Consider the following 162,292-nt stretch of genomic DNA (forward strand, 5'->3'; position numbering starts at 1 on the left):
GAATGGTGACCTGCTGACGCCACTCGATGGCCTCGACATCCGCCGCTTCTTCCTTACTGGCGTATTTCCCAACTTCCTGGCTTGGGTTCGACGTGAGTGGGGCGAACTTTCGGGACAGTCGCGAAATGGGTCTCCTGCTTGTAGGGCATGGAGATCATGTCGATGCCTTTGCGACGCTCGTGGATCGTTCGCACGATAAACTCGGGGGTCATGGCTCATCCTTCCCGCGTGCAGGGCACGCGCGCTAGTGCTCGTCATGTGGAAGTGGGCAGGCCCGATGCCTGATGACTACGCGGCCATGCGTATTATGTGGCGCGCCATTGACGAGTTATGGAGGGCGAGGCTCTCACCCGCGGGAAGGGTGATCAACGATCGTGGCCACGCGTGCGGCTCAGCAAGGCCGAATCGACAGCCTTGGCGCTGTTTCGGAACAATGGAGGAAGTTTTCGTCATTCTACCAAACCCCAGGTGTTGGTGGTCCACTGGGCTGCCGCAAGCTAGTAGTCGCGGCGGGTAGGCGCGCGTCTACAGAGGCTAAATCGGCAGCTGTTTACTTGTCTTCTGTATGTTGCCGGTGTGCATTTGTTGGTCCATTCCTGATAGAGCCGAGCAAGGTAATTGTTTATCTCCGGCGGAGAGTTGTAGAATAATTCCAATTTATACGTATAGGTCCCCGCCGGAATTGTCCTTCCGCAGGCTGAGTTATTCAGCTGGCTCGCGAGTGTATTTTAGGAAAGAAACATATAATATCGTAGCCTTCGGTTTTCAAGTAAAAAATGAAGTGATTGCACCAAATAATAACTGATATCAGAAATTAGGTGCTATCATGAAATATTGACACAGGGCACGTAATCCATTACTTTTTGAGACATGTTGTACATTTCGCGCCTGATAACCCGAATACGTTGATATGTTTTCCCGTTTTTACGGGAGAAAGTCGATGCGTATTTGAATTCGAGGTTGTCATGAGCTCCGAAATCGTTCGTGGAGCGCTTGCTGCTGCCAAGGCGAAAGCAACGTTCCGAATCTATTCTCCCACATGCACGGTAAAATGTGACGGGTTGCCGATGTTCCGTTCTCAGACAGCACGCGACTTGGCGTGCCTGCTGGACATCAACCCCTCGGTTGTCACATGGATTTGCATGCCGCAGGCAATCGTCGTCGGCGACCAACCGTTCGTGGCTGATTTCCTCGCTCAAAATGAAGACGGCGAACGCTGGCTCTTCGATGCTCCCGACAGGCGGTCTGACGAACGCTACGGAGGCATTGCCGAGGCCGCGCGTGAGAACTCGCTGCGCTACCGAAAAGTGCTGCCGGACGAACTTTACGATGGGCATCGCTTGCGCAATGCCAAGGACTTGCTGCGATACGGAAACCACCAGCCGGCTCTTGGAGACAGGATTCGGCTTTTGGCCGCGCTCGACGAACAGGGCTCGCTTACAGTCTCCGACGCTCTCAACACGATCCGGGAAAGTAACCCGGTGGCATCCCTTGCATCGATGATCCTGCACGGGTTCCTCGAGGTGGATCTCGATTCCGCGCCGATCGGTCCCGAAACGGTGGTGAGACGAATACGTCGCTAACGGCGTCTGAACCGTCTTTTCCCACTAGATTCCGAGGATTTTACGATGTTGAAGAACAGGAAGCCAAACACCTCCCGCTGGCTAACCGCAGGCCAGTCAATCACCAATCTGCCGATCGTAGTCGCCGGGTGCGCGATGCAGAGCATGACTAACCAGCTTCTCAAGGGATCGGCCGAGCCTTGCGTTGTCGTGGCGATTGTTCCCGAGTATTCCCATGCGATGCTCTACAAAGAGGCCGCCTCCGGGCTCCTGGAGTGTGCTGGGTTGCTGAAACCCAACGGGCGGTTTGATGTCGAAATTCTTCCGGATACGTCAAGGGGGATTGGGCAGCTCATCAGCACCATCGAGGATTGCCACAGCGTGTTTTTTATCGCTACGGACGAGGCAGCGATCACGCCGGAAGTCAACCTCTTGGTCGACGTCGTTGAAACCCTTGCCACACCCCAACCTCAAGATTACCTCGCTGCAGGCAAAGTCCTTGCCCTGCCAGAAATGACCGAAGAGGCTGCAACCTTCCTGGCTAGCCAAAACCTCGGTCGCGTCAGGCTTGCCAGCCGTAGTGGACGCCCTCTGGCACAAATCTTGGAAAGGCTGAAGGAATCCCCTGACCCGAGCGCATCGAAAACTCAAATCCAAACAAAGGGTCCGATGTTGCAAGACATGGCTGGGTACGGAGATGCCCAAACCTGGGGTCTGCGGCTCGCCGCTGATCTGGCGGCCTGGAAGAGAAATGAGATTGGGTGGTGTGATGTCGATCGTGGCATTCTACTTGAGGGACCACCCGGTTGCGGCAAGACGAGCTTTGCGCGCGCGTTGGCCAACACTTGCGGCGTTGAGCTTGTTCCCGCCTCGTTCGCTCAATGGCAAGCGTGTGGGCACCTTGGGGACTTCCTCGAAGCCATGCGGAAGAGCTTCGAATTGGCCAGGAAGAAGAAACCTTGCATCCTGTTTCTGGACGAATTGGACTCGTTCAGTACGAGACGTCCAAAATCGGCGTCGGACAACGCGGACTACCAACGGCAGGCTATCAACGGATTGCTGGAGCGGCTCGACCCCGTGGGTGGGCGCGAGGGTGTGGTTGTCGTAGGGGCTACCAACGACGCTTCGATCATCGATCCCGCGATCGTGAGACCAGGACGCCTTGAGCGGATCATTCGCATCGAGTTGCCCGATGCCGATAGCCGGCGTGCAATTCTGTTGGGCTATCTGGAGAACTGCGAGCCAGGGTCGTTGGAGGAGTTCGTAGCGTCGACCTCCGGGTGGACAGGAGCGCAGATCGAGAAGTTTGCGAGAGACATCCGTCGCATGGCCCGACATGAAGGGAGGCCTGTCGGCAAATCGGATATCGAAGCGCTCCTGCCGAAGCGGCTCATGCTGACTTCCGACAAGAAGCACCGTCTCGCCGTTCATGAGGCTGGACATGCGATTGTCGCCGTTGCTCTCGGCAAGAGCGTCCAAAAGGTCCGCATCACCGATCATGTTCTCGAAGGCTACGAAGGTCCGATCGGCGAGACGGTTTTCGCGAGCGACAGCAACCAGTTCCAGCGCGCGGAAGACTTCCAGAATTCAATCACCGTGATGCTAGGTGGAATTGCTGCCGAGAGATTGCTTCTCGGCGATCACGCATCGGGAGCAGGCGGGCAACATAGTTCCGACTTGGTCCGCGCTACGGACCTCGCTACCCTCATGGAGAGGTATTTTGCCTACGGGGACTCCCTCGAAACCGATTTGGGGACAGGGGATCGCCCTTTAGAGTGGCTTCGTCTTTCTGATCCGGATTTGCGGATCAAGGTGGAGTTGCGACTTCGAGCCGGAATGGAGCGCGCCACGGCCGTGTTATCAGACGCACGTGGGCCGCTGGAGGCCTTGGTGGTCGACCTCGTGTCAAACCACGTTGCCAGTGGTGAAACCGTGGTGCAGCTACTGGCGAAAGGTAACCAGAGAAGGACAAGCGCTCGCAGGCAACGATCTGTCAACAGGCGGCCGCGCGCCGGAAGATCCGATCAGGCAACTGACCGCGGGTGTTCGCCGTGAAGCTCTTTCAACGACACGTTTCGGCGACCGGGCAATTCATTTGCTGCGAGGTCAGAGACGACCCCAATGAGGCCGCTGAGGCCTCATTGGGGTCCGCGTTGGACGAGATCGGCTTCAAACCACTCGGTCGGAGAATCTTCATCCGGCCAAGCGTCACGAGCAATACGTTAAAGATCCGACCACGCGCACGCGAGGATCGAAACAAGTAGGATGAGGAGCGAGCCTGCGCGCTGACGACTATCTCGGTTCGGTGACGTTGGCCATTGCCAGGCTGTCATAGGCCGCCGACGTCACGAGCCGCCTGGTTCTCACACTGCTAAGGCCCCTACATAGTGGCCCCTAAGGCGTAGCCCGTGTCGTGGCTTTTAAAACGTTCACTCAGAACTTCACTGAGCAGGTAGCCAAGGGCGGGGTGCCCGACAAGGAACGGTGCTGCGGACGAGTGCACCCATTGCAGTCGTCGAACGCCTCGTTCCGGGTAGAGAACCGTAGTCGAGACCACGGCAACCAAGTGCAGTTGGACCCGGTACAGCGAAGCACTCCCATCCTTCGTGTACGCAAACGCACCGATCGGATCCAGCATCGGCACACCTACTACGCCGGCTTCGTCAAATGCCTCTCTTGCCGCTGCCACCGCTGAGGTTTCGCCGGCCTCTAAATGACCTTTGGGAACACCTCACAGCCCGCTGCTGCGGCCCGAAATTAGCAGGACTTTGTAGTCGCCAGGATTGCGTACTTTGCGATAGCAGATCGCCCCGGCCTGTTCGACCTGCGGTGAGGACTTCAAAAGCCAAGCGTAAGGGCTTCGGTGACTACAAATTTCTGTGAGCGGAGCCCCTGTCGGAGTCATAAGTCTCGAGGTCATTCTAGTCGGGTTGCCGACAGTGCTAGTGTCGGGCGGCCTTCCGAATCGTAGGAGAAGTTATCGAAAAGGTTGCGCTTTTGGGGTCTGGAATAATCCATTTCACATCCCACGACCCAGCCAGCTTCATTTCCCTAATGGAAGACCTCGCTTTCGATGCGAGTTCCTGAATTTTCCCGCTGCAAATTTCTCTGAGGTTCGGGCCCGTTGAAAACGAGAGACCTCTTTCAGACGGCCCCCGCCCCGGGGTGAGGCAGGTAATCGACGTTGTGCGTCAAAACGGGTCTGCTTATAGACCATGTATTCGCTAATTTAGGGGATGTGCAAAGTTGAGCCTCTTCCCGCGAAAAGTGCTCCAGCCACACCTCCTAATTGTGCCGGCAGCCGGAAGCAACGCCGACGCGGAGTCTTTCATTTGTGTTGAGGAGAATGGACCCAGCCGTAACCGTTTGGGAACCCGAGGTGGGACGTCGCGTCGTAGAAAATTGCAGACCTCGACCATTGATGTCGCGTCGATTGGGCGAGGGGAATTGGTGCCAGCAGGTCAATCAGAGGTGGCAGTGTGGAGTGCTGACCGTGGCCGACAGTTGCCAGAGTCACACTAGCCCGGAGAACAACCTCTCGTAGACCACAAAGAGTAGTTCGCGGAACGTGACATTGAAATTGGTCGATGGGGAGAATCTAATATTGTAACGATGTTAGCCCTCGGGCCATCACTCAATACAAGTAAGTACATCAGAAACAAAACGAGCCGCTCGTGCAACGCGGCTCATTGTGACAGGCGGTTGATGGATTCTAAAAAGTCAACCGCATAAGGCGAAAGGCGGTTTCACCATGTGTTACCCATAGCGCATCTGGCCCCAAAAATCAATGAGAACTCGGTGTCTATGGCCCCGTTCGCGCTAAAAGTGCGTTCGAACGCTCACCTTTCTTGTTGTCAGCCCGGCCGGAGGGGCATTCGCTCGGATCTGGTACGATCCGGGTCCATGCTCTTCGCACGGGCACTTTCATCTTCGTTGTCGACCTATGGTGGTTCTTAAACCGCCTAAGCCGATGAAATTACACACTTTCATGCCGTATCGCGTGTGCGATACGGCCGGAGGAGAAGCGCGATGGATGCCTTCCTGACCACGTGCGGCTTCAGCGAACCCATCAAACTGAGGCCCAATCCAACAGTACTTAGGTTTCTGAGACAAAACACTGTGTGGATCACGTTCCCGGTTTGTATGGACATTAACCGCGGGATCAGCCAACTCAAGGATAGAAAGCCGCAGAAAGCTCAGCGGCTTGCCGATTGGTGGGCTGCTACGCTTCAGACCTATCCCTATTGCGATGGCATGAGCCCGGCGGCCGCGGAGATTTATGCGGCCATGCAGGTTTGCCGAGGGTTGCGGGACCTTTGGGCCGCGCCCATCCAAGCGCGAAACCCGCGTTGGGGCGGAAATTTGATGATCGCGGCTATATCCTTGGCGGAAAACAAGCCTGTCGCCACCGTATGTGCGAAGAGATTCCTGCAAATCCGCGAGCATTTTCCGCAGTTGCGGGTCTACGGGATCGCCGACGGCTGTTGGCTGGAGCCGAAGCCTCCAACGACAAGAAGTGCGCGAAGCGCCTGGCCAAGTTTCCCGACGCGTTCACCCGCTTTTCCAGCCCTAAGGCTCGACGGTCAAAAGCGTACAGGAGGCGAGGCTCGTCCCTAGAAGGCTCTATCGCCTTTTTTTGGGGGGGGCGGTTTGTGTCGCCCCCCGGCCGATAGCTTAGAGAGGCTCACTTGGGATCATTGCAGACTAACGTCGAGCACAACTGAGGCGATGTGCCGGCTGTCGGAGGACAGCTTTTCTGCCTGTGCCGATAGCATGTGCGCTCGCCAGGCGGCTAACGATCACTCGCTGACAACTCCAGTAGCCGTGACCGAGCCGACTAAGCCGTCCCCAGTGCGTCGTCGCCGGACCCACGGGCACACCTATGCCCTTATCGACCAACCGGTTGATGAGTATTTCTCTCGACAGATCACTTCCCTTGATCGCCAGCAAAATGTAACCCTCCAATTCTTATATGAGAAATGATGATGTACATCGTAGTTTTCGGACGCGCCGGATAACCCAAAGCGCATAAAAGATTTGATCTATTAGATTCTGCTCATTTTTATATTTCCGCGGAAATGGATTTACAACACAGGCCAAAAAAACGTCTTTCTGTGAAACGCCATTCCAAATTCTACAGATGTGTCTTGGGCCATCTGCGTGTCTGTGGGACAAATCCTTTGTCTTCCTACAACAACAACATAACACTTCCCATCGCCCCTGCTTTGTCCTAGAAGGCACCCTGTAATCCGGTCGCAGCCTACCCGGTCAAAACAAGGACACCTATTATGAAGACCATTGTCATCTGCTCCGGCGGATTGGACTCGGTATCGCTTGCCCACAAGGTCGCAGCCGAGCAAGAGCTTGTCGGCCTGCTCTCCTTCGACTACGGCCAACGACACCGCAAGGAACTGGACTTTGCCGCGGCTTGCGCCAATCGTCTCGACGTTCCGCATCAGATCATCGACATCCGCGCGATCGGCGCCCATCTCACCGGATCGGCGCTGACGGATGACGTCGACGTGCCCGACGGCCACTATGCCGAGGAAACGATGAAGGCGACGGTTGTTCCGAACCGCAACGCCATCATGCTCGCCATTGCCTTCGGACTGGCGGCGGCACAGAAGGCGGATGCGGTGGCCGTCGCCGTGCATGGCGGCGATCATTTCATCTATCCCGACTGCCGACCCGGCTTCATCGACGCGTTCCAGGCGATGCAGAACCATGCACTCGATGGCTACGCCAAGGTCGCACTCTATGCGCCCTACGTGACGATCTCAAAGGCGGATATCGTCACCGATGGCGCACGCCATGCGACCCCCTTCGAGGAGACCTGGTCGTGCTACAAGGGCGGCGCCCGCCACTGTGGCCGCTGCGGCACCTGCGTCGAGCGACGCGAGGCCTTCCACCTCGCCGGCATTGCGGATCCGACCGACTATGAGGATCCGGATTTCTGGGTGGCTGCGACCTCGGCATATGCGGCAGAGGAGGTGAAGTGATGTTTCGGATCACCAAGGAGTTCCATTTCTCCGCTTCGCACCAACTGACGAGCCTGCCGGCCGACCATCAATGCGCCCGGCTGCACGGCCACAACTACGTCGTCGAAGTCGAACTCGCTGCCGAGGAATTGAATGTCCACGGTTTTGTCCGCGACTATCACGAGCTGGCGCCGCTGAAGCGCTATATCGACGAGAGCTTCGACCATCGTCACCTCAACGATGTCCTCGGCCACGACCAGGTGACGGCCGAATGTCTGGCGAAGCATTTCTACGACTGGTGCAAGGCGAGGCTGCCCGAAACCTCGGCGGTGCGCGTCAGCGAGACGCCGAAGACCTGGGCGGAATATCGGCCATGACCGGGCCCGGCGAAACGCGCATCCGCGTCAGTGAGATCTTCGGCCCGACGATCCAGGGCGAGGGCATCCTGATCGGCTTGCCGACCGTGTTCGTGCGCACGGGGGGCTGCGATTATCGTTGCAGCTGGTGCGATACGCTGCATGCCGTCGACAGCGAATACCGCGACCAATGGCTGCCGATGACGGTGGAGGAGATCTGGAGCGAAGTGATCCGGCTGTCCGGCAGCAAGCCGCTCACGGTCTCGCTGTCCGGCGGTAATCCGGCGATCCAGCCGCTCGGACCCCTGATCGCGCGCGGGCGAAAGGATGGCTACCGGTTTGCCCTGGAGACGCAGGGCAGTATCGCGAAGGACTGGTTCGCCGATCTCGACGTCCTGGTGTTGAGCCCGAAGCCGCCGTCGAGCGGCATGGAAACGAATTGGCACGACCTCGACGACTGTCTTTTGATGGCGGCGGAAAGGCCTGAGGTGGCGCTGAAAATCGTCGTGTTCGACGAGCGCGACTATGCTTATGCGCGTGACGTCGCGGCTCGTTATCCGCATCTGCCCCTCTACCTGCAGCCCGGCAACCACACGCCGCCACCGCCTGATGACGACAACGCCACCGTCGATATCGACGGTATCATCGACCGCATGCTCTGGCTCGTGGGCAAGGTAACGGAGGATCGCTGGTTCGAGGCTCGCGTTCTGCCGCAGTTGCATGTCCTGCTTTGGGGCAACAGGCGCGGGGTGTGACGCCCCAGCTCCCGGCCGTTGCCAAATACCGGAGCGCGATTGGACAAAGGCCCTGGGCTATGCTCCAACGGTGGAGAATGCGTGGGGGGCGGTCATGCAACTGAACACCAAACGTGTCTACGAGCCGAAAGCAGACAGCGACGGAATGCGCATTCTCGTCGATCGCCTGTGGCCGCGGGGTTTGACCAAGACGGAAGCCGCGGTCGATCTCTGGCTGAAGGAGATCGCGCCAACGACGGAACTGCGCCGCTGGTTTCATGGAGACCAGGGCACCTGGGCCGAGTTCAGCAAACGTTACCTTGCCGAGCTCGACAGTAACCAGGCCGCGGTCGAGCAGTTGCGGAAGCTCATCACCGAAGGCCCAGTGACGTTGCTCTACAGTGTGAAGGACGAGACGCACAATCACGCCGAGCTCCTCAAGGCCCATATGCTGAGGCGAGCATAGAGGTAGCGGACGCCTCGATTCCCCTGCGAGTCACGTTCTACTTGCTGCAATAAAAGCGCGAAATTTTATCGATTGTCGACGTCGGGATGGGAAAGCGCCGCACGTCTTAATCTCGACGGCGGTTTTGGACCGCGCAGACAATAAGGAGATTGAGAATGTTTCGTACCGCTTTGATTGCAGGCGCCCTGCTGATTTTCGGCAGCGCGTTTGCCGAGGCCCAGCCGGTTGGCAATCGCGTCGATGTCAATGGCATGAAGATGTATTACGAGGTCTCGGGCGAAGGCGAGCCGCTGGTCGTGCTGCACGGCGCCTATATGAATATTCCGTCGATGGGCGCGATCATCCCGAAGCTTGCCGAGACTCACAAGGTCTATGCGGTCGAGTTGCAGGGCCACGGCCGCACGACCGATATCGACCGGCCGATCACCTATCCGAACCTGGCTGACGATGTCGCCGCCTTCATGGATGCCGTCGATCTCGAGAAGGCCGATGTCTTCGGCTATTCGATGGGCGCGGCTGCCGGCCTGCAGCTCGCGATCCGGCATCCGGAGAAAGTCAACAATCTGGTGGCCGCATCCGTCGCCTATGATGCCGAGGGCTGGCAGCCGGAGTTCAAGGCGATCATCCCGCAAATGACCGTTGAGATGATCGTCGGCCTGCCCTTTGCCGAAGACTATCGCAAGCTCGCCGCCAACCCGGATGGCTTCCCGGAACTGGCCCGAAAGCTCATCCAGCTCGAAAAGGAGCCGATGGCCTGGGAGGCTGACGTCAAGGCTCTGAAGGCGCCGGTGCTGATCATTGCCGGCGATGCCGACGTGGCGACGCTCGAACACAACGTTGCGCTGTTTCGCCTGCTCGGCGGCGGAGCGATGGGCGACATGGGCAAGCCGCTTGCCGCCTCGCGCCTTGCGATCCTGCCGGCGACGTCGCACACCGCGGTCATCAACCAGACGGATCTCCTGTACGGATTCATCGAGCCTTTCCTGAGGGGCGAGACGCCAAAGGGCATGTTTCCGTAAGTGCGAGACTGCCGCGAGAGCGATGCATGGGTGAGTGACTTCCCCCCATTGTGGAGCGATCGGCCTACGGTTTGTCGCTCCGCAACCGCCATGCGCCGTTGCGGAGAGTAGCGGCCGATTGCCGATAGTGAAGGGCGGAACCGTCGCGGTGTTCCATGAAGGCGCGCGCTTTCGCTGGGGGCGGGACGGCTTCATCGAAGTTCTGCGGCGCCTCATCTGCCGACAGATAGGCGGGCCCCGTCGGCCCATCGTCGATGCGGCCGACAAGATGAACGAAATGAAGCGTGTCCTCGGCAAATCCCTGAAGCTGAGGATCGCAAAGGCTCTCTTCGATCCACGCCAGCATGCCGGTTTCCCCATCGAGCACGGCGATGCGGTGGGGGACCTCCGGCGAGGCCGCATAGGCCACCAGAGCGATGAAATCCCCTGTGGCTGAAATCCTATGGTCGAGCAACCATTCGCCCTCAAGAGCCTGGACACCGAAGGTACAGGTGAAGACATCACAGGACAGATCGGTATCCCGGCGCAGAAAATGCCACCGAATACGCTTCCCGGTATTCAGCGGCGCGCTCTCGATTGATTCCGTGGCGCCCCCTTCGACAAGCGGCAGGCACTGGCGAACAACCGGCTGCGGATAGGTCCGGCCATCGATCTCCAGCGGCGCATGCGCATAGCTGCTGAGCCGCCCGAACCGGCTATAACCAAGTTCCGGCTGAGCCAGCGTCCATCCGACCGCCAAATGGTCCGGATCGAGGGCGGCAAGGCCGTCACGGCTGGCATAGGGGCGGTTCGCGCCGATGTCGTGCCCTTTGGCGATCTCCCGCCATCCGTTCGCTGTTTTCCAGGACCAGTAGCCGCTCTCGTCGCGGTGGTCCTTTCGGTTTGCGAAGCAGGCAAACGCATTTGCATCCTCCCGCCACACGACATCCGGATAGCGCGTCGAGATGAGCAGCCCGCTCGTGACGCCATCGACGACGAGTTCGGCCATCGGGTGATAGAGCGGGTCCAGCGGCGCTTCGAGCGCCATCAGGCTGTCGGGCAGATAGGGAATGCTGGTGATGTCAGGGACTCCCGCCGGGCCGGCAGGCAGCGAGGCTTCGTCGCGGTCGCATATATCGGCCCAGTCCTTTGCGGGGATCTTAAGATCAACGACCGTCACCATCTGTTCCTTTTCGGCGCCGGCGATCAGTTCGGCGATCTGGGCACTGTAGGTCCGGTTCGAGGTGACCGGGCTGTGGCGACCGGTTATCGTCGTTTCGGTGACGAGGTCGATCTCCCAGAATGCTGTCGCATCGTCGCAGCGGTAGAGGATATGGCTGCGGCGATCGTAGATCAGCAGACCCCATTGCCCACGGGAGGGGCTCGGCGAAACGAAGTATTGCCTGTCCGCCGAGAAGCCGGTCGAAGAGCCTGCCCCGAGAATCACGCTGCCATCAGGGAGAAGGTAGTCGCAGATCACGGGGCCGCCCATGGCGATCTCATGACAGGCAAGCACGCGCAGGCTCTCTCCTTCGGGCGTGACCGGAACCGGACTGCCCCATGCGCTGTTGTCGCTGCGCGCGTCAGACTCTGCAGCGGCGATGGGAGGCTCCGGTGTCCGCTCGATCCGCATGTCTGTGCGTTTTTCCCAGAGACTTTGCAGCCAAAGCAGGAGCAGGAAGCAGGCAACGCCGGCGAGTACGGATGCCACCGTTCCGGACATCAGCATTGCAACGGCATAGCTCAGGCCGAAGCAACCGCCGAGCATCCATACGAAGGTATGGTCGACCTTTCCAAAGAGGCGATCTTCGATCCATTCGGCGGCCATGGCGCCGGCCCAATAGGCGATCGCAAACGGCAACGGCAGATAGAGCGGGATCACGAAAGGCACGACGAGGAACGCAAGGTTGAGCACCAGCCGCAGTAGCAGCACGTGTATCGGCTGATCGCTCGGGTCGGTCATGCAGACCGCCGGCAGAGTGCGCGGCTGAAAGCGTCGACAGCTATCGGCTGGCAGTCGACGTCGATGTAGCTGCGATCGGGGCGCACAATCATTATCCGCCGTTCGGTCTGCCCTGCATGCAAGCGACTCGCGCAGGGCGAGCGTTTGATACCAGTCGATACCACAGATTTGCACCAGAAAGCGCACGCCATGTTTTGTCGTCGTATGGCTGGTGACGGACGGGTTCCAACGGGTGCCAACGGGCGCAGTGAATGCGCCCCTTCCTGTCTTCGCCTGGAGCATCCTTTGTGCGTTCATCCGAACGCACGGATACGCTAGCGCAGGCGTCGGCCGTCAGCGTCGAACACCAACGCGACGGCCGGGTCGAAGCGAGCGGCGATGCTGTCGCCGGACTTGAGGCCGCGGCCGTTCTTCGTTTCGATGATGATCAGCTCGCCGTCGCCGTGGCGAGCATAGGCAAAGGTCTCGCCGCCGAGATGCTCGAGTATGTCGATCGTCAGGTCGAGGCTCGCCGGGCCACTTTCGCCGAAATGCTCGGGCCGGATACCGATCGTCACGGTGCTGCCCGGTGCCGCGCCCTTTGCGGTCAGCGGAAGCGTAGCATTGTCGAAGTCCGGAAGACGGACGTGTTTTTCTCCGCCAGCGCCCGCTTCGACGATCCCCTTCAGGAAATTCATCTTCGGCGAGCCGATGAAGCCGGCGACGAAGAGATTGGCGGGATCGTCATAGAGATCGAGGGGCGAACCGACCTGCTCGACCACGCCGCCGCGCATGACGACAATCTTGTCGGCAAGCGTCATCGCCTCGACCTGGTCGTGGGTGACGTAGATGATCGTGGTCGCCAACTTCTTGTGCAGCCTGGCGATCTCGATCCGCATGTGCACGCGCAGTTCCGCATCGAGATTGGACAGCGGCTCGTCAAAAAGGAAGATCTTCGGATGCCGTACGATCGCCCGGCCGATCGCCACGCGCTGGCGCTGGCCGCCGGAAAGCTGCTTCGGCTTGCGGTCGAGCAACGGTCCGAGTTCGAGAATATTCGCCGCTTCGCCGACGCGGCTGCCGATCTCGGCCTTCGGCACACCGGCAAAACGCAGTGCGAAGCCCATGTTTTCTCTGACCGTCATATGCGGATAGAGCGCATAGGACTGGAAGACCATGGCGATGCCGCGCTTCGAGGGATCGACATCGTTCATGCGCTCACCGCCGATCGTGAGATCGCCCGACGTGATCTCTTCGAGGCCGGCGATCATCCGGAGCAGGGTCGACTTGCCGCAGCCTGAGGGTCCGACGAAGACGACGAACTCGCCTGTCTTGATGTCGAGGTCTACGCCCTTGATGACCTCGAAGTTGCCATAGGATTTTCTGACGTTGCTGAGTTGGAGTTCGCTCATGCAGCCGCTGCCTCGTTGGCGATTGCCGAAAGTTCCAGTCTTACGGACCCAAGTCGTGTCGAGGCCACCGCGACCGCGATACCGCCGGCAGCCCCCGTCGTCTCCAGCCAGAAACCGGTCGAGCCACCCTGGAAGACGAGGCGTTCGGGTCCGAGCAGCCGGGCCGGGCCAGTGACGGTGACGTCGACCGCATCGTTGAGGAACGGCAGCACGTTGCCGGCCTGATCGAGCGCGCGCACGATCACGCGGACGCTGTCACGCCCTTCGGCTCTCAGCGTCGCGCTGTCGGCGACGACCTCCAGCGTCGTCGGCACGGGATCGGCGACCATGCGGAGGTTGGCAACGGCCTTGCCGTCGATAAAACCGGTGAAGGCGGCATCTTCCCACTTCATGCCCCAGACGCCGAGTTCGTCCTTGGTGAAGTGGCGATGGTCGATGACGACGGGCGGATGCGGCAGATGCGGGAAGTTCTCCCGGTCCGGACCGACGCGCTTCACCAGCGAGCCGTATTTCAGTTCGATCTCGTCGCAATTGGTGAGCACGATCAAGGGCAGCACGCCGCCGATGTTGCGCTCGCCGCGCGCCCAGAAGGTCACCGGCTTCATCACCACTTCCTCCGACGGTTCGCACTGGCTGGCATAGACATAGGCCGCGAATTTCGGCTGGCGGAACATGTCCATGACGCCGTGATAGCAGATCCGGTCGCCGGAGCCGAAGTCCTTGTGGGTGTTGTAGTCGAACATGCACCAGCCGATGGCGCCGGAAATGCTTGGGTCGCCATGGGCGGCGTTCAGCACCTCCAGGTGCCGGCGCACGTGCTCGGCCTGCCGCTGCTCCTGGTCGTAGATCTTCGTCGGAAACATGTGGCCGCCGAATTCGGTGATGAGATAGGGCACCTTGCGATTGAGCCCGGTGCATTCCTGCTGCGGGCGCAGCGCCGTGCGCGGGCGGTTTGCGCCGGGCAGTTCCTCGTTGCCGAGAATGAAGTCGTTCATCGTGTAGACGTCTTCCAGGTATTCGCTGTCGGTGATGTAGCGCACGCCGCCGGTCTGCCGCGTCGGGTCGAGTTCACGGGCGAGCCGGTTGGTTTCGACGTAGAAGTCATGCGAGTCCTGCGATTCATTGATGCGCACGCCCCAAATGATGATCGAAGGATGGTTCCAGTCGCGCTCGATCATGCGGCGGACGTTCTGGGTCGCCTCCTGTTTCCACGCCTCGCCGCCGATATGCTGCCAGCCGGGGATTTCCTCGAACACCAGCAGGCCGATGCGGTCGCAATGGTCGAGGAACCATTTGGACTGCGGGTAATGCGAGGTCCGCACCAAATTACAATGCAGCGTGTTCTTCAGCATCTCCGCATCGCGTTCCTGTGCCGTGCGGCCCATGGCATAGCCGACATAGGGGAAGGCCTGGTGGCGGTTGAGGCCGCGGATCTTTAGCGGCCGGCCGTTGAGCTTGAACCCATCCGTGGTGAACTCCGCCGTGCGGAAGCCGAAGCGCGAGGAGAGGCGGTCGCTGCCGCGATCGCTGCGCAGTTGCACTTCGATTTCATAGAGGACCGGATCGTCGATATCCCAGAGCGAAAGTCCGGTGAGGCCGGTCATCTCCAGCGCGATGCTGTCACCCCGGGTTTCGGTGACGGCTTCCGCCAAAACCTTGCCGTTCGCGTCCTTGAGGAGCGCCGTGACTGCGCCGGCGAAGGCCAGTCCTTGCGGATTGGCGAGATCGCAGCGGATCGAGACGGACTTGGTATCGCTGAGTGCGTCGCGGGTCTCGATCTTGATATTGGCGACCGAAACCGCGTCGGTGACCTTCAGCCACACGTCGCGATAGATGCCGGCATAGGTGAGATAGTCGATGCGGCCGCCGAAGGGCGGGATCTCCGAGTTCTCGCTACCGTCGATTTTGACCGTGATCAGGTTGTCTCCCTCTCGCAACCTATCCGTCAGCCGCGCCTCGAAGGGCGTATAGCCGTCCTTGTGGGCGACGATTTCTTCGCCGTTGAGGTAGACGACGGCGTCGGCCATGGCCGCGTCGAAGATGAGCGAGACTTCGCGGCCATGGAACTCTCGACGCCAGGTAAGCACTTTCTGATAGGTGAAGGTGCGTTGATAGGAGGTCTCGTCGAAATAGTTGAAGGGCAGTTCCACCGCATTGTGCGGCAGGCTGACGGGCTTGCCCGCCCGCAGACGGCCTGCTTCCGTGGCGGCGAAGCCTTCGGAGAAGACCCAGGTGTCGTTGAAAGAGCTAACAGAACGCATGATCATTCCTATTTGACTGAGCCCAGCATTCCCTGGACGAATTGGCGTTGCATGAAGAAGAAGACCGCGAGCGTGGGAAGCGTCGCGAGGATGGTGCCGACCATGACGACGCCGTAGTCGGGATAGTAGGCGGAGGCGAGCGAGGAGATGACGAGCGTGATCGTCTTCGTCTCGTTCGACTGCAGCACGATCAGCGGCCAGAGATAGTTGTTCCACGCCGTCATGAAGACGATGATGAAGGCCGCCGCATAGGTCGAGCGCATCACCGGCACGTAGATGTAGAGGAAGATCTGCCATTCCTTCAGCCCGTCGACCTTGGCCGCGTCGCGAAGCTCCGACGGGAACGCCTTGGTGCATTGGCGAAAATAGAAGACGACGAAGGCCGAGCCGATCGACGGCAGCACCACGGCGAGATGCGTGTTGATGAGGCCCGCCTTGCCCATCATGATAAAGAGCGGGATCATCAACGCGGCAAACGGGATCATCATCGTCAGCAGAAGAGCGCTGTAGATCCGGTCGCGACGGCGTGAGCGGAACATCTCGAAGCCGTAGCCGGCAAGCGACGATACGGCGAGCGTCAGCGCTGTCGCAAGAATGGCGATCTTGGCCGAATTCCAGAAGACCAGCGGCGCGTTCACCTGGGTGAAGAAGGTGCTGATATTGGTGGCAAGCGCGCTTCCAGGCAGCATTTTGCCTTTGATGATGTCGATCGACGAATTGGTGGCACCGAGCAGCATCCAGACGAATGGGAAGATCGAGAGAAACGCCATCAGCCCGACGAAGCCGTAGGTGACGATGGTGCTGACGATGCGTGCGGATCCGTTGTTCATCGGTCGCGCTCCCGTGCCGCGAAGAACTGAAGGCAGGCGAGAAGGGCGACGAGCACGACGATTACATAGGAGACCGTCGCCGCATAGCCGAAGTTCGGCATGAAGCGGAAGGTCAAGTTGTAGATGTAGAGCGACAGCGTCAGCGTCGCATTCGACGGCCCGCCCTTGCCTTCTGTCAGGTTGTAGACCTCATCGAAGAGCTGGATCGTGCCAATGGTCGAGATGATCGTGGTGAACAGGATGACGGGCTTCAACAGCGGGATGGTGATGTGGGTGAAGCGCGCCCAGGCAGGCACCCCATCGATGCGCGCGACCTCATAGATCGACTTGTCGATGTTCTGCATCGCCGCGAGGTAGAAGATCATGTTGTAGCCGGTCCAGCGCCAGGTGATGGCGATGATGACGAGCACCTTCGCCCAGAAGGGATGCGTCAGCCACGGGATCGGCGAAGCGATGATGCTGACCGCCGCGAGGGTCGAGTTGACGATTCCGTCGAGCGCGAACATTCCTTTGAAGAGAACGGAGTAGGCGACGAGCGAGGTGACGCAGGGCAGGAAGATGGCGGTACGGAAGAAGCCGCGGCCGACGAGCCTCGGATTGTTGAGCAATGACGCGAGGATCAGCGCCAGGAGGATCATGATCGGCACCTGCACGACGAAATAAGTCATCGTGTTGGTGAGCGCCTTGATGAAGACCGGATCGTTCCACAGACGGACGATGTTGGCGAAACCGGCGAACTTCAGCATCATGCCGCGGCCGGACTGGAACGACATCCAGAGCGACCAGAGGATCGGGTAGATCATGAAAAGGGCGATCAGCCCGAGCGCCGGCGCGACGAAGAGCCAGCCATCGATGTTGTAGTATCGGCCGATGCCGCCGCGACGTGCGAGAGCCATCATCATCCTCATGGATAGCAGGAGCCGTTGGCCGTGGCATACGCCGCCACGGCCGGGAATAATGCAGACAATCGCCGTGGCGATTACTGCACCTGTGCGCTGACCTCGGCGTCGATCGCCTTCAGGATGTCGTCGACGGGCGTTCCCTGCTGCAGCGCCGGAAGCTGTGCGGTGACGGCGGTGTCCGCCTCGTTGGTGAAGACGCCGTAGTTGACCGAGGGAACCTTCGCGAGCCAGTCGGAGAAGTTCTGCCAGACCTTTTCGCCGCCAAAGAAGGCATCGGCCTCGCCATAGGCCGCACCGCCGCGCGCGGCAAGCAGCGAGCCGACGGCGCCACGGTCCTGCAGGATCGTCTGGTAGAAATCGACGTCCTTGGCATAGACCGCGTTGAGGAAATCGATCGCCTCGGCCTTCTCGGCCGAGCTTTCAAGCACGTACCAGCTCGATCCGCCAAGGTTGGAGGCATGCGTCGCGCCATCGATCGAAAGGGCCGGGATCGGTGCCACGCCCCACTTGCCCGATTGATCCGGCTGCGCCTTGACGGTGCCGGTGATCCATACGCCGGTAATGACGGTGGCGACATCACCCGAGGTGAAGGTGCCGACCCAGTCGGACCAGCCGGCGGCCGGCTTGTAGATATTGGCCGACATGATCTTGCCGACCGTCTCCAGCGCCGCCTTCAGTGCGGCGTTGCCGGTGATGTTTGCCTTGCCTTCCTTGTCGAAATACCATTGGCCGGCCGATTGCATGATGATGCGGACTAGGCCGGCGTCGGTCGGATCGAGACCCATCATCTTCTTGCCGGTCTTAGCTTCGACCTGTTGGCCGATCTCGATGAAGCGATCCCAGGTGAGATCCTGCATGTCCTCGGGCTTGAAGCCAGCCTGCTCCAGATAGTCCTTGCGATAATAGAGGCCGGTCACGCCGGAATCGAAGGGCATGCCGTAGACCTGGCCATCCAACGTCATCAGCTCGACCTTGTAGGGAGCGAAGCCGGAATAATCGACCGTGCCGGAGAGTGGCGCGAAGGCGCCGGGAAAGGATTGAAGATATTTCTGCGCGCCGTAGTCTTCGATCAGCACGATATCGGGAAGCGCATCCGCCGTACCGGACGAAAGACCGGTCTGCAGCTTCTGTTCGACGTCGGCCTTGGCGAAATCGACGATGTTGAAGGTGACGTCAGGGTGCAACTTGGTATAGCGCGCGCCGGCCTCCTTCATGATCGCGACGTTGAAGTTCGGATCCCAGCACCAGACCGTGATTTCCTTGGCCTGCGCTGAAGTCACCGCCAACAGGCTGGCCCCCGCGAGCGCCACGGCGGCAAAGCGCGGCAGATAGATACGCATGTCCATAGTTTCCTCCCTCGATTTTCGTTCCCCGAGACATTCCTCCGTGTCTCGGCGCGGAGTATTTCGCAAAACTCTGAAGAAGGCAATATTTCAGTAAATTTTTACCAGGCCATTTTTACACGCCCGCAATCGTGCTCCCGGCGGCCGTGCTGCCGCGCCAGACGATCTCCGTTCCGAGCAGCACCTTCTTGGCGACGTCACGTCCTGAAAGCCGCTCGATCAGCAGGTCGACGGCCGTCTCGCCGATGATTTCCGCCGGTATCTTGACCGTCGAAAGCGGCGGGCCGAGAAACTGCGCGACCGGAATGTCGTTGAAGCTTGCCACGGCGACACCCTCCGGAATCTTCAAGCCCATCTCGTGAATAGCGCGATAGGCGCCAATCGCCATGTTGTCGTTGCAGGTGATCAGGATCTCAGGCCGGTTGGGTTTCGACAGCATGGCCTTTGCCAACGTGTAACCGCTGTCCGGCGTCAGCTTCTCGACCATGCAGAGGTCCGGGTCGTAAAGTCCTGCTTTCGTCATCCAGTTGATGAAGGCGCGGCAGCGGCGTTCGGAATGGATGTCGTCCTTGTCGCGAAAGGCGTCGATCCAGCCGAGGAAGCCGATGCGGCGGTAACCCATGCCGTGAACGCCTTGCAGCAAGCGATTCATTGCCACGGAGACATCGCTCATCACGCTATCGTCGATGTCGTCGTCAGGCGCGAAGTCGGCAAAGACCAAGTGGCGGCTGTGGCGCCGCAACCAGTGAACCTCTTCGCCATAGTGGTGACCGACGGCAACGACGCCGTTGGCGCCCTGGAGGATCGCCGCCTCCGGCAGGTTGCCGTTGTGGAAGACTTTGACCACCTCGATTTTCAGCGCCTGGCAGCGGTTTTCGATCCCGAGCCGGACGCCGACATAATAGGGGTCGATCAGTTCCTGGGCGGGCTGAAGGAAATGTACCAGCGCGAACTTCAGGCCCTGCATCGGGCCCGCGCCGCGACCGCGATTGCGTGGCGTCGCGTAGTTCAGCGCCTCGGCCGTTTCGATGATCGCCTGACGCTTTTTCGTGGAGATCGAAAGAGTCGGATCGTAATTCAACACCCGCGAAACCGTTGCCGACGAGACCCCGACAGCCGAAGCGATTTCCTTTATTGTGACCATGTCCTGCTTCCTGCCTGCCGCCGCCGGCCCGGTTTCGGGCACGGTGCAATCTTTATTTAGTAAAATTTTGCCTCGAGATTTTCAATCTCTGGGTTGCGCCGGGGCCGTATTTCGTTCTGGGATCGGAATGCAATTGAGATGCTATGACTGAGCCGTTGCCAGGGCTTCTGCCTGAAGCTCATCGGAGAGGAATTCCCAGAGCGCTGCAACGGGCTGCGACGAGAGCCCCTGGTCGTCGGCAGCGAAGAGGCCGAGTTCGATCATCGGAGCCGGCGGCAAGCCTTCATTGGCGCCAAGGATCTTCATTGTGTTTGGGCGGATGTTGAGATCCAGCAGAACCGCAATACCAAGGCCGGCTTCGATCATCGACTGGATCGAGGCGAGGCTGGCGCTCGTCAGCACCGTGCGCCACGGCCTTTTGCCGCAGTTCAGCGCTTCGATCATCTTCTGCCGCCAGGTACAGACCCCGTCGAAGGTGACCAGCGGCAGGGGACCTTCTTCCGACATCGCGAAACCGCGTGCGGCGACCCAGCGGAGCGGCAGCCGCCAGGCGAGGATCGGCCGGCCATGAATGAGAGCGGGGTCGCCGATCGCGACATCGAGCTCGCCCTGCGACAACTTCTCCGAAAGCACGGTGCTTTCGGAGACCGTCAGCTCGAGCGCCACGTTTGGATGACATTCGGCGAAGCGCTGCAGTGCCCTTGGCAGCGAGCCGACGGCGATGTCCTCGATCATGCCGAAGCGGATCGGACCGTGGACCGATCGGCCGGCAAGCGCCCTCCTTGCGCCCGTACTCAGGCCCAGCATTTTCTGGGCGTAGGGAAGCAGCACATGCCCGGCTTCGGTGAGGTCCATGCCCCTTGTGCTGCGGTTCAACAACCTGGCGCCAAGATCGTCCTCCAGTCGGCGCAATTGCATGCTGACGGCGGCCTGGGTCCGCGCCAGCCGCTGGGCGGCACCGCTGACACTGCCGCATTCGGCGGTGACGACGAAGGCCCGCAACAGGCCGATGTCCAGATCATGCATATAACGTTCCTTTATAGAGCCATCACAACTATTAGAGTTCATTATTGTGCCGAAGTTGCTATGTCCGTTCAAGCCCAACAGGAGAACGGACATGGCGGATACCGAAACGGCAACGGCAACGGCAGATAGCGGCTGGAGCGGGCCGGCAACGGTGCCGGATTCGGCCGGGCGAGTGTCCATAGCGATCGCCTTTTGCCTCCTGTCCATGTCGAGCGTGCAGTTCGGTGCCGCACTCTCGAAGTCGGCCATGCAAAGCCTTGGCACCTTTGGCGCAACTTGGCTGCGGGTCTCCTGGGCGGCCGCATTCCTGCTGCTCCTCGTCCGGCCGCGCTTCTTCAGTTACACGCGGTCGCAGTGGCTTACGGCGCTTTCGCTCGGCGCCATGATGGCGATGATGACGCTCTGCTTCTTCGCGGCGATCGAACGGATTCCGCTCGGGCTTGCCGTAGCAATCGAGTTTCTCGGCCCCCTGACCGTCGCGGCGATATTTGGCGGTCGCGGTTGGCGCCTGCTTTGTCCAGCGATCGCGGCGGCCGGCGTGCTGTGCCTCTCCTGGGACGGTTCGGCGTGGGTGGCGGATGCGCGCGGGCTGCTTTTCGCCTTCGGCGCTGCGATCGGCTGGGGCGGTTATATCGTGCTGATGAAGCATGCCGGCCAAAGCTTCAGGGGATTGGAGGGGCTTGCCGTTTCGCTCTTGTTTGCAGCACTCGTCGCAACCCCGTTCGGTGTCGGCCAAGTGCAATCCGGCTTCTCCTTCGACCTGCTGCTGGTGACGGCCGGGCTCGCCGTTCTGGTGCCGTTGCTCCCTTACGCGCTCGAATTCATGGCGCTCCGCCGCATGCAGCCGTCGGCCTTCGGCATCCTGATGAGCCTCGAGCCGGCTATCGGCGCCGGCGCTGGTTTCATCGTCCTTGGCCAGGCGCTGTCGCTCAACCAGATCTTCGGCGTCGCACTCGTGATGCTCGCCAGTGCCGCCGGGACCGTGCTGGCAAAAGCCTAGCGCCCTAGCGGCAGGCGTTTTTCTCGTTGGTCAATCCTGCGAAACTTCCGCTGCCGCTTGCGGGCGGGACGGCTGACCCGCGTTCAGCCGTCCCGCGAACTCAATGAAAATTCTTTCACGTCCAGCGCGCCAGATGAAAAGTGCCCGTTTACAAAAGTAATATTATATGATTTTTTCTCGATGGCTGCTTGGAGGCAGCTTTCTTTGGGAGGAAATCATGAAAATCGCCAAGGCACTTGCGGGTGCAACGATCCTTGCTGCCTGCACGTTCGGCAGCGCTTCCGCGGCCGATCTGGTCGTCGGCTTTTCGCAGATCGGCTCGGAGTCCGGCTGGCGCGCCGCCGAGACGACGCTGACCAAGCAGCAGGCCGAGCAGCGCGGCATCGACCTCAAATTTGCTGATGCGCAGCAGAAGCAGGAAAACCAGATCAAGGCGGTCCGCTCCTTCATCGCGCAGGGCGTGAATGCCATCCTTCTTGCGCCGGTCGTCGCCACCGGCTGGGACGAGGTGCTGCAGGAAGCCAAAGACGCGGAAATCCCGGTCATCCTGCTCGATCGCACCGTCGACGCCTCGAAGGAACTCTATCTGACGGCGGTAACCTCCGACCTCGTGCACGAGGGCAATGTCGCCGGCAAATGGCTCGTCGACACCACGGCCGGCAAGCCCTGCAATGTCGTCGAGCTCCAGGGTACGACCGGATCCTCGCCGGCGATCGACCGCAAGAAGGGCTTTGAACAGGCGCTGTCCGGACATGACAACCTGAAGATCATCCGCAGCCAGACCGGCGACTTCACCCGCACCAAGGGTAAGGAAGTGATGGAAAGCTTCCTGAAGGCCGAGGACGGTGGCAAGAACATCTGCGCACTCTACGCCCACAACGACGACATGGCCGTCGGCGCCATCCAGGCGATCAAGGAGGCCGGCCTGAAACCCGGCAAGGATATCCTTGTCGTCTCGATCGACGCCGTGCCTGACATCTTCCAGGCGATGGCCGCGGGCGAAGCCAATGCCACGGTCGAGCTGACGCCGAACATGGCCGGCCCCGCCTTCGACGCGCTTGCCGCGTACCAGAAGGATGGCACGGCACCACCGAAGTGGATCCAGACGGAATCGAAGCTCTACACGCAGGCCGACGAGCCGCTGAAGGTCTACGAGGAAAAGAAGGGCCTCGGCTATTGATGTCGGCCGTGGCCCGCGCCCTTCTCGTGCGGGCCACGCTCCTTTCCTGAGATACTTTCCGGATGAAGAGTGCCGCTTGCCGCGGCTAAGCTCAGCTTCTCGTCCGGCAGATACCCGCATCGCGGAGACGGTATCGATGCAGACCAGTGATCACATTCTCTCGGCGATCCGGATCGAGAAGGCCTTCCCGGGCACAAGGGCCCTCGACAAGGTCGATTTTCACCTCCGGCGCGGAGAGGTCCATGCGCTGCTTGGCGAAAACGGCGCCGGCAAGTCTACTCTCATCAAATGCCTGACAGGCGCCTATCGCCGCGACGGCGGCGCCATTCTGCTTGACGGCACGGAGGTCGACCCCCGCGACACGTTCGAGGCCCAGACGCTCGGTATCGGCACGGTCTACCAGGAGGTCAACCTGCTGGCGAACCTGACGGTTGCCGAAAACCTCTTCCTCGGGCGCCAACCGCGCCGCTTCGGCATGGTTGACGTTGGCGCCATGAACCGGCGTGCGCGGGAGCTGCTCGCCGACTATGAGCTCGACATCGACGTCACCCGCGATCTCGCAAGCTATTCGGTGGCGATCCAGCAGGTCGTCGCCATCGCCCGTGCCGTCGATCTCTCGGGCAAGGTGCTGATCCTCGACGAGCCGACGGCAAGCCTCGACGCGCATGAGGTGGCGATGCTCTTTCGCATTGTCCGGCGCCTCAAGGCCCGCGGGCTCGGCATCGTCTTCGTCACCCACTTCCTTGAACAGGTCTACGAGATTTCCGACCGGATCACGGTGCTCAGGAACGGGCAGCTCGTCGGAACCCGTGAAACTGCCAACCTCGACCGTCGCGAGCTGATCGCGATGATGATCGGCCGCGAACTGGCAGCAGAGATTCACGCGCCACGCGCGCAAACCTCGGAAGGGCCCCTGCGCTACCGGTTCCGAAACTATGGTCGCAAGGGTCGCGTCCGTCCCTTCGACCTCGATGTCCGTGCCGGTGAAGTTGTCGGCATGGCTGGCCTGCTCGGTTCCGGACGGACGGAAACAGCGGAGCTTCTCTTCGGCGCCCATCCTGCCGATAGCGGTCAGGCGGAGATCGACGGCCATGCGGCCGATCTCTCATCGCCGCGTGCCGCCATCCGGCACGGGTTCGGCTTCTGCCCGGAGGATCGCAAGACATCAGGCATCATCGGCGATCTCTCGGTGCGCGAGAACATCGTGCTCGCGCTGCAGGCGCGCCGCGGCTGGACACGGCCGATCTCGCGGGCGGAACAGAATAGGCTGGCGGACCACTACATCCGCGCGCTCGATATCCGCACCGCCGATCGGGAGAAACCGATCAAGCTTCTATCCGGCGGCAATCAGCAGAAGGCGATCCTGGCGCGCTGGCTTGCGACCGAGCCCGAATTCCTGATCCTCGACGAGCCGACGCGCGGCATCGACGTCGGCGCTCATGCGGAGATCGTCAAGCTCATCGAGGCGCTGCGGGAGAAGGGGCTGTCGCTGATCGTCGTCTCGTCGGAGATCGAGGAACTGGTCGCCTACAGCACGCGGGTCATCGTGCTTCGGGATCGCGCCCATGTCGCCGAACTCGACGGCAACCGCATCACCACCCACGAGATCGTCGAAGCGATCGCCGCAACCAATGAAAGGAGGGCGTCGTGACGTCGTTCTTCCGGCTCTATCTGAACCGGTTGCTGCCGCAACTGATCGCGCTTGCCGTCATCGTCGTGGCGGTTTCGCTCGTGTTTCCCGGCTTCCTCAGTCTGGAAATCCAGAACGGCCGCCTTTATGGCAGCCTCGTCGACATCCTCAATCGTGGCGCGCCCGTCGTGCTTTTGGCGATCGGCATGACTGTTGTCATCGCCACCAAGGGCATTGATCTTTCGGTCGGTGCGGTGATGGCGATCTGCGGCGCCACCGCTGCCGCCGCGATCACCTCCGGCCACTCGCTCGCCGGAACGCTGCTGATCACGCTTGCCGTCGGTATGCTTTGCGGTCTTTGGAACGGGGTGCTGGTCGCGGTGCTCGACATCCAGCCGATCATTGCCACATTGGTCCTCATGGTCGCCGGGCGGGGGATTGCCCAGCTTATCACCGAGGGCGCGATCCTGACCTTCAATGATCCCGGCCTCATCTTCATCGGCAGCGGTTCCTTCGCGGGCCTGCCGATGCCGGTCGTGATCTGGCTGGTCTTCGGGGTGCTGATCGCCATGCTCGTCAGGCGGACGGCGCTCGGCATGCTGATCGAGGCGATCGGTGTCAATCGTCAGGCGAGCACGCTGTCCGGCGTGCTAACGCCCGTCCTGCTGATCGCCGCCTATGTTCTTTCCGGTCTCTGCGCCGCCATTGCCGGGATCATTGCCGCCGCCGACATTCGTGGCGCCGATGCCAACAATGCCGGGCTCTGGCTCGAGCTCGATGCCATTCTCGCGGTCGTCGTCGGCGGCACGTCGCTGCTCGGCGGACGCTTCAGCATCGCCGCATCGGTGCTCGGCGCGATCATCATCCAGGCGATCAACACCGGCATTCTTCTCTCCGGCTTCCCGCCAGAGTTCAACCTGATCATCAAGGCCGCGATCATCGTCGCCATCCTGGTGCTTCAGTCGCCGCGGTTCCGCACCGCCTTTGCCTTCCTCGTCCCGGCGCGCGGTGCGAGCAAACCGAGCGAGCGAGCTGCAAAATGAAGCCGAAACATCTTCCGCTGATCGCGACGCTCGTAATCTTTCTGCTCGGCTATGCGCTTTGCGTCGCGCAATATCCGAACATCCTGTCCACGCGGGTGATTGGAAACCTTTTGACCGACAATGCCTTCCTCGGCATCGCGGCCGTCGGGATGACCTTCGTCATCCTCTCGGGCGGCATCGATCTGTCCATCGGTTCGGTCATCGCGTTCACCGGCGTTTTCCTGGCTGTCGTGCTGGAACACAGCAGCATCCACCCGCTCGTCGCCTTTGCGATGGTCCTCGCGATCGCGACACTTTTCGGTGCCGCGATGGGTGCGATCATCCACTATCTTGAGATGCCGGCCTTCATCGTCACGCTCGCGGGCATGTTTCTCGCGCGTGGCATGGCCTTCGTGCTGTCGATCGATTCCATACCGATCAAGCATCCATTCTACGCGACATTGAAAGGGCTCTACGTCAAACTGCCCGGCGGTGGACGCATCACGCTGATCGGCGGGCTGATGCTGCTTGTCTTTGCGATCGGCATTCTCCTGGCGCATCGAACCCGCTTCGGCACCAATGTCTATGCGCTCGGCGGAGGTACGGCCACGGCGCGGCTCATGGGCGTTCCGGTTGCGGCAACGACCGTCAGGGTCTACGCGCTCTCGGGGCTGCTTGCCGGGCTGTCCGGCATCGTCTTTTCGCTCTACACGTCCGCCGGCTACTCCCTTGCGGCCGTCGGTGTCGAACTGGACGCGATTACTGCGGTCGTCATCGGCGGGACACTTCTGACCGGAGGCTCCGGTTTCGTTGCCGGCACATTTGTCGGCATCCTCATCCAAGGCCTGATCCAGACCTACATCACTTTCGACGGATCGCTGTCGAGCTGGTGGACCAAGATCCTGATCGGCCTTCTGCTCTTTGCTTTCATCCTCTTGCAGAAGGGCATCATCTACGTCTCGCGTCATCGCCGACAGCCGGCGTGACCAGGCAAGGATCGTGCGATGTGGCCATTCTTCCAGCCGCCGCGCAAGAGGACGAGCCACCGGCTCGTCGTTGAAGAGCTCGGCCAGGCGGTCGTCGCAGGGGAATTCGCCGTCGGCGCCATTCTGCCCGGAGACGTGGAGCTTGCGGCGCGCTTCAACGTCTCCCGCACGGTTTTGCGGGAAGCAATGAAGACGCTCGCCGCGAAGGGGCTGGTCGTCGCGCGCGCTCGCATCGGCACACGCGTGATGCCGCGGGCGAATTGGAACCTTTTCGACGGCGACGTGCTTTCCTGGCATTTCCGGGCCGGTGTCGATGAGGAGTTCCTGCGCCACGTCACTGAGGTCCGTCTCGCTTTGGAGCCCTATGCGGCCGGGCTGGCTGCGCGGCGCGCCTCCGACGCCGATATCTCCCATATGATGCGGCTGGCGGTCGCCATGGGCGATGCCGGGCACAGCGCGCAGACGCTGGCCATTGCCGATCTCGAATTCCATCTCCGCCTGCTCGAAGCGTCGCTCAATCCGTTCATGCAGACGGTGGGCAGCTTGATCGAGGCGGCGCTGATGGGCGTTTTCCGCTTGACCAACGCGGCCACCGATGGTGCCGAGATCGATCGTGTCGCCGTCGCACATATCCGCATCGTCGAGGAAATCCGCCTCCGCAACGAGGAAGGTGCACGAAGCGCGATGGAGCATGTGATCCGCGTGGGGCAGCAACAGTTGATCGCAAATTTGCGGGTGCGCGACTGACCCGGAGGGGAGCGCCGGACGCCTCGCAGACGCGTGGCCACAAGGCATTTTTTGCGCGGCTTGGCTTTGTCCTTCACCTGTGCGTAGGCTGCCGCTGCGGGTGAAGGCGAGCGGAGAACCGGGTGACGGAACAGGATGTGCTGATCGTCGGCGCTGGGCCGACGGGGCTGGTGCTTGCCCTCTGGCTGACCGCCCAGGGGGTGAAGGTCCGTATCATCGACAAGAACACTGGTCCCGGCCCCACGTCGCGGGCGATGGTGGTGCATGCCCGCACACTCGAGCTCTATCGCCAGCTCGACCTGGCAACGCCGATGATCGAAGCGGGGCACTGCAACCCATCGGTCAACCTTTGGGCCAAGGGCAGGGCAAAGGCACGAATCTCCTTCAGTCCGACCGGTGCGAGGCTGACGCCCTATCCATTTGTCCTGGTCTATCCGCAGGATCATCATGAGCGGCTGCTCGCCGCACGGCTGGAAGCTCTGGGCGTCAAGGTCGAGCGGCAGACCGAGCTTGTTGGCTTCCAGGACGCCGACGGCCGGGTGAGCGCGCATCTTCGGCTGCCCGACGGCAGCGAGGTGGTCTCAATTGCGCGATATCTCGCGGGTTGCGATGGCGCGCGCTCGCTGGTCCGGCACACGCTCGCGACCGGTTTTGCAGGCGGCACTTACAACCAGACCTTCTACGTTGCCGATGTCGAGGCCAGTGGTCCTACTGCCAATGGCGAGTTGCATATTTCGCTCGACAGCAGCGACTTTGTTGCGCTGCTCGCCTACGCAAAGGGTCGCGGCCGTTTGATCGGTCTCGTCCGCGACGAACGGGAGGACGCGGACAGACTCACCTTCGAGGATGTCAGCCACCGGGCGATCAGCGGCCTGCGGCTTACAATCGACAGGGTCAATTGGTTCTCGACCTATCGCGTCCATCATCGCGTCGCTGATCGTTTTCGACAGGGACGCGTTTTCCTGCTGGGTGACGCTGCACATGTGCACAGCCCCGTCGGCGGCCAGGGCATGAACACCGGCATCGGCGATGCGATCAATCTTGCCTGGAAGCTTGCGGCCGTGTTGGCGGGACAGGCGCCCGACAGCCTGCTCGACAGCTATGAACGCGAGCGCATCGGCTTCGCGCGCCAGCTCGTCGCGACCACTGACCGGCTGTTTACCTTCGTGACTGCCGAAAGCCGTTTCGCGGACGTCTTGCGTGTCGAGATCGCTCCGATTCTGGCGGGTATCGCCTTTCGCATCGGCCGTGTTCGCGAGTTTCTGTTCCGGATACTCTCGCAGACCCAGTTGAACTATCGCGGTGGCCCCTTGAGCCGCGGCACGGCCGGCGGGGTGACGGGTGGAGACCGGCTTCCCTGGGTCGATGAGGCTGGCCTCGACAACTATCAGCCGCTCATCGCCATCACCTGGCAGGTGCATGTTTATGGCACGCCGCGCGACGAGATGAGAGATTGGTGCGAAGCGCGCGGCGTGCCGCTCCTTGTGTTCCCATGGACCAGGGCGCACGGGACGGCAGGTTTGGCCGCGGATGCCGCCTATCTCCTGCGGCCGGATAATTACGTGGCGCTCGCCGCTGAAAAGCAGGCATCCGAGCTATTCGATGCCTATCTCGCGGAACAAGGGATCAGCCTGTCCTGACGGACAGACGCACAACAGAGCCGGAACGTTCCGAAGGCGGTTTTCCGTCAGGTTTGAATTCGATCGCCGGGCTGCGACTGGAAATGGCGAACGCAGAAACGGGGCCAGATTGGCCCCGTCTCGATATTGTCGTCTGGCCCCAAACCTAGCCATGGCTGGCCGGTGTCTCAGACTTCCCTTCCGTCACGCCGCTCTCAGTCGAGGCAACCTGCGCTTCGGCTGGATGCTTGGAAATGCCGGCGAGCTTGTGGCCGCGTTCGCGCAGCCACTGGAAGGCGACGTAGAGCGCGGGGATGACGAAGATGCCGACGAGCGCGGCAGCGAGCATGCCGCCGGCAACGCCGGTGCCGACCGCCCGGCGGCTGAGTTCGCCGGCGCCCGTGGCGATCACCAGCGGCACCAGGCCGACGATGAAGGCGAAGCTCGTCATCATCACGGCACGGAAGCGGGCGCGAGCCCCTTCGATCGCCGCATCGACGATGGTCGCACCGGCCTCGCGGTGCGCCTTGGCGAACTCGACGATCAGGATCGCATTCTTCGAGGCGAGAGCGATCAGAACGACGAGGCCGATCTGGGCGTAGATGTCGAAGGAGAGACCGGCGACGAGCACCGACAGCAGCGCACCCGAGACGCCGAAGGCGACCGACAGCAGCACCGGTACCGGGATCGTCCAGCTTTCATAGAGCGCCACAAGGAAGAGATAGGCGAAGAGGACGGCCATAGCCAGAATGGCTGTGGTCTTGCCGGCCGCTTCCAATTCCTGCAGCGCCGTCCCGGTCCATTCGAAGCTGTAGCCGGGCGGCAGCGTCGAGGCGGATAGCGCTTCCATGGCGGCCAGCGCCTCGCCCGAGGAATGGCCGGCGGACGGCTGGCCGTTCAGCGTGATCGAGCGATAGTTGTTGTAGCGTACGATCGACTGCGGGCCGACGATATAGTCGACCTTGGCGACCGAGGCGACGGGGACCATGTCGCCATTCACGTTGCGCACGTGCAGGCGCTGAATATCATCGACCGCATTTCGGTCGGCCTGGGCCGCCTGCATCGTCACCTTCCAGGTGCGGCCGAAGAGGTTGAAGTCGTTGACGTAGTAGCTGCCGAGCGTGCCCTGCAGCGTCGTGAAGAGGTCGCTGACCGAAACGCCGAGCGATTGCAGGCGATCACGGTCGATGTTGAGATAGAGCTGCGGCGAACTGGCCGAATAGGTGGTGAAGGTGGGGCCGAGTGCCGGGTTCTGGTTGGCGGCGATGATCAGCCCGCCGGCAGTCGCGGCGAGATCGGTGACCGAGCGGCCCTGGAGGTCGAGCAACTGGTATTCGAAACCCGACCCGGTGCCGAGACCCATGATTGGCGGCAGGTTGAAGGCGAAGATCTGCGCGCCGCGGATCGCCTGGCCTTTGGCCATGGTGGTAGCGACCGCCGCCTCGACGCCGGCCGATGCGCTCAGGCGCTCCGCGAAAGGCTTCATCGTCACGATGGCGAAAGCGGAGTTGGACTTTGAGAGGCCGTCGAGGAAGGAGTAGCCGGTGACGGTGATCACATTGGCGACACCCTCGATGCCGCCAAGCATCGTCTCCACTTGCTTCACGACCGCATCGGTGCGGTTGTAGGAGGCACCCTCCGGCAGGCGGATTTCGGTGAAATAGGCGCCCTGGTCTTCCGCCGGCAGGAAGCCCGTTGGGACGATGCGGAAGAGGGAGCCCGCCGCGACGAAGGCGAGCGCCAGCAGCGCAAGGCCAATGATCGCGCGCCGGGCGATATGACCGGCCACATAGGTATAGCCGTCTCGCCCCTTGTCGATGGTGCGCGAGATATAGCCGAGAATGCCCCGTTTTGGGCCGTGATGCGGCTTCAGGAGCACGGCGCAGAGCGCCGGGCTGAGTGTCAGCGCATTGATCGCCGAGATCACCATCGATACCGAGACGGCGACGGCGAACTGCTGGAACAGTTGGCCACTCAAGCCGGGAATAAAGGCCACCGGCACGAAAACCGAGAGCAGCACGAGCGTGATCGCGACGATGGCGCCGGTGATTTCGCTCATCGCGCGCCGCGCCGCTTCCGCCGCCGAAAGACCCGGGTTCTCCTCCATCACCCGCTCGACGTTCTCAACCACCACGATGGCGTCGTCGACGACGATACCGATCGCCAGAACCAGAGCGAGCAGCGACACGGTGTTGAGCGAGAAGCCCATGGCAAGCAGCACCGCGAAGGTGCCGATCAGCGCGACCGGAACCGCAACGAGCGGGATCAGCGTTGCCCGCCAGTTTCCAAGGAAGAGGAAGACAATGATAATGACGAGGACGAAGGCCTCGAACAGCGTTTCCTCGACGTTGTCGACGCTCGCCTCGACGAATTGCGCCGTGTCGTAGGAGACCGAATAGGTGAGGCCCGGTGGGAACGATTTCGACAATCGTTCCATCGCATCCTGCACGCCTTTGGCGGCGGCAAGCGCGTTGGCGCCCGGCGCCTGATAGGTGCCGATCATGGCGACTGGCTTGCCGTTGATCCGGGCGTTGGAATCGGAACTGGCAGCGCCGAGCTCGACACGCGCGACGTCGCGGATGCGCACATAGGAACCATCGGGCCTTGCGCGCAGCACTACATCCTCGAACTGCTTGGGGTCGGTCAAGCGCCCTTGTGTCTGCAGGTTCAATTGGAACAGCGGATCGTCAGTCATCGGCTGTGCGCCGATGCGGCCGATCGCGGCCTGGACGTTCTGCGCCTTCAGCGCGTTGATCACGTCCGTCGGCGTCAGGTCGAGGCTGGTCATGCGGTCGATGTCGAGCACGACGCGCATGGAGTAGTCCTGGGCGCCGAAGAGCTGGGCGTCGCCAACGCCGGGCACGCGCTTGACCGTATCGAGCACGTTGATCGTGGCGTAGTTGGACAGGAACAGGGAATCGAAGTTCTGCTTCTCGTCCGCACCATAAATGGTGATCACCTGCATCAGCGCGGAGGACTTCTTGCGCACGCTGACGCCGCTCTGCTTGACCTCGGCCGGCAGACCTGCTTCGGCGAGCGAGACGCGGTTCTGGACGTTGACGGTGGCGATGTCGGGATCGGTACCGACGGCGAAGGTGACGGTCAAGGTATAGGAGCCGTCAGCGCCGCTCGTCGACTTCATGTAGAGCATGTCGTCGACGCCGACGACCTTGCTCTCGATCGGCTGGGCGACAGTGGTTTCGACCACGTCGGCGCCGGCGCCGGGATAGCTTGCGGTGACGCTCACCTGCGGTGGCACGATGTCGGGGAATTGCGCGATCGGCAGGCGGGTGAGCGCAAGAAGGCCCGCCAGCGTCAGCACGATGGAAATGACCGTGGCGAAGCGCGGGCGATCGATAAAGATCTCTGAAATCATGGGTCAGCCACCTGCTGCCGTGGCTGCATCGACGGCGATGCCTGGTCGGACCTTCCCCGCCCCCTCGGTGATGACGTTCTCGCCTTCCTTGAGGCCCTTGCCGATGACGGCCTGGCCGCGCGTGTTGCGCGTGACATCGACGCGGCGAAGCTCCACTTTGGAACTGGCGTCGACCACCAGCACGAAGGCGCCCTGCTGATCGCGCTGGATCGCCTGCTGCGGCACGGCGAGAACCTCCTGCTTGTCGGATTGTTCAAGCATGACCCGCACCAGGGCCCCGTCGAGCAATATGCTGTCCGGATTGGGGAATTCGGCGCGCACGGTCACCGTATCCGTCCCTTGCGACACGTTGCTGGCGATGAAGTTGATCGTCCCCTTCTGCTTGTATTCCGTGCCGTTCGGCAGCCCGAGCCCGACATTGGCGCCGCCGCTGATCTCGCCCTTCAGCACACGCTCGCGATAGGTGAGGTAGAGGGCGGTCGCCACGGGGAACTGGACATAGATGGGATCAAGCCGGGTCAGCGTCACCAGCGGCCCGCTGTCCGGGCCGACGAGCGCGCCGACGTCGGCCGATGTCAGGCCGATGATGCCGTCGAAGGGAGCGACGATCTTCGTATAGGAGAGGTTGAGCTCGGCATTGTCCTTGCTGCCCTTGAGCCGCACCAGATCGCCTTCGGCTTTCCTCACCTCGGCATGAGCCTCGTCGACCTTGGCCTGGGAAATCGTCTTGGTCGTCAACAGTTGCTCGGCGCGGTCACGCTCGAGGATCGCAAGTTCCTTGGCGGCCTCGGCCGCTTCGATCTGCCCCTCGATCTCCTGGACAGCGGCGCGATAAGCGCCATCTTCGACCTGGTAGAGCACCGTGCCGGCGATGACTTTCTGCCCCTCGGTGAAGTTGACCGCCTCGAGGAAGCCCGAAACGCGGGCGCGTATATCGACTCTCTGAATGGCGGTGACCTTGCCGGTCAGGTCGACGCTCTCGCGTAGGTCCATGATCGCCGCCGGCGCCACGACCACGGCCGGAGCCTGCTGGGCAAGAGCCGCCTGCGCCGTGAGGCCTGCGACCAGAAGCATTGATGTAATCGAAGCTGCACGAATTCTCGTTTGACGCATGCAACGTTCCCCCTGAACGAAACAGCTTGAGATGACTTCGGCGCGCCTGGGCAGGCGCCCTCGTTGCATTGAAATCAGAACACGTTCTCTGCTTCAAGTCACGCAATCATTGGTTGATAAGGCGCCGACCATATAAATGGGACGGGTTTGCCGGAAAAGGATTGGCCCGGAGGAGAACTTGTCACAAAAGCAATGGTTTGCACCGGGTGTCCCGTTCGAGGCGAAAATGTGCCCTGGCGCACGGTTCATGGCGGGACGGTTGAGCCTGCCGCTCGACGCCCATCGTTTAACGTGTGCTGCAACGTCGTAGCCGCAGGGCAAGATTTGCAACCTTAGGTGACGAACTTCGCGCGGATGCTCCAAGCGGATGCTTCAAAGAAACAGGTCCCGGCGTGACGCCGGGACCTGCAATCGATAGTGTAGCCGGACGGAATGTCAGGCGAGATCGAAGCGATCGGCGTTCATCACCTTGTTCCAGGCGGCCACGAAGTCGCGCACGAACTTCTTCTTGGCATCCGCCTGTCCGTAGACTTCCGCAATCGCCCTCAACTGCGAGTTCGAACCGAAAACGAGATCGACGCGGGTCGCCGTCCACTTGACGTCGCCGGTCTTGCGGTCGCGCCCCTCGAACACGTCCTTCGCATCCGACGTCGCCTTCCAGACCGTGCTCATGTCGAGCAGGTTGACGAAGAAGTCGTTGCTGAGCGTTTCGGCACGATCGGTGAAGACGCCGTGCTTGGTCTGATCGTGGTTCGCGCCAAGAACACGCAAGCCCCCGACGAGAACGGTCATCTCCGGCGCGGTCAGCGTCAAGAGTTGGGCCTTGTCGATCAGCAGTTCTTCCGGCGAAACCGCATATCGGGTCCGCTGGTAGTTGCGGAAACCGTCGGCGATCGGCTCCAGAACGGCGAAGGAATCGACGTCGGTCTGGTCCTGCGAAGCGTCCATCCGACCCGGCTCGAAGGCGACCTCGATGTCATGGCCGGCTGCTTTCGCTGCCTTTTCGACGGCAGCGGCGCCGCCAAGCACGATCAGGTCGGCGAGCGACACTTTCTTGCCGCCGGACTGCGCGTTGTTGAAGGCGCGCTGGATGCCTTCCAGGGTTTCGAGAACCTTTGCCAGTTGTGCCGGCTGGTTGACTTGCCAGTCCTTCTGCGGCGCAAGGCGAATGCGGGCGCCGTTGGCCCCGCCGCGCTTGTCCGAACCGCGGAAGGTCGCGGCAGACGCCCAGGCGGTCGAAACCAGCTCGGAGACCGAAAGGCCTGAAGCGAGGATCTTGGCCTTGAGGTCGGCGATATCCCTCGCGTCAACAAGCGGATGATCGACGGCGGGGATGGGATCCTGCCAGATCAGTTCTTCGGCCGGAACTTCCGGGCCGAGATAGCGGGCGCGCGGCCCCATGTCGCGGTGGGTCAGCTTGTACCAGGCGCGGGCAAAGGCGTCGGCGAAAGCGTCCGGGTTCTCGTAGAAATGTCTGGCGATCTTCTCATAGGCCGGATCGACGCGCAGCGCGAGGTCGGTCGTCAGCATCGACGGGGCGTGACGCTTGGACTTGTCATGCGCATCCGGGACGGTGCCGGCGCCCATGCCATGCTTCGGCGTCCACTGGTGGGCGCCGGCCGGGCTCTTCGTCAGTTCCCATTCGTAGCCGAAGAGGTTCCAGAAGTAGTTGTTGCTCCACTTGGTCGGCGTCGTCGTCCAGGTGACTTCGAGACCGCTGGTGATGGTGTCGCCGCCACGGCCGCTGCCGTAGGTGCTTGCCCAGCCAAGGCCCTGTTCCTCGATGCCCGCACCTTCCGGCTCGCGGCCGACATTGGCCGCATCACCGGCGCCGTGGGTCTTGCCGAAGGTGTGGCCGCCGGCGATCAGCGCAACGGTTTCCTCGTCGTTCATCGCCATGCGGGCGAAGGTCTCGCGAATGTCCCTGGCGGCAGCGAGCGGGTCCGGGTTGCCGTTCGGGCCTTCCGGATTGACGTAGATCAGGCCCATCTGCACCGCTGCGAGCGGGTTTTCGAGGTCCCGGTCGCCGGAATAGCGCTTGTCGTCGAGCCAGGTCTTTTCCGTGCCCCAATAGATGTCCTCTTCCGGTTCCCACACATCGGGACGGCCGCCGGCGAAACCGAAGGTCTTGAAGCCCATCGATTCGAGCGCGCAGTTGCCGGCGAGGATCATCAGGTCGGCCCAGGAGATGCTGTTGCCGTATTTCTGCTTAATCGGCCAGAGGAGGCGGCGCGCCTTGTCGAGGTTGGCGTTGTCCGGCCAGCTGTTGAGCGGTGCAAAGCGTTGCTGCCCGGCACCGGCCCCGCCGCGGCCGTCGCCGGTGCGGTAGGTGCCGGCGCTATGCCAGGCCATGCGGATAAACAGCGGTCCGTAGTGGCCGAAGTCGGCCGGCCACCAATCCTGCGAATCGGTCATCAGCGCGAAGAGATCCTTCTTCACCGCCGGCAGGTCGAGCTTCCTGAATTCCTCGGCATAGTCGAAGGCTTCGCCCATCGGATCGGAAAGGGAGGAATTCTGGTGCAGGATCTTCAGGTTGAGTTGGTTCGGCCACCAGTCACGGTTCGAGGTGCCGGCGGATTGAGCGCTCGTCTGAGCTCCGTGCATGACGGGACATTTGCCCGTTTTGTCGGCTTTCGCGTCCATTTCTATCTCCCTTTACGATGACGTGAATTGTGCGGGTCAGAGGAAAAGCAGGCTGTGCGGGCCAACGGTTTGCCGGGCCCGGCTTGCGGCATTCTTTGTGCCGTCGGCGGTTGTCGTTGCGCGATGTGGTCTGGCCACTGGCTGCATCTCCCTCATTGCGCTGACGAGTCTATCAAAGTGGTTCCATTAATTTAAGTTGGATTTCCTGATGATGACGATAAGGCAATCCTATTGCTGATGGGCGACAGGCAACAAAGTATGCTTGCAGCCCAGTATGCATCTCTGATGACGCCCGAGCGCGTTCGCCGATTGCAGCCCACACAAGAATATTGGTGCACCGCACTCCCGCCAAACTTGCGGAAAAAAGCGCCAATGGTTAGTCACAGCCGCAGAGACTCTAAAGAGCGATCCATTCTTCGTGTCGTGAAAGGACAGACATCGTGGCTGAGACAGAAACTGGGGCCGGCAAGGGCCGTCGCAAAGCGCTTTGGGCGGCCGTCGCAGTGATTGCGATCGCGGCCGCCGGCGTGACCGGCGGCAAGTTCATGCTCGAAAGATCGGTCGATAAGTTCATCGCCGCGCGGGGTGGCAAGGCCGGCTCCGTCGAGGCGGACTTTCTCGGCCGCATTCACCTGCGCGACGTGACGCTGCCCTTTGCCAATGGCGCCAGCGTACAAGTCGCCGCGATCGATGGCCGTCCCAAGATCTTCTTCCTGAGCGGCAAGCTTGAGGTGAAGGGGCTTGAACTCGACATCGCCGCAGGAAAGTTCTCTGTGCCGCATGCGGTCCTCGAGGAGCCGGACTTCTTCGCTGCCGCGCTCTCCAAAACAGGCGATCAGGGTGAGTTGACGACCCTGAAACGCATTGAGCGCTTTGCCGCAAAACGGATCTCGGCGCCGGAGGCGACAATCAGCCAGGATGTGGCCGGTACCGAGCAGAAGACGGTCTACAAGGATCTCGCCCTCGAGGACATCGCCGGCGGCCGCGTCGCCCGTTATTCGGCCAGCGGCGCAAGCTTCGCCTTTGCCATGGATGTTCCTGACGGAGAAGGCGCAACGAAGCGCGAGCAGATGAACGGCTCGATCGGGGCAGTCACGGGCGAGAACTTCGATGCGCTCTATCTGGCGCGGATCTACACGGAAAAGGCCGGCCCCGACGACAAGGAGCCGAAGCCGCTCTACGGCCCGATCACGGTGAAGAACCTTGCCTTCTCCGACGGCAAGGCGAAGTTCGGCTATGACGAAGTGCGCAGCAAAGGCTTCACTGCGCGCATGCCAGCGGAACCCCTGCTCGAAACGTTCGAGAAACTGAAAGGAGTGACGGACCCCGAGGCGTTGCCGCCGGCCGAGCGGCAGGCGTTCTTCAAACGCGTCCTTTCGGTCGTCGACATGATCGGCAACGGCGACATCGAGTTGTCGGGCCTCAAGATGGAAGCGCCGGACAAGAGCAGCGAAGAGGAAGGCAAGACCATCAAGCTCGCTGTCGACAAGATGGCGATGCAGCTCGATGGCCGCAGCTTCGACGGTTCCATCCAAGGTCTTTCCGCCGGTGAAGGTGCCGACTACGTCAAGCTCGCCGAAGCAAGCATCAAGGGCTTCTCCTGGGCTCCGACCATGGAGGCGCTCACGAAGCTGGCGGGACTGCAAGAGGAAGAGTTTGAAACCTTCCCCTTCACGACTTTGATGCCGGAGTTCGGAACGATCCGCATCGCCGGATTGGACGTGGACATGCCTGGCGCCGAGCCGTCAAGCTTGACGGACAGCGAAATCAGCGAAGACGACCAGAGCGCCATCGAAAACGAGACCGACCCCTCGGTCAACGCCGAGCCGGCGCCGGATGAGGCAACCGATGGTGATGCCGCGTCCGATACTGCTGCCTCAACCGATGGTGATGCCTCGACGGATGGCGATGCCGCATCCGAAGCAGAGGTGCCGGCCGATGGCCAGGACGATCCGATGGCCGAAGCGCCGGCCGAGCAGGCTGCCGCGCCTTCGGTTCCGGAACGCGTGCGCTTCACGCTCGACAGTTACGAACTGGCTTTGACCAAGCCGCGTAACGGCATTCCGACGGATGTTCGGGTCAGCTACCGCGATCTCAGCGTGCAGGTGCCGGCTGATACGCAGGACGAGGGTTTCGCGACGCTGCGCAAGCTGGGTTTCGACAAGCTGGTGTTCTCCTCCAACGTCGAACTCGCCTGGGATGAGCCGAACGAGAACCTCGTCATCAAGGACATCTCCGTGAACGGCAAGGACATGGGCAGCTTCTCCTTCTCGGGCTTGATGGGCGGCGCCAGCAAGGATTTCTTCTCCGGCGACATGACCGCTGCGCAGGTGGCGCTCTTCGGCCTCACGGCCCGGGAAGCCACGCTCAAGCTTGAAGACAAGGGCATCTTGGCCAAGGGCATCAAGCTCTATGCCGAGGACAACCACATGACCGAGGACAGCGTTCGTGGGCTCCTCGTGCTGATGACGAGCGCAGGCGTGCAGCATTTTGCTGCCACCCAGCCGAAGCTGCAGGAGGCGGCAAGTGCGTTTACCCAGTTCATCAGCAAGCCTGGCGCCTTCACCCTGAAGGTCAAGGCCAAGGATGAAGCCGGGATCGGTGCTCTCGAACTGATGGGCGCTGCCGAAAACCCCGCGCTTCTGCTCGAGAAGGTCGACCTCGAAGCCACGGCACAGTAATAACGCGATCGCGGGCTGCGTCAGTCGACGCGGCCCGCGTCTCTTCTACCTGTGGGTTCCTCGAGGAATTCTCGCAGTGCCATCATTTCTTCCCGTCCGATCTCATGCGTGCCACGATTGTAGAGGGCTCGGACATCAGCCTTTTGTCCCGCAAGATAATCGACCAGCCGGTCGGTAAGCGCCAATGGGCGAGCCGGATCGTCCTGGCCGCCCGTGACCAGGACCGGCTTGCCCGCAAGCCCGACATTGCCGGGCGGCGTCCACGCAACGAGGGGATGCAACAAGGCGGCACGATCGAACAGATCGGGGCGTTTGAACAGGAGCGCCGTGAGCACCGTCGCTCCGCTCGTGCAGCCGATCCCGTAGGCGGCCCTGCCAGGATATTGGCGCCGCTTATCGGTAACGACGTTTGCCAAGTCTTCCACATGGGCAGCGAATGCCTGCATATCGGCCATCGCGTCGCTGACCCGGGAAGGGCGCGCGGGATTAGTATCGCTCGTGGCTTTATGGAAAGAAAATACCTGGGCATCCGGTAGGATACTGGCGATCAGCCGGGCGACCGGATCGTCCGGACCGGGATCGTAAAAAGCGAAGACGATCGGTGCGTCGTGCCTGAACCGTTCCACCTGCTCGTCGAAACGTGAGATTGTCATGCTGCCACTCCCGATGTGGGAGATCGAAAGGCCGTCGTCGAGGCAGCGGTCACTTCTGCCTGATCCCGGTCAGCACGCCACGCGGTCGCGCTTCTCCCGCGACAACGATCGGTGCATTCATCACCAAAGAGAATAGCAATAATATTGACATTATTGTTGCATTTATTGCAATCATCTCGCATGAGCGATTTAAGTGATATCCGCGTCTTCCTGGCGGTTGCGAAGCAGCGAAGCTTTACCGCTGCAGCGCGCCAGCTTTCGATGACGGCGCCAAGCGTCACCCGCGCGGTCAGTGCTTTGGAAGACGATCTCGGGGTTCAGTTGCTGCTGCGCACGACACGGCAGGTATCATTGACCTCGGCCGGCGCGGTCTATGCGGCGCGCATCGAGCCATTGATCCGCCAATTCGATGAAGCGCGCGAGGACCTGCGCGAGCAGCACGGCGACGTCGCCGGACTGATCCGCATCAACGCGCCGCTGTCGCTCGGCCAGCACATCCTGCCGGATATCGTTGCCGGCTTTCGCGCCGAGCATCCAGGTACACAAATTTCGCTGTCGCTAACCGACCGGCTCATCGACATTGTGGCCGAGGATTTCGATCTTGCTGTCCGCGTGTCGGAACCGCCGCGCGACAAATCGACGATCTGGCGCCGGATCTGCCCTGTACGACGCGTGCTGGTCGCGTCGCCCGGCTACCTCGCCAGATATGGATCCCCGCAGACGCCGGATGATCTCGACCGTCACGGCTGCCTTGCCTATGACGGACAGGCGATCTCGGAGACCTGGGAACTGACATTTCAGGGCAGGACACGGAGGGTCAGGGCCGGCCAGACCTTGGCTGCCAACAATGGTGAGTTCGTCGCGAGGCTTGCGGAAAATGGAGAGGGCATCGCGCTCCTGCCGCTTTTCATTGTCGAGGATGCGCTGGCAACGGGGGTGCTCAAGCAGGTTCTCGAGGGGTGGGAGGCCCCGCAACTGTGGCTCACGCTCTATTATCCGCCCTATGAACGGCTGCCCCTGAGGGTTGCCAAATTCTCGGATTTCTTCGAGAGCTATGTCACCGAAACGCGACCACTCTAGGCTGGTCGGTTCATGTCGAACGGATTTTCCGTCAAAACGGAGTCGTTTGCGGCTAAATGTGAGCAAAGGATACAAGAAATTGGCGGCAGCGCGCCGCATGTTTTCCCTGACATGGAGGGCAATCGCGAGATGATCCCCTGTGCGTTCGCCATCGGGTCGATCAAGCATTGGGGCCGGTTCCACGCGAGGAATGAACTCCATCGCCAGGAGGCGAGGGTGGACGGCAGGTTATGACAGATCCGAATGGCATTGGAGCGCATTTCGGCGAGCCGAAGGCGCGGTCGCTCATGGTTCGGCCCGTCCGCGACGCCCGGTTTTCGGTGACACGTCTGCAGTGCCGGCTCGATGGAGCATTGAGCCGTGTCGTCTCCCTTCCCGCGGACGACGCCTATTTCCTGATGTTCTATTTCAAGGATGTCATGCATTGCGATGTGGTTGCGGGCGAAAGCGACAGTGAAATTCGCCGCTACCGGCAAGGATCGATCTGCCTCGTCGATCTCGTTCAGGGCGCCAGCATCCGACTTGTCAGCGATCTCGATTCACTCGCCTTTCATCTGCCGCGGGCCTTGTTCCGCGAAGTCTCCGAGTTCTCGCACGCTCCCGCCGCCACCGGTCTGCGGTGCCGCCGCGGCGAGATCGACGACGTCATGCACAATCTTGCCTTGGCCCTACTGCCGCTGCTTGCGGAGAGCGAGAACGAACCTGGTCCGGTTCTACGGCATATCGCCGTCGCCATTTGCGCACATCTCCTGCACTCTTATCCGGATCGCGCCACTCTATCCGGCGGCCCGGATCTCACCGTATGGCAGGAGAAGGCGGCCAAGGACTTCATGATCGACCATTGGGCCAAGGACTTTTCGATGGCGGCGGCGGCGGCGGCCGCGAACCTGTCGCAGGGCGACTTTGCCGCAGCTTTTGCGGCCCTGACGGGACAGACGCCAGAAGAATGGTTGATGCGCTACAGGATCGGTCGAGCGAAACGCTACCTGATCGAGAAGGGCTGGTCGTGCGCCAAAGTCGCTGCCAGTTGCGGCTATGCCGACGAGACGCGTTTCATCGAAGCCTTTCGCGAGGTGACGGGGGTGACGCCCACCGCCTGGCGTGCACGCTGGCTGCAGTGACGGGATACGACGTTGACCCATGAAGCTCTGAGAAGCGCTGCGGGAATTGCCGCTGTCATGTGGTGGCCAACCGGTGTAGCATCTGCCCGGCCGCTGAAGCGGGCCGCCGAGCTGCAAATCGGGAGAGCGTGACCGATGGCCTTGCATGAGGGATTGAGCGCCGGCGATCGCACGTCGCGCCCCACTGTCAAAAAAATCAGCGCGGGCGAGATCACCGTGACGAGAACCTTCTCGGATCGCTTCGATCTGGAGCGCGGGCCGATGATCCCCGTCGCCGACGCCTTCAACGTCATCGTCCAGATGCGCGATTTCGAGGCGCATCGGCTGTGGCGCCGCGGCGAGCTTGTCTACGAAGGCGGGCACTCAAAGGCCTCGCTCGCGATCACCGACCTTCGGGATCAATGGCAGTGCCACCACCTGTCTCCCTTCGACAATGTCCGCTTCCACATCCCCTTTTCCTGCATGCGAACCTTCACTGAAAGGGCAGGGCGCGGCGAGTATGTGTCGCTCTCGCCGGTGCAGGGACAGGTCGATCCGGTGATGTTCGGCCTTGCCCAGGCATTGCTGCCTTCGCTCGACGAGCCGGACCGGGCCAATCTGCTTTTCGTCGAGCAGATCAACCTCGCGGCATTGGCTCATCTCAGCCAGACTTATGGCGGCTTGCATTTCCCTGTCGACAAGAAAGGCACGCTGGCGCCCTGGCAGGAGAAGCAGGCAACCGAATTTCTGGTCGCACACTTCAACAAGGCGTTTTCGATCGGCGATCTCGCGGCCCAGTGCGCGCTCTCGCGCAGCTATTTCAACAAGGCTTTCAAGGAGAGCTTCGGGCGCACGCCGTCCAGGTGGCTGACCGAATACCGGATAGCGCGGGTCAAGGAGTGTCTGCTTCAGGACACCCCTCTTGCCGAAGTCGCGATCCACTGCGGTTTTGCCGACCAGAGCCACATGACCCGGGTTTTCACCAGCCAGACGGGGGAAACGCCGGCGCGTTTCAGGAAAAAGAACCGCTCCGTCAGCGTGGCTGCCGATCGATCTCATCAATAGCGCGGAAAGAGGGCGCGCCCTCATGCGGATCATTCAAAATACATGAAAAGCGTGCAAGAATGCCGACGCGGTCAAGGCAATCATAGGCCGCTCCTGCAGACGATTTGATGACTATCAGAATGAACTGCGTGCACCCGTTTCAAGCGCGCCGCAATCGACGCGTCGGTCTCGTTCCGCGCTTTTCGTTTTCATCGGGTTGCAGGCGGTTTTGGCGAGTGGTCGTGACAAACAGGAGCGAAGACGATGACGAATGCCTCCGCTGCCTCTGCCGGAACGCGACCGCGCGACAGCCTCGGATGCTCGCTCGACCAACTCGATGACGACAGGACGATCGAAGGCCGCGACATGGTCTTTTATCGCAAGCGATCGCTTGCCGGGCCGCCGGGCCGGGTCACGACGCCCGGCAATGGGCGGGGATATCTGATTGGCCTGTCGCTTGCAGGCGGCCATAGCCGCCGGGTCTTCGGGGAGCACCATTCGGCGATCCAGGAATTCAGCCAGAACTCGATTTACGTCAGGAACTTCGCCGACGATTACAAGGCGGATCTGAAAGGGTCATTCGACTTCACCTTGCTTGAAATCGGCTACGGTGCGCTGCAGCGCATTGCGGATGCGGCAGATCTTACCGGTGTCCGCGAGCTCAGATCCATTTCCGGCTCGCCCGACCCTGTTCTCGGCGGCATGCTCGGCGCCTTGTTTGCGTCGGTGGACGGCCACACGGATCGAAGCGCCCTGTTCGTCGACCAGCTCTCGGTCGCAATCGGCGTGCATATGGTGCGACAGTACGGCAACGGTCGCGGCGATAGTTTGGCGGGAGGACGCAGGCTCTCGCAGCGCTGCCAGGCAAAGATCCGCGAACTCGTGCAAGCCCGTCTTGACGGCGAGCTCACCGTCGAGGAACTGGCTTCGACCTGCAACCTGTCGCAGGCCGCTTTTCTTCGCGCCTTTCGGGAGACCATGGGAAGCACGCCGTATCGCTGGCTGCTGCAGCAAAGGATCGAAAAGGCCAAGGACCTGCTGCAGTTCTCCTCCACATCGCTGAGCGAGATCGCGACCACCTGCGGCTTTTCGGATCAGAGCCATTTTACCCGTGCCTTCGTGCAGGCGGTCGGGACGACACCGCGTCTGTGGCGCCGCAGCCGCCAGTCGTAACCCACTGAATACACACGCGCCCGCCACGGCAAGGCGAGCGAAATTTTCAAAAATCCATCTTTGGCGACAAGAACGGGACCGCGGTCGGCGGCATAATTGGGCCTCTCCGATCGGAGTCAGTTTCAACAGAAAGGGCCACGACCATGTCCGCGACAGCGACCCCCGGCAAACTCCTCGTCTCGCCCAGGGACCACACCCTGATCATGATCGACTTCCAGTCGCAGATGTCCTTTGCGACCAAATCGATCGACGCGGTTCTCTTGCGCAACAATGCGGCGCTGGTCGCCCATGCGGCGGCGGGATTCGGCGTTTCGACCATTCTCACCACCGTGGCCGAAAAGACCTTCTCCGGCCCGATGTTCTCCGAGATCACCGATGCCTTCCCGGGCCAGAAGCTTCTGGACCGCACCTCGATGAACACCTGGGAAGACGCGGCGGTGATCGAAGAGGTCAACCGCATCGGCAAGAAGCGCCTCGTCATGTGCGGGCTCTGGACGTCCGTCTGCATCGTCGGTCCGACGCTGTCGGCGCTCGACCAGGGTTTTGAAGTCTATGTCATTGCCGACGCCTGCGGCGACGTCTCCGACGAGGCGCATGAGCGCGCGATGGACCGCATGGTGCAGGCCGGCGTACGGCCGATGACCTCCCTGCAATACATGCTCGAGCTTCAGCGCGACTGGGCGCGCACTGAGACCTACGACATGACCACCGGCATCGCCAAGAAGTTCGGCGGCGCCTATGGCCTCGGCATCATCTACGCCAAGTCGATGTTCGGCGCTTCCGAAGGGCACTGACGGGACGCTCTGATCAAAGTGGGCGCCGCGTGCTTCTCTGAACGCGCGGCGCCCGAGATGAACGCTCCGGCCGTGCGTGCGCTCGCCGGGGCGGCAATGTCATTCGTGAAGGAGTTGGCGATGAAGATGTATCTTCTCTCGCTCGGAGCCGGGGTGCTGGTCGGCGTCATCTATTCCCTCTTGAACGTCCGCTCGCCGGCGCCGCCGGTCATCGCGCTGGTCGGACTGCTCGGCATCCTCGTCGGGGAGCAGTCCGTCCCGCTGGTCAAGCGCGCCCTGTCGGGTGAACCGGTCAATCTCAGCTGGTTCAATCTGCAGTGCATGCCGCACATGTTCGGCCACCTCCCTGGCGGCGCACAGCCCACCGCCGGCAAGGCGAAGGATGCGGCGATCAACGATGAAAGGATCGGATGATGCCGACGCGACGCTCCTTCCTCGGCGCGGCATCGTCGCTTGCCCTGCCTGCCCTTTTTTCGTCGGTCCGTAGCGCCGGCGCCCAACAGACCGGAGACACCTCGATGACGCCCGACCTGATCCTCCACAACGGCCTTGTCACGACGCTCGATCGCGCCAATCCGGCTGCGAGCGCGATTGCGATCAAGGACGGCCTCATTCTCGCCGTCGGCGATGACCGGACGATCATGGCGCTGGCCGGGTCAGCCACGAAAAACATCGATCTCAAGGGCAAGCGCGTCCTGCCGGGCCTCAACGACAACCATACCCACGTCGTGCGCGGCGGTCTGAACTTCAACATGGAACTGCGCTGGGACGGGGTGCGCTCGCTCGCCGATGCCATGGCGATGCTCAAGCGGCAGGTGGCGATCACGCCGGCGCCGCAATGGGTGCGCGTCGTCGGTGGCTTCACGGAGCACCAGTTCGCGGAGAAGCGGCTGCCGACCATCGACGAGATCAACGCGGTGGCGCCGGATACGCCGGTGTTCCTGCTGCATCTCTATGACCGGGCGCTGCTCAATGCCGCAGCGCTCCGGGCGGTCGGCTACACCAAGGACACGCCGAACCCGCCGGGCGGCGAGATCAGCCGTGACGCCAACGGCAACCCGACCGGTCTGCTGCTGGCAAAGCCGAATGCCGGCATCCTCTATTCGACGCTCGCCAAGGGGCCGAAACTGCCCTTCGACTATCAAGTCAACTCGACCCGCCATTTCATGCGCGAGCTCAACCGGCTGGGGGTGACCAGCGTCATCGACGCCGGCGGCGGCTTCCAGAACTACCCGGATGACTATGCCGTGATCCAGAAGCTGGCCGACGAGGGCCAGATGACCGTGCGCCTCGCCTACAACCTCTTTACCCAGAAGCCGAAGCAGGAGAAGGAAGACTTCCTGAAGTGGACCTCCTCGGTCAAATACAAGCAGGGCAACGACTACTTCCGCCACAATGGCGCCGGCGAGATGCTGGTCTTCTCGGCCGCCGATTTCGAGGACTTCCGCGAGCCGCGTCCGGACATGCCGCCGGAAATGGAGGGCGAGCTCGAAGCGGTCGTCCGGATCCTGGCCGAGAACCGCTGGCCCTGGCGGCTGCATGCGACCTATGACGAGACGATCACCCGCGCGCTCGACGTTTTCGAGAAGGTCAACCAGGAGATCCCGCTCTCCGGCATCAATTGGTTCTTCGACCATGCCGAGACGATTTCCGACCGGTCGATCGACCGGATCGCCGCACTCGGCGGCGGCATCGCCGTTCAGCATCGCATGGCCTATCAGGGCGAGTATTTCGTCGAGCGTTATGGCCATGGTGCGGCGGAAGCGACACCGCCGGTGGCGAAGATGCTCGAAAAGGGCGTCAAGGTTTCCGCCGGCACCGACGCGACCCGTGTCGCCTCCTATAACCCCTGGGTCTCGCTCGCCTGGATGGTCACTGGCAAGACCGTCGGCGGCACGCAGCTCTATCCCCGCGCCAATTGTCTCGACCGCGAAACGGCGCTTCGGATGTGGACCGAAAAGGTGCAGTGGTTCTCCAACGAGGAGGACAAGAAGGGCCGCATCGAGAAGGGGCAGTTTGCCGACCTGATCGTGCCGGACAAGGACTATTTCAACTGCGCCGAGGACGAGATCTCGTTCCTGACCTCGGAGCTGACCATGGTCGGCGGCAAGATCGTCTATGCGGCGGGAGATTTTGCGTCCCACGACGAAAACCCGGTGCCGCCGGCGATGCCCGACTGGTCGCCGGTCAGAACCTTCGGCGGCTATGCCGCCTGGGGCGAGCCCGATGGTGCCGGCAAGAATTCCCTCAGGCGGACCGCGATCACCTCCTGCGGCTGCGCCAGCAATTGCGGCGTCCATGGCCACGACCATGCCGGCGCCTGGACGTCAAAGCTGCCGATTGGCGATCTCAAGGGCTTCTTCGGGGCGCTCGGCTGCTCGTGCTGGGCCGTGTGAGGAAAAGCGGAGGGCATACCAAATGAGAACGATAGTCGGGACTGCGGCGATGGCAGCGGTCTCAATCCTGATCACCGCGTCGCTTGCTCCTCTTCAGGCCTCAGCCTCGCCAACGGCCGGCGTCCGGCACCCCTGGGCGAAGGTCGTGGTGAACCATCCAGTGGCGAAGCACGGGGCCTACTACCAGGGCGTATCCCAGACCCCGATCGCCAATTCGAATGATAGCAAACGCGATGAGGGCGGTCCGGCTCCCCGTTAAGCCGAAGACCGCCTGACAAGGAACCAAAATGCTCAGTCTTTCCTCCCTTGAAAGCCATCTCGTCGCTCGCCTTCGGCCGGGCCTTGCCGGCAGCCGCGTCATATTCATCGGGCTCTTGGCGCTCTGCTCGGCTTACATCCAGGGGCCGCTCACAAAGATCTTCGACTTTCCGGGCGCGCTTGCCGAGATGGACCATTTCGGTCTGCATCCGGCACCGCTCTTTGCCGTCGGCGTGATCGTCTTCGAGCTTCTGATGTCGGCCCTTGTTCTCACAGGGTTCTATCGCTGGGCGGCAGCCAGTGCGCTTGCTGCGTTCACGCTGGCCGCCACCTTCCTTGCGTTTCGCTTCTGGGAGCTGCCGCCGGGCATGGAACGGGCAATGGCGACGAACGGTTTCTTCGAGCATATCGGTCTCGCCGGGGCCTTCCTGCTCGTCGCCTGCCACGATCTCAGCCAACGGGCGTCCGCAAGGAGGGCAGGGCGATGACGGCGGCAGCGAAACAGGGCGCAGGCACGTTTGCACCGCTCCGGCAGAAGGTCTTCGCGGTTCTCTGGGTCGCGACGATCATCGGCAATACCGGCAGCTTCATCCGTGATGTCGCCAGCTCCTGGCTGGTCACGGACCTTTCTGCGACGCCGGCCGCCGTTTCCATGGTCCAGGCGGCGGCGACGCTGCCGATCTTCCTGCTTGCCATTCCCGCGGGGGTCCTCTCGGATATCCTCGATCGACGCAAGTTCCTGATCGTGGTGCAGTTCCTGCTCGCATCGGCGAGCCTTTGTCTGCTGTTTCTCTCCGCGACCGGGTTGCAGTCCGTGAGTTCGCTGATCGCGCTGACCTTTGTCGGCGGCATCGGCGCGGCACTGGTCGCCCCGACCTGGCAGGCGATCGTGCCCGAGCTCGTCTCGAGGCAGGACGTCAAGGGCGCCGTGGCGCTGAACTCGCTCGGCATCAACATCGCCCGCGCGATCGGTCCGGCACTCGGCGGTCTGCTGCTCGCCTGGTTCGGCGCCGCCGTCACCTATGGCGTCGATGTCATCAGCTATGCCTTCGTGATCGCGGCGCTGCTGTGGTGGCGGCGCGGGGTGGCGGAGGACGACGCTCTTGCAGAACGCTTCTTCGGCGCCTTCCGGGCGGGGTTGCGGTACGCCCGCGCCAGCCGCGAGTTGCACGTGGTCCTGCTGCGTGCCGCCGTGTTCTTCGCCTTTTCGAGCGCGATTTGGGCGCTCCTGCCGCTGGTCGCCCGTCAGCTTCTCGGCGGTGGCGCCAGCTTCTACGGCATCCTGCTCGGTGCTGTCGGTGCCGGTGCAATCGGCGGCGCGCTGGTGATGCCGCGCCTGCGCGCCCGGATGGATGCGGACGGGCTGCTGCTGCTTTCGGCCGTATTGACGGCCGCGGTGATGGGCGTGCTCTCCTTCGCGCCGGCGCAATGGGTGGCGGTTGTCGCGCTGCTCGTTTGCGGCGCCGCCTGGATCACGGCGCTGACGACTTTGAACAGCACCGCGCAAGCCATCCTTCCGAACTGGGTGCGAGGGCGCACCCTCGCCGTCTATCTTACCGTTTTCAACGGCGCCATGACCGGTGGCAGCCTTGCCTGGGGTGCGATCGCCGAGGCGATCGGGGTGCCCTTCACCCTGGGGGCGGCGGCTGTCGGCCTTCTCTGCGTCGGGGCCGTCTTTCACGCCATGAAACTGCCGAAGGGAGAGGCGGATCTCGTTCCCTCCAACCATTGGCCGGAGCCCCTGACCAGCGAGCCGGTCGAGCACGACCGCGGCCCCGTCCTCGTGCTGATCGAGTACACGGTCGACAAGGCGAATCGTTCCGAATTCCTGAAGGCGCTTGCCCGTCTGTCGCATGAGCGCCGCCGCGACGGCGCCTATGGCTGGGGCGTGACCGAGGACGCCGCCGACACCGGCCGCATGGTGGAGTGGTTCATGGTCGAATCCTGGGCTGAGCATCTGCGCCAGCACAAGCGCGTGTCCAAGGCCGATGCCGATGTTCAGGAAGACGTTCGTCGCTTTCACAAGGGACCGGCGGCGCCGGTCGTTCACCACCTTCTCGCGATCAACCGGCCGCATCTCGGTTGAAGCGGTGGCGTTCCATGGCGCGATGCCAGCGCCACGGAACGTGCCTGAAAATGATGCAGTCGAACCCAAGCAAAGGAACCATTCCCATGACCGAGAGCTTCGTCAGGACTGAAGACGGTGTCGATATCTTCTACAAGGATTGGGGCTCGGGCCAGCCAATCGTCTTTCACCACGGCTGGCCGTTATCGGCAGACGATTGGGACGCGCAGATGCTCTATTTCGTCAACAAGGGCTATCGCGTCATCGCCCACGACCGCCGCGGCCATGGTCGCTCGACACAGGTGAGCGAAGGTCACGATATTGCCCACTACGCCAGGGACGTTGCGGCGCTGACGACCAAGCTTGGTCTGAGCGATGCCATTCATATCGGCCACTCCACAGGCGGTGGTGAAGCAGTTGCCTATGTGGCGCGCCATGGTGGCGGCCGGGTCGCCAAGCTGATCATCGTCGGTGCGGTCCCACCGATCATGGTCAAGACGGAAAATAATCCCGGCGGCCTGCCGATCGAGGTGTTCGACGGCTTCCGGGCGGCACTGGCCGCCAACCGCGCTCAATTCTTCCTCGATGTTCCGAGCGGCCCTTTCTACGGCTTCAACCGGCCTGGCGCCGAGCCGTCCGAGGGTGTGATCCGGAACTGGTGGCGCCAGGGCATGATGGGCAGCGCCAAGGCACATTACGAGGGCATCAAGGCCTTCTCCGAAACCGACTTCACCGAAGACCTCAAGACGATCGACGTGCCGACGCTGGTCATGCACGGCGACGACGACCAGATCGTTCCGATCGACGACAGTGCGCGGCTTGCGGTCAAACTCCTGAAAAACGGCACACTCAAGGTCTACGAGGGCTATGCACACGGCATGCTGACGACCCACGCCGATGTCATCAATCCGGACCTGCTCGCCTTCATCGAGGCGTAAAAGGCTGGCATGTTCCGCAGCGTCTCGGCACAGCGGACCGTGCAGCAAATCAAAGTGCTACAGCGACCCTTGCGCGTCTTCTAAGCCGCGCGGCGCTGTAGTGCCCGCACCGCCTTGATCGTGGTGCGGGCCCTTGTTGCTCAAGCGCGTGGCTTCGCAGATTCACCAAGCGCGCGCATCAACCGGTCGATGAAGACCCGTACCTTGGGCGCGACGAGCTTTGTCGTCGGGTAGACGGCCCAGATCGCCAATGTCTCGGGCTCCGCGTCTTCGAGGCGAATGCGCATCAGCCGGCCCGCGTCGAGATCGTCGGCAATGTTCCAGTCCGATAGCAGTGTGATGCCGGCACCGGCCAGGCAGGCGGCATGACACCCCTCGATGCTCGTCGACGAGAAGCGGCTCTGCAAGCGGACATGGGTCTCGGCCCCGGCGCTTAGAAAGGTCCAATGGCTGACGCCGTGCAAGGGCAGGCATTGATGGTGAATGAGATCGCTGCCGGTTCGCGGGCGTCCGTGCTTTTCGAGATAGGATGGAGCCGCGACGAGAGAACGCGGGTTTTCGCCGAGTTTGCGGGCTATCAGGTTGCTGTCCTTCAGTCGTGCGATGCGGATCGCCAGATCGATGCCCGATGCCACGAGATCGGGCATGGTGTCGCTCATGTCGAGTGAGATCTTGAGTTCCGGATGGTCATCAAGCAGCGAAGGTATCAGCGGAGCAATCAGCTTGATCGAGAAGGCAACGGGTGCCGAGACACGCAGGAGACCGCTCGCCCCAACCCCGTCGCCACGAAGCAGCGTTCGCGCCTGCTGTTCGGTTTCGAGCAGGCCTTGGGCATAGGGCAGAAAGGTCTCACCCTCCGGCGTCAGCGACAGTGACCGGGTCGTGCGATGCATCAGCCGAACACCGAGCACTTGCTCCAATGAGGCAAGCCGCCTGGTCGCGATCATCGGCGTGATGCCAAGCCGCCGCGCGGCTTCGGCGAGGCTGCCGCCGCGCGCCGCCGCGGTGAAGACGCGGACCTCATCGAGATTCATTATATCGAACTTCGATATACTGGTGCAAACGAACGCACTACTACAGCGAATTTCGATAAAGAGATAGATCAAGCCCATCACTCCAGCGAGAAGGGCAAGTGAAATGGTTACCCACGAAACGGAGCATTCCGGTCTCGGCCGAATCCGCCTCTACGCCATGGCCGTCGCCAGCGGCGTCGCCGTCGCAAACATCTATTACAATCAGCCGCTGCTGGGCCTCATCGAGGCTGAGTTTCCCGGTGAGGCGGCCGTCGGCCTCCTTCCGACAGCGACGCAACTCGGTTACGCGCTCGGCCTCCTGCTTCTGTTGCCGCTTGGCGACATCGTGCGGCGGCGGCGACTGATCGTCGGCCAGTTCCTGGCGGTTGCGATAGCAGCGTCAGCCGCTGCTTTGGCTCCGTCGCCGTCATGGTTGATCGCCGCGTCCGTGCTACTCGGAGCAAGCGCCACCGTCGCGCAGCAGATCGTCCCGCTCGCTGCGATGCTTGCCACGCCTGACAAACGCGGGGCGGCGATCGGGACAGTCATGGCCGGGGTGCTGACCGGTATCCTGCTTAGCCGCACGGTTTCCGGCTTTGTCGGCGCCCATGCTGGCTGGCGCGAGATGTTCTGGGCGAGTGTCCCACTTGCTCTCGCAGGTTCGTTGCTGATGATCCGGGCCTTGCCGGATCTGCGCCCGGTATCGCGCTTGCCCTATCGCGAGGCGCTCGGTTCGCTTGCCACGCTTTGGCGGCGCGAACCCGAGCTGCGCCTCGCCTCGATGGTGCAGGCGGCGCTCTTCGCATCCTTCACGGCGTTCTGGACCGTGCTTGCCCTCTATCTTGCGACGCCGCGTTTCAATCTCGGCGCGGATTCTGCCGGTCTGTTCGGCATTGTCGGCGCGGTCGGCGTCTTTGCGGCACCACTCGCCGGCGGGATGGCAGATCGAAGAGGCGCGCGGTCCGTCGTCTGGTTCGGCGCCGTCTTGACGCTCGCCGCCTGGGTTCTGCTCGGAACGTGGACCTCGGTCGCCGGACTGGTGGTCGGCGTCATCGTGCTCGATGTCGGCATCCAGGTCGCCTTGATCGCCAACCAGCACATCATCTATGCGCTGGAGCCCGCGGCGCGCAGCCGTATCAACACGGTCTTCATGACCAGCATGTTTCTCGGAGGAGCGGCCGGTTCCGCCCTGTCCTTCGCCGCCTGGAGCTATGGCGCCTGGCCGGGCGTCGGCCTGCTCGGCGCCGTGCTTGCGATGCTGGCGCTGACAGCGAAGCTCCGCGCAAGGCGCAGCCCTGCCCAGGCTCTGTCGGACCGTTGAGACTGCTGGAGGATCAGCGGGATCGCTTCGGCCGGCGAACGGCCCGGATCGTTCCGCTTCCACCGCCGCCGCAGAAGAAGCGATCGCCGCCGTCGGACTCCAGCCCCGAGACACCGGTGCCCGATGGCATCACGATCCGCTCGAGCACCGACCCCGTTTCAGGGTCGATGCGCCTCAAGTCGCTGTCGTCGCCTTCCCAGGTGCCGTGCCAGAGGTCCCCATCGATCCAGGTGACGCCGGTCACGACGCGCTTGGACTCGATGGTGCGCAGGATTGCGCCGGTCTCGGGATCGATCTGATGGATCTTTCGGCCCCGATGCTGCCCCACCCAAAGCGTCCCTTCGGCCCAGGCAAGGCCGGAATCGCCGCCGCCGCCTGGTGCCGGGATCGTCGCCAGCACGCGACCGCTATCAGGATCGATCTTCTGGATGCGGTCCTCGGCGATCTGGAACAGGTGCTTGCCGTCGAAGGCCGTACCGGCATGCGCCGCGACGTCGATCGAGCGAACGGTGCTGCCGCTTTCCGGATCGAGCGCATTGATCTTGTCGCCGGAGGCAAACCAGATGTTCCGGCCGTCGAAAGTGACGCCATGGACGTGGTCAGCGCCGGGGAAGGGGCCATATTCGCGGAGGATTTCGGCTTCGGATCGTTTCATGGTTTCAATCCTAATCGCTTGGCAGTGGGCCGGGGAGTAACAAGACTGTCGGGAATGTCGGCACCGGCGGGATCACCCAGCGGCGCGCCCGCCCGCGACCGACCGGCAGCACCTTTCCCTCCGAGGAAAGCTCGTCGAGGGCCCGTTGCACGGTGCGCGGGCTGGCGTCGAGCGCGATGGCGAGAGCGGAACTTGCCCACGCCTCGCCGTCGCCGAGCAGCGCCAGCACCGCCGCATGGCGTTCATCGATTGGTGGCGCGAGCACGACGACCGTGCGCTCGCCGTGCGGAACCAGCCGGAAGCCGTCCTGGGTCGCGATGACGTCCGCGAAGGCGCGGAGTTCTTCGCGCAGCCGGCCGATCTCGACCCTCAACCTTGCCCGGTGAGATTCGTCGACATGTTTCGCGCCGAACGCACGGGCGAGCAAGGCGCGCCGCGAGACATCGGCCGGCCACGCCTCTCCAAGTGCGCGCGCCAGCGCGAACAGCACCGGCCGCGTCGCAAGTGAAACGGCGGAGGCTTCGCGCCGGATGATGTTTCGGCACGCGTCGACCACCAGCACGCCGGAATTGAGCAGGACTTCGACATCGGCGAGCTGCAACCGGCGCTCGTCTCCCCTGGACAGAAGCCGGGCCGCAGGTGTCTTCAGGACAAGGGCCGCGGCTTCGACTTCCGCGCCCAGAGCCGGCATGCCGCTTGCTCGCGCAGCTTCGGTTGCCCGGGCGAAGGCACTGGCCGCAGCGGCCGTCTGCAATCGGCGAACGGCGATGCCGGCAACCACGAGTTCGTGTGTGGCCTTTGCTGGCGGTGTCAGCCGGCCCGGATCGACGCCGGCAAGCATGTGTTCGGCCTCGTCGAGACGGCCGAGAAGCAACAGGCGCCGGGCGCCGAGATTGCGAGCGTGTGCGGCATTGAGGTGGTCGCCATGGCCTTCGAGCGTCGCACGGGCGGCGTCGAGCGCCTTCATCGGCCAGGAGAGATCGCGCGAGACGATGGCGATTTCCGCCTCGGCGACGACGCATCGCGCACGGGCCACGGCCTCCTTCGGGCCGAAGCCGCGCGCAGCGGCTTTCAAAAGGGCCTTGGCGCGGCCGAGCTCTCCGAGCTGAGCCATCGCGATACCGCGAAGCGCCATGGCTGGAGGGTCGTCGCGCAAGGCGACCCGCTTCAACGCACCGAGCAGGTCTCCGGCCGCCAGCGCCCGGCCTGCCGCGGTGATCAGCGAATCCATGGAAATCCCGTCACACTTGTCACTCCCCCAACTTGTGCTCCGGCCTCTATCTATTGCTCGAACGGCACGGGACAACAGAGAGGACCTTTACGGCACAATCAAGTGGCCTGAATCCGGACCGGTTGCTGGCGTGGCTAGAAAGACGTCCAGCGAACCTGCAATACTTATAAAATTCTGCAAAATACGGTGTCGGATTTCGGTTGGCGGCCGCGTCTTAAAGCAACGAGCAAGAGGAGGTGCTCTGCACTTCCAACCTGCTGCGCGATCAGTTTGCACGTTATCGGCGCTGCCGACACTGGGGCGCCGTCAGGGAGATTTGCAATGACCAATTCGCATTATCGTTGGGTTATCGTGGCCGCTGGCGGCCTGCTTGGCTGCTTGGCGATCGGCGCCATGTTTTCGCTTCCGGTTTTCCTGCTGCCGATCTCGCGTGATACCGGCTGGTCTGTCACCGGGGTCTCCAGTGCCATGACCATCGGCTTCCTGGCGATGGCCTTCGCCAGCATTGCCTGGGGCAGCCTCTCCGATCGCTGGGGCGCGCGGCCGATCGTGTTCATCGGCTCGGTGCTGCTGGCCGTCAGTCTGATGGCAGCAAGCTGGGCGACGTCCCTTATTGTCTTCCAGATCGTCTTCGGGGTCGTCGTCGGAACGGCAGCGGCGGCGATTTTCGCGCCGATGATGGCCTGCGTCACCGGCTGGTTCGACACGCACCGGAGCCTCGCGGTCTCCCTTGTTTCGGCCGGCATGGGTATGGCGCCGATGACGATGTCGCCCTTCGCGGCCTGGCTGGTTTCAGGCTACGACTGGAGAACCGCACTGCAGATCATCGCGGTCGTCGTGGCCGTCGTGATGATCCCGGTGTCGCTTCTCGTTCGCCAGGCGCCGGCACTCGCAGCGGGCGCTGCCGCGGTATCTCCGCAGGACGAGGCACATTCGTCGATGACGACGAGCCAGGTGCTGAAATCGCCGCTCTTCATCATCCTGCTGCTGACGAACTTCTTCTGCTGCGCCACCCATTCGGGACCGATCTTCCATACGGTGAGCTATGCCATCACCTGCGGCATTCCCGTGATGGCGGCCGTGTCAATCTACAGTGTCGAGGGGCTGGCCGGCATGGGCGGGCGCGTGGTGTTCGGCTTGCTCGGCGACCGCTTCGGGGCAAAGCGCGTCCTGGTTCTCGGATTGCTCGCCCAGGCCTTCGGGGCGCTGGCCTATGTCTTTGCGGCGGGGCTTGGCTCGTTCTATGCCGTCGCGGCCCTGTTCGGCTTCATCTATGCCGGCGTCATGCCGCTTTACGCCGTTCTTGCCCGCGAGAATTTCCCCTTGCGGATGATGGGGACCGTCATTGGTGGGACGGCCATGGCCGGCAGCTTGGGCATGGCGACGGGACCGATTGCCGGCGGCATGATCTACGATGCGCTGGCAAGCTACACCTGGCTCTATGTCGGTTCCTGGGGTATCGGCCTCGGGGCGTTCCTGATCGCGCTGACGTTCAGGCCTGCACCGCGCTATCAGCAGGCGGTTGCCGTGGCGGCGTGATGGGAGATCGAAAGGGCTCCACCTGAGAAATGGAGCCCGTTCCGATTGATGTCTCTGCGAGGGGTCTGGCCTGCTTTAACGATCGTCGATCCGGACCGTCCGGGCGCCGACATGGAGCGCCCGGCCTGCGCCAAGCCCCATGATCGCCACGCCGGCGCCGAGGGCGATGAAGAGAACGGAACTGGCTGCGAAGCTGCCGGTCCAGCCGCGGATGAAACCGACGAGCAACGGGCCGATGGCGGCAAGCACGTAGCCGACGCCTTGGGCCATGCCGGAGAGATGGGCGGCGACATGGGAATCGGGCGAGCGGAGCACGATGAGGGTCATTGCCGCGGCGATCAGGCCGCCCTGTCCGATACCCTGCAGCACGGCCCAGACGAGCACCGTCGATAGCGGCGCAAAGAGGATGCCGATGAGTGCAATAACGGCCGCGCCCACGAGCGCCACGCAGACGGCACGCTGGTCCCGACGCCTGACGGCGAAGGAGGGGACGAGCAGGCAGGTGACGACCTGCATCATGATCGAGGCCGAGACGACCGCGCCGGCGGTAGCGGCATCGAGACCGCGCTCGCGAAGGATCGGCGCCATCCAGCCGAAGACGCAATAGGCGAGGGCCGATTGCAGTCCCATGAAAAGGGTGACCTGCCAGGCGAGCCGGTCGCGCCAGAGGCCGACGACGCGGAAGCCGCTGTGGCGGGCCTGCGCCTTGCCGCGCAGCGCCTGCGGCGCCCAGATCATCAGCACGATCAGGGCTGGCACTGCCCAGGCGGCGAGCGCGCCGGACCAGGAGCCGGCGATATGATGCTCGATCGACAAAGTGAGACCGGCGGCGCTGGCCGCCCCCGCGCACAGCGCCATCGTGTAGAGACCCGTCATCATCGCGGCCCGGTCGGCAAAGTCACGCTTGACGAGACCGGGAAGGAGGACGTTGCCGATCGCGATCGCCGCACCGGCGGCAAAGGTTGCCAGGAACAGCAGCGGCACGGACTGGATGCCGCGCAGGCCCGTGCCGAGCGTCAGCAGCAGCAGCACGCCAAGCAGCGTGCGCTCGGCGCCGAAGCGTTGCGCGAGTTTGGGCGCAAGCGGCGCGAAGATGCCGAGGCAGAGCACCGGCAGGGTGGTGAGCATGCTGGCGCCGGCGGTGGAGAGGCCGGTCGCCTGCATGACCTCCGGCAGAAGCACGGAGAGGCTGGAAAACAGCGGCCGCAGGTTGAAGGCTATCAGGACGAGGCTCATGCCAAGAAGGATCCGGGCGCCACGGTTCAAGACCGGCGGTTGCGGCGCCGGCAGGCTGTCGGCCTCGGCATCGATGAGCTGGTCTTCGAGGTCCAAGCGCTCGGCGGCGCCAGCCTCGCGGGGGGTAAGGAAAGTCTGGTTCATTGGGTAAGAAGCCGATCAAGTTCAGCGAGGACGGGAGCCATGAACGCCCGGATGGAGGCTGCGGCCTCGTCCGGATTGCCGGTCGCGATGGCCTCGACGATCGCGGCATGCGCCCGGTCATCCGGTTCCGGCAGGTAGCCATTGAGCGTCGAGTGGATCGTCTCGAGGATGGCGGAGGTGAAGAAATCGTAGAGTTCGATGATGGCGCGATTGCCCGATGCCTCGACGATCGATCGGTGGAAGGCGATGTCGCGTTGGCTGAAAGCTTCGCGTCCACCGTCGGCCACCGTGCCGCGCGCCCGAAGCAGCTTGAACAGGCGCTCGAGATCTTCAGGCGTATGGCGCAGTGCCGCCAGGCGGGCGGCCTCGACGTCGAGTGCCGCGCGCGCTTCCCATTGATCGCGCAGTCCCGTGCGCTTGACCCGGTCGAGAGCGCCGGAGGCGTCGACCGTCGAACGAACATAGGTGCCGGAGCCCTGGCGGGCGTCGAGCAGGCCCTTCGAGATCAGGACCCGAACGGCTTCACGCACGGTGCCGCGGCTGACGGCGAGCAGCTCGGTGAGCACCGTTTCGTTGGGAATACGCTCCCCGACCGCCCAGCGGCCGCTGAGGATTTCCGCTCGCAGGCTTTCGGCCGCGCTCTCGGCAAGATTGGTACGACTGATCGGTTGCATCATCTGCTCATCAAGTCATCAGATGATTTGATCGATAAGTCGGATTGGTGCGCGAGTCAATCAGCGTGGAACCGCAGCCGAGGCCGTCCCTCATCTGGGTCAGAATTCGTCTGCGTTGAAGATCATTCAGCGATCAATTGGCGTGACGGCACGTGATCTGTCGGCAGCGGATCACCGGAAACGCCACATTCACAGGCTGGTTTCCCTGAACTCGTCGTCGCTTTTCAGCCATGTCGCCAGAAGTGTCAGTGCCTCGGTCAGATCTTCGAACGATGCGCCGCCGAGGCAAAGCCGAACCCCGCTCGCCCGATCTTCCCGGTCCACCATCATGGCTTCCGGTGGGGTCAATTTGATACCGGCCACGGAAGCGGCGGATGCGAAACGGTTGGCCGCGTCGCGCGGCATCGGCAACCAGGCGTTATAAGCGCCGGGATCCGAGACAAGTTCGGCCCTGCCCAGTAGAGCGACAGCCAGGCTGGATCGACGCCGCGCCTCATGGCGCAGATCCTGCTGGATCGAAGGGATGACGCCCGTGATCAGCCATTCCTCGACCACTGCACAGGCGAGAGGCGACGGGGCTAAAGGCATGTCTTGCAAGGCGCCTTCCGCTGCTTGGTTGAATCCAGCCGGTAGCGCGAGCACGCCTATCTGCAACCCGGGGCCGAGTGATTTGGACAGCCCGTTCACATGAAAGGCGATCTCGGGTGCCAATGCCGTCAGTGGAAGCAAAGTTGGCTCAGCCGGCGTGTAGACGCCGTCCTCGATGATCCATGCGCCCGCCCGACGGCAAATTTCCGCGATGGACTGTCTTCGCTCCCCACCCATCGTGGCGGTGGTCGGATTATGAAGCGTCGGCGTGACGTAAACCGCCTTGCTGCCGGCGGGTGCGCCGTCGAGCGCGTCTGCCAGTGCCTCTGGCACCATCCCTTCAGCGTCGATTCTGACGCCTTGCATCCGATACCCCTTGCGCCGGGCCAGTGCGATCGCGCCGGGATAGGTGATCCGCTCGGTCAGAAGCAGTCCCTGCGAACCGCAGGCGAGGTCGAAGGCCAATGCCAGCGCCTGGCGGGCGCAGCTCGTCAACACCAGATGCGATGGCTCGACCATGAGGCCTAGTGTCTCGAGCCAACGGGCCAGAACACGCCGGTGCTCCAGATGTCCGGCGGGCGGGGCGTAGAGATTGAGATGATCCGCATCGATCTTGCGGGCAACCGCCGTCAATGTCCGCGCCAGAAGGCGAGCGTTGAGCGATGCGGGCGGGGCATTGGAGGAGAGGTCGATCTGCCGATCCTTGCGTGCGTGGCGGATCGCCACGAAGGTTCCACGGCCCTTGACGCTGCGCGTCAGGCCTCGCCGTTCAAGGGCGGCATAGGCTTTCGTCACCGTGCCAAGGCCAATCCCCAGTTTCCACGCAAGATCACGATGTGCGGGCAGGCGGTCCCCTCCCGTCAGCCGCCCTTCAATGATGTCGTCGGCAAGAGCGAGGACCAGCCGCTCGGCGGCGTTCGCCTCTATGTCGGCGAGGCGTGGCACCCACGGCGATTGAAGGAGCATGTTCACCACCCCGATAAAAGTGTCACATGACACTATTCATATAAACAGCAAGTGTAACATACGCTATGACGACGCTGAACAAAATCACACTTTTGCAGGAGGCGCCTGACTGCGATCACGGGCGCATGGAGAGCCGGATGTTTAGCCATGTTACCGTCGGGGCGCGCGATCTTGAGCGGGCCGCTCGTTTCTACGACGCCGTGCTCGCTCCGCTCGGCCTGAAACGCCGCGTCGTTACCTCCGATGGGGGGCCTCCGGCGCTTTGCTGGGTGACTGTTCAAGCGCCACTGCCGCGTTTTTATGTCTATATCCCCTACGATGGCCAGCCAGCCACGGTCGGAAACGGCAGCATGGTCGCCTTTCTGGCCCCGTCGGAGGACGCTGTGAATACGGCTTATGCTGCTGGTCTCGCGAATGGCGGGATGGACGAAGGCGCGCCTGCGTTACGTCCCCGCTACGGCGACGGCTACTTCGGTGCCTATCTGCGCGATCCCGAGGGGAACAAGGTCCACATCGTTCACCGCGGAGACCTCCAGCAATAGCGCTGGAGGAGCCTGTTTCTTGGAGAATTCCGAATGATCGGCAGTCAGATAGCACTCGTCTACGGCACCTATCTCGTCGCCACCGCCAGTCCAGGGCCGAGCAACATGGCGATCATGGGGACGGCGATGCGCGACGGCCGTCTTCCCGCCCTGGTCCTGGCGGCGGGCGTCATCACGGGCTCACTCTTCTGGGCGGTGCTGGCGGCGACGGGCATTTCCGCGGTGCTGGCCGCCTACGCCGAGGCGCTTTTCGTCATCAAGATCATTGGCGGTGTCTATCTGCTCTATCTGGCGTTTCGTGCGGGCAAGTCGTCTCTGAAGCCGACTTCCGATTTTATGAAGATGGATGCAGGGCGAACGACGCCTCGCCATCGGTCGCTCTACCGGCAGGGCATTCTTATGCATATCGGAAACCCCAAGGCCATCATGGCCTGGATGGCGATCATGTCGCTGGGCTTCCGTGAGGATGCGCCGGCAGGCACCCTGCCAGTGATCGTCGGTGGTTGCGCCATCCTGGGTGTCCTGGTGTTTGGCGGCTACGCCATCGTCTTTTCGACCGCCTCGATGATTGCCCTGTACGCCAGATTGCGGCGCTGGATTGAAGGTGTGCTTTCAGCGGTGTTTGCAGTTGCGGGACTTAAACTGCTCGCGTCGCAGACCTGATGGTCGAGCCTCTCGATGCCCCGATGAATTGATCCAAATTGAAAGAGCATGATCATGACCCTTGCCGTCCATATGGTGGATGTGTTTGGCGCTGGGCCGATTTCTGGTAACCCGCTGGCGGTGGTCATCGGCGCCGACGCTTGGACGACCGATGAGATGCAGCAGTTGACGCGGTGGTTCAATCTCTCAGAGACCGCCTTTGTCTTGTCCCCCACGCATCCAGATGCAGACTACCGGGTCAGGATATTCACGCTGGACAGGGAGATGCCTTTTGCCGGGCACCCGACGCTTGGAAGCTGCCATGTCTGGCTCTCTACCAACGGCATACCGAAGAACGACATGGACATCGTCCAGGAATGCGGCGCCGGGCTGGTCACGATCCGACGCGATCACCGGCGGCTTTCCTTCGCTGCTCCGCTCCGGCGCGCCGAAACAGGGTGAATTGGATGAGGCCCGGAGACTGCTGGGAATCGAAGCTCGCGATATCCTTGATGCAGCCTGGATCGATAATGGCCCTGGATGGCTGGGGATCAGATTGCCGTCGGCGGAGAAAGTTCTTTCGCTCAATCCGCTCCGGAACTGGCCCGGTCGGATCGACGTTGGCGTGGTCGGCCCTCATTCAGAAGGTGGCGATGCCGCTTTCGAGGTTCGCGCCTTCTTCAGCGACCATCTAGGTACCATCATCGAAGATCCCGTCACCGGAAGCCTTAATGCCTCGATTGCACAGTGGCTATTCGCAGCAGGTGTGGTTGAGGAGGACTATGTCGCCGCCCAGGGGACCCGTCTTGGGCGCCATGGCCGCATTCATGTGAACCGCGATGATGTCGGCCGGATTTGGGTAGGCGGCAAAACGCGGACGCATCTCGAAGGCGCGCTACACGGCCTTTGAAAAGGGAGAGAAGAGGTGTTTTATTGAGTACTATCGTTGGGGCCGAAAATAGCTTCCTGTCCAAAGACAGCTCGAGGCTTACAACGCCCGAGACATCGACGCATTCGTGCCTTGGTGGGCTGATGATTGCCACGACTGCGCATTTCACTCCACGCTTCTAACAGGCAGTGCTGCGGAAATTCGAGAGCGACATATCGAGCGCTTCAAAGAGCCCGATCTATACGGAGCTCTGCTGACACGCATTGTGGTCGGCAATGTCGTCATCGACCACGAAACGGTTACGCGAACTTTCCCGGAAGGGAAGGGCGAGGTGGATGTCGTTTGTATCCATGAAGTTGAAAACGGCAAGATTATTGCCAAAGCCTAGTTCAAGCTCAGCGAGCAGAGGCTTCTTACCTATCTTAGGCAGACTGCACGAGACCGATTGCACGGTCTTTGAGGCGGCAAACAAGAGAGTGATGATTTGATGAACGAGAGTGTTTTCCGGCCGATCGCGGAGCGTGTGTTGGCGGATGATTGGGGACGGCTGACCAAGTACGAGTTTGAACTTCGGCTTAGAGATGGAGGTTGGCAGCGGCAGACACGAGAAGCTTACGATCGTGGCAACGGGGCGACATGCCTGTTGTACAATCCCCGAAGTGGCTGTGTTCTGCTGACCCGTCAGTTTCGTTTGCCGGTTTTTTTGAACGGCGGTCTGGAGTCCCTGATCGAAACCCCGGCAGGACTGCTGGAAGGGGCCGAGCCGGCAACGCGAATGCGTGCGGAACTGATTGAAGAAACCGGGTATGACGTCTCCAAGTTGACGCATCTTTTCGACATCTACATGAGCCCCGGATCGGTCACGGAATATCTGGCATTTTTCTGCGGCGAATATGCCGAGAAACACAGAGTGGGAACTGGCGGCGGTGCTGCTGACGAGGGAGAGGACATAGACGTGCTGGAAATCGCGTTGCCCGACGCGATGCAAATGATCAACCGTGGTGAGATACGCGACGCTAAAACGGTCATCCTGCTTCAGCACCTGACGATCCGGCTCCTTCAGGAAAGGACGTGAACGGCTGGTCTATCGATCTGGGACAGAAGAGGATCCTGCTCGGATGCTGCGAGGGGATGTGCTGATCGGGGCGTGAAGGATGGATCGTCGGGTTGTCCTGCGAGCACAGATTCTGCCTTCCATTCCCGACGTCGGATACAGGCTCTTACGTAGAACTGCAGGAACCAGGCTGATGACGCCAAAAGAGAAGCCCAAGCGGCGAAACCGCAAGGCGAGAGTACCGATGCAGGAGACTGGGGCGGACCGATCCGTATGAGCGTTGAGGATTCCGTAATCGGGCCGGAGCAAAAGGATCGGATCAGGTGGTCGTATTGTTTGGAACAACTACGGACTCTAGCGCCGCTGAAATCCGCTTTGTATGGACTGGCATCAGCCAGCGCGCCGGCAAGGGAGCGCTGGCCTGACACAATCGCTTTGCGCGGGCCGCAGTTCGGCCGAACAGCCGGCCTCAGTTGAGCCTGAGGTCGAGGCCGGGATGCAGTTTCTTGAGGTTCGGCAGGGATTTCGATTGCCACGGAATCTCTGCGGTTCCGCGCACCGTCAATTGCACGTTTGGCCGGTTGCGCGCCTCGATCGTCAGCTTGGCGAGCAGGTTGATCCCAGACGAATTCAGAAACTGCAATTCGGTGAGATCGATCGTGATGTGCTCAGGCTCGGCTTCGAGCACGCCCATGACGGTCGAGAAGATCGGGGCATAGGCTTCCGTCCCCGGCAGCCGCATGGTGCCTTCGAAATGGATATCGTTGCCTTCGGACCAAACGCGATACTCTTCTTCGTCCTTGTTTTCCATGTTCACCGGCTCATCAGTTCGAGAGGTCTGGGACCGCGATGGACGCATAGGTCTCCAGCGAGGTTTCGCCATCGTCTCCCTGGGCGCCAAAAACCCAAGCGAAACGAACACCATAATCGCTCATCAGCGTCAAAAGACCAAGCCCCGAACCGCTCTTGCCGAGCCCCGTTGCATTAGCCTCGATACGCTCGATGAGCAGGTCTCCAGGGTCGCCTTCGGCGATCTCCGAAAGCAGATGCTGGAAGCGGACAGCCGCCTCGTTGTCGATGACGTTGGACACTTTCGTGCGGAAGCTGTTCGCTTCGAGAGCGGCTTCCACGACAACGGCGCCCGAAGCACGGAACTTCACCGCATTCTCGACCAGTTCGTTGGTCAGATAGCCGATATTGTGCCGGACCTCGCGGTAGACATTGCGCGAGGCTCGGTAGCGCAGCGCCGCGAGCTCGGCCACGAAATCCGAAGCCATGGCGCAATGCTTCCAGCTCAGGTCGAGCGGCCCATCATAAAGGCGCAGCCGCGTCATTCTCTGGTGGGCGCCGATCGTCAGGTCCGCCAGTCCGTAGAGCGTGGTCATCTGATCACCTGTGTCTCATGACGACGACCGTGATGTCGTCATATATCTTCTGCTTGCCGATATGGGCCATCAGGTCCTCGATGATACCCGATTTGACCTCTTCGGCGCTCTGCCCGTAAAATCTGCCTGCACTCGCGCACAGCCGCTCGATGCCGAACATTTCGCCCTTGGCGTTCACCGCCTCGGTCACCCCATCCGTGTGCAACACGATCATGTCGCCGTGCCCGAAGGAAATCTCGCGAGTGGCGAGGAAGGGCGAGATGTCGGATTCGAGGCCGATGGGCAGGCCGAGGTCGAGCGTGTCGATCCGCTCGACTTCGGCTCCCTTGCGCACCACGATCAGTTCCTCGTGCTGCCCCGACAGCGTCAGATGGGTTCCGTCATAATCAAGGAAAGCCAGCGAAAGATGCTTGTCGGTATTGGTCCGCACGATGTTCTTGTAGATCGCGCGGTTGAGGCGATTGAGGAACTGTCGGGGATCCATGTCGCCGGCCTCCTGCAAGGCGCGCGCCACCGATTGCACCATCAGCATCAGCACGCCGCTTTCGAGGCCGTGGCCGGTTACGTCGCCGATACCGATCTTCAGCCGCCCGCCGTCGCGTAGCACGTCATAGTAGTCGCCGCCCACCTCGTCGGCAGGCCGCATATAGGCTGCGATCTCGAGATTGGAAATTTCAGCGAGTTCGCCGGCCTTCGGCAGCACCATCATCTGGATCTGCCGGGCGACCGCGAGTTCGGCGCCGAGGCGCAGGTTCTCGCTGCGCAATTGCGTATTCAGCGTCGAAATCTGATGGTTGGCCTCTTCGAGCTGCTTGGTGCGCTCGGTCACCAGGTTTTCGAGGTTCTCCGTGTGGTAGCTGATTTCCTCTGCCATGCGGTTGAAGGCGATACCGGCTTCGCCGACCTCGTCGCGCGTGGAAATGGGAACCCGGACCGAATAGTCCTTGGCCTCGATCCTCGTGGCCGCGCCGGCAAGCGCGCTGATGCCGCGGGTAACGCGCTTGGAGATGCCGAACACCGCGGTGGTGACGAACAGCAGCGAGGCGAGCAAGGCGAGGATCTGATAGATCAGGATCCGGTTTGTCGCCTCGGAGATCCCGGCCTGCGCCGCAAACAACGAGGCGTAGATCTCGCGCTCGGGCACGACGATGCCGAGCGACATGGTCTCGCGGCGAACGGGGCCGGATACCCAGAAATTCGCCGGCTCGAGCTGCTTCAAGAGGATGAGATAGGGCACCTTCTCGCCGGCCTCGTCGAGCAGCACGCGCTGTATCGCGCCGTCGGCGCTGAGCGGCAGTTGCGCAATCGCCGGCTGCACACTCTGGTGCAGCGAACGATTAAGGCCCGTGACACCCTGGCTGCCGGTCTCGCTCGACCGTTGCAGGCCGATGATCTTTTCTCCTACACCGTTGATGGCAAGCACGTTGCCGTCGGACATGGCGAGGAAACCGAACCCGCTATCACCGACTTTGACACTTTCGACAACCTCGGCCAGCTGGTCGAGCGTGATATCGGTTCCGGCTGCTCCGGCGACACCCTTGCGGTCGCGCGTCCAGAGCGGCTGGAAGAAACTGACGATCAGTTTCCCCGAGGCGGCATCCGTATAGGGTGCCGTTTGCGTGGTATCTACTGCAACGGGCCTGAGGCCTGGATCCTTCGCCCACTCCTCCCAGGACTCGTAGAGGCCGGGGAAGAAGAAGTTCCAGAAGTTGGCCTCGTTGTGACCGGGGTAGAGACGGTCGAACGTCTGCGCCTGATCGGCATAGGGCGCCATCCGCAAGATCGGCCGTTCCTTTGGTCCGACGTAGTACATCTGCAGTTTGGATCGGCCGTGCGCAAGCAGGGCGGGAGCAACCAGGTCGAGAACGGCGCTGTTCTCGATATCGGTCTGCACCTCGGGTAGCGGCCGGTGGTCGGGGCCAAGGAGATAGCTCCAAACGCTGACGCTCGAGAGCGGACCCGGAAGGTTCTGCGCCCACCCACCTTTGGTGTCGTAAGCCACTGTAACGGATTCCGGTGCGTTCCGCGCCAATGCCTCTCCGACATCGGACCTGCGCACGGGGCGGTCGATCTGCGCCTGGAGCACGCCCGCGAGCGTGGCGACGTCGGCGTGAACCTGGCCGAGCAGAAGATCGACCCGCGCGGCCGTCGATTCCGCGTAGGTGAGCATGTAATCCTGGTTGGCCTTTTCCAGGCCTTGCCCGACTTCGGCCGCGGCATCCCGCGAAAGCCTCTGAACGTTCCAAAGAGCCAGGCCGCCTGTCACCAGAAGGTCGAAGAGCACGGCGCTGCCGACGACGAGCACGAACTTGGCACGAAAGGATCTCAAACCGAACCGGGGGCGTTGGACATCGCTTTCGGTCATAGTGGTTTGCGTCCGGATGCTGCCCAGATCGGCCAGCCTGCATAGCCCTTCGGATGCAGTGCCGCGAAAATGTGATCGCGGAAGCCCTGGCGAAAACGGTCGATGAATTCGGGTGTTTCGCCGTGTTTCGTCGCCATCGCCGCAAACATCTTCTCCCAGCCGGCGATGATGTCGGCGAAATCCTGCGGGTCGCCGTCGAGATTGGTGACCATGAACGATTCGACGAGGATGTCGTCGAAGCCCGCGTCGGCGAGATAGCGCCGGCTCTTCGGCCCGAGCTCCACATCCATCTCGAAATGGCTCAAAAGCCTCGCGAGCTCATTGTAGGTCCATTGGATGCTTTGCGCCCGTGGCTCGCCGAGGCAATGCGAATTCTTCTCGTTGGTGATGTAGACGCGGCCGCCCGGCTTCACGATCCGATAGAGCTCCTTGAGAAGCAGCTCGGGCTGATTGAAGATCTGCAGCGAGTGCCGGCAGGTCACGAAGTCGAACTGGTTGTCCTCGAGCAGCATCTCCGAAGCGTCGCCGAAGGTGTATTCGATGCCGGTGACGCCGAAATCGGCGGCCACGTTGCGCGCATAGGCAAGGCTCGCACGCGAATGATCGAGGGCCACGATCCGGGCCGGCTGAAACTCCTTCTGTGCGAGTACGGCGAAATCGCCGATACCGCAGCAGATGTCGGCCATGGCGATGCCGGGCCGCATGCCGTGGCGCGGCAGGATAGTGCGCTCGTGGCGCCAGGTCATTTTCGTCTGCGCGCGGAGGATGGGAATAAAGCTCGTATCTTCGACGAAGCTCTGGCCGGGGTAGAACATCGAATCGTAGACCTCGACGGAGATCTGCGGCTCGATCGTACTCAGATGTGCGAACATCCTGGTCGTCCAGCCGACGACGCTCGAGGTGATGATGATCAGACGCAGGTCCGACCGCTCGCGGCAGGCATCGAGCGCGACCCGGATGAAGGCCTGGAAGGCCGTGTTGTTCATCTGGATGAGGCGCTTCACGTCGATATAGAGAACGCCGCGCACCGCATCGATCGCTTCCCGCAGCGCATGAATGCTCTCGGCGATCTCATCGATCGATCGCGGCCGAATCGTCCCGGCGAGCGAGAAGATCTGGCTGTTCGGATCGAAGGCGACCTTGAAGCGCTGAGTGAGGCCCGCGGTGATCAACTCACCATTCCTTCAAGAGGCAGGTCGACGATCAAGGTGATGGCCGGGGCAGCACTTTCGTCAAGCCGGAGGTGAGCGTCATAGTTGACGGCGAGATCCAGAAGCACCGATTCCCGGCTAGGAGCGAGATCGTTGGAAATGGCGTCGAGATAGCGGGCCTGGGCATCGCCCTCACGGGTTTTGGATACGGCCTCGCGGTAGAAACGCGCCTGACCCGGCGGGCATGGGAAGCTCAGTTGAACCCGCTCCGTGTCGCCCTGGCGGTAGATCGACAGGCCGATCTTTCCGTCCGTGGTGCCGCCGCGAAACGAGACCTCCAGAAGCTCGTTCAGAGCGGAAGAGAAGAAGTTCGAATGCCGCACGGGATCGGTTCTGTTGTGGCTGATCATGCGGGCGAGGTAGCTGGAAACATGGTCGCAGTGCTGCCAATCCGAGAGGAATATCTCCATCTCCATGTCGAACTGAAGCAAGGGCTCGAAAGCCGTCTCCGTGGTCTTATTGACACTTGCACCCATGCAGCAATGTCCTCCCCACCCGAAACTCTCACGGCCATAAGGCACTTTCCATAATGATTTGTAACCACGCAACCCCCGGATTTTGCACGTAAACAACCCAGGCTATGCGCCGCGCTTCTCGTCGCGCAACGCATGGATGCGACTAGAGCGTGGCCATCGCCGACGAGCGGCGAAGGTAGGCGCCGATCGCGTCTGCCGGCATGGGCATGCCCAGGAAATAGCCCTGCAGCCGGTCGCATCCCTCTTTTCGCAACCAGACCGCCTGACCGACCGTTTCCACGCCTTCGGCGGTCACCCGCATGCCGAGGCCGTGCGCAAGCCCGATGATCGATCGAACGATCGTCTGGCTTTTCTCGTCGCTCTCGAGGTCCTTGATGAAGTAGCGGTCGATCTTGATCGTATCGAAGGGGAAGTTCTTGAGGTAGCTGAGCGACGAGTAGAAGGTGCCGAAATCGTCGAGCGAAATCTGGATGCCCAGCACGTTCAGGGTATTCAACGTGTCCAGATTGTTGGTCGTGCGCTCGAGCAGGACCGTTTCCGTGACCTCCAACTCGAGCCGGTCAGCCCTGAGGCCGGCCATGTCGAGCGCCTGGGCGATCCGGTCGGTCAGGCCCTCTCGCAGGAATTCAGCCGGGGAGAGGTTGACGGCGACGGTGAAGTGCGACGGCCAGGTGGCTGCCTGCCGGCAGGCCTCCTCCAGCACCCATTGACCAATCTCGTTCATCAGCCCGTCGGCTTCCGCCATCGGTATGAAGACGTTGGGGGGAATGACGCCCACCAGCGGATGGTGCCAGCGCACCAGGGCTTCAAAGCCGACGATCGAAAACGGTGGTTCGACGAGCGGTTGATACTCGATGGAAAACTGATTGTCCTGCAGCGCCGTGCGCAGGCTTCGGCGTAGCATCTCTCGCTGTTCCAGCACGATCAGCATCGAGCGGCTGAAGGTCTTGGCCCGGCCCCTGCCGTCCTTCTTCGCCGCGTAGAGCGCGATGTCCGCCGCCTTCATCAATTGCTCGATCTCATTGCCATCGTTCGGTGCGATGGCGATGCCGATGCTGGCGCCGACGAAGACTGTGATGCCGTCGATCGTAAACGGCTCATTAAACGCCTGGATCAAGGCTTCGGCGAGATATTCGGCGTCGGTCGGCTGGTCGCTGTGGCGCTGGATGACGGCAAACTCGTCGCCGGCCAGACGGTAGGCAACCTCGCCATCGCGAAGCGCACCGCGAATCCGCTCCGCCGCCATTTTGAGCACGGCGTCGCCGGCGCCGTGGCCGAGCGTATCGTTGACGGGCTTGAAGTCGTCGAGGTCGATTTGCATCAGCGCCAGCTTTTCGCCCGGCGTCGGCAGGATGCTTTGCAGATCGTCGCTGAATTGCCGGCGATTGGGCAGGCCCGTCAGCACGTCGTGCGTCGCCTGATGCAACAGCAGCGCCCGTTCGCTTTCGCCTTGGCTGCCGACCTCTCGGCGCGTCGCACGGCCGCTCGTTTCGAGCACGCCGATGCCGCGCACGGCGCGGAAGACCAGAAGCGTGCGCCGTGACTTGGTAGTGGCGTCGATGACTTCGACGCTTCTGGGCACGCCGTTTGCGATCACCGACTCGACCGTCGCCTTCGAGGCGGGCGCAAGCAGCGCCGGATAGAGGTGCCACAGGGTCGCATCGACCAGCGCACCGACTTCGTAGGTCTCTTGGAGCGCTGGCGAAGCGCTCGTCAGATGGAAAGCCTCGTCATAGAACGAAAGGATTTCATCGGCGTTGGCCGCTACGGGATCTTGCACTGAAGCTGAAGCAGACAAGGTTGCATCAGTGTCCGGCATACTTGCCTTTCCCTTTCTGTTCCGAACTCGTCCGGGGATAGCAAGCGGTCGCGCCTCCCGCGGACACCGCCACGCACGGCACGCGGCGTGGGTCGTCCTTCTCCAAAGCTATCGCGCGACGTATCCGGGTCAATGCCCTTGCCGCACGCTGAATCTTGCCTGTGGAAACCTCGCTTCGGAACATGGCGGGCCTGGCGCGGCACCATCGCCCTGCCCGGTTGTATATAAGCCCCTTCTTTTATCATTTACCATCATTGCATGCAATTTGGTGCCACTTCGAGAGAGCGCCGAAGGCTGGTTCATGCAGCAATCCCATTGCAGGACAGCCGTGTGAACCGAGCTTTGCGGCGCAAGGGCTTCCTGCCTGGGATCGACGAACCGCTGATTTTGACGGGCAAGCGGATGGAAGGGTCTCCTGCAGACACGGGTTAACCATAAACGAAGAAACTGGTGGATTGGATAACTGTTCGCCGCCCGCGACGGGATCGAAAGCACAGTTTGGCGGCCAAAGGTCGGCTGCCGGTATCGGCGGCCGATTCCAAAGAGGGATCAACGCGTGCTCAAGATCACGTCGGTCTTCTGGAAGGTCCTGACGTCGATCAGGCCCATGTCGGATATCCTGAGTTCCGGAATGACGACCAGCGCCAGCAGCGAGTGCTGCATGTAGGCGTTGTTCAAGCGGCAGCCGCAGGCGCGCATCGCCTCGACGATGGCGGCCGCCTTCTCGGCGACGATCTCTGCCCGCTGATCGGACATCAGGCCCGCGACAGGCAGCTCGACGAGCGCCAGCTCGCGGCCTTCCTTGATCACGACGATGCCGCCGCCGACCTCGTGCAGCCGGTTGGCCGCCTTGGCCATATCCGACTTGTTCGTACCGACGACGATCATGTGATGGCTGTCATGGGCGACCGTGCTGGCGATCGCGCAGTCGCTGTCATAGCCGAAGCCGGAAACGAAGGCGTTGACGACGTCGCCGGTGCCGCGGTGGCGTTCAACCAGCGCGATCTGGCAAATGTCGTTGACGCGGTCCATCTGCACCAGGCCGTTATCGATCGCGACCTCGGCCTCGAGCGCACGCGTCGGCGCCTGGTTTTCGACGACGCCGATGACCTGAACGCGGGCGCGTGATGCGCGTGCGTTGGACGCAATATCAAAATCCGCGGCGGCGAGCATCCGGCCGAGGTGGACGGTGTTGCGCGCACTTTCCGGATAGACGTAAGCCGGAATATCGCGCACGAGCGTGCCGCTTTCGGCCATGAGTTCGCCGCGGGCAAACACCATCTCGATCGGTAGCGCCGCGAGATCCGAGGTGACGATCAGGTCGGCTCGCCGGCCCGGCGCAATCGATCCGAGCTCGCGCTCCAGGCCAAAATGCTGGGCGGTGTTGAGCGTCGCCATCTGGATGGCGGTCACCGGCTTCAGCCCTTGAGCGATCGCGTGGCGCACGACCCGGTTCATGTGTCCGTCATGGACGAGCGTGCCGGAATGGCTGTCGTCGGTGCACAGCAGGAAATTGCGCGGATCGAGACCGGATTCGGTAACGGCCTTGATCTGGGCCGCAACGTCATACCAGGCCGAACCCAGCCGCAGCATGGCGCGCATGCCCTGGCGAACGCGGGCGATGGCGTCCTCCACGGTCGTGCCTTCGTGGTCGTCGGCCGGTCCGCCGGCGGCATAGGCATGGAACTCGCGGCCGAGATGCGGCGAGGCATAATGCCCGCCGACGGTGAGGCGTGCATCCTGGGTGGCGGCGATCTCGGCCATCATCTTCGGATCGTTACCGGCAACGCCCGGGAAATTCATCATTTCGCCAAGCCCGATGATGTTCGGCCAGGCGAGTGCCTCGGCGACATCCTGGGCGGAAAGCTCGGCGCCGGCGGTCTCCAGCCCCGGCGCGCTCGGCACGCAGCTCGGCATCTGGACAAGCACGTTGATCGGCAGGCTCTGGGCTTCGTCGTTCATCAACCGGACGCCGTCGAGCCCGAGCACGTTGGCGATCTCGTGCGGATCGATGAACATGGTGGTCGTGCCGTGCGGGATGACCGCACGGGCAAATTCGGTGACGGTGACGAGGCCGCTTTCGACATGCATGTGGGCGTCGCAAAGGCCAGGCACGAGGTAGCGGCCGGCGGCGTCGACGACCTTGGTTTCAGCGCCGATCGTGTGGCCGGCGTCCGGGCCGACATAGGCAAAGCGGCCGGCTTTGACGGCGATATCGGTGCCGGGAATGATCTCGCCGGAATAGACGTTGACCCACTTGCCGTTGCGGATCACGAGATCGGCCGGCATGCGGCCCATGGCGACGTCGACCAGTTCGGGTGCGGTCTTCGACCAGGATTGAAGCATGAGAGTTTCCTTCGAATGGGCGATGTCGGCGCCCTTCCATCGGGAAGGAGGGCGCCGAAGGATTTGCTGGCGGTCTACTGGGTCTGGGCGACGAGCGCTGCGGCAAGCAGGGCGACGAACCACATCACCGGTTTTACATCGCCGGCCCGGCCGCAGACCAGCTTGATCAGCACATAGGCGATGATCGCAAGCGACAGGCCAAGCGTGATCGAAAAGGTGAGCGGGATCAATACGATCGCAAGGAAGGCGGGGATCGCTTCATCGAGCGCGCTCCAGCGGATGTTGCTGATCGGTTCGGACATGAAGAGGCCGGTGAGGATCAGCACCGGCGCGGTCGCGACCGCCGGCACCAGCGACAGCAGCGGCGACAGGAACAGGAAGGGCAGGAAGAGAAGACCCGCGATCAGTGCGACGAGGCCGGTTCGTCCCCCTTGCGCAATACCCGCACCGGATTCGAGATAGACTGTCGCCGGGCTCGTTCCGAGCGGTGCGGAGATCAGCGCCGCGATCGCATCGACATGCATGGATTCGCGGATGTTGCGCGGCATGCCGGTCTCATCCTTGAGGTCGGCGGCTTCCGCAAGTCCGAGGAAGGTTGAAAGCGCCTCGATGAAGTTGGTGAACAGAAAGACGAAAATGAAGGGCAGGTAGACCAGGTTCAAGGCGCCCAAGAGATCGATCTGGCCGACGAAGCTGAAATCCGGCGCGGCCGAGAAACCGCTCCAGTTGACCAGCGTATGGACATCAGGGGTCTCGGGCCAAAACGCGCTGCCGTCGCCCCACCAGCGGCCAATCGGGATCGAGAGGATCGTCGTGAGGATCATGCCGGCCATCATGGCGCCGGGAACACGCCGCACCACCAGAGCAACCGTCAGCACGAAGCCGACGATGAAGGTCAGCGTCACTGGGTTGAACTGCGTGAGACCAACGATCGTATCGGGATTGGCGACGATGAACTTGGCGTTTTCCAGGCCGATGAGGGCGATGAAGAGGCCAATGCCGCAGGCGATGCCATAGCGCAGATCAACGGGGATCGCCTCGATGATCGTCTGGCGAAGGTTGAAGAACGCCATGATGGTGAAGAGCACGCCGGCCCAGAAGACGCAGCCAAGTGCGATTTCGAGCGGAACCTTGGCGCCGACGACCATGGTGTAGGCAAAGAGCGCATTGATGCCCATGCCGGGCGCCACCAGAATGGGGCTACGGGCATAGAGCCCCATGGCACAGCTGCCGATGAAGCTGACAAGCACCGTCGCCGTCACGCCGGCCGAAAACGGAATGCCCGCATGCGCCAAGATCGAGGGATTGACGACGATGACGTAGGAGGCGGCGAGGAAGGTGGTGAGTCCTGCGAGGATTTCGGTACGCACGGTCGAGCCGAGCCGCGAAATCTGGAAGTAGCGGTCGAGAAGAGCGCCGAGCCAGGATGTCTCCGGGCTTGGTGCCGCCTCCACGGTCTTGTTCTGATAGTTCATCTTGTTCCCCTTTTTTTTAACGACGAAGGGGCCGGCATGGCCGGCCCCCCTCCTAGGCATCATTCCGCGGCGACGGCGCGCTCATCCCCGCTTGCAAACGGCGAGATGACCTTGAGCCCGACGCAGTCGACGACACCGAGATCGGTGATCGCATATTCCGGGATCGCCGTGATCTGCAGCACGAACATGTACATGAAGGGCCAGGGCAACGGGCAGCCGAGTGCGCGGGCCGCATCGTCGAGCTGATCTTCCAGCGCCGCCATTTCGGCCGGCTCGATGTCGGAGACGATGCCGCCGATCGGCAGGTGCAGGAAGGCTTCGACCTTGCCGTTCTTGACCACGACCTGGCCGCCATTGTTGGCGATCAGGTGGTTGATGGCGATGCGCATGTCCTCGAGATCGGCGCCGATGCAGATGATGTTGTTGTCGTCGGGCGCGGTGGAACTGGCGATCGCGCTTTCCTTGAGGCCGAAGCCGGAGGCAAAGGCGACCGGCCGGTTCCGGGTCTTGCCGTAGCGCTCGACGACGGTGACGTATTGCACGTCCCTCATGGGATCTGCGAGCACCTGGCCGTTCTTGACTGCAAGTGTCACGTCGCGGCGGGTGCGCACGAAGATCTTTTCCGGTGTGACGGCGATCGCCATGGCGTCTGCCGTGTCTCCGCCGCCGTCATAGGCGACCTTGAGGTCGCCGGGCTGGAGCGGCGCGACCTTCACCGAATTGAGAAGTGCTGCGCTGCGTTCAGGCGGCGTCAACTCGATCGCCATCTTGCCGTTGCGTGCGACCACCTCACCCTTGGCGACGACCGTTTCGATGTTGAAGTTTCGAAGGTCGTTGACGAGCAGGATATCGGCGGCGCGGCCGGGCGAGATCGAGCCGACCTTGTCGTCGATCCGGAGCGCATCGGCGCCGTTGATCGTCGCCATCTGGATCGCCGCCATTGGCGAGATGCCCATGGCGATCGCCATGCGCACCATGTTGTCGAGATGGCCGCGCTTCAGGATGTCGCTCGCCACCACGTCGTCAGTGCAGAAGCTGATGCGGCGGAGCGCCTTGGCGCCCATCTCGGTGACGATCCGCAGGTTGTCGGAGAGGAAGTGCGAGATCGAGGATTCGCGCACCACGACATGCATGCCAGCGCGCAGCTTTTCGAGCATCTCCTCCGGCGAGTAGCTCTCGTGATCGGCACGCACGCCGGACTGCTGGTAGCCGTTAAGCCGCGCGCCGCGCGTCATCGGGCAGCAGCCGAGCACCGGCAGACGGCTCTTCTCGGCAAGTTCGAGCGCCGCGAGCACGTCGGCGTCTTCCTCCTGGATGAATTCGCGCACGGTTTCCCAGATGCCGACGCATTCCGGCCAGTGGTGCGTCGCCTGGTGGTCGGCGGGGCTGAAATAGTGGCCGACGGTCGAGCGCGGCATGGTGTAGGGCGTCTTGCAGGGCGCACCCCAGAAGACTTTCAGCGGCGTCTGCTTTGCCTCGTCGAGGAACTCGCGCGCCGCAGCCGGCCCGCCGACGACGATGATCTGGTCGAGACCGGTGACGATCGAGGTCGTGCCGAGCGGAACGACGGCCTTGGCGAAGCTCGTCAGCGACATCTTCGAGCACTCGACATGCAGATGCCCGTCGATCATGCCAGGCGTCAGATACTTGCCCGTTGCATCGACGATCTTGGTTTCGGGACCGATATAGTCGGAGACATCGCCAACGGCGATGATGCGCTCACCATAGATGGCAACATCGGCCTGATAGATCTCTTCCGAGACGACATTGACCAGGCGACCGCCCCGGATCGCCAGGGTCGCCTTGCCGCCGGTGCCCGATGCGGCGCGAATGAATTCTCTGATATCGCTCACTGGAACCTCTTCTCCCTTAGCTCCAGTGAATATTCCCAATTCCACGCTGTTTGCACAATGGGCCGAAACAGGCTATTTTCTGAACATATCATCCAAGATTTTGGACGAAATATGGATCTCTCCCTCATCGACTGCTTTGTAAAGGTCGCCGATTCCCGTTCGATTTCAGCGGCTTCGCGTCGCTATCGGTTGCCGAAGTCGACGCTCAGTCACAAGATCCGGCAATTGGAGGACGAGTTCGGCATCGAGCTGTTCGTTCGTGAAGGGCATCAGTTGCACGTGACCGATGCGGGGGCGGAGTTCCTGCGCTACGCGCGGCTCATCCAGTCGAACTGTGACGATGCGGCAACCGCCATGGCGGAGATGCGCCAGGAAGTGGCGGGCACGCTGCGCGTAGGCTCGACCGGCGAATTCGGCACCACGATCACGTCGGAACTGCTCTACGCCTTTCGCCAGCAATATCCGCAGGTCAATCTCGATGTCGTCTTTCTCTCCTCGCGCCAGCCGTTTTCCGATGTCACCGAGCAGGCGCTCGACGGTATCTTCCATTGGGGCGAGCCTTCTGATGTCGACTATATCAGCCGCAGGCTCTCCGTCTCGTCCTACGGCCTCTTCGCCAGCCCGCAATACATCGCGCGCCACGGCCAGCCGAAAGATCCGGATGAGCTTGCCGGCCATCGCGGCCTCGTCTTCCGCCAGCCGACGCGGCTACAGTCCTGGTATCTGACGCAACCCGGCGAGGACGAGGTGGACCTGCTGCCGACGGCGACCTGCACCACCAACGATTACTGGACGATCAAGTATTTCGCGGTCGCTGGCGAGGGCATCGCCTATCTGCCTGACTTCTTCGTCGAGACCGAACGGCAGGCCGGACTGCTGGAGCCGGTGCTTCCCGACTGGCGTTCGCCACAGACGGCGATCAACCTCATCTATTCGCGCCGCCGGCACGTATCGAAACGCTTCAAGGCCTTCGTCGACTTCTGCATCGACTTCTATCGCGACCGGGATCGGGTGAAGATCCCGCGCTACTACGTGGAACGGGTCAGTCTTTAGAGCAATCCCAGGAAAAGCGTGAAACGACTTTCTGTCCTGAATTGTCATAGGTTCGTTCCTTAGCCGAGCAGCGACGGCAGCGCGCTGGCGCCGTCGACATTGCCGCCGCAGAGCAGGACGACATTGGTCTGGCCGGCACATTTTTCGGCTACCTGCCGGAATCCGGCAAATGCGAGGGCCGCCGCACCTTCCACCAGCATGTGCTCGCCGAGAAGCAGGTCGCGCATCGCCGCTGCGATTTCCGCTTCCGTGCAGGTCACGACCTCGTCGATCACGGTCATCGAAAGCCCGAGCGTCAGGCTGTCTTCATCGAGACCGCCGGCGACCGCTTCGGCGAGCGTGTCGAGATGATCCGTCTCGACGACGCGGCCGGCTCTCATGGACGCAGCGAGTGCTGCCGAGTTGGCGGCTGAAACGCCGACGACGCGGGTGTGTGGTCTGAAGCTCTTCAGTACCGAGCCTATGCCGCTGATCAGCCCGCCGCCGCCCATGGCGACGAAGACATTGTCGATGCGCTCGGCCTGTTCCAGCAATTCAAGCGCGATCGTCCCCTGTCCGGCAATGATGTCAGGGTCGTTGTAGGGCGAGACGTAAGCGAGCTGTTCCGATGCGGCCAGCCGCTGCGCATGCTGCTCGGCAAGCCCGGTCTCGGCGCCGTGGAGAATGACGTCGACGCCATAGGAACGGATGCGTTCGAGTTTTGCCGACTTGACGATCTCGGGCAGCACGACGGTCAGTTTCTGGCCGATCGCGCTGGCGGCATGGGCAGCACCGATGCCGTGATTGCCGGAGGAGGCAGTGATGACCCGCTGGTCTCTCGGCAGCGAGGTCATCTTGCTGGCAGCGCCGCGGATCTTGAACGAGCCTGTCAGTTGCAGGTTCTCGGCCTTGAAGAGCACCGTCGAGGATGTTTGCCGCCCGGCCGTGCGCGACGGAATGAGTGGTGTCTCATAGATGAAGGGGCGGATGCGCTGGCGTGCCCTGACAGAGCGCGCGGCCGTTTCAAGGACGTCTTTGGTCATGGGGTTGTTCCTTGCGAGCGGCCGAACCGGCCGAGTGCATCAAGCGCGGTGCGGGCGATGGCGATGTCCTGCGTGGCGATCCCCGTCAGGTCGGCGATGGTGATATCCCCGTCCGAGCGCCGACCTTTGACCGTGCCGGAAAGGACAGAGCCAAGGGCAATGTAGCCTTCTTCGCCGATCAGCCCGGCCCGGGCTGCGACGGAGAACTCGCCATGGTCGAGACATTGATCGGCGAGATCGACGACGAGCCGATCCGCATGCGCAACAAGCGCGATATCGAGTTCCTGCTTGCCTGGTGCGTCGGCGCCCAGGGCGGTGATATGCGTGCCCGGTGCGATCCATTGCGATCGGATCAGCGGTTCTTTCGACGGTGTTGTCGTTACGATCGCGTCGGACTGGTGGCACAATGTTTCGAGGTCGGTTGCCGCCGCGATGGAAAGATCAAGGTCTGCCAAGTCGGTGAGCACGGCCTGAGCACGTTCCGGCGACCGCCCCCAGACAGTGAAGTGCAGCGGACGGTCGGAGAGCGTAGCGAGCGCCCGGATTTGAACGCGCGCCTGCGTCCCGGTGCCGACAACGCCGATCCTCCGGGCGTCGCCGCGCCAGAGCGCCATGGTCGCAATCGCGCCACCGATGCCGGTGCGAAGATCGGTCAGCAACCCCTTGTCGTCGAGCACGGCAACCACATCTCCGGTCTCGGTGGAGACCGCAACCATCATGCCGGTGCTCGATGGCAGCCCCTTGGCCGGGTTGTCATAGAAGCCGGCGGCGATCTTCACGACGAAGATCGGATCGCCTTCGATGTAGCCGTATTTGATGTGGCAATCGGCGTTGCGGCCGGAAAGCGGCAGGTAGCCGACCGGCGGCAGGTTGGCGCGTCCGTCGATCGCGGCGATGTAGGCGTCACGGATCGCCGGGGCTGCGAGCGTCAGCAAGGGCAGTTTGGCAAGATTTTCGCGGTCGATGACGATCATTGCGCGCTACCCTTGCTCAGATATTTGTAAACGGTCGCCCGGCCCATGCCGAGGATGCGGGAGATGTAGGAGGCGGCATTCTTGCCGCCGAAGGCGCCATCGGAGGAAAGCGCGATCACCAGCGCCTGCTTGTCGGTTCGGCTCATGGTCGAGATCGTCAGTCCGCGGGTGGTCGTCCATTGCTGGACATATTCGTTGACGCGCTCGTGCCAGTCCTCCTTGAACAGGCTCTCCGGCTTGTCGCGGGCCGGCACGCGGACAAGCGCGTTGAGCGTGCGCAGTGCGGCGTGAAAATCCGAGACGTCGGCGTTGATGCAGAGCACGCCGATTGCTTTGCCCGTCCTGTCGCGCAGCACGGCGCTGATCGCCTTGATCGGGCGGCCGTCCCAGTTGACCTTCTCGTAGGGACCGATGATCCCGTCCGCTTGCTTGAAGCCGATCTCGCTGAGCAGTGAGGGCTCTCCGATTTCCCGCTTCGAGAAATTGCCCGAGATATGGACGACGGTTTCGGTTGCGAGGTCGTGCAGCACGACTTCGGCATAGGGCTGGAACAGCAATGCAATCGCGTCGCAGACCAGGATATGCGGGCGGAGTTCCGGGTTCACGGCCTTCCCTTTCTCGATTGATGGCCGTTAAATCATACGTGGACTAAATTGTCCATAATGGATTTTCCTGTATCTATTCCGGAAAGCGTAACAGCGGCGTGCGAGGGTACGCACGCCGCTGATTGCATCTTATGCCGCTGCCCCGACGCCCGGCGCTGACCCAGGTCCTGACCTCCCAGGCGCCAGGGTTAGTCTCAGGCTTTGCGAGCGCCGCCACGCCACACGCGGAGCATATGGTCGAGCGAAAACTTGCCGGGACCGGAAGCCATGAGGCCAAGCGCCATTGCCGCCCAGGTGATGTGGATCGGCCAGCCATCCGGCACGGTCAGCTCAACGACTGCCGTCATGATCAGGAGACCGAGCGCGGCAAAGCGGGTTGCCAGGCCGAGCACCAGCAGGATGGGCAGCATGATCTCGGCAGAGCCGGCAGCAAACGCCATGGCGGCTGGGGCAGGGTAGGGGTAGGGACCGCCGGGAAGATGCAGCTGGAACTCCGAGCTGAACAGCAGCACGGCGACGTCGTTCAACTGCAGGAAGCCGTCCCACTTGCTCATGCCCGAGCGGAAGAACGGAACTGCGAGACCGAAGCGCAGGACGAGCTGGGCAAGCCAAAGTGGGGCAAGCATGCTCACGGCCCGGTTTGCGCGACGGGCCCAGTGCGACAGGTCCGCGCGGTTGATGCCGTTCGGTGAACTGGATGCGGACATCATGTTTTCATCCTCCGTGATGAATGGCCGTGAAGGCGCCGGCGTCGAGCGCCGTTGCGATGACGGTGGCGAGGTCGAGTGTGGGGCAATGGCTTGCTGCCTGCGTTGCCGCCGCGGCCAGCGGAACGCCTGAGAGCAGCCGGTCGAGCAAAATGTCGGCTCCCGGTGTCAGGTGGCGGACAGCCACCTCCAAGTCGGGGCGGGTGATCAGCGCGCTTTCCGGTGCCGAGGTCTGGATCCGGCCGACCGGACCACTCGCGCGATTGGCAACAAAAATCGTCACGGCCGGATAATCGGAAGGAACAAGCCTGGTCGCGGGATGGGCCTCGAAAACGACAGCGCCGAGCCGGTCAGCCGGGACGGAGGCGAGTGCCTCGGGCGTCAAAGCTGGGGCGTCGGCAGCGTGATAGGCATCGAGCCAGGCGCGTTCGATCCGTGCCACATCGGCCAGCCAGGGCATCGACCGTGCGTGGTCGTAGTGTGCGATGAAATCTGGAAAATCCCGGCCGTACTCGAAGAGCAGCGGCGAAGTCGGGGGTGTCTCCCGCACATGAAAACGGGCCATGGCGCGAAAGAAGGCTTCGCCGGTAATGCGCGCCGTGGCCGGGAAAGTCGCCGCCAGCGCCTCGATCAGGCTGACGGTGACATTGTTGCGGTAGACGTTGAAGCGCTTCACGGCCGCCTTGCCGTTTGGGCCGGAAAGGAGCATCGGCGTTTCACATCCCGGATCGAGAAGCGGCGGCACGAATCCGGCGGCGTAGTTCTCGCTCCTGTCGAGCGGCACAGCGGGCATTTTGCTAGGCGCTTGCACGGAACTTCCCCTGTGAAGCTGCCTTGGAATGGCGGTCGAGGACCAGTTGCGCCGCTGCCGCCTCGCGCTTCAGCACCGGCCAGTCGGGAATGGCGCTGTCCCATTCGATCAGCGTCGGGATCGGGCGGCAACGGCCGATGACGATGTCGAAGAGCTTCCATACGGCATCGCTGACCGGTCCGTCGTGGCTATCGATCAGCAACAACTCGCCCTCGTCATCCTGCTGCTTAGCATGCCCGGCGAGATGGATTTCGCCGACATGGTCCAGCGGAAAGTCGCTCAGATAGTCGAGCGCGGAATAATTCTGGTTGGTGGCGGAAACGAAGACGTTGTTGATGTCGAGCAGCAATCCGCAGCCGGTGCGTTTCACCAGTTCGCGGATGAACGCCGTTTCGCTCATCGTCGATTCCCGGAAAGTGACGTAGGTCGAGGGGTTCTCGAGCAACAACGGCCGGCCGATCGCCTGCTGGACGTCGTCGATATGCGCGGCAACGCGCGTGACCGTGGCTTCGGTGTAGGGCAGCGGCAAGAGGTCGTTGTAGTAGGTGGTTTCATGGGTCGACCAGGCGAGATGCTCTGAGACGAGCGCCGGCTCGTAGCGTCGGACCAGGTCCTTGAACCGCCCCAGATGCGCCTTGTCGAGCGGCTGCGGCCCGCCGATCGACATGCAGACACCATGCAGCGAAACGGGAAACTCTTCGCGGATACGGACCAGAGCCGCATGCGGCGGACCGCCGGCGCCCATGTAGTTTTCCGCGTGGACTTCGAAGAAGCCGCCGGGGGCGTCATCCGCAAGGATCGCCTGCAGATGCTGGTGCTTGAAGCTGGTGCCTGCCAGGCCATCGATCTCATGCCTGGGAAACCGCTGGCTTGCCGAAGCGAGCCGGTCGGGCCTTGCCGCTGGAGTGCTCATTGCCAATCCTGTTTCTGGTTTTCCGCGGTCGCGCCGGATTGCGCGACCGCTGTTGCCGTGTCCGGGTGGAAGCGTTCGCTCCTCTCGCCCGCGTCGGATCGGCTCAGGACGGGAGGTCGCGTTTCAGCGGCTCCGGCGAGCCCTTGCGTCCGTCCGGAAGCTGCATGGTGGTGCACGTACCGCCATCGACGAACTTCCATGAGTTGCCCTGATAGTCGACCGTCGAAGTGGCTTGGCAGGTCGTGCCTGGTCCGGCGGCGCAATCGTTCTGGCCCTTCAGGGCGACGCCGAAACATTTTTCCTTGCCGGCATCCATCGCGGCCTTGACCTGTGCCTTGGTGAGTGGTGCCGCGGCGGCGAGCGATGACAGGGCCGCGGCCACCGCGCCTGCCAGCATTGCACTGCTGATCGTGGACTTCATGGACATCATTCTTTCTCCGTGTTGAACTGTTCCCGTGCGTCCTGGCTCGGGCGCACATCGGGTCTTTCGTCGCGGAGACGGGTGGCGTTACATAACCTTGGCAACACGCTTTCGTGATGTCTTCGCGAGCGGTCTCGTTGATGACAGCCGGCTGACAGCCGCTGCGATTTTTGGGATGAAGGTGTAACGAACGCCCGGGTTCGGCGAATGAGAAGGAAAGGCGCGGTTGAGCGGCGCGGACGACGAACATCTGGCAGGACTTCTTCGGGGGGCCGTGGCCGGAGACGAGAAGGCCTATGCTGACTTTCTGCGTGACGCCGCGGTCCTGATCCGCAGTTGGGCGCGGCGGTGGGCCGTTGGCGGCGGTATTGATGCCGAAGACATCGTGCAGGAGGCTTTGCTGGCGGTGCACGTCAAGCGCCACACCTGGCGAAACGATGCACCCGTTCTCCCTTGGCTTCACGCGATCGCCAGGCACAAATTCGTCGATGCCGTCCGGCGACAGGCCCGCCGCCCGACGGTTGGCATTGAGGAGTTTGAAGAGACGCTTGCGAGCGCCGAAACTGAAAAGGCCTCCGATTGGGAGATCGGCCGGGCGCTGGAGGGCCTCGCACCGGGGCAGCGTTCGGTCGTCAACGCGATCTCGATCGAAGGCTGCTCGGTCGCCGAGACAGCGAAGAGACTGGATATGAATGAGACGGCGGTGCGCGTGGCGCTTCATCGCGGCCTTGCCGCAATCGCCCGCCGATTTGGACGAGACTGAACATGGACACGAACGACCTGATCAAGGCTCTTGCCGCGGATACAAGGCGGCCCGGATTGTCGATGAATGCCGTCTGGTTCGCCACCTGTGCCGGCGCGCTGGTTCTCGCCGGGCTGGTGTTTTCGGTCCTTCTTGGACCGCGGCCGGATATCGCCATCGTCGCGGAGACGGTGCGATTCCTGTTCAAGTTCGTCGTGACCATCGCGCTGGCGGCGGCCGCCTTCGGCGCCATGCGTGTCGCGGCCTGGCCCGAAGCGGATTTGCGCAAGCTGCTGCCCTATCTCGCAATTGCGCCGGCGCTGGTGGTCGGTGGCGTCGTGCTCGAGCTTTTCGCGGTGCCGCGAGACGCCTGGGCGACGAGACTTATCGGCACCAACAGCCTGCTTTGCCTGACCTTCATTCCGCTGATCGGGTTGGCGCCGCTGGGGCTCTTTCTACTGGCGCTGCGCTACGGCGCTCCATCGCGTCCGGCACTGTCCGGCGCATTGGCGGGGCTTGCGGCCGGCGGCATCGCCGCCACGTTTTATGCGGCGCACTGCCCCGATGATTCACCGCTCTTCATCGCGACCTGGTACACGATTGCGGTCCTTGGCCTGGCACTGCTCGGGACCCTCGGCGCCCGCTGGCTCGTCCGCTGGTAGAAAGGTTGCGGGCGGAAGGCACACCGTCGGCTGTTTCTGCGACTGTTGCATCCGGGCCGCAGCCGTGACGATTGGCGCCATGGCAAGATTTCTGCACTTGGCGGTTGCACGCGATTCGCTTATAGCTCCTCTTCCGGCAACCAATCAGGGAGGTTTCAAAAGATGCCAGCTTTTTCTTTCTCCCTACGGGGCGGCGTACAGTTCTGAGCTGGACGCAGAAGGGCACCTTCGCCTTTCCGTCTTTTCCGGGTCAGAGTTCGTTTCGCTGACCTTGGCCGTTCTCTTCCAGAGAATATCGCCAAGCCAATGATGCCGCATCGGAAGCTGGATTCCTTTTCACGGCATAGTCCATTCTGAATCTTTTTGAGGCCGATGCGTCGCGCATCGGGCAAATATTATGGCTTTTACTCGTTTCGCCTTGCGTGGCGGTGCGTTCCGCAGCGTTCTTGGTTTCACTTGGTCTCATTGGAAGGCGCAGCCGTTCAGGATCAGCATCATCCTCGGCATGGTCCTCCTGTCGACGCTCGCCGATGTCCTGACGCCGCTCTATTCGGGCCGGCTCATCGATGCCGTCGTTTCCGGCGCGGCAACCGATCAGCTTGCCTGGAATGCAGCGATCGCGGCATTCTGGATGCTGATGGCGCTCTCGCTCGGCGCGATCCTGTTGCGTCACCTCACCTTCCTGGGCGTCACGGATCTGACGCTCAAGATGATGGCAGACATCGCCTCGGCGGCATTCTACCGCATCCAGCGCTTCTCGACCGACTGGCACGCCAACAGCTTCGCCGGCTCCACGGTGCGCAAGGTGACGCGCGGCATGTGGGCGCTCGACCTTCTGAACGACACATTGCTGGTCGCTCTGTTCCCGTCCGTCGTGATGCTGGTCGGCTCGACGGTGCTGATGTCGTTCTACTGGCCGATGATGGGTGTCATCATCGGCATCGGCTCGATCGTCTTCATCCTGATGACGATCGTACTTTCGCTCGGCTATGTCGCGCCGATGGCGAGCCTCGCAAACCGATGGGACACGAAGCTCGGCGGAGCGCTCGCCGACGCGGTGAGCTGCAACATCGTGGTCAAGGGCTTCGGCGCCGAAAGCCGGGAGGATGCACGGCTCGCCAAGGTGCTTTCCAAGTGGCGGGACCGCACGCGCCGTACGTGGATTAGAGGCACGACCAACGGCACGACACAGGGGGCCATGCTGCTCGTCCTGCGCGCGGCCGTGATCGGCTTCGCCTTGCTTTTGTGGGCGCGCGGGCAGGCAACGGCCGGTGACATCACCTTCGTGCTCACCTCGTTCTTCATCCTGCAGGGTTACCTGCGTGAAGTCGGGCAGCATATCCGCAACCTGCAGCGCTCGATCAACGACATGGAAGAGCTCGTCGACATCCATGGCCAGCCGCTCGGTATCGAGGACAGGGCCGATGCCAAGCCGATCCGGATCACCGACGGTCGCATCGAGTTCAAGGACGTCACGTTCCATTACGGTGCGCACCGCAAGCCGCTCTACGACCGGTTCTCGGTGACGATTCGCGAGGGCGAGCGTGTCGGTCTCGTCGGGCATTCCGGCTCGGGCAAGACGACCTTCGTCAAGCTGATCCAGCGTCTGCACGATCTGAAGTCCGGGCAGATCCGGATCGACGGCCAGGACATCGCCTCCGTGGCGCAGACGTCGCTGCGCCAGCAGATCGCGATCGTCCAGCAGGAGCCGATCCTGTTCCATCGCTCGCTTGCGGAAAATATCGCCTATGCGCGGCCGAGCGCCACGCAGAGCGAGATCGAGAAGGCGGCGAAGCTTGCGAGTGCGCACGACTTCATCACGGCCCTGCCGAAAGGCTACGGCACGCTGGTGGGCGAGCGCGGCGTGAAGCTCTCGGGCGGCGAGCGCCAGCGTATCGCCATTGCGCGCGCGTTCCTGGCGGATGCACCGATCCTGATTCTCGATGAGGCAACCTCAAGCCTCGATTCGGAATCGGAAGTGCTCATCCAGCAGGCGATGGAACGGCTGATGCTCGGGCGCACGACGCTGGTGATCGCGCATCGCCTGTCGACCGTGCGGGCGCTCGACCGGCTGCTGGTCTTCGATCACGGCCGGATCGCGGAGGAGGGCACGCACGACGCGCTGATCCGTCTCGATGGCGGCATCTACCGCGGTCTCTTCGAGCGCCAGGCGCTGGAACTGACCAAAGGACTGGTGCTGAACGACCAGTAAGGATGTCGTCTGCCAAACTACTCGCCGCGCCTGATGTGGGCGCGGCGAATTTCATATCTACTGAGCAAGCCAACGATCGATGCCGCGTGCAGCCGCACGCCCGGTAGCAAAACAGGCTGTCAGCAGATAGCCGCCGGTCGGTGCTTCCCAGTCGATCATCTCGCCAGCGACGAAGATGCCGGGCAAGGCCTTCAGCATGTAGCCGTCGTCGATCGAACCCCACTTGACTCCACCTGCCGAAGAGATGGCTTCGGCGATCGGCCGCGGTGATCGCAGCGGGATCGGCAGCGCCTTGATCAAGGCAACGAGATCCGGTGGGCTCATGCGCGCGGCTTCGGGCGCAAGTTCGCGCAGCAGCGCGGCTTTCGCACCTTCGAGCCCGGCCCCCTTGCGCAGGCGGTTGGCGAAGCTGGTCTTGCTGTCAAAGCGGCCGAGATCCTTCGCCAGTCGCTCGGCGGTTCGTCCAGGGGCGAGATCGACCACCAGATCGGCTCGTTCCCCGCCCGCAAGGCGGTCTCTGAGCGGGGCTGCATGGGCGTAGACCAAGCTGCCTTCGATGCCGCTCTTGCTGACGACGAATTCGCCCGGCACTGTACCCGCTTCAGATGTCGCGGTGACACCCTTGAGTGCTGCGCCAGCGAAGCGATCGCAGAAGGTTTCGCTCCAGTCGACATCGAAGCCGCAATTGGCGGGCTGGAAGGGAGCGATGGCAACACCCCTTTCTTCCAGCCAGGCAAGCCAGACGGCATCAGATCCGAGGCGTGGATAGCTGGCGCCGCCGAGCGCGAGCAAGGTCGCATCGGCGCTGACAAGCTTCTTGCCATCGGGTGTATCGAAGGCGAGTTCGTTGCCCTCAAAGCCTGTCCAGCGGTGCCGGGTCAGGATCCGGACTCCACGGCCTTCCAGCGATTTGAGCCAGGCGCGCAGCAGCGGCGACGCCTTCATGACGTCGGGGAAGACACGGCCCGACGAGCCGACGAAGGTTTTCGTTCCGAGAGCGGCGGCCCATTGCCTGACATCTTCGGGTGTGAACGCATCGAGGGCCGCGCGCAGCCGCGGCGACGCGTTGCCGAAGCGCCCGGCAAAGACGGCATAGGGTTCGGAATGGGTGATGTTGAGGCCCGACTTGCCGGCAAGCAGGAACTTCCGCGCGACCGTCGGCATGGCGTCGTAGATCGTGACGCTGTGGCCGCGTTCAGCCAGCACCTCGGCGGCTATCAGCCCGCTTGGCCCACCGCCGATAACGGCGATCTGCGTCTTCTCCATGCACCTGCCCGGTCATCGATTCCACTCCCGTGCACTCTTGGCCCGGCGACGGCGGTCGCGCAACCCCGCCTGACACGCACTCAGCGGCGGTTGGCGCCATTGAGCTTCCTCTCGAGCCACAGGCTGTAGCGCGAACCGGCGAAGCAGATGACGAAATAGACCGCCGCGGCGAAGATGTAGGCCTCGCTGTAGAAGCCGAGCCAGCCAGGATCGGTCGCCGCGGTCTTGGCGGCGTTTAGCAGATCGTAGATGCCGATGACCGCAAGCAGCGAGGTGTTGAGCACGATGCCGATCGACAGGTTGACGATAGCCGGAATGACGGCGCGAAGCGCCTGCGGCAGCACGATCAGCCGCAGCATCTGGATCCTGCCGAGGCCAAGCGTCAGGGCCGCCTCCCGCTGACCAACGGGAACGACCTGGAGACCCGCGCGAATGACTTCGGCGAGATAGGCGGAAAAGAACAGGGTAACGCCGATCTGTGCGCGCAGCAGCTTGTCGATGGCGGCGCCGCTCGGCAATGCCATCGGCACGATCAGCATGGCGACGTAGAGAACGGCGATCATCGGCACGCCGCGCAGCACTTCGATGAAGGCAATCGCCAGGCACCGCAGGATGCCCATGTCGGACTGGCGGGCAAGCGCCAGCAGGAGCGCGATCGGGAAGGCAAAGGCGAGGCCGGCGATCGAGACGGTGAGCGTGATCGGCAGCCCGCCCCAGTGATTGGTCGAGACCGGTTCCATGCCGGCGGTGCCCGCCATCAACGCCCAACTACCGCCGAGCACGGCCAACCACAGGGGCACGAGCCGGACGCTCCAGAAGCGGGGAAGGGCGGAGACTGCGAGAAGCGTCAGGATCAGCACCACGACCAGCGCCGGGCGCCATTGCAGCGGCGGCGGGAAGAAGGCGAACAGCATGAATCGCAGCTTTGCGCCGACAAAGGTCCAGCAGGCGCCGGCCGTTTCCCCAGCACAATTGGCGGACGTACCGATCCAGACCGCATCGATGACCGCCCACCGCAGGAAGGGAAGCAACAGCCAGAGGATCGCCGCAAGTGTTGCAAGCGTGACGAGGCCGTTCCCCCAGCCGTTGAAAAGCCCCTGGCGCCAGCGGCGCCAATCGGGCGCGACGGGGGCTGCAAGCTCGATCTGGCTCATCGCTTTCCTTCTCCGCGCAGAACCACGCGCCGGTTGAAAAGGTTCATGACCGCCGATACCGACAGGCTGATGGTCAGGTAGACGGCGCCGATGATGATGATCGCTTCCAGTGCCTGGCCGGTCGTGTTGGCCGTCGTATTGGCGACGCTGACGAGGTCGGGGTAACCGATCGCGACCGCGAGGCTCGAATTCTTCGTGAGATCCAGGAAGCTGGAGATCATCAGCGGCGTGATGACCCGAAGCGCCTGCGGCAGCACGACAAGACGCAGGATCTGCGCCGGTTTCAACCCGAGCGCCCGGGCTGCCTCCCATTGACCCGATTTCACCGACTGGATGCCGCTGCGCACGATCTCCGAGATCGACGCCGAGGCATTGACGACGAGGCCGACGAGCAGCGCAGCGAATTCCGGCGTCAGCGACAGGCCGCCGCGAATGTTGAAACCGCCCTTGGCGGGGATTTCGACGGCGGGCGCGAAGCCAAGGGAGGTGAGCGCGAGGTAGCAGAGGGCAACGGCGGCGAGTGCGGCACCGGCAGATTTCGGAAGATAGAAGGCTGAGCCTGCAAACAGGCGACGGCAGAGAAGGATCGCCGCGGTGACAGCAAGTACGACCGTCGAAAGCCAGACTATGGTCGGTACCCCCTCGATCGAGAGGGAGGGTAGGTAAATGCCGCGATTGCTGAGATAGACGCTGCCCAGGAAGGTGTAGGCGCCGCGCGGCGGCGGCAGCGCGTGAATGATCGCGCTCCACAGGAAGAGTTGCAGCAAAAGCGGGGTATTGCGCAAAAGCTCGACGTAGCCATGGACGAAGCTGGCAAGCAGCAAATTGCCCGAGAGCCGCGCGATGCCGAGCGCGACGCCGAGCACGGTTGCAAGCAGGCAGCCGACGATTGCGACCTTGACCGTGTTGGCGACGCCGGCCGCAAGCGCCCGGGCATAACTGTCGCCGGCGGAATAGGAAAGCACGCTTTCACCGATCTCGAAGTTCGCCTGATGGGACAGGAAAGCGAAGCCCGGCGTCAGTCCCATGCGGTGCATGCTGTCGGCTGTGTTTTGCCCCAAAACCGCGAAGAGCAGGAGCACGCCGACGAAGAGCACGCCTTGCTGCAGCGGCAGGGGCCCGACCCAGGAGCGCAGGCGGGAGGCGAGTCCGGGCCCCGAAGGGCCCAGTTGGAGGAAGCGTGTCATGGGAAGACCCGGCTCAACGGAACGGCGGCGAATAGAGCAGGCCGCCCGCGGTCCAGGGTTGGTTGTAGCCTCGCTCGAAGTTGAGGGCCGTGCCCTTGCCGACATTGCGCTCGAAGATCTCGCCGTAATTGCCGACCGTCTTGACGATGTTATAGGCGAATTTCGGGTCCAGGCCGATGGCTTCGCCGAGAGACGGGTCGACGCCGAGGAAGCGCTTGATTGCCGGATCTTCGCTCTTCAGGAACGTGTCGACGTTTTCCTTGGTGATGCCGAATTCTTCCGCCTGGATCGTGGCATAGACGGTCCAGTTGACGATTTCGAGCCACTGGTCATCACCGGCGCGGATCGCCGGTGCCAGCGGCTCCTTCGACAGGCGCTCCGGCAGAAGCACGTAGTCGTCGGGCTTGGAAAGCTGGGTGCGCTTGGCGGCGAGGTCTGTGGCGTCCTGGGTCAGCGCATCGACGCGGCCGGAATCGAGCGCCTTCAGGAACTCGCCCGTCTCTTCGATCGTGACCGGCGTGAAAGCCTTGCCGGTCTTGCGGAAGAAGTCGGCGATGTTGAGCTCGCCGGTCGTACCGCTCTGGACACCGATCGTCGCGCCGTCCAGTTCCTCACCCTTGGTGACGCCGAGATCCTTGCGCACCAGCAGGCCCTGGCCGTCATAGAAGACGACGGGGCCGAAGTGGAAGCCGAGCTTGAAGGCGCGGCTCACCGTCTGGGTGACGCCGGAAAGCAGGATATCGAACTCGCCGGACTGCAATGCCGGCAGGCGCTGCTGCGGCGAGGAGTTGGTGAATTCGACCTTCTCGGCGTCGTTGAAGACGGTGATGGCGATGGCGCGGCCGAAATCGACGAAGAAGCCCTGCCAGCGACCACTGCTATCGGGCGAGAAGAAACCCGGCGTGGTGCCGACGCCAACCTTGATCACGCCGCGTGCCTTGATCTTGTCGAGCGTTTCGCCGGCAAGCGCTGATGTGGCAATCAGGCCAGCCGCCAGCGCCGCCGTTGCGGCAAAGGCTTTGGTGAAAAGTTTTCGGTGAGTGAAATGTCGCTGCATAGAGGCCCCCAAAGCCAAAAAGGAATGACGATGCGCATACAGGGCAGAAGCGCCCGCTGCGTCCTGAGATAATTAAATCTATAGAAATTATGTAATAGGTATTTTTGTGCGAAATTGGCGCGCGGGTCGAAACAGATTTCGCCGTCCCGTTTTTGCCGGGAACGTTTTTGACAAGCGGGAGGTCGGGCCGAAGCAAGGCGGCTATATTTCGTCGTCCCGCTTGCGACAGGCGAGGCCACGCTCCCGCGTGGCGGCGACTGCGTGCCCCGATCGGCCAAGAGCTGCGCATCCGGGTTGCCGGGCCCAGGATTTGCGCCTCTTGTTGAGATCGGCGGAAGTTCCTAGGTTCCGGCGGTCGAATGGTTTACTTCGTTGGCGATGCGGCTCTTTGCGAAAAAATCGTGGGAACGAGTAGGATGGGGCGCGCCGACATCGGTCGCCCTGCATCTCATCGTCGCCTTTTTGCTCTTGTTCGACCTGCCACTCGAACTGCCGAAGCCTCCGAAGGAGCAGACCGTCAACGTCGAACTCGTTCCTCCTCCCCAGGCAAAGGAAGAGAAGAAGGCCGAGCAGAAGAAGGCTGAGCAAAAGAAGGGCGAGGAGAAGAAGGCCGAGCAGCCGAAACCCCAGCTCAAGCCGAAGCCCCAACCAAAACCGCAACCCCAAACAAAGCCGCAGCCGAAGCCGCCGCAGCAACTGCCGCAGTCCTTCGCATCGGCTATGGCCAAGACCAAGCAGGACAACAAGGAGGCCGAGCTTCCGCCGGCCGCGCAAACGGCTGAGAAGAAGCCCGACGCATCGGAGCAGGCAAAGGCTGCCACAGAACCGGCGAAGGCCGCTGGCGAACCAGCAAAGATGCCGCCCAAGAAGGAAGAGGCACCGGTAAAGAAGCAAAAGCCGCTGCCGACGCTGGCCGTGCCGGCAAAATCATCGGAGACTGCCAGGGAAAAATCGGAGGAAAAGCCGCCGGTGACGGTGGCCGAGCTGAAGGATACGAAGGCAGCCGAGGCCAGGCAGCAAGCGGAAAAGCAGCCGGAAGAAAAGCCGAAGACGAAGCCGGCAGATACGGCTGCAAAGGTCGACCTCAAGCCGATCCCAAGCACGTTGACCGAAGCAAAAGAACTCTATTCGGCGAAGTCGATCGCCGATCCGCGGGTGAAGCAGGCACTGATCAATCTTCCGGTGAAGACGCGCATCCGCCAGATCTGCAACACAGAGGCGCTGGAGCAGATCCGTAATCAGAGACCGAATACCCCGCCGGAAGGCCTCGTCCCCTTCGGTCCGAGGGGGGGCTTCATTTCGAAGAACCGTTTTGATGCCAGTGGCGGCGCCTACCGCAGCAAGTCGAACTGGTATGACGTCGACTTCAAATGCGTTGTCAACGACGACGCGACGGAGGTGACTTCCTTCAGCATCGCCATCGGCGGCATCGTGCCGAGGACGAGCTGGCAAGAACGGCGCCTGCCGGTGAACTGAGCCTTCAAGCCGCAAGCGCGGCACACCTGCTTTGCGCGCCATCTGGCGACCCATAACTGAAAGCCGGCCGGTTCATTCGGAATGGACAGCGGCTACGCTGTAAGGCGCTTCGCCTGCCGGGCCTTGAGCCCGGCAGGCGCAGGTGCGAGTTGCCACTCCCGCACCAAACCGTGGCGTTACTCCGCGGCTTGCAGCGCCCGCTCGCGGTAGACGGAGACCAGTGATGTGCCGAGCATCGCAGCGACCGCGGCGAAGAGGAAGACGCCGGCCGGCCCCTGCAATTCAACGAGAAGACCGCCGAGGATTGCGCCGGTGGAAATGGCAATCTGGAAGGTCGTGAGCGTTGCAGCACCTGCACCTTCGGCTTCGTCACCGGCGGCGCGGCTCAAGAACGACTGGACGCTGACGGGTAGGGCGCCGAAGGCAAAGCCCCAGGCGGCGGTGGCTAGGACGGCAACGGCCGGCAGCGCGCCGGCAATCGCCAGCGTCAGGGTCGTGACGGCGACACCGGCGGCAGCCGACATCATCGACAGACGCGTGCTGCGCTCGGCAAGGAAGCCGCCGGCAATGTTGCCGAAGAAGCCGCCAATGCCAAAGGCGAGCAGGATTGCGGCGATTGCCTCGACGCCGAACTGCGGAACCTGCTCAAGGAACGGGCGAACATAGGTGAAGCCGGCAAAATGACCAGTGACGACGAGCAGGATCGTTGCGAGGCCGAGCCGGATCGCCGGGCGCTTCAGGACGTTGAGAATCGTGTTCAGGCCGGTTGATCCGACCGGCGGAAGCCGCGGAACCGTCAGCGCCTGAACAGCGAAAGTGATGATGCCGACGACGGCGGCAAGCAGGAAGGCGTAGCGCCAGCCGAGCGTCGCACCGATCCAGGCGCCGATGGGGGCGGCGCAGACCGTCGCGATCGACACGCCCGACATGATGATCGCCATCGCCCGCGGCATCAGCCTGCCCGGAACGAGCCGCATGGCGAGTGCCAGCGACAGGGCCCAGAAGCCGCCAAGCGCGATGCCGAGCAGGAACCGTGCAGCAAGCAGCATCGGCAGGCTCGAGGCAAAGCCGGCGATCAGGCTCGATATGACCAGTAACGCGGTCAGTGTGAGAAGGACATTCCGCCGGTCTAAGCGCCCGGTGTAGACGACGATCGCCGGACCGGCGATGGCCGCAACGACGGCGGTCGTGGTTACCGATTGGCCGGCCGCACCGACGGTTACGCCGAGATCGGCGGACATGGGCGTGAGAAGGCTTGCCGGCAGAAATTCCGCCGTTACCAGGCCAAAAACCCCAAGCGAAAGCGAAACGACGGCCGCCCATAGCGGCTTCTTGCGTTCATCCGCCTCGCCCGCAGGGCTTGCGACGATGCCATCCATGATTTTCATCTCCATTGCAGTTGGGATGAAAATATGCATGGCGGTTTGGAGTTTCTATGCTAGAAAATCCAAAACACTATGCCGTTTGTCCAAAGTTGGAGTGTCCAATGACCGATGCGCTCACTGACATCCTGCGCGGCCTGAGGCTCGACGGCGTGGAATATGGGCGTTGTCAGCCCTGTGCGCCATGGGCAACCTCCTATCCCGCGCAGGAACCGGCGCGATTTCATTTTCTCGCGTCCGGTTCCGCTCATCTTCAGACGCCGGACGGCGACTGGATGGAGCTTGCGCCGGGGGATGCCGTGCTCTTGCCGCGCGGCGATGCGCATGTGCTTGCCAGCGAACCCGGCCTGCCGACGATTTCGATCCGCGATCTGCCGAAGCGGCAGCTCTGCGACGGCATCGTCGACGTGCAATGCCCCAATTCGGACAGCCAGAACCTTTTGTTCTTCGCGGTGATGCAGTTCAACGTCGATCGCCTGCACCCCTTGCTGCAACTGATGCCCTCGGTCATGCGCACCAGCGATCTCGCATCCAGCGAGCCGTCGATCCCGTCGCTGCTTGATACCATGACGCGCGAGGCCGCGATGCAGCGCGTCGGCTCGGGCGGCATCCTGGCGCGGCTTGCCGATGTACTGACTGCGACGATCATCCGCGCCTGGGTGGAGCATGGATGCGGTACGGCGACGGGCTGGCTTGCGGCCGTCCGCCATCCGGAGGTCGGCCGCGTTCTCGCCGCCATTCATCTCGATCCCACGAAGGACTGGACGGTGCCCGAGCTCGCCAAACTCATGGGCGCGTCGCGCTCAGGCTTTGCCCAGCGCTTCTCCGATACAGTCGGCGAGACGCCGGCCCGCTATGTGGCACGCATGCGCATGCATCAGGCGCATCAATGGCTGCGCGAAGGAAAACGCGTCGCCCATGTGGCGAACCGCCTCGGCTATGATTCCGAGGCCTCGTTCAGCCGTGCCTTCCGCAAGATCATGGGTGCGCCGCCAAGCCATTCGCGAAGCCTCGCCTCGGCGATGGAGTAGGCTAGCTTCGTGAGCTGCGCCGCGAGCCGAGGTCTCAGAACCTGACGGCGCGATCGGCCTTTGCGCCATGATCCCGGACTATCGATGCATTCGCCGGCGTTGCAGGCTTCTCATGAAACTATTCCATTTTTGAGATGCCGTTTCGCCAGCGATAAAGGTAGGGTGCCCGCGATGAAAAGTCTGTTTCGCGATCGGGTCGATTGGCAAGGAAATGATGGGAAAAGTGTTGGATATCAATTGCGTACGACTTCGAGATCTTGGCTTCCGCCCGGGCGTCTATGAAACCGGCCCGTTGAATGCCATCACCGATGTCGAGGGCGTCGCGGTCGGCCATGCTACCGTCATCGAAGCGGACCGCATCCGCACCGGCGCGACCGCCATCCTGCCGCATGGCGGCAACCTCTTTCAGGACAAGGTTCCAGCGGCGCTCGCCGTGCTCAACGGTTTCGGCAAGTTCACCGGTTCCACGCAGGTAGAGGAGCTTGGCGAACTGGAGACGCCGATCGTTCTCACCAACACCCTGGCGACCGGCCGCGCCATCGAGGCGATCAACCGCTGGACGCTGGCGCAACCCGGCAACGACAGGGTCGTATCGCTGAATGCGGTCGTTGGCGAGACCAACGATTCGCGCCTCAACGACATCCGCGTCGGCCGCCCGACGATCGATGAGATCGGTGCAGCTCTTGCGGCCGCCAGGACGGGTGCTGTGGAGGAGGGGGCAGTCGGCGCCGGAACCGGCACCGTGGCTTTCGGCCTCAAGGGCGGTATCGGCACCAGTTCGCGACGCGTCAAGACCGCCGGCGAGGTCTTCACTCTCGGCGTGCTGGTGCAGACGAATTATGGCGGCCGGCTCACCGTTTGCGGCCGTGCCTATGATGCGCCGGCGGCGCACGACCGGGATGGCTCGATCGTCATCGTGATCGCGACCGACGCGCCGCTCTGCGCACGCAATCTCAAGCGCCTCGCCGCGCGCGCCTTCGGCGGCCTTGCCCGCACCGGGGCGGCGCTCAGCAACGGTTCCGGAGACTATGCGCTTGCCTTCTCCACGGCCCCTGCCGTGCGCCGCACAAGGGCGCGGCGGGCAGCGATCGCGGATTATCCGGACCTTCCGAATGACCTGATGTCGCCGCTCTTCGAGGCAGCGATCGAGGCCAGCGAGGAGGCGATCCTCAATTCGCTTACCATGGCGCGCACGATGCATGGCTTCAACGCCGCGAGCGGCAAGCCAAGCACGGTCGAAGCGATCTCGCTCGAGAGTCTTCGCGCCCTCAGTGCGCAGTGATAATTGCGCCATGGATCGCGAGCAGTGCGGCGATCCATGGCTGCACGCCAAACCTAATGTTCACGGAGCCCACATGTCCCAGCCGCCCATTCGCACAGTCTATCTCAACGGCGCGTTTCTGCCGGAGAACGAGGCGCGCCTCTCGATCTTCGACCGCGGCTTTCTCTTCGGCGATGGCATCTATGAAGTGACCGCCGTGCTCGACGGCAAGCTGGTCGACAGTGCGCCGCATATGGCCCGACTGGAACGCTCAGCGCGCGAAATCGGCGTGCCGCTGCCGGTGCCGACCGAGGAAATCGTGGCGATTGAAAAGCGCCTGGTGCGAGACAATGATCTGGTCGAAGGCATCGTCTATCTCCAGCTCACCCGCGGTGCCGAAGACCGGAATTTCCTGTTCTCGGAGGATATCAAGCCGACCCTTGTGCTTTTCACCCAGGAAAAGACGCTGGTGAGCGGCGCCGCGGCGGAGACGGGGCTTTCGGTCAAGACCGTACCGGACCAGCGCTGGGCACGCCGCGACATCAAGAGCGTCTGCCTGCTGCCGCAGGTGATCGCCAAGCGCATCGCCAAGGCCGAAGGCTGCGACGAAGCCTGGATGATCGAAGACGGATTCGTGACCGAGGGCGCATCCTCCACTGCCTATATCGTCACCGAGGACAACCGCCTGATCACACGCGGCAACAGCCATGCGACCTTGCCCGGCTGCACCCGGCTTGCCGCCCTGGCGCTGGCCGCCGAACAGGGACTGAGGCTCGAAGAGCGCCCCTTCACGCTCGACGAGGCGTTGAACGCCCGCGAAGCCTGCCTGACGAGCGCCTCGAATTTCGTCGCGCCGATTATCCGCATCGACGGAAAGCCTGTCGGCTCAGGTGCTCCGGGGCCGATCGTCAAGCGTCTGCGCGAACTCTATCTGGAGCACGCGCGGCGGACGGCGATCTAGGTCGTCCTTCCGCGTTTGGACTGCCGCTCAGGCGGCGGCCTCCAGGCTCTGCCAGACGCGGCCGACGATCGGGCGACGGTTCTCCTTGGCGCGATAGAGGCGGATCTCGACGCTGACGTCCCAGCGCGGATCGGCGGCGCGCACCAGCGAGCCCTTCGCCAGTTCGGCCGTCATCAGGCTCTCGGGCACCCAGGCGATGCCCCAGCCGGCCTCGGCCATGGCCTTCAGCCCGACCGACATACTGCCTTCGTGAACCCGCTCGGAGGTAGGTAGCTGCGGGCCGATCAGGTCGTCGAGAAGCTGGCCGAAGAAGGACGATTTCTCGTAGCTCAGATGCGGAAAGGGTTTCGTGCCGCCGTCGAGCGGGTGCATGGGCGCGCCCGTTTCGCTCGCCGCCGAAACGGGAAGGATGCGCTCGTGGCCCAGCACGCGATGTTCGAAGGCCCGCGGGTCCAGCAGGTGTGGAACCTGGGTATGGGCATAGGTGAGCAGGAAGTCGCACTCGCCGTCGACGAGCGAGTTGAGGTTTTCCTCCATGCTGCCGGAGTCCGGGCGAAGTCGCGAGAAGAGCGGCCCGATCATGGCGTTGACGCGGCTCATCCACTCGGGAAAGAAGGTGAAGGAAAGCGTGTGCAGTGCCGTCAGTTTGATCGTGCGGGCGTCAGAGCCTTCCTCTTGCTGAAGGTTGCGCTTCGCCTGATAGAGCTGCTTCAACGTTTCCTGCGCCACCGGCACGAATTTCACGCCGGCTTCGGTGAGGCGCGACGGATAGGTCGCCCGGTCGATGAGCGTCGCGCCCAGCCAGGCCTCCAGTTGTCGGATGCGGCGGCTGAAAGCCGACTGGGTCACGTGACGCTCGTCTGCCGCCTTGGAGAAGTTCAGCGTGCCGGCGAGCGCCAGAAAGTCTTCAAGCCATTTGATTTCCACGACATGCACTCCGGAAGTCCAGTCCGCTCAGCCGGTCGCCGAGGGACAGGCTTCTTTGCGGCAGCGCCCGCGCGTCATCAAGAAAAATCAGGCGCGACGGCGATATTCGATCATGCGGGCGCGGCTCGACACCAACTCGAGATGATCGGGCGCAAGCAGATGCAGGCAGATGCGCTTGACCCAGGGACCATCGATCAGGGTGAGCAGGAAGCGGCCATTGCCGAGTGCAGTCAGCGCCATGGCTTGGCGGGTAGGCCCGACGCCCATCGAGAGGGCATTGTTCTTGATCGTGAATTCCGCGCCTTCGTCCGAGCGCCAGACGCCGGAGAGCGAGGCCGGCACCGGCTCATGCGTCGCCGCGGGAAGGAAGCGCCTGGCGGCATGGCCGACCTCGCCGACGAGTGCAGGACCATCGCGACGAAGCCGTATCGGCGCCGAGGCGGAGCGGGACGAGACCCAACCCTCGCCGTCGTCGTAAAGCGTCTCGTCGGCATCGAGATAGGTGCAGGTGCTGCCATTGATCTCAATCCACCAGGGGCCGGTCTCAGTCACGTAGAAACCGTCGCCGAGATCGGCCGCCGGAGCCGGTAGGGGGAGGTCAGTAAGCGCCGCCATGCCTTCGAGCGCGATCTTGTAGCCGTTGGTGTCTTCGCGGTTGGAAACGACGACGAAGCCGGCGCGGGTCTTGGGATCGAGTAGGAAATAGGTCTTGTAGCCGGGATGCGAGCCGCCGTGGCCGACGAATTCGTGCACGCCGAGCCAGGACTTGCGCAAGCCCAGACCGTAGCCAGTCGGCCGTCCGTCGGCGAGAAAGCGCGTTGCCTGCAGCTTGTCGAGAAGGCCGGCGAAGCGACCTTCATCGTCGAGCAGGGCCTGGAGCCAGGTGGTGAGCGCTCGCGCGCTGCCCGTCAGGCTGCCTGACGCGGAGATGTGCAGACCGGCGGCGGAAAGCTGCCAGCGTTCCCCCGAATGCCAATAGCCCGGAACGAGGCCCTTCACCGGGTCGTTCCAGACGTCTGGCGCCTTCAGCGCGACGCGAAGCGGTGTCGCGATCTCGCGCTCAACGAAGTCGTCGAAGCGGAAACCCTTGCGCTCGAGTGCGGCTTCGACGAGGCGGTAGCCGGTGTTCGAATAGGAGACCTCGCGGCCAGCATCGAAATTCAGCCGTTCGAGGCGCGAAATGTAATCGAGCAGCGGTCCGGCCTTCGTCTCCGTATAGACCGAGAGGCCGAGCAACGACAGGCATTCGCGGGTGTCCGGCAGCCCACCGCTCATGTCGAGCGCCTGCCCGACGGTGACTTCGGCAAGCGGTGAACGCAATTCCGGAAGGTGTTGGCCGAGCGGATCGTCGAGACCGATGTCGTCGGCATGGGCGAGTACCATCGCGGCAAAGACATGCTTGGTGAGGGACGCATAACGCACCACGCTGTCAACCGTGAACGGCGTAAACGTTGCAAGGCTCTCGACGCCGCCCGAATGCGAAAAGCAGATTCCGGATTCGTCGAAACCGATGACGGCGCCGCCCGGCTGACCTTCTGCCCATTGTGCGGTCAGGCGCTTGGCGGTTGCTTCGGCGGCTTGCCAATCCAGCGATGCCGGCTTCGTCATGTCCATTCTCCATTCCTTGCCGGGTGCTCCCGCGCGTAGTTTCCGACTAAGCACGACGGCCGCGCTTGCTGCCAATTCCAATTCCGGCAGGGCCTATGCATGGTTTGCATTTGCCCGGCGTGCCTGCCGTGCTCTCTAGAGCGGCGTGGTTCGGATGAACACACTAAGGACGCTCTGAGGAAAAGGGGTGCGGTGCCCGCATCCAAAGTCTATGGTCCGTCCGCGACTATCCATGAGTCGCACGCAGGACAACAGGTTGAGAAGGCGATCCAGAATTGGCGATCCAAGCGAAAATTCCGGTCTTTGACGGACATAACGACGTGCTGTCGCGGCTCTGGCGTTCGCCCGGCGGCGCGCCGGAACGCCGCTTTCTCGATGGCGTCGATACCGGGCATATCGACCTTGACAAGGCAGAGGAGGGCGGTCTGGCCGGCGGCCTGTGCGCCGTCTATGTGTCCTCTCCGGGGCTCGCAAAAGACGGTAGCGGCGAGTTTGCGACGCCGGATCAGGCGAGCGCGCTCGAAGCGACGCTCGGCATGGCAAGCCTGTTGATCCGGATCGAGCGCCAGTCTGAGGGACGATTGAAGATCTGCCGGAGTGCGGCGGATATCCGCGGCGCCATGGCGAAGGGCGCGTTTGCGTCGGTGCTGCATATCGAAGGCATCGAGGCTGTCGGCGCCGACCTCGAAGCGCTCTACGTGCTCCATGCCGCCGGCCTGCGCACGCTTGGGCCTGTGTGGAGCCGGCCGAACATCTTCGCCTATGGCGTTCCATTCCGCTTTCCCTCCTCGCCCGATGTCGGCCCGGGCCTGACCGAAGCCGGCAGAGATCTGGTGCGCGCCTGCAACGAGCTGAAGATCATGCTCGACCTCTCGCACATGAACGAGCAGGGTTTCTGGGATATCGCCGCATTGTCGCAGGCGCCGCTGGTGGCGTCCCACTCCAACGTGCATGCGCTCTGCCCGCACAGCCGCAATCTGACCGATCGGCAGCTTGACGCAATCAAGGATACCGGCGGTCTCGCCGGCATCAATTTCGGCGTCCTGTTCCTGCGCTCCGATGGCGTCAAGAACCCGGATACGCCGCTGACGCTGCTTGCCGATCACATCGATTACATCGTCAATCGCATCGGCATCGAGCATGTCGCGCTCGGCTCGGACTTCGACGGAACGACGATCCCGGCCGCGATGCGCAGTGCGGCCGACCTGCCCCTGCTTGTCGACCTCCTGCGCGAGCGTGGCTACGACGATGCGGCGCTTGCCAGGATCTGCCATGGCAATTGGATCCGTGTTCTGGAGACGACCTGGGGAGCTTAAAACGCGTCGCGAACTTTCGGTTCGCGCCCCTGCGCTTTTTGATACTTCGCCTGTTGCACAAAACTGCTGCGCGACAGAGTTTAAGTATCCGGCGCCAGCGGCAGCCCCTCCAGCAGAACGGCGATCGCCGCGTCGACGACGGCTGCGCGGCGGTCCCTTGCAAAGAGCCCGTATTGGACCGGAAGCGGCTTCGGCACGCCGGCGGAAGCGGTGAGCACGCGCATCGTACTTGCCCGCACCGCCTCCGGCGGCAGCAATCCGATACCGAGGCCGTTTTCTATGGCGGCCTGCAGGGCCGTGATGCTCTGGCTCGTAAAGGTGATCCGATGTTCCCGCCCCTTGTCCGCCAGCGTTTCGATCATGCGCCGGCGCCACAGGCAGGGCGCGGCGAAGGCGACAAGATCGATCGGCCGCGTCTCGTCGAGCGCATAGTCCGTGGCGCAGACCCACTGCAGCTCGACGTTCCAGGTGGTCAGTGCATCGGCGGTCACGACGGAGGTCGGCACGACCATGATATCGAGATCGCCTTCGGGCCAGGACTTCCCGAGTGGGACGCATTGCTCGACAACCACGTCGAGCCGGATTTCCGAATAGCCGCGCCGCAGCCGTCCGAGCGCTTCCGGCAGCGCAGTCGTCGCCACTTCCTCGGCAAGGCCGACGCGCACGCCGCCGCTTAGTTCCGACTGCCGGAGGCGGGCCGCCGCTTCGTCGCCGAGTGCGAGCATCCGGGTCGCATATCCCAGGAACAGCTCGCCCTCGGGCGTCGGCACTACACCGCGGCCTGTGCGTTGGAACAGTTGTCGGCCGAGCAGGCTTTCGAGCCGGCGCATCTGCATGCTGAGCGCTGATTGGGTGCGGCCCGTCTGGGTGGCGACGCGGTTCAAGCTGCCCTGCCGACACACCGCGACATAGGTGCGCAGCAGGTCGATGCCGATCTGATCAGATATCATGAACTCTGAACTCTGTTGTCATCGATATCAGTCTACAATGGGAACTTCGGGATGGCTATCTATTCGCTGTGATCAGAGAGGAGCGCTTCAAGCGACGTTGCCCGTGACAGCCAAGCCGGCATCTATCGCCGTCTAGGCGCCGTTATGGTCCCGCCGCCAGCATCCCCATCCAAAGGAAGAAACGCATGAAAGCAATTCGCGTGCACCAGCACGGCGGGCCGGATGTGCTCGCCTATGAAAATGTCGAGATCGGCGAGCCAGGGCCAGGCGAGGTTCGCGTTCGCAACCGCGCGATCGGCGTCAACTTCGTCGACGTCTACCTGCGTCGTGGCTCCTATCCGCCTCCGCGGCTCCCATTCACGCCCGGAAAAGAAGGGGCAGGCGAGGTGATCTCTGTCGGACCTGACGTCGAGGCCTTCAAGCCGGGCGATCGGGTCGCCTATGCCGAGGCGCTCGGCGCCTATGCGGAAGAGCACAATGTGCCTGCCCATGTCCTCGTGCACCTGCCGGACGATATCGGTTTCGAGACGGGTGCTGCGATGATGCTGAAGGGCCTGACGGCACAATATCTCCTGCGTCGCACCTTCCGGGTCGAGGCCGGTCACACCATCCTCGTCCATGCGGCGGCGGGCGGTGTCGGCCTGATCCTGACACAATGGGCGAAGCATCTTGGCGCAACGGTTATCGGTACGGTCGGCTCAGCGGAAAAGGCTGAGCTCGCGCGGGCAAATGGCGCCGACCACGTAATCGACTATGGCAAGGAGAACTTCGTTGCGCGCGTTCGCGAGATTACGGAAGGCAGGGGCGTCGATGTCGTCTATGACGGCATCGGCAAGGCGACCTTCGGAGGCTCGCTCGACAGCCTGCGGCCGTTCGGTCATTTCGTGAGCTTCGGCGCGGCGTCCGGTCCCATCGCGCCGTTCGACATCACGATACTGGCGATGAAGGGCTCGCTCTACGCCACCTGGCCGCTGTTGCCGACGCATCTGGCGCGGCGCGACGATGTGCTCGCCATGAGCACGGACCTCTTCGACATCGTCGCGAGCGGCGCGGTCAAGATCCCCGTCCACGCACGCCTGCCCTTGGCGGAGGCGGCCGACGCGCACCGCCGGCTCGAAGGACGCCAGACGACGGGTGCGATGGTGCTGCTGCCTGAGCGTGTCAGGGAAGGCTGAGAGCTTGTGTCAGTGACGGGCGCCGATGGCGGCGCCCGCACCGTCGAACAGCGAGGACCGGGCCTCATCGATCCTGATGCCGACGGCTTCCCCGACCTGGAAAGGCGTGTCGGCCGGCGCGCTGACATTTATCAGGCCCAGCCTGCCGGCACGCACGAAGACGCTCATGTTGCCGCCGAGATACTCACTCGCCTCGACGACGCCGCGGCAATGGCCGCTGTCGGGCGCGACCAGCGAGAGGTGTTCGGGGCGAGCTCCCAGTTGCTCGGGCGCGGCCATTCCCGGCATTGCGAGCGCCAGGTGCCCTTCGCCGCTCAGGTCGATCCGGTCGCCGCCGTCGCGTCGGCAGGGCAAGAGGTTCATCTTCGGGCTGCCGATGAACTGCGCAACGAAAAGATTGGCGGGTTTCTCGTAGAGCTCTCGCGGGCTGCCCTGCTGCATGATCCGCCCATCCTTCATGACGACGATCCGGTCGGCCAGCGTCATCGCTTCCACCTGGTCATGGGTCACGTAGATCATGGTGGCGCCGAGCGTGCGATGCAGCTTGGCGATTTCGAGCCGCATATCGACGCGCAACGCCGCATCGAGGTTCGACAACGGTTCGTCGAAGAGAAAACCGACCGGCTCGCGCACGATCGCCCGCCCGATGGCGACGCGCTGGCGCTGACCGCCGGAGAGTTCCTTCGGGTAACGGTCGAGCAGCGACGTGAGCTTCAGCGTTTCGGCTGCAGTCTCGATCTTGGCCTTTGCGACCGCAGCCGGCACCTTGGCGAGCTTCAAGCCGAAGCCCATGTTCTGGCGCACGGTCATGTGCGGATAGAGCGCGTAGGATTGGAAGACCATGGCGAGCTGGCGATCGACCGGCGAGGCGGCGGTCATGTCCCTGCCGTCGATCAGGATCTCGCCGGCTGTGGTTTCTTCGAGGCCGGCAATCATTCGCAACAGCGTCGACTTTCCGCATCCGGAAGGCCCGACGATGACGACGAATTCGCCGTCGGCAATCTCCAGGTCGAGCTCCCTGATGATCTCCACCGCGCCATAGCGCTTGCCGGCTTTCCTGAGCGAAATCGTACCCATGCGTCTCTCCTGAAAACGTTCAACCCTTGACCGCGCCGGCGGTCATCGAACCGCTGATCTGGCGATACATGACGAGGCCAAGCAACATCGGCGGCAAGGCGCCGACGATCATCACGGCCGAGGCCACGCCCCATTGCACGCCGCCGCCGCTGGCAGCAAAGAAGAAGGAGGCGCCAACGGTAACCGGCACCGCCTTCGATGTCGTCAGCATCAGACCGAACAGGAATTCGTTCCAGGCGGTGATGAAGCCGAAGATCAGGCTGGTGACGATTGCCGGACGACAAAGCGGTGTCACGACGCGCAAGAGGATCTGCGTGCGGCTTGCACCATCCATTAGCGCCGCCTCGTCGAGTTCGGCTGGCAGATCGCGAATGGCGTTGACGAGAATGACCAGCGCGAGCGGCAGGTTGACGATCGTGAGGATCAACCCCAGTCCGAGGCGGGTGTCGAGCAACGCCAGCCACTGGAACATCATGTAGAGCGGGATCGCGAAGATGATCAGCGGCACGGCGCGCAGATTGACTATGAAAGGTAGCAGCGTGCGCTCGCCGAACTTGCCGCGGGCGATCGCATAGGCCGCCGGCAATGCCAGCGCGACGGCCAGAACGGTTCCCATCAGCGCCACGGCAAGGCTGTTGAACAGATAGAGGAAGATGTTCAGCCGATCCGATACGTGGAAGACGGTCAGGTAGTTTTCAAGCGTTGGCGCCTGAACCCAGAGGCCGGGATTGCCGGAGAGTTCACGTGCACTCTTGAACGAGGTCGAAAGCGTCACCAGGACCGGGAAATTCAGGGCGACAGCGGCGACGGCGAAGACAACCCAGCGCAGTGCGGCGATCATCGTTTGGCTCCTTTCCTTCTGCTCGCAAGGGCATTGACGCCATAGAGCGCCGCAAAGGAGGCGGCAAACAGGATGACCGAGGCGGCGACGGCCTTGCCGATCGCACCCTGCTTGAAGAAGGCCTCGTAGATGTAGATCGACAGCGACGCCGTCGATCCGCCGGGGCCGCTGCCGGTCAGCACGTAGACATTGTCGAAGACCCGGAAGCCGTCGATGAAACGGATGAGCAGGGCGGCGGCGATGGTCGGGCCCATCATCGGCAGTTCGATGTACCACAGGCGCTGCAGGCTCTTGGCCCCGTCCATGGCGGAGGCTTCGGCAATTTCCGACGGGATCGCCTGGTAGGCCATGTAGAAGAGCAACAGCGCAAATGGCGTCCATTGCAGCGTCTCGACGACGACCAGCGTCCAGAAGGCGGAGCCGGGACCGAGAAAAGAGACGCTGGCGCCAAAATAGGTCCAGAGATAATAGGGCACCGGTCCGACGAATTCGTGCAGGACGAGACGATACATCAGCCCGACCAGCGCTGGCGCGACCATCAGCGGCAGCATCAGGATCGCCATCAGCCAACTCCGCCGTTCGATAAGTGGCGACAGGAATATCGCCAGAAACAGGCCGAGCAGACATTCGAGGGCGGCGGTCAGCAGTCCGAAACGGAGCGAGAACCAGCTCGCCTGCCAAAAGGCGCCATCGCTCCAGACCGCCAGGAAGTTCTTAAGCCCGGTGAACGCCGGCTGGCGAAGGGTCTCGAAGGAAACCTCGGAGACCGAATAGATCAGATTGACGACCGCCGGGAACCCCAGGAAGACGAGCAGGAAGAGGATCAGCGGCGTGGCGAGCAGCCGGAACTCTGGGGCGTAGGATTGTGGTCTGGCTATCGTCATGACGCTGATCTGTGTCTGTTGTCGGGGCGTGGATGAGGGCGGACGGCGCGCGCCCTCATCGGTGGCAACCATGCGATACGGCCCGAACCGGACCACCGCGACGTCGCCGGTTTCCGGTTGTGGCACCCGAAGCGATGCCACAACCGGCCCGGCTTACTTCAGCAGTTCCGCCATGCCCTTCTCGGCATTGGCGAGCGCATCGTCGAGCGATTGCTGGCCGGACCAGTAACCGGTGAACTCCTTGGCCTGCAGTTCGTAGACTGACAGTGCCTTGGCCGAGGTGCCACCGTTCATGACGTAGCCGTACTTGCCGGCGAATTCGCCGAGCTTGACCAGATCCGGCCTGGTGTCTGCGACCTCGGCCACCACTTCCGGAGTGAGTGCCGGTGCGCCATTGTTCTTGGCGTAGATCAGCGCGGCTTCCTTCGAGGACAGCCACTTCAGGAACTTCGCCGCGCCCTCCTTGTTTTCGGCATTCTTGTTGAGACCGAAGCCGAGGCCGTGGATATGGGTGAAGCGACCCTCGGGTCCGGCGGGCGGCGCCACCGTATCGGTGACGTCGGCAACAGCAGGAGATTTCTCCTTGCTCGTCAGATCGCCGGCCGCCGCGTTCCATTGCAACATGGCCGCCACCTGGCCGGATGCGAAGGCGGCGTTGGCTTCGGCAAACTCGTAGGACAGCGAGTCCTTCGGCGTTGCGCCATTGTCATAGAGGAGCTTGTAGATTTCGAGGCCCTTGCGATAGGCGTCGGAATTGACGGTCACCTTACCGCTGTCGTCCAGCCAGTTCGCGCCATAGGCACGCGGTATCGACTGCCAGACCATGATGTTGAACAGCAGGTTCTTGAGCTGCAGTACCGTGCCGTAGCGAGTCGGGCTGTCCGGATTGATCGCCTGCGAGAAATAGAGCGCGGTGGCGGCGTAGTCGTCCCATGTCCATTCATCGGGCGTCTTCGGCTCGAGCTTCTTGCCGAGATATTTCTCCGAGATCTCGGCATATTTCGCCTTGCCGGCGTCATCTTTCAGCAGGGCATCGATCAGATCCTTGCGGAAATACATGAAGTGCAGCGAGAGATCGGTCGGCACGCCATATTGCTTGCCCTGATACTGCATAGTCGACAGCACGGAGTTGCCATAGACCGCCTTGGCTTCGCTCGAAAGTTCCACCGGCTCCATGAACGGCGCGTAGCGGCCGATCGAATAGGTGGCGAGCAGGTTGAGATCGAAGGCCTTCGAGCCGGCCGCGAGATCGGCCTGCAGCTTGTCCCAGAAACCGTCGCGGTTGAAGAATAGAAGTTCGACCTTATCGCCCTCGGCAACGTCGGATTTGGCATTATAGGCGTCGGCGGCGGCGCGTAGCGCCACTTCCTCCGGGCCGCCCGGCCAGCCGAGCACCGTCACTTCCGCAAGCGCCGGGTTGGTCGCCAGCAGGCCGGCAATGCACGCTGCCGTCAACAGCGCCTTTTTCCTCATTGTCGCAAATGTCATCTTTGGTTCTCCCTCAAGTTTTGTTGATGCTCTGCAAGATCAGCAATGCCGATCACCCCTGCATTCTCCCCAAGGGCGGCGGCATGTAGCGATGGTCGAAGTCGAGGCGGCACTGGTTCCAGCGCGCGCTCCACGGCGGCGAGATAGCCCTCGGCCAAGCCGATGCTGCCGCCGATGACGATGCGCCTCGGGTCCAGCGCGAGCTGGATGTTGCGGCACAGCAGAGCCGTGCGCTCTGCCGATGTCTCGATGATGCGCTTTGCCCAGGCGTGTTGATCGCGGGCGGCAAAGACATCCCGCGCCGTGGCACCAGATTGGTGGGGGGCTGCCTCCTTGGCGATCCAGTGGCCGGAGACGCGATCTTCGAGAGTCTCATCAGGCCATTCGGCGCTGCGCGACTGTCCGAAATGCCCGGCAAGCCCCTTGAGCAGGCGGCCGTTCAGCACGATGCCACCACCGATACCTGTGGAGATCGTCAGGAATACCATGTCTTCCCGGTTTCCCGCGCCAAAGACGTATTCACCCCAGGCCGCCGCCTGGGCGTCGTTTGCGGCGAACACGTGCACGCCCGCAAGCTGCTCGATCGTCTTCTTCAATGGAAAGCGATCGGGTATATCGAGCGTCTTACGATTGAGCGCCGACCAGTGACCGTCATCGACAATGCCTGAGACCGCGGCGCCGACATGGCCGTAGGTACCGCGCCAAGAGGCGATCGCGCCAAAAAGTGCGGCGAGCCATTGCGCCGGATCGCCTTGGCGTGGGGTCGGCATCCGTCGTGTATCGACGATCTCTGTTCCCCGAACGAGGGCTGCCAGCATCTTCGTGCCGCCAAGGTCGATCGCAAGGACGGTTTGGGCGCGTGCCATTTTCAGGCCTCGCTTCCGGCAAGCGTTTGATCGAGCGCCTGCCTGAACCACGACGTCACGTGTTCGGGCCGCGTGATGGCGGAGCCGACAACGACGGTGAAGGCGCCGGCTTGAAGCGCCTGGGCCGCCTGCTCGGGCGTACGCACGCATCCTTCGGCGACCACGTGCGGGGTCAGCTTGCGCATGGCGGCGATGAGCGGCAAGTCCGGTTCGGTAGGCTCGACCGGACCCGTATAACCGGCAAGGGTCGAGCCGACGATGTCGGCGCCTTCGGCCAAGGCGTGCTCGGCGTCGGCAATGACAGAGCAATCGGCCATGGCGATCTTGCCGGCGGCGTGGATGCGCTCGACCAATGCCTTGGTCGCAACCGGTCGCTCACGCGCGGTCGCGTCATAGGCGATGATATCGGCGCCAGCGGCGGCCAGGGCATCCACGTCCTCCAAGAGCGGTGTGATGCGTACGGGTGAGCGTTCCAGGTCGCGCTTGACGAGGCCGATGATCGGGCGAGCGGTCGCCTGGCGCACGGCACGGACATAGTCGGCGGATTCGATGCGGAGACCGAGCGCGCCGCCGTCAAGCGCCGCCAGGGCGAAGCCGACGACCATGGCTGCATTGTCCATGACGCCGCCCTTCACCGGTTGGCAGGAAACGATCAAACCGTGCTTGAGGCTATGAATGTCGAAGGTCACGCAGGCTCTCCCCAATGGAGGCCTCACGGTAGCAGTGTAAGACCAGATTGCAACAGGAATTATACTGGTATTATCGCATCAGCTCGATGACGAAATCGTAGACGTCACCCCGATATTTGGTCTGAGTGAATTCGACGATCTGACCGTCGGCCAGGAAGCAGCGTCGCTCCATGACGAGCAGGCTCGTGCCCTCGGGCGTCGCGAGCAGCCGCCGTTCCTCCTCGCTTGCGGGTTTCGCCTGCATGCGCTGAAGCGCCCGCACGGGCAGGGCGCTATGGGCGGCGAGATATTCGTAGAGGGAGGCGCCGATCGCGTCGGGGTCCGGCACGAAACGGGCCGGAAGCGACGCCGTCTCGATCGCGATCGGGGTGTCGTTGGCGGTTCTGAGACGCCGGAGCCGAACGATCTTCTCTCCGGCTGGAATGCCGAGCGCCATCATTTCGGCGGGCGATGGCCGGCTGATTTCGCGCGAAATCCAGATGCAGCCGGGTTCCAGGCCGCGGGAGCGCATGTCTTCGGAGAAGCTCGTCATTGTCGCGAGCGACTTCTCGACACGTGAGGAAACCACCGTTTTGGCTCCCTGCCGACGGTCGAGCAGGCCATCGGCGACAAGGCCCTCGATCGCCTTGCGCACCGTCACGCGCGAGATCGACAGTCCCTCGCTCAAGTCCCGTTCGCTGGGAATGACTGCGCCACGCCGAAGCGTCGAGGCATCGATCGCCTGCTTGATCGCCACTTCCAGGCGACGGTAGAGAGGCTCGCCGCTGTCGCCGGACATCGCGCGCGCAAGAAAGTCCAGGGTTGCCTGATCGCTCATGAGGATCACCTTTTCGAGATGAGTCCTTATGCAAAATTTTTCTTCGGTTTTAAACTGGTATTATCATCGGGTGTCATCCGGGCGCCCCAATCCGCTGTCTGCGCGCCGGATTGAACGGCGAGCGCCGCGGCGCAGTCGCGTTTTCGGCGGAGAGCTGCCTTCGATCTCACTCAGTTTTCTTGGCTGCTCTCGGTCTTCCCGGAGGCATTCCATCGGCTCTCTGCGCGGGTCACCGCAAGGCTGTCGGTCGGATTGCCTGACGGATCGCCGTCGCCGAAGACATCCATGGTGCAGGTGTGCAGGATTGTGGTCGGCTCGCCGGTGTGGTTCCACATCGTGTGGGTGCGGACCGATGGAAAATGCGCGGAATCGCCAGCCTCCAACACCATGCGCTCGCCGTCTACCTCCAGCGTCAAGGCGCCCTGGAGGATGAAGAAGATCTCTTCGCCCTCGTGCGACATCGGTTCGCTGCGGTGTCCCGGTGGCTCGTGAATGATGGTGCTTCTGAGTACATTGCCGGGGAAGGATGCGGAGAGCCGCTCATAGGAGACGGCCTTGCCGCTTTCTCCGCCGAGACCATAGACCGGTCGGTGTTCGCGACGGGTGAAGGGCGTCGCGACCTTCGGCGGGTTGAGGAAGCTGCCGGCCTCGACCTTCAGCGTCCGGCACACGGCGATCAGCGAAGTCAGGGAGGGAACGGTGATGCCGCGCTCGATCTGCGAGATGAAGCCGACAGAGAAACCCGCCTCGTCGGCGACCTCCTGAAGCGTCATCTTCAGCGCCTTGCGCCGTTGGCGCAGGCGATCGCCGAGCGACGGCGCCTCTGCCCCGCCGGTAGGTGCGCCGCTGGCATGGTCCGTCGTCACTGTCTGTCCCCTTCTCGTCTCCCCTCAAGCTAGGGCGCAGCCCGAATTCCTGTCAATCGATTTTAGATATCCTAAAAATCTTCGACCGCGGCAGGAGGCCAGAAACGGCAAAGGGGCAGGCTCCTGGCGGGTGGTTGCCGAGAGTGAGAGCAGAGGCCTCCCAAGTCTGCTCGTGGTTCTTCCGGTCGTAGGCCGGATCGCGCGATCTACGCGGGCGGTGGAGCAAGACCTCGGTCTTGGCTCCTTGCCGCTCTGGCCGATCAAGCACCTGATCGACGCGGGCAAGGTCGATCTCGTGCTCGAAGACTTCGAACCCGCTCCCGTGTTTCGCCCGCCGCCTGACCTTGATCTCTGAAGGCGTCTACTTCGCGAACTTTTTGGCGCCGGCGACGCAGAACACGATCGCGCCCGTGGTCGCGAGCATGCCCCAGCTTACGGCCTCACCCAGGAGCGTCGCCGCAAGCGCCAGGCCGAAGAACGGCTGCAGCAATTGTAACTGGCCGACGCCGGCGACGCCGCCAAGCGCGAGGCCGCGATACCAGAAGACGAAGCCGACGAGCATGCTGAAGACCGATACATAGGCAAGCCCCGTCCAGGCGGCGTGATTGACCGTCGAGAAGGAGGCCGGCATGGTGAAAAGCGTGAGCGCGAGCATGATGGGCAGTGACAGTACCAGCGCCCAGCAGATCACCTGCCAGCCGCCGAGCTTGCGCGAAAGGCTGGCGCCTTCGGCATAGCCGAGGCCGCAGACGATGATGGCGCCGAGCATCAAGAGGTCACCTACGGGAGATGCGGCGAAGCCCTGCATCAGGGCAAAACCAACGACCGCCGCACTTCCAAGGGAGGAAAACAGCCAGAAGGCCGGGCGCGGCCGCTCGCCGGCGCGCAGCACGCCGAAGATGGCGGTTGCCAGCGGCAGCAGTCCGACGAAGACGATCAGATGCGCCGAGGTGACATGCTGCAGCGCCAGGGCGGTCAACAGCGGGAAGCCAAGAACGACGCCGAAGGCGACGATTGCGAGCGAAACGAGATCGGTCCGCGCCGGGCGCGACTGGCGGAAGACAATAAGCAGCGCGAGTCCGAGCAGGCCGGCGATCGCCGCGCGCGCCACTGTCAGAAACACCGGATCGAAATCCATCACCGCGACGCGTGTCGCCGGAAGGGATCCACTGAAGATCAATACTCCGAGAAAGCCGCTCACCCAACCGTCTGCCGTCTTGTCCATAATAGGCTCCTTTTTCGCCTGTATCGGTCGGACGGGCTGGTCTCGCCAGAGACAATACGGTACAGTTTTTCCAAACTGTAATGGACGCTTAGGCAGTACGGATGACGGTGCAAGAACTCGGTCTCGGCAGCGAGACATTGCTCGAAGGCGTGATGGCGACGATCCGGCAGCGGATCTCGGCCCGCGTTCTGACGCCGGGGGCGAAGCTGCCGTCGATCCGCGCCTTCGCCAAGACCATGCGCGTTTCCAAGTCCACCGTCGTCGAAGCCTATGAGCGGCTTGTGGCCGAAGGGATCATTCGCTCGAAGCCCGGCGCCGGCTTCTTTGTCTCGGCGCCCCTGGCGCCTCTGTCTTTGGCCGAGATCGGCCCGCGGCTCGACCGCGCCGTCGATCCGCTCTGGGTCTCGCGCCAGGCGCTGGAAACCGGCGACAAAGTGCTGAAGCCGGGCTGCGGCTGGCTGCCGCCGAGCTGGATGCCGGAGGCGGCCCTGCGCCGCGCGCTCAAGTCCGCGGCCCGGCTGGAGGCGAGCGGTCTGACCGACTATGGAACGCCGCTTGGCCATCGGCCACTGCGCCAGCTTCTGGCGCGGCGTCTCGGTGAGCATGGCGTCGAGGCGTCACCCGATCAGATCATCCTGACGGAATCGGGGACGCAGGCGATCGACCTTCTCTGTCGCTTCCTGCTTGAGCCGGGCGATACGGTCGTGGTCGACGACCCCTGCTATTTCAATTTTCATGCCTTGCTGCGCGCTCATCGGGCTGAGGTGGTCAGCGTTCCCTATACGCCCATGGGGCCCGACCTCGAACAATTTGCCGAAGTGCTGGCGGCGCATCGGCCGCGGCTCTACATCACCAATTCTGCACTTCATAACCCAACCAGCGCAACGCTCTCGCCCGTTGTCGCGCATCGCCTGCTCAAGCTTGCCGAGCAGGCGGGGCTGACGATCGTCGAGGATGATATCTTTGCCGATTTCGAACATGTGCCGGCCCCGCGGCTCGCCGCCTTCGACGGCCTTGATCGCGTGGTGCAGATCGGCAGCTTTTCCAAGACCCTCTCTGCCTCGATGCGCTGCGGCTTCATCGCCGCGCCGCGCGACTGGATCGAAGGGCTCACCGACCTGAAGATCGCCACGACCTTTGGCGGGCCGAGCCTTGCGGCGGAGCTCGTTTTTTCGGTGCTCAAGGACGGCAGCTATCGCAAGCACATGGAGGCGGTGCGCCAGCGCTTAGCGCGGGCAATGAGCGACACGGCGGCACGGCTCGGTGATATCGGCATCACGCCATGGATCGAGCCGCAGGCTGGAATGTTTCTCTGGTGCCGCTTGCCGGACGGTATCGATGCGGCCGACGTGGCACAAAAGGCGTTGCTTCAGGAGATCGTGCTCGCGCCCGGCAATGTCTTCAGCCATGCCGGCATGGCCAACGGCTTCCTGCGCTTCAATGTCTCTCAATGCGATGACGAGCGGCTTTTCAAGGTGCTGCCTTCGATCATGTTCCAATGCAGAGGCGCGCGAGTGGGCTGAGCGCGGCGGCCGGCCAACGGCAGCTGCACTTTTTAAAGGCAATCGCCGGCGATCTGCGGGGAAGGGTGGTTGATCTCAGCGTTGCCGATTTGCTTTGCTGCGGAGTCGAGCAGCTATCGCCTATTTTTTGTGCATCTCGCTTCTTCCTTGCGCTATTGCACCGGCTCGCTGGCGTTGGCGCGTGCCGGTAGTGGCGATTTTCCCTGGATTCTCGGCGTTGAATCCGAGTTGGCACGATTAATGCTTCTTAACAGGCATCGGTCGTCGGGCAAGCCGTTCTGGGTTGCCCAGCCGCTTCGGAACCCAGCCATTCCTGGCGTCAAGTGAGAGAACGAAATGACAAAGTTTAAGCTCGAATACATCTGGCTCGACGGTTACAAGCCTACCCCGAACCTGCGCGGCAAGACCCTTATCAAGGAATTCGACGCTTTCCCGACGCTTGAACAGCTTCCCTTCTGGGGCTTCGACGGCTCGTCCACGATGCAGGCCGAAGGCAGCAGCTCTGACTGCGTGCTGAAGCCGGTTGCCGTCCATCCGGACCCGGAGCGCAAGAACGGCGTGCTCGTTCTCTGCGAAGTCATGATGCCCGATGGCAAGACACCGCATCCGTCCAACACCCGCGCGTCGATCCTCGACGACGAAGGCGCATGGTTCGGTTTCGAGCAGGAGTATTTCTTCTATCAGAACGGCCGCCCGCTCGGTTTCCCGGAAGCCGGCTTCCCCGCGCCTCAGGGCCCCTATTACTGCGGCGTCGGCTTCAGCAATGTCGGCGATGTCGCCCGCAAGATCGTCGAAGAGCACCTCGACATTTGCCTGGCTGCCGGCATCAACCATGAAGGCATCAATGCGGAAGTCGCCAAGGGCCAGTGGGAATTCCAGGTGTTCGGCAAGGGCTCGCGCAAGGCCGCCGACGAAATCTGGCTCGCCCGCTATCTGCTACAGCGCCTGACCGAGAAGTACGGCATCGACGTCGAATACCACTGCAAGCCGCTCGGCGACACCGACTGGAACGGTTCGGGCATGCACGCCAACTTCTCGACCGCCTACATGCGCGAAGTCGGCGGCAAGGATTACTTCGAAAACCTGATGGCTGCCTTCGCCGAAGCCCGCGCAGACCATATCGCGGTTTACGGCCCGGACAACCATATGCGCCTCACCGGCAAGCACGAAACCGCCTCGATCCACCAGTTCAGCTACGGCGTGGCTGACCGCGGCGCTTCGATCCGCGTTCCGCACAGCTTCGTAAACAACGACTACAAGGGCTACCTGGAAGATCGCCGCCCGAACTCCAAGGGTGACCCCTACCAGATCGCATCGCAGATCCTGAAGACGATCGCCACCGTTCCGACCGGCGTCGAGAATCGCGAAGCCGCCTGAATTTCGGGCCCGGCGCACACGAGGACGCCGGGCCAAAATCAACGGGTTGCGCTCTCGCGATCAACAAAAAACGCTCCGCAGTTCAAGTTGCGGGGCGTTTTTTGTTGGTCCTGTTGGCTATCGGCTCAGGCGGCGCGCACGAAATGATCGGGCCCAACCTCGCGGATCGTCTCCCGGTTCGCGGCCGAGCGGCGGCGGATTTCGTCCGCATCGGCGGAACTGACCTGGGCGTTCGGGTCGTCGAAGCGGATAGCCGGATCCGGTACGGCCGAAAGCAACAGCTTGGTGTAGGGGTGTGCCGGGTTGTCGATGACCTTTCCGGTATTGCCCCATTCGACGATCTGTCCCGCATACATTACCGCAATGTCCTCGGCGACGTAGCGCGCGGTCGCGATATCGTGAGTGATGTAGAGCAGGCCGAGGTTCATCTCCCGCTTCATTTCGCTCAACAGATTGAGGACGCCGAGGCGCACGGAAACGTCGAGCATGGAGGTCGGCTCGTCGGCGACGATCACTTCGGGCTTTGCCGCCAGTGCGCGGGCGATGTTCACGCGCTGCCGCTGGCCGCCCGAGAGTTCGTGCGGGTACTTCGGCGCGACGATGTCGGGGTCGAGTTTCACCTGTCGGAGCAGCGCCTTGATCGTCTCGGCGATCGCTGCGCCCTTGATCTTCGGGCGATGCAGCATCAGCGGCCGCTTCAGATGATAGGCGATCGTATGGGCCGGGTTGAGCGAGGCGAAAGGATCCTGGAAGATCATCTGCACCGAGCGGCGGTAGTCGGCGATCTCCTTGGCTTCGGCCACGTCGACAGGCTTGCCCTTGAACAGCAGACGGCCCTCACTCGGCTCGTATTCGCGCATCGCGATACGGGCGCAGGTGGTCTTGCCGCTGCCGGATTCGCCGACGACGGCGAGCGCGCGACCGGCATGGAGCGAAAAGGATATGGAGCGCGCAGCGCGAACGGCGCTCGACCCGTTGCCGAAGGTCTTGCTGACTTTGTCCAGGGTCAGAATGGGTGCGGATGGGCCGGTCATCTAAGAACGCCTCCATGCAGTGAGGGGAAGGAGGCCCAGAGCTTTTTCGTATAATCGTGCCCCGGTGTCCGGTAGATGGCGTCGGCCGTACCTTGCTCGACAAGCTTGCCGGCGAGCATGATGCCGATGCGGTCGCAGAACTGCACCATCAGCCCGAGATCGTGGGTGATGAAGAGAACGGCAAAGCCGAGCTTGCGCCGGAGTTCGTTGATCCGCTGGAGGATTTCGCGCTGCACCACCACGTCGAGCGCCGTCGTCGGCTCGTCCATGACGATCAGCCGCGGATCTAGCGCCAGGCAGATGGCAATGACGATGCGCTGGCGCATGCCGCCGGAAAACTGATGCGGATAGTCACGCATGCGCTCCGGCGCGATGTCGACGAGCCTGAGCATCTCGGCCGTGCGGTCGCGCGCGGCCGCCCGGCTTATGCGCTTATGCGTCTTCAATACGTCGTAGAACTGCTGCTCGATGCGCAGGACCGGGTTCAGCGAGTTCATCGCGCTCTGAAACACCATCGCCACTTCGCGCCAGCGGAAGTCGGCAAGGCCCGTCTGGTCCAGATCGAGCACGTTGCGGCCGTCGAGCAGGATGGCGCTTTCCTTGCGGATCAGCGCCGGCGGCTTGTGCAGCCGGCTGATGGCAAAGGCGATCGTGCTCTTGCCGCAGCCGGATTCACCCGCAAGACCGAAGACTTCGCCCGGAGCGACGTCGAAGCTGACATCGTCGACCGCGCGGAAATCGCTGTTCTCGCCGATATAGTCGATGGTCAGGTTTTTGACGGAAAGCAAAGGCGCTGTCACAGGCGACCCTCCCCGGAACGGATAAGCGCGGACCAGCGGCCGAGCCGATTGCCGGTGCGCAGCCGCGGATTGGCGATCTCGTCCACGGCGAAGTTGAGCAACGACAGACCGATGCCGAGAAAGGCGAGCGCGAAACACGGCGTCAAAATATCCCACCAGGCGCCGACGGAAAGTGCCGAGGCTTTCTGCGCGGCATAGAGCATGGTGCCCCAGGAAACGACCTTGGGATCGCCAAGGCCCAGGAACTCCAGCGTCGCCTGGGTGATGATCGCGAAGATCACGCTGCCGATGAAATTGATGCCGACGATCGAGATGAGGTTGGGGAAGATCTCGAAGGTCATGATCCGCCAGCGCGACTCGCCCATCATCTCGGCGGATTTCACATAGTCCTTCTGCTTGACCGATAGCGTCTCGGCCCGGGTGACGCGTGCGCCCCAAGCCCAGGAGGTGCCGCCGAGGATCAGCGCGATGACCCAGGGGCTCGCCTGGCCGATGAAGGCGGCAAGCACGAGAAGCAGCGGCAGGTTCGGCACGACGAGTACCATGTTGGTGAAGAAGCTGATGATTTCATCGGTTTTGCCGCCGCGATAGCCGGCGATGATACCGAGCGCGGTGCCGAGCACGGTGATCAGAAGCCCGGCGCCGAAACCGACGGCAAGCGAGGTGCGCGCACCATAGACGAGGCGCGCAAAGACGTCCTGGCCGATGCGGGTGGTGCCGAGCCAGTGGTCGAGAGACGGCGCCTGGTGCGGCCGGCCGACGCGGGCGCCAGGGTCGTAGGAGGTCAGCACCGGCGCGGCGATCGCGACCAGCAGGATGAAGACGACGATCAGCGCGCCGACCATGGCCTTGCGGTTGTGAACGAGCGGGAAGGAGGAGATCTTCATCTCAGGCCCTCTTCAGACGCGGGTCGAGCAGCACGTAGCTGACATCGACGACGAAGTTGGCGACGAGCATGGTGGCGGTCATGATCAGCAGCTGTCCCTGGATGACGGGGTAATCGCGGGCGAGGATCGCCTGATAAAGGATGTTGCCAAGGCCGGGGTAATTGAACACCACCTCGGTCACCAGCGAGCCGCCAAGCACCGTGCCGATGGCGATTGCGAGGCTTGAGACGGTCGGCAGCAGCGCGTTGCGCGCGGCATACCAGAGCATGACGCGGGTGTCGGAAAGCCCCTTGGCGCGGGCCATGACGATATAGTCTTCGCCGAGCAGATTGATCATGTTGTTGCGCATGGTCACGGCGAAGCCGCCAGTCAGAACGGCGCAGAGCGTCAGCATCGGCAGGATGCCGTGATAAAGGACGCTGCCGAGATATTCGATCGAGATGGCCGGGTCGAGCGCCGGGTCGGCGGCATAGCCGGTCGGGAACCAGCCGAGCGTGAAGCCGAAGGTGAAGACGACGATCAGCGAGGTCACCACCGCCGGCACAGAAGTGGCGAAGATCGCGCCGACAGAAACGATGACGTCGAACAGGCTGCCGCGCCGCCAGGCGGCAAGGATGCCGAGGAAAGTGCCAAGCGCGAAGCTCACAAGCGTGGCCGTGCCCATCAGACCCACGGTCCACACCAGCGCGTTGCCGAGAACGGATGTCACCGGCAGCGGGAAATATTTGATCGAGCGGCCGAGATCGCCGCTGAAGATGCTGCCGAGATAGGTGAGATATTGCTGCCACAGCGGGCCGTCGACGAAGCCGAAGGTGAGTTTCAGGGCCTGCAGGCTTTCGGGCGGCAGTTCGGCGCCTGCGCTCGAAAACATGATCTGCACTGGATCGCCGGGCATCAGCCGCGGCAAAAAGAAGTTGATCGTCGCCGCCGCGACGAAGGCGGCCAGGTAGAAACAGAGGCGGCGAAGCAGAAAGGCCATCGGGAACTCCATCGACTGCGGCTGCCGCGTGCGGGCGCCAAGCGGCAGGGCTGTCTTCTTGTCGCTGTCGGAGACAGGCAAGCGCGAGGCGGGCTACGGTTGCCCGCCAGGGATGCCGGATGCGGCATCCTCTCGGATCGTCTCCGCGAGGATGCCGCGTTACGATCGAGTTACTTCACCGGTTCAAGCGCCAGCAGATGCAGGAGACGCGCCGGGTTGGTGCGGCTGATCGATGGGTTGACGAACGGGTTTTCCGCGTTCGCCCAGCCTTTGAAGCGCTTGGTGTTGTATTGGTACCAGTTGGGGTTGTTGAACACCGGCATGACCGGCAGGTTCTCGGCAACGATGCGCTGTGCCTTGTTCATCGCCTCCTTCTGCTTGGCAGGGTCGGCCGTGTGGGTGAACTCGGTCAGCAGTGCGTCGACTTCCGGGTTGAACCAGCGCTGTGCGGTGAAGCGCGTCTTGCCCTTGTCGCTCTCACTGAAGGCGCGCTTATAGGGATAGTAGGGAGAGGCGGATGCCGGCAGGCTGTTGATCGCCATGTCGAAGGTGCCGTTGATGAGGTTGCCGGTCCAGACGGCCTCCTCCGGCGTCTCGATCTTGGCGTCAAGGCCGACGGCCTGCAGACCCTCGACGGCGATTGTCACCGTGTCGATCCAGTCGGTCCAGGCGCTCGGCACGATGATCGAAAAGGCGATCTTGGTGCCATCCGGATTGTCACGGAAGCCGTCACCGTCCTTGTCGACATAGCCGGCCTCGTCAAGCAGCGCCTTGGCCGCATCGGCGTCGTATTTGCCGTATTTGCCGAAGTCGGTGGCGACCGAAGGATCGGCCCAGCTCTTGTAGAGTTCGCCCATGCCGGCCGGGTCTTCGTTGAGCGTCGGATAGCCGTAACCGGCGACGTCGACCATCGTGCCGCGGTCGAGCGCCATCGAGGCGGCACGGCGGAACTTCACGTCGTTGAAGGCCTTGCGGTTGTTCTCGTTCGCCGTTTCCTGGTTGAAGAGGAAGGCAACCATGCTGCTCGGCGAATACCAGAAGTGATAGTGCTCCGGATCCTTGGCGACATAGACGTTTTCGATATCCGGGATGAAGGAGACACCCCAGTCGAGCGTACCCGACGCGGTCGCCGTCAGGATCTGGTTGTTGTCGGCGAGCTGCGGGAAGCGCACGCAGTCGATTTTCAGCGTCGCCGCATCCCAGTAATGCGGGTTGCGGCACTGGTCGTAGGTCTGGCCGGTGAAGCGCGGGATTTCCGTTAGCGGGCCGCTGCCTACAGGCGTTTCGTTGGCGAAGGTCACCGGCTCGGCGATATCCTTCCAGACATGCTCGGGAACGATCGGCAGCTGCGCCAGTTGTTCGGCGGCAAGCGAGCTCGGATTGGCGAGCGAGAAGCGCACGGTCTCCCCATCGACCGCCTCGACGCCGGTGATAAAGCTCCAGATGCTGACGAAATCGAGCGCCGGGTACTTCTTCAGATAGTGGTAGGTGAACTTGACGTCGGTCGCCGTCAGCGGCTTGCCATCCGACCACTTCAGGTTCGGCAGGAGCTTGAACTCGATCGACTTCAGGTCGTCGGCGAGCTTGAAGCTCTCGGCAAGGCGAAAGACCGGCTTGTTGCCGTCGAAGCGGTTGAAGACGACGAGCGGCTCGTAGATGAAATCGAGCGTGCTCTGGCGCGCCGACGTCTGGTTGAACGGGTTGAAGTTGCGAACCCAGGTCGTCGCCGGTTCGATATTGGCCGTCAGCACGGTCTGTGCCGTTGCCGGGCCGGCGATGAGGGCGAGCGCGGTTGCCGCGCCGAGAAGCGATTTTTTCACGGTAGTTCCCCTGTTGTTTCCGAGATTTCTTCTCGTCAGGCGACGAGCACGCTTTTGAACATGTCCTCGACTTCCGCATGGGCGGCGCGCACGTCGACCTTCAGCGTGCCGAGGCGGGCCTTGCCGGCGTCGATGCGTTTCTGGGCGGCGGCGGTGAGCGGGCTTGCGGCCTTGGCTGCAGCTTCACTCTCGGCGAGCGTGCCATGGCTGTGGAGCGCGATGTCGAAGCCGGCATCGAGCACCTGCCGGACGCGCTCCGGCAGCGTGCCGCGCAGCGATTCCATGAAGATGCAGTCGGAGACGAGCACGCCGTCGTAGCCCATGTTGTTGCGGATGACGTCGTGCATGGTGGGCGAGATGGACGCAGGCAATTCCTGGTCAAAAGCGGAATAGACGACGTGAGCGACCATGGCCCAGGGGGTGTCGCGCAAAGCGACGAAGGGCTTGAAGTCGGTGGCGGTTAGCGTCTCGCGCGAGGCGTCGACGATCGGGCGCTCCTTGTGCGAGTCGAGCGTTGCCCGGCCGTGGCCGGGAATGTGCTTCATGACCGGCATGTTGCCGGTCTCGAGCAGGCCGTCGACCACTTCGCGGCCGAGCGCCGCGATGAAGTCCGGGTCGGAACCGAAGGAGCGGGCGCCGATGACGGAGCTCGTCGTCGCGAAGACGAGGTCGAGCACCGGCGAGCAACCGCTCGTCAGACCGAGGTCGCTCATCATCGTGCCCATGGCCTGGCTCGAAAGGCGGAGCGCCTTCTTGCCGAGCGCAAAGTCGCGGCGGGCGAGCTCGGCGAATTCGCCGAAGGAGCGAAACAGCGGCCACGGGCCGGCATCGAGATGCTGGACGCGGCCGCCTTCCTGATCGGTGAAGACGGGTGCGTCGTCGCGGCCGACGGCTTCGCGGAAGCGCTCGATCAGGGCTTTTGCCTGATTGGGTTCGCGCAGGTTGCGGCGGCCGACGAACAGGCCGAGCGGGTTGGTTTCGCGGAAGAGCGCAAACTCGTCATCCGAGAGCGTGGGATTGGGGATGCCGACGAAGAGGGCAAGCGGGGTCGAGGACATTGGGAGGCTCCGATCGTGGGAATTACCTGGAAGGGCGGCGCAGCATGCCCTGGTAGATCCCCTTGTCGGGCGCGGGGATCGGCACGGCGCCGACGGTCTTGGCATAGAAATCGACCGGGCCGGCATCGCCGATGAAGGCATAGGCGTGCCCGAGGGTCTTCATCGTGTCGAGGCAACTGGAAAGCAGGCCCAAGCCGATGCCCCTGCCGCGGCTTTCTGCGTCGACGCCCGTCGGTCCGAAGAAGCCCGGTGCCGTCGTGTCGTAGCAGGCAAAGCCGACCAGCTTGCCAGCGTCGACGGCGACGAGACAGGCGACCGGCCGGCGCGAGAAGGCGACAGCCACTTCGCTTGCCCAGTTCTCGCTGAAGTTCTCCCGCACCCAATCGATGACCAGGCGCATCTCCGGCGGCAAGGCCGGTCGAATGGTCACCCTGTCGGATTCGATTCTTCGCTTGAGTTCGACGAGGATCGGCGAATGCAAGCTCACCAGCATGTCAGGCATGTGTTCCTCCACATATTCCTTTATTAAGGAATTGCTGCCTTTGTAATGCAACAGATGGAGCCAAGCTGAGCGGCTTGTCAATCGCCAATCGTCAGATTTGGCGCGCTATCCTCTTTTCGCGGGACCAGACATCGATCGATAAAGCGTGCGGTTCCCGATCTGTCTCGGGTGCGTGGCTGCGATGACGATTGGGGAAAAGGGCAGGCGGGACGTGCGACCTAAGCGCGCCGCTTCACAAATTGCACGTTTGTACAACTTTGTTCTCGAGTTGTTCGAAATATATCTTGATTTACAAAAACACTAAGTATCGATATGCGTGCGCTCATAAAGTGCAATCTTAAGAATAATGCGACCTTTTCGGGTGCGCCCAAGTATTTCTTGAGAGGAAAAGTATCGTTTTCCTGCAGGGCGGCGCAGGTATTTCTCCGAATGGCTATTCCACCGGACGCGTCAGGATGAACAGCGCCGGAAGCGCCATTGCCGCTGCGACGATTGCTGTCAGCGCCAGGCTCGGATGAGCGAAGAAAAAGAAGAACCCGAAGCTTGCGGCCATCAGGCTCACCGCGCCGGTTTTGGCGCGCCTGGAGATCGCACCCTTTTCACGCCATAGCCGCAGCGATGCCCCGAAGATGCGATGGTTTAGCAGCCATTGCTCCAGTTGCGGGGAAGCGCGCGCGAAAAGCCCCGCAGCCAAAAGCAGGAATGGGGTCGTTGGCAGCACGGGAAGGAAGGCGCCTATGACGCCCAGCCCGACCATCAGCCATGCCAGGCAGAGACAGAGGATGCGAAGCGCCGGGTTCACGTGATGGCTCCCGGCGACGTCATGCTTCGGATGTCTCGGCGATTGGCGTCGTGGCCGCGTCGCTCGGTGGCCAGCGGCGAAGCGCCTCGGCCCCCAGTTCCGTCAGGGCATAGATGCCACGGTCGATCCGTTCGAACCAGCCATAGACGTTGCTGAGCAAGATCTTGGCCGCATCCGGTGCGACTGCGCGAAGGTCGCGCGGGCGCAGCTGACCGTTCTGCAGGGCGGCGGCACAGGCAAGCGCCTGCTGCCGATAGGCGGTCATGATCGGCGAGCGCGTGGCGCCACCGGCGGTCGGATCGCCCTTGCGGCGGCGATGCTCGCTGATCAGTCGCGCCCGTTTCCTGTTGTTCTTGCGGGGCATCACCGCGGAGGCTGCGAGAATGACGTCGACCATACCGTTGTCGGCAACCGCCAGCATGCCGAAACCGAGCCTGCGGCAGAGATCGCGGAACCGGCGATCGCTCTCCCGTCCCTTGCCCTTCGCCGAGACACGCGCGGCGATCCACACCTCGTCGCCGGCGGTGGCGCGGTCGACGGCCTGCAGGATCAATTCGAGATTGAAGCTCAGCTTGAGCTCGCAGATGACGACCAGCGGCGGCTCGTCATCGCTGAGCGCCACGATATCGCAGCCGCCGATCTCGCCCTTGACGCTGTAGCCACGGGCCTCGAGAAAGGTCTTGATCGGCTGATAGAGGGTCGTCTCCAAACCCGGGAATCCTGTTCTGGTCGATATCGGGGAGGCCGCCGTGGCAATTGCCTCGAACCGGCCGCGGCGCATCTTCGCGGAAGGAGACTAGCAGATAACCTCGATCGCCGGACTTGTCATCACGCCGCAGCACGAAGGCTGGCCTCGTTGTTCGCAGCAGCCGGTCAACCAGTAGCAAGCTTGCTTCGCCCTAACCTTGTGTTGTGCTATCATTCTTGAATGGACGCCTTTTCGGGGGCGTTGCGCATGCGAGGTTTTGACGACGGATGTTGCGAATCCTCACGTTGTTGCTCGTTTTAGTCTCATCATTCGCGTTTCCAGCTTCGTTGCGAGCCGAAAACGATCGGGTCGCCTTGGTGTTGCATGTCAACGGTGCCATCGGCCCGGCCACGGCCGAATATGTCAGGCGCGGCCTGACAAAAGCGGAGGAACGTCGCCTTCCGCTGGTCGTCTTGCAGATGGATACGCCCGGCGGTCTCGACACGTCGATGCGCGAGATCATCCGCGCGATCCTCGCTTCCCCCGTGCCTGTTGCGAGTTACGTCGCGCCGAGCGGTGCGCGCGCAGCGAGCGCCGGCACCTACATTCTCTATGCCAGCCACATCGCTGCGATGGCGCCGGGAACGAATCTCGGTGCGGCGACCCCGATTGCGATCGGCGGCGACATGTTCGGCCAGGGCAAGGATGCCGACACCGGCAAGGACGACCGCAAACAGCCCGCGGCGCAGAACGCCGCCGAGGCGAAGCTCGTCAATGACGCAGTGGCCTATATCCGCGGACTGTCCGAGTTGCGCGGGCGCAATACCGACTGGGCCGAAAAGGCGGTGCGCGAGGCCGCAAGCCTTTCGGCCGAAGCGGCCGTCAGGGAGAAGGTCGTGGATTTCACGGCCACCAGCATCGCTGATCTGTTGAAGCAGGCAAACGGGCGGACCGTGCGCGTTGGGCAACAGGAGATCCTGCTCGATACGTCAGGGCTTGGCGCCGAGGACTTCGTGCCGGATTGGCGCACCCGACTGCTTTCGGTCGTCACCGATCCCAATATTGCGGTCATCCTGATGATGATCGGCATCTACGGCTTGATCTTCGAGTTCCTCTCGCCGGGATCGGTGGCGCCTGGCACCATCGGCGGCATCAGTCTGCTGCTCGGGCTCTATGCGCTTTCTGTACTACCGGTCAGCTACGCCGGCATCGGGCTGATCCTGCTCGGGATCGGCTTGATGGTTGCCGAGGCGCATTCGCCGTCTTTCGGCGTGCTCGGCGCCGGCGGCAGCGCTTCACTGATCCTGGGCGCGGCAATCCTCTTCGACACGGATACGCCGGGGCTGCAGGTCTCCTGGTCCGTACTGGCGGCGCTTGCCGTCGCAAGCTTCGGCTTTAGCCTTCTGGTCGCCCGGCTGGCCTTCAGCTCATACCGCCACGCGGTGGCAACCGGCGGCGAACAGATGATCGGCATTGCCGGTAAGGTCGATAGTTGGACTGGCGCGGCCGGCTACGTCATTGCCCATGGTGAACGCTGGCAGGCGGTGAGCACGCAGACACTGTCGAGAGGCGAAGCTGTGAAGGTTGTCGGGCGGAATGGACTGACGCTCGAAGTGGTGCGCGACGGTCAAAAGGCATAGCGCGCCGCGGGTCCTGTGGGCGCAGGCAAAGCCGGAATGGAGGAATGGTCATGGACATGTTGGGGAGCCTTGCTCCTTTTGCCGCGTTGCTGGTGCTCATAATTCTCGTCATCGCCTATGCGATCCGGATCCTGCGCGAATACGAACGCGGGGTGGTCTTCACGCTCGGGCGGTTCACCGGCGTCAAGGGGCCAGGCTTGATCCTGCTTGTGCCCTATGTGCAGCAGATGGTGCGAGTCGACCTCCGAACCCGGGTGCTGGACGTGCCGAGCCAGGACGTGATCTCGCATGACAACGTTTCGGTCCGCGTCAGCGCCGTGATCTACTTCCGCGTCATCGATGCGGAGAAGTCGACGATCCAGGTCGAGGATTTCATGATGGCGACCAGCCAGCTGGCGCAAACGACCCTGCGTTCGGTGCTCGGCAAACACGATCTCGACGAGATGTTGGCCGAGCGTGACCGGCTGAACGAGGACATCCAGAAAATCCTCGACAGCCAGACGGATGCGTGGGGCATCAAGGTGGCGACGGTCGAGATCAAACATGTCGACATCAACGAGAGCATGATCCGCGCGATCGCCCGCCAGGCCGAAGCCGAACGCGAGCGGCGCGCCAAGGTGATCAATGCCGAGGGCGAACAGCAGGCGGCGGCCAAGCTGCTCGAGGCTGCCGAGATCCTGTCGCAGCAGCCTCAGGCGATGCAATTGCGCTATCTCAGCACGCTCAACGTGATTGCAGGCGAGAAGAACTCGACGATCGTCTTTCCCTTCCCAATGGAGATCGGCGGCCTCTTCGGGTTGAAGGCCGAGAAGCCGACCGGTCAGTCATGAGTGCCGTCAAGGGCTCAGGCTGCCGTCCTTTCAAGATTGGCGACTTTCAGCAGATCGTCGACTGCGCCGGGCGCCGCCGCCAGGACCGGCGCCCAATGGGTCAAAGCCTCGCCGCGCGTCGGGAAGGGCAAGGTCCAGCCACCGGCTTCATTCACCAGGCAGTAGCCACCGAGGCAATCCCAGGCGTGCATATAGGGTTCGTAGTAGCCGACGAGCCTGCCGGCGGCGACATAGGCGATCATCAGCGCGCCGGAGCCATTGCGCATGAAGTTGCCGCCGTTCGAAAGCAGGCGTTCGACGATGGCGCCCATCTCGGCGGGTTTCACCTGATCGTTGGCGCCGAGCCCGGTGACGGCGTTGCGGATCGTGCGTGTCCCGTCGAGACGAAGCGGCTTGCCGTTCAGCGTCGCGCCGCGGCCGGTTGCCGCGGCATAGATTTCCTGATGGCAGGGCGCGTGAATGACGCCAATGACCGGCTTTTCCTCGTACACCACGGCAATCGACACGCACCAGTTCGGCATGCCGTTGACAAAGGGGGTGGTGCCGTCGATCGGGTCGAGCACCCAGGTGAAGCCGGACGTGCCGTCGAGAAGCCCGTGTTCCTCGCCGAGCACGCCATCGTCCGGAAATGCCGCGGCGATCTTGTCGCGGATCAAGGTCTCGACGTTGCGGTCGGCGATCGAGACGACGTCGTGCGCGTCGCGCTTCGTTTCGATGACAAGCGTTTCCCGCTTGAGGAAATAATCGTAGGCGACCCGACCGGCTTCTTCGGCCATGGAGCTGGCAAGCGCGAAGCGGGCGTCGAGGCCGGCAATTTCAGAAGTCATGCAAGTGTCCTTTTCGTATCCAGTTTGAAAAAATTAGGCGTCAATCAAAGCCAGTCCGCGGTTGCGGAAACCGATGGCGACCTCCGTCGCTGGAGATAGCATGTCCTCGACCGCCTGATCGACAACGAACAAGAGGCCCGCCGGCGTTTCGACCTCGTATTCGACGTGACCACCGAGATAGGCGGCGCTGCTGATCGTGCCGGCAAGCGCCGCGCCCTTGGCCGGCGTCAGCGTCACCGCATTCGGTCGGACGGCGAGTTTCGACGGGCCGGGCCGAGCACTTTTCGACAACAGGCGATGCTCGAGGCCGCCGACACGAATCGTCGCCTGGCTGCCGTCAGTCGCGGTGACCTCGCAGGGCAACACATTGGCCTCGCCCATGAAGTCGGCGATGAAGGTGGAGGCGGGCGCCTCGTAGAGATCGCGCGGCGCGCCCTCTTGGGCGATTGCGCCATCCTTCATGACGATAATGCGGTCGGAAACGGCCAGTGCCTCGTCCTGGTCGTGGGTGACGTAGACGGCGGTGAAGCCAAGCCGCTGCTGCAACTCGCGGATCTCAGTGCGCACCTTGCGGCGCAGGCGCGCGTCGAGGTTGGAAAGCGGCTCGTCGAGCAGGAGCACCTGCGGCTCGAGCACGAGGGCGCGGGCAACGGCCACACGCTGCTGCTGTCCGCCGGAAAGCTCGGCCGGGAGCCTTTGGCCGAGACCGCCAAGGCCGACGAGCTGCAGACCTTCTTCGGCACGCTCGCGCGCCTCCTTCTTCCTGATGCCGGAGGATTCCAGCCCATAGGCGACATTGTCGAGTGCCGACATGTGCGGGAAGAGGGCGTAGGACTGGAAGACCATCGACACGTCGCGCTCGTTGGCCGGCAGCATGGTCACGTCCTTGCCGCCGATCAGGATCTTGCCGGCAGAGGGGTGCTCGAGGCCTGCCAGCATGCGCAGCGTCGTCGTCTTGCCGCAGCCGGAGGGCCCAAGCAAGGTCACGAGTGTACCGGGTTCGATGGTGAGCGAAAGGTCGTGGATGGCCGTGAAGGCGCCGAACTGCTTGCGCACGTTCTTAAAGACGACCGAGCCGGTGCGCGGGGTGCTCATCTGAGTGCTCATGCGGTTTTCTCCTGGGAGAGGGTGGTGGTGGACGAACGGGCCGGGGCGGCGCCGAAGACGCGGTTCTCGCGCCTCAGCCTGCGTTCGCCGACGAGGAGTTGCAGGCCGGTGATGATGGTGATCATCACCAGGATGAGGGCGGAGGAATAGGCAATCGCAACACCAAACTCGCCGTTTTCGACGAGGCCGACGATATAGGCGGTCGCCATGTTGTATTCGGCGCTGACGAGGAAGACGACGGCGCTGATCGAGGTGATTGCACGGACGAAAGAGTAGACGAGGGCGGCGACGATGGCGGGCCGGAGCAGCGGCAGGATGACCTTGCGCAGCGTGCGGAAGCTCGTTGCCCGAAGCGTCAGTGACGCCTCGTCGAGGCTCTTGTCGAGTTGGCTCATCGCGGCAATGCCGCCGCGCACGCCGACCGGCATGTTGCGGAAGACGAAGCACGCGACGAGGATCAACGCCGTGCCGGTCATTTCGAGGGGCGGCAGGTTGAAGGCGATGATGTAGCTGATGCCGATGACGGTGCCGGGAATGGCAAAGCTCAGCATCAGCGCGAACTCGAAGACGTCGCGGCCGGCAAAGCGCTGGCGCACGATGAGATAGGCAGTAAGCAGCCCCACCAACGCGGTCAGGGGTGCTGCGATCAGCGAGATCTCCATGGTCGTCCAGAAGGAGTTCCAGGCAACACCCGTCCAGGCGATCGCACCGTCCACGATGGAGATCGAGAAGGCCTTGGCGTAGTGGTCGAGTGTCAGCGAATTGTCGAGGCCCCAGGTCTTCACGAAGCCGCCGAAGAGGATCATGCCGTAGACGACAACGGTGAAGATCATCCAGGGAATGACGACAGCGTGAACCGCAATCGACAGCGAGCGCGGCAGCGCGCTGTGGGCGCCGGAGTCGCCCTTGCCGGTGACGGTCGAGTAGTTCTTGCCGGCGAGCCAGTAGCGCTGCGCCAAAAAGGCCGAGAGCGTGAAGCAGAGCAGGATGATCGCGAGAACCGCGGCACGGGAGGGGTCGTTCTGCGCCCCGACGACGGCAAAGAAGATCTCGGTCGAGAGCACGCCGTGGCTGCCGCCGAGCACCAGCGGATTGCCGAAATCGGCCATGCTTTCGATGAAGCCGATGAGGAAGGCGTTTGCGAGGCCGGGTTTCATCAGCGGCAGCGAGACGTTCCAGAAGGTGCGCCAGCGATCGGCGCGCAGCGTCTGCGACGCCTCTTCCATCGACGGGCTGACACCTTCGACGACGCCGATCAGCACAAGGAAGGAGATCGGCGTGAAGGAGAGAACCTGGGCGATCCAGATGCCCGTAAGTCCATAGAGCCAGCGGCCGGGTTCGATGCCGAAGGCATCCGAGAGGAATTCGGTGACGACGCCGGCGCGGCCGAAAAGCAGGGTCAGCGCCAGGCCGATGACGAAGGGCGGCGTGATGATCGGCAGCACCGTCAAGAGCCGCATGCCCTTCTTGAAGGGAAAGCGCGTGCGGGTGGCGACCAACGCGAAGGCGAGGCCTAGAAGCGTCGAGCCGGAGGCCGTCATCAGCGCCAGCCACAGGGTTCGCCAGGCGACGCCGCAACGGCTCTCGCCGATGACGCAACTCAAGCTCCAGATCGAGGCATCCTGGATGTTGCGGATGAAACCATCCGGCTTGAACGAGCCGTCGAAATCCTGGACGGAAGCCGCGAACATGCTGCCGACCGGATAGAAGACGAAGACGACGACCAGAGAAACGAGCAGCGAGATCGCCGCGACGATGAAGGCATCGCCCTTGAGCACGCCACGCTCGGCAAGCCCGAAGGCGAACATCAGAATGAAGGCAAGGGCCAGGAATACTGCGCCGGCGCCCATCGACGGCTGCCCGTCCGAAAGCGGCCCGAACAGGGCCTCGCTGACTATCCAGGTCCACCCGGTGAAGCCGATCGCAAGCCCCTCAAGGGCGAGATAGAGGACGCCCGTTGCGCCGGCGATAGCAAGTACAAGCCCGCGGCGCGCGGGATCGCGGACAAAGCGCGCTGCCGCGCAGATGCCAAGCAGCAGCAGCGCCACGACCAGCCACGGCCGGCCATGCGCAAAGATCTGCATAAGGCCGGGGGCAACGGCCGGATCCCCGGGGAAATCGGCGAGCCAGCCGAGCCCGAAGAAGCCACCTTCGATGCGATACCAGGGGACAGCCAAGAATGCGGCCAGTCCGAGTCCGAGCGCGAGGTCGAGCCTGCGGTTGCGATGTTCCATGACGGTCCTCGCGTGAATTGAAATGAGAATGATGTGACGTGGCGTTGCCACGAGGCGACGGACGAGCGCTGGGCCGCTCGGCCGGATCGATCATCCGGCCGAGCCTGTCCGGAGGATCAGTTGGCGGTGGCGCCGATCTCGCGATCCCAGCGCTCAAGCAGCGCCTTGCGCTTCTCGGCGTCGCCGAAGGTGGCAAAGTCGTAGTCGATCAGCTTGATGTCCTCGAACTTCGGAGCTTCCTTCGGCACTTCGGCCGACTTGTTGGACGGTAGCTGGAACGACTTGGCGTCCTTCATCCGCGACTGGACCTCGGGCTTCAGCGCCCAGTCGTACCAGGCCTTGGCATTGTCCAGGTTCTTGGCGCCGCGGATGATCGACATCGAGCCGATCTCGTAGCCCGTGCCTTCGCAGGGCGCGATAGACTTGATCGGGAAGCCTTCGGCGGTCTGCGCCACCGCGTCATGCATGAAGACGATGCCGAGACCGGCTTCGCCGCGTGCGGCCGCCTTGACCGGTGCCGAGCCCGACTTGGTGTACTGCGCGATGTTGCCGTTGAGCTTCTTCAGATAGTCGAAGGCCTGGTCTTCGCCCATGATCTGCACCAGCGAGGCAAGGGCCGTGTAGGCGGTGCCGGACGAGTTCGGGTTCGCCATCTGGATCTCACCCTTCAACGAGGCGTCGAGCAGGTCCGCCCAGCACTTCGGCTCCTTCAGGCCCTTCTTCGAGAAGATCTCGGTGTTGTAGCCCCAGCCGAGCGCACCTGCATAGACGCCGACCGTGCGGTAACCGGAACCTTCGGCCTGCTTCTTTGCCCAATCCTGAAGCTGATCCAGCATCGGCGACTTGTATTCGAGCGTCAGGCCGTCGGATGCTGCCTGCAGATGCGGGTCGCCGGTACCTGCCCACCAGATATCGGTCTTCGGATTGCGCGCCTCGGCGCGAATCTTGGCATAGGTCTCGCCGGACGACAGGCGAACCATGTTGACCTTGATTCCGGTCTCCTTCTGGAAATCGCCGGTCATCTGCTCGCAGATCACCACGTCCGCCGAGCAGATGAGATTAAGGCTGCCGGCAGCCTGGGCCGGTAGCGCGGTGAGCGCCGTTCCGGCGAAAAGCATGAGGGAAAGGGTCATCGTTTTCATTGGGGCATCCTCCTGTTGCCTGTTTGAAACTTGGCGCGAACACGGGGCGCGGGGCGGCCATCGGCCTACCCGGCGGGCAGCACGTTCACGATTTCGGGTTGCGTGAGTTGGCTAAGGGGTCGGTCAGTTCGTTGCGGCGATCTCCGCGTCGAACCTTTCGAGCAAGCGACTTCGTTCTTCCGGCGAGCCGAAGGTCGCGAAGTCGTAATCCACCATCTTGATCATCGAGATATCGGGCGCGGCAAGCGGCAGGTCCGAGCGCGCATTGGACGGCACCTGGTTCTGACCGGCGTCCGCCCCGGTGCCCTGGCCTTCCGGGCTCAGTGCGAAGTCGACGAAGGTCTTCGCCGCCTCCAGATGACGGGCGCCCTTGACGATGCTGACCGCACCGATCTCGTAACCGGTCCCCTCGCAGGGCGCGACGATGACGAGGGGTGATCCCGCCTGTTTCTGGGTGACGGCGTCATGCATGAAGGAAATGCCGATCAGTGTTTCTCCGCGTGCGGCCGCTTTCACCGGGGCCGAGCCGGCCGTCGTGTACTGGTCGATGTTGCGGTTGAGCGCCGACAGGAAGCGGAAGGCTTCCTCTTCACCAAAAAGCTGGACCAGCGTCGCAAGCGTGGTGAAGGCGGTGCCGGAGGAATTCGGGTTGCCGCTGCGGATGCGACCGCGATAGGCGCTGTCTGCGAGGTCCTTCCAGCAGGTCGGTGCAGGTAGCTTCAGCGCACGCAGAAGATCGGCATTGTAGGCAAAGCCGAGGGCCCCGGCGTAGATGCCGGCCGATCGGCCGCCGGAGATGGCGAAGAAATTCTGCGCCCAGGGCAGCATGTCGCGTTCATGCGCCGGTTTATATGGTTCGAGCAGGTTCTCGGACCCTGCCTGTAGATGGGTGTCGCCCGTGCCGCCCCACCAGACATCGACGGTCGGGGCGCCTTTCTCGGCGCGGAGCTGGTTGAGGATGTCGCCGGTGCTCTTGCGCGTCATCGAGATTTCGAGGCCGGATTTCGCCTCGAATGCGGTCTTCATCGTGGCGCACCACGCTTCATCGACACCACACAGCACGGTGAGCGCCGGCGCCGTCATGCCTGTTGTGGCGGCGCCTATCCACAGCGCCACGCCCGCGCCGATAGCGGTGATGCCTCTCACGATGTCCTCCCATTGGAACGCTACCGTCCCGATCTCCGCAGTCAGGATGTCGATATTCCCCTCCTGCCGCAATCGGAGAATGGTTACCGTTCTTACAGCTTCGGACGCTCTCCGCCGTTTCAAAATTACAAAGATTACAAATATGACAAATCAGATAATGCGAGCTGCTTTGAACATTGAGACGGCCCCGCCTATGATGGGTGCGGGAGGACGTGCATGCTGAATGAGAGGATACGGATTCTGATCGTCGAGGACGATCCGGATATGGCGGAACTTATTTCCGATCTGGTGGAAGCGGAGGGCTGGCAACCGCTCACCGCGCCGTCCGCGGAGGCGGCGGCCAATGTGCTGGCGCGCGAGGCGGTGAATCTCGTGCTTGTCGACCATAATTTGCCGGGTACTTCGGGCCGCACTTTCGCACAGAGGCTGCGGGCGCGCACCAATATCGGCATCGTCATGGTGACGGCGGCCGGCAGCGCTGCCGATCGGGTGCTGGGCCTGGAAACGGCGGCGGACGATTACGTCGTCAAGCCGTTCGAGCCGATCGAGCTGACGGCGCGCATCAAGGCCGTCCTGCGCCGCACCCATCCTTCGCTGAAGCCGGAGCGGGAAAGCGAGCGCGAGCCCGAACCCGCAGCGATGAAGCTCGGCGACTGGTCGATCGACCTCAGGAGCCGCCGGGCGATTTGCCTCACGGATCCCTCGAGATCGCTGACGAGCGCCGAGTTCGCTCTTCTGGAAATCCTTGCAGAAACGCCGAACATGCCGGTTGGCCGCGCGCAGATCCTCGACCGCCTCGGTGCCGAGAGCGATCGCTACATCGACCGCAACGTCGATGTGCTCGTGCTCAGGCTCCGCCGCAAGATCGAGCGCAATCCAGATCTGCCGCGCCACATCAAGACGAGACGCGGCAAAGGCTACGTGCTCGATACCGACGACGGCGAGCCGAAGTCGTGATCGTTCGCCCTTTTCTTTCGTCGATCGCCTTCCGGCTGCCCTTCGCGATCGTCTTCATCTGCGTCCTTGTCTTCGGCCTTGCGACGGTTGCGGTCTTCGGCCTGCAACGGGCGCGCGACGAGATGGCGGCCTACGGGCTGCAGGCCTTCTCCAGTCTTGCAAGGGCTTCCCTGGTTTCGCGCCAGGTTTCCGATCTTGTATCGAGCGCACCGTTCCTGATGAACGCGACCTCTCCCTATCGCGTGTCGAGCGAAAGCCGATCGGTCGTGACGCAGGTCGACGCGCTGCTGCGCGCCATGGTGCCGCACGATGGCGATGCGGCCGCCAAGGGTTTTGCCAGTGCTCATATCGTCGAGCTCCTGGAGACGATCCGCACGCAGACGATGACGCTTGCCGGCGACGCCGAATCGGCCCAGCAGCACAAGGCGGAAGCGGCCGCCGCGCTTGGCGAGATCGCGATCGGCAGCGGCATGGCGGACGCCGACTTCCGCCGTCGCCTCAATGGGATCGTACAATCGGCATCCAACTCGGACAGCCTGTTCCAGCTCGGTGAATTGCGCCGCCGCTACATCGCCGAAACGGTGCCGCGTCTCGAGCATGCGGCGCCGGATATCCGGGTTTCGGCGACCGAACTCGCGCCTTACGAACGGGTTTTTGAAGCGCAGACGCAGTATCTCCTGGAGATGTTCGCCATTCGCGCGGCCGTAGCGCGATTGCACACGGTGTCGCGCGACCTCTCGCATGCGACGGAAACGCAGAGCGAGGCCGTCGCCCGCGGCCTCAACGACGATCTCGTTTCGACCTCCGATGCGCTGAGCCGCCTGCTTGTCATCGTCGCCGTCGCCGCGCTCCTTGTGCTGGTCATGGCCATTTTCTCCATCCGCTCCGTCATGCGCGTGTCGCGGGGGATCGTGTCGCTGTCCAACGGGATGAACGCGCTTGCGGAGGGGCGCCGCGACGTCGCCGCGCCGACCTACAAGGGGACGGAAACGGAGCTCGTTAGGCTGTTGGAGGCATTCCGCGCATTTCGAGAAAGCGTCGAGCGCGTCTCGCGGCTCCGACGGACGGCTGAGGCCGCAGCGCGCACGATCCGTTCAACCTTTCGCAACATGAACGAAGGCATCGCGCTCTTCGATCCCAGCGGCAAGCCGATCACGATGAACCGTCGCGTCATGGAACTCGTCGGGTGGCCGGGTTCGGCAAGGAAGTTGCCACTGCGCAGTTTCGTGAGCCCGATGCCCGAGATTGACCCGGCTCTGCTGCCCGCCGATCGCGACACCGGCATGCTCGGCGACCGACTTGTCCTGCGGCATCGGTCCGGGGCCGGCCGCGTGATCGAGGTTTCGTTGTCGCGGCAGCCGGATCGCGGCATCGTGCTGCTCGCCCGTGACGTGACGGACATGGACCGGCAGGAGGCCGAAGCGGCAAAGGCCCAGCGCCTCGACGGCATCATGCGCATGACGCATCAGGTGAGCCACGAGGTCGGCAACATGATCGGCATCATCACCGGCAGCCTGGGCCTTCTGGAGCGGGAGACCGGCTTCAACGATCGGCAGAAGCGTCACATCGCCCGAATCCGCAAGGCGGCCGATCGCGGCCGTTCGCTTGCCTCGAGCATGTTGTCCGTCGGCAGCCAACACCCGATCCAGCCCGGCGCGCTGGAGATCGGCGCGGTGTTGCGCGGCATGGCCGACGTGCTGGAAATCGCCGTCGGGGAAAAATGCCATCTTGCCTTCGAGATCGCCGGCGACCTGCCCAATGTGCAGCTCGATGCCGCTCTCTTCGAGCAGGCGATCCTCAATCTCTGCCTCAATGCCGCTGCCGCGATGCCTCAGGGCGGGACGATCCTGATCCGGGCCGCCCGGGTGGAGGGCGACGTCGTCGTCTCCGTCACCGACGAGGGGATCGGCATGTCGCCGGAAGCCGCGGACAAGGCATTCGAGCCCTATTTCACCACCCGCGACGAGGAGGGCGGCGCCGGTCTCGGTCTCGCCGTTGTCTACGGCTTCGTCCGGCAAAGCGGTGGCGATGCCCGCATCCTCTCGCAGCCGGGAAGGGGAACGACCGTCGAGCTGGTCTTTCCGAGTTGAACCGTCGGTGGCGGTCTACGGATTTCGCCGCCGCCCGAGCCGCTGGACGGCGGCATCGATGCGTTCGCCGTTGTCGCGGAAGGCCGACCAGAGCCACGTCATCAGCCACAGCATCAGAAGCCAGGCGAGCACGACGTCGGAGAGGAAGTGTGCGCCAAACACGATCCGGTTGAGCGAGAAGGCGAGGACCGGCGGGATGAGCGCGACGATCGCCATGCGTTGCCACCGACCGGGCAGAAGCAGCGCCAATGCAACGAGAGCAATCGCCGTTGCGGATTCGCCGGACGCGAAGGAGCAACTGCGCGAACAGGCGCTGGAGACCTGCCAGGCGGGCGTGAACGGCAGGCTGCCGCCGAAGTCCGTGATGTCGTAGGGGCGAGCGCGGCCGATCATCAGCTTCAGCGCCTGGATAAGGAGCCCGGGGCCAACGGCGTAAAACGTGAGAAAGAACAACGCCTTGTGAGGACGCAATATCCGTGGGTGCGGCACGATCGTCTGCATGATCAACAGCGCCAGGACGCACGGCAGAATGAAGACCGGCAGGACGCGATTGAAGTCGCGAAGTGCTCTGAGCACGGGCTCCCGCGAGAGCGGAAAGTCACCTGCCGCCGATGCGGCCCAGCGCGAAACGACGAGATCGATGCCGGGAAAGGCCATGAAGACGAAAGCCGCACAGATCGTCAGCGCGCCGGTAACGGCGATCGGTTGATCTTCCACGCGGGCGCGGGCTTGCCCGGCCCATAGACGCGGGCTGGCGCGCAACCATCGGATGCCGTCTGAAGATGTTGCCGCGGATGGAAAAAGGCTGGACATGCGGTCGCTCGCAGATTGTCGGTGTGGTGCGGGCAGGACATTTACTTCGCTCTGTCAAGGCTAGGTGGAGGATCAAGGTGTGCTTGACGCGTAGAGTAGCGCGATTGCTGGCTACATCTTTTGGTTGGTGCTGGGCGGCGCCATTTATCAATTTCCCTGACGCCTCGGTGCCGATTGTCAAGAAACGGCGGAGATTTGTCCGGCGCTCCATCCGGAAAGCCAGCGAAGGGGTGGTCGTGCTGCCCGGACGAATTGCAAGTCGAATCCATTCGTCCCATAAGCTGCTGATCGCAACATCGGACCAGGAGTTGGTTTATGGTCGACAAGGGTCTCATCCTTTTGGCGGAGGACGAGCCGGAGATCGCGCAGATACTCGACGCCTATCTGGTGCGCGATGGCTTCAGGACCGTGCGGGCCGCCGATGGCGAAACGGCGCTGACGCATCATGCGGTTTTGTCGCCCGATTTGGTTCTGCTTGACGTCCGCATGCCGAAGCTCGATGGCTTTGAAGTCCTCGCTCGTCTGCGACGCGAGGGCAACACGCCCGTCATCATGGTCACGGCCCTGGCCGAGGATCTCGACCGGTTGACCGGTCTGAGGCTCGGGGCCGACGATTATGTAGTCAAGCCGTTCAATCCGCAGGAGGTGGTGGCGCGCGTCAACGCGGTGCTGCGGCGCACGCGAAACGGCGCGGGTGCGACGGTGCTTCGCTTCGAGAATGTGGAAGTCGATCTCGATGCCCACGTCGCTTTCGTCGAGAAGAGCGGCCGCCGTCACTCGGTGCCGCTGACACTCAGCGAATTCCGCATCCTCGCCCACATGATCCGACGCCCGACGCATGCCTTCGACCGCGCCGACATCCTCGATGCCTGCCTGCCGGACAGCGATGCGCTGGCCCGTACCGTCGATACCCATATCGCCAATCTCAGGCGCAAGCTGGACGATCTCGGCGCCTGTGGTTTCTTCAGTGCCGTGCGCGGCGTCGGCTATCGCTTCGTGGAGCCGAGATGAAGATCAGCTTCTCGCGCCTGCCGCTCGGCATTCTCACCGCCCTGGTGACGATCGTTCTGCTGATCATCAGCGTGTTCATCATCTATGCCGGCGTCGACTACATGGAGCCGCGGCTGGAAGCGAAGATGCTTGAGCGGATGCCGCCGGAGGCAGCCGAGGCCTATACCGATTTCAATTCCGGCAAGCTGCCGCGGCAGGAATCGCTGCAGAAACTGCTTTCGACCATGCCGGAACTCGAGGACTGGGCGAACTGGGAGGTGGACAAGATCATCCTCGGCTTCGGGGTCACCGCCGTAACCTTCTGCGGGCTCGTCGGCTATTGGCTGGCGCGAAAAATCAGCAGGCCGCTCGAGGTGCTCGCCCAGGCAACGCAAAACCTCAGGGCGGGTGATTTCGCTGTGCGCGTCGGATCGATCCGCAAGGGTGCCAAGGAGGTGGCAACGCTCGTGAAGACCTTCGACGAACTGGCGGCCGAGCTCGAAAACATGGAGAACCGGCTTCGTTTCAACACGATGGCGGTGGCCCACGAACTACGCACGCCGCTGACGATCCTTCAAGGCACTCTCCAGGGCATGGCCGATGGCGTGTTTCCGCTCGAACAGGAAAGGGTCCAGCAACTGTTGCTCCAGGTGGAGGGGCTTTCCGCCCTGGTCGAAGACTTGCGGACGCTCTCGCTCGCCGCCGGACAGAAACTGGTCACACAGCGTCAACCGGTCGATCTCGCGGCTGAGGCAACCCAGGTTCTCGGCGCGTCCTGCACCTTGCTTGGCGCGGCCGGCATGTCGGTCGAGACGGCGCTGGAACCAGTCCGGGTCTCCGGAGATTCGCAACGTCTGCGCCAGGCGCTTTTGGCGCTGATCGAGAATGCCACCCGTTACGCAGCCAGTGGCGGGGTACTGCGGTGCGAGACGGGCCGACGCGGGGCTGATGAGGCGTTCATCCGGTTGTTGGATCGCGGCCCCGGACTACCGGACGACGTCTCGACGCATTCGATCGATCTTTTCTGGCGCGGTGATGCCTCACGGTCGCGGGCAACAGGAGGCACCGGCCTCGGTCTTTCCGTCGTGCAGGCGATCGCCAAGGCGCATGGCGGGCGGCTGGAATTCGCGTCCCGTGCCGGCGGCGGCGCCGTGATCACGATGGTCCTGCCGTCGCCAACCTAGCTTAAGAGATGATGCGCGGAGCGCCTGGCACGGCGTGCAAGGGCACAAGCTCCTCCAAGTCTACCATTTTTCGGACGATCCGCGATTTGTCTCACTGGAACTCTGGTTCCATGAAAGTGGGACATTTGTTGAGGGCCCAATAGCTTCAGCGGGCCGAAAGACGTTCCGACGAATTAGAAGCTTCCTTGACAGGTTAAGGTTGCAGTCGGGCAGGAAGACTATTTAACCCACTCTAGTGGGTTGAACATTTCGATAGTTTGAGTTAATTGTCCCATTTTTATGGGTCGATTAATGCGGCTAACGCTCGAAACTCATTTTGAAGGCGAGTGGCATTACGCTGCTACGCTGGAAGTCCAGGATGATGCAACCGGCTATCACGGCGCATCCATAGTCGACTATGATCTCGACTACTTCGTGACAGCGGCGTCGGCGGAATTTGCGGCGGGGAAGACCGTCCGCGACTATCGCGCTTTGTCCGTCCGTTATCCTGTTGACCTCGAAAATCGATATAGCCGCAGCTGGCCGCCATTCCTATTGGATCTCATGCCCCAAGGGCATGCAAGGCGTAAACTCGCCGAACACCTGGGACTTGCTGAAACTTCGCGCGCTTCCGATCTCCCCCTGCTTCTGCGGTCGGCGACAGGCGGAATAGGCAATATCCGCATTAAGGAGGCGGCCGACGCCGAAACGGGGCGGCTGCGTAACGTACAGCGCCAAGGGGTGACAGAAGCAGAAATCCTCGATCGGTCGGAGCGCTTCATGGAGGTGGCCGACCGCTTCGGCATGCTTGCGTCGGGCTCAAGCGGGTTGCAAGGCGAATGGCCGAAGGTCTCCATGACTCAGGCGAATGACGGGCTCTACTATCCCGACAGTTTCGTGACTGATGATGAAGCCGTGCGCCATGTCATCGTCAAGCTGGTACGCAGCAATGAGCCTGTGGACCGCCTGATTCTGGAAGGCGAAGCGCTCTATTCGCGAATCGCTCTAGAGATGGGTCTCGATGTCAGCGAACCGTCGACCTATGCCGAGGGAGTTCTGATCATCCCCCGTTTCGACCGAAGGAAGAGGGAAGGCGGCGGGATCATGCGGCTTGGCCAGGAAAGCCTCGTGTCGGCGATCGGCGTTGCCGATTTCGGCCATGTCGGCACACACGAGGCCTTTATCGACGTCTTGCGCCGATATTCAGCCAATCCCTTCGCAGACATTGTCGAATACCTGAAGCGCGACATTGCCAACTTGGCGCTCGGCAACCCGGATAATCACGGCAGGAATTCGGCGCTCAGCAAGCATACGGACGGCACGATCCAACTGTCTCCGCTCTTCGATTTCGCGCCTATGCGGCTTGCTAAGGAGGGAATTGTTCGCTCCACCCGATGGGCTATGATGCGCGACAGTGGTCGGGATCATCTTCCCGATTGGAAGCGCATTTGCGTCGAACTGATGCCTAGCCCCGACGAGCAGGCGGCGCTTGTGGCAGCGCTTTCCAGTTTCGCCGAACACTTGCAGAAGGCGCCGGACATGGCGAGAGATATGGGTGCCTCTCCGGAAATTCTGGAACGTGCGATGGGGCGCTCCAGAGAGATAACGGATAGCCTTTTGGCGGCGTGCTCGTGATGCGGGATGGGAGGTGACACGTGGCGCGCTGGAAGAAGCCCACGAAGGAGCAAATTCTGGAGAACCGGCGAACTTTGGCGGAGCGTGCGCGGGAGGGGGATTTGCAATTACCTGGCGCGGTGGCACAAATCCGCAAAGGTTTCGGCATGACACAAGAGGAATTCGCTAAAACGCTTGCGCTGACGCGACGTCAGATCGCCGAAATCGAAGCCGGCACTGCTAATCCGACACTTGAGACGTTGGATAAAATCGGGCGGCTATTCGGTTTCGGGGTTGGCTTTGTCCCGAGGACACCTCGCTAGCGCGACGCAGGAAGTGAGAATGCTGGTTGTGTCGCCCTTGCCATAGACGCTTTTAGATCTGGCCCTATCCAGGGTGACGAACAGCGCCGCGATGCCACAACCGGCGGCGATGCTGATCAGCTTTTCGGTGCAACCCAGCGAACAAACGCATTGAAGCACATTTTTTGGCCCCTGGCACCTTCGATACGACTGCCAGGTGTGATGTTCGCCAGTAGCCGAAGAAAGGCGGTCTGGGCATACACTTGGTCGATAAGGGCGATCATGAACAGCTCGGTGCCGAATAGCGGTTTGAGCGAGCATGTGAACGTGCCGAGAAACGTGTGCGCCCAATCAAAACCTACTTGATTGCGCCGCGCCCGTTCTCGCCGGCTGCAAGGAAGGCCGCAGCGGCGGGCGCCGCTTCATCACGACATCGATCACGCCGGTAATCAAGGATGTCGCCATTTCGGCGAGCTTTGCGCCTTTTACGTCGAGGACGGTGATCGGGCCGTACAGGTCTGCCGACTGCGCCCATTTGCCGACCGCTTCTCCGCAGTTCCTTGACAGTCCGAAGGCAAGCCCAGGGTGGCCAAATGACCAGGCCAGCAGCGTTTGCTCTCAAGGATTGCATCATGTCCGTGGAAATCAGGCAGGAATACAGCGCGGATCTGCGGTTGGCCGCTCAAGACACCACGACGCATGGCGGCGCGCCGTTATCGTCTTCAGGACGCTCGGTCGCCGGGCCGATAGTCAAGGAGCGGTCGCGAGCCGAGGTATCGATCCTGGGCCACGTCCTGAAGCTCGGCCTTAGGGTCAGCCTGAAACGCGCCGTCGTCTTTTCGATGCGGTTTGTGCGCCATCCCTTCCTCACCGCGCGCTGGATCGCTTTTCTCGGCGAGTTTGGCGAACACTATCGTCTGGGGCTGCCGCACGACGATCTCGTGCGCAAATCGATCCCGACGTTCTTCCTGCACGGTGCGTCGTCAGCCGGACGGCTCGACTTGCTGCTCAATCATTTCGACGTCGCGAGCGAGGTCCTGTCACGCCGCTCGCTGATGGCGCTGTGGCGGGGAGGCGCTCTGGAGATGGGAACGGTCTCCGGTCGCGCTGAGAACTATCGCATTCAGCTACAATTGGCCGACCATTGCGGTGCCCGTCACGAGGGTGCCTTCGCAATCAGGCTTCGCCGTCAGAGTGACGAATACACGCTGTGTACGGTCGGCTTCGTCTTCGTACGCTGTGGCGACGACACCTACAGCCTTGCGATCGGCGGCATGCAGGGGTCGAAGGGCGAAGATGCGAAGCGGGCCCTGATCACCGCAACACGAGATCTCGGCGGTTTGCGGCCCAAGGATGCCGCGCTGCTCGTCCTCCAGGGGCTGGTGGCGGAAGGCCATGCGGCCTGCATCCATGCGGTTTCGAACGAAAGACACGTGATCAATCGCCGTCGCCTCAAGCGGCGGAAGATGATGATGGCGGATCTCGACGCCTATTGGCGCGATCGCGGCGGGGCACCGGCTGAGCCCTTCGGTTTCCGCCTTCCCGTTGTGGACGCCAAGGCTGCTCCCGAGGGCAATCGGCGCGAGCAAAGCAAGCGAGCGTTCCGCGACATCGGCGCCTGGTTCTACTGAGCCGGGCTTATCATCTCGCTTCCTCCCCTCTGCTTTTCTAAAACAGTCCCTTGGCGGCTGCGCCGATGGCGATGATGCCGAAGGCGATCAGGACGAGGCCCGAGAGGCGCGATACCCAGATGACGAAGCTGTCCGGAAGCCGCGTTCGGGCGATTGCCACACCGCCGCTCAGGAAAAACCACCAGCCGAGCGAGCCCAGGAAGACGCCCACGACGACGATCGCTGCGCTGAGCGCATCGCCCGCTTCGGCGAGGCCCAGGCCGGCGAAGATCGCAGCAAAGGAGAGGATGGTCGCCGGGCTGGTCATTGTCAGGAGAAAGGTTGAAGCTGTCGTGCGGATGAGATCGTGTCCGCCGACATCGGCTGCGGCTGTCACGGGTTTCGGCCGCAACCCGCTCCAGCCGAGCCAGATCATGAACAGCCCGCCGGCCAGGCCAAGCGGCATGGCCACGATCGAGAGCACGGCTGCGAAAGCGGCAAAACCGAGCGCCGCAAGGGCTGCGTAGGTGGCATCGGCAGCGGCCGTTCCCAGTCCACCGGCGACGCCGGCCCAGAAGCCGCGTTCCAGCGTGCGGTTGATGCAGAGCGCCCCCATCGGGCCGAGCGGGGCTGCGATCGCGAGACCGAGCAAGAGGCTTTTACCAAACAACAACGTAGACATGACGTAGGTCTCCGGCCGCGGCATGGCTCGGCACCCCGATGGATGGCCATGCGCAGCAATTCAAAAAATGTCGCAGCAGTCTTTGCGCGTCCGGTCAGGCGCGCGGTGCGGTCGTCGTCAGGCTTTCCCGGACGGTCGACAGCGCGATCACCGTTTCGCTTCGCGCCAGGAACCGTCGTTGCTTCAATTCGGCAAGGAACGGTTCAAGGTCGCCAAGTGACGGCATCCGGACCTTCACGCAATAGGACCAGGCACCGGTGACATGGTGGCACTCGGCCACCGCCGGATGGTCGGCCATGAAGCTACGGAACGCCGCCTCATCCGCATCCGGCGCCAGGCCGACCCAGACGAAGGCAAGCACGTCGAGGCCAAGCGCGCGATGATCGACCTCAAGCGTAAAGTTTCGGATCACGCCGGTGGCGACGAGCCGACGGATGCGTTCGTTGACGGCGGAGGGGGAGAGCTCCACCGCAGCACCGATGTCAGTCAGCGACCGCCTCGCGTCTTCAGCGAGAATTTCGATGATTTTTCTGTCTACCGCATCCATGGCCAATGAATACGTGGAAATTCACGAATTGTACAGAGGATTTTTTATAATTAGATGGGGTAGGCCAGGGAAACGTTGGTCGGGCGGCTTACTCGATGTCCTTTAATGCGTCGAGCGGGCCGGTCAGTGCCGTTCGTGGCTGCACCAGTTCGGGCTGGATGAGGTGGATGCGCGGCTGAGGGCGGGCCTCCTCGATGACGTCGAAGGCCTTGGTGATCATGCCCTCGACATCCTGCCGGATCATGATGACCGGGAAGGGCAGGAAGGATGCGAAGGGATCGTAGTCGTAGCAGCCGACGACGAGATCGGCGAAGTTCTCGTGCGGATGTCCGGCCATGAAGCGCAACAGGCCCTCGAAGTTGATCGAGGAATTGACGAAGAGGCCGCGCGGCAGCTTGCCGTGCTTCGCGTAGAACGCCTCGAAGGCCAGCCTCGCATTGTTCGGCGCATAGCCGGTCGGCTGGATGCATTCGTCCGGATCGGCGCCGAGGAGTTCGGTTTTGACGGCGCGGAACCCGCGGATACGTTCGCGGCTGGCATGATCGTTGCGGCCGCCGAAGAGGTAGAGTTCATGCGGTTCCAGGGGGCCCGTTGCCTGGAAGTGGCGGATGATCGCCTCCGTCAGCATCCGCCCGCCCTCGTAGTTGTCGCTGATGACCGAGGGCACTTTGGTGCCGGGCAGGTCGATGTTGATGTGCTTGAGACCAGCCGCCTCGCAAACCTCATGCACGCCGTCGGGATCGGTGGCGCCGCAGATGAAGAGCTCGTCGATCGAGTAGGAGATCAGCGTCTCCGCCGTCTTGCGCTCCTCTTTCGGATCGCGGCTGGCGCTGACGACGATCGGGCATTGCCCCTTGCTTCGTACATGCGCCTCGAAAGTCTGCGCCATCGAGGAGAAATAGCGGTTGTCATGGATCGGCAGCAGCAGGCCGATCAGGCCGGAACGCGAACTGCGCAAGCCGCGCGCCTGGCGGTTGGCCGTATATTGGTGCGTTTCAGCGAGGCTCCGGATGAATTCGGCGGTGCTTTCCTTGATCCGGCGTTTCTGCCAGGTGCCGTTCAAGACAGCACTTACGGTTGAGGGCGAGCTGCCAGATAACACCGACAGGTCGTAGATCGTCGCTTTCTTTTTGCTGCTGTTGGCCATCGCTTTCTCCCTCGATCGTTTTAGTGCCGATTTCCCCTTGACGAAAGATTAAGTCTGCACAATAGTTCTTGCACCATCGATTGTGCAAACAAGAAATATCGATTGCGCAATTTTGGTGGTGCCGTCTGAGGAGGCGGCAATCGGGAGGCGAGGAAAGCTTCGCCAGTGGTGGTTTGAAACTGGAGGCCGGCGCCTGAATGGCTACCGGACGCGTTCCCTGTTCGGGAGCGAGTGGAGGAGAGACATGATCAGGAAAATTCTCGTCGCCGCCCTGGCGACATCGCTGGCGCTTGCCAGCTCTGCAGCCGCCTTCGCTCAGGATGCCGGCAAGGTCGGCGTCGTCGTCAAGATCGGCGGTATTCCGTGGTTCAACGCCATGGAAGCCGGCATCAAGGAGCGCGGACAGAAGCTCGGCGTCGACGCCTTCATGGTCGGCCCGACCAGCGCCGACCCGGCGCTCCAGGTGCGCGCCATCGAAGATCTCATCGCCCAAGGGGTCAAGGTCATTGGCGTGGTCCCGAACGACGCCAAGGTGCTCGAGCCGGTTCTGACCAAGGCCAAGGAAAAGGGCATCATCGTCATCACCCATGAATCGCCGAGCCAGAAGGGCGCCGACTGGGATTTCGAGCTCGCGTCGTCGACCGGTTTCGGTGAGGCGCACGGCAAGCTGCTCGCCGAGAAGATGGGCGGCAAGGGCGAATACGCCGTCTTCGTCGGTTCCCTGACCGTGCCGCTGCACAATGCCTGGGCCGATGCGGCGATCGCCTATATCAAGAAGAACTACCCGGACATGACGCTGGTCGGCGATCGCTATGGCGTCGCTGAAGACGTCGACAAGAGCCGGTCGACCGCACTCGACCTGATCTCCGCCCATCCGAACCTGAAGGGTTTCCTCGCCTTTGGCAGCCAGGGTCCGATTGGCGCCGGCCGCGCCGTCGAAGAACGCCGCAAGGTCGGCCAGATCTTCGTGCTTGGTCCCTTCTCCCCCGGTCAGGGCCAGAAGCTGGTGAAATCCGACGCGATTTCCGGTGGCTTCATGTGGAATCCGAAACAGGCTGGCGAAGTCTTCGTCACCCTTGCCGACAAGCTGATGAAGGGCGAAGAGGTCAAGGACGGCGACGAGATCGAAGGTCTCGGCAAGGTCAAGCCCGACTTCAAGAACCGTAACATCATCGTCGACCAGCTCGTGCCGATCAACAAGGACACGGTCGCCGATCTCGCGGCCATGGGCCTCTGATAGACCTCAAGGGTTCTCCCGGCTGCTGGGCCGGCTCCGGCCGGCCTGGCAAGTCCCCTAAACGGTACTGGAGCGGGATGAGGAAAGGCGTTTTCTGCTTTCCGCCCGCATCCCGCTCTAATCTAACGTGATTTACGGGCACAGACACATGCACCAGCTTGCGACCGCGGGAGGAGGCGAGAAGCCGCTTCTGGCCCTGCGCAACATCAACATGACCTTCGGCGGCGTCCGAGCGCTCAAGAATGTGAGCTTTGACGTGCGCCCGGGGGAGGTCCATTGCCTTGCCGGTGAGAATGGCTGCGGCAAGAGTACGCTGATCAAGATCATCACCGGCGTCTATCGTCCCGCCGACGGCGCCTCGATCGAATATGACGGCGAGAGCTATTCCCACATGTCTCCGGTGACCGCGCAGGATCGCGGCATCCAGGTGATCTGGCAGGACCTGGCGCTTTTCCCCGAGATGAGCGTCGCCGAGAACATCGCCTTCCAGACCGTGCTCGGTCGCTGGCCGAAGCTCGTCGACTACAGTCGCATGCGCCAGATCGCCAACGATGCGCTCGCCCGCCTCGGCGTGACGCTCGACGTCGACCTGCCGCTGAAGGAATACGCCATCGCCCAGCGCCAGATCGTCGCGATCGCCCGGGCGCTCGTCGGCGACGCGAAGCTCGTCTTCATGGACGAGCCGACCGCGTCGCTGACCCAATCGGAAACCGATCACCTGCTCGATATCGTCCGCGGGCTTTCTGCCTCCGGTGTCGCCGTCGTCTTCGTCAGCCATCGGCTTGCCGAGGTGCTGGAGATTTCGAGCCGCATCACCGTGTTGCGCGATGGCGCGCTGGTGGGGGTCTACCCCGCCGCCGGCATGACGCAATCGCGCATCACCGAACTGATGACCGGCAAGACCTTCGATCAACAGGTGCGTGCGAAGTCGCGTGACGGGCAGCCGGTCGTCCTTGATGTGAAGGGACTGTCGCGCCCAGGCCAGTTTGAAGACGTTTCCTTGACGGTGCGCCGTGGCGAAACGCTCGGGATCACCGGTCTGCTGGGCGCAGGGCGTACGGAACTGGCACTGACACTCTTCGGTATGCTGAAGCCCGCATCCGGCACCATTGCGCTCGAAGGCAAGCAGCTTCGCTTTTCCTCCAACCGCGACGCGATCGAGGCAGGCGTCGCCTATCTTTCGGAAGACCGGCTTTCGCTCGGCCTCATCCAGCCCCAATCAATCGCCGACAATCTCGTCATCAGCTCGCTCGACAAGGTCCTCTCCAGCGGTCTGCTCTCGGAAGAGCGCAAGCGCAGCCTTGTCGCTCGCTGGATCGGCGATCTCGGGGTCAAGATCGGCCTGCAGCAGGATGCGATTTCGACGCTTTCGGGCGGCAACCAGCAGCGTGTGGCGATCGCCAAGTGGCTCGCGACCGATCCGAAGCTTCTCATTCTCGATGCCCCGACCGTCGGGGTCGATGTCGGCGCGCGCGCCGGCATCTTCGACATCGTCGCTCGGCTCGCCGAAAGCGGGCTGGCGATCATCCTGATTTCCGACGAGGTGCCGGAAGTCTATTTCAATGCCGATCGCGTGCTGCACATGGCGCAGGGCCGCATTGTCGGCAGCTATGATCCGCGCACTTCCTCGCTCGCCGATATCGAAGGAGCTGTCTATGCGTAGCTTCGTCCGTACCCACGCGACGGAAGTGTCGCTGCTCGCCGTCATCGTCGCGATCAGTGCCGTTCTGTCGGTCTCGACCGCCAACTTCTTCTCGCTCGGCAATGCCTTCGACCTGCTCAACATCAGTTCGGTCAACATCATCTTCGCCGTCGGCCTGCTGGTGGTTTTGATTGCCGGCGGCATCGACATTTCCTTCGCGGTTGCTGCGTCGGTCGTCCAATACGGCACGGCGATCGCACTCGGCTGGATCGGTGGCGGCGGCTGGGTCTCGGGACTGCTGATCGCCGGTTCGCTCGGCATCCTGCTCGGTGCGATCAACGCCTTCCTGATCCACCGTTTCCGCGTCATATCGATCGTCGCGACGATCTCCACCTTCAATATCTATTTCGGTCTCTTGATGTTCTTTACCAAGGGCGTGTCGATCTACGACCTGCCGGACTGGCTGACGGACCGCGTCGTCCTGTTCGAACACGAGATGGCCGACGGAACCTGGATCGAGATCACGCTGCCGGTCTTGGTGATGGTCCTCTGTGTCGTCGCCACCTGGGTGCTGATCACCCGCACGACCACCGGTCGCCAGCTCTATGCTTTCGGCGACAATCCGGAAGGCGCCCGCCGCTTCGGCATCAACATCGGCGCCATGCAGTTCATCGCCTTCGGCTGGCTCGGACTGATGGCGGGGATCGGCGGCCTCATTCAGGCGCATTATGCGCAGGAAGTGGTGCCGAACGCTCTCTATGGCCGCGAGCTTGACGTTCTGGCGGCGGTCGTCCTCGGCGGCGCGCGGCTTGGCGGCGGCAAGGGCTCGGTGCTCGGCTGCGTGCTCGGCGTGCTCCTGATCTCGATCACCCAGAATGGCCTCAACCTGATGGGTGTGTCGCCCTTCGCCTTCAAGATGATCATAGGCGCCATCATCCTCGTGGCGATCACGCTCTCCAATACCCGCATCGAAAGGCTCTTGCCCTTCGTCAGCCAGAAAGGAGCCGGACGATGAACGCGATCGTCGAACGCGCGAAGACCCTGTTCGGGCCGGAAATGGCCGGACCGGGCCTCGCCTTCCTCGCCGTGGTGCTGGTCTTCGGCATTGCCTCGCCGCAATTCCTGAGTGCGGCCACCTTCGGCTCGGTCGCCTTCCAGCTTCCGGAGCTCGGCCTGCTGACGCTCGCCATGCTACTGCCGATCCTGACCGGTGGCCTCAACCTCGCGATCACCTTTACGGCCAACATCGCCGGCCTGACGCTCGCCTGGGTGCTGCAGGCCAATGGCGGTGTCGACGCCGGACCTGCCGCATTCATGCTCGGCTCGGTGCTGGCGATCCTCGTCGGTGCAGCAAGCGGCGTGATCATGGGACTGGTGATCGCCTTTACCCGCGCCCATCCGATCCTCGTCTCGCTGTCGATGATGATCTTCCTGCGCGGTCTCGGCGAGTTTCTGACCCGCGGCGGCGATGTCTCGGGTTTCCCGGCCTTCATCGGCCCGCTTGGCCACGGATCGCTCCTTGGGGTGCCGGTTCCGCTCATCGTCTTCGTCGTCTGTGTGCTGGCCTGGCACGTGCTGCTCACCCGCACCAAGCTCGGCTTCAACACCTACATGATCGGCTCCAACCTCGAGGCGACGCGCTATTCCGGCATCAACACGCGCAAGGTGATCGTGCTCGTCTATGCGCTTTCGGGCGTCATGTGCGCGATCGCCGGCATCATCATGCTGGCGCGCTTCAACTCCGTGCGCATCGGCCACGGCGAAAGCTACCTATTGATCACGGTGCTCGCCTGCTTCCTCGGCGGCGTCAATCCGTTCGGCGGCTTCGGCCGGGTCATCCCCGTCTTCGTCGCGCTGGTGGTGCTGCAGCTTCTCTCCTCCGGCCTCAACCTCGTCGGCGCCAACCAGCACCTGGCAACGGCGGTCTGGGGACTGCTGCTGGCCGGCGTCATGGTGCTGCGCTTCGTGGCGACCAAGTTCAAGATTTCATTTGTCAGAAAGGAAACGTGACCATGCAGGGTTTTGGCGTCCATACGAGCATGTGGACCATGAATTGGGATCGTCCCGGCGCTGAGCGTGCGGTCGCCGCGGCGGTGAAGTACGGGGTGGATTTCATCGAGATCCCGATGCTCAACCCTCCGGCGGTCGACACTGCCCATACCAGGGCGCTGCTCGAGAAGCACAAGCTGCGGGCCGTCTGCTCGCTCGGCCTGCCGGAGCACGCCTGGGCATCCGTCCGTCCCGATGCCGCGATCGAGCACCTGAAGGTGGCGATCGACAAGACGGCCGATCTCGGCGGCGAGGCACTCTCCGGCGTCATCTACGGCGGCATCGGCGAGCGCACCGGCGTGCCGCCGACCGAGGCCGAATACGACAACATCGCGCGCGTGCTGCAGGCGGCGGCCAAGCACGCCAAGACGCGTGGCATCGAGCTCGGTGTCGAGGCGGTCAACCGCTACGAAAACCACCTGATCAACACCGGTTGGCAGGCGGTCGACATGATCAAGCGCGTCGGCGCCGACAATGTCTTCGTCCACCTCGACACCTACCACATGAACATCGAGGAGAAGGGCATCGGCACCGGCATTCTCGATGCGCGCGATTTCATCAAATACATCCACCTGTCCGAGAGCGATCGCGGCACGCCCGGCTACGGCAATTGCGCCTGGGACGAGATCTTCGCGACGCTGGCGGCGATCGGCTTCAAGGGCGGCCTTGCGATGGAGAGCTTCATCAACATGCCGCCGGAAGTCGCCTATGGCCTCGCTGTCTGGCGACCCGTCGCCAAGGACGAAGAGGAGGTCATGGGCAACGGCCTGCCGTTCCTGCGCAACAAGGCGAAGCAATACGGTTTGATCTAAGGCATTTCCAGCAATAGCGCGCAGCGGCTTTCGCTGAAGCCGCTCGAGAACGCGTCTACACTCGTTGGATCAGGACGGGAGGTTGCGAGAGATGTCAGTCGCAGCGGACGACGAGGCCGGTACGGTGGCCGTGCTCGATGTCGGCAAGACCAATGTGAAGCTGAATGCGGTCTCGGCAAACGGTGTCGTTCTGGAAACGCTGAGCGTCGCCAATTCGGTGCTGCCGGGGCCGCCCTGGCGGCATCACGACCTAGCAAGCCTCGGCGAGTGGGTCCTCTCCAACCTCGCAGCGCTCGGCAATCGTCATCCGCTGCAAACCTTCGTCGCCGCCGGCCATGGATCCGGTGGCGTCCTCGTCGGCGATGATCCAGACGCGGCGGCCGGTGTCGCCCTGCCGATGATCGACTACGAGCAGCCTTTGCCGGAGGCGATCCGGCAAGGCTACGCGCCGCTCGCCGGTTCCTTCTTCGATCGCGGCAGCGCGATGATGCACAGCGCCACCCATCAGGCCCGCCAGCTCTATTGGATGCAGGAATATGCACCGGATGCGGTCGCCCGTGCGCGCTGGTATCTCGGCTTGCCACAGTATTGGGCGTGGCGTCTGTCGGGCGTTGCGGCATCGGAAGCGAGCTTCCTCGGCGCACAATCGCACCTCTGGAACGTTGCCGAACACCGGTTCGCGCCCATTGTCGCTGCGCGCGGCTGGCAACGGCTGATGCCGGATTTCGCCGATGCCTGGCAGGTCCTCGGCCCGGTACGTCCGGAGCTTGCCCATCGTTATGGCCTGCCGAAGGGGCTGCGCGTGCTGACCGGTGGCCACGACAGCAGCCTCAACCACTATCGTTACCATGCCGCCGGCCTCGGCGACTTCATCGTCGTCTCCACGGGAACCTGGATTGTTGGCTTTTCCGGCCGCACGCCGCTCGGCCGGCTCGACGAGCATCGCGGCATGACGCTGAACAGCGACGTCTTCGGCAACCCGCTCGGGGGTGTGCTCACCATGGGCGGCCGCGAGTTTTCGCATGTGGCGGGCACCGCACCGCCGGCAGCCCAGGTCCCGGACGATGTCGTGCTGGGCCTGATCGCCAAACGCACCACGGCGCTGCCCTCCTTCGGCGACGACGATGGCCTCTTTCCGGGAAGCGCCGGACGCGGTCGCATCAGCGGGCCGCCACCGGAGACCCCGATCGAGCGCAAGGGGTTGGCTCTCATCTACTGTGCCCTGCTGACGGCGGAATGCATCGAGGCGCTTGGGCAGGGGCCGCTGGTCGTGCTCGACGGAAGCTTTCTGCGCGATCCCCTCTATGCCCGTCTCGTCGCGGCGCTCATGCCGAACCGGCGGGTCCGCTACAATCTGGATGCCAACGGCGTGGCCTCCGGTGCTGCGCTGCTTGCAAGTCAGGGCCAACGCCAAGATCCCGCGCCGCTGTCGCTCGCCGATCCGGGGGACGTTTCGCATCTTTCGCCTGCGGTCGCGGTCTATGCGTCGCAATGGCGTGCCCGAGCGCGCGCCGGGCACAACAATGGTTTCAGTCGCGACTTCGAAAGGACATATCGATGACCAAGACCGACATACTCTCGCTCCGCCGCGAGATGGTGGACATCTGCCGCCGGATGAACTCGAGCGGCATCAACCAGGGCACCGCAGGCAATCTTTCGGTGCGCACCGACGAGGGCTTTCTGATCACACCGTCGTCGCTGCCCTACGAGACGATGCAGCCCGACGATCTGGTCGAGATGGATTTCGACGGCACCTATGTCGGTCTTCGTCCGTCGTCCGAATGGCGCTTCCACCGCGATATCCTGAGGGAGCGCACCGATATCAACGTCGTGCTGCATTGCCATTCCGTCTATGCAACGACGCTTGCCTGCCATCACAAGACCATTCCGAGCTTCCACTACATGACCGGCATCGCTGGCGGCACGACGATCCGCTGCGCTGAATATGCGACCTTCGGCACTCAGGCGCTCTCGGACAATGCGCTGGTGGCGCTCAAGGACCGGACGGCCTGCCTGCTCGGCCAGCACGGCCAGATCTCGCTCGGCAAGACGCTCGAGTCCGCGCTCTGGCTGGCGATCGAGATCGAAACCCTGTCGCGCATGTATGTCCAGGCGCTGACGCTCGGCGAACCGCCGGTGCTTCCCGACCACGAGATGGAGCGGGTCATCGCCCAGATGCGTCGCATGAGCTACGGCCAGGCGCCCGATGGGGAGGGCGTCAACGACGTCGCCCGCCCCCGCGCTGCGATTTAGGGGTGCCAGGCGCGCAAGTGCTCCCGGCCGCCTTGTTCGTCCGTTGTCTGAAAGCTATCAGGAAGGATCAGTGCGGCAGATGCAAGGAGCAAGCGCGGCCATGGCGAACGATCACGCGTCCGAGGTTGGTGTTCACCTGACATTTCCCGGCTCCATCGTGGTGATGGGCGTGTCGGGTACCGGCAAGACCTCGGTCGGCGAGGCCATCGCCGCCGCCTGCGGTTACCGCTTTGTCGAGGGTGATGCACTTCACCCTGAGGAGAACATCCGCAAGATGTCCGCGGGCATCCCGCTCACCGATGCGGACCGCTGGCCTTGGCTGAAGGAGATCGGCCGACAGCTCGCATCGGGTGATGCTCCGCTCGTCGTCTCCTGTTCGGCGCTGAAGCGCAGCTATCGCGATCTGCTGCGTGAGAGTGCCGGCAAGCCCATTGCCTTTGTCTATCTCCACGGCGATCGCGACGTTCTTACCGGGCGAATGCAGCGCCGGACGGGACATTTCATGCCTGCCTCGTTGCTCGACACGCAGCTCGCGACGCTGGAAGACCCTGTCGGCGAGCCTTTGACCGTCACCGTGGACATTTCTCCGTCGCCGCAGGCCGTGATCCACGAGGTGCTCGCGCAGCTTGTGGGGCTGGGGGTTGCCGCTGGCCGCTAGAATTCGAAGGAACCTGCCCGGTTTTCCGAAAACGATCGGCTCGGCGGGGCGGTGACGCCGCAAGCTGCAGGTTCCTCGCGTCGTTGCCCCTCGGGTGACTGCTTCGCGCACAGGATGCAATCATCGGGTGCCTTCGCATTTTCATATCGTGCTTGGCTTCGCTGCTCTTTGGAAGGAAATTAGCGGAACGCGGTGCTATCGTCCGGCCATGTCGCGGCGTTGATATCATTGCTTTCGCCGCGATCCGCGTAGAGGATGGAGCGTTATCGTCCGGCCGCTGTGGGAGGAGACCGCGCGGCCCGGCACGGTGGGAGGATAGACATGTTTGAGGGCGGATTGAGCTTCGCGCTTGGCGAGGACATCGACGCATTGCGCGAGAGCGTGCGGCGCTTCGCGACGGACCGGATCGCGCCATTGGCGGACGAGACCGACCGCAACAATGCATTTCCTATGCAGCTCTGGCGCGAGATGGGCGAACTCGGCCTGCTCGGCATCACCGCTGGCGAGGAATACGGCGGCGCCGGCATGGGCTATCTCGCCCATTGCGTGGCGATGGAGGAGATTAGCCGCGCGTCAGCCTCGATCGGCCTCAGCTACGGCGCCCACTCCAATCTCTGCGTCAACCAGATCAACCGCAACGGCAATGATGACCAGAAGGCGCGCTATCTGCCGAAGCTGATCTCCGGCGAGCATGTCGGCGCATTGGCGATGTCGGAGCCCGGCGCCGGGTCGGACGTCGTCTCGATGACGCTGAGGGCCGACAAGCGTGGCGACCGCTATGTGCTCAATGGCAACAAGATGTGGATCACCAATGGCCCGGACGCCGACGTGCTTGTCGTCTACGCCAAGACCGATCCGACGGCCGGTCCACGCGGCATCACCGCTTTCTTGGTGGAGAAGGGCTATGCCGGGTTTTCGACCGGCCAGAAGCTCGACAAGCTCGGCATGCGCGGCTCCAACACCTGCGAACTGATCTTTAAGGACTGCGAAGTGCCGGCAGAAAACGTGCTTGGCACCGTCGGCGGCGGCGTCCGCGTGCTGATGTCCGGGCTCGACTACGAGCGGGTGGTGCTTTCGGCAGGCCCCCTCGGCATCATGGCCGCTTGCCTTGATGTCGTTGTCCCCTATCTGCATGAGCGCAAGCAGTTCGGTCAGCCGATCGGCGAATTCCAGCTGATGCAGGGCAAGCTCGCGGACATGTATGTGACGGCGAATGCGGCACGCGCCTATGTCTATGCGGTGGCGACGGCCTGCGATCGCGGCGAGACGACGCGCAAGGATGCGGCGGGCTGCATTCTTTATGCGGCCGAGAAGGCGACGGCGCTTGCGCTCGAGGCGATCCAGGCGCTCGGCGGCAACGGCTATACCAACGATTACCCGGCGGGTCGTCTGCTGCGCGACGCCAAGCTCTACGAGATCGGTGCCGGCACCAGCGAAATCCGGCGCATGCTGATCGGCCGGGAACTGTTCACCGAGACGAGCTAGAGCGGGATGAGAGGAAAGCGGCCGAACTCGATCCAATGAGGACCTCATGACCGTTCTGAAATCTCACATCTCGCCGTCCTCCGAAACGTTCAAGGCCAATCAGGCGGCGATGGCCGAAGCGATCGCGACGGTCGAGGAGGCTGTGAAGCTCGCGGCCGCCGGCGGGGGCGATGCCGCGCGCGAGCGCCATGTCAGCCGCGGCAAGCTTCTGCCGCGCGACCGGGTGGCCCACCTCATCGATCCGGCGACGCCTTTCCTCGAAGTCGGAATGACGGCGGCGCATGGCATGTACAATGGCGATGCGCCAGCGGCCGGACTGATAACGGGCATCGGGCGGGTGTCGGGCCGCGAATGCATGATCGTCTGCAACGACCCGACGGTCAAAGGCGGTACCTACTATCCGATGACGGTAAAGAAGCACTTGCGGGCGCAGGAGATCGCCGCGGAAAACCGTCTGCCTTGCATCTATCTCGTCGATTCCGGCGGTGCCAACCTGCCGAACCAGGACGAGGTCTTCCCGGATAGAGATCACTTCGGCCGGATCTTCTACAATCAGGCCAACATGTCGGCTGCCGGCATTCCGCAGATCGCCGTCGTGATGGGATCGTGCACCGCCGGCGGCGCCTACGTGCCGGCGATGTCCGACGAGACGATCATTGTCGAGGGCCAGGGGACGATCTTTCTCGCGGGCCCGCCACTCGTCAGGGCGGCGACCGGCGAGGTCGTCTCCGCGGAGGATCTCGGCGGCGCCGATGTGCATACGCGCCTTTCCGGCGTGGCCGATCACCTGGCGCGCGACGACGCCCACGCGCTGGCGCTGGCGCGTCGGGCCGTCGCCGCGCTCAACCGCTACAAGCCGCTGTCGGTTGAATTCGCGACGCCCGAGCCGCCGCTCTATGACCCGCAGGAGATCGTCGGCATCGTGCCTTCCGACCTGCGCACGCCCTACGACATCCGCGAGATCATCGCCCGTGTCGTCGACGGTTCCCGTTTCGACGAATTCAAGGCGCGCTACGGCACCACGCTCGTCTGCGGCTTCGCCCATGTGCATGGCATCCCGGTCGGCATCATCGCGAACAACGGCGTGCTGTTCTCGGAATCGGCACTGAAGGGGGCGCATTTCGTCGAACTCTGCGCCCAGCGCAAGATCCCGCTCGTGTTCCTGCAGAACATCACCGGCTTCATGGTCGGGCGAAAATACGAAACCGAAGGCATCGCCAAGCATGGTGCCAAGCTGGTGACGGCTGTCGCGACGGCGCGGGTGCCGAAAGTGACCATGCTCGTCGGCGGCTCCTTCGGCGCGGGTAATTACGGCATGTGCGGCCGCGCCTTCTCTCCACGCTTTCTCTGGACCTGGCCGAACAGTCGCATCTCGGTCATGGGCGGCGAGCAGGCGGCCGGTGTGTTGACGACCGTGCGCAGCGAAGCGCTGAAACGGGCCGGCACGCCCTGGAGCGAAGAGGAGGAGGCGCGCTTCCGCCAGCCGATCCTCGATCTCTTCGAGCGCCAGAGCCATCCGCTCTATGCCTCGGCAAGACTTTGGGACGACGGTGTCGTCGATCCGCGCAAGACGCGCGACGTGCTCGGCCTGTCGCTTTCGGCAGCGCTCAATGCGCCGATCGAAGACACGCGCTTCGGCCTCTTCAGGATGTAGGGAGATGCGGATGAAACGCGAAGACATCAATGCCAGCGACGCGCCGCAACCGCGCGGAGGGTATTCGCAGGCCATTCGCCTCGAGAATTTCCAGCACCTGCTGTTCGTCAGCGGCCAGGTGCCCTTGAGCGCCGACGACGTGTTGCCGGAGGGGTTCGAGGCGCAGGCGCGCCAGGTCTGGCTGAACATCGATGCACAGTTGCGGGCGGCAGGCATGAGCAAGGGGGATATCGTCAAGGCGACGGTCTATCTCGCCGACCGCCAGTACACGATGGCAAACCGCGCGGCTCGGCAGGAATATCTGGGCGCGCTTGCGCCGGCAATGACGGTGGCGATCGCCGGTCTTTTCGATTCCGGCTGGCTGCTCGAAATCGATGTAATCGCGGCGCGGTAGGGGCTGGGGATGCCGATGTTTTCCAAACTCCTGATTGCCAATCGCGGCGAGATTGCCTGCCGGGTGATGCGTACCGCCAAGGGTCTCGGCATTCGCACGGTCGCCGTCTATTCCGATGCCGATGTCGGAGCGCTGCACGTGGCTCTTGCCGATGAGGCGATCCGCATCGGCCCGCCGCCGGCGCTCGAAAGCTATCTCTCGGCCGAACACATCATCGCCGCCGCACGCGCGGTCGGTGCGGATGCAATCCACCCGGGTTACGGTTTTCTCTCGGAGAATGCCGATTTCGCCGACGCCGTTGAAGCGGCGGGTATCACTTTCGTCGGGCCGTCGGCGCGGGCGATCCGTGCGATGGGCCTGAAGGATGCCGCCAAGGCGCTGATGGAGCAGTCCGGCGTGCCGGTCGTTCCCGGTTACCACGGCGAGCGGCAGGATGCCGACTTCCTCGCGCAGGAAGCGGCGAATGTCGGTTATCCGGTGTTGATCAAGGCGCGCGCCGGCGGCGGCGGCAAAGGCATGCGTCGCGTTGACAGCGCCACCGAGTTTCCGGCCGCACTCGAGGCGGCGCGGCGCGAGGCGGAAGCCGCTTTCGGCGATGGTTCGGTGCTGATCGAGAAATACCTGACGAAGCCCCGGCATATCGAAGTGCAGGTCTTCGGCGACCGGCACGGCAATATTCTGCATCTCTTCGAGCGTGATTGCTCACTGCAGCGCCGCCACCAGAAGGTGATCGAGGAGGCGCCGGCCCCCGGCATGACCGCGGAGGTGCGGCGCGCCATGGGCGATGCCGCAGTTCGGGCAGCCCAGGCCATCGGCTATGTCGGCGCGGGCACCGTCGAATTCATCGCTGATGTGACGGATGGGCTGTGGCCGGACCAGTTTTACTTCATGGAAATGAACACCCGGCTGCAAGTCGAGCATCCGGTCACCGAAGCGATCACCGGCATCGATCTCGTCGAGTGGCAATTGCGTGCCGCTGCCGGCGAAGCGTTGCCGAAGCGGCAGAGTGAGATCGGCATCGACGGTTGGGCGTTCGAAGCCCGCATCTACGCGGAAGACCCGTCCCACGGGTTCCTGCCGGCGACCGGGCGGCTGACGACGCTGAGCTTTCCGGAGGATGGCGTGCGGATCGATGCCGGTGTTCGCCAAGGCGACCGGATCACACCGTTCTACGACCCGCTGATCGCCAAACTGATCGTCCATGGTCCGAATCGCTCGACCGCGCTTGCAAAGCTTGAAAATGCGCTGCGGGCTTGCCGCATCGGCGGTACGGTGACCAATCTCGATTTTCTGGCGCGTCTTGCTGCGGAGCCGGATTTTCGCGCCGGACATCCCGATACCGGCCTGATCGACCGTTCGATCGGACAACTCACGGCAACGATGGCGCCAAGCGATGCGGCGCTGGCGCTGGCGGCGATCATCTCGACCGGAGCCCTGCTGCCGGATGGATCTGTCGATCTGTGGTCTGCGCTCGGCCATTGGCAGATCTGGGGCGACGCCAGCAGGAACGTCACGATCGAGCACAGCAGCGGGAGGGCGATTGTCACGCTCGCTGCGCGCGGCCGCGACCAGTTTGCGGTCCACACCGGAACGGCGGCTCTGCCTGTGGTGATCCTCGACCGCTTCACCGATGGCGCCCGCGCCGAAATCTCCGGCGCGCAGCATGAGTTCCGCTTCCTGCGCGAAGGCGAGCAGATCACCCTGTTTCTCAACGGTGAAACCTATGTGCTGCGCCTGCCCGATGCGCTTGGCGCCGGTCATTCCAGCGAGGTGGCCGACGACGAGGTCTCGGCGCCGATGCCCGGCATCGTCAAGCTCATCCGGGTCCGTCCGGGTGAAGCGGTCGAAAAGGGACAGGCGCTCGCCGTCATGGAGGCAATGAAGATGGAACTCACGCTGTCCGCCTCGCGCGCCGGCGTGGTCGAAAGCGTTCTGGTCGGCGAAGGCGAGCAGGTGAGCGCCGGCGCCGTGTTGGTCATGCTCCAGCAGGAGATCGCGGTATGAGTGGATCGGCGTCGCGGCATGTGACGATCGTCGAGATGGCGCCGCGCGACGGGCTGCAGAACGAAAGCCGCCTTGTCGATACGGCTGACAAAATTCGCCTCGTCGACATGCTCTCTGACTGCGGCTATGAGCGGATCGAGGTAACGAGCTTCGTTAGCCCGAAATGGGTGCCGCAGATGGCGGACGCCGCCGAAGTCATGGGCGGCATTCGCCGGCGACCCGGTACGCGCTACGCCGTACTGACGCCCAACATGCGCGGGCTCGAAGCGGCACTCGAGGCCGGCGCCGACGAGGTGGCGATTTTCGCCTCCGCTTCCGAAACTTTCTCGCAGAAGAACATCAATTGCTCGATCGCCGAAAGCATCGAGCGGTTTCGCCCGATTGCCGACACCTGCCGTGAGCGCGGACTTCTGCTGCGCGGCTACGTCAGTTGCGTCGTCGAGTGCCCCTATGAGGGCGCGATTGCGCCGGCCAGTGCTACTTACGTCGCCGGTCTGCTCGACGATCTCGGCTGCTACGAGACCAGTCTCGGCGACACGATCGGCCGCGGCACACCGGAGCCTGTGGATGCGATGCTGGCCAAAGTGCTGGAGCGCATTCCGTCCGAGAGGCTTGCCGGCCACTTCCATGATACGTCCGGCCGCGCACTGGACAATATCGCCGTGGCGCTCGAGCGCGGCCTGCGGGTTTTCGATGCCTCGGCTGGAGGGCTCGGCGGCTGTCCCTATGCGCCGGGAGCGGCCGGCAATGTCGATACGCTCGCCGTCAACGCCTTCGTCACCGGCAAGGGGTTCTCGACCGGTCTCGACCCGGCGAAGCTTGGGCAGGCGGCGGCTTTCGCGCGGACCCTGAGGACAAGATCATGACTTTTGAAACGATCCGGATCGCGACCGACAGGCGCGGGGTCGCCCGGCTGACGCTGGCGCAACCGCAAAAGCACAACGCACTGTCGGCGAGGATGATCGGCGAACTGACCGAAGCCGCCCGCGCGCTTTCGGACGACCGCTCGGTCCGGGCCGTCATACTGGAAGCGGAAGGCCGTAGCTTCTGCGCCGGCGGCGATCTCGGCTGGATGCGTGAGCAGTTCGATGCGGATCGGGCGACCTGCATCACTGAAGCGACGCGGCTTGCGATGATGTTCAAGGCGCTGAATGAGATCGCCAAGCCGGTGATCGGTCGTCTTCACGGCAATGCCTTCGGCGGCGGTGTCGGCCTCATGAGTATCTGCGATGCCGCCGTTGCCGCAGCCGACGCCAAATTTGGATTGACCGAGACCCGCCTTGGCCTGATCCCAGCCACCATCAGCCCCTATGTCGTCGCCCGGATCGGTGAGGGCAACGCGCGACGGCTGTTCATGTCCGCCCGTCTGTTCGATGCGGAGGAGGCGCGCGCTTTGGGACTGGTCACGGCCGTTGCCGCGGCCGACGCACTGGACGCGACGGTCGAAGCGGAGATAGGGCCCTATCTGGTAACGGCCCCTGAAGCCACAGGTCGGGCCAAGCGGCTGGCGCGTTCGCTCGGATCCCCGATCACCGAGCAGACCATTGCCGCGACGATCGAGCAGCTCGCCGATTGCTGGGAGTCCGACGAGGCTCGCGAAGGTGTCGGCGCCTTTTTTGACAAGCGTGAGCCCTCCTGGCGGCAATAGGCCTTCCTTGATCCCGGGGGCGGCCTGCCGAAACGCCGGCTTCCTGGCTCTGAAGCCCATGCCCCGAAGCGCAGCTCCGGACGGAAAACCGGGGTCGCGTTAGAGCACTTTGCCCGGATTGAGGATTCCCTTCGGATCGAGCGCCTGCTTGATCCGCCGCATCAGCTCGAGTTCGGCGGGGCTGCGCGAATGGTCGAGGAAATCCCGCTTCAGCGTACCGATACCGTGCTCAGCCGAGATCGAGCCGCGATAGCGCCGCACGATCTCGTAGACGATGCCGTCGACGACATGTGGCGTCTCGGTATCGCTGTCCGGTTCCGAGAAGGCGATGTGCAGGTTGCTGTCGGCCACGTGGCCGAAGAAGGAGACGTGGGCGGCGGGGAAACGCGCAGACAGGGCCTGGCCGCATTCCGCGGCGAAGCGACCGATATCGCCGATCGGCAGGCTGACATCGAGGTTGATCAGCGCGGGCAGGAGCTGGTCCATCGCGTGGCCCTCACGAATGCTCCAGAAGGAGCGGCTCTCCTTCGCCGATTGGGCAATCAGCGCATCGCTGATGATGCCGGCTTCGAGGGTCTCGCCGAGAAAGGCCTCGAATACATCGCGCTCGCTGTCGTCGCTCAGCAGATCCTGCTCGACGATGACGGCGAAGGGCGGAATTTCCGCGAACAGCTTTTGCTTTTCGGCTTCGGCATTGAAGCGGAAGTAGCTTTGCCACATGGCCTCGAAGGCCGAGAGTCCGGACAGATGGTGCTGGCAGCGCGTAAGGAAGGCAACGACAGCGTCGTAGCTGTCGAGGGCACAAAGCGCCGTCAGTCGGCCCGCCGGCAGCGGCCGCAGCCGGAGGACGGCGCGGGTAATGACGCCGAGCGTTCCCTCGGAGCCGATAAAATACTGGCGCAGGTCGTAGCCGGTGTTGTTCTTGATCATCTTGTTGAGCGACGAGACGATCGTGCCGTCGGCGAGCACGACCTCGAGGCCGAGCACGTTGTCGCGCGTCACGCCATAGCGAAGCACCCGGATGCCGCCGGCATTGGTGGAAAGGTTGCCGCCGATCTGGCAGGAGCCGCGCGCACCCAGATCGATTGGCAGCAGGAGGCCTGCGTCTTCGGCGGCGCGCTGCGCAAGCTCGAGCGGCGTGCCGGCCCGCACCGTCATGGTCCCCGCCTGCGGGTCGATTTCCTCGATGCCGGTAAAACGTTCGAGCGAAATCACCACGGCATCGCTGCCGGCATTCGCTCCGCCGGCAAGTCCGGTGAGGCCACCCTGGACCACGACCGTCTGGCCGCGCTCGTTGCAGAGACGGAGGGCTTCCGCAATTTCCTCGCTGCGCGTTGGCCTGATAACGGCCTTCGGCAGTGCGCGGCCGGTCAGGCTGGCGTCACTGCGATGGCGTTCGCCGATCTCGGTTCCCGTCAGGACGATGTCGCCGAGGGCTTGTTTCAGGTCGTTGACGATCGTCATGCGCTGCTCCCGTTTCCGCGGCCATTGTCGGCAGCGGGCGTCCCTGCTTAGCGCATATCGAAGCAAACCGAAATCAGCCGGCGACGCTCAAACGTTCTTCGCCAGCCGTGACCGGGCGATGAAATCAGGTGCCCGTGCGGGCGAGTTCGAAGGCTTCCCTCTCTCCGGATTCCTCCCCATCCTGCTGTTCCGTCGTTGCCTCTTCCGTCTCCTGCTTTCCATCCCTGAACAACTTCCATTTGGTCGGGCGGAAGGCGACGCGGCTGTGGTCGCCGGCGGCGGCGCGTTCGGGGGAGAGCTCGATCTCGACAGGCGGGTGGTTGCGGCCGAGGTCGAGTTCGAGATGGCGGGTGCCGGCGACGCGGCGGCTGGCGGTGACGAGGCCGGCAAGACAGCCGCCGCAGCCGTCGATCAGCTCGATGTCGTGCGGGCGGAAGAAGAGATTGGCCGGGCCGTCCGGCTCGGCCGGAGCCCTAAGGCCGATCGGCCGGTCCTCGAACCAGATCTCGCCGTTGGCGAGCGTCACCGCGAGGCAGTTCGACTGGCCGATGAAGCCATAGACGAAGGGCGAGACCGGATGGTCGTAGATCTCGTCGGGGGTGCCGACCTGCTCGATCGCGCCCTTGCTCATGACGACGACGCGATCGGCCAGCTCCAGCGCCTCCTCCTGATCGTGGGTGACGAAGATCGTCGTGTGGCCGGTGCGGTCGTGGATCTCCCTGAGCCACTTGCGCAGTTCCTTCCGGACCTGGGCGTCGAGCGCGCCGAAGGGCTCGTCGAGCAGCAGCACGTTCGGTTCGACCGCCATGGCGCGGGCAAGGGCCACACGCTGGCGCTGGCCGCCGGAGAGCTGCGCCGGATAACGCTTGTCGAGGCCGGAAAGCTGCACCAGGTCGAGGAGATCGAGCGCCCGCTGGCGGATCTCGGCCGCCGGCGGCCGGCGGTTGGCGGGCCGCACCTTGAGGCCGAAGGCGACATTGTCGAGCACCGTCATGTGGCGGAACAGGGCATAGTGCTGGAAGACGAAGCCGATGTTGCGCTCCTGCACCGTTTTTTGCGAGGCATCCTCGTCGCCGAAGAAGACCGTGCCGCCGGTCGGGCTTTCGAGCCCGGCGACGAGGCGCAACAGCGTCGTCTTGCCGGAGCCGGAGGGACCTAAGAGCGCGATCAGCTCGCCGG

General features: G+C 62.9%; 139 protein-coding genes and 4 pseudogenes. 71 read left to right on the plus strand and 72 right to left on the minus strand.

Translation table 11 applies throughout. The features are described from left to right. Positions 1-53 precede the first annotated feature (53 nt). Positions 54-212 carry a hypothetical protein gene (locus tag ACQ5BM_RS27295; RefSeq protein ID WP_429818086.1) on the minus strand — a complete coding sequence of 53 codons (159 nt, stop codon included), beginning with the start codon at positions 210-212 and terminating at the stop codon, positions 54-56. Between the two features lie 753 nt (positions 213-965). On the opposite strand from ACQ5BM_RS27295, the gene ACQ5BM_RS27300 reads away from it, so the two are divergent. Both ACQ5BM_RS27300 and ACQ5BM_RS27305 read left to right on the plus strand, forming a co-directional pair. Continuing rightward, positions 966-1,583: a hypothetical protein gene (locus ACQ5BM_RS27300; protein WP_429818088.1), complete on the plus strand. Its 618-nt coding sequence runs from the start codon at positions 966-968 to the stop codon at positions 1,581-1,583. 45 nt (positions 1,584-1,628) lie between these two features. Continuing rightward, positions 1,629-3,617, plus strand: coding sequence for an AAA family ATPase (locus tag ACQ5BM_RS27305; protein WP_429818089.1), 1,989 nt, complete (start codon positions 1,629-1,631; stop codon positions 3,615-3,617). Positions 3,618-3,942: 325 nt separating this feature from the next. Here the strand turns inward: ACQ5BM_RS27305 and ACQ5BM_RS27310 are convergent. Beyond that, a pseudogene (locus tag ACQ5BM_RS27310) lies at positions 3,943-4,278 on the minus strand (NUDIX domain-containing protein); the annotation flags it as partial. A 1,313-nt stretch (positions 4,279-5,591) separates the two neighbouring features. Between ACQ5BM_RS27310 and ACQ5BM_RS27315 the strand changes: the two are divergent. From ACQ5BM_RS27315 to ACQ5BM_RS27340, 6 genes are all read left to right on the plus strand, one after another. Further along, positions 5,592-6,179 carry a hypothetical protein gene (locus tag ACQ5BM_RS27315; RefSeq protein ID WP_429818091.1) on the plus strand — a complete coding sequence of 196 codons (588 nt, stop codon included), beginning with the start codon at positions 5,592-5,594 and terminating at the stop codon, positions 6,177-6,179. A gap of 671 nt (positions 6,180-6,850) precedes the next feature. Beyond that, positions 6,851-7,561 carry a 7-cyano-7-deazaguanine synthase QueC gene (queC, locus tag ACQ5BM_RS27320; protein ID WP_429818093.1) on the plus strand — a complete coding sequence of 237 codons (711 nt, stop codon included), beginning with the start codon at positions 6,851-6,853 and terminating at the stop codon, positions 7,559-7,561. Next, positions 7,561-7,917: a 6-carboxytetrahydropterin synthase QueD gene (gene queD, locus ACQ5BM_RS27325; protein ID WP_429818095.1), complete on the plus strand. Its 357-nt coding sequence runs from the start codon at positions 7,561-7,563 to the stop codon at positions 7,915-7,917. Before queC ends, queD begins: the two co-directional genes overlap by 1 nt. Next, positions 7,914-8,651 (plus strand): 7-carboxy-7-deazaguanine synthase QueE, encoded by a 738-nt coding sequence (queE, locus tag ACQ5BM_RS27330; RefSeq protein WP_429818097.1) that lies wholly within the window; start codon positions 7,914-7,916, stop codon positions 8,649-8,651. The genes queD and queE overlap by 4 nt, the downstream gene beginning before the upstream one ends. Positions 8,652-8,745: 94 nt before the next feature. Next, positions 8,746-9,096, plus strand: coding sequence for a DUF488 domain-containing protein (locus ACQ5BM_RS27335; protein ID WP_429818099.1), 351 nt, complete (start codon positions 8,746-8,748; stop codon positions 9,094-9,096). Between the two features lie 155 nt (positions 9,097-9,251). Beyond that, positions 9,252-10,115 (plus strand): alpha/beta fold hydrolase, encoded by an 864-nt coding sequence (locus ACQ5BM_RS27340; RefSeq protein ID WP_429818101.1) that lies wholly within the window; start codon positions 9,252-9,254, stop codon positions 10,113-10,115. A 64-nt stretch (positions 10,116-10,179) separates the two neighbouring features. Here ACQ5BM_RS27340 and ACQ5BM_RS27345 read toward each other — a convergent pair whose 3' ends face one another. The 8 genes from ACQ5BM_RS27345 to ACQ5BM_RS27380 all read right to left on the minus strand — a co-directional run bounded on the left by ACQ5BM_RS27345 (position 10,180) and on the right by ACQ5BM_RS27380 (position 20,954). Next, positions 10,180-12,057, minus strand: a complete 1,878-nt coding sequence (locus ACQ5BM_RS27345) for a hypothetical protein (RefSeq protein ID WP_429818103.1) — start codon at positions 12,055-12,057, stop codon at positions 10,180-10,182. 314 nt (positions 12,058-12,371) lie between these two features. After that, on the minus strand, positions 12,372-13,448 hold the full coding sequence (locus ACQ5BM_RS27350; protein WP_429818105.1) for an ABC transporter ATP-binding protein: 1,077 nt from the start codon (positions 13,446-13,448) through the stop codon (positions 12,372-12,374). After that, on the minus strand, positions 13,445-15,709 hold the full coding sequence (locus ACQ5BM_RS27355) for a glycoside hydrolase family 2 TIM barrel-domain containing protein (RefSeq protein ID WP_429818107.1): 2,265 nt from the start codon (positions 15,707-15,709) through the stop codon (positions 13,445-13,447). The genes ACQ5BM_RS27350 and ACQ5BM_RS27355 overlap by 4 nt, the downstream gene beginning before the upstream one ends. An 8-nt stretch (positions 15,710-15,717) precedes the next feature. Next, positions 15,718-16,539 carry a carbohydrate ABC transporter permease gene (locus tag ACQ5BM_RS27360; RefSeq protein ID WP_429818109.1) on the minus strand — a complete coding sequence of 274 codons (822 nt, stop codon included), beginning with the start codon at positions 16,537-16,539 and terminating at the stop codon, positions 15,718-15,720. Beyond that, on the minus strand, positions 16,536-17,435 hold the full coding sequence (locus ACQ5BM_RS27365) for a carbohydrate ABC transporter permease (RefSeq protein ID WP_429818111.1): 900 nt from the start codon (positions 17,433-17,435) through the stop codon (positions 16,536-16,538). Before ACQ5BM_RS27365 ends, ACQ5BM_RS27360 begins: the two co-directional genes overlap by 4 nt. A gap of 83 nt (positions 17,436-17,518) precedes the next feature. Next, a complete protein-coding gene (locus ACQ5BM_RS27370; RefSeq protein WP_429818113.1) occupies positions 17,519-18,787 on the minus strand; it encodes an ABC transporter substrate-binding protein in 1,269 nt (422 codons plus the stop codon). A gap of 112 nt (positions 18,788-18,899) precedes the next feature. After that, the gene (locus ACQ5BM_RS27375) at positions 18,900-19,928 is read right to left on the minus strand and encodes a LacI family DNA-binding transcriptional regulator (RefSeq protein WP_429818115.1); all 1,029 of its coding nucleotides are present in this window, start codon (positions 19,926-19,928) and stop codon (positions 18,900-18,902) included. 141 nt (positions 19,929-20,069) lie between these two features. Beyond that, positions 20,070-20,954: a LysR family transcriptional regulator gene (locus tag ACQ5BM_RS27380; protein ID WP_429818117.1), complete on the minus strand. Its 885-nt coding sequence runs from the start codon at positions 20,952-20,954 to the stop codon at positions 20,070-20,072. 91 nt (positions 20,955-21,045) lie between these two features. Here ACQ5BM_RS27380 and ACQ5BM_RS27385 point away from each other — a divergent pair, with 91 nt between their 5' ends. From ACQ5BM_RS27385 to ACQ5BM_RS27415, 7 genes are all read left to right on the plus strand, one after another. Further along, a complete protein-coding gene (locus ACQ5BM_RS27385; protein WP_429818119.1) occupies positions 21,046-21,954 on the plus strand; it encodes an EamA family transporter in 909 nt (302 codons plus the stop codon). Between the two features lie 217 nt (positions 21,955-22,171). Continuing rightward, complete coding sequence (gene ytfQ, locus ACQ5BM_RS27390) at positions 22,172-23,134, plus strand: galactofuranose ABC transporter, galactofuranose-binding protein YtfQ (protein ID WP_429818121.1); 963 nt, start codon at positions 22,172-22,174, stop codon at positions 23,132-23,134. A gap of 136 nt (positions 23,135-23,270) precedes the next feature. Continuing rightward, positions 23,271-24,785, plus strand: coding sequence for a galactofuranose ABC transporter, ATP-binding protein YtfR (gene ytfR / locus ACQ5BM_RS27395; RefSeq protein ID WP_429818123.1), 1,515 nt, complete (start codon positions 23,271-23,273; stop codon positions 24,783-24,785). Then, a complete protein-coding gene (locus ACQ5BM_RS27400) occupies positions 24,782-25,807 on the plus strand; it encodes an ABC transporter permease (RefSeq protein WP_429818125.1) in 1,026 nt (341 codons plus the stop codon). The genes ytfR and ACQ5BM_RS27400 overlap by 4 nt, the downstream gene beginning before the upstream one ends. Then, complete coding sequence (gene yjfF, locus ACQ5BM_RS27405) at positions 25,804-26,772, plus strand: galactofuranose ABC transporter, permease protein YjfF (RefSeq protein WP_429818127.1); 969 nt, start codon at positions 25,804-25,806, stop codon at positions 26,770-26,772. The genes ACQ5BM_RS27400 and yjfF overlap by 4 nt, the downstream gene beginning before the upstream one ends. A gap of 18 nt (positions 26,773-26,790) precedes the next feature. After that, positions 26,791-27,519 (plus strand): FadR/GntR family transcriptional regulator, encoded by a 729-nt coding sequence (locus ACQ5BM_RS27410; RefSeq protein WP_429818129.1) that lies wholly within the window; start codon positions 26,791-26,793, stop codon positions 27,517-27,519. Between the two features lie 122 nt (positions 27,520-27,641). Beyond that, on the plus strand, positions 27,642-29,159 hold the full coding sequence (locus ACQ5BM_RS27415; RefSeq protein ID WP_429818131.1) for an FAD-dependent monooxygenase: 1,518 nt from the start codon (positions 27,642-27,644) through the stop codon (positions 29,157-29,159). A gap of 145 nt (positions 29,160-29,304) precedes the next feature. Here the strand turns inward: ACQ5BM_RS27415 and ACQ5BM_RS27420 are convergent, their stop codons facing one another. From ACQ5BM_RS27420 to katG, 3 genes are all read right to left on the minus strand, one after another. Beyond that, on the minus strand, positions 29,305-32,514 hold the full coding sequence (locus ACQ5BM_RS27420) for an efflux RND transporter permease subunit (RefSeq protein ID WP_429818133.1): 3,210 nt from the start codon (positions 32,512-32,514) through the stop codon (positions 29,305-29,307). Positions 32,515-32,517: 3 nt separating this feature from the next. Further along, on the minus strand, positions 32,518-33,627 hold the full coding sequence (locus ACQ5BM_RS27425) for an efflux RND transporter periplasmic adaptor subunit (RefSeq protein WP_429818135.1): 1,110 nt from the start codon (positions 33,625-33,627) through the stop codon (positions 32,518-32,520). A gap of 435 nt (positions 33,628-34,062) precedes the next feature. Next, entirely contained in the window at positions 34,063-36,270 is a 2,208-nt protein-coding gene (katG, locus tag ACQ5BM_RS27430; RefSeq protein ID WP_429818136.1) for a catalase/peroxidase HPI, read from the minus strand. A gap of 440 nt (positions 36,271-36,710) precedes the next feature. Here katG and ACQ5BM_RS27435 point away from each other — a divergent pair, with 440 nt between their 5' ends. Next, the gene (locus ACQ5BM_RS27435; protein WP_429818138.1) at positions 36,711-38,951 is read left to right on the plus strand and encodes a hypothetical protein; all 2,241 of its coding nucleotides are present in this window, start codon (positions 36,711-36,713) and stop codon (positions 38,949-38,951) included. Between the two features lie 20 nt (positions 38,952-38,971). Here ACQ5BM_RS27435 and ACQ5BM_RS27440 read toward each other — a convergent pair whose 3' ends face one another. Further along, entirely contained in the window at positions 38,972-39,604 is a 633-nt protein-coding gene (locus ACQ5BM_RS27440; protein ID WP_429818140.1) for an alpha/beta hydrolase, read from the minus strand. Positions 39,605-39,784: 180 nt separating this feature from the next. Here ACQ5BM_RS27440 and ACQ5BM_RS27445 point away from each other — a divergent pair, with 180 nt between their 5' ends. The 11 genes from ACQ5BM_RS27445 to ACQ5BM_RS27495 all read left to right on the plus strand — a co-directional run bounded on the left by ACQ5BM_RS27445 (position 39,785) and on the right by ACQ5BM_RS27495 (position 50,452). After that, positions 39,785-40,684, plus strand: coding sequence for a LysR family transcriptional regulator (locus tag ACQ5BM_RS27445; RefSeq protein WP_429818141.1), 900 nt, complete (start codon positions 39,785-39,787; stop codon positions 40,682-40,684). Between the two features lie 230 nt (positions 40,685-40,914). Continuing rightward, the gene (locus tag ACQ5BM_RS27450; RefSeq protein ID WP_429818143.1) at positions 40,915-41,805 is read left to right on the plus strand and encodes a helix-turn-helix domain-containing protein; all 891 of its coding nucleotides are present in this window, start codon (positions 40,915-40,917) and stop codon (positions 41,803-41,805) included. A gap of 135 nt (positions 41,806-41,940) precedes the next feature. Then, a complete protein-coding gene (locus ACQ5BM_RS27455; RefSeq protein WP_429818145.1) occupies positions 41,941-42,849 on the plus strand; it encodes a helix-turn-helix domain-containing protein in 909 nt (302 codons plus the stop codon). A 243-nt stretch (positions 42,850-43,092) separates the two neighbouring features. After that, on the plus strand, positions 43,093-44,001 hold the full coding sequence (locus tag ACQ5BM_RS27460) for a helix-turn-helix domain-containing protein (protein ID WP_429818147.1): 909 nt from the start codon (positions 43,093-43,095) through the stop codon (positions 43,999-44,001). Positions 44,002-44,144: 143 nt separating this feature from the next. After that, complete coding sequence (locus ACQ5BM_RS27465; RefSeq protein ID WP_429818149.1) at positions 44,145-44,795, plus strand: hydrolase; 651 nt, start codon at positions 44,145-44,147, stop codon at positions 44,793-44,795. Positions 44,796-44,915: 120 nt separating this feature from the next. Next, positions 44,916-45,209: a XapX domain-containing protein gene (locus tag ACQ5BM_RS27470; protein ID WP_429818151.1), complete on the plus strand. Its 294-nt coding sequence runs from the start codon at positions 44,916-44,918 to the stop codon at positions 45,207-45,209. Continuing rightward, on the plus strand, positions 45,209-47,191 hold the full coding sequence (locus ACQ5BM_RS27475; protein WP_429818152.1) for an amidohydrolase: 1,983 nt from the start codon (positions 45,209-45,211) through the stop codon (positions 47,189-47,191). The genes ACQ5BM_RS27470 and ACQ5BM_RS27475 overlap by 1 nt, the downstream gene beginning before the upstream one ends. Positions 47,192-47,213: 22 nt before the next feature. After that, positions 47,214-47,450 (plus strand): hypothetical protein, encoded by a 237-nt coding sequence (locus tag ACQ5BM_RS27480; RefSeq protein WP_429818154.1) that lies wholly within the window; start codon positions 47,214-47,216, stop codon positions 47,448-47,450. A 28-nt stretch (positions 47,451-47,478) separates the two neighbouring features. Further along, entirely contained in the window at positions 47,479-47,937 is a 459-nt protein-coding gene (locus ACQ5BM_RS27485) for a DoxX family protein (RefSeq protein WP_429818156.1), read from the plus strand. Continuing rightward, positions 47,934-49,535: an MFS transporter gene (locus tag ACQ5BM_RS27490; protein WP_429818158.1), complete on the plus strand. Its 1,602-nt coding sequence runs from the start codon at positions 47,934-47,936 to the stop codon at positions 49,533-49,535. The genes ACQ5BM_RS27485 and ACQ5BM_RS27490 overlap by 4 nt, the downstream gene beginning before the upstream one ends. A gap of 86 nt (positions 49,536-49,621) precedes the next feature. After that, positions 49,622-50,452: an alpha/beta fold hydrolase gene (locus ACQ5BM_RS27495; RefSeq protein WP_429818160.1), complete on the plus strand. Its 831-nt coding sequence runs from the start codon at positions 49,622-49,624 to the stop codon at positions 50,450-50,452. A 140-nt stretch (positions 50,453-50,592) separates the two neighbouring features. On the opposite strand, the gene ACQ5BM_RS27500 is transcribed toward ACQ5BM_RS27495, so the two are convergent. After that, complete coding sequence (locus ACQ5BM_RS27500; RefSeq protein ID WP_429818162.1) at positions 50,593-51,486, minus strand: LysR family transcriptional regulator; 894 nt, start codon at positions 51,484-51,486, stop codon at positions 50,593-50,595. 103 nt (positions 51,487-51,589) lie between these two features. Between ACQ5BM_RS27500 and ACQ5BM_RS27505 the strand changes: the two genes are divergently transcribed. After that, the gene (locus ACQ5BM_RS27505) at positions 51,590-52,786 is read left to right on the plus strand and encodes an MFS transporter (RefSeq protein ID WP_429818164.1); all 1,197 of its coding nucleotides are present in this window, start codon (positions 51,590-51,592) and stop codon (positions 52,784-52,786) included. A 13-nt stretch (positions 52,787-52,799) separates the two neighbouring features. Here ACQ5BM_RS27505 and ACQ5BM_RS27510 read toward each other — a convergent pair whose 3' ends face one another. After that, positions 52,800-53,441, minus strand: a complete 642-nt coding sequence (locus ACQ5BM_RS27510) for a DUF5074 domain-containing protein (RefSeq protein WP_429818166.1) — start codon at positions 53,439-53,441, stop codon at positions 52,800-52,802. A 10-nt stretch (positions 53,442-53,451) separates the two neighbouring features. Further along, positions 53,452-54,672 carry a helix-turn-helix domain-containing protein gene (locus ACQ5BM_RS27515; RefSeq protein ID WP_429818168.1) on the minus strand — a complete coding sequence of 407 codons (1,221 nt, stop codon included), beginning with the start codon at positions 54,670-54,672 and terminating at the stop codon, positions 53,452-53,454. 321 nt (positions 54,673-54,993) lie between these two features. Between ACQ5BM_RS27515 and ACQ5BM_RS27520 the strand changes: the two genes are divergently transcribed. Then, complete coding sequence (locus ACQ5BM_RS27520; RefSeq protein WP_429818170.1) at positions 54,994-56,211, plus strand: MFS transporter; 1,218 nt, start codon at positions 54,994-54,996, stop codon at positions 56,209-56,211. Between the two features lie 75 nt (positions 56,212-56,286). Here ACQ5BM_RS27520 and ACQ5BM_RS27525 read toward each other — a convergent pair whose 3' ends face one another. The 3 genes from ACQ5BM_RS27525 to ACQ5BM_RS27535 all read right to left on the minus strand — a co-directional run bounded on the left by ACQ5BM_RS27525 (position 56,287) and on the right by ACQ5BM_RS27535 (position 59,825). Continuing rightward, the gene (locus ACQ5BM_RS27525; protein ID WP_429818172.1) at positions 56,287-57,591 is read right to left on the minus strand and encodes a CynX/NimT family MFS transporter; all 1,305 of its coding nucleotides are present in this window, start codon (positions 57,589-57,591) and stop codon (positions 56,287-56,289) included. Continuing rightward, positions 57,588-58,265, minus strand: a complete 678-nt coding sequence (locus tag ACQ5BM_RS27530; protein WP_429818175.1) for a FadR/GntR family transcriptional regulator — start codon at positions 58,263-58,265, stop codon at positions 57,588-57,590. The genes ACQ5BM_RS27525 and ACQ5BM_RS27530 overlap by 4 nt, the downstream gene beginning before the upstream one ends. Before the next feature lie 189 nt (positions 58,266-58,454). Further along, the gene (locus ACQ5BM_RS27535; RefSeq protein ID WP_429818351.1) at positions 58,455-59,825 is read right to left on the minus strand and encodes a PLP-dependent aminotransferase family protein; all 1,371 of its coding nucleotides are present in this window, start codon (positions 59,823-59,825) and stop codon (positions 58,455-58,457) included. A gap of 131 nt (positions 59,826-59,956) precedes the next feature. On the opposite strand from ACQ5BM_RS27535, the gene ACQ5BM_RS27540 reads away from it, so the two are divergent. From ACQ5BM_RS27540 to ACQ5BM_RS27560, 5 genes and pseudogenes are all read left to right on the plus strand, one after another. Beyond that, the gene (locus ACQ5BM_RS27540) at positions 59,957-60,361 is read left to right on the plus strand and encodes a VOC family protein (protein ID WP_429818353.1); all 405 of its coding nucleotides are present in this window, start codon (positions 59,957-59,959) and stop codon (positions 60,359-60,361) included. Between the two features lie 33 nt (positions 60,362-60,394). After that, the gene (locus tag ACQ5BM_RS27545) at positions 60,395-61,024 is read left to right on the plus strand and encodes a LysE family translocator (RefSeq protein ID WP_429818177.1); all 630 of its coding nucleotides are present in this window, start codon (positions 60,395-60,397) and stop codon (positions 61,022-61,024) included. 54 nt (positions 61,025-61,078) lie between these two features. Beyond that, positions 61,079-61,913: pseudogene (locus ACQ5BM_RS27550) on the plus strand (PhzF family phenazine biosynthesis protein). A 70-nt stretch (positions 61,914-61,983) separates the two neighbouring features. Next, a pseudogene (locus ACQ5BM_RS27555) lies at positions 61,984-62,280 on the plus strand (nuclear transport factor 2 family protein); the annotation flags it as partial. A gap of 99 nt (positions 62,281-62,379) precedes the next feature. Next, positions 62,380-62,967, plus strand: a complete 588-nt coding sequence (locus ACQ5BM_RS27560) for an NUDIX domain-containing protein (RefSeq protein WP_429818179.1) — start codon at positions 62,380-62,382, stop codon at positions 62,965-62,967. A 448-nt stretch (positions 62,968-63,415) separates the two neighbouring features. Here ACQ5BM_RS27560 and ACQ5BM_RS27565 read toward each other — a convergent pair whose 3' ends face one another. From ACQ5BM_RS27565 to ACQ5BM_RS27605, 9 genes are all read right to left on the minus strand, one after another. Continuing rightward, entirely contained in the window at positions 63,416-63,757 is a 342-nt protein-coding gene (locus ACQ5BM_RS27565) for a slr1659 superfamily regulator (protein ID WP_173518853.1), read from the minus strand. 13 nt (positions 63,758-63,770) lie between these two features. After that, a complete protein-coding gene (locus tag ACQ5BM_RS27570) occupies positions 63,771-64,331 on the minus strand; it encodes a slr1658 superfamily regulator (protein ID WP_429818181.1) in 561 nt (186 codons plus the stop codon). A gap of 4 nt (positions 64,332-64,335) precedes the next feature. Beyond that, entirely contained in the window at positions 64,336-66,696 is a 2,361-nt protein-coding gene (locus tag ACQ5BM_RS27575; RefSeq protein WP_429818183.1) for a SpoIIE family protein phosphatase, read from the minus strand. Further along, complete coding sequence (locus tag ACQ5BM_RS27580; protein ID WP_429818185.1) at positions 66,693-67,868, minus strand: methyltransferase domain-containing protein; 1,176 nt, start codon at positions 67,866-67,868, stop codon at positions 66,693-66,695. The genes ACQ5BM_RS27575 and ACQ5BM_RS27580 overlap by 4 nt, the downstream gene beginning before the upstream one ends. Beyond that, positions 67,865-68,383 carry a ubiquinone biosynthesis methyltransferase UbiE gene (locus ACQ5BM_RS27585; protein ID WP_429818187.1) on the minus strand — a complete coding sequence of 173 codons (519 nt, stop codon included), beginning with the start codon at positions 68,381-68,383 and terminating at the stop codon, positions 67,865-67,867. The genes ACQ5BM_RS27580 and ACQ5BM_RS27585 overlap by 4 nt, the downstream gene beginning before the upstream one ends. Before the next feature lie 142 nt (positions 68,384-68,525). Next, the gene (locus ACQ5BM_RS27590) at positions 68,526-70,202 is read right to left on the minus strand and encodes a putative bifunctional diguanylate cyclase/phosphodiesterase (RefSeq protein WP_429818189.1); all 1,677 of its coding nucleotides are present in this window, start codon (positions 70,200-70,202) and stop codon (positions 68,526-68,528) included. A gap of 549 nt (positions 70,203-70,751) precedes the next feature. Further along, positions 70,752-72,548 carry an adenine deaminase gene (ade, locus tag ACQ5BM_RS27595; protein WP_429818190.1) on the minus strand — a complete coding sequence of 599 codons (1,797 nt, stop codon included), beginning with the start codon at positions 72,546-72,548 and terminating at the stop codon, positions 70,752-70,754. A gap of 74 nt (positions 72,549-72,622) precedes the next feature. Continuing rightward, positions 72,623-74,023, minus strand: coding sequence for an NCS2 family permease (locus tag ACQ5BM_RS27600; protein ID WP_429818192.1), 1,401 nt, complete (start codon positions 74,021-74,023; stop codon positions 72,623-72,625). A 59-nt stretch (positions 74,024-74,082) separates the two neighbouring features. Then, complete coding sequence (locus tag ACQ5BM_RS27605; RefSeq protein ID WP_429818193.1) at positions 74,083-75,876, minus strand: adenine deaminase; 1,794 nt, start codon at positions 75,874-75,876, stop codon at positions 74,083-74,085. Between the two features lie 111 nt (positions 75,877-75,987). Here ACQ5BM_RS27605 and ACQ5BM_RS27610 point away from each other — a divergent pair, with 111 nt between their 5' ends. After that, on the plus strand, positions 75,988-76,929 hold the full coding sequence (locus tag ACQ5BM_RS27610; RefSeq protein ID WP_429818195.1) for a LysR substrate-binding domain-containing protein: 942 nt from the start codon (positions 75,988-75,990) through the stop codon (positions 76,927-76,929). A 59-nt stretch (positions 76,930-76,988) separates the two neighbouring features. On the opposite strand, the gene ACQ5BM_RS27615 is transcribed toward ACQ5BM_RS27610, so the two are convergent. From ACQ5BM_RS27615 to ACQ5BM_RS27645, 7 genes are all read right to left on the minus strand, one after another. Then, on the minus strand, positions 76,989-77,951 hold the full coding sequence (locus ACQ5BM_RS27615; RefSeq protein ID WP_429818197.1) for a threonine ammonia-lyase: 963 nt from the start codon (positions 77,949-77,951) through the stop codon (positions 76,989-76,991). Beyond that, entirely contained in the window at positions 77,948-78,925 is a 978-nt protein-coding gene (locus ACQ5BM_RS27620; RefSeq protein ID WP_429818199.1) for an ornithine cyclodeaminase family protein, read from the minus strand. Before ACQ5BM_RS27620 ends, ACQ5BM_RS27615 begins: the two co-directional genes overlap by 4 nt. Next, positions 78,922-79,530: a helix-turn-helix transcriptional regulator gene (locus ACQ5BM_RS27625; RefSeq protein WP_429818201.1), complete on the minus strand. Its 609-nt coding sequence runs from the start codon at positions 79,528-79,530 to the stop codon at positions 78,922-78,924. Before ACQ5BM_RS27625 ends, ACQ5BM_RS27620 begins: the two co-directional genes overlap by 4 nt. Before the next feature lie 194 nt (positions 79,531-79,724). Then, positions 79,725-80,237, minus strand: coding sequence for a DoxX family protein (locus ACQ5BM_RS27630; RefSeq protein ID WP_429818356.1), 513 nt, complete (start codon positions 80,235-80,237; stop codon positions 79,725-79,727). A gap of 7 nt (positions 80,238-80,244) precedes the next feature. Next, entirely contained in the window at positions 80,245-81,030 is a 786-nt protein-coding gene (locus tag ACQ5BM_RS27635; protein ID WP_429818203.1) for an HvfC/BufC family peptide modification chaperone, read from the minus strand. 4 nt (positions 81,031-81,034) lie between these two features. Next, on the minus strand, positions 81,035-81,961 hold the full coding sequence (gene bufB, locus ACQ5BM_RS27640) for an MNIO family bufferin maturase (RefSeq protein WP_429818206.1): 927 nt from the start codon (positions 81,959-81,961) through the stop codon (positions 81,035-81,037). A 103-nt stretch (positions 81,962-82,064) separates the two neighbouring features. Continuing rightward, a complete protein-coding gene (locus tag ACQ5BM_RS27645; protein ID WP_429818208.1) occupies positions 82,065-82,388 on the minus strand; it encodes a BufA1 family periplasmic bufferin-type metallophore in 324 nt (107 codons plus the stop codon). 220 nt (positions 82,389-82,608) lie between these two features. Between ACQ5BM_RS27645 and ACQ5BM_RS27650 the strand changes: the two genes are divergently transcribed. The 3 genes from ACQ5BM_RS27650 (at position 82,609) to ACQ5BM_RS27660 (ending at position 85,998) form a co-directional block, all read left to right on the plus strand. Beyond that, a complete protein-coding gene (locus ACQ5BM_RS27650; RefSeq protein ID WP_429818210.1) occupies positions 82,609-83,145 on the plus strand; it encodes a sigma-70 family RNA polymerase sigma factor in 537 nt (178 codons plus the stop codon). A gap of 2 nt (positions 83,146-83,147) precedes the next feature. Continuing rightward, entirely contained in the window at positions 83,148-83,786 is a 639-nt protein-coding gene (locus ACQ5BM_RS27655) for an NrsF family protein (protein WP_429818212.1), read from the plus strand. A gap of 397 nt (positions 83,787-84,183) precedes the next feature. After that, a complete protein-coding gene (locus ACQ5BM_RS27660; RefSeq protein WP_429818214.1) occupies positions 84,184-85,998 on the plus strand; it encodes an ABC transporter ATP-binding protein in 1,815 nt (604 codons plus the stop codon). A 57-nt stretch (positions 85,999-86,055) separates the two neighbouring features. Here ACQ5BM_RS27660 and ACQ5BM_RS27665 read toward each other — a convergent pair whose 3' ends face one another. From ACQ5BM_RS27665 to ACQ5BM_RS27680, 4 genes are all read right to left on the minus strand, one after another. Continuing rightward, complete coding sequence (locus ACQ5BM_RS27665) at positions 86,056-87,264, minus strand: TIGR03862 family flavoprotein (RefSeq protein ID WP_429818216.1); 1,209 nt, start codon at positions 87,262-87,264, stop codon at positions 86,056-86,058. A gap of 80 nt (positions 87,265-87,344) precedes the next feature. Then, positions 87,345-88,418, minus strand: a complete 1,074-nt coding sequence (locus ACQ5BM_RS27670) for an amino acid ABC transporter permease (protein WP_429818218.1) — start codon at positions 88,416-88,418, stop codon at positions 87,345-87,347. Beyond that, positions 88,415-89,605, minus strand: a complete 1,191-nt coding sequence (locus tag ACQ5BM_RS27675) for an amino acid ABC transporter permease (RefSeq protein WP_429818220.1) — start codon at positions 89,603-89,605, stop codon at positions 88,415-88,417. Before ACQ5BM_RS27675 ends, ACQ5BM_RS27670 begins: the two co-directional genes overlap by 4 nt. A 13-nt stretch (positions 89,606-89,618) precedes the next feature. Next, positions 89,619-90,662: an amino acid ABC transporter substrate-binding protein gene (locus ACQ5BM_RS27680; protein ID WP_429818222.1), complete on the minus strand. Its 1,044-nt coding sequence runs from the start codon at positions 90,660-90,662 to the stop codon at positions 89,619-89,621. Positions 90,663-91,040: 378 nt separating this feature from the next. On the opposite strand from ACQ5BM_RS27680, the gene ACQ5BM_RS27685 reads away from it, so the two are divergent. Further along, positions 91,041-92,138, plus strand: a complete 1,098-nt coding sequence (locus ACQ5BM_RS27685) for a DUF930 domain-containing protein (protein WP_429818358.1) — start codon at positions 91,041-91,043, stop codon at positions 92,136-92,138. Between the two features lie 176 nt (positions 92,139-92,314). Here ACQ5BM_RS27685 and ACQ5BM_RS27690 read toward each other — a convergent pair whose 3' ends face one another. Further along, positions 92,315-93,517, minus strand: a complete 1,203-nt coding sequence (locus tag ACQ5BM_RS27690; RefSeq protein WP_429818224.1) for an MFS transporter — start codon at positions 93,515-93,517, stop codon at positions 92,315-92,317. A gap of 107 nt (positions 93,518-93,624) precedes the next feature. Between ACQ5BM_RS27690 and ACQ5BM_RS27695 the strand changes: the two genes are divergently transcribed. The 3 genes from ACQ5BM_RS27695 (at position 93,625) to ACQ5BM_RS27705 (ending at position 96,773) form a co-directional block, all read left to right on the plus strand. Further along, a complete protein-coding gene (locus ACQ5BM_RS27695) occupies positions 93,625-94,551 on the plus strand; it encodes an AraC family transcriptional regulator (protein WP_429818226.1) in 927 nt (308 codons plus the stop codon). Between the two features lie 223 nt (positions 94,552-94,774). Further along, positions 94,775-95,833 (plus strand): P1 family peptidase, encoded by a 1,059-nt coding sequence (locus ACQ5BM_RS27700; RefSeq protein WP_429818228.1) that lies wholly within the window; start codon positions 94,775-94,777, stop codon positions 95,831-95,833. Positions 95,834-95,906: 73 nt separating this feature from the next. Continuing rightward, positions 95,907-96,773 carry a D-amino-acid transaminase gene (locus ACQ5BM_RS27705; RefSeq protein ID WP_429818230.1) on the plus strand — a complete coding sequence of 289 codons (867 nt, stop codon included), beginning with the start codon at positions 95,907-95,909 and terminating at the stop codon, positions 96,771-96,773. A gap of 27 nt (positions 96,774-96,800) precedes the next feature. Here the strand turns inward: ACQ5BM_RS27705 and ACQ5BM_RS27710 are convergent, their stop codons facing one another. Both ACQ5BM_RS27710 and ACQ5BM_RS27715 read right to left on the minus strand, forming a co-directional pair. Continuing rightward, positions 96,801-97,700: a LysR family transcriptional regulator gene (locus ACQ5BM_RS27710; protein WP_429818233.1), complete on the minus strand. Its 900-nt coding sequence runs from the start codon at positions 97,698-97,700 to the stop codon at positions 96,801-96,803. Between the two features lie 87 nt (positions 97,701-97,787). Then, positions 97,788-99,308, minus strand: a complete 1,521-nt coding sequence (locus ACQ5BM_RS27715; protein WP_429818235.1) for a serine hydrolase domain-containing protein — start codon at positions 99,306-99,308, stop codon at positions 97,788-97,790. Positions 99,309-99,583: 275 nt separating this feature from the next. On the opposite strand from ACQ5BM_RS27715, the gene ACQ5BM_RS27720 reads away from it, so the two are divergent. Then, positions 99,584-100,624 (plus strand): dipeptidase, encoded by a 1,041-nt coding sequence (locus tag ACQ5BM_RS27720; RefSeq protein ID WP_429818237.1) that lies wholly within the window; start codon positions 99,584-99,586, stop codon positions 100,622-100,624. Positions 100,625-100,704: 80 nt separating this feature from the next. On the opposite strand, the gene ACQ5BM_RS27725 is transcribed toward ACQ5BM_RS27720, so the two are convergent. Continuing rightward, positions 100,705-101,574, minus strand: a complete 870-nt coding sequence (locus ACQ5BM_RS27725) for a LysR substrate-binding domain-containing protein (protein ID WP_429818239.1) — start codon at positions 101,572-101,574, stop codon at positions 100,705-100,707. Positions 101,575-101,759: 185 nt separating this feature from the next. Between ACQ5BM_RS27725 and ACQ5BM_RS27730 the strand changes: the two genes are divergently transcribed. After that, on the plus strand, positions 101,760-102,749 hold the full coding sequence (locus ACQ5BM_RS27730; protein WP_429818242.1) for a quinone oxidoreductase family protein: 990 nt from the start codon (positions 101,760-101,762) through the stop codon (positions 102,747-102,749). Positions 102,750-102,758: 9 nt separating this feature from the next. Here the strand turns inward: ACQ5BM_RS27730 and ACQ5BM_RS27735 are convergent, their stop codons facing one another. The 7 genes and pseudogenes from ACQ5BM_RS27735 to ACQ5BM_RS27765 form a co-directional block, all read right to left on the minus strand. Further along, positions 102,759-103,826: an ABC transporter ATP-binding protein gene (locus ACQ5BM_RS27735; RefSeq protein WP_429818245.1), complete on the minus strand. Its 1,068-nt coding sequence runs from the start codon at positions 103,824-103,826 to the stop codon at positions 102,759-102,761. A 19-nt stretch (positions 103,827-103,845) separates the two neighbouring features. After that, positions 103,846-104,667, minus strand: a complete 822-nt coding sequence (locus ACQ5BM_RS27740) for a carbohydrate ABC transporter permease (RefSeq protein ID WP_429818247.1) — start codon at positions 104,665-104,667, stop codon at positions 103,846-103,848. Beyond that, positions 104,664-105,551 (minus strand): carbohydrate ABC transporter permease, encoded by an 888-nt coding sequence (locus ACQ5BM_RS27745; RefSeq protein ID WP_429818249.1) that lies wholly within the window; start codon positions 105,549-105,551, stop codon positions 104,664-104,666. Before ACQ5BM_RS27745 ends, ACQ5BM_RS27740 begins: the two co-directional genes overlap by 4 nt. 153 nt (positions 105,552-105,704) lie before the next feature. Next, positions 105,705-107,039, minus strand: coding sequence for an extracellular solute-binding protein (locus ACQ5BM_RS27750; protein WP_429818252.1), 1,335 nt, complete (start codon positions 107,037-107,039; stop codon positions 105,705-105,707). Beyond that, a pseudogene (locus ACQ5BM_RS27755) lies at positions 107,036-108,525 on the minus strand (putative N-acetylmannosamine-6-phosphate 2-epimerase). Before ACQ5BM_RS27755 ends, ACQ5BM_RS27750 begins: the two are co-directional and overlap by 4 nt. A gap of 139 nt (positions 108,526-108,664) precedes the next feature. Next, positions 108,665-109,411 (minus strand): GntR family transcriptional regulator, encoded by a 747-nt coding sequence (locus tag ACQ5BM_RS27760; protein WP_429818254.1) that lies wholly within the window; start codon positions 109,409-109,411, stop codon positions 108,665-108,667. A gap of 170 nt (positions 109,412-109,581) precedes the next feature. Further along, positions 109,582-110,277, minus strand: coding sequence for a helix-turn-helix domain-containing protein (locus ACQ5BM_RS27765; protein WP_429818256.1), 696 nt, complete (start codon positions 110,275-110,277; stop codon positions 109,582-109,584). Between the two features lie 172 nt (positions 110,278-110,449). On the opposite strand from ACQ5BM_RS27765, the gene ACQ5BM_RS27770 reads away from it, so the two are divergent. After that, the gene (locus tag ACQ5BM_RS27770) at positions 110,450-110,632 is read left to right on the plus strand and encodes a hypothetical protein (RefSeq protein WP_429818258.1); all 183 of its coding nucleotides are present in this window, start codon (positions 110,450-110,452) and stop codon (positions 110,630-110,632) included. A gap of 6 nt (positions 110,633-110,638) precedes the next feature. Here ACQ5BM_RS27770 and ACQ5BM_RS27775 read toward each other — a convergent pair whose 3' ends face one another. Further along, positions 110,639-111,502, minus strand: a complete 864-nt coding sequence (locus ACQ5BM_RS27775) for a DMT family transporter (RefSeq protein WP_429818260.1) — start codon at positions 111,500-111,502, stop codon at positions 110,639-110,641. A 101-nt stretch (positions 111,503-111,603) separates the two neighbouring features. Between ACQ5BM_RS27775 and ACQ5BM_RS27780 the strand changes: the two genes are divergently transcribed. The 3 genes from ACQ5BM_RS27780 (at position 111,604) to ACQ5BM_RS27790 (ending at position 114,402) form a co-directional block, all read left to right on the plus strand. Beyond that, positions 111,604-113,025, plus strand: a complete 1,422-nt coding sequence (locus tag ACQ5BM_RS27780) for a PLP-dependent aminotransferase family protein (RefSeq protein WP_429818262.1) — start codon at positions 111,604-111,606, stop codon at positions 113,023-113,025. Positions 113,026-113,094: 69 nt separating this feature from the next. Beyond that, a complete protein-coding gene (locus ACQ5BM_RS27785) occupies positions 113,095-113,352 on the plus strand; it encodes a hypothetical protein (protein ID WP_429818264.1) in 258 nt (85 codons plus the stop codon). Positions 113,353-113,361: 9 nt separating this feature from the next. After that, positions 113,362-114,402, plus strand: coding sequence for a glutamine synthetase beta-grasp domain-containing protein (locus tag ACQ5BM_RS27790; RefSeq protein WP_429818266.1), 1,041 nt, complete (start codon positions 113,362-113,364; stop codon positions 114,400-114,402). Positions 114,403-114,527: 125 nt separating this feature from the next. Here the strand turns inward: ACQ5BM_RS27790 and ACQ5BM_RS27795 are convergent, their stop codons facing one another. The 9 genes from ACQ5BM_RS27795 to ACQ5BM_RS27835 all read right to left on the minus strand — a co-directional run bounded on the left by ACQ5BM_RS27795 (position 114,528) and on the right by ACQ5BM_RS27835 (position 122,993). Next, positions 114,528-115,436 (minus strand): ABC transporter ATP-binding protein, encoded by a 909-nt coding sequence (locus tag ACQ5BM_RS27795; protein ID WP_429818268.1) that lies wholly within the window; start codon positions 115,434-115,436, stop codon positions 114,528-114,530. After that, the gene (locus ACQ5BM_RS27800; RefSeq protein WP_429818270.1) at positions 115,433-116,236 is read right to left on the minus strand and encodes an ABC transporter ATP-binding protein; all 804 of its coding nucleotides are present in this window, start codon (positions 116,234-116,236) and stop codon (positions 115,433-115,435) included. Before ACQ5BM_RS27800 ends, ACQ5BM_RS27795 begins: the two co-directional genes overlap by 4 nt. Further along, the gene (locus ACQ5BM_RS27805) at positions 116,233-117,123 is read right to left on the minus strand and encodes an ABC transporter permease (RefSeq protein ID WP_429818272.1); all 891 of its coding nucleotides are present in this window, start codon (positions 117,121-117,123) and stop codon (positions 116,233-116,235) included. Before ACQ5BM_RS27805 ends, ACQ5BM_RS27800 begins: the two co-directional genes overlap by 4 nt. 1 nt (position 117,124) lies before the next feature. Beyond that, positions 117,125-118,102: an ABC transporter permease gene (locus ACQ5BM_RS27810; RefSeq protein ID WP_429818274.1), complete on the minus strand. Its 978-nt coding sequence runs from the start codon at positions 118,100-118,102 to the stop codon at positions 117,125-117,127. A 170-nt stretch (positions 118,103-118,272) separates the two neighbouring features. Further along, a complete protein-coding gene (locus ACQ5BM_RS27815) occupies positions 118,273-119,922 on the minus strand; it encodes an ABC transporter substrate-binding protein (protein ID WP_429818276.1) in 1,650 nt (549 codons plus the stop codon). Positions 119,923-119,957: 35 nt separating this feature from the next. Beyond that, on the minus strand, positions 119,958-120,980 hold the full coding sequence (locus ACQ5BM_RS27820) for a glycoside hydrolase family 3 N-terminal domain-containing protein (RefSeq protein WP_429818278.1): 1,023 nt from the start codon (positions 120,978-120,980) through the stop codon (positions 119,958-119,960). Between the two features lie 22 nt (positions 120,981-121,002). Beyond that, the gene (locus ACQ5BM_RS27825) at positions 121,003-121,482 is read right to left on the minus strand and encodes a GNAT family N-acetyltransferase (protein WP_429818280.1); all 480 of its coding nucleotides are present in this window, start codon (positions 121,480-121,482) and stop codon (positions 121,003-121,005) included. 433 nt (positions 121,483-121,915) lie between these two features. Next, on the minus strand, positions 121,916-122,284 hold the full coding sequence (locus tag ACQ5BM_RS27830; RefSeq protein ID WP_429818282.1) for a YbaN family protein: 369 nt from the start codon (positions 122,282-122,284) through the stop codon (positions 121,916-121,918). Between the two features lie 19 nt (positions 122,285-122,303). Then, on the minus strand, positions 122,304-122,993 hold the full coding sequence (locus ACQ5BM_RS27835) for a DUF2161 domain-containing phosphodiesterase (protein ID WP_429818284.1): 690 nt from the start codon (positions 122,991-122,993) through the stop codon (positions 122,304-122,306). A gap of 266 nt (positions 122,994-123,259) precedes the next feature. Here ACQ5BM_RS27835 and ACQ5BM_RS27840 point away from each other — a divergent pair, with 266 nt between their 5' ends. Continuing rightward, positions 123,260-124,612 (plus strand): NfeD family protein, encoded by a 1,353-nt coding sequence (locus tag ACQ5BM_RS27840; protein WP_429818286.1) that lies wholly within the window; start codon positions 123,260-123,262, stop codon positions 124,610-124,612. 50 nt (positions 124,613-124,662) lie between these two features. Further along, entirely contained in the window at positions 124,663-125,442 is a 780-nt protein-coding gene (locus ACQ5BM_RS27845) for a slipin family protein (protein ID WP_429818288.1), read from the plus strand. Between the two features lie 14 nt (positions 125,443-125,456). Here the strand turns inward: ACQ5BM_RS27845 and ACQ5BM_RS27850 are convergent, their stop codons facing one another. From ACQ5BM_RS27850 to ACQ5BM_RS27870, 5 genes are all read right to left on the minus strand, one after another. Beyond that, positions 125,457-126,269 (minus strand): inositol monophosphatase family protein, encoded by an 813-nt coding sequence (locus ACQ5BM_RS27850; RefSeq protein WP_429818290.1) that lies wholly within the window; start codon positions 126,267-126,269, stop codon positions 125,457-125,459. Positions 126,270-126,302: 33 nt separating this feature from the next. Continuing rightward, the gene (locus ACQ5BM_RS27855) at positions 126,303-127,364 is read right to left on the minus strand and encodes an ABC transporter ATP-binding protein (RefSeq protein ID WP_429818360.1); all 1,062 of its coding nucleotides are present in this window, start codon (positions 127,362-127,364) and stop codon (positions 126,303-126,305) included. Positions 127,365-127,372: 8 nt separating this feature from the next. Next, the gene (locus ACQ5BM_RS27860) at positions 127,373-129,610 is read right to left on the minus strand and encodes an ABC transporter permease (RefSeq protein ID WP_429818292.1); all 2,238 of its coding nucleotides are present in this window, start codon (positions 129,608-129,610) and stop codon (positions 127,373-127,375) included. A 116-nt stretch (positions 129,611-129,726) separates the two neighbouring features. Beyond that, positions 129,727-130,752, minus strand: a complete 1,026-nt coding sequence (locus tag ACQ5BM_RS27865; RefSeq protein WP_429818294.1) for an ABC transporter substrate-binding protein — start codon at positions 130,750-130,752, stop codon at positions 129,727-129,729. A 123-nt stretch (positions 130,753-130,875) separates the two neighbouring features. After that, positions 130,876-131,898, minus strand: coding sequence for an ABC transporter substrate-binding protein (locus ACQ5BM_RS27870; protein ID WP_429818296.1), 1,023 nt, complete (start codon positions 131,896-131,898; stop codon positions 130,876-130,878). Between the two features lie 216 nt (positions 131,899-132,114). On the opposite strand from ACQ5BM_RS27870, the gene ACQ5BM_RS27875 reads away from it, so the two are divergent. Together ACQ5BM_RS27875 and ACQ5BM_RS27880 are read left to right on the plus strand one after the other, a co-directional pair. Next, positions 132,115-132,855 carry a response regulator transcription factor gene (locus ACQ5BM_RS27875; RefSeq protein ID WP_429818298.1) on the plus strand — a complete coding sequence of 247 codons (741 nt, stop codon included), beginning with the start codon at positions 132,115-132,117 and terminating at the stop codon, positions 132,853-132,855. After that, entirely contained in the window at positions 132,852-134,945 is a 2,094-nt protein-coding gene (locus ACQ5BM_RS27880) for a two-component system sensor histidine kinase NtrB (RefSeq protein ID WP_429818300.1), read from the plus strand. Before ACQ5BM_RS27875 ends, ACQ5BM_RS27880 begins: the two co-directional genes overlap by 4 nt. Positions 134,946-134,960: 15 nt before the next feature. On the opposite strand, the gene ACQ5BM_RS27885 is transcribed toward ACQ5BM_RS27880, so the two are convergent. Beyond that, the gene (locus ACQ5BM_RS27885) at positions 134,961-135,758 is read right to left on the minus strand and encodes a phosphatase PAP2 family protein (protein ID WP_429818302.1); all 798 of its coding nucleotides are present in this window, start codon (positions 135,756-135,758) and stop codon (positions 134,961-134,963) included. Positions 135,759-136,073: 315 nt separating this feature from the next. Between ACQ5BM_RS27885 and ACQ5BM_RS27890 the strand changes: the two genes are divergently transcribed. The 5 genes from ACQ5BM_RS27890 (at position 136,074) to ACQ5BM_RS27910 (ending at position 141,458) form a co-directional block, all read left to right on the plus strand. Then, positions 136,074-136,769, plus strand: coding sequence for a response regulator (locus tag ACQ5BM_RS27890; RefSeq protein WP_173518803.1), 696 nt, complete (start codon positions 136,074-136,076; stop codon positions 136,767-136,769). Further along, positions 136,766-137,932: an ATP-binding protein gene (locus ACQ5BM_RS27895; protein ID WP_429818305.1), complete on the plus strand. Its 1,167-nt coding sequence runs from the start codon at positions 136,766-136,768 to the stop codon at positions 137,930-137,932. Before ACQ5BM_RS27890 ends, ACQ5BM_RS27895 begins: the two co-directional genes overlap by 4 nt. Positions 137,933-138,223: 291 nt before the next feature. Then, complete coding sequence (locus ACQ5BM_RS27900) at positions 138,224-139,546, plus strand: type II toxin-antitoxin system HipA family toxin (RefSeq protein WP_429818307.1); 1,323 nt, start codon at positions 138,224-138,226, stop codon at positions 139,544-139,546. A 20-nt stretch (positions 139,547-139,566) separates the two neighbouring features. After that, positions 139,567-139,848 carry a helix-turn-helix transcriptional regulator gene (locus ACQ5BM_RS27905; RefSeq protein WP_429818309.1) on the plus strand — a complete coding sequence of 94 codons (282 nt, stop codon included), beginning with the start codon at positions 139,567-139,569 and terminating at the stop codon, positions 139,846-139,848. 611 nt (positions 139,849-140,459) lie between these two features. Further along, positions 140,460-141,458 carry a DUF535 family protein gene (locus ACQ5BM_RS27910; RefSeq protein ID WP_429818311.1) on the plus strand — a complete coding sequence of 333 codons (999 nt, stop codon included), beginning with the start codon at positions 140,460-140,462 and terminating at the stop codon, positions 141,456-141,458. A gap of 37 nt (positions 141,459-141,495) precedes the next feature. Here ACQ5BM_RS27910 and ACQ5BM_RS27915 read toward each other — a convergent pair whose 3' ends face one another. The 3 genes from ACQ5BM_RS27915 to ACQ5BM_RS27925 all read right to left on the minus strand — a co-directional run bounded on the left by ACQ5BM_RS27915 (position 141,496) and on the right by ACQ5BM_RS27925 (position 143,813). Next, entirely contained in the window at positions 141,496-142,119 is a 624-nt protein-coding gene (locus tag ACQ5BM_RS27915; RefSeq protein ID WP_429818314.1) for a LysE family translocator, read from the minus strand. Between the two features lie 94 nt (positions 142,120-142,213). After that, positions 142,214-142,666, minus strand: coding sequence for an Lrp/AsnC family transcriptional regulator (locus ACQ5BM_RS27920; RefSeq protein ID WP_429818316.1), 453 nt, complete (start codon positions 142,664-142,666; stop codon positions 142,214-142,216). Between the two features lie 88 nt (positions 142,667-142,754). After that, positions 142,755-143,813 carry a LacI family DNA-binding transcriptional regulator gene (locus ACQ5BM_RS27925; RefSeq protein WP_429818318.1) on the minus strand — a complete coding sequence of 353 codons (1,059 nt, stop codon included), beginning with the start codon at positions 143,811-143,813 and terminating at the stop codon, positions 142,755-142,757. Between the two features lie 244 nt (positions 143,814-144,057). On the opposite strand from ACQ5BM_RS27925, the gene ACQ5BM_RS27930 reads away from it, so the two are divergent. From ACQ5BM_RS27930 to ACQ5BM_RS27995, 14 genes are all read left to right on the plus strand, one after another. Continuing rightward, positions 144,058-145,050, plus strand: a complete 993-nt coding sequence (locus tag ACQ5BM_RS27930) for an autoinducer 2 ABC transporter substrate-binding protein (RefSeq protein ID WP_429818320.1) — start codon at positions 144,058-144,060, stop codon at positions 145,048-145,050. 148 nt (positions 145,051-145,198) lie between these two features. Beyond that, positions 145,199-146,713: a sugar ABC transporter ATP-binding protein gene (locus ACQ5BM_RS27935; RefSeq protein ID WP_429818322.1), complete on the plus strand. Its 1,515-nt coding sequence runs from the start codon at positions 145,199-145,201 to the stop codon at positions 146,711-146,713. Continuing rightward, positions 146,706-147,707 carry an ABC transporter permease gene (locus tag ACQ5BM_RS27940; protein WP_429818324.1) on the plus strand — a complete coding sequence of 334 codons (1,002 nt, stop codon included), beginning with the start codon at positions 146,706-146,708 and terminating at the stop codon, positions 147,705-147,707. The genes ACQ5BM_RS27935 and ACQ5BM_RS27940 overlap by 8 nt, the downstream gene beginning before the upstream one ends. Next, positions 147,704-148,702, plus strand: coding sequence for an ABC transporter permease (locus tag ACQ5BM_RS27945; RefSeq protein WP_429818326.1), 999 nt, complete (start codon positions 147,704-147,706; stop codon positions 148,700-148,702). Before ACQ5BM_RS27940 ends, ACQ5BM_RS27945 begins: the two co-directional genes overlap by 4 nt. A gap of 2 nt (positions 148,703-148,704) precedes the next feature. Continuing rightward, entirely contained in the window at positions 148,705-149,553 is an 849-nt protein-coding gene (locus tag ACQ5BM_RS27950; RefSeq protein WP_429818328.1) for a sugar phosphate isomerase/epimerase family protein, read from the plus strand. A gap of 91 nt (positions 149,554-149,644) precedes the next feature. Continuing rightward, complete coding sequence (locus ACQ5BM_RS27955) at positions 149,645-151,114, plus strand: FGGY-family carbohydrate kinase (RefSeq protein WP_429818330.1); 1,470 nt, start codon at positions 149,645-149,647, stop codon at positions 151,112-151,114. Further along, positions 151,111-151,806 (plus strand): class II aldolase/adducin family protein, encoded by a 696-nt coding sequence (locus ACQ5BM_RS27960; RefSeq protein ID WP_429818332.1) that lies wholly within the window; start codon positions 151,111-151,113, stop codon positions 151,804-151,806. The genes ACQ5BM_RS27955 and ACQ5BM_RS27960 overlap by 4 nt, the downstream gene beginning before the upstream one ends. Positions 151,807-151,906: 100 nt before the next feature. Further along, complete coding sequence (locus ACQ5BM_RS27965) at positions 151,907-152,464, plus strand: gluconokinase (RefSeq protein WP_429818334.1); 558 nt, start codon at positions 151,907-151,909, stop codon at positions 152,462-152,464. Between the two features lie 321 nt (positions 152,465-152,785). Then, on the plus strand, positions 152,786-153,949 hold the full coding sequence (locus ACQ5BM_RS27970) for an isovaleryl-CoA dehydrogenase (protein WP_429818336.1): 1,164 nt from the start codon (positions 152,786-152,788) through the stop codon (positions 153,947-153,949). Between the two features lie 46 nt (positions 153,950-153,995). After that, positions 153,996-155,603, plus strand: a complete 1,608-nt coding sequence (locus ACQ5BM_RS27975) for a carboxyl transferase domain-containing protein (RefSeq protein WP_429818338.1) — start codon at positions 153,996-153,998, stop codon at positions 155,601-155,603. Positions 155,604-155,613: 10 nt separating this feature from the next. Beyond that, the gene (locus tag ACQ5BM_RS27980; RefSeq protein WP_429818340.1) at positions 155,614-155,997 is read left to right on the plus strand and encodes a RidA family protein; all 384 of its coding nucleotides are present in this window, start codon (positions 155,614-155,616) and stop codon (positions 155,995-155,997) included. A 15-nt stretch (positions 155,998-156,012) separates the two neighbouring features. Beyond that, positions 156,013-158,001: an acetyl/propionyl/methylcrotonyl-CoA carboxylase subunit alpha gene (locus ACQ5BM_RS27985; protein ID WP_429818342.1), complete on the plus strand. Its 1,989-nt coding sequence runs from the start codon at positions 156,013-156,015 to the stop codon at positions 157,999-158,001. Continuing rightward, positions 157,998-158,867: a hydroxymethylglutaryl-CoA lyase gene (locus tag ACQ5BM_RS27990; RefSeq protein ID WP_429818343.1), complete on the plus strand. Its 870-nt coding sequence runs from the start codon at positions 157,998-158,000 to the stop codon at positions 158,865-158,867. Before ACQ5BM_RS27985 ends, ACQ5BM_RS27990 begins: the two co-directional genes overlap by 4 nt. Continuing rightward, the gene (locus ACQ5BM_RS27995) at positions 158,864-159,649 is read left to right on the plus strand and encodes a crotonase/enoyl-CoA hydratase family protein (protein WP_429818345.1); all 786 of its coding nucleotides are present in this window, start codon (positions 158,864-158,866) and stop codon (positions 159,647-159,649) included. The genes ACQ5BM_RS27990 and ACQ5BM_RS27995 overlap by 4 nt, the downstream gene beginning before the upstream one ends. A 99-nt stretch (positions 159,650-159,748) precedes the next feature. Here ACQ5BM_RS27995 and ACQ5BM_RS28000 read toward each other — a convergent pair whose 3' ends face one another. Together ACQ5BM_RS28000 and ACQ5BM_RS28005 are read right to left on the minus strand one after the other, a co-directional pair. Next, positions 159,749-161,113, minus strand: a complete 1,365-nt coding sequence (locus ACQ5BM_RS28000; protein WP_429818346.1) for an FAD-binding oxidoreductase — start codon at positions 161,111-161,113, stop codon at positions 159,749-159,751. A gap of 124 nt (positions 161,114-161,237) precedes the next feature. Next, a partial coding sequence (locus ACQ5BM_RS28005; RefSeq protein ID WP_429818348.1) for a sulfate/molybdate ABC transporter ATP-binding protein occupies positions 161,238-162,292 on the minus strand: 1,055 nt, incomplete at its 5' end.

This window comes from Ensifer sp. B1-9, assembly GCF_050474445.1.
Taxonomy (GTDB): domain Bacteria; phylum Pseudomonadota; class Alphaproteobacteria; order Rhizobiales; family Rhizobiaceae; genus Ensifer.

What these genes read in the sequence shown, in the direction of transcription:
- ACQ5BM_RS27295 (WP_429818086.1), bottom strand. Translation starts at nt 212, where the DNA reads ATGACCCCCGAGTTTATCGTGCGAACGATCCACGAGCGTCGCAAAGGC.
- ACQ5BM_RS27300 (WP_429818088.1), top strand. Translation starts at nt 966, where the DNA reads ATGAGCTCCGAAATCGTTCGTGGAGCGCTTGCTGCTGCCAAGGCGAAA.
- ACQ5BM_RS27305 (WP_429818089.1), top strand. Translation starts at nt 1,629, where the DNA reads ATGTTGAAGAACAGGAAGCCAAACACCTCCCGCTGGCTAACCGCAGGC.
- ACQ5BM_RS27315 (WP_429818091.1), top strand. Translation starts at nt 5,592, where the DNA reads ATGGATGCCTTCCTGACCACGTGCGGCTTCAGCGAACCCATCAAACTG.
- queC (WP_429818093.1), top strand. Translation starts at nt 6,851, where the DNA reads ATGAAGACCATTGTCATCTGCTCCGGCGGATTGGACTCGGTATCGCTT.
- queD (WP_429818095.1), top strand. Translation starts at nt 7,561, where the DNA reads ATGTTTCGGATCACCAAGGAGTTCCATTTCTCCGCTTCGCACCAACTG.
- queE (WP_429818097.1), top strand. Translation starts at nt 7,914, where the DNA reads ATGACCGGGCCCGGCGAAACGCGCATCCGCGTCAGTGAGATCTTCGGC.
- ACQ5BM_RS27335 (WP_429818099.1), top strand. Translation starts at nt 8,746, where the DNA reads ATGCAACTGAACACCAAACGTGTCTACGAGCCGAAAGCAGACAGCGAC.
- ACQ5BM_RS27340 (WP_429818101.1), top strand. Translation starts at nt 9,252, where the DNA reads ATGTTTCGTACCGCTTTGATTGCAGGCGCCCTGCTGATTTTCGGCAGC.
- ACQ5BM_RS27345 (WP_429818103.1), bottom strand. Translation starts at nt 12,057, where the DNA reads ATGACCGACCCGAGCGATCAGCCGATACACGTGCTGCTACTGCGGCTG.
- ACQ5BM_RS27350 (WP_429818105.1), bottom strand. Translation starts at nt 13,448, where the DNA reads ATGAGCGAACTCCAACTCAGCAACGTCAGAAAATCCTATGGCAACTTC.
- ACQ5BM_RS27355 (WP_429818107.1), bottom strand. Translation starts at nt 15,709, where the DNA reads ATGCGTTCTGTTAGCTCTTTCAACGACACCTGGGTCTTCTCCGAAGGC.
- ACQ5BM_RS27360 (WP_429818109.1), bottom strand. Translation starts at nt 16,539, where the DNA reads ATGAACAACGGATCCGCACGCATCGTCAGCACCATCGTCACCTACGGC.
- ACQ5BM_RS27365 (WP_429818111.1), bottom strand. Translation starts at nt 17,435, where the DNA reads ATGGCTCTCGCACGTCGCGGCGGCATCGGCCGATACTACAACATCGAT.
- ACQ5BM_RS27370 (WP_429818113.1), bottom strand. Translation starts at nt 18,787, where the DNA reads ATGGACATGCGTATCTATCTGCCGCGCTTTGCCGCCGTGGCGCTCGCG.
- ACQ5BM_RS27375 (WP_429818115.1), bottom strand. Translation starts at nt 19,928, where the DNA reads ATGGTCACAATAAAGGAAATCGCTTCGGCTGTCGGGGTCTCGTCGGCA.
- ACQ5BM_RS27380 (WP_429818117.1), bottom strand. Translation starts at nt 20,954, where the DNA reads ATGCATGATCTGGACATCGGCCTGTTGCGGGCCTTCGTCGTCACCGCC.
- ACQ5BM_RS27385 (WP_429818119.1), top strand. Translation starts at nt 21,046, where the DNA reads ATGGCGGATACCGAAACGGCAACGGCAACGGCAGATAGCGGCTGGAGC.
- ytfQ (WP_429818121.1), top strand. Translation starts at nt 22,172, where the DNA reads ATGAAAATCGCCAAGGCACTTGCGGGTGCAACGATCCTTGCTGCCTGC.
- ytfR (WP_429818123.1), top strand. Translation starts at nt 23,271, where the DNA reads ATGCAGACCAGTGATCACATTCTCTCGGCGATCCGGATCGAGAAGGCC.
- yjfF (WP_429818127.1), top strand. Translation starts at nt 25,804, where the DNA reads ATGAAGCCGAAACATCTTCCGCTGATCGCGACGCTCGTAATCTTTCTG.
- ACQ5BM_RS27410 (WP_429818129.1), top strand. Translation starts at nt 26,791, where the DNA reads ATGTGGCCATTCTTCCAGCCGCCGCGCAAGAGGACGAGCCACCGGCTC.
- ACQ5BM_RS27420 (WP_429818133.1), bottom strand. Translation starts at nt 32,514, where the DNA reads ATGATTTCAGAGATCTTTATCGATCGCCCGCGCTTCGCCACGGTCATT.
- ACQ5BM_RS27425 (WP_429818135.1), bottom strand. Translation starts at nt 33,627, where the DNA reads ATGCGTCAAACGAGAATTCGTGCAGCTTCGATTACATCAATGCTTCTG.
- katG (WP_429818136.1), bottom strand. Translation starts at nt 36,270, where the DNA reads ATGGACGCGAAAGCCGACAAAACGGGCAAATGTCCCGTCATGCACGGA.
- ACQ5BM_RS27440 (WP_429818140.1), bottom strand. Translation starts at nt 39,604, where the DNA reads ATGACAATCTCACGTTTCGACGAGCAGGTGGAACGGTTCAGGCACGAC.
- ACQ5BM_RS27445 (WP_429818141.1), top strand. Translation starts at nt 39,785, where the DNA reads ATGAGCGATTTAAGTGATATCCGCGTCTTCCTGGCGGTTGCGAAGCAG.
- ACQ5BM_RS27450 (WP_429818143.1), top strand. Translation starts at nt 40,915, where the DNA reads ATGACAGATCCGAATGGCATTGGAGCGCATTTCGGCGAGCCGAAGGCG.
- ACQ5BM_RS27455 (WP_429818145.1), top strand. Translation starts at nt 41,941, where the DNA reads ATGGCCTTGCATGAGGGATTGAGCGCCGGCGATCGCACGTCGCGCCCC.
- ACQ5BM_RS27460 (WP_429818147.1), top strand. Translation starts at nt 43,093, where the DNA reads ATGACGAATGCCTCCGCTGCCTCTGCCGGAACGCGACCGCGCGACAGC.
- ACQ5BM_RS27465 (WP_429818149.1), top strand. Translation starts at nt 44,145, where the DNA reads ATGTCCGCGACAGCGACCCCCGGCAAACTCCTCGTCTCGCCCAGGGAC.
- ACQ5BM_RS27470 (WP_429818151.1), top strand. Translation starts at nt 44,916, where the DNA reads ATGAAGATGTATCTTCTCTCGCTCGGAGCCGGGGTGCTGGTCGGCGTC.
- ACQ5BM_RS27475 (WP_429818152.1), top strand. Translation starts at nt 45,209, where the DNA reads ATGCCGACGCGACGCTCCTTCCTCGGCGCGGCATCGTCGCTTGCCCTG.
- ACQ5BM_RS27480 (WP_429818154.1), top strand. Translation starts at nt 47,214, where the DNA reads ATGAGAACGATAGTCGGGACTGCGGCGATGGCAGCGGTCTCAATCCTG.
- ACQ5BM_RS27485 (WP_429818156.1), top strand. Translation starts at nt 47,479, where the DNA reads ATGCTCAGTCTTTCCTCCCTTGAAAGCCATCTCGTCGCTCGCCTTCGG.
- ACQ5BM_RS27490 (WP_429818158.1), top strand. Translation starts at nt 47,934, where the DNA reads ATGACGGCGGCAGCGAAACAGGGCGCAGGCACGTTTGCACCGCTCCGG.
- ACQ5BM_RS27495 (WP_429818160.1), top strand. Translation starts at nt 49,622, where the DNA reads ATGACCGAGAGCTTCGTCAGGACTGAAGACGGTGTCGATATCTTCTAC.
- ACQ5BM_RS27500 (WP_429818162.1), bottom strand. Translation starts at nt 51,486, where the DNA reads ATGAATCTCGATGAGGTCCGCGTCTTCACCGCGGCGGCGCGCGGCGGC.
- ACQ5BM_RS27505 (WP_429818164.1), top strand. Translation starts at nt 51,590, where the DNA reads ATGGTTACCCACGAAACGGAGCATTCCGGTCTCGGCCGAATCCGCCTC.
- ACQ5BM_RS27510 (WP_429818166.1), bottom strand. Translation starts at nt 53,441, where the DNA reads ATGAAACGATCCGAAGCCGAAATCCTCCGCGAATATGGCCCCTTCCCC.
- ACQ5BM_RS27515 (WP_429818168.1), bottom strand. Translation starts at nt 54,672, where the DNA reads ATGGATTCGCTGATCACCGCGGCAGGCCGGGCGCTGGCGGCCGGAGAC.
- ACQ5BM_RS27520 (WP_429818170.1), top strand. Translation starts at nt 54,994, where the DNA reads ATGACCAATTCGCATTATCGTTGGGTTATCGTGGCCGCTGGCGGCCTG.
- ACQ5BM_RS27525 (WP_429818172.1), bottom strand. Translation starts at nt 57,591, where the DNA reads ATGAACCAGACTTTCCTTACCCCCCGCGAGGCTGGCGCCGCCGAGCGC.
- ACQ5BM_RS27530 (WP_429818175.1), bottom strand. Translation starts at nt 58,265, where the DNA reads ATGCAACCGATCAGTCGTACCAATCTTGCCGAGAGCGCGGCCGAAAGC.
- ACQ5BM_RS27540 (WP_429818353.1), top strand. Translation starts at nt 59,957, where the DNA reads ATGTTTAGCCATGTTACCGTCGGGGCGCGCGATCTTGAGCGGGCCGCT.
- ACQ5BM_RS27545 (WP_429818177.1), top strand. Translation starts at nt 60,395, where the DNA reads ATGATCGGCAGTCAGATAGCACTCGTCTACGGCACCTATCTCGTCGCC.
- ACQ5BM_RS27560 (WP_429818179.1), top strand. Translation starts at nt 62,380, where the DNA reads ATGAACGAGAGTGTTTTCCGGCCGATCGCGGAGCGTGTGTTGGCGGAT.
- ACQ5BM_RS27565 (WP_173518853.1), bottom strand. Translation starts at nt 63,757, where the DNA reads ATGGAAAACAAGGACGAAGAAGAGTATCGCGTTTGGTCCGAAGGCAAC.
- ACQ5BM_RS27570 (WP_429818181.1), bottom strand. Translation starts at nt 64,331, where the DNA reads ATGACCACGCTCTACGGACTGGCGGACCTGACGATCGGCGCCCACCAG.
- ACQ5BM_RS27575 (WP_429818183.1), bottom strand. Translation starts at nt 66,696, where the DNA reads ATGACCGAAAGCGATGTCCAACGCCCCCGGTTCGGTTTGAGATCCTTT.
- ACQ5BM_RS27585 (WP_429818187.1), bottom strand. Translation starts at nt 68,383, where the DNA reads ATGGGTGCAAGTGTCAATAAGACCACGGAGACGGCTTTCGAGCCCTTG.
- ACQ5BM_RS27590 (WP_429818189.1), bottom strand. Translation starts at nt 70,202, where the DNA reads ATGCCGGACACTGATGCAACCTTGTCTGCTTCAGCTTCAGTGCAAGAT.
- ade (WP_429818190.1), bottom strand. Translation starts at nt 72,548, where the DNA reads ATGCTTCAATCCTGGTCGAAGACCGCACCCGAACTGGTCGACGTCGCC.
- ACQ5BM_RS27600 (WP_429818192.1), bottom strand. Translation starts at nt 74,023, where the DNA reads ATGAACTATCAGAACAAGACCGTGGAGGCGGCACCAAGCCCGGAGACA.
- ACQ5BM_RS27610 (WP_429818195.1), top strand. Translation starts at nt 75,988, where the DNA reads ATGGATCTCTCCCTCATCGACTGCTTTGTAAAGGTCGCCGATTCCCGT.
- ACQ5BM_RS27615 (WP_429818197.1), bottom strand. Translation starts at nt 77,951, where the DNA reads ATGACCAAAGACGTCCTTGAAACGGCCGCGCGCTCTGTCAGGGCACGC.
- ACQ5BM_RS27620 (WP_429818199.1), bottom strand. Translation starts at nt 78,925, where the DNA reads ATGATCGTCATCGACCGCGAAAATCTTGCCAAACTGCCCTTGCTGACG.
- ACQ5BM_RS27630 (WP_429818356.1), bottom strand. Translation starts at nt 80,237, where the DNA reads ATGTCCGCATCCAGTTCACCGAACGGCATCAACCGCGCGGACCTGTCG.
- ACQ5BM_RS27635 (WP_429818203.1), bottom strand. Translation starts at nt 81,030, where the DNA reads ATGCCCGCTGTGCCGCTCGACAGGAGCGAGAACTACGCCGCCGGATTC.
- bufB (WP_429818206.1), bottom strand. Translation starts at nt 81,961, where the DNA reads ATGAGCACTCCAGCGGCAAGGCCCGACCGGCTCGCTTCGGCAAGCCAG.
- ACQ5BM_RS27645 (WP_429818208.1), bottom strand. Translation starts at nt 82,388, where the DNA reads ATGTCCATGAAGTCCACGATCAGCAGTGCAATGCTGGCAGGCGCGGTG.
- ACQ5BM_RS27655 (WP_429818212.1), top strand. Translation starts at nt 83,148, where the DNA reads ATGGACACGAACGACCTGATCAAGGCTCTTGCCGCGGATACAAGGCGG.
- ACQ5BM_RS27660 (WP_429818214.1), top strand. Translation starts at nt 84,184, where the DNA reads ATGGCTTTTACTCGTTTCGCCTTGCGTGGCGGTGCGTTCCGCAGCGTT.
- ACQ5BM_RS27665 (WP_429818216.1), bottom strand. Translation starts at nt 87,264, where the DNA reads ATGGAGAAGACGCAGATCGCCGTTATCGGCGGTGGGCCAAGCGGGCTG.
- ACQ5BM_RS27670 (WP_429818218.1), bottom strand. Translation starts at nt 88,418, where the DNA reads ATGAGCCAGATCGAGCTTGCAGCCCCCGTCGCGCCCGATTGGCGCCGC.
- ACQ5BM_RS27675 (WP_429818220.1), bottom strand. Translation starts at nt 89,605, where the DNA reads ATGACACGCTTCCTCCAACTGGGCCCTTCGGGGCCCGGACTCGCCTCC.
- ACQ5BM_RS27680 (WP_429818222.1), bottom strand. Translation starts at nt 90,662, where the DNA reads ATGCAGCGACATTTCACTCACCGAAAACTTTTCACCAAAGCCTTTGCC.
- ACQ5BM_RS27685 (WP_429818358.1), top strand. Translation starts at nt 91,041, where the DNA reads ATGCGGCTCTTTGCGAAAAAATCGTGGGAACGAGTAGGATGGGGCGCG.
- ACQ5BM_RS27690 (WP_429818224.1), bottom strand. Translation starts at nt 93,517, where the DNA reads ATGGATGGCATCGTCGCAAGCCCTGCGGGCGAGGCGGATGAACGCAAG.
- ACQ5BM_RS27695 (WP_429818226.1), top strand. Translation starts at nt 93,625, where the DNA reads ATGACCGATGCGCTCACTGACATCCTGCGCGGCCTGAGGCTCGACGGC.
- ACQ5BM_RS27705 (WP_429818230.1), top strand. Translation starts at nt 95,907, where the DNA reads ATGTCCCAGCCGCCCATTCGCACAGTCTATCTCAACGGCGCGTTTCTG.
- ACQ5BM_RS27715 (WP_429818235.1), bottom strand. Translation starts at nt 99,308, where the DNA reads ATGACGAAGCCGGCATCGCTGGATTGGCAAGCCGCCGAAGCAACCGCC.
- ACQ5BM_RS27725 (WP_429818239.1), bottom strand. Translation starts at nt 101,574, where the DNA reads ATGATATCTGATCAGATCGGCATCGACCTGCTGCGCACCTATGTCGCG.
- ACQ5BM_RS27730 (WP_429818242.1), top strand. Translation starts at nt 101,760, where the DNA reads ATGAAAGCAATTCGCGTGCACCAGCACGGCGGGCCGGATGTGCTCGCC.
- ACQ5BM_RS27735 (WP_429818245.1), bottom strand. Translation starts at nt 103,826, where the DNA reads ATGGGTACGATTTCGCTCAGGAAAGCCGGCAAGCGCTATGGCGCGGTG.
- ACQ5BM_RS27740 (WP_429818247.1), bottom strand. Translation starts at nt 104,667, where the DNA reads ATGATCGCCGCACTGCGCTGGGTTGTCTTCGCCGTCGCCGCTGTCGCC.
- ACQ5BM_RS27745 (WP_429818249.1), bottom strand. Translation starts at nt 105,551, where the DNA reads ATGACGATAGCCAGACCACAATCCTACGCCCCAGAGTTCCGGCTGCTC.
- ACQ5BM_RS27750 (WP_429818252.1), bottom strand. Translation starts at nt 107,039, where the DNA reads ATGACATTTGCGACAATGAGGAAAAAGGCGCTGTTGACGGCAGCGTGC.
- ACQ5BM_RS27760 (WP_429818254.1), bottom strand. Translation starts at nt 109,411, where the DNA reads ATGAGCGATCAGGCAACCCTGGACTTTCTTGCGCGCGCGATGTCCGGC.
- ACQ5BM_RS27775 (WP_429818260.1), bottom strand. Translation starts at nt 111,502, where the DNA reads ATGGACAAGACGGCAGACGGTTGGGTGAGCGGCTTTCTCGGAGTATTG.
- ACQ5BM_RS27780 (WP_429818262.1), top strand. Translation starts at nt 111,604, where the DNA reads ATGACGGTGCAAGAACTCGGTCTCGGCAGCGAGACATTGCTCGAAGGC.
- ACQ5BM_RS27790 (WP_429818266.1), top strand. Translation starts at nt 113,362, where the DNA reads ATGACAAAGTTTAAGCTCGAATACATCTGGCTCGACGGTTACAAGCCT.
- ACQ5BM_RS27795 (WP_429818268.1), bottom strand. Translation starts at nt 115,436, where the DNA reads ATGACCGGCCCATCCGCACCCATTCTGACCCTGGACAAAGTCAGCAAG.
- ACQ5BM_RS27805 (WP_429818272.1), bottom strand. Translation starts at nt 117,123, where the DNA reads ATGAAGATCTCCTCCTTCCCGCTCGTTCACAACCGCAAGGCCATGGTC.
- ACQ5BM_RS27810 (WP_429818274.1), bottom strand. Translation starts at nt 118,102, where the DNA reads ATGGCCTTTCTGCTTCGCCGCCTCTGTTTCTACCTGGCCGCCTTCGTC.
- ACQ5BM_RS27820 (WP_429818278.1), bottom strand. Translation starts at nt 120,980, where the DNA reads ATGTCCTCGACCCCGCTTGCCCTCTTCGTCGGCATCCCCAATCCCACG.
- ACQ5BM_RS27825 (WP_429818280.1), bottom strand. Translation starts at nt 121,482, where the DNA reads ATGCCTGACATGCTGGTGAGCTTGCATTCGCCGATCCTCGTCGAACTC.
- ACQ5BM_RS27840 (WP_429818286.1), top strand. Translation starts at nt 123,260, where the DNA reads ATGTTGCGAATCCTCACGTTGTTGCTCGTTTTAGTCTCATCATTCGCG.
- ACQ5BM_RS27845 (WP_429818288.1), top strand. Translation starts at nt 124,663, where the DNA reads ATGGACATGTTGGGGAGCCTTGCTCCTTTTGCCGCGTTGCTGGTGCTC.
- ACQ5BM_RS27850 (WP_429818290.1), bottom strand. Translation starts at nt 126,269, where the DNA reads ATGACTTCTGAAATTGCCGGCCTCGACGCCCGCTTCGCGCTTGCCAGC.
- ACQ5BM_RS27855 (WP_429818360.1), bottom strand. Translation starts at nt 127,364, where the DNA reads ATGAGCACCCCGCGCACCGGCTCGGTCGTCTTTAAGAACGTGCGCAAG.
- ACQ5BM_RS27860 (WP_429818292.1), bottom strand. Translation starts at nt 129,610, where the DNA reads ATGGAACATCGCAACCGCAGGCTCGACCTCGCGCTCGGACTCGGACTG.
- ACQ5BM_RS27865 (WP_429818294.1), bottom strand. Translation starts at nt 130,752, where the DNA reads ATGAAAACGATGACCCTTTCCCTCATGCTTTTCGCCGGAACGGCGCTC.
- ACQ5BM_RS27875 (WP_429818298.1), top strand. Translation starts at nt 132,115, where the DNA reads ATGCTGAATGAGAGGATACGGATTCTGATCGTCGAGGACGATCCGGAT.
- ACQ5BM_RS27885 (WP_429818302.1), bottom strand. Translation starts at nt 135,758, where the DNA reads ATGTCCAGCCTTTTTCCATCCGCGGCAACATCTTCAGACGGCATCCGA.
- ACQ5BM_RS27890 (WP_173518803.1), top strand. Translation starts at nt 136,074, where the DNA reads ATGGTCGACAAGGGTCTCATCCTTTTGGCGGAGGACGAGCCGGAGATC.
- ACQ5BM_RS27895 (WP_429818305.1), top strand. Translation starts at nt 136,766, where the DNA reads ATGAAGATCAGCTTCTCGCGCCTGCCGCTCGGCATTCTCACCGCCCTG.
- ACQ5BM_RS27900 (WP_429818307.1), top strand. Translation starts at nt 138,224, where the DNA reads ATGCGGCTAACGCTCGAAACTCATTTTGAAGGCGAGTGGCATTACGCT.
- ACQ5BM_RS27910 (WP_429818311.1), top strand. Translation starts at nt 140,460, where the DNA reads ATGTCCGTGGAAATCAGGCAGGAATACAGCGCGGATCTGCGGTTGGCC.
- ACQ5BM_RS27915 (WP_429818314.1), bottom strand. Translation starts at nt 142,119, where the DNA reads ATGTCTACGTTGTTGTTTGGTAAAAGCCTCTTGCTCGGTCTCGCGATC.
- ACQ5BM_RS27920 (WP_429818316.1), bottom strand. Translation starts at nt 142,666, where the DNA reads ATGGATGCGGTAGACAGAAAAATCATCGAAATTCTCGCTGAAGACGCG.
- ACQ5BM_RS27925 (WP_429818318.1), bottom strand. Translation starts at nt 143,813, where the DNA reads ATGGCCAACAGCAGCAAAAAGAAAGCGACGATCTACGACCTGTCGGTG.
- ACQ5BM_RS27930 (WP_429818320.1), top strand. Translation starts at nt 144,058, where the DNA reads ATGATCAGGAAAATTCTCGTCGCCGCCCTGGCGACATCGCTGGCGCTT.
- ACQ5BM_RS27935 (WP_429818322.1), top strand. Translation starts at nt 145,199, where the DNA reads ATGCACCAGCTTGCGACCGCGGGAGGAGGCGAGAAGCCGCTTCTGGCC.
- ACQ5BM_RS27940 (WP_429818324.1), top strand. Translation starts at nt 146,706, where the DNA reads ATGCGTAGCTTCGTCCGTACCCACGCGACGGAAGTGTCGCTGCTCGCC.
- ACQ5BM_RS27945 (WP_429818326.1), top strand. Translation starts at nt 147,704, where the DNA reads ATGAACGCGATCGTCGAACGCGCGAAGACCCTGTTCGGGCCGGAAATG.
- ACQ5BM_RS27950 (WP_429818328.1), top strand. Translation starts at nt 148,705, where the DNA reads ATGCAGGGTTTTGGCGTCCATACGAGCATGTGGACCATGAATTGGGAT.
- ACQ5BM_RS27955 (WP_429818330.1), top strand. Translation starts at nt 149,645, where the DNA reads ATGTCAGTCGCAGCGGACGACGAGGCCGGTACGGTGGCCGTGCTCGAT.
- ACQ5BM_RS27960 (WP_429818332.1), top strand. Translation starts at nt 151,111, where the DNA reads ATGACCAAGACCGACATACTCTCGCTCCGCCGCGAGATGGTGGACATC.
- ACQ5BM_RS27965 (WP_429818334.1), top strand. Translation starts at nt 151,907, where the DNA reads ATGGCGAACGATCACGCGTCCGAGGTTGGTGTTCACCTGACATTTCCC.
- ACQ5BM_RS27970 (WP_429818336.1), top strand. Translation starts at nt 152,786, where the DNA reads ATGTTTGAGGGCGGATTGAGCTTCGCGCTTGGCGAGGACATCGACGCA.
- ACQ5BM_RS27975 (WP_429818338.1), top strand. Translation starts at nt 153,996, where the DNA reads ATGACCGTTCTGAAATCTCACATCTCGCCGTCCTCCGAAACGTTCAAG.
- ACQ5BM_RS27980 (WP_429818340.1), top strand. Translation starts at nt 155,614, where the DNA reads ATGAAACGCGAAGACATCAATGCCAGCGACGCGCCGCAACCGCGCGGA.
- ACQ5BM_RS27985 (WP_429818342.1), top strand. Translation starts at nt 156,013, where the DNA reads ATGTTTTCCAAACTCCTGATTGCCAATCGCGGCGAGATTGCCTGCCGG.
- ACQ5BM_RS27990 (WP_429818343.1), top strand. Translation starts at nt 157,998, where the DNA reads ATGAGTGGATCGGCGTCGCGGCATGTGACGATCGTCGAGATGGCGCCG.
- ACQ5BM_RS27995 (WP_429818345.1), top strand. Translation starts at nt 158,864, where the DNA reads ATGACTTTTGAAACGATCCGGATCGCGACCGACAGGCGCGGGGTCGCC.
- ACQ5BM_RS28000 (WP_429818346.1), bottom strand. Translation starts at nt 161,113, where the DNA reads ATGACGATCGTCAACGACCTGAAACAAGCCCTCGGCGACATCGTCCTG.